We start from the raw sequence: 230,686 nt of genomic DNA on the forward strand, positions 1-230,686 counted from the left end.
GCCGGTGCGCTGTCCGGACTCAGCGTTGCACCGGTCCCCGCTTCGGCAAGGCTGAAACTGATCGAGGAACCGAGGCCCTAACCCCGCTCGGGATACCAGAGGTCGGGACCGAACATTTCGTAGTGGATCTGTCGGGCGGCCACACCCTGATCGATCAGCTGCCCGCGAGCCATCTGCATGAAGGGAAGCGGCCCACACAGGACCACCTCGGCCTCGCGGGGGATGTCCATAAAGGTCAGGTCCATGTCGCCGGTGAAGTTCGAGCTGTCTCCGCCCTCCTGGAACCACAGCTCCAGGGTGGCATTGGGCAGGGAGTGCACATCCTCGGTGATGCGTTCGCGCAGCGCCCAGTGTGCGGGGGAGCGGTCGGCGTGGAACACCTGTACCTGACGGTCGCTGCCGGCTTCGGCGAGCGCCCGCACAATCGCGGCGGTGGGGGTCGCGCCGATTCCGGCGGTGATCAGCGCGAGCGGCGCATCGCTCGGGGTCAGGACCACATTGCCGTAGGGGTTGGAGAGTTCCACCATGTCGCCCACCGCGAGGGTGTCGTTCAGCACGGGGGAGACCAGGCCGGCGTCGTTGCGGCGCACGGCAATCTGGCGTGCGGTGCCGCCGCCGCTGATCAGCGTGTACTGCCGGGCCTGCTTGCGACCCGAGGGGGTGGCCACCCGCACGCTGACATACTGTCCGGGGGTGGCGAGGGAGACCGGGGTATCGGTCACCGGTTCGAAGGTCAGAAACACCGTGTCGCCGTGTTCCTCACGTCCGGTGACCCACCAGAAAGCCCAGCGGGCAAAGCTCGCCTGGGCGTCGTAGAGGTCGCATTCGACCCGCAGGAGGACGTTGCTCAGCAGCCAGTACACGTCGTTCCAGGCGCGGCGCAGTTCGGGGGTGAACTCCGCACCCAGCACAATTTCCAACGCCTCAAACAGGTGGTCGTGCACGATGTCATACTGGCTGGCGCTGACGCCGAGCGCGGTGTGGCGGTGGGCGATGCGGGTGAGCATCGCATCCACCTCCTCGTTTTCATCCTCGGCCATCCGAGCCGCCATCGAGATGAATCCCAGCGCAAATGCCGAGTGCTGGATGCCGCTTTTGTGGTTGGCCTCATTGAAGAGACCGTCCAGGAATTCGGGGTGTGCGGTGAACATTCGCTCGTAAAAGATGGGGGTGATCTGCTCGATTTTTGAGCGAACCAGCGGGAGGCTGGCCACGACGGCTGAGCGGGAGGTTGCGGAGAGCATGCGAAGATCCAGACGGGAGCGGGCGCGGCACGGGCGCGTGCCACTGGCTAGGCTCTCAGATGATCGGGCGGGGTGCGCAGGTCGCTGCGGGTTTTAGAACATCCGCTGTCGGACGCGTGTGGCGTGCACAATGCCCGCCGGCGCAGGGGCACCGGCGGGCGTGTGGGCCAGGGTATTAGCCGGCGACGTAGATGAAGCCCAGCACCGCGCTGGCCAGGCTCAGCAGGGTCAGCACAACCACGGGGATGACCGGCTCGGAGTGACGTGCGTGGATCACGATCGCTCCGATCATGATGATGGCCAGGCCTACGGCGGCGATCGGGGTGAGGATCGGGGCGATACCGGTAACCACGGGCAGGATCAGGCCGAGACCACCGAGGACCTCGACGATGCCGATGAAGCGGGTGAATGCGGTCGGGAAGCGGTCCACGAAGGTCATGCCGCGCTCACTCAGCCGCGGGATCGGGGTCACCGTCTTCATTCCGCCGGAGCCGATGAAGGCCAGGGCCAGCAGGGCGTTGAGGATGATCAGGGCAATAAACACGGGTGTCTCCTTGGGGAAGTGGGGCCCTGAAAGCGGGCAGAACATCACCGTAGCGGCAATTAGTTGAACTCGCAAGTATTGAAGCTTCACGGAATTTCGATAGGGTGGAGACATGGATACCCCGCGCTGGCTCAATGACGAAGAAATCGCCCTGTGGAAGCGACTCCAGGCGATCAGCGAGATCCTGCCGGCCACCGTGGATGCTCAGCTGCGTGCGGATGTGGAACTCACCCGGTATGAGTACTACGTCCTGGCGATGCTCTCCGAAGCCCCCGAACGCAAACTTCCGATGAGTACCCTGGCGCTGGTCACCAATGGCTCACTCTCACGGCTGTCGCACGCGGCCCGGCGGCTTGAGCAGGAGGGGTGGATTGTGCGCGAGCGTGTTCCCACCGACCGTCGCGCGATGATCGCGACCCTGACCGATGCGGGCTTTGCAAAGATTGTGGACGCCGCGCCCGGACACGTCGAGCGGGTGCGCCAGGTGCTCTTTGATCACCTCAGCACCGATCAGGTCGCCGCGCTCAACGCGGCACTGGCACCCGTTCTTACGGCCCTCCTGCCCGAACTCGGCGACCCGGCCGAGTGCCCCGGCGGCGCCTAGGACAACCACCGCATCACCCTCCGCAGGCCGACCCTCGCCGGGGCGTTGACCGCGGGGCATGGCAGGATGGATCTCAGGCTCACCAACCGCCGAGGAGATCCATGTCAACGACGATACGCACCCTGCTGGATGACAACCCCGTGATTGCCAGCATCAAGGATGATGAGGGCCTGGAGGCCGTTTTAGCCTCCGACCGGAAGATCGTGTTTGTCCTCTACGGGTCCATCCTGACCATCGGACAGATCGTGGAGCGCCTCAAGCGCGCCGACCGGATCGTCCTGGTTAATGTGGATCTGATCGAGGGGTTTGCCTCCCGCGAGATCGTGGTGGAGTTTCTGGCCAAACACACCCGGATAGACGGCGTCCTCTCCAACCGGGCGAACCTGGTCAAGGCCGCCAAGCGCCTGAACCTGATCGCCGTGCACCGCCTGTTCCTGATGGACTCGCTGGCCTTTGACAACGTGCCCCGGCAGCTCGAGCTCTCCGGTGCCGACTGCGCCGAGATCCTGCCCGGCTGCATTCCCACGGTGTTGGGATGGATCGCCGACATCGTGGAAACCCCGCTGATTGCCGGGGGACTGGTGTGCAATAAGGCCGACGTGGTCGCGGCACTGGGCGCGGGCGCGCTCGCCGTGGCCTCCTCCAATCGCGACGTCTGGGCGATGTGATCGCGCGGTGTCACCGCGCCATGCGACAGGCAGGCGTCGAAATCGCGGCACGCGTTGCAAAGCCGACGAGCGTTCGTTAGAGTAATCACAACGCGAGCCCAACGGGGCCGCCGAATAACTTCATAACCGCCGGATCACTCCGGCTTGGTTGCCAGAGATCAGAGACAGCAACCCTTCTTTCTTGAAGGGGAGCTGTCTTTTTTTATGCCCAAAACCCACGAGGGAGTGGTAGATGTCCAAAGTTCAGAAGTGGTCAAGCTTCGTGATTCTGTCGATGACCGGCGGGATCATTTTCCAGGTGGCCTACATTCGATATGTGTTCCTCAAGGACACCGCGGATGCCCTCAACATGAGCCTGCAGGACTACGGCAACATCGCCTCGGTCTTCGGCGTTACCGCGATGGTCATGTACTTCTTCGGGGGCTGGTTCGCCGACCGCTTCTCACCCAAGGCGCTGATCTCGGTCGCCCTGATCGGCACCGGTGCCGCCGACCTCTACCTGAGCACCGTCCCCGGATTCACCGGGGTGCTGATCGCCCACATCGTGATGGCGGTCATGGGCATGGCGCTCTACTGGTCGGCGCTGGTCAAGGCCATCGGCATGCTCGGTAGCGACAGGGAACAGGGGCGCCTGTTCGGGTTCTTGGAGGGGATCCGCGGGGTCACCTCCACGGTGATCGGCCTGGCCGGCGCCTGGCTGGTGACGCAGATGATCGTCGCCTCCGAGGGGGTGCTGACCCTGATTCGGGTGTACGGCATCCTGTGCCTGGTCTTTGCCGCGCTGGTGTTCTTTGTGGTCAAGGAGCGCAAGGATGTGCTCGCCAAGCAGGAGTCCAGTGCGGTGAGCCTGGGATCGCTGCTGGCCGCCGCCAAGAACCCCTACACCTGGCTGATCGGTGGCACGGTCGCCGCGATGTTCTGCTTCTACACCACGCTGACCTACTTCACCCCGCTGCTCCAGCACGAGTTCGGGCTGCCCGTGGTGCTGATCGGGGTGCTCGGGGTGGTGCGCAGCTACGTGTTCCAGTTTGTGGCCGGCCCCGTGGGCGGTGTGGTCGTCGACAAGGTCACCCGCTCGACCCCGCGCTTTTTGGAGTGGATGTTCTACGGTTCGGCCCTGATCGCCGTGGTGTTCCTGGTCCTGCCGCGCACCGAATCGCTGATGATCCCCGCCCTGATCCTGATGTTCATCCTGTGCTTCTTCGTCTTCGCCAGTCGCGGGGTCTACTGGGCCAGCGTGGGGGAACTGCAGATCCCCGAGAACCAGCGCGGCGGCGTGATCGGCCTGGCCTCGGGCCTCGCCTACCTGCCCGACGCCTTCCTGCCCACCCTCGGGGCCTGGTGGATCGGCGATCCCGACCAGAACATCCCCCAGCAGGGCGGCGGATATGCGGCGCTCTTCATCTTCCTGATCGCGGTGGCCGCCCTCGGCGTGGTGCTCACCCGCCTCACCCGTGCCCGCCGGGCCCGCGAACTTTCCCTGACCCTCGCCGCCTAGTTTTCACCCAACACCAAGGAGATAACCATGAACATCACCGACTTCTCACTCAACATGTTCTCCCTCGCCGGCAAAACCGCGATCATCACCGGCGGCAACACCGGCCTCGGGCAGGCCTTCGCGCTCGCCCTCGCCAAGGCCGGGGCCGACATCTTTGTCCCCAGCATCATGGACGACGGCGGCGAAACCCGCGCGCTGATCGAGGCCGAGGGCCGTCGCTATGAGTTCCTTGAGGCCGACATCACCAAGCCCGGGGTGCCCGCCCAGATCATCGTCGAGTGTGTGGCCAAGCTGGGCGCGGTGGACATCCTGGTGAACTCCGCCGGCATCTGCAAGCTCAACGATGTGGAGACCTTCGATCGCGCCGACTGGGATCCGATGGTCGCGCTGAACCTCACCGCCGCCTTCGAACTCGGTCACGAGGCCGCCAAGGTCATGATCAAGCAGGGCTCGGGCAAGATCATCAACATCGCCTCGCTGTTCTCCTTCCTCGGCGGCCAGTGGTCGCCCGCGTATGCGGCCACCAAGCACGGCATCGTCGGCTTCACCAAGGCCTACTGCGATGAGCTGGGCCAGCACAACATCCAGGTCAACGCCATCGCGCCGGGCTACTTCGCGACCGCGATCACCGTCAAGACCCGCGAAAACCCGGAGACCAACCAGCGGGTACTCGACCACATCCCGGCCAACCGCTGGGGAGACGTGGCCGACCTGATGGGTGCCACCGTCTTCCTCGCCAGCTCCGCCTCCAACTACGTCAACGGCCACACCCTGACCGTAGACGGCGGCTACCTGGTCCGCTAGAACTTTTCCTCCCGCCATCCGCCCCGTTACGAAAGTAGATCATCACCATGGCAACCCCCACCCTCAGCCGCGAGAACATCGCCAGCGAACTGCGCACCCTGATCGGTGCCGAGAACGTTGATACCACCGAGCAGGAGCTGCGCGAGGCCAGCGTCGACCGGTTCAAGAAGTACACGGCCGTGCACAACATTTTTGACGGCCCGATCCCGGCGGCCATCGCCTATGTGCGCAGCACCGAGCAGGTCGCCGCCGTGCTGGCCTTCGCCAATGAGCACCGCATCAACATCGTGCCCCGCACCGGTCGTACCGCGACCGAGGGCGGCCTGGAAACCGTGGTGGAAAACACCATCGTGCTGGACGGGTCGAAGATGGATCAGATCATCAAGATCGACGAGACCAACATGATGGTCACCGTGCAGTGTGGCGTGCCGCTGCAGCACCTGGAGGACGTGGTGCGTGAGCTCGGCCTGACCACCGGCCACTCGCCGCAGTCCAAGCCGCTGGCCCAGTACGGCGGCCTGGTCGCCACCCGATCGATCGGCCAGTTCTCGACCCTCTATGGGGCCATCGAGGACATGGTGGTGGGCCTGGAGGCCGTCTTCCCCGACGGCACCGTGACCCGGATCAAAAACGTTCCGCGCCGCGCCGCGGGCCCGGACATCCGCCATCTCATCATCGGGAACGAGGGTGCGCTGTGCTTCATCAGCGAGGTCACCGTCAAGCTCTTCCGCTACACCCCCGAGAACAACCGCTTCTTTGGCTACCTGGTGGACGATATCGGTACCGGTGTGGACGTGCTGCGTGAGCTGGTTGTTGAGGGATATAAGCCCTCGGTGTGCCGCGCCTACTCGCCCGAGGACGCCAACCAGCACTTCGCCCACTTCTCCAAGAACAAGGCCGTCGTGGTGCTGGTCGCCGAGGGCCCCAAGCCGCTGGCCGATGCGACCGCGCAGGCAATCGAGGAGACCATCGAGCGCTTCGCCCACGAGAAGGTTGACCCCGCCCACATCGAGGCGTGGTTCAACAACCTCAACTGGGGTCAGGACAAGATCGACGCGGAGAAGGAGGTCATGCTCGCCGAGGCGCACCTGGGCTACACCACCGAGGTTTCGGTGGACTGGTCCAACGTCCGCGACCTCTACGACGGCGTGATGAACCGGGTCCGCACCGAGTTCCCGCACGCGGCCGACCTGACCATGCTCGGCGCGCACTCCTCGCACAGCTACCAGACCGGAACGAACCTCTACTTCGTGTACGACTATCAGATCACCTGCGAGCCGCGTGAGGAGATCAACCAGTACCACATCCCGCTCAATGCGATCATCGTGGAGGAGGCGCTGCGGGTGGGCGGTTCGATGGTGCACCACCACGGAATCGGTAAGTACCGCACCCCGTGGACCGCGCAGGAGCACGGCAGCGCGCTCTACATCCTGGAGAAGTTCAAGTCGACCTTTGATCCCAACGGGATCATGAACGCCGGCACGATCTTCCCGCTCGACAACTAGTGGCACCCCGTGGGCGGCGGGAGACCGCCGCCCACACCCCTCCATCCCCTTTTCCTCGTGTTCGGAGCAGCACATGACGTCCTATTTCCTCGGTATCGACAACGGCTCACAGAGCGCCAAGGTCACCATCTTTGATCGCACGGGTGCCGTGCACGCCACCGGGCATCGGGCCCTGCGTCCCAATGCCACTCCGGCACCGGGACGGGTGGAGCATCCGGATGATGATCTGTGGGAGGCCATCTCTTTTGCCTGCCGCGAGGCGATGGAAAACTTCACCGGGGACCCGGCGGAGATTCGCGGGGTGGGACTGTGCACGATCCGCTTCTGCCGGGCGATGCTCCGCGCCGACGGTACCCTCGCCCAGCCGGTGCTGAGCTGGATGGACGAGCGGGTCTCGCGCGCCTATGAGGACACCGATCCCGACGTCGCGTATGTCACCACCTCCTCGGGGTACATCAGCCACCGGATGACCGGGGTCTTTGCCGACACCGCGGCCAACTATCAGGGCATGTGGCCCATCGATACCGACACCTGGGAGTGGAGCACCGATGAGGCGGTGATCGATGCATGTGGGATCCCGCGCGGCAAGCTCTTCACCCTGGTGATGCCCGGCGATACCCTGGGCCTGGTGAGCGCCGAAGCCTCCGCGGCCACCGGCATCCCGGCCGGACTCCCGGTCATCGCAACGGCCAACGACAAGGCCGTCGAGGCCCTGGGCTGTGGACTGCGCTCGCCCCGCGAGGTGCTGGTCTCGCTCGGCACGTACATCGCCTCGATGACGCTCGGCCACCAAAACATCACCGACGCCGAGGGGTTCTGGACGAACTTTGCCTCCGAACCCCACGAGTACCTCTACGAGAGCGATGGGATCCGCCGCGGCATGTGGACGGTCAGCTGGTATCGCGATCTCCTGGGGGAGGAAACGGCCGAGTTCGCCCGGGCCTCGGGGCGCAGCGTCGAGGAGTTCCTGGGCGACGGCGCGGCCACCGTGCCGCCCGGTGCCGACGGACTGGTCGCGATCCTCGACTGGCTCGCCCCCACCGACAAGACCTACCGCCGCGGTGCCTTCCTCGGCTTTGACGGCCGGCAGGGGCGCTTCCACCTGTATCGCGCAATTCTCGAGGCCATCGCGCTGGAGATGGGACAAAACGCGGGCCGGATGGCCGATCGGGTGGGGACCGAGTTTGAGCGGGTGCTGGTCTCGGGCGGCGGGTCCAGTTCGGACCTGATGATGCAGATCTTCGCCGATGTGTTTGGGATTCCGGCCACCCGCACCCGGGTTAATAATGGCGCGGGCTTGGGCGCGGCAATCTGCGTGGCCGTGGCGTTGGGGGAGTACCCCGACTTTGATACCGCGGTGGCCGCGATGGTCCAGCCCGGAGATACCTTCGAGCCGGATCCCGAGCGGGTGGGGTTTTATGCGCGCCTGGGGGCCTACCATGCGCGACTGCGCGAGTTCACCGACCCGATGTTTGAGGTCGGCGCGTCGATCATGGGGACCACCGACTAGGGATTCCCACGGATACCACATCACATGTCGTATCCAAATTGTTATCGGTTCGTCAAAAAACGTTCGCGTCGGGGTGAGGTTGAGGGTGAAACCCGGCATAGACTACGTCTCAGGTGGCGAAAACTCGGCAAAATTCGCCATCGCGTCGGATGACGAGGGGAGAGCCGGTGCTGAAGCAGATGACGGTTGGACTGGAGTCGATCCCGCTCACCCTGCCCGGACTCATCCCCGTGGGTGCCCCCGAGAACTCCCAAACCGACGAGCGTCGAGACCTCGCCCAGACGGGCCTGCGTGTACATCCAATCGCGCTGGGCACCTCGGTGTTTGGCTGGACTGCGCAGACCGCGGATTGTGAACTGATTCTGGACCGCTACGCCGAGCTGGGCGGAAACTTCCTGGACACCGCGGATAGCTACTCCGCCGGACGCAGCGAACACATCATCGGCTCCTGGGTGTCGCGCCGCGGGGTGCGCGATCAGACGGTGATCGCCACCAAGATCGGACGCCACCCGGACAACCCGGGCCTGGGCTCGGTCAGCATCGTGCGCGCGGTCGAGGCGAGCCTGGAGCGCCTGCAAACCGACTACATCGATGTCCTGTACTTCCACGACGACGACCCCACGGTTCCCCTTGAGGATGCCCTCGGAACGGCCGAATGGCTGATCGAGAGCGGCAAGGTGCGCCACCTCGCGGTGTCCGCCTACCGTCCCGAGCGCCTGGTTCAGGCACGCATCCTGGCGGCCTCGGGCTACCCGCGGATCGCCGCGGTGGGCACCCACTATTCGCTGCTGCACCGCAGCAGCTATGAGGGGACCCTGGAACTGGTCTCGCGGGGGCAAAACCTCGCGGTGATTCCCTACCTGACCCTGGAAAACGGCTTCCTCAGTGGCAAGTATCGCTCGCGGGCGCAGCTGGACACCACCGCACGCGGAACCCGGGTGAGCAGCCTGGTCAACCGCCAGGGCCTGCGCGCGCTGCAGGTGCTGGACCGGGTCGCCGAGGAGCAGGGGGTGACCCCAACCACGATCGCGCTGGCCTGGGTACTGTCGCGTCCGGGGATCACCGCCCCCGTGGTGAGCGCAAATGACCCCGAGCAGGTGGACGCGCTGATGGCGGCACCGGCCATTTCGCTGACCCGCACCCAGAGCGCCGAACTGGAAAAAGTGTGGCACTCCTAGTTGTGATGGTCCGCTGCGTCGGGGTTCTAATTTGGCCCCGCGCCGGACAAACCCATCGGAATGTGAGCGTCCTGGCTTAGGGTGGAGCCGATGATTCCCCCGAGAGAGTTCCCCCTCACCGAGCCCAGTATCGACTTTGAAACCGCGGCCGGCTCGCGGATTCGACGCACCGTTTTGCCCACCGGCCTGCGAATTCTCAGCGAGGAGATGCCCGCGGCCCAGAGCGCCACGATCGGCTTCTGGGTGGGAGTTGGTTCCCGCGATGAGCTGGCCACCGAGTCCGCGGTGGGTGCCTCGGGATTTGGATCCACCCACTTCCTGGAACACCTGCTGTTCAAGGGCACCCCGAGCCGCAGCGCGCTGGATATCGCCATCGCGTTTGACGCGGTAGGCGGCGAACACAACGCACTGACCGCCAAGGAATACACCTGCTACTACGCCAAGGTTCGGGACCAGGACCTGGGCATGGCCACCTCGGTTCTCGCCGACATGATCGCCTCCTCACTGATCGATCCCGAGGAGTTTGAGCGCGAACGCCAGGTCATCATCGAGGAACTGGCGATGCGTGAGGACGATCCCGGAACCGCCGTCTGGGAGCTCCTGTTTGAGGCGGTGCTCGGCGAGCACCCGCTGGCCCGCCCGATCGGCGGTACCCCCGAGACCATCGAGGCGTGCACCCGCGAGGCCGTGATGGAGCACTATGCTCGCAACTACCGTGCCGCCGACGTGGTCATCTCGGTCGCCGGGGCCGTGCGTCACGACGAGCTGGTCGCCGATGTTGTGGCCGCGCTGACCGAGGCCGGCTGGGACCCCACCATTCAGGCCGATCCGGTCCCGCGTCGTCCGCTGGTTCCGGTCAACACCCTGCCCGCGCGCTCGCTCGTGGTGGAGAATCGCCCGATTGAGCAGGTCCACCTGCTGCTGGGCTGCACCGGCATCGCAATGCGGGACGATCGCTGGCCGGTCATGAGCATCCTCAACTCGATCCTCGGCGGCGGGATGTCCTCACGCCTGTTCCAGGAGATCCGCGAAAAGCGCGGGCTGGCCTACTCGGTCTACTCGTTCTCCAGCGCGTTCTCGGACACCGGGGTGTTTGGGCTGGGGGCCGCGTGCACCCCGGCACGCGCCCGCGAGGTCACCGACCTGATGTATGCGGAACTGATCACGATGGCCACCGACGGGGTCACCGAGGAGGAGATGAGCCGTGCGCTGGGCCAGCTCTCCGGCGCCTCCGCCCTGGCCCTCGAGGACTCCGATTCGCGCATGTCCCGATTGGGTCGAGCGGACCTGATTCTCGGCGAGTTCCAGGAATTAGACACCATCCTGGAAATGCTTGCCGCCGTCACCGCCGAGGACGTGCGAGCACTCGCGCGTGAGCTTGCGGACCGGCCGTTTACGGTTGCCGCGGTGGGGGCAATCGACGAGAGTGTATTTGACGGCTTCGGTGAGTCCTTAGAAGGGAAACGATCATGAGCCAGTATCTGTACCTCGTGCGTCATGGTGAACAGCAGGATGCCGAACACGGCATGCCCGATGGCCCGCTCTCCCCGCGTGGGCGACGCCAGGCTCGGCTGATCGCCGAACGCCTGAGCGGCCTTCCGCTCACCGCCGCCTACCATTCGCCGCTGCAGCGTGCGGCCGAAACGGCCGAGCTGATCGCCGAACGGTTGCCCTCGATCGCGCTGGAGTCCTCGGCCCTGCTCTTTGACTGCGTGCCGACCGGCAAAACCCCGGACACCCCGAGCGCATTCGATTCGTTTTTTGGCGGTATCACGGATGCCGAAACCGAGGCTGGCGCCGCCCAGATGAATGATGCGGTAGCCGAGTTCCTCGCCCCCAAGAGCGGGGATCGGCACGACCTGATCATCAGCCACAACTTTGTGATCGCCTGGTTTGTGCGGGAGGTTCTGGGTGCCCCCGACTGGCGCTGGATGACCCTGGACCAGGCCAACTGTGGGCTCACGGTGATTCACCGCAAGCCCGGGCGTCCCTGGACCCTGCTCACGCACAACGATTTGGCGCACCTGCCGGTGGAGCTGCGTACCGGACTGCCGGATCCGCTGCCGGTCTAGACCCCGGATACACCCCGCCATACGGCACCCCGTCCCGGCGGGGTGTCCTATTTTCTGGGGCGGGTTAGGCGGTGAGCTGCTTCCCGTACCAGTGGTTGGCGTTGGGGTTGCTGTTATAGGGCTCGATCTCCACGTAGCCCGAGCTGCGGTACAGGCCCCCGGCGGCGGCCAGCGTCGCATTGGTATCCAACACCAGCTCGCGCGCGCCGAGTGCGCGCGCCTCCGCCTCGAGGGTTTCCAGCAGGCGTCGACCCCATCCGGCACCGCGGGCCGCGGGGCGCAGGAAGACGTGCTTGATTTCAAACCGAGTGGGGCTGAGCGCGCGGACGCCGCCGCAGCCGACCGGGGTGTCTCCGTCCAGGAGCACCACAAAGGCACCGTCGGGGTCGACAAACCGGGCGGGATCGGGGTGGGTCACGATGTAGTCCCCGCCTTCGAAGCCAACCGCGCGCTCGGCGAAGTACTCGTCCAGGAGGTCGCGGGAGCGCGGATCCGTGGTGCTCAGACGAACAAATGTGTGCATGTTCCCATGCTACGCCGACGTTTTTGGACACGTGCACGGTGCCGGGCGAACGTGCGTCATCCGGTGGCCTCGGGGTTGCTAGATTAGGGGTATGACTACACGGGTTGCGATCGTTGGTGCCAGCGGAAAAATGGGACGGCTGTTTAGCCGACTGTTGGAGGCGAGCCCCGACTATGAGGTGCACGCGTCCCTGACCTCGCGCAGCGACCTCGACGAAATGGATGGTGCCGACCTGGTGGTGGATGTCAGCACCCCGGCGATCAGCGCCGAGGTGGTTGCCCACGCGCTGGCTTCGGGTGCCAACGTGCTGGTGGGAACCTCGGGCTGGTCCCGGGAGAAGCTGGACGCGCTGGAGCGCACCATCCCGACCGGACGCGGCGTGCTGATCATCCCCAACTTCTCGGTGGGATCGGCGCTGGGCACCGCGCTCTCGATCCTCGCCTCCAAGTTTTATGAGTCGATCGAGATCATCGAGTCCCACGCATCCACCAAGATTGATTCCCCGAGTGGGACGGCCGTGCGCACGGCCGAACTGATCGACCGCGCCCGGGCCGAGCTCGGCCCGGTGGAGGCCCCGCACGTGGATCAGCGTGCCCGCGGCGAGCTGATCGCCGGAATTCCGGTGCACAGCCTGCGCCAGCGCGGCATTGTTGCCCAGCAGCGGGTGATCCTGGGTGGCCCGGGGGAGACCCTGACCATCGCCCATGACACCATCGACCAGAGCGCCTATGAGCACGGCATCACGCTGGCGCTCGCTCGCGCACAGCATGTGACTGGCCTCGTGGTGGGGCTGGAAAACGTGATCGACCTGGGCCTGGGCGGCCAGGCCTGATGCGCGCCCACACCGATCGAGCGGGGGCACGCTAGTGCGCGCCCGGCTGCCCGCCATCCTGGTCTCGGCCTTCCTGGTGATCTGCCTGATCCTGGTGGGGCAGAAGGCCCTGGTGGCAATCGGCACCGGTGAACCCATCGCCATCGTGATCGGCATCGCCCTGGTGGTGCTGCTGCTCGCCGGTGTCTGGGCGCTGTGGCGGGAGCTGCGCTTCGGGTCGGCATCCAGCCGTCTGGGCCGGCTGCTGGAGGAGCGCGGCCTGGTCCCCGAGGACGAGGTCCCGGTGCGCCCCAGCGGACGCCCCGAGCGTGCCGCCGTGGATGAGCTTTTCCCCGCCTACCGCGCGGCCGTCGAGGCCGAACCCGAGAGCTGGACCGCCTGGTTCCGGCTGGGCATCGTCTATGACGGGGCCGGGGATCGCATTCGCGCGCGTCAGGCGATCCGCGAGGCGATCCGGCTGGAGCGCGCCACCCGCTAGCCGCGAGGAATGTCATCCCCGCCGTCAACCGATCGGTTGACCCCGGGGTCGCTCGATCGTGTCTCCCCGAGGTGGCGCGCGGCCGCCAGCATGGAGGTATGACGGTTGCACTCCATATACACGACCTCCGGAAACAGTATTCCGGAACCACCGCGGTAGCCGGCCTGAGCTTCGACGTGGAGGCCGGGAGCCTGTGCGCGCTGCTCGGTGCCAACGGTGCCGGGAAGTCCACCACCATCGCCTGCATCTCAACCCTGCTGGGTTTTGACTCGGGGGTGATCGAAGTCCTGGGCGACCGGGTGGGGGCGGGCCCCGCGGCTACCGCGCGTATTCGCGGCCGGATCGGGGTGGTGTTTCAAACCTCGGTGCTGGATCCGCTGCTCAGCGTGCGCGAAAATCTCACCGTGCGTGCCCGGCTCTACGGGCTCGACGCGGCACGGACGAGTGCCCGCATTTTCGAGCTGGCCGACATGACCGACCTTACCGGATTTCTGGATCGCCGCTACGGCACCCTCTCCGGTGGGCAGAAGCGGCGCGCGGATATCGCCCGGGCGCTGATCCACTCGCCGGAGATCCTGATCCTCGATGAGCCCACCGCGGGCCTCGACCCCGCCAGCCGGGAACGCATCTGGGAGGCGATTCACACCCTGCGCCGTGCCACCGGCATGACCGTGCTGCTGACCACCCACTATCTGGCCGAAACCGAGCTCGCCGACGACGTAATCATCATCGCCGGGGGTGCCCTGGTTGAGCGCGGATCCGCCGCCGATCTGCGGGCCCGACTCGGAGCCAGCCGGCTGAGCATCACGCCGCGCCCCGATGCCTCCGCACTGATCGCCGCCTGCGCGGCGCTGCCCGGCACCCGCGAGGGCGACCGCTTCGATCTGCGCCTGCCCGGAAGCGCCGTGGCCCTGGACCTGCTGGCCGCCCATCACGCAGACATTCTCGACTTCGAATTTCGGCACGGCACGATGGACGATGTGTTCCTCAGCGTGACCGGTGATACCTCCAAGGACCCCGCATGATCACCATCTGGACCCTGACCCGGCGCAACCTTCGCCTGTTCTTCCGCGACCGCATGCGGGTGTTTTTCTCGCTCCTGTCGGCACTGATCCTGGTTGCCCTCTACGTGTTTTTCCTGGGCAATCAGATCACCTCCTCGGTCACCGCGCAGCTCCCCGGAGCCCCCGTGGAGGATGTGGACCGGTTCATTCGGGCGTGGGTGTTTGCCGGGGTTATCATGATCACCTCGCTCACCGCGAGCCTCGGCGCAATGGCCGTGTTTGTGGGTGATCGGGTGGCCCATCGCTTCGATGATTTCCTGGTCGCCCCGCCGCGGCGTGGATATCTGACCCTCGGCTACCTGCTGGCGGCCTTCCTGGTGGCCGCGCTGATCTCCCTGCTGTTGCTGGCCGCCGCGCAGATTACGCTGGCGATCACCGGTGGCGGGATGACCCTGGGCGAACTGGCCTCGGCCGCGGGCATCACCCTCCTGTGCTGCCTGGTCTTTGCCGCGCTGTCGGCCCTGGCGGCCTCGTTTATCGCCTCGGCCGGGGCGTTTGCGGCGCTGTCTACCATCGTGGGAACCGGGGTCGGGTTCCTCGCCGGAGCCTATGTGCCGCTGGGCACCCTGCCCGCGGGCGTCGCCAAGGTCCTCACCCTGCTGCCGTTTGCCCAGGCCGCGAGCCTGGTGCGCGGACCCCTCACCGCGGGGCCGCTGGACGCGTTGGATGCCGCCCAGCCGGGTGCGGGCGAGAGCCTGGCCACCTACTTCGGCGTGCACGCGATGGTGGGGGACACCGAGCTGGGTGTGCCGCTGCTGATCGCGATTCTCTCGGGGCTGGGAATCGTCTTCCTCCTGCTGGCCATCGGCCGGTTCGGGCGGCGTCTGCGCACCGTATGAGCCGCTGTGTCAGAATGAGGGACATGACTCTCAGACGTGGGTGGGACCTTGCGGTTACCGCCTGCATGGTGCTGCTGATTCTGCTGGCCTTCGTCTCGGTGACCCACGAGGGCGCTTCTCGGCTGGATGTGGGAACCCGTGCGGTTCTGATTGCCGTGGGCCTGGGGGCCCTGGCCGCCTACTACCTGCTGTGGGCCCGCCCCCGCAATGAGTCCAACGCGGTGGGATGGGGTGCCGCCTGGGTGATCCCGATCGGGGCGCTACTGACCTTCGCCAGCCCTTCGATGTTCACCGCCCAGGTGATCCTCTATCCGATGATCTGGGAGGGTAATGCCCGTCCCCGCCGGCCGCTGATCCTCTCGGGGATCGCCGCGATCGCGATGACCACCACCTCGATCCTCGGCACCGAGGGGCCGGACTGGCCGGGGAATGCCCTGGTCATCGGCGCCGTGTCCTATGCGTTCAACCTGGCGATGGGTCTGTGGATCTCGGGCATCTCCCGGGTGAGCGCCGAGAATGCTCGCCTCTACGACCAGCTGCGGCTGCGGCAGGAGGAGATCGCCGCGCTCAACCGCGATGCCGGGGCCATGCACGAGCGGGGGCGTCTCTCCCGGGACCTGCACGATACGGTGGCCCAGACCCTGACCGGCGTGGTGATGCTCTCGCGTAGCGCGCTGCGTCAGGCGGAGGTGGGATCCCCCAAGCTGGTGGACACCGTCCGGCTGATCGAGTCCAGCGCAGCCGAGGCACTGGCCGAAACACGGGCGATGGTCGCGACTGCCTCCTCGCTCGAAGAATCGACCTTCGCCGAAACCCTGGAGCGATTCTGCACCCGGTTTGCCCGCGAAACCGGGATCGTCGTGGACCTGGAATTCTCGCTGAATCCGGGGGCTCTGCTCTCCCGCGCCGAGGAGGTCATTCTGCTGCGCTGCGTCCAGGAGGGCCTGGCCAACGTGCGCAAGCACTCGGGGGCCAATACCGCGCGGGTGAGCGTGGCCTCGGATCGGGCGGGCGTGCGGCTCGGCATCGCGGATAACGGCCGCGGTCCGACCTTTGCCGCCCCCGAATCGGCGGCATCGGGGGAGGGAAACCCCGCCGCTCGGCCGACCGGCGGGCAGTTTGGGCTCGCCGGTCTGGCCGAACGCCTGGGCGGGGTGGGCGGCACGGTTGCCCTGACCGCAAAGCCCGAGGGCGGGGCCCTGTTGAGCGTTGAGCTTCCGCTGAGTACCGAACCGAGCACCAAGGAGCAATCATGACTGCCGAGCTACGGGTTTTTGTGGTGGATGATCACCCGATCGTGCGCGCCGGAATCTCGGCGACCCTGGAGGACGCCGCGGGGATCACCGTGGTGGGCACCGCCTCAAGCGGGCCCGAGGCGGTCGCGCGGGTGCGCGCAATCCCCACCGACGTGGTGCTGATGGACCTGCGTATGCCCGGCGGCGACGGGGTCGCGGCGACCGCAGAAATCCTCGCCCACTGCCCGGACACCCGCGTGCTGATCCTCACCACGTATGAGAGTGATGATGCGATTCTCGACGCGATCGAGGCGGGGGCCGCCGGCTACCTGCTCAAGGCCGCCCCCGAGGAGGAGATCATCGCCGGTGTGCGTGCGGTCGCCGCGGGGAAAACGGTGCTGGCCCCGGAGATCGCCGCGGCCCTGGTGTCGCGGATGCGTCAGCCGGCCCAACCCACCGGGCCCACCCTCACCCCGCGCGAGCGTGAGGTGCTGGCCCTGGTTGCCCAGGGGCGTACCAACGGGCAGATTGCGCTGGGGCTGCACGTCTCCGAGGCCACGGTCAAGACCCACCTGGTGCGCATCTTCGACAAGCTCGGCGTGGGCGATCGCACCCGCGCGGTGACCCTGGCGCTGGAACGCGGCCTCCTCCGCGACTAGCGCTCCGGGCATCCTGCCGACTGCCAGTCTCGCTGCCTATGCTGCCGAGACAACACAAAACCCCGGTCGTGTGATCGGCTCTTCGGGAAGAAGAACTACAGGGACGGCTCCGGGGTGTTGAGGTAGACGCTACAGGAGATGATTCACATGGTCAACCGGGAAAGCTGGTCGTTTTACGTTTCACATTTTTCGGCGATCCGGCTCTCTCACTATCTTGATGAGTGCGGGGGAGATCGCGCTCAAGCCGGGCGACTGTATGAGTGGAACGTGGCGGTGTCTGCGGCTATTTGGGAATCCTTCGCCTACCTCGAAGTTGCGTTTCGAAACGCCCTCAATAATCGCCTTCAGGACATCCATGACGAGAAGGGGCGTACCGGGCACTGGTTTTTTGATGAGGCGTGTGAGCTTGGGCGAGATCCAACCGACGCGCATCGACATCGGTATCCGTTTCGAGACGTCTGGGTTGCGCAGCGGCACGTTGTTGGCAATGGGAAAGCGCTCACGGTCGACCAAATTCTCTCGGAATTACCGTTTGGGTTCTGGCATCAGATGGTCTCCAAACGGCAACTTTTTCTCTGGCCTGATCTCGCCCGAGCGTTTCCCGGGACATCGAATCGGGCGCAGGAAACCGTCAGCGAGCCGGTGGGGCGCCTGAGAGTACTCAGGAACCGCATCGGGCACCATCATCGCATCTGGTCTTCCGATATCGTGGCGCGCTATGCCGATATTCAGACTGTCGCCGGATATCTCGATGCGGATCTCCGCGAGTGGATCCATATACGCTCGCGAGTCATCGGACTCCTCGCATAACGGCCATGAACAGCCTGCGCGGAATGGTACGAATCACTGACCGATCCTGAGCGTTTGGGGAAAGGTTCCGAGATTTGCACGGTTGTTTTCCTATATTGGATACATGCACTCGCCTATCCCGGACTACCTGCACGAAGTACTCGAGAACACGCGCGATGAGGGGGAGGTTGCAACCTATATTCCCGAGCTCGCGCGGGCAAATCCCGACCTGCTGGCCAGCGCGCTGTGTATGTCCGATGGCAAGATCTATGCCGCCGGTGACACCCACGTGCGTTTCACCATCCAGTCGATTTCCAAGCCGTTCGTCTACGCCCTCGCGCTCCAGGAGCGCGGATTTGAGACCGTGCTGGACAAGATCGGCGTGGAGCCCAGCGGGGAGAGCTTCAACTCCGCCTCGCTGGATCCCAGAACCCAGCGTCCCGAAAACCCGATGGTGAACATCGGGGCCATTGCCACCCACGCACTGGTGCGTCCCGAGGCCACTCGGGACGAGCGTTTTGAGGCGGTTCGTGCCGGTCTGTCGGCCTTTGCCGGCCGCGAGCTGGAGGTGGATGAGGCCGTCTATGCCTCGGAGATGGAGACCGCATTTCGGAACATGTCCCTCGCCTACCTGGTGCGCTCGGTAGACGGTTTCACCCAGGACCCCACGGACATTGTTGAGGGGTACACCCGCCAGTGCTCGATCCTGGTGGACGTCCGCGATCTGGCGGTGATGGCGATGACCCTGGCCAACGCGGGGATCAACCCGATTACCCAGGAGCAGGTGGTGGATGAGCACGTGGCACAGCAGGTGCTCTCGGTGATGACCACCTGTGGGATGTATGACGCGGCCGGCGACTGGATGACCCAGGTGGGCATCCCCGCCAAATCCGGGGTGGCCGGCGGCATCATCGGGGCGCTGCCCGGGCAGGTGGGCGCGGCGGTGTTCTCGCCGCGGCTGGACCCGGTGGGGAACTCGGTGCGTGGGGTTCAGGCCTTTGAACGCCTCTCCGGCGACATGGGGATGCACCTGCTGAAATCCCCACCGCTCTCGCGCGATGTGATCCGGCATGCCAACCGCCGCGTATCCGGCCAGGGGGAGTTCCACGTGATCGAGTTGCAGGGACCGCTTCGTTTCTCCAGCGCCGAGCGGGTCATGCGCGAGCTGGAGCAGATCCCCAACGATCGCCAGACCATCGCGCTGGATCTGGCCCGCGTCTCCTCGGTGGATGATGTGAGCAGGCGGATGCTGATGGAGGGTCTGCGTCGATTGATCATCGAGGGGCACGCCGTTTACCTGGTGGATCCGCGCTCCTCGATCCCCAACCGCGATCTCGGCGACGGCACCTTCCCCGCCAACGCGGCATCCCTGGAGACGCTGGGCCTCGCGATTACCGAGGGCAGCTAGTCCGCGGAGAGGGCGACCCTCAGGGCTGAGGCGGCATCGGGATAGCTGAACTCAAACCCCTCACCCTGCAGGACGGCGGGCCGAATGTGCTGGTCAACCAGCAGCAGGTCCTCGGCGGCATTCTGGAGTAGCAGGCGCAGCGCGAACGCGGGCGCGGGCAGCCAGTAGGGGCGGCCGAGGTTTTCGGCGAGCGCCCGTCCGATCTCACCCGAGGTGGCCGGCACCGGACCGGTGATGTTGACCGGGCCGGACAGGGTCGAGGTCAGCAGGAACTCCAGCGCGCGCACCTCGTCCTCCAGGGACACCCAGGGCCACACGTTTTTGCCCGAGCCGAGCGGGCCGCCGAGGCCCAGCTTGGCGAGGGTCAGCATCGGCCCGATGGCACCGGCCGGATCCAGCACGATGCCGGTGCGGGCAAGCACCACGGTGCAGTGATCCGAGGCCTCCAGCGCGGCGGCCTCCCAGCGCTGGGTCAGCTCGGCGAGGAATCCGGTACCACCACTGCTGGATTCGTCCAGGTCGATGCCGGGGCGGGATCCGTAGAATCCCGAGGCTGATGCGTTGATCAGGATCCGCGGGGGAGTGGTGCTGGTGCGAATGGCGCGCACGATGGTCTGGGTCCCGTTGAGGCGGGAGGAGAGCAGGGTGCGCTTATAGCTCGGGGTCCAGGGGAGCTTGCCGATGCTGGCCCCGCCGAGGTTGATCACGGCTTCGATGCCATCCAGGGCGTCGGCGGGCAGGAAATGAGCGTCGGGATCCCAGCGCACCTCGTTCTCGGCGGCGGGCTCGCGCCGCACGAGCACCCGGAGGGAGTGCCCGGCGGCGCGCAGCTTTGCCTGCAGGGCGGAACCGATCAGACCGGAGGCACCGGCCAACAGAATGTTCATGTTCTCACCCCGCTTTCTGGCTAGGCCAGGCTTGCTTCGAGGGTGATCTCGATGCCGGCCAGGGCGGCCGATACCGGGCAGCCGGCCTTGGCTTCGGCGGCGATGCGGTCGAAGTCCTCGGCCGAGATGCCCGGCACGGTCGCGTTGACCAGCAGGTGGCTGCCGGTGATGCCGGTGCCCGGAACGAAGGTGACGGCGGCGGTCACATGCAGACGCTCGGGGGCGAAACCGGCCTCGGTGAGCATGTTCGAGAAGGCCATCGAGTAGCAGGCCGAGTGGGCGGCGCCGATGAGTTCTTCGGGGGTGGTGACCTTGTCCGAACCCTCGGAACGGGCTTTCCAGTTCACCGGAAGGTTCGCCGCGGAGGACGAATCCAGGTTCACGGTGCCCGAACCCTCAAACAGGGACCCGGTCCAGACGGTGGTTGCTTCGCTGGTAATTGCCATGGTGTCCTCCACAGGTAGCTGATGGTGGCCGTCGAGCCGAATGCCCGGCAGGCCTCGTGTATGCCGAGCCTAACGCGTTCACGGCGGGCACGCACCTTCCTTTCTGGCGTTTTTCAGGGACCGCTTCGGGCAACCGGTCGCGTCCCCGCACGCCGCGCCCGAGACAAAAAATCTGGGGGCCGGGTGGATGCCGGTCAAACTTCCCGAAGGAGGGGACAATCCGAGGGTGAAGTCCCGTCTGCTTCGATCCCAAAGTGGATCGCACGCGATAGGCTGGAGCCGTGTCAGAGATCGAATTCCGCAGCGAAATGACGGTGGAACTGGTTCGTTCAAACGCCAGTGACGCCGATGTCCTGTTTGCCGCCCGGGTGTCCACCCAGGGTGAGCAGACCCTCGAATCCGCCCAGAGCGGTGACGAGGCCACGAGCCGCGACCGCGGTCTCATCAACTACCTCATGCGAGACCGTCACGGTTCCCCGTTTGAGCACAACTCGATGACCTTCTACGTGCAGGCACCGATCTTCGTGTTCCGCGAGTTCATGCGTCACCGCATGGCCTCCTATAACGAAGAGTCGGGTCGCTACCGTCAGCTGAACCCCACCTTCTACGTGCCCAACGAGAAGCGCAACCTGGTCCAGGAGGGGAAGCCCGGTGCCTACAACTTCCTGCCCGGTACCCCCGAGCAGACCGCGCTGGTGCAGGCCGAGGCCGAGGCCCAGTCGATCGCCGCCTACGAGTCCTACCAGCGCATGCTGGAGGCCGGAGTGGCCCGCGAGGTTGCCCGAATCGTGCTGCCGCTGAACCTGTACTCCTCGATGTATGTGACCGTCAACGCACGCTCGCTGATGAACTTCCTCAGCCTGCGCACCAAGCGTGAGGGCACCCACTTCCCCTCGTTCCCGCAGCGCGAGATCGAGATGTGTGCCGAGCAGATGGAGAACTTCTTCGCCGAGCTCATGCCGCTCACCTATGAGGCGTTCAACAAGAATGGCCGCGTCGCCCCGTAATCGGTGACGATGTGTGCGACCCCCGGGCCCCGGCCCGGGGGTCGCTTGTGTCTGTGGGCACCGCCGGTGGCGCGAACGTGGGCATCACGGGTATCGTCCTTGGCGCACACGCGCGGGTCGGCGGCCGACGCGTCCCGGCGACGCCGTGCGGAAACACGCTAGGGTATCGGCATGAGTACGCCCGAGTCTTCGCCGCGTGATTATGGTGCGTTTGAGTGGCGCCCCACTCGGGGTGACCGGGCCGAATTCTCCCGCGCACTGGCGGCCGGTACCGAGGGGCCGCATCCGCTGGCCGTCTCTCGCGGAATGAAACGGCGATTGGGCATCCTGCTGGCGATTCCGGTGGCCGTCGTTTTTGTGCTCACGGTGGCGCGACCGGTGGCCGCGTTGCTGCGCGGCGAGCAGGACCCGGCGTTGACACTGATCCAGGCGGGGTTTTTTCTCACCATCGTGCTGGGGCTCACCCTGGTTCTCCTGCTGCTGAACCGAAACACCCGCCGCGCCCTGACCGTTGCTCTACAACTACGTCGTTTCGCCCGGGACAACGATCTGGGCACCGCGCCGGCGAGCCTCAACCCGCGCCTGCCGGGCATGCCGTTTACCGAGGGCACCGGTGTGGTGGCCTCGGACCGGCTGCTGGCCGGCCGCGGACAACGCTTTTTTGAACTCGCCAATCTGAGGTTCACCACCGGGACCGGACGCAGCGCGCGGATTCACCACTGGGCCTTCCTCGCCGTGCGGCTGAGCGCACACCTGCCCCACATCGTGCTGGATGCCCGGGCGAATAATCGGCTGGGTACCACGCTGCCACTGTCCCTGGCCCGCGATCAGATCCTCTCACTGGAGGGCGATTTTGATCGTCACTTCACGCTGTACTGCCCGCGCGACTACGAGCGGGATGCGCTACAGATTCTCACCCCGGATCTGATGGCGCTGCTGATTGATCATGCGGCCCCGTTTGATGTGGAAATCATCGACGACTACCTGTTTGTCTACGCGACCCGGCCGCTGGATGCACACATCCTGGAGCGCATGCTCGACGTGTGTGACGCGGTTGCCGTGCCCGCGGCCGCGCAGGGCGCAAACTATCGTGATGAGCGCAGCACGGCACCCGCCGAGGGCCTGGTGGATCTGCCCGGTCGGAGGCTGCGCGTGGCACGGACCTGGAGCCTGATCGCGATGCTGATCGTGGCCGCCGTGCTGGTCACCCTGATGCTGCTGACCTAGCACCCCGCGGCCGCCACACCGGCTGGATAACGTCATCGATAGCAACGCTGCGTCATACGGCGTCATGCCATCATGACCCCCGGGCGAGGGGCTGCTACCGTGTCGCTATGACCCCGCAGAACCTGATGCCAGCACGAGCGCTGCCGCGCCTCTGTCGCCCGGCATTGATGCCGTAGCGGGATCGCCCCGCTCCATCGCCCGGAGCCTGCTCCGGGCACCCGTCTCTGCGGTTTCCCCACCGCTGTCGCAGCACCGCCCCTCCCCGGGCCCTGCGCTGCACCACCCAGCCGCTCGCGTGATCACACCGCGAAACCGCTGATTTGTGCACCCTGCCGCGCCCCCTTCGCGACGCCCTGGAACACCCGTCATCCCCAGAAAGCACTCCGATGTCTCGACGTACCACCCTTCTTGCCCTGCCCGCGCTGATCGCGGTGTCGGCGCTGGCCCTGACCGGCTGCTCGGCTCCGAGCGATGCCGCTCCGGTCGACGGCGGCTCGATCACCTACGCAACCGGCAAGGACATCACCTGCCTGGACCCACACGTGGGAGGCGACATGCCTCAGGCCTCGATTGCCGCCCAGTACCTCGACTCCCTGGTGGCTCAGGACGATAAGGGCGCGATTCACCCGTGGCTCGCCAAGAGCTGGGAGACCAGCGCCGATGGTCTGACCTGGACCTTCCACCTGCGTGATGATGTGAAGTTCACCGACGGCACCCCGTTTGATGCGGCCGCGGTCAAGGCGAACCTCGACCACATGGTCAACCCGGCCACCCAGTCCGGCACCGCCGGAGGCTACCTGCGTCAGTATGTCAAGACCGATGTGGAAAACCCGACCACCGCCGTGGTGACCCTGAATAAGCCCTATCAGGCGTTCCTCGAGGTCCTGGCCCAGCCATTCCTCGGGATCGAATCGCCCACCGCCCTGGCGCGTCCGCAGGCAGAGAACTGCGCCTCGCCGGTGGGTTCCGGGCCGTTCAAAATCGTCGGCTACACCCCGCAGCAGGAGGTCAAGCTGGTGCGCAACGACGGGTACAACAGCCCGCCGCCGTTTGCCAAGAATAAGGGTCCGGCAAAGATTGCGAACATCACCTGGAAGATCATTCCCGAAAACGCCACCCGCTACGGGGCACTGCGCACCGGCGAGGCCGACATCATCGACTTCCTGCCGCCGGAGAACTTCGCCGAGGCCAAGGCCGATGGCTCACTCGCTCTGAGCCTGACCGATCGTCCCGGTAACCCGACCTCACTCCAGCTCAACACCACCCGCGCCCCGTTCAACGATGAGGCCGTGCGCCGTGCATTCCTCACCGCCTCCAACACCGAGGCCAGCGTCAAGAGCGCGTTCCTGGGGACCGCCTCCTATGCCGGCGGTCCGCTGAGCTCGGTCACCCGGTTCTATGACAAGGACTATGAGAAGACCTACGCGTTCGACCTGAAAAAGGCCAACGATCTGCTGGATCAGGCCGGCTGGACCGAGCGCGACTCGGCCGGATACCGCACCAAGAACGGCACCCGCCTGACCGCAATCCTTCCGCTGACCCCGACCAGCTGGCCCGCCGCCACGGTGGAACTGCTGACCCAGATCCAGGCCAACGAGAAGAAGGCGGGCATCGAGGTCAAGATCGAAAACGTGGATGATGCCACCTCGAATAAGCGCAACAACACCTTCGACTATGACCTGCGGGTGAACTACTGGAACACCAACACCGCCGATGTGCTGCGGATCGTGTTCTCCAGCGCGGCCCGCGAATCGGCAGGATTTGTGCCCAACGGCGCCGGCTATGCCAACCCGGACCTCGACAGCATCCTGGATCAGGCCCTGGCCACCTCGGATGACACCACCCGCGCCGAGCTGTACAACAAGGCGCAGAAGATCATCGACGATGCGGCCATCAGCCTCTCGCTCTACAACCAGAGCACCCAGCTGGCCAGCCGCAAGGATCGGGTCACACACGTGGATGTTGAGCCCTCGCTCAAGCTGCCCTACCTCTACGACGCCCAGGCGGTGGCGAAGTAGTGTCCGGCACCGTTTCGCCGGTCCCGGACGCCGCGGACACCGTGGACTCCGGAGCGGGCCCTCGAACGGCGCAGACCCCGGTCGCGGAATCGATTCGACCCGCCTCGGGCCGCGCCGCACGTCCGAACCTGGTCTGGCGAATCGGTGCCCAGCTGGTCGGGGCCATCGCCGTCCTGTTTGCCGTGGTCACCCTCACCTACTTCGCCCTGAAGCTGGTGCCGGGTGACCCGGTGCTGGCGATCCTCGGCGGGGGAGGGGCCGCCCCGAGCGATGCCACCGTCGCCGCGGTACGCGCCCAGTACGGCCTGGACCTGCCGCTGTATCAGCAGTACCTCAACTATCTGGCCGGCGTCTTCCGGGGCGACCTCGGCACCTCCTATATCTTCAAGCGCCCGGTGCTCGACTATCTGGGACCCCAGGTGTGGCCCACCCTCCAGCTGACCCTCGCCTCGGTTGCGCTGGCCTGGCTGATCTCGCTCGCGCTGACCCTGCTCACGGTGCGCCGCGGGCGGGTGGCCGACGCGATCGGTAACGCGGTGGAGGTGCTGTTTGCGGCGATCCCGCCTTTCTGGATCGGCATCATCCTGCTGGTGGTCTTCTCCTTCACCCTGGGCTGGTTCCCGGTCGCCGGGAATGCCGACCTGCGGGCGCTGGTGCTCCCGGCCCTCGCCCTGGCGATTCCACTCGCCGGGTTCCTCGCCCAGGTCACCCGGTCCTCGTTTGCCGAGGCGCTGGATCAGCCCTTCGTGCTCTCGGCCCGCGCCCGCGGAGCCAGCACCACCGGGGTGCGAATCCGGCACGCGCTGCGCCACGCCCTGCTGCCAGGCCTGGAGCTCTCGGGCTGGGCGGTGGGATCACTGATCAGCGGCGCGGTGGTCGCCGAGGTCATCTTCTCCCGGCAGGGACTCGGACGCTCCCTGGTGGATGCGATCGTCGCCCGCGATACCCCGGTGGTTCTGGCCGTGGTGTTTTTCATCGCGCTGGTCTACGTGGTGGTCAACATCCTGGTGGAACTCCTGGTGCGCGTGGTGGATCCGCGCCTGATTCGAAAGCGAGCCGCAGCATGAGTGTCCTGAGTGTTCCCGCCGCCGTGCGTCCGCGGGGCCGATTCCTCGGCGAGCTGACCCGCACCCCGATCACCGTGATCGTCTCGGCGGTGATCCTCGCGTTCATCCTGCTCGCGGCGATCTGGCCGAGCCTGCTGCAGAGCCATGATCCCTTCGGCGTGGATCCGCAGGCGGGTCTGCTGCCGCCGAGTCCGCAGCACCTGTTCGGAACCGATCAGTCCGGCCGCGACATCTTCTCCCGCATCATCGAGGGCACCCGCCAGTCGCTCGTGGTGGGTGTCGGGGCAACCCTGGTGGGCCTGATCATCGGTGGCCTACTGGGCATTACCGCGGCCCTGTCCGGGCCGCGCACCGACGCGGTGATCAGCCGGGTCATCGAGGTTCTCTACGCCTTCCCGAGTCTGCTGCTCGCGCTGCTGTTTATCGCGATTGCCGGGACCGGCGTGACCACGCTGGTGTTTGCGGTGGGGATCGGCACCGCGCCGGGCTACGCGCGGATCCTGCGGGTCCAGACGATCAAGGTGGCCGGATCCGGCTATCTGGAAGCCAGCCTGGCGCTGGGCTGGGGACCTCGGCATCGGCTGTGGCACACCATTGTGCCCAACGTGGTGCGCCCGCTGCTGATTCTGGCGACCCTCGGCGTGGGTCAGGCGATCGTCTGGGCTTCGGCGCTGAGCTTCCTCGGTCTGGGGGCCGCGCCGCCCGCCGCCGAGTGGGGCACGATGCTGGCCGACGGTCGCAACTTCATTCAGCTGGCCTGGTGGATCGCCGTGTTCCCGGGCCTCGCGATCACCGTGACCGCCCTGGTCACCACCGTACTGGGACGCTACATTCAGCGCCGGACCGACGGAGTAACCCGATGACTCAGATCCTGACCCCGACCGACCCCGCGAACACCTCCGCGGCCGAGACCCCCGCGGCTTCCCCCTTACTGCGGGTCGAGAACCTCAACATCTCCTTCGCGGTGGGCCGCGGACGCGTGGACGTGGTCCACGATGTTTCGCTGAGCCTGGATCGCGGACGCAGCCTCGCGCTGGTGGGCGAATCCGGCTCGGGGAAAACGGTGACCGCGCGCAGCCTGCTGGGCCTCAGCGGTGATGGTGCCCGGGTGCTCGCCGACCGACGCGAGATCCTCGGCCGCGACGTGCGCAAGCTGAATGATAAGCAGTGGCGCGGGATCCGTGGCAAGCACGTGGGGTTCGTGCTGCAGGATGCGCTGGTGTCCCTGGATCCGCTTCGCACGGTCGGGGCCGAAATCGAGGAGCTACTCAAGCTGCACCGTTTCGGCGACAAGGCCGAGCGGCACGCCCGGGTGATCGAGGCGCTGACCCGCGCCGGGGTTCCCGAGCCCGAACTGCGCGCCCGGCAGCGTTCGGGGGAGCTCTCCGGCGGCCTGCGTCAGCGCGCGCTGATCGCCCAGGCCACCGCGCTGAATCCCGAACTGATCATCGCCGATGAGCCCACCACCGCGCTGGATGCGACCGTGCAGGCGCAGATTCTCGACCTGCTCGCCTCGCTCAAGGCCGACGGTGCCGGGGTCCTGCTGATCTCCCACGACCTCGCCGTGGTCTCGGCCGTGGCCGATGACGTGGCGGTCATGAAGGAGGGCCGGATCGTCGAATCCGGACCCGTGGAGCAGGTGTTCGGAGATCCGCAGCACGCGTACACCAAGGCGCTGCTCGCCGCGGTCCCGCGCGCCCATGCCAAGGGCACCCGGCTCTCCGCCGCCGCCCCGGTGAGCGCGATCGCGCGGACCGAACGGGCCGCGACACTCGACCCGAGTGCCCCGGCCATCGAGGCCGTGGGCCTGCGCAAGGACTACACCGGGCCCGACGGAATAACCCGCACCGTGGTGAATAACGTGTCCTTCACCCTGGAAACCGGCACCACGCTGGGCATCGTCGGGGAGTCGGGATCGGGCAAGTCCACCACCGCGCGGATCGCGCTGGGCCTGACCGAACCCACGGCCGGCACCGTCTCCATCGGCGGCCATGCCTGGACCGGTCTGAGTGAGCGCGAACGGGCTCCGTTCCGCCGCGAGATCCAGGTGGTGCATCAGGATCCGCTGAGCTCCTTTGACCCGCGCTTCACCGTGCAGAAGATCCTGCGCGATGCGTTGCGGGCCGCCGGAACCGACCGGGCCGGTCATCCGGCGCGCATCGCCGAGCTGGCCGAACAGGTGGGCCTGGCCTCGGCCGTGCTCGACCGGCACCCGCTGACGCTCTCCGGTGGGCAGCGGCAGCGCGTGGCGATTGCTCGCGCTCTCGCCCTGGAACCGCGTATCCTGGTGCTCGATGAGCCGGTCTCGGCGCTCGATGTCTCGATCCAGGCGCAGGTCCTCGACCTGCTCGCCGATCTGCAGACGGCCTTCGGGCTGAGCTACCTGTTCATCAGTCACGATCTGGGTGTGATCCACCACGTGAGTGATCGGGTTCTGGTTCTGAGTGACGGCGAAGTGGTCGAAACCGGCAGCGCCCACGAGGTCTTCACCAACCCCCGTCAGACCTACACGCAGACCCTGCTCGCCTCCGTTCCGAGCCTGCCCCCGCACACCCGCTAGATCCCCGATCCCCGCAAGGAAGCTTTTCTATGTCCAAGCAGCTGCACTTTAACGCCTTCGAAATGAACACCGTGAGCCACATCAATCACGGTCTCTGGGTACACCCCGACAACCGCCGTCACGAGTACACCGACATCGAGTACTGGGTTGAGACCGCCCAGCTGCTTGAGCGCGGCCTGTTTGATGCGATGTTCATCGCCGACGTGGTGGGCACCTATAACGTGTATCGCGGGAGCCGGGATGCGGCGGTTGAGCGCGGCATCCAGATCCCCAATAACGATCCCTATCTGATCGTCCCGGCCATGGCCGCGGCCACCAAGGATCTGGGCTTCGCGGTGACCTTCGCCACCACCTATGAGTCGCCCTTCGCCAACGCCCGCCGCCTCTCGACCCTCGACCACCTGACCAAGGGCCGCCTGGCCTGGAACGTGGTGACCGGGTATCTGCCCGATGCGGCCAAGAACTTCGGGCTGAGCGAGCAGGTCACCCACGATGTGCGCTACGAGGTGGCCGAGGAATTCCTCGACGTGTCCTACAAGCTGTGGGAGGGCTCCTGGGACCGGGATGCGGTCATCCGCGATCGCGAGCGGGCGATCTACACCAACCCGCGCGGGGTGCACGAGATCGGCCACGTGGGCAAGTACTTCACCGTGGATGGTCCGCACCTGTCCGAGCCGAGCCCGCAGGGCACCCCGGTGATCTACCAGGCGGGATCCTCCGGTGCCGGCAAGCTGTTTGCCGCCAACAACGCCGAGGGTGTGTTTGTGTCCTCGCGCACGCTCGCCGAGGTGGCCAAGAACGTGGCCGACCTGCGCGAGCTGACCGAGCAGGTGGGCCGCGGCCGCGACGCGATCAAGGCACTCGCCTCGATCAACATCGTGCTGGGCGAGACCGAGGCCGAGGCCAAGCGCAAAACCGAGGAGGTGCTGGCCCTGCGCGACGTGCACGGGTACCTGGTGCACCTCGGCGGCGGCACCGGGATCGACTTCTCGGCCGTGGCCAACAACGAAAAGCTCGAATATAAGGGACGCGGACACATCGAGTCCGCCGAGGCCGAGCACACCCGTGACGCCAAGGCCAACGGTGCCACCTCGATCATCGACAAGCTCAACGATCCCCGCGGCGACGAATTCTTCGTCTCGGGAACCGTGGAGCAGGTCGCCGACCGGATCGAGGAGATTGCCGAGGTCACCGGCGTGGACGGGTTCAACCTGGTGCAGTACCTCTCCCCGGGAACCTTCACCGACGTGGTTGAGCTGCTGGTGCCCGAGCTGCAAAAGCGCGGCCGCTACCGCACCGAGTACACCGAGCACACCCTGCGCGAGCGCCTGTTCCCGGGCCAGGGCAGCCAGCTGCCGGACACCCACCCCGCCGCCGCCTACCGCGGTGCCTTCGGGGACAAGTAGTGGGGATCGAGCACGCGGCCGCGCGCCTGGCGGCCGCGGAACATCGGCGCGATCTGCACGCACGCTTCGCGCCGGTGTTCGCCCGGATTGCCGCCGAGTCGGCGACCCGGGAGGCCGAGCGCACCCTGCCGTTCGACCAGGTCGGATGGCTGCGGGATGCGGGGTTCCTGGCGGTTCAGGTACCGGTGGAGTTTGGCGGGCTGGGGGCCACCACGGTGGAGTTCTTCGAGCTGCTGATCGCGCTCGCCGAGGCCGATTCCAACCTGCCCCAGCTGCTGCGTGCTCACTTCACCACGGTGGAATCCTGGCTGGTGCGCGAACCAGGCGAGCGCCGCGCGTTCTGGCTGCGACAGATCGCCGGCGGCGCGGTGTTTGGTAACGCGACCCACGAGCGCTCCGCCGCCACGGTGGGTACCTATCAGACGGCCCTGAGCCGAGAGAACGGCCGGGCTCGCCTGGACGGCACCAAGCACTACAGCACCGGCTCGATCTATGCCGACTGGATCCTGGTGACCGCGACCGACGCCGAAACCGGCGAGCAGGTTTCGGTCACGGTTGCCGCCGACGCCGTGGGCGTGGATCGCCGCGACGACTGGAACGGGTTTGGCCAGCGTCTCACCGGGAGCGGCACCACGGTATTCACGGACGTGACGATCGATCCCGAACACATCGATGCGGCCCACGCGTCCACCCCCAGCCACATCACCGGGTTCCTGGAACTCGTGCTGCTGGCGAGCATCGCCGGGGTGGGCCGGGCGGCACTGCGAGACGCCCGGGACTTCGTCGCCTCCCGTACCCGCGTCTACAGCCAGGGGGTGGGCACCAGTGCCCGCGAGGATCCGCTGGTGCAGCAGGTGATCGGGCAGATCTCCGGCCTGGTATTCGCCGCCGAATCGGCGGTGCTCGCGGCCGCCGCGGTCGTGGGGGAGGCGTCGGATCTGGCCCAGGTCGGTGCCGCCCGCGGTGAGGCGACCGTCCAGGAGCTCACGCCCGAGTCGATCCGGGAGTCCACCCGGGCCATCCGAGCCGCCGAGGCCGCCGCGGTCCGCGCGCAGCTTCAGGTTCCCGACCTGGTGCTGCGTGCGACCACCGCACTGTTTGAGGTGGGCGGTGCCTCGGCCACGGCGCGCGAGCGTGGCCTGGACCGGCACTGGCGCAACGCCCGCGTACTCTCCTCCCACAATCCGGTGATCTATCAGGCCCGAGCCCTGGGGGATGACCTGCTCAACGGGGACGGCCTGCTTTTCACCTGGGCAACCGGCGAGGGTGCCACCCCCGCCACCTCCTAACGATCGGTATCGATTCGGTGTGGGGAGCGCGCCTACAACATCCGATACTTCGCCAAGGCATCGGATAACGTCGCGATCTTTGGAATCGCCGCCGGGCTGGGGGCCCTGATGCTGATGCCGCTGTTGGGGATCATGTTGGGGACGATGAACGGCGAGGATGTGGGCGGCCGCTGGGCGGGGTTCTTCATCCAGCTGGTGATCTCGGTGGGCATTGTCTGGGGCCTGTGGGCCCTGTTTCGTGCGCTGCGTAATCGCGGGGACAACAACCCCATTCGCATGTTCACCTTTGCCCGGGATAACGGCTTTGGCTACACCCCGGCGACCAACAACATCAACTATCCGGGCATGATCTTCAACACCGGTTACGACCGCGTGGCCTTCGACCGGGTGCACGCGTTGCCGGGCCAGCGCTACTTCGATATCGGCAACTTCCGGTTCAAGTTTGGAAACCAGTACGTCAATCCGGTGCTGAGTCGTTCGGGGAGTCCCGCCGGTCGCCGTGAGTTGTGGAGTACCTGGGGGTACATGGTGTTCCAGCTGGATCGACGGCTTCCGCATATCGTGCTCGATGCTCATGCCAACAACAAGCTGGGCTTCTCCAATCTGCCCTACACACCGGATGCGAGTCAGCGGCTCTCCCTCGAGGGCGATTTTGATCGCTACTTCACGCTGTATGGACCGGTGGGGTATGAGCGGGACGTCTTGCAGATCCTCACACCGGATGTGATGGCCCTGCTGATTGACCATGCGGCACCGTTTGATGTTGAAATTATTGACGACCTGATGTTTATCTATTCGGCGACCCCGTTCGTGGACGGAGACCGGAGCCCGTTTGTGCGGATGTGGCGGGTGATGGACACGGTCGGTGCGCAAACCGCGCGCCAGGCCTCCCGGTATCAGGATCCGCGCGTGCCCGGTCCGCAGCCCGGACCCGTGCCGGGCTACCCGCCGCCCGTTGCCGGATACGGCCAGACCATCCAGGGGTATGGTCAGTCGGGCTCCGGAACCAACCAGGTTGGCCCCGGTGGTCAGCGGCTGCGCGGACGAACCAGCATCATCGCCATCGTGCTCGGAGTGATCGTGATCGTCCCGGGAATCATCCGGTTGGTTACCCTGCTCGCCGGGTAGTTTTTGGTCACAACCGAACGCACGGGAATGTCCCGGCTAGCATCCAGGCGCCGGGGTTACCCTAGTGTTCATGCCCGAGATCTCCGCCCCCGGTTTCGCCTCTCGCGCGACCCCCGGGGACACCGGATCGGGCCCCCTCGATTCCGCGCCGGATCCGCGTGAACTTGCCCGATTCGACCGTGAAGTAGCCCTGCGTGCGGCGGCAATTGCCGCACTCGCCGCGGTGGTCCTCGCGGGCGCGTTGATTGGACTCGACCTCTTCCTGGTGGAGCCCAACGCCCCCTTCCCCGATAACGCCGCCAACACCATCGTGTTGATCCCCGCGACCGTGCTGGGGGCCATCATCAGCGTGTGGGGCGCGCGCAGCGTGGAGCGCCGCCGCGGCGGTTTTACCCCGCTGGTGCCGCTGACCACGCTCGCGCTCGGTCTGGCCGTCTCAACCCCGTATCTGGTGCTTCCGGTGGTCACCACCGTGGGGGCGGGACATCCGAGCCGGCGGGCGATCGTCTCGCTGGTCATCGCCGTGGTGATCTGGACCCTCGTCGGTCTGGCCTATCGCCGCGCGACCCGGCTTCCCGATACCGCCACGCGGCGCATTGCCGGACGTTCGATCCTGGTGCTGGTTGCCCTGCTGGTGGCGGCCCTGCTGTGTACCACGCTCGCCGCACCGATGTCGTTTTATGCGTTCCTTCTGCTGACGCCCGGGTACGCGATCGCGCCCTTCCTGTTTGTGGGGCTGTTTGCCTGGGCGGGGATTCTCGCCGGGCGTGATCGTCGTGGCGCGGTCCCCGGTCTCGCGGTGCGCACCTTCGCCTCGGGCACCCTGATCTTCCTGGCGCTGCTCTGTGGGGCGGCCGCCTGGGTTGGATTCCAACGGGTGGCCACGCGCGAGCTGGTGGGTCTGGATCTGATCGACACGACGCCCGCGACGGTGCCGCTGATCGATCTGAGCCCGGTGCGTATGCTGGCGCTGATCGTGCTGGTGGCCGCCCTGCTGGCGCTGCTGGCCCGTCGGACCGCCGGAACCGCGGCATTCCTGGTGATGTCGGCTCTGCTGGCGCTGATCATCGTTCCGCTGAGCTTCCACACCGAACCCTCCGCGCGCCAGAGTGCACCGGCCATGTTCTCGGCGGGAAGCGCGCCGGGGGTCTACGACGAACAATCCACACCCGCCCCGTCCGCGGACCCGGAAAACATCTCGGGCTCGCGCTCCAGCGTGCTCGATGAGGCTCAGTCCAAGCCCGGAACCGAGCGGCACTATGACGAGGCGCAGGTCGCCGATGGCACCCTGGTTCCCGGAATCGATCCCGATGACCTGCATACCCGGTTTGCCGATCTGGTGCAGTCCAGCGCCCGGGCCGTGGATCCGGCGGCGGATCCGAAACCCGATATCCAGACGGTGTCCTGTGCCGAGGGCAAGGGCGTCAGCTACGTCTGGAACTCCGACACCCTGAGCGCCGGTGCCGATAATCTGCGGGCCAATGCGCTGGCCCTGGTCAAGGTGGGCCAGGTGTGGAATGCCGCCGGGCACAACCTGCACGTCTTCAAGGTGGATCACCTCTACGGTGTGCGCTCGAGCGTGGGAATCGGCCAGAACCTGCGCGCCCAGCAGCTCTACGACCACGTGCTGTTGGGGATGAGTAGCATCTGCGTGTCCGCCCGCTAGCTGAGTAATTCGTGCGGACGTATGTCGCCAATGGTGCATACAGCGCCCAGTTGCCGGTACTCTGGAGGGGTGTCTAACGTTGAAAACCCCTTCGGTCAGGTCCTCGTCGCGCTCGTCACCCCGTTCACCGCAGACGGTGAGGTCGACTGGCCCGGTGTCGAAAAGCACATCGACGATGTGATCACCGCGGGTGCCGACGGCATCGTGGTGACCGGAACCACCGGGGAGACCTCGACCCTGACCGACGCCGAGAAGCTGCGCCTGGTTGAGGTGGCACGTTCGGTGTCGAACGGCCGCGCGAAGATCATCACCGGTGGTGGCTCCAACGAGACCGCCCACGCGATCGAGCTTTATAAGGCCAGCGAAAAGGCCGGCGCCGACGGTGTCATGATCGTGACCCCGTACTACAACAAGCCCACCCAGGCCGGTGTGCTCACCCACTTCCGGATGATCGCCGACGCCACCGACCTCCCGGTTATCCTGTACGACATTCCCGGCCGTACCGGCATCCAGATCACCTACGACACCATTCTGCGGGCGGCCAAGCACCCCAACATCCTCGCCGTGAAGGACGCCAAGGGTGACTTCTCCGAGGTGAGCCGTGTGCTCAACCAGACCGACCTGCTCTACTTTTCCGGAGACGACGCCAACGCGCTGCCGCACCTCTCGATCGGGGCCTCGGGCCTGATCGGCGTGACCGCCAACATCGCCGCCACCCCCTACCGTCAGATCGTCGATGCCGTCAACGCCGGCGACCTGGCCACCGCAACCGCCGCACACAAGAGCCTGGAACCGCTCGTGCGCGCCGTGATGACCCACGTGCCCGGCACGGTTGCGGCCAAGTACATCCTGCAGGGACTCGGACGCATCGACAGCGCCCGCGTCCGCCTGCCCCTGGTTGGCCCCGAAGACTTCGAGGCAGCCAAGATCGAAGACGACCTCGCTCTGGTGGGCACCATTCCCGGTGTTGACCTGAGCAACTTCCGCCCCGACCGTAATGCTGCGGCCGGTGGCGCACTCCCGAAGGTGCACGGCACGACGCGCTAGTTCGCCAAGCTGCACTGCATCGCAATACACAACATGGCCGCGGAATAACACCGCTGCCTGATAAGGAGGGCGTATGCCCGTAACCGCCTACACCCCGCCGAAGCTCAAGAAGGGGACCCTGCGGGTCACCCCGATCGGCGGACTTGGTGAGGTCGGTCGCAACATGACCACCTTCGAAATCGATGGCAAGCTTCTGATCGTCGACTGTGGCGTGCTCTTCCCCGAGGAGCACCAGCCCGGTGTCGACGTCATCCTGCCCGATTTTGGCCCGATCAAGGACCGTCTTCAGGACGTGGTGGGCGTTGTGCTCACCCACGGCCACGAGGACCACATCGGTGCCGTCCCCTACCTGCTGCGTCTGCGTCAGGACATCCCGCTGATCGGCTCCGGCCTGACCCTCGCCCTGGTTGAGGCGAAGCTCAAGGAACACCGGATCAAGCCCTACACCCTGACCGTCAAGGAGGGCGAGACCGAGAAGCTGGGTCCGTTCGGCCTGGAGTTCGTCGCGGTCAACCACTCGATCCCCGACGCCCTTGCGGTCTTCATCCGCACCGTCGCCGGTAACGTCCTGGTGACCGGTGACTTCAAGATGGATCAGCTGCCGCTGGATGGCCGGATCACCGACCTGCGTGCCTTCGCCCGTCTGGGTGAGGAGGGTGTGGACCTGTTCCTGCCCGACTCCACCAACGCCGAGGTCCCCGGCTTCACTTCGCCCGAGCGCGAGATCGGCCCGGTTCTCTCCTCGGTGATGGCCAAGACCCCCGGCAAGGTGGTTGTGGCCAGCTTCTCGAGCCATGTGCACCGTGTGCAGCAGGTTCTGGATGCCGCACACCAGAACGGCCGTCGCGTCGCGCTGCTGGGTCGCTCGATGGTGCGCAACATGACCATCGCCGCCGAGCTGGGTTACCTCAAGGTGCCGGATGGCGTGCTGATCGACTTCAAGAAGACCGCCGGCGTGCCGGACAACAAGATCGTCTTCATGTCCACCGGTTCGCAGGGTGAGCCGATGGCCGTGCTCAGCCGCATGGTCAACCGTGACCACCAGGTTGAGCCGCGCGAGGGCGACACCGTGATCCTGGCCTCGAGCCTGATCCCGGGTAACGAGAACGCCGTCTACCGCATCATCGATGGGCTGACCAAGCTCGGCGCCAACGTCGTCCACAAGGGCAACGCCCGCGTGCACGTCTCGGGTCACGCCTCGGCCGGGGAGCTGCTGTACTGCTACAACATCCTCAAGCCCAAGAACGTGCTGCCCGTTCACGGTGAGCACCGTCACCTGTTTGCCAACGGCAAGCTGGCCAACCAGACCGGTGTGCCCGAGAAGAACACCATCCTCGGTAAGGATGGCACGGTGGTGGACCTGCGCGACGGAGTCGCCCGGGTGGTCGGCCAGCTCGACCTCAAGTTTGTCTACGTGGACGGCAAGACCGTCGGCGAGATCACCGAGGACGACCTGCATGACCGTCGCGTGCTCGGCGAGGAGGGCTTCATCTCCATCGTGGTGGCCGTGGACCTGAAGAACGGAAAGATCCTTTCCGGACCGCAGATCTCCGCTCGCGGATTCGCCGAGGACGCCCGCGTCTTCGACAAGGTGCGTCCCAAGCTGGTTCAGGCACTCAACGATGCCCTCTCCAACGGTACCCGCGACACGCACGCCCTAAGCCAGATCGTGCGCCGCACGACCGGGCGCTGGGTCGCAACCTCGCTGCGTCGTCGTCCGATGATCGTTCCGCTGGTGGTTGACGCCGGTTCGGCGAAGTAACACCGGCTTTCTCGCCACGGGCGGGCACTCTCCACGGAGGGTGCCCGCCCGTGCCGCGTTTTGGGGGTGTCGCGGTAACCGCGCGGCGTCGTTCGCTGGCTGGCGGGTGCTGCTATTTTCGAAAATGAATACCAGGTATGCCATGGGGGAAAGACCGGCCGCGTAGATTAAGCCTGGCCGTCGCTTCGCCACTGGGGTGGGGCATTACCTTGAGGAGTTGCCGTGGGCGTCTGGCGCCGTTGGATTTTTCCGAGCCTGAGAATTGTCATTTTTGCGGTCATCGCCATCGCGCTGGTGAAGGTCGCCTTCTTCCCAGATAAGGCGGCCGGGAACGAGGCCGTCGCTCCCTCGGGCAACATCGACGACCAGGTGGTCAGCGTGGTCACGGGCAACATCGCCAACCAGATCGAACTGGCAGCCACGGTAGTTGCCGATCCCGCGATTCCCGCTCGTGGGACGCTGGCCGGCGAGGTTGCCGAGCTGCACGTGAAGGAGGGAGCACGGGTGAGTGCCGGGGCGGTTATCGCGACCGTCCGCAAGGAGATCGAGCAGGAACCGGTGACCCGCACCGATGCCGAGGGTAATGTCACCACAACCACACCGCCGACCAAGTACCGCACGGCGCAGGTCACCGCACCCGCCGCGGGAACCGTGAGTTCGCTGCCGATGGTGGTTGGCCAGTCGGTGTCCATCGGAGACACGGTCGCACAGATCGCCCCCGATACCTTCTCGGTCACCGCGACGATCGAGCCCGCACAGCGGTTCCGACTGACCGAGGAGCCCACCGAGGCCCGCGTCTCGGTAACCGGTGGACCGGATGAGTTCACCTGCACCGCCCTGCGCATCATCACCCCGCTGGAGGGACAGTCGAGCACCCCGGACAACCCGGGTTCGGGGGCGACCCCCGGCGGTCCCACCGTGCGCTGCGCGGTGCCCGGTGACGTACGCGTCTTCGCCGGTCTCGGCGGCAAGCTGATGCTGCCCGGTGGATCCGCCGAGAACGCACTTCTGCTGCCGGTCACAGCGGTCAAGGGCAGCTCCCAGGGAGGCTCCGTCTGGATCGTAACCGCCGATGGCACCCAGGAAAAGCGTGACGTCAAGCTGGGTCTCAACGATGGCCGTCAGGTTCAGATCACCGAGGGACTCGCCGAGGGTGACAGCGTACTGGAGTTCATTCCGGTGGAGGACCCCACAAACCCGGGTGGCGGCAACGGTGGTGGCGAGGAGTGCATTGAACAGCCCGATGGTAGCGTTGTCTGCTCCTCCGTGCAGGAGGGATAGTGAGTCTTCTGCACCTGGAGCGGGTCACCCGTGCGGTGCGCCTGCCCGATGATACGGTCCTGCCGATCCTGCACGATGTGAGCCTCACGGTTAACCCGGGGGAGCGGGTCTCGATTGTCGGACGTTCCGGATCGGGAAAGTCCACCCTGCTGAACATCCTCGGTCTGCTGGACAATCCGACAACCGGAATCCTGCACTTTGACGGGGCCGATGTGTCCCGTTTGTCACAGCGTCGCCGGGATCGGCTGCGCGGGAACAACGTGGGTTTCGTGTTTCAGCAGTTCAACCTGCTGGAGGGACGCACGGCGCTGGAAAACGTGTTGATGCCGCTGATGTACTCACACGGAACCGAGTTTTGGCGTCGCACCCGAATCGCCTCCGAGATGCTGGAGCGGGTGGGACTTGGGCATCGACTCGCCTCGCTGCCCGGCAGCCTGTCCGGTGGTGAGCAGCAGCGCGTCGCCATCGCCCGCGCGCTGGTTCGTCGCCCGCGGCTGATCCTCGCGGATGAGCCCACCGGCGCCCTGGATTTGGAAACCGGAAACAGTGTCATGGCCCTGATGGATGAGATTGTCCGCGAGGACGGTGCATCACTGGTGACCATCACCCACGACGCGGCCATCGCCGAGCGCAGTGATCGCCACTTCCGCCTGGACTATGGCATTCTCACCCCCGATCAGCCGGTCCCCGCGGCGGCCTCGGCCGCACCGGCGACCCTCGCCGCCCCCGTGATCGTGGCAACGCCGGAGGAAAACGCATGAACGGCTTTTTTGCGGGCATCGTCGGAGCCTTCTCCGACGCCGCCCAGGAGGTCCGTGTCCACCGTGGGCGCGTCCTGCTCTCCCTGGTGGGGGTTGCGGCGGCGGTTACCGCACTGACGGTGTCGATGGCCTTTGCCGACATCGCCCAGCGCACGGTGGTTGAACAGATGGAAACCTATATGGGGCGTCCCACCACCCTGGATCTCAACGCCATGCCCAAGGGGGAGCTGCGCCTCGATCAGGTAGAACAGATCGAAGACGCGTGGTTTGCGGTGATGGATCGATCGGATGTGAGCTATGCCACCCGTGAGGCCAACGCCACCGCACGCATGAGATTCAGCGATGGTGCGCAGGAGGTGAGCCTGCAAATCGTTGATCAGCCGTACGCAACGATGCGGCACACACGCATGCTTGAGGGCAGCTGGTTCGCCCCCGGGGATTCCCAACGGCTGGCACCGGCGATCGTGGTGAGCCGCTCGTTCCATCAGGCGCTCGGAAGCCCGGATCTGCGAACCCACCCGACCATCGTGAGCCCGGGGCTGGGTAATGCGCGCCTGGTAATCATCGGCGTGTATGACGGTCCGCTCTTCGAGGGCATGATGCCCGAGGCCATGATGCTGACATCCTCCTATCGCCAGGTGGCGTCGGAGACGGATGTGGTGAGTACGGCGAGCGGCATTCGGTATCAGATGTGGGTGCCGCAGGACATCGGTGAGGAGCTGGGCAAGCGCATCGAGCAGTCGATGAGTTCCGCCCTGGGCACCGATTTCAGCGTGAATGTGTATAACAACAACCAGGGTGGGATGGACCCCAGCCAGGATCCCACGGTGATTTTCCGCCTGCTCTCGCTGGGAATCGGTGCGATTATTCTGATCCTTGGTGCCCTGGGCCTGGTGAATATCGCGATCGTCTCGGTGCGCCAGCGCGTGCGCGAGATTGGCGTGCGCCGCTCCTTCGGGGCGAGCACCGGTCGGGTGTTCTTCTCGGTCATGATGGAGAGCGTGGTCGCCACGGTGGTGGCCGGATTTGTCGGGGTGATGATCGCGATCCTGATCATGCGCATCCCCGCCGTCTACGGGATCTTTACAGGTGGTGCGGTGGGCACCGGGGCACCGGCCTTCCCGGTGGGGGCCGCGGTAACCGGCATGGTCGCGGCGACCATCGTCGGGGCCCTGGCCGGCCTCATCCCGGCGATCATCGCGACCCGGGTGAAGGTGATCGACGCCCTGCGCTACTAGCGCCGCTGGAGCGATATTCTCCCCGTCGAAATCCGCGGGTCACCCGGCAAGAAACGCCGCGTGATTCCGCGGATTTCCGCGTCAATCCCGGAAAAAATCGGTGGGGCGCAGTACCGTAGAGAACATGGCTACCCGTTCCACACCCACCGGACCGCGCAAGAAGTCGACCCCCACGTCGGCCACCGCGCGCAGCGGTGGTGCGCGCAAAGCCGCCGGTGCCTCGGCGAAATCGGGCACGGGCGCCGCGGCTAAACCCGCGACCGCGACCACCAAGGTCACGTCCTCGCGCGCGTCCAAGACCGCGCAGACGCCCACCGTGGCCTTCCCCGCCGAGTCCTCCCGCAACCCGATTGCGGTGGCCTGGATGGCGCTTGCGCACGTGGTGGGCGGTGCCTTCCGCGCTTTCGGTAGCGAAAAGCTGGAGCCCGAAGAGCGCCGCGACGGCGTGCCGTTCCTGTTTTTCCTGCTCGCGGTGATCGGTGCCGCGGTGGTCTGGTTCGGGGTGAACAACCCGGTGGCCCAGAACCTCAACGCCTGGAGCTTTGGCGGCCTGGTGGGCCAGGTGGCCTTTGCGATGCCGGTGATCCTGATCCTGCTGGCGCTGTGGCTGTTCCGCAATCCCAGCTCGGTGCACGATAACGGGCGTATCGGCATCGGCCTGTCCATCGCGCTGATCTCCGTCACCGGGCTCTGCCACACCTTCTCCTCGCTGCCCGATCCCAGCCAGGGCCTGCCCGCCCTGGCGGCGGCCGGTGGCCTGATCGGCTGGATGATCGGCGGCCCGCTGACCTTCCTGCTGACCCCGATCGGCTCGGGCATCGTGCTCTCGCTGGTCCTGGCACTCAGCCTGCTGATCATCACCAAGACCCCGCCGAACCGCATCGGTTCGCGCCTCAAGGAACTCTACGGCTGGCTATTTGGTGCCGATGTGCACACCGAACCGCGGGCAAAGGCCGACGCCTCCTCGGCTTCGGCCGCCGCCGAATCGGACATCGAGGACGATCCGATCGCCGATCCCAACATGCTGCCCTGGTGGCGTCGTAACTCCTCCAAGCGTGAGGAGGCACCCGAAACCAGCGCCCCCGCCGATTCCGATGCACTCACCGAGCTGCTGGGTGGCACCACCCGCGGTGGCTTTGACAGCGCGCTGGAGCCCGAGGTTGTGGCACCGGTCCCCGACAACACCGCGGGTCAGACCGAGGCCATCGCCCACCTGGCCGCCGCCGAGGCGGCCCTCGACGGCTACGCCGCCGCCGGTGCTTCGAGCGGGCTGCGCGAGGACGATGCGACCGACCAGACCGAAATCCTGCCAGACCTCACCTCGGTGGCGCTGCGCGACGGCTCGGACACCGGGGAACTCGCCCGCGGCGGCATCCCCGATGTCCAGAGCGGCCCCTATCAGCTGCCCTCGGCTCAGGCGCTCTCGGCGGGAACCCCGCCCAAGGCACGGTCGGCCGCCAACGATGCGATCGTCGCGGCGATCACCGAGGTGTTCGCCCAGTTCAAGGTGGATGCCAAGGTCACCGGCTTTAGCCGTGGCCCGACGGTGACCCAGTACGAGATCGAGGTGGGTCCCGGCGTCAAGGTCGAGCGGATCACCGCGCTGCAGAACAACATCGCCTATGCGGTGGCCTCCAACGAGGTGCGCATCCTCGCCCCGATTCCCGGCAAGTCGGCGATTGGTGTGGAGATCCCCAACACCGACCGTGAGATCGTCTCCCTCGGCGACGTACTGCGCTCCCCGGTGAACGTCAAGGCCACCCACCCGATGACCATCGGCGTGGGCAAGGACGTCGGCGGCGGGTTTGTGGTGGCGAACCTCGCCAAGATGCCCCACCTGCTGGTGGCCGGGTCCACCGGTTCGGGTAAGTCCTCATTTGTGAACTCGATGATCACCAGCCTCCTGATGCGCGCGACGCCGCAGGAGGTCCGGATGGTCCTGATCGACCCCAAGCGCGTGGAGCTTGCGCCCTATGCGGGCATCCCGCACCTGATTACCCCGATCATCACCAACGCCAAGAAGGCCGCCGAGGCGCTGCAGTGGGTCGTCAAGGAAATGGACATGCGCTACGACGATCTGGCAAGCTTCGGCTTCCGCCACATCGACGACTTCAACCGAGCGGTCCTCGGCGGCGAGATCGTGCTGCCCGCCGGTTCCGAGCGTGTGCTCAAGCCCTACCCGTACCTCCTGGTCGTGGTGGACGAGCTCGCCGACCTGATGATGGTGGCCCCGCGCGACGTGGAAGACTCGATCGTGCGAATCACCCAGCTGGCGCGTGCCTCCGGTATTCACCTGGTGCTGGCGACCCAGCGTCCGTCGGTGGACGTGGTGACCGGTCTGATTAAGGCCAACGTGCCCTCGCGTCTCGCCTTTGCGGTGACCTCGGTGACCGACTCCCGCGTGATCCTGGACCAGCCCGGTGCCGATAAGCTCATCGGCCAGGGTGACGCCCTGTTCATGCCGATGGGCGCCTCCAAGGCGCTGCGGGTCCAGGGTGCCTGGGTCAACGAGGACGAGATCGAAAAGGTTGTGCACCACGTCACCGCCCAGGCGCGTCCCGACTACCGCAAGGACGTCGAGGCCGTGATCGAGAAGAAGGAGGTCGACGCGGATATCGGCGATGACCTCGAGCTGCTGTGTGAGGCCGTTACCCTCGTGGTCGGCACCCAGTTTGGCTCGACCTCGATGCTGCAGCGCAAGCTCCGCGTGGGCTTCGCCAAGGCCGGTCGCCTGATGGACCTGATGGAGTCCCGTGACATCGTGGGACCCTCGGAGGGATCCAAGGCCCGCGATGTCCTGGTGACCGCCGAGCAGCTGCCCGGGACCCTGGCGCTGTTGCGCGGGGAGACTCCGCCGCCCGCCGCCCCTGCCGCTCCGGCTGCTTCCGCCACTCCGGCCGCCGCGGCCCCGGCCGGCCTGCCGCTGCCGGGCCCGGTGGATGACGACGCCCCCACCCATACCGCCGCGGCACCCGCCGTGGATGATCGCTACGCCGATGACCCGGTCGAGAAGCAGTTCGAGGGGTATCCGGTGGTCAACGCCGATGACGAAGACGGCGAAGACGCCTGGGGACTGACGGGACGAGACTGAACATGACCACACCCACACCGGCCACCGTGCCCTCCAACTGGAACCTGCCCAACGCGATCACCGTGTTCCGCATCCTGCTGGCCCCGCTCTTTATCTGGTGGGTGCTGGCCGATGGCGGCGCGGATGGACCGCTGCGCTGGTGGGCCGCGGGACTGTTTATCTTTGCCATCGCGACCGACGGAATCGACGGGGCCATCGCCCGGCGCACCGGTCAGGTGACCGATCTGGGCAAGCTCCTGGATCCGATCGCCGATAAGGTGCTCACCGGTGGCGCACTGGTAGCCCTCTCGATCATCGGTGAGCTGCCGGTGTGGGTCACCGTGATCGTGCTGGTGCGCGAGATCGGAATCACCGTGCACCGGATGATCGTGGTCAGTGACCACGTGGTTGCGGCCGCCTGGATGGGCAAGCTCAAGACCGTGGCCCAGGCGGTCGCGATCTCGCTGGCCCTGCTGCCCTTCCCGATGCTGCTGGGCGATTGGGTCAACGTGGTGAATATCATCACGATGACCATCGCCGTGGTGCTCACCATTGCCAGCGGCATCGACTACGTCATCACCGAGATTCGCGGACGCGCCCGCCGATGACCGGGCACCCCGCGTCCCCGGTCGAGCCGACCGATGCCCGGGCGGCGGAGTATGGGGACGCTCGGTCGCGGGAGGCCGAGCTGGCCGCCGTCGTGGCCTGTGGCTACAGCATCGCCGTGGCCGAGTCGCTGACCGGTGGTCTGGTACTCGCCTCGATCGTTTCCGTTCCCGGAGCCTCGGCGGTGTTGCGCGGGGGAGTGGTCGCCTATGACACCGAGCTCAAGCACCGTGTGCTCGGGGTGGATGCGGCACTGCTGGCCGAATTTGGACCGGTGGATCCCCGGGTGGCCGAGCAGATGGCACGCGGGGCCCGGCGGATCGGAACCACCGCGGCGGGTGAGGCACAGATCGGTGTCTCGACCACGGGGGTGGCCGGCCCCACGCCGGATCCGCAGACCGGTACCCCGGTGGGGACCGTCTTCATCGGGATCAGCAGCGTCCGTGGTGACCGCTCGATCGCGGTGCATGCCCACGGCGACCGGGCGCAGATTCGCGAGTGGAGCGTGCGGGCGGCGATCCGCGCGGTGCTCGACGAAGCCCGGATTCTCGGGGAACACGCCAATTCCTGAAGATTCGCCGATAACCTGGAATAGACCCCCGGGGGGCTGGGTTATATTCGGTGTCAACAAAAGTGCGGCAAGATCTCACCGATTCCGGGGTTTCCCAGGGAACGGTGTAGTAATCTAAATCATCCCTCGGGTTAATCGATCCGGGGTCGCACGGCAGAAAGGGAGGCCCCAATGGTACTCGTACGTCAGGAAATCGGCGACGTTCTTCGTGACTTCCGCCTGCAGAAGGGACGCACTCTGCGTCAGGTTGCGGGCAAGGCCAGCGTGGCTCTCGGCTACCTCAGCGAGGTTGAACGTGGTCAGAAGGAGGCTTCCAGCGAGATTCTCGCCTCGGTAGCCGACGCGCTCGACACCCCCATCTCAGTCATCATGCGCGAGGTTGGTGATCGCCTGGCGATCATCGAGGGTCTCGCCCCGATCCCGGACACCATTCCGGAGAGCTTCACGGCCGACATCGAAGCCGAACTCGCGATTCGCTAGTCCCGCCGGCACAACACCCCGCACGAATTCGTGCGGGGTGTTTGCGTTGTGGGGCATCGTCTCCTTGGTGTGGGCCGAGGGTGTGCTGAATGAGTGCCGAGGCGTGTGGGGGCAGGGTCGGGGGAGTTGGGTAGGCTGAACGGGTGAAAAATAGCGAACTGCGCCATGCGATTGCCGCCGAGTTTGGTGCCGGATACGGCGGTGTGCTGATGCGCGACCTGGCGCTGCGAGACCTCGATGGGCGTACCGGAGATGAGGCCCTGTCGGCCGGGGTTCCCGCACGCGATGTGTGGCTGGCGCTGTGCCGCGAGAACGAGGTGCCGCGCGATCGCTGGGACGGCGTGCGTCTGCCCGCCCCGCGCGACTAGGTAAACGATCCGAAAACTCCTTCGACACGCCGCGAGCAATATCTCGAACATTCGTTCGGATCGGCGTATGCTCCTACACAGGACGAAATCTTCGGATTGTTATCCACAAAAGGACCACAACTCGACCCGGTGTCGGAGGGTGATCCTAGAGTCGAAGCAACCGGAGCAGATCGCTCCAGCCTTGTTCACCGAGGGCGTGCCGGTGGCGCTGAAATCAGCACCACGCGGGCACACGGCATCCAGATGTCGCCTCGGGACAGTATGTAGGCGCATCACCCACGAACGTAGCGCGCAGCCGCTACCGAGACGAAAGAGAGACGGCCATGGCTTCACCCACGGATCGCGAAAAAGCACTCGAAACCGCCCTTGCCCAGATTGACCGCCAGTTCGGCAAGGGCTCGGTTATGCGCCTCGGCAGCGATGAGCGCGCCCCCGTAGAAATCATCCCCACCGGCTCGATCGCCCTGGACGTTGCGCTCGGCGTGGGAGGCCTGCCCCGCGGCCGCATCATCGAGATCTACGGCCCGGAATCCTCGGGTAAGACCACGCTGACCCTGCACGCCATCGCCAACGCTCAGCGCCAGGGCGGTATCGCCGCCTTCATCGACGCCGAGCACGCCCTCGACCCCGAGTACGCCAAGAAGCTGGGTGTCGACATCGACGCGCTGCTGGTTTCTCAGCCCGACACCGGTGAGCAGGCGCTGGAGATCGCCGACATGCTGATCCGCTCGGGCTCGATCGACCTGGTTGTCATCGACTCCGTGGCGGCTCTGGTGCCCCGCGCCGAGATCGAGGGTGAGATGGGAGACTCTCACGTGGGTCTGCAGGCTCGACTGATGTCGCAGGCACTGCGCAAGATCACCGGTGGCCTCAACCAGACCAAGACCACCGCGATCTTCATCAACCAGCTGCGTGAGAAGATCGGTGTGTTCTTCGGTAGCCCGGAGACCACCTCCGGTGGTAAGGCGCTGAAGTTCTACGCCTCGGTTCGCCTCGACATCCGCCGTATCGAGACCCTCAAGGACGGCTCGGACGCCGTGGGTAACCGTACCCGCGTCAAGGTGGTCAAGAACAAGATGGCTCCGCCCTTCAAGCAGGCCGAGTTCGACATTCTCTACGGTGTGGGTATTTCCCGCGAGGGCAGCCTGATCGACTTCGGCGTCGAGCACGGTCTGGTCAAGAAGTCCGGTTCCTGGTACACCTACGACGGAGACCAGCTGGGTCAGGGTAAGGAAAACGCCCGTAACTTCCTGATCAACAACCCCGATATCGCCGCCGACATCGAGAACAAGCTGCTGGCAAAGCTCGGCATCGGCGCGGCCGGTGCTCAGGCCAAGGCCGATGCTGCCGCCGCCGAGGCTGCGGCCGAGGCCAAGGCGACCGCCGCCAAGAACGCGCCCGCCGCCCCGGCGAGCGAGGCCCCGGCGGTAGCGCTCAAGCGCGGCGCGTAGTTTCATGGTCCGCTTCATCGATGAGGGACCTTCCTCGGAAGGTTCCGAAACCGAGAACGGTGGGCCCTCACGTTTCGGCGGGGCCGCCGGCGTATCCTCCCTCGAGTCTTGGCCCTCCTCGCGTTCGCGCGGGGAGGCTTCGGCCGAGGAGCGGGACGCCGCGGCCCCGTCGGCGTTTGCCCCCACCTTTGCTCCTGCCTGGGGTGTGATCCCGGCATCGGCCGAACCGGCCCGGGACTCCGCCGCGGCAGGGGATCCGAGTGAGCCCCAGGACCGCTCGGAGTCCCCGGCTGAGACGCCTGCCTCCGGGACCTCGGCGGTTGAGGCATCTGCAGCCGCTGCCCCTGCGTTTGAGGAGACGGCGGTCGAGGAGCCGCTGGCTCCGGTGATCTCGCTGGGCGGTCGACGGCGGTCGGCATCCACGCGATCGGGCGGCGGCGAATCGGGCGGCGCGGAGTCGGAATCTGTCTCCGCCAGGAGTGCGTCGGCCCCTGCCGTGGCCGACAACTCGGCGGCCGCCCCGGAAGCGTCCGGGATCCGCCCGGTGCGGGGAATCGTCTCCGATCTCACAACCCGGGCCCGAAAAACCGTCGAGGCTGACTCGGGTACCCCTGGTGATGGTGCATCTGAGCCTGCGTCCACATCGGCCGTCCCGCCGGCGCATACGGCGGCCTTCGAGGAGTATCCCGACACCGAGATTCCCAGCTTCTCCGCCCGGTTCGGGCTGGACGAGGAGGAGGAAGACTTTGAGGATGACGGCGAGTCCAAGGAGGTCGAGGAGGAGATCGTTCCGCCCACCTTCGATGAGGCGGTAGAACTCCTTGTGCGTCGGCTTGCCCGATCCGCGCTGAGCCGTGCCGAGGTGATCTCCGAGGTCGAGCGGCTGGGCCTGGAAAACGACGGTGCCGAAGCCGTGGCCGAACGTCTGGACGAGCTGGGCTATCTGGATGATGCGGTGCTGGCCGAACAGCTCAAGCACTCCCTCTACGATCGCAAGGGCAAGTCCCGTCAGGTGGTGGCCCGGGAAATGGCGCAGCGAAAGATCCCAAACGAGGTCATTCAGGATGCCCTGGCCGAGGTTGCCGATGACGACGAACTTTCCGCCGCCACCGCGCTGGCCAAGAAGCGGGTCGGGCAGATGAGCTCGATCGATGATGCCGCCGCCGAACGTCGCCTCACCGGCTTCCTCGCCCGTCGGGGATACCCCGGATCAATCGTGCGCGAAGCCGTGCGAGCGGCACTGGCAACCCGTGGGTCCCGCGGACGCGTGACCTTCCGCTAGCGACGCATGTGGGGAAGGGCGGGTATTCTCCCGCCTTCCTCCACAGGCCAGAGTTATCCACCAGGTGGGTCGTGCGGCCACACGGGCGGTCCGGGTTTCGTAGAATGGACACATGAGCACTTCCGTGAGTTCCTCGCCCGTCAGCACCCCCACCATCATCGCGCCCTCCGAGGCGGCGGTAGGTACCGGTGGTCGTCGGCGTACCTATGAGGTGCGTACCTACGGATGCCAGATGAACGTGCACGATTCCGAGCGACTGAGCGGGTCGTTGGAGGCCGCCGGCTACGTTCTCGCCGCCGGTGAGGAACCCGATGTGGTGGTCATCAACACCTGCGCGGTTCGGGAAAATGCCGACAATAAGCTCTACGGCAACCTGGGCCACCTGGCGTCGGTCAAGAAGCGTCACGAGGGCATGCAGATTGCCGTGGGTGGTTGCCTCGCGCAGAAGGACAAAAACGTCATCCTGGAAAAGGCACCCTGGGTTGATGTGGTGTTCGGAACCCACAACATGGGGGCACTGCCCAACCTGCTGGAGCGTGCACGCCATAACGATGAGGCTCAGCTGGAAATTCTCGAGTCGCTGGAGACTTTCCCCTCGACGCTGCCGACCAAGCGCGACTCGAGCTATAGCGGCTGGGTCTCGATCTCGGTGGGATGCAACAACACCTGCACGTTCTGCATCGTGCCCGCGCTGCGTGGCAAGGAGAAGGATCGTCGCCCGGGCGAGATTCTTGCCGAAATCCAGGCGTTGGTCGACGATGGTGCCATCGAGGTCACCCTGCTCGGGCAGAACGTCAACAGCTACGGCGTTGAGTTTGGCGACCGCTTCGCCTTCAGCAAGCTGCTGCGCGCGGCGGGTCAGATCGAGGGGCTTGAGCGCATTCGCTTCACCAGCCCGCACCCGGCGGCCTTCACCCAGGACGTCATCGATGCGATGGCCGAAACCCCCAGCGTGATGCCGCAGCTGCACATGCCGCTGCAGTCGGGTTCGGACACGGTCCTCAAGGCCATGCGTCGGTCCTACCGCAGCAAGAAGTTCCTGGGGATTCTCGACCAGGTGCGCGAGAAGATTCCCCACGCGGCGATCTCCACCGACATCATCGTGGGCTTCCCCGGTGAGACCGAGGAGGATTTCCAGGAGACCCTGCGGGTGGTCGAGGCCTCACGTTTTGCCACCGCGTTCACCTTCCAGTACTCGGTGCGTCCGGGAACCCCCGCCGGGGAAATGGAGAACCAGATCCCCAAGGCCATCGTGCAGGACCGCTACGAGCGTCTGGCCGCGCTTCAGGACCGTATCTCGCTCGAGGAAAACCAGGCGGTAGTGGGCCGCGAGGTTCGTATCCTGGTTGCCACCGGTGAGGGCAAGAAGGATGCCGCAACCCGGCGGATGTCCGGCCGCGCCGAAGACTCCCGTCTGGTTCACTTCTCGGTACCCGAGGGCTCCGAAATTCCGCGTCCGGGCGATGTGGTCACCGCGGTGGTCACCGAGGCCGCACCGTTCCACCTGATCGCCGACGCCCCCGAGGGCACCCTGCTGAACATTCGTCGCACCCGTGCGGGTGATGCCTGGGACCGCGATCAGGCCGAGTCCTGCGGAGTCCCCAGCGATCCCGGGGCCGTATCCTCCGCGTCCGCCGGTGGGCCGGTAAACCTCGGCTTCCCGAGTCTGCGCGTGGGACCGCCGGTCGCGGCCTCGACCAGCAGCACCGTGCCGATCTACAACACCAACGACGACCTGCGATAGGCGTGAGTATCTCCGAAAGTTCACGGAATCCGTCGGCCTCGGAATCAGGGGCAAGCACGAGCACGAGCACGAGCCCGAACCCGAGTACGAATCCAGTTTCGAGCCCGAATCCGAGTCTGAATCCGAATCCGGCTTCGGATCTGAGCGAGGTTACGAATACCAGCGCGCGCGAGCGGGAGCCGGGGCAGACCTGGTCCGGACCGCTGCTCCGGGACCTGGGGAAACCGCGACTGATAGCCGTGGTGGGTGCCACCGGTACCGGGAAGAGTGACCTATCTCTCGAGCTGGCGCGGAGGCTCGCCGGCTACGGGCAGCGCGCCGAGATCATCAACGTGGACGCGATGCAGTTTTATCGCGGCATGGATATTGGCACGGCCAAGCTCAGCGTCGCCGAGCGCTCGGAGTTTCCGCACCACCTGTTCGACATTCTGGACCCGCACCAGGATGCGGCCGTCGCCCACTATCAGCCCGAGGCTCGCGGCATCATCCGTGACGTCCTTGACCGGGGTGCCTGGCCGATCCTGGTGGGTGGTTCTGGCCTGTACGTGTCCAGCGTGCTGTTCGATTTTGAGTTCCCCGGCCAGGACCCCGAGATTCGGGCCCGGCTGGAGGCCGAGCTGAGCGCCCAGGGGCCCGGCATGCTCTTTCGCCGGCTGCGGGAGCTCAGTCCCGAGGCGGCCGAGAAGATCGGTCCGCACAACGGACGCCGCATCGTGCGGGCGCTGGAGGTTGCCGAAATCACCGGGGAACCCATCGCCGGCACCCTGCCGGACGAGCCCGTATGGTGGACACCCACCCTGCTTATCTCGCTCACCGCGCCGCGCGAGGACCTCGTCGCCCGTCTGGATGCGCGGGTGACCCGCATGTGGGAGGCCGGGCTGGTTGCCGAGGCCACCGGTCTATTCGAGGCGGGGATCGATGCCGGGGTCACCGCGAGACGGGCGATCGGGTACGGCCAGGCCGCCGCGCAGATCCGTGGGGAGATGACCGAAGCCGAGGCAATCGAGGACACTCGTCGTCTCACCCGTCGCTACGCGCGTCGTCAGGTGAGCTGGTTCAAGCGCTATCAGGGGGCCCATGTGTTCGACACGGTCGCCGAGACGCTGCCCGAGATCGCCGAACACATTCTGCCCTCCGCCTCGTCCTGACCCCTCACCCCTGACGCGGGGACCGACAGCCGCCCCTGCCCAGCACGCGTGGAAACGGCACACGCCGCACCGGTTTCCCGGTGCGGCGTGTGCCGTTGTCGGCGGTGACTACGAGCGGGTCGCGCCCACCGCCTCGCGCTTCTTCGCCCCGCGCCGGCGCAGTGCCTGGAACAGGGTGAAACCGATCGCGATGGCCATCAGCGAGTACAGGGTAATCGTGATCGGGGAACCCACCAGGATGCCCAGGTCACCCTCGGAGACCGCGAGCGAGCGACGCAGCTCGGTTTCGGCCAGCGGACCGAGGATCGCGGCGATCAGCACCGGGGCCAGCGGGATCGAGAAGCGGCGCATCAGGAATCCGAGCAGTCCGATGCCCAGCACCAGCCACAGGTCCATCTCGGCCGAGGCAATCGCATACACACCGAGCATCGCAAACAGGGTGATCCCCGCGTAGAGGTAGTGCTTGGGTACCAGCAGCAGCTTGGCCCAGACGGCGGCGAAGGGCAGGTTGATGATCAGCAGGATGATCAGCCCGACAAACAGGCTCGCCAGCAGCGGCCAGACCAGGTCGGCACTGCGCTCAAACAGCAGCGGTCCGGGCTGCATGCCGTACTGCTGGAAGGCCGCGATCATCATCGCCGCGGTGGCCGAGGTGGGCAGTCCCAGCGCGAGCAGCGCCCCCATCGCGGTTCCGGCGGTCGCGTTGCCCGCGGCCTCGGGGGCCGCCACACCCTGGATCGCGCCACGCCCACCAAAGTCGGGATCCTTGCGGCGCTGAGCGAGCTTCTTCTCGGTGCCGTAGGCGAGGAAGGTCGGGACCTCCGAGCCGCCCACCGGGATCACACCGAACGGCACACCGAAGCTGGTTCCACGCAGGAACGCGGGGAAGGCCTTGCGGAACTCAGACCAGTTCAGAAACGGCGATCCGCCGGCCGAAACCCGGGTGACCGCGCCGTCGCGGTGAATCCGAGACGCCACATGCAGCACCTCGCCGAGTGCCAGCAGGCCCACGGTGATCACGATGATCGAGATGCCGTCAAAGAGCTGCGGGAGACCCAGGGTGAATCGGGCCGCCCCGCTGGGACCGTCGATTCCGACCATGGCCAGGGCCAGGCCGATCGCGAGGGCGAGCAATCCGCGCAGCACCGATTCGGCCACAACCGAGGAGATCGCCACGAAGGCGAAGGCGGCGAGTGCGAAGTATTCGGCCGGGCCGAACAGGGTTGCCAGCTTCACCAGGTAGGGCGCGAAGAACACCACCAGCGTGGTTGCGATCATCCCGCCCAGGAACGCGCCCATCGCCGAGGTTCCCAGGGCCTTGGCGGCGCGGCCGTCCTTGGCCATCCGGTGGCCCTCAAACGTGGTGGCGATGGCCGAGGAGTTGCCGGGGGTGTTGAGCAGGATGCCGGCGGTGGAGTCCCCAAACAGTCCACCAAAATAGATGCTGGCAAACATGATGAAGGCGCCGGTGGGATCCAGGCTGAAGGTCACCGGGAGCAGCAGGGCCACCGCCATCGCCGAGCCCAGGCCCGGGAGCACACCCACGGCGGTACCGAGGACCGCGCCGATGAGGAGCCAGAGCAGGTTGATCGGGGTCAGCGCGACGCTGAATCCCTCAAGCAGGTGGGTTAGCTGATCCATGTCCGGACCTCCAAATTCATCGCGTCAACAAGCGGGGGACGGGTGCCTAGCCAAGCCATGAAAACACCCCCGAGAGGATGCCCGAGGGCAGGGTGAGGCCCAGGCCCGCGGAGAACGCGAGTTGAATGGCCGAGGACATCAGGATCGCGATGGCGATGTCAAACACCGGTCGCTTGCTGCCCAGGGCCCGGGCGATGACCCAGAACAGCACGGCTCCGGCGAGAATCCACCCCAGCGGGACCAGCAGCAGCACAAACCCGACCAGACCGGCCAGCACAAATCCGAAGGTTTTCCAGTCGGTTCCGGTGCGCGGCACGTCGTCCCCGGTTGCCGAGGCGACCACTCGGATTTCCGAGGTGGTGTCGATGTCACCGAGTTCGCCCAGCAGGTCGGGGTCCATGCCCAGGTCATCGCTTCCCCCGGCACCCACCTCGGCCTCGGGGTTGCGGATGATCTGAACGGCCAGCAACACCCCGAGGATGCCCAGCCCGGCGCTGACGATGGTGGGGAAGAACTGCGGGCCCGGCACGCCGGATCCCGGTGGAACCTCCATGGTTGCGGTCCCGATGCCGAGGAATACCCCGAGGCCCAGCACCAGGGCGGCGACCACGAGCTCGCCGCGCCCGTGCCACCAGGAGGCATCGGCCGGACGGGTCGGGGTGACGGATGTGGTGGTCATAGTCCCAGCTCCCTAATCAGATCGGACACCCGAATGGTTTCCTCCTCCAGGAAGGCGTCAAACTCGGCCCCCACCTGGAAGGAATCGGTCCAGTTGTTGCGACGCAGGGTGTCCTGCCACTCGTCGGTGGCGTGCAGTTCGGTGATGATCGCGACCATCTCGTCCCGGGCCTCATCGGAGATGCCGGGCGGGGCAACGTAGCCGCGCCAGTTGGACATTTCCACGTCGATCCCCGACTCGATGAACGTCGGCACGGGCACCCCGTCCAGACGCTCGGGGGAGGAGATGGCCAGGGCACGCAGGGTGCCGGCCTCGATCTGGTCGCGGAACTCGTTATAGCCCGAGATCCCCGCGGCCGCGGTGTTGGAGAGCATCGAGGCGAGCACCTCGCCGCCGCCCGAGTAGGCGACGTAGTTGACGTCCCCCGGGTTGATCCCCACGGTGCGCCCGAGCAGGCCGCTGAGCAGGTGATCGATGCTGCCGAGGGATCCGCCGGCGATCGAGTGCGCGCCGGGAGCCTGCTTCCAGGCCTCGGCGAACTCCTCCATCGTGGTGTAGGGGGAGGCCGCGGGGACCACGAGCACGCTGTAGTCATCGGCGAGGCGCGCGATCGGGGTGGTGTCGGCCAGTGATTCGGGCGTCTTGGAGAGCGCACTGGCACCGATCATCACCGCCCCGGTGACCATCAGGATGTCATCGCGTCCATCCATCTGAACCAGCTTGCTCAGCCCGATCGTCCCGCCCGCCCCGGGCACGTTGATGACCTGGGCGTTGTTGACGATGCCGGCCATGCGCAGGCCCTGCTGGCCCTCGCGGCCGAAGCCGTCCCAGCCTCCACCGGGGGAGGCCGGCGCCATGATCGTGAGTTTGCTGCGTGCCGAGGCGGTGGACCCCGAGGCGCTGGCATCCATCGCCGCCGCCGTGAACACACCGATCGTGAGGACTCCCACCACGATCGAAAGAATCGTTTTCTTCATGTTTGTTCCTTCCGCTTCCGCCACAACGCTGTGACGCAAGTTTGGTGATCCCACGCTAGGCGCCCGGGGCGGCGCGGTCTATTTGTGTGTTTTGTGGTCTTAAATGACCGTGCCGGGTAGCCGAGGGACGGCGCGGGCGCTGGTAGCCTGGCGGTGGCCCGCGGGCCATGAGGAGGACGATGGTGTCTGGGCAGAAGACGATGGGGCGCTCCGAGCGCTACCCCAGCGCGCCGCGCCGACTCACGCTGCTCCTGGTACAGGTGGGGATCGTGTTTGTCTGCCTGGGAATCACGGTGATCGTGGCGCTGATGGTGCAGGAGCGCCAGATTCGTGCGGCCACCGAGGAGCGGGTGATCCGGGTGGCGGAGTCGCTGTCGAACCTGCCCGTGGTGCGTGCGGGGATCACGGCACCCTGGCCCACCGGGGAGCTCCAGCCGGTTGCCGATCTGGTGGCCGAGGCCGCGGGGATGGACTACGTGGTGATTACCGATACCGCGGGGATCCGACTCACCCATCCCAATGCCGCCCTGGTGGGGGAACGGGTTTCAACCGATCACCGTCGGGTCCTCGCGGGGGAGCACTTTGTCGGGGTCGAGGCGGGCACCCTGGGCCCAACCCTGCGTGCCAAGATGCCCGTTTTTGACACCTCGGGGACGGTGATCGGCACGGCCTCGGTGGGCATCCTGGAAAGCGCAATCGCCGAGGACATGCGTGACGGTGTCGCCGGCCTGCTGCCCTGGGCGCTGGGGTCCCTCGCGGTGGGGATCGGGGCGGCCGCCCTGGTCACGATGCTGCTGGGACGTCGCCTGGACCGGCTTGCCCGCGACGCCCGCGACCTCGTGGTGCAGCGCCGGGTGGGTGCGGCCCTGGGGGAGCAGTCCCATGAGTTCACCAACCGACTCCATGTGCTCTACGGTCTGTTGGAGGATCGGGAAAATGACGAGGCGCTGGATTACATTCGTACCCTCGTGCCCGTGGATGCCGAGGCCCGGCTCGGCCTGACGGAGCGGGCGGGCGAGGCTGACTCCGCCGGGCAGACCGGCCCGCGTACGGCCCCCACACCGGTGTCCCGAAGCGGCCTGCGCACCCTGATCGAGCGGCACCGCACAATCCTCACCGATCGGGGTGGCGTCCTGGAATGTGACGCCGATGAGGCGGGGGTCGGCAGCCTGGACACCGAGGAGTTTGAGGTGATCGCGAATCTGCTCTCGAATGCCGTGGACGCGGCCGGGCCGCGAGGCCGGGTGGACCTTCGGTTGGCACGCGGGGCCGAGGGACTCTCGATTCGGGTGAGTGATAGCGGCACCGGGATCGATCGCGCGGATCATGAACGCATCTTTGAGCAGGGCTTTAGCACCAAGACGCGGGGGGACCGAGACCTTCCTCGTGGATTCGGGCTGGCGCTGGTAGCCCGGGTGCTGGATCACCGTGGCGGCTGGATCACCGTGGGAGAGCCGGTGGATGGATCCTCGGGCACCCGGATGGATGCCCTGGTGCCACCCCTGCACCCCATGAACGCCACAACCGGGCGGGCGCAAGACCCCGTCGCGATCGATCCCGATTCGAGGGAGGAACCCCGATGATCCGCACGCTGATCGTGGATGATGACCCGGCCGTGTGCCGCATGCATATTCGCGCTCTGGAGCGTCTTCCGGGCTTTGTCGTCGCCGACACCGCGGCCACCGGGGCCGCCGCGCTGGATCGGCTCCTGGATGGCGATATCGACCTGGTGCTGCTGGACATTCACCTCCCCGATTTCAGCGGGGTCGAGGTGTTGCACCGTCTGCGCCAGCTCAGCGACGATGCGGTGGATGTGATCGTGGTGAGCTCGGCCAACGATGGCATCACGGTGTCTCAGGCGGCCTCGGCGCGGATCGCCGACTACCTGGTTAAGCCCTTCTCACGCGCCCTGTTTGAGCAGAAGCTTGGTGCATATCGTGACGGTTCTGCGGCGACCCGCCCGCGGGTCGACCCGGCACCGCTGGGTCAGGAGGACGTGAACGCGCTGATCGAGGCCGGGCGGGGTGGTGATCGCCGTCTGCCCAAGGGCCTCTCGGAATCCACCGCACGGCTGGTGGAAAACGCCGTGTCCACCGAGCACGCCTCCTCGTCGATCGAGGTTGCCGCGGCCTGCGGACTCTCCCGGATTACCGCCCGGCGCTACCTCGATCACCTGGTGCGCACGGGGGTGCTGCGCAGCGAGCACCGCTACGGGCAGCGTGGACGCCCGGAGATCCTCTACCGCCGTCGCTGACCGGGTTTTCCGATGCGGGCCGCGACGCCTAAACTGGGGCAATGGCGAACACACTCGATTTCCACAAGGGCCACGGCACCGGCAACGACTTTGTCCTGATCACCGATCCCGACGCCCGGCACGAGCTGACCCCGGCTACCATCGCCGCCCTGTGTGATCGTCGCTTCGGGATCGGTGCCGACGGCCTGATCCGCGCCGCCCGCTCCGCCTCCCTCGAATACGGGGCCGAGAGCCTGGCCGAGGACTCCGGTGCCGAGTGGTTCATGGACTATTACAACGCCGATGGTTCGGTGGCCGAGATGTGTGGCAACGGGATCCGCGTGTTTGTGCGCTACCTGATCGAAACGGGTCTGGTTACCCTTGAGCGCGGCGAAACCATCGCGATCGGGACCCGCGCGGGTGTCCGCGACGTCCAGGTGACCGCCGGCGGATTTGCCGTGGACCTGGGACGCTGGCGTCTGGAGGAGGACGGCCCGCTGGTGCACACCCGCGGGGTCGAGGTCGCTCGTCCGGGTGTGGGCATCAACGTGGGAAATCCGCACGTGGTGGTTGCGCTCGCCGATGACTCCGAGCTCGACCAGGCCGACCTCACCGTCGCCCCGACCCTGGACCCGGCCCCCGAGGCCGGAGCCAATGTGGAACTCGTGGTCCCCGCCGCCCAGCTCATTCGCGACGGCGTGGGTCAGATCCGTATGCGCGTGCACGAGCGCGGCTCGGGAGAGACCCTCTCCTGCGGCACCGGGATCGCCGCGGCCGCCCTGGCCACCCGCTTCTGGGCCGGCCCCACCGCCCCCAACCAGTGGCGGGTTACCGTGCCCGGCGGTGTGTGCGCCGTGCGCATGTTCCCCACCGAGGACGGCGAGCACGTGTCCCTCTCGGGCCCCGCGGAACTGGTCTACACCGGCACCGTGGACCTGGACGCGCTGCACCGGGTCTAGGCGCCATACCCAAAAGGCCCCGGTGGACGTGAATTCCACCGGGGCCTTTCTCGTGTGTGATCGCTACACGAAGTCGGGCAGATCCTCATCATCGGCGGCGGAGTGATCCACCAGGATCACCCGGAAACCCTTGGCGGTGGTGTGACGGCTCACGGTGAACTCACTGCCCAGGGTCTCGGCGATCCAGCGCTGCAGCGAGTCACCACCCAGGTTCTTCTGCACCACGAGCCAGGCCTCGCCCTGCTCGACCAGGCGGGGTAACCAGTGCTCCAGCATGCCGTGCAGGACGTCCTTGCCCACGCGGATCGGTGGGTTGGACCAGATGGCCTCGAACCGGATGTCCGCGGGGACCTCATCGGGGTGCACGGCACGGATGTTGGTGATTCCCAGGTCGGCGGCGTTCTTACGCACCAGGTCGAGTGCACGATCGTTCACATCCACGGCCCAGACGGTGGCCTCGGGGCTCAGCAGTGCGAGCTCGAGCGAGATCGGGCCCCAGCCGGCACCGAGGTCGAGCAGGTTACCGTGGGTCGGCGGCTCGGGCACCTCCTCCAGCAGAATGCGGGTGCCCTCGTCGAGGTGGGCGGGGGAGAAGACCTTGTTCGCGGTGGTCAGCGTGCGCTCGACGCCGGCAATGCGCGCGGTGATGGTTCGATAGACCGCATCACCCGCGGGTGTTGCATCAAAATAGTGTTCACTCGACATATTTAGACCGTATCCGATGGATACGAACTAGGGTTAACTCGATGACAAAAGACACCCCGAACACCATCACCCCCGCAGACGACCGCGATGCCGCGGTGCAGAGCGCCACGGGCACCGCCCAGGCCGCCGAGCGGGGTACCCACAATTCGACACAGACCGGCGATTCCGCCACCCATTCCCCCGCCGCGTCCGGGTACGACGCGTCCCATTCCAGTGGTGCCTCTTCCACGGGCACCTCCTCCACCGATTCCACCGGTGCTGACCATCACGGTGCTGACGATCACGGTGCGGACTCCGAGGACGCCGTCGAGCGTGTCCTGCGTGGTGCCGCCTCCCGCGCCGGCGCGGTCAACGTGTTTGCCACCGGCCGAGCCGCCGCCCTGCAGGACCACGACACCGAGGGCTCGGCGGGCGATGGCGATCAGGCCGACCGTGCCGACCGCGCGGCCCTGCGCCGCGTCGCCGGGCTCTCCACCGAGCTCGAGGACGTCACCGAGGTTGAGTATCGTCAGCTTCGCCTGGAAAACGTCGTCCTGATCGGTGTGTATCCGCAGGGCAAACAGGAAGATGCCGAAAACTCGCTGCGGGAGCTGGCAGCGCTCGCCGAAACCGCGGGTGCCGCGGTCCTCGACGGTCTGCTGCAGCGCCGCGCCAACCCCGACGCCAGCACCTATCTCGGGAGCGGTAAGGCCGCCGAGCTTGCGGGGATCGTCAAGGCACTCGGGGCCGACACGGTGATCGCCGACACCGAACTCTCACCCAGCCAGCGCCGCGCGCTCGAGGACGTGGTGAAGGTCAAGGTGATCGACCGGACGGCCGTGATCTTGGACATCTTCAGTCAGCACGCCAAGAGCCGTGAGGGTAAGGCCCAGGTGGAGCTCGCCCAGCTTGAGTACCTGCTGCCGCGTCTGCGTGGGTGGGGTGACTCGATGTCCCGTCAGGCCGGTGGCCAGGTGGGTGGTGCCGGTATGGGATCTCGTGGTCCCGGTGAGACCAAGCTCGAACTGGACCGCCGACACATCCACATTCGGATGTCGAAGCTGCGCCGTCAGATCAAGGGCTTCCTGCCCGCCCGTGAGGCCAAGCGGGCCAACCGTCAGCGCTTCGAGGTGCCCTCGGTCGCGATTGCCGGGTATACCAACGCCGGCAAGTCCAGCCTGCTGAACCGGATCACCCGGGCCGGCGTGCTGGTCGAGAACGCACTGTTTGCGACCCTGGACGCCACCGTCCGCAAGAGCAAAACCGAGGATGGTCGGGTCTACACCCTCACCGATACCGTCGGTTTTGTCCGTAACCTTCCGCATCAGCTGGTCGAGGCATTCCGTTCGACCCTGGAGGAGGTGGGCGACTCCGACGTGATCGTGCACGTGGTGGACGGATCCCACCCCGATCCCTCGGCCCAGCTCAAGACCGTGCGCGACGTGATCACCGATGTCGGCGCCCGGGACATCCCGGAAATCGTGGTGTTCAATAAGTCCGACCTGGTATCGGAGGAGGACCGCCTGGTCCTGCTGGGACTCGAACCACACGCGATCTTCGCTTCGGCGCGCACCGGTGAGGGCATCGAGGAGATCCTGGCGAAGATCGCCGAGCTGCTGCCCAGCCCGTCGGTTGAGCTGAACCTGCTGGTGCCCTACGACCGCGGCGACGTAATCTCGCTGCTGCACCGCCGTGGCCGCGTGGTCACCCTCGACTATGAGGAGGAGGGCACTCGCGTCCACGCGTTTGCCTCACCCGAGGTGGCCGCGGGACTCGACGAGTTCGCGCGGTAATACTAATCGCCGAGTGACCGATGACCTGCGCCGAGCGTCACGCGACCAGCGCAGGCACGATCCAAAGCCGAAGGGGCGAGTCCTGATGGACTCGCCCCTTCGGCGTTGCTGAACGACGCAAACTCGGTGTTGTCGACTAGAACAGCCGGGCCGCGCTGGCCGCCTCGTCCTCCTCGAGTTCAAGAAGGAAGGCCTTGCGGGCGGTGCCGCCGGCGTACCCGGTGAGCGATCCGTCGGCTCCGACCACGCGATGGCACGGCACGATGATACTCAGCGGATTGAGCCCCACCGCGCCACCCACGGCCTGCGCGCCGCCGGGCTGGCCGAGCTCGGCGGCGATATCGCCATAGCGGATGGTGCGGCCGCGCGGAATCCGCCGAATCTCGGCCCAGACGCGCCGGGCAAAATCCTCACCCTCGGGGGCGAGGGGGAGATCGAAGGTTTCGCGATCACCGGCAAAGTATTCGGCCAGTTGATCCCGGGTGCGCGTGAATACCGCACTGTCCGCGATGTCCACCCGGTCGCCGAGATCGGCATCGGAGGGACGGCGAGCGTGCTGGGCGAAGTACACGGCGATCAGTGATTCGCCGCGGGCGACCAGGGTCAGCTCATCCACCGGCGAGGGAATCACCGCGTGAATCAGGCGGGACACGTTCGAATCCTCGGTGGTGTGCACGCTCTACCTCGTTTCGGGCTGCGGGATACGGGCCGCTCGACTCGGGATGTCGGAAAGAGGCCCGGGAAATCGAATCGAGAGATCCTGCGGCGGGGAACTAGACCGCGCGCAGGACCGCGACAATCTTGCCGAGCACCTCGGCATGGTCACCCAGGATCGGCTCGAAGTTCGAGTTGCGGGGGAGGAGCCAGGTGTGACCGTCGCGCTGACGGAATACCTTCACGGTCGCCTCATTGTCCAGCATTGCGGCCACGATGTCCCCGTTTTCCGCGTCGTGCTGCTGACGCACCACAACCCAGTCGCCGTCGCAGATGGCCGCGTCGATCATCGAGTCGCCGGATACCTTGAGCATAAACAGGTCGCCCTTACCCACGAGCTGGCGCGGCAGCGGGAAGACCTCCTCCACCTGCTGCTCGGCGGTGATCGGGGAACCCGCGGCGATCCGACCCACCAGCGGCACCATGGCGGCGTCGCCCACCGGGGGAGTGACCGATTCGAAACTCGCCGAAGACACGGTGGTTCCGGGCAGATCGATCAGGATTTCCAGGGCGCGGGGACGGTTGGGGTCGCGGCGCAGGTATCCACTGAGTTCCAGCTGGTTGAGCTGGTGGGTCACGCTGGACAGCGAGGCGAGGCCCACGGCGTCGCCGATCTCGCGCATGCTCGGCGGGTATCCACGGTCGGCCACCGAACGGGAGATGTATTCGAGAATCGAACGCTGCTTCTCGCTCAGGCTCTTACGTCGCCGAGTGCCGGTTTTGGGCGCGTCGGTGGCGTCTGCGTTCGGCTTCTTGGTGACCATGGTTTCCCGTCCTGACGGCCCTTTTGAGCCAGTGTCGGTGGTTATTGGTTGAGTAATCCCAACACTCGAAACTGTATCCAGCGTCGGCAGGGAAAACAAACATTTCTTCGAGTGTGTCGGGAAAAAATCTCAAAAAGATTCGAATACCGGCTTGTGAATTCGATTATTCGAAGTTATATTCGAAACAGATGTTCTAACGCCCTTCGAAAACACCGACTCGGTACAGCAAACCCCGGTGTTGGATTTCCCCGTCTTCAGCACGCTTTCACGACGACCGGCCACGGCTTCCACTCCCCACCATCACTTCACGGGGGTTGCGCCGCACGGGCACCCGCATTCGGGCAGCCCACCGGTACAGAGAGGTCAATCATGAGTACCGCAATCCTGAACCCCCGCCGTCCCGCCACCGCCCGTCCCTCGTTTGGATTCGAGCCCACCGCAACACTGGCAACCACCGCATCGTCGGCAACCACAGCATTGTCGGCAACCACCGGTGTTGCAGCCGTAGCAGCTCCCGGTGCCCGCCGCTCCGGTACTCGCCCCTCCGGTACCCACCCCTCCGGCAAGCTGCGTCTGACCCGTCGAGGCCGAATCGTCATTACGACCCTGGTGGCGCTGCCCCTGGTGATTGCGCTTCTGGTGGTGGGCCTGAGTGCCGGGGGAGCCGTTGCATCCTCCACTCCGAGTGACGCCTCCTTCCACTACGTCACGGTGGAAAGCGGAGACACCCTGTGGCAGCTCGCGGTATCGCTCGACCCGACCGCCGATCCGCGCGATGTCATCGCCGAGATTCGCGACCTCAACCAGCTGCAGGGTTCCGGGCTGGAAGCCGGTCAGCGTCTGGCTATCCCGCTGCGTTTCGACGCTCCCACGCGCTAGGTTCGCACACCCGTGCAGACTGGGCAAATGTGCGCCCTGTCGCTCGGAGTGACTGGGTAAACTTTCCCCGTGACCACTCTTGACGATCTGCCCCTCCGCGATAATCTGCGCGGCCAAGTCCCCTACGGCGCACCGCAGTTGAACGTGCCCGTTGCGCTCAACGTCAACGAGAACACCCATCGCATCCCCGAGGCGGTGGCGCACGACATCGTCGCCCGTATCGCCGAGACCGTGATCGGACTCAACCGGTATCCGGATCGCGAGTTCAGTGGTCTGCGCGAACGTCTGGCGCGCTATCTCGGCCACGGGCTGACCGCAGAGAACATCTGGGCCGCCAACGGATCAAACGAGGTGCTGCAGCACGTCCTCTCCGCCTTCGCCGGTCCCGGACGTACGCTGCTCGGGTTTGCGCCCACGTATTCGATGTACTCGCTCCTGGCCGCCGGTGGCGACACCACCTGGATTCCCGGTCTGCGCGACGACGAGTACGAGCTCTCCGCCGAAACCGCGGTGGCTCAGGTGCGTGAACACCAGCCCAATGTGGTGTTCCTGTGCTCCCCGAACAACCCGACCGGAACACCGATCGACCTAGACACCATCGCGGCGATTTACGATGCCACCGACGGCGTGGTTGTTGTGGATGAGGCCTACGCCGAATTCGCGCCCGACGGCACCGAGAGCGCACTGAGCCTGCTGCCGGGCCGTCCTCGCCTGCTGATCTCCCGCACCATGAGTAAGGCCTTTGCCTTTGCCGGTGCTCGGGTGGGATACCTGGCCGCCGACCCGGCGGCGATCGATGCCCTGCGTCTGGTGCGTCTGCCCTATCACCTTTCCGCCCTCACTCAGGCGGCCGCCGAGGCGGCTCTCGATCACACCGACGAGATGCTGGCGATGGTTGATGATATCCGCGGTCAGCGGGACCGAATCGTGGCCCGTCTCACCGAACTCGGCTATACCCCGCACCGCACCCACTCCAACTTTGTGTTGTTCGGCGGCGTCGAGGATCCCCAGGCGCTGTTCACCGCCCTGCTGGAACGCGGCATCCTGATCCGAGACGTTGGCATCCCCGGACACCTGCGGGTGAGCGCCGGAACCGAGTCCGAAACCACCGCCTTCCTCGAGGCCCTGAGCGCGCTAAGCTCAAAGGCATGACCAGCGCACCTCGGACCGCGAAGATTACGCGGGCAACCAGTGAATCCTCGATTGAGCTCGAAATCAACCTCGACGGCACCGGCCGCAGCGAGATTGAAACCTCCGTGCCCTTCTACGACCACATGCTCACCGCATTCGCCAAGCACTCGCTGACCGATCTGCGAGTCAAGGCCACCGGCGACACCCACATCGATGTTCACCACACGGTGGAGGACATCGGCATTGCCCTGGGTCTGGCGATCCGCGAAGCCCTCGGAGACAAGGCTGGAATCGCCCGCTACGGTGATGCCCTGTGCCCGCTGGATGAGGCCCTGGCTCAGGCCGTGGTCGATATCTCCGGTCGTCCGTTCCTGGTGCACACCGGCGAGCCCGCCGGGTTTGAGTTCCACCTCATCGGTGGACACTTCACCGGATCGATGATCCGTCACGTCTTCGAGGCGATCACCTTCAACGCCGGTCTCACCGTCCACATCGACGTGCGCTCGGGACGCGACCCGCACCACATCGCCGAGGCCGAGTTCAAGGCGTTTGCCCGCGCATTCCGCCAGGCCAAGGCCTTCGACCCGCTGGTTGAGGGCATCCCGTCCACGAAGGGCAAGCTGTGAGCGACTCCATCCCGGCAAGCGATGCGACCCCGGCCGAGCGTCGTCCCCGCGTAGTTGTCTTCGACTACGGATCGGGCAACGTCCACTCCGCGGTGAAGGCCCTGGAAAAGGCCGGCGCCGATGTCACCCTGAGTGGAGACTTCACCGAGGCCATGGCCGCCGACGGGCTGTTTGTTCCCGGTGTGGGGGCGTTTGACGCGGTCATGGCCGCACTGGAGTCCTCCGGTGGTGCCCGCATCATCGATAAGCGCATCACCGGTGGCAAGCCGGTACTGGGCGTGTGCGTGGGACTGCAGGTCATGTTCGAGCGGGGCACCGAGCGCGGTGTGGAAACCGAGGGCCTGGGTCAGTGGCCCGGGCCGATCACCGAGCTGCCCGCCGAGGTTGTGCCCCACATGGGCTGGAACACGGTTCGGGTTCCCGAGAACTCCCGCCTGTTCCGCGGTCTCGAAGACGAGCGCTTCTACTTTGTTCACTCCTATGCGGCGCAGGAATGGCTGCTGGATGTGATTCCTCCCTTCACGGAACCGGCCCTCACCTGGGCCGACCACGGTGTTCCCTTCCTGGCCGCGATCGAAAACGGACCGCTCACGGCCACCCAGTTCCACCCCGAAAAGTCGGGGGAGGCGGGGATCACCCTGCTGCGGAACTGGCTGGACACCCTGCCCCTCCCGGAGTAGCCACACCCCGGCACCTGGTCATCCGCGGGCATCTCGCCCGGCGCACCGGCCACCTCCACCCTCGCGGGTTGAACATCGCCGACACCGGACGTGTTCATCTCGCACCCTCGCGGGCCGAACACCGCCGACACCGGACGTGTTCATCTCGCACCCTCGCGGGCCGAACACCGCCGACACCGGCATCGTTCACCCACCACCCAGCGAATCCCGTCGATCCCGACGCGGATTCGCCTCTAGGACACAAGGACAACATGAGCGAGTTCAACAACACCCCGGCACTCGAACTGCTGCCGGCCGTGGACGTGGCCGACGGTAAGGCCGTCCGCCTGACCCAGGGCGAAGCCGGATCCGAAACCAACTACGGCGACCCCGTCGACGCGGCCCTGGACTGGGCCAAGCAGGGGGCCGAGTGGATCCACCTGGTCGACCTGGACGCGGCCTTTGGTCGGGGCAACAACCAGGCGGTCATCCGTCGCGTGATCAAGGCCGTACACGGCGTCAAGATCGAACTCTCCGGTGGTATCCGCGACGACGAGAGCCTGGAAGCGGCCCTGGAAAGCGGCGTCACCCGGATCAACCTGGGCACCGCCGCCCTGGAAAACCCCGAGTGGGCCGCCAACGTTATCGGCCGCTACGGCGACGCGATCGCCGTAGGCCTCGACGTGCGTGGCACGACCCTCGCCGCCCGTGGGTGGACCCGCGATGGCGGCGATCTGTGGACCGTGCTGGAGCGCCTCGAAGAGGCCGGCTGCATCCGCTACGTGCTGACCGACGTGACCAAGGACGGCACCCTGCAGGGGCCGAACATTCAGCTGCTCAAGGACGTCATGGAGCGCACCAACCGTCCGGTTGTGGCCTCCGGTGGCATCTCCAGCCTCGATGACATCGCCGCCCTGCGCGAGCTGGTGCCGCTGGGTCTCGAGGGCGCAATCGTGGGCAAGGCGCTGTACAACGGCAACTTCACCCTGCCCGAGGCCCTGGACGTAGCCTCCAACTAGGCACTCCGCACAGGCCCGGTACCTCACACAGGGGTTCCGGGCCTGTTGTGTGCGCGCGGAAAGCGACGGGCCGATAGGCTGGATACGGTCATCTGCGCGGCCCATCATCCGCGAATTGGCCCGCCCCACACCCGGCGGCTCATCCCGCCGCACCCCACCATCCACCCGGCGACTCGTTCCCGCCGCTGCGCACCACCCATCCGGCGGCTCATCCCGCCGCACCCCACCATCCACCCGATGGTTTCGTTCCCGCGAGGAGACAGCATGACCGAGCACACCCCGGCCGACCCACACGCACACGGTGCCGGCTGCGATCACGGTACCCCCGATGATCCCACCGGGATTCGTGCCCGGATCGCGGCCCTCGCCGGTAACACCGCGGATAGCGCGGACCAGTCCTGGGAGGGACGCACCTTCCAGGCTCACGACAACGCCTACGCCGAGGACGATGGCAGCGCGCCCGCCGAGCTCGCCGAGGCCCAGCGCCGGTTCGTCGCGGGGGAGGGCAGCGCCGAGGCCATCGTGGATGCGTTCCGCACCGCGCGCCTGCTGATCCCGCTGGTCGCCCACGCCGGGGACGTGGGGCTCAACGCCCACGGCCAGGAGGTTGACAAGACCCAGGAGCTCTCGATCATCACCGTCGCCGGCCCCGACGGACGCAACGTCCTGCCGGTCTTCTCCTCGGTGGACGCCATGCGGGCCTGGAACCCCAAGGCTCGACCCGTTCCCGCCGACGGCATTCGAGTGGCCCTGGCCGCCGCCGAAGAAAACACCGACCTGGTGGTGCTGGATGCCACCACCCCGCTGGAATTTGTGATCCGCCGTCCGGCACTCTGGGCGGTGGCCCGCGAGGAATCCTGGATTCCCAGCTTCCAGGATCCCGAGGTGTTTGCCGCATTCGTGTCGTCCATCGGGACCGAACTCTCGGTGCTGGATGTGGCACTGTCCACCGCCGACCCGCTCTCGCGCCTGCACGGACCGGAGCTCGTGGTGACCCTCACCCTGGTGCAGGGACTCGACCGCGAGATGCTTGACGCCGTGCTGCAGCGTCTCGCTCAGCGCTGGGCCCAGGACGACGTGATCGCCACACGGGCGGATTCCCTCACCGTCCGCCTCCGCTCCTCCGAGTAGCGTGCCGATGCACTAACGTCTGCGTCCGCCTCCGCTCCTCCGAGTAGCGTGCCGAAACAGCAGGCCGTAACAGAACACCCCGCCGTGCACGTACACGGCGGGGTGTTCTGTTGGACGGTCCTAGTGGTGGCGGTAGGGTGCGCCGCTGGCGTCCACCGGGAGGCGCTCACCCGCGAGTACTCGCAGCGGCAGGCGGTTATCCGGCGCGGGTAGCGGGCACACGTAGTGGTCGCTGAAGCCGCAGGGCGGGACAAACGCGCGGTTGAAGTCGATCACCGTGTTGCCCTCGGCATCGGCGGCGGGGACCGTGAGGAAGCGGAATCGGTAGGTTTCGTCCTCGGCGTCGCGGTCGTTCCCGGTCTGGTCGGCAAACACCACCGAGTAGGCGTGCCCCGCGGCGGTAGCCACGAGCGCTGCCCAGTGCCCGTTGATGTTGACGTGCAGGCGGCCCGAGAGCGGTTTGTCCTGGACAAATCCGTCCACCAGTTCGATCGCCAGGGTCTCATCCGCGGCGGCCTCGAATCGGGCCGGGAACACCCAGGCAGGATCGGGGATAAACGCGGCGATGTCCGTGATCGCCCGGCGGGTTTCACTGCGCGGGGTGAGTACCCGCAGGGCCAGATCCTCCCCGCGGCCAAATGCCCGCAGGATGATGTCGCCATACTCGACGTCGGTGCCGGGCTCGACCCGCAGGGTGGTGGCCGGGACCTCGACGTTGGTGGGGAGCAGGCCCACGATCGCCTCGCCCTCACGCTGCCAGGTGCCCGGCAGCCCGGGAACCTCCTGAGCCTGCTCGGTCAGCCAGTGGGTGCCCACCAGCGAGGCGATGCCGTAGGGCGCGAGGGTGGCGTCGAGGCGGGCCTCGTGCCAGGCCTCCCACTCGGCGATGAAAGCGTCGCTAGCGAGGACCGAGTCGGCGGGTGTGGTGCTGGTCTCAGACATGGGTGGAAATCCGTTCCTGTTCGGTGTGGGTGGCGGCATCGGTGGTGCCGGAGAGTACCGTGCCCGAACGCTCGTGTGCGAAGCGCTCCTGCTCGGCGCGAATCTGCTCGGGGGTGAGCGGACGGATCGCCTCGGCAAGTGCAGCCTCGCGCTGCGCCGCCCAGCCCGCCTGAATCAGCGGGTAGGCCTCCTCCAGCAGGATCCGCGCCTTTTCCACGGTCTCCTCGAGGGTGTGCAGCGCCGGGTGAATGCCGAGGATCAGCTCGTCGGTCAGTGCGATGGTGGGGTCGGCCAGCAGGTCGGCGGCGAGTTCCTCGGGTGTGCCCCAGATGAAGTTGTCGGAGAGTAGCTGATCGGGGATCGAGGCGGTGAGATCCACCCGGCCGATCTTCGCGGCGAACTCGTTCCAGCGGCCCGCTCGCTCGCCGGCCTCGGTGAGGGCGGCGGCATTGGAGACACCCGGATAGGCGGTGCGGGAGGTCACCACATACGGGGTGCGGGTGTCACCCCAGGTTTCGTGGAATACCCGACGGTACTCGCGCACCGAGTACGCCTGACGCTGCTGGAATCCGGCGCGCGCCTCGGCCGTCCGCTCGCTGCCGTTGCCGAAGCGCTCCAGGATGAAGCCATCCCCGCGCACAGCCGCGGCCCGGATCGTGTTGATGTTCGAGCTGCCGTGGACCACGCGTCCGGTCAGGCCGGCGTTTGCCGGCCAGATGTGTGCGCTTCCCTCGGGCACCTGGGATCCCTCGAGCGCCCAGTGCAGCGAGTCGATCTTGTGCTCGAAGTTGGCATCACGGTCCTTCTCCCAGGCGTTGAACACGTGGAAAGAGTCCGAGGGGACCCCCTTGCCGACGCCGAGGATCAGGCGTCCGCCGGAGAGGTGGTCGATGACCGCGACGTCCTCGGCGACCCGGATCGGGTCGTCCAGCACGATCGGCAGCACCGCGGTGCCCAGCCCGATCTTCGAGGTTGCCACCGCTGCGGCTCCGAGGAACGCGTACGGGCTCGGGAGCGCCGCCCAGCCCGAGTGGAAGTGCCGGGTCGCGATCCAGGCGCTGTCATAGCCGAGCTTTTCCAGCTCCTGGAACAGCAGGATGTTCTCGCGGTAGATGGTCGTGGTGTCGGTGTTCTGATCCAGGTGGGTGATGAAACCCACCCGCAGGCGCTCGCCGATCACCGTGGAGCCCAGCGGCGCGGTGGTCCCGAGCCCCGCGATCTCATTGGGTTCGGGACGACGGCTGACGGGGAAATCTGCGGTGCTCATGCGGTTACCTCCACTGGGTGTTGGAAAATGCGGATGGACTCGGTGCTCATACGCCCACCTCCACGGCGCTCTGATACGGTGCCAGGTTCTCACCGCTGGGGCGGAAGGGAATGGGGCGTTCGACGTAGGGGACCGCGGTGGTCGGGGTGGACCCGCGCAGACCCGGCAGCTGGGTTGCAAACAGTTCGATGGATTCGAGGATGTGTGCGGGCTTGACGTGGGGTCCCTGGAACTGGATCGCGGTCTGCTCGGTGCCGTCGAACTGGTCGGTCCAGCGCCAGATCGAGTCCGCCACTTCCTCGGGGGTCCCGACGGCGAAGGAGAGCTTCTCGGCGATATCGTCGAAGTCCGCACTGTCCGGGCCGCCGCGCCAGTCCACCTTCAGGTAGATGGCCGCGTACTCGCGCAGGAACTCGACGGCGCGCTCGCGGGCGAGCTCCCGGGTGGGTGCCACCAGGCCCGAGCGTAGGTGAATGACCTCGCCCCCGGGGACTTTTTCGCGGTATTCGGCGTTGAGCGCCAGGCGCGCCTCGAGCGGCATCGGGCGCGGGATCATCAGCCGGTAGCCGTGTGCGGAGGCCAGTTCGATGGCGTTGCGTCCGGCGGCGGTCCAGATGACGTCGCGGGCGGGGCGTCCGGCGGGCGGGGAGATTTCCACGTTGTCAAAATCGTAGAACTCGCCGTGGAAGGTGACCCGGCCGTTGTCGATGGCCTGACGCAGGATTTCGTGCACCTCGCGGGAGCGGGCCGATCCCTCACCGGGAATCAGGCCGTACACGCCCAGCAGATGGTCGGTGCCGGCACCGCTGCCGACGCCGAGATCGAGGCGTCCACCCGAGAGAGCATCCAGCAACAGGGCGGATTCGGCGAGCCGAATCGGGTGATAGAACGGCGCGCACACCACCGAGGTACCCAGGCGGATGCTGGTGGTTTTGGCGCTCAGCCGAGCGAGAAACAGCAGCGGGTCCGGAACCTCGCCGCGGGCGTTCTGGTGGTGTTCGGTGACCCAGACGCCGTTGTAGCCGAGCTGGTCGCCGAGGACCACCTGTTCCTCGATATCGCGGTAGAGGGCGGCGGGGTTTTGACCGTTGGTGACATCACCGTAGTAGAAGAGGTCGATGCGGGGCATGATGTGTCCTTTCAGCCGGCGGGCATCCGAGGGGATGCCCGCCGATCGGGGGGAAGGGTTACTTGGCGAGCCAGACGTCGTAGAACGCGTCGGTGTAGCCCACCGCGTCAAACTTCCAGCCGTGCACCTTGGAAGTGGTGCCGACGATCTTCTTGGGCACGTACAGCGGAATCGCGAAGCCCTCATCGAGGATGCGCTGCTGGACCTTCTGGGCCTCGGCGATGCGCACCTTGGGATCGGAGTTGGTGCTCACGATCTTGCCGGACTCGTCGATCTGCGGGTCGGAGAGCAGACCGTAGTTGATGCCCGAACCGCCACCCTCCTTGGGGATGGAGTTGGTCTGGAACGGCTGGATGGTGACCCCCACATCGGCGTAGCCACGGGAGGAATCGGCGAGGTTGTGCTCGTTCTTGGCCAGCTGCGCGGTAAATGCGGCGGTGTCATACGGGGTGCGGATGACCTCAAAACCCGCCTTCTTCAGCGAGGAGGCGATGGCTTCGCCGAGCTGCTGGCGCTGGTCGGTCTGCACGTAGAGCGAGTCCACGGCCCAGTTGATGGTGAGGCGCTTGCCGTCCTTGGTACGGTAGCCGTCGCTGTCGGTTTCGGTGTATCCGGCCTGATCCAGCAGCTTCGCGGCGGCCTTGGGATCAAAGTTCCAGCTCTTCTCGAGCGACTTATCGTAGGAGCCCAGCGGCGGAGTGTCGGGCAGCGTGGTGGTCCAGGCCTTGGTGTACTTGCCCGCGTAGACGCTCTTGAGGAGGCCGTCCACGTCGATTGCGTCACGGAAGGCGAGGCGCACGTTCTTGTCATCGAACGGGGCGATGTTGGGGTTCAGCGCCAGATAGTAGGGGGTTCCGGTGTTGTCCTTTTCCAGGATCTGGCCGCCCGCGGCGGTGACCTCGGGGATGTTTAGCGGCGGAACCTGATCGATCGCATCGGCCTGCTTGGAACCGAGCGCCCCGATGCGCGCCTGGGGTTCGGGCACAAACTGGATCGTGACCTCATCGAGGTAGGCGGGACCGGTGTGGCCCCAGGTGCTGGGTGCCCACGCGTAGTCTGGGTTCTTTTCCAGGACGATCTTGGAACCCTTAACGTAGTCCTTGACCTTGAACGGTCCCGATCCCACCGACAGCTTGGGGTTTGCCGACAGCTCGGCAGGGGTGTGTTCGGTGAGCACCTTGCCCGAGTAGATCGGCCAGTGCGGGGTCGAGAGGGCGTGGATAAACGCGGCGTTCGGGCGCGACAGGGTCACCTTCAGGGTGCTGTCATCCAGGACCTCATTGGACACGATTCCGGTGGAGGCGGTGCCCAGACCGGTCTCGTTGAGGGGACGGTCGAGGTTTTGCTTGAGCACCCCGGCGTTGAACGGGCTCCCGTCCTGGAACTTCACGTCGGTGCGCAGGGTGAAGGTGTAGATCAGGCCGTCCTCGCTGACCTCCCATTTGGTGGCCAGGCCCGGCTTATAGGTGCCGTCCTCGGCCTGCACGGTCACCGTGTCAAAGATCGAGGAGTTGATCGAGTTGAGGTTGAGGCTCGGGACGCGCTGACCGTCCCAGGTGGGCGGTTCGGTGTTGGCCAGATAGCGCAGGGTGCCGCCGCTGACCGGGCTCGCCGAGGTACCGGCGTTGCCGGATGACCCGGGGTTCGGGGAGGCGGACGCCGAGCAGGCGGTCAGGGCGAAGGCGGTGAGCAGGGCGGTGGCGCCAAGCAGTGCCGCGTTGCGGGTGCGATTTCGCATGGGTGGTGCCTTTCAGGGGTGATGGTGAGGAGTGGTGTGGGGGCGACGACGGTGATCAGATCGCGGGTGTGCGGGTGCTGATGGTTGGGCCATGGAGGTGTCGGTGATCAGATCGCGGGTGTGGGTGTGCCGATGGTGGGAATGGCGGCGATCAGATCGCGGGTATAGGGATGCTGCGGATGGTCGAAGACCTCGCCGGTTTCGCCGAACTCGACGATCCGACCGTGCTGCATGACTGCCACATCGTGTGCGATGTGGCGGACCACCCCCAGGTCATGGGAGATAAAGAGGAGGGAGACGTGCAGCTGATCCTGAAGGTCACGCAGCAGGTCGAGTACCTGGGCCTGGATCGAGACGTCGAGTGCGGAGACGGGTTCGTCACACACGATGATCTCGGGGTTGGTCGCCAGCGCCTGGGCGATCGCGATGCGCTGGCGCTGCCCACCGGAGAGTTCCAGCGGATGCCGGCCCAGGTGCACGGCGGAGAGCCCCACCTGTTCCAGCAGCGCGGTCGCGGCGTCGTCGCGCTCGCCGCGGGGAACCCCCACGGTGGACAGGGCCTCGCCGAGCAGCGTGCGCACGTTGGAGCGCGGGTCGAAGGAGCCCAGCGGATCCTGGGAAATCGTCTGGATGCGGCGACGTCGCGCCCGACGATCCTTTTCCCTGAGGCGTGACCACGCCTCGCCATCCAGCAGGACCTCGCCGGTATCGGCGGGGGTCAGGCCCAGCGCGATCGCCGCCGCGGTGGACTTTCCCGACCCGGATTCGCCCACGATCCCCAGCGTTTTGCCGCGTTCCAGCGTGAAGGACACGTCGTGGAGCACGGTGGTGCGGCGGCCGCGGGTGGCGGGGTAGCTCTTGACCAGGTTGCGCGCCTCGAGGATCGGAGCGGGCCGAGTCTCGCCCACTCGCTGAACACCTTCCCGCTCCGCGACCCGGGGCCGGGTAAACACCGCGGGTGGCAGCGGGGAGAGGCGCTCGCCGCGGGTGTGCGCCGAGGGCACCGCATCGAGGAGCTGCCGGGTGTAGTCGGCCTGCGGATTGTGCAGGATCTGAGCGGGGGTGCCGCGTTCGATCACCGCCCCGGCGCGCAGCACGATGATCTCATCGGCCAGCTCGGACACCACGGCCAGGTCGTGGCTGACCAGCAGCAGTGCGGTGCCCTCGCGCTTGAGTTCGGCGAGGAGTTCCAGCACCTGCGCCTGGACGGTGACATCCAGCGCGGTGGTGGGCTCATCGGCGATCAGCACCCGCGGCCCGGCGGCCACGGCACTGGCGATCAGCGCGCGCTGACGCAGTCCACCGGAGAGCTGGTGGGGATACTGCCCCGCGCGCTCCTCGGGATCGCGGATACCGACGCGGCGCAGCAGGCCGTGCACGATCTCGGCGGCGGGCTTTTTGGCCAGGCCGGTGTGCAGCCGCAGCGATTCGGCAACCTCGGCCCCGATGGTGTTGAGCGGGTCGAGGGACACCAGCGCATCCTGCAACACCAGGCCCACCTCGCGTCCACGCACCCCGCGCCACTGGGCAGGGGTGAGCGTGCGCAGGTCGTGGGTGCCCAGGCGCAGCTCGGTGGCCTCGATCCGGGATCCCGGACCCACCAGCCCGAGCAGCGCTCGTGCGGACACGCTCTTGCCGGAACCGGATTCGCCCACCAGGGCGACACAGCGTCCGGGGGTCAGATCAAAGGACAACCCGGACACCGCGGTGTGCGGGCCAAAATCAATGGTCAGATCGCGCACCGAGACCAGGGCCTCGGAATTCTCGACGGTCACAGGGAGCTCCTCTTGCTGATGAAACGCTGCTGCAGCCAGCGGCCGGTTACGGTCACGCTGATCACGGTGAGGGTGATGAAGACCCCCGGCCAGATCGCGATCCACGGGGCGATGCTCAGGTACTGCCTGGCCTCGGAGAGCATCAGTCCCCACTCGGGAGTGGGCGGGACGGCACCGAGTCCGAGGAAGCTCAGGGCGGCACCAAAGATGATGCAGACCCCCACGCCGATCACCGCGTGCACAAGCACCGGACCCAGGCTGTTGGGCACCACGTGGCGCAGGATCAGTCGGCCGGGGGAGAGCCCCAGCGCGATGCCCGAGCGGATGAACCCCGAGCCGCGGATCTGCAGCACCTGGGTGCGTACGAGCCTGGCGGCGCCGGGGATCCGGCCGAGGCCCACGGCCCAGAGCAGACTCCACTGGCCGGGGCCGAGAATCGTGATGGTCAGCAGCGCCACCAGTACCTCGGGGAAGGCGAGGAGGACATCGAGGGCGCGGGTGATGACCCGGTCCCAGATGCCGCGGGAGTAGCCTGCCAGCACACCGAGAATCACGCCGCCGATCAGACCGATCAGTGAGGCCCCCACACCCAGCGAGAGGGAGTAGATGGTGCCGTGGATGATGCGGGAGAACAGGTCGCGGCCGAGCTGATCGGTGCCGAGGATATGCGCGGCACTGGATCCGGCAAACGCGTCGGCGGGGTCCCCGGCGATCGGATCCTGACTGGTGAAGATGCCCGGCCACAGCGCGGCCACAATCAGCAGCAGCACCACGAGGGCCGACAGCGCAACGCCCGGATTCAGGGCGTGGGCCGAGCGGACCCGTTCGGTGCGGGGCACCCGCGGGGTGCGGGTACGGCCGCCAAGGTTTAGGTTCAGGCTCATGAGTGGCCCCCTCTCAGGCGCGGGTCGAGAAGCGGATACAGCAGGTCCACGATCGTGTTGATCACGATGAAGATCAGCGCGGCGAAGACCACAAAGCCGAGCACCACCGGGTAGTCCCGGTCCTGGATCGCCACCACGGCGACCCGGCCGAGTCCGGGCCGGGCAAACAGCGTCTCGATGATCGCGGTGCCGCTCAGCAGCGATCCGAAGATCACGCTGGTGAGTGTCAGCGCGGGCAGGCTCGCGTGACGCAGGACGTGGCGCGAACGCAGCCGGTTTTCGCCGAGCCCGCGGGCGCGGATCGTGGTCACAAACGGCTCGTGCAGCACGTGTTCCATGCGCTCGCGCAGCACCTGGGTGATCACACCGATCAGCGGCAGGGCGAGGGTGATGACCGGCAGGACCAGCGAGCCGGGGCCGTCGGTCCCGAATGCCGGGACCCACTGGAGCGAGAAGGAAAACACGGTCATCAGGATGATGCCGAGCCAGAACGAGGGCACCGAGACGGCCACCAGCTCAAACCCCTGGGCAAATGCGCGGGCCCCACGGCGGCGGCCCGAGGTAGCCAGCGCCAGCAGCACGGAGACGATAATCGCCACCAGGATCGCCCAGCCGGTGAGCTCGGCAGTGGGCCCGATCTCGCTGAGGATAACCTCGGTGACCGGGGAGGCGCGCTGATAGCTGATCCCGAAGTCCCCACGCAGGACCCCGGCCAGGTAGGTGAAGTACTGCACGATCAGCGGCTGATCGAGCCCGTAGTGGGCGGCGATCTGCGCGCGAATCTCCGGGGTGGCCTCCTGCATGCCCGAGAGCATCTTGTCCAGCGGGTTTCCGGGGATCAGCTGGAGCGCCACAAACGAGAGGGTGGCCGCGGCCCAGAGCACCAGGACGATGTCGAGGACGCGGTGACCCACATAGGAGGCGATCCCGCGGATCCGGCCCAGCCGGCCGACCTCCTCGGCCTGTGACGCCTCGGCGAGCAGCGAGGCGACCGTGGGGACGGCGTCCTCGCGGGGCTCCGCCTCGGGAGTGGATGCCCCGGCAGGGCGCTCGGATGATGCGCCGTGCCCGGAAACGGCCGAAGCCGAAGCCGGGCCGACCGCCTCCGTGGGCGGCACCGTCTGATCGAGCGTGCTCACGCTAGTCCTCCCAGCGCACGCGTCCGCCGCGTGCGACAAACTCATCGGCCACGGCCGTGCGTAGGTCGGCATCCACCAGGTAGTCGGCGGCGGCCGAGCCCAGCGCGGTGGCGGCATCCACGAGCGCGTTGAGCGCATCGGGCAGGATCGAGATGTCGGCAAATCCGGCGTTGTGCGGCACGATGGTGCCGTCCCCGCCGAGGCCCAGGGCCGGGTGGATCGCCGGAACGTACTGGCTGACATTGCCCATATCGGTGGAGGGTCCGCCCTGGCGTACCACCTTCGGCTTGAGCGGCACGGTGCGGCCGCGGTCCGTGAGGTGGCGCGCCCAGTGCTTGGTCAGCGCGATGTTGTTGGCCAGCGGTAGGTAGGCGGGCTCGGCATCGAGGTCGATCTCGGCGCGCGTTCCCGTGGCCAGGGCCGCAGCCTCGAGGATGTCCACCACCCGCTGGGTCAGGATTTTCAGGGTGTCGATCTCGCTCGAGCGCACCAGAATGTGAGCCTCGGTCAGCTCGGGCACCACGTTGGCCGCACTCCCGCCGTTGGTGATCACGCCGTGAATGCGATCGATCGGCAGGATGTGCTGGCGCAGCTGGGCGATCCCCTGGTAGGCGGTGACCACCGCATCGAGCGCGTTGAGCCCGAGGTAGGGGGTACCGGCGGCGTGCGCGGCGCGGCCGTGATACGCGACCCGGATCCGGCGCACCCCGGTGGTTCCCGAACCATAGATGGGGGAGACCTCGTGGCCAACGCTCGGGTGGACCATGCCCGCGGCATCCACATCGTCAAAGCCGCCGGCGCGGATGATGAGCTCCTTGCCGCCGCCACCCTCTTCCGCCGGGGTGCCGATCAGCGAGACACGGCCGCCGGTTTCGGCCACCACGTCGCGCAGCGCCAGGAAGGCTCCGATCGCGATGCCGGCGATCACGTTGTGCCCGCAGGCGTGCCCCACACCGGGCAGCGCATCGTATTCGGCGATGACCGCGAAGTGCGGTCCGTCGCCCACCTCGGAACCGGCGTGTGCCACAAACGCGGTGGGCAGTCCAAACACACCCACCTCGGTCTCCACACCCTCCTCGGCCAGCAGCTCGGCGATCTTCTGCACGCTGCGGTGCTCCTCAAACCCCAGCTCGGGGTGGTGGTAGAGATCCACGGCAAATTCGTGCAGGCGCGGTCGCAACCCCTCGATTCGGGCGGCGATGCGCGCGTGAATATCCGCGGGAGCTCCGGCGAAGGCCGATTCGGCCTCCCCAATCGGGGCGGGGGTGAGCGAGCGCTGGCCGTAGGCGAGGTAGGTGTCGAGCGGATCGGTGGTCATCGGTGGAGTCCTTTGCGCGGGGTGTTCGGAAGGCGGAAATGGGTGGAAGTGTGAGCGGATCGGGGCCGTCACCCCGGGCGGTAACCCGGGGACGAATCATGCTCGCGAGGCGGAGTGCGGGCTGTGCCGAGGGTGAAAAACGAAGCCGTCGAGTGCCTGGGCGACCGCCGCGGAGATGCCCGTGACCTCCTCGGCGCTCAGCGTGATCGCGGTGGCCTCCAGGTTGTCGCGGAGGTGTGCCGGGTTCCGGCTGCCCACCACGGCGAGGCCGTCGGGCACGGTGTGGAAGATCCAGGCGAGCGCGATGGACTGCACGCTGGTACGGTGCGCGCGGGCGGCGGGTTCGAGGGCTGCGAACACCCGGGCGTGGGTCTCGGCGGGCAGTCCGCGGCCGATCAGCGGCCAGTAGGCGATGAACGGGATCGCCCGCTCGCCCAGACGCTCGATCACCGGGGCGTTCTCCCGCGCGGCCACGTTATAGAGGCTCTGCACGGCGGCGATGGGTTCAATCGCAAGCGCGGCATCCAGCTGTTCCAGCGTGGGTTCGCTCAGCCCGATGTGGCCGATCTTGCCCTGATCACGCAGCTCGGCGAGTGCACCCAGCTGGTCGGCGAGGGGCACGTCCGGGTCGATTCGGTGCAGAAACAGCAGGTCGATGCGCTCGCGCCCCAGCCGGTGCAGCGACGCGTGCACGGCGTGACGCAGGTAGTCGGGCTGGCCGAGGATACCCCAGCGATCCTGTGCGGGACGCAGCATCCCGACCTTGGTCGAGACCAGGATGTCATCCCGATTGCCAATCACATCGCCGATGATGCCCTCGCTTACGCCGGGGCCCAGCGCATCCGCGGTGTCCACGTAGCGGATTCCCGCATCGAGGGCCGCGCGCAGCAGCGCCCGCGGAACCTCGGGATCGGCGGGGACACCCCACCCATCACCCGCGGTCAGCCGCGCGGCACCGAGGCCCACCCGGGGCACCCGGTGTCCGGCCAGCAGGGTCTCCGCGGCGGTGGGCGTGGTCGTGCCGGATGCCTCTGACCCGGCCGCAGTGGTCGTGGCGGTGGCGGGCGCGGCGGTCTCGGTGGGGCTGGGGGCGATGGTCACGGCGAATCCCTCGAATCAAAAACACGGCTGATGGTTCGAGAAAACTAGCAACGCGTTCGGGGGTGGGCCAACGATCACGGGGACACGGGGTAACCCAGTGTCATGTGGCGAAACAGTAGGTGCACGCATCGCGCGGCTAGGCCATAATTGCGCGCAAAAAAGCACCGACACTCCGAAGAGTGCCGGTGCTTGTAGGAGGCCAGGAAGTTAGTTCACCGGACCGGTGAACTTCTCACCCGGACCCTTACCGATCGGATCCTGAATGGCCGATGCCTCGCGGAACGCGAGCTGCAGCGAACGCAGACCATCGCGCAGGCTGCGGGCGTGCATGTCGCTCACATCCGGAGCGGCGGCCGTGATCAGGCCCGCCAGGGCGTTGATCAGCTTGCGTGCCTCATCCAGGTCGGTCTGGGTTTCCGGGTCGTCGGCAAGGCCCACCTTGACCGCCGCCGCGCTGAGCAGGTGTACGCACGCGGTCGTGATTACCTCGACCGCGGGAACCTCCGCAATATCCCGCGTGGCCTCGGCAACCGCTTCGTTTTCTTCCGGGCTGGGGGACTGGTTTTCCGTCACTGTGTTCCTCTGCTAGACTGATACGCGGCTACGGAACATCTGTTCCGTTACGAAAGAGGATATTCTCCCACCCGCGTTTGACCGTAGTACTAGGTTACCGGGTAGTTACACTCCGCCAAGACCCTCCTCGGAGGGTTTGGTAGTCAGGGTGTTGGCCGGGTAGTGACCTTTGGTCACACGTATCCGGTGTGTAATTTCTCTCTCGCCTCGGTATGAATCATTTCGGACTGAGTGGCCTCGAGTATCAATCAGAGGAGTTACGCATTAGCGATCCCCGTACCAATGACCGAATCCGGGTCCCTGAAGTTCGCCTTGTTGGCCCCGCAGGCGAGCAGGTTGGTGTTGTCAAAATTGAGGTAGCGCTGCGCCTGGCGCAGGAGGCAGATCTTGACCTGGTCGAGGTTGCCCCCAATTCGAAGCCGCCGGTTGCGAAGATCATGGACTACGGCAAGTTCAAGTACGAGGCTGCGCAGAAGGCGAAGGAAGCACGCCGTAACCAGGCGAACACCGTCCTCAAAGAGGTGCGCTTCCGTCTGAAGATTGATGACCACGACTACGAGACCAAGCGCAAGCGCGCCGAGGGCTTCCTGAAGTCCGGGGACAAGGTGAAGGCAATGATCCTTTTCCGCGGCCGCGAGCAGTCTCGTCCCGACCAGGGTGTGCGTCTGCTGCATCGTTTTGCAGAAGATGTCGCCGAGTTCGGCGTGATCGAGTCCAACCCCACCATCGATGGCCGCAACATGGTCATGGTGATTGGGCCTCTCAAGAATAAGTCCGAGGCGAAAGCCGAGGCCAATGCAAATCGGGCCGCCAATAAGAGAGCGGCAAAGCAGGAGGAAAGTAATGCCTAAGCAGAAGACCCACTCGGGCGCTAAGAAGCGCTTCAAGCTCACGGGCTCCGGCAAGATCAAGAAGCAGCAGTCGGGTATGCGACACAACCTTGAGGTGAAGTCCAGCCACCGCAAGCGTCGTCTGAACCAGGACCAGCTCGTGTCCAAGGCCGACACCAAGAACATCAAGAAGCTTCTCGGTAAGTAAGCTCGACGGACATAGAGAGATAGAAGTAGAGAAATGGCAAGAGTAAAGCGGGCCGTCAACGCCCACAAGAAGCGTCGCGTAATCCTCGAGCGTGCCTCGGGTTACCGTGGTCAGCGTTCGCGTCTGTACCGTAAGGCCAAGGAGCAGGTTACCCACTCCTTCGTTTACAACTACAACGACCGTAAGAAGCGTAAGAACGACTTCCGTCGCCTGTGGATCCAGCGTATCAACGCTGCATCCCGTGCAAACGGCCTCACCTACAACCGTCTGATCCAGGGTCTGGGTCTGGCCGGTATCGAGGTTGACCGTCGTATCCTCGCCGAGCTGGCAGTCAACGAGCCGGCAACCTTCGCCGCTCTGGTTGAGTCCGCCAAGAAGGCCCTCCCGGCCGACACCTCGGCTCCCAAGGCTGCGTAAGCTTTAGCTTCATTTACATTCGGCCCCATCGCTTCGGCGGTGGGGCCGTTTGTTGTTTCCGGCCGCGGATCCTCCGTCGGGCTTCGGCGGTGGGGTCGTTTGTTGTTTCCGGCCGCGGATCCTTTGTTGGGCTTCGGTGGTGGGGCCGTTTGTTGTTTGCGGGCCTGTTGTCCAGCGGTCGGGGTGGGTTTTCCGCTGCGCTGCCCACGCGGGTAGAATGGCCAGGTGCTAGATAATCCCCGTGCCCCCCGTATCCGTGCCGTCGCAAGGCTTGGCCGTCGTGCCGTCCGTGAAGAGACCGGCCTGTTCCTGCTCGAGGGCCCGCAGGCGGTTGTCGAAGCGCTGACCTACCGTCCCGAGGTCATGCTTGAGCTGTACGTCACCCCGACCGCGCTGGAGCGTTACACCGACCTGGCCGAGGCCGCGGTGGCCGCCGGAATGGACGTCGAGTTTGTCAGCGAAGAGGTCATCAACGCGATGGCCGACACCGTCACCCCGCAGGGTGTTATCGCCGTCGCCCGTCAGTTCCCGACCTCCGCCAAGGACATCTTCCGCGACGAGCCCAAGCTCATCGCGATCCTCGAGGAGGTCCGTGACCCGGGTAACCTCGGGACCATCATCCGTGCCGCCGACGCGGCCGGTGCCGACGGCGTGATCCTCACCGGACGCAGCGTCGACCTCTACAACCCCAAGGTGGTGCGCTCCACCACCGGATCGCTGTTCCACCTGCCCGTGGCCGTGGGCCTGGAACTGCCCGACGTGCTGCTGCTGGCCCGCGAGGCCGGTGTATCGGTGATCGCCGCGGACATCAAGGGTGACTCGCTGCTCGACGTCCGCAACAGCGGTGTCCTGGCCGAGCCCACCGCCTGGCTGTTCGGCAACGAGGCCCGCGGGCTGACCGATGAGAACCTTGCCCGCGCCGAGCGTGCGGTGAGCGTGCCGATTTTTGGTGCCGCCGAGTCGATGAACCTGGCCACCGCCGCCTCCGTCTGCCTCTACGAGAGCGCATTCGCACAGCGTTCCTAGCGACTTAACCGTCCGCCTCGGCGGAATACATGAGCCACCCCGCGTCCACGCGGGGTGGCTCATGTGCTGTGTGCCGAGGCCCGGCGAACACATGCTTGGTATGCGTCGGGCCAGCCATCACCGTGCGACATGCTCCGCCGCCGTGCGGGGACCCACGTAACGTGAGCGTATGGAGTCAACGTCGATACCGAGAGCCCCACGCACCTCACACGCAGTCTGTGAGGTGCCCATCGTGGCGCTGACCGCCGTCAGCGCGCACACCGCCGACCATCGAGGTTTTGGCGGGATAAGCCTGAGTGTCCACCGTGCCGAAAGCGTCGCGATCCTGGGTCTGGACGCGGCGGGAAAATCCCTCTTCTGCCGCATACTGAGCGGTGATGAACCCATCTCCTCGGGCAGTTTGCGGGTGGGGGGATGCGAGATACCCGCGCCGCCGGATTCTCGGGACCACCCGTGCCGCGACGTGGGCCTGGTTGAGTCCTCCGGAGATCTGCCGGCCCGACTCAGCGTTATGGACAATGTCACTCGGGCGCAGGTTCGAACCCGCGGAATGTCACCCATCCTCGCGACCGAGCGTGCGCGGGCACTCCTCGCCCGCGTGGAGATGCTGGCAGAGGCCCGCACCGTTGCCGGGAAGCTCTCGAACGATCAGCGTCGCCGGGTACAGATCGCTCGCGCGCTCGCGCTCACCCCTCGTCTGCTGGTGATGGAGGATCCCACTCGGGATCTGGGCCCATCGACCGGCCGCCTGATCGCCGATCTGGTTCGGGAGGCCACCCGGGAGGGGACCGCCGTGGTCCTGGCCACGGACGATCTCACCCTGGTCAGAGAGGCCGCCTCACGCATCATCGTGGTCTGTGCGGGACGGATCGTCGAGGATCAACCCGCCGCGGACTTCTTTCTGCGACCCGGCACGCCGCAGGCTCGTGACATTTTGGCCCGGCTCTCCCGGGCCGATGTCGTGCCCGACGCCGTACCCGATGTCGTGCCCGAAGCCGTGCCCGGTGTCGCCGAGGGGTGAATCTGGGTACCCAGAATCGGGGGACACGGCGCCTCGAAGTGGCCGAGGGCACTGTGACACGTAGGTGGCAACCGGGTCCGGATTTCCGGCGTTCTGCCGCTATTGTTTCCGAAGAAACTTTCCGGATCTATTCATGCGCTTTCTGGAATATATATCGGATTTCATCTCAAATATGGAAGAAGTCCGAACAAATTCAGCCTCTGATCAGCCCGTTGTATAACGGTCACAAATAGGTAACAAGCGTGTTGATTCGTGTCGTTTGAGTGGGCACACTGACTAGCGTGAGGGCATGGAACCAACGTTGATACCCCAAACCACAAGCGTTCCGATCGTCGGCCGCGGAGAACCCCTCGTGGTGCTCTCCGATGTCAACAAGCACTACGGCGATCTGCACGTTCTCAAAAACATCTCCACGTCGGTTGCACGCGGTGAGGTCGTGGTCGTGATCGGGCCCTCGGGCTCCGGTAAGTCCACATTCTGCCGGGCCATCAACCGGTTGGAGACGATCGACAGCGGCACAATCACGATCGACGGCAAGCAGTTGCCAGAGGAGGGTGCGGGCCTGGCTAAGCTCCGCGCGGACGTGGGCATGGTGTTCCAGTCCTTCAACCTCTTCGCACATAAAACCGTGCTGGAAAACGTGACCCTGGGCCCCATTCGGGTGAAAAAGATGTCCACCAAACAGGCGAACGAGCGGGCAATGACGCTGCTGGAACGCGTGGGTGTGGCCAACCAGGCCAAAAAGCTGCCCGCGCAGCTCTCCGGCGGTCAGCAGCAGCGCGTCGCGATCGCCCGATCGTTGGCAATGAGCCCGAAGCTGATCCTGATGGACGAGCCCACCTCGGCGCTCGACCCGGAAATGATCAACGAGGTCCTCGACGTCATGGTCGAACTCGCCAAGGAGGGCATGACGATGATCGTGGTGACCCACGAGATGGGCTTCGCCCGCAAGGCCGCCGACCGCGTGTTGTTCATGGCGGACGGCGAAATCGTCGAGGACGAAACCCCCGAAACCTTCTTCACCAACCCCTCATCCGAGCGTGCGCGCGACTTCCTCGCCAAGATTCTCGACCGGTAACACCACAGCAAAGGAGCCACTCATGAAGCGTTCGAAAGTATCTCTTGTAGCCCTCGCCGCGGCCTCGGCCCTCCTCTTTACGGCCTGCTCCAGCACCGACGGCGGCAACGCCGGCGGTAGCGGGGGCGGATCCGGCGACAACCCCACCGTGGTGGAGAACCCCACCTTCGAGGCCGGGACCACGATGGAAAAGCTGGCCAAGGCCGGCAAGATCACCGTCGGGGTGAAGTTTGATCAGCCGCTCTTCGGGGAGAAGGGACTGAACGGCGAGGAAGGTTTCGATGTCGAAATCGCCAAGATCATCGCCGGTCAGCTGGGCATCCCCGCCGACAAGATCGAGTGGAAGGAGGCCGTGTCGGCAAACCGTGAGCCGTTCATCGAAAATGGTGAGGTCGATATGGTGGTTGCCACCTACACGATCAACGATAAGCGCAAGGAAGTCATCGACTTCGCGGGGCCCTACTACATTGCCGGACAGTCGCTGCTGGTCAAGGCCGACAACAACGACATCAAGTCCGAGAAGGACATTGTGGGCAAGCCCGTGTGTTCGGTCACCGGCTCGACCCCGGCGGAGAACCTGGCCAAGCTCGGGGCGGACCCGGTCCTGACCGATACCTATAGCAACTGCCTGGAGCCGCTGCGCTCGGGCAAGGTTGTGGCGGTTTCCACCGACAACGTGATCCTCGCCGGACTCGCGGAAAAGAACGAGGGTGAGTTCAAGCTCGCCGGTGATCTCTTCACTCAGGAGCCCTACGGGATCGGTTTGAAGAAGGGGGACACCGCGTTCAAGGACTTCATCAACAAGTCCCTGGAGGAGTCCTACTCCGACGGTGCCTATAAGAAGGCCTGGGAAAAGACCGCGGGCAAGATTCTGCCCTTCGTTGATGGTCCCAAGATCACCGAGTAGTCATCCGACGCGTGTTCTGCGGGGCCGACGCTCCGCAGAACACGCGTTTCTCCCCCTCGAAAGGAGGCGGTGAATGAACGTTATTTTTGACAACCTCGATCGATATTTCTCGGGGTTTGTGCTCACCCTGCAGCTGTTTGTGGTCGCGGGTATCGCGGCACTGATTATCGGCACGATCATCGCGATCATGCGGATCTCGCCGGTGGGTGCGCTGCGCACCTTCGCGACCGTCTATACCGAACTGGTGCGTAACACCCCGCTGACCCTGATCCTGTTTTTCTTCGCGTTTGTGGCCCCGCAGCTGGGGCTCGGGCTGGACTATAAGTTCCTGGCGATGATCGGTCTAAGCCTCTACACCTCACCGTTTGTGGCCGAGGCGCTGCGCTCCGGCGTGAACGGTGTGCCGATCGGTCAGGCCGAGGCGGCCCGGAGCATCGGGCTGGGCTTTGGTCAGACGGTGACTCGGGTGGTGCTCCCACAGGCGGTGCGGATGACCATTCCGCCGCTGATCAACGTGATGATCGCGCTGGTCAAGAACACCTCGGTGGCCGGTGGATTCTTTGTGGCCGAGCTGGTCACCATCGGAAAGGAACTGGCCAACGCCAACGGAAACGCGGTGATCCCGGTCCTGCTGGGTGTGGCCACGTTCTACCTGTTGATTACGATTCCGCTGGGCATCCTGGCCGGATATCTGGAAAAGAAGTGGGCGGTGTCGCGATGAGTGGATCCTCTGTTCTGTTTGATGCGCCCGGTCCCAAGGCCAAGCGGCGTTCGCGTATCATCTCGATAATCGTGACCCTGGTGGTCCTGGGCGGATTTGGCGGGGCCGCGTATATCCTCGGTCAGCCCCGCCAGATCTCCGGTGGCATGAGCCTGCCCGGCGTGTGGGACGCATCCCGCTGGGATGTGGTGACCAATCCGGTCCTATGGGAACAGGTTGGCGGTGGTGTACTCAACACGCTGAAGGCCGCGCTCGTGGCAGCGGTCCTCGCCCTGATCCTCGGGGTGGTGTTTGCGCTGCTGCGCACGGCCCGCAGTCGCTGGGTTCGCATACCGACCACGATTGTCCTGGAGTTCCTGCGGGGCATGCCGGTGCTGTTGATGATGCTGTTTATCCTGCTGGCGTTCTCCAGTGGGGCCTACCTAGCCGTGGTTCTCGGGCTGGGACTCTATAACGGTGCGATCATCGGTGAGGCACTGCGAGCCGGTATCGCCTCGCTACCCAAGGGACAGCGTGAGGCCGGTCTGAGTATCGGGTTGACGCCCTTTGCCACCCGGATGCGGATCGAGTTCCCGCAGGCCTTCCGGCAGATGCTCCCGATTGTTGTGGCCCAACTGGTGGTGCTGCTTAAGGACACCTCGCTGGGATTCATCGTGGGCTACCCGGAGCTGATCCGTACCACGATGAACAACCTCGGAAGCGCCCTGGGCAATAAGTACCTGTTTACGCTGTTCATCATCACCCTGGTCATCTACCTGGTGATGAACCTGCTGCTCTCGGCGTTTGCCCGCTGGTTGGCGCGGCGTTCGGATCGCGCGCAGCGTGGCACGGCCGAACCCGAAAAGCCCGGCGGGGGAGACGCCCCGGGCACCGAGCCCGGTCCCGCGGCCGCCGTGCAGGCGGGGGCCACACGCGGATAGCGACGGCACTCGGCGGATCGCCCCGCCCGGATGGATCACATCCGGGCGGGGCGATCCGGCGTTCTGGCCCACGACAGATGGGTGAACCCGGGTAGAATGTGTTTTTGTGTCTGACCCTCAACTGATTACCGAAGAAAGCGTCGCCGCCGCGGTCGATGTGGCGCTCGCCGCCATCGCCGCCGCCACCGACTCCACCGCACTCAAGCAGGCGCGTTCGGCCCACATGGCCGAGGGCTCGCCGCTGGCGAACCTCAACGCCGCCCTGCGCTCCGTGCCCAACGACCAGAAGGCCGCCTTTGGCAAGCTCGTGGGCCAGGCCCGCGGGCGAGTGAACGGTGCCTATGCCGCAGCCGAGGAGCGCATCGTCGCCGCCGAGGATGCCGCCCGTCTGGCCGCCGAGACCGTGGATGTCACCGCGCTGCCCAGCCGCTACCGTGCCGGTGCTCGTCACCCGCTGGAGCTGCTGCGTGAGCGCGTGGAGGACATCTTCACCGGCATGGGCTGGGAGATTGCCGAGGGCCCCGAGGTTGAGAGCGAGTGGTTTAACTTTGACGCGCTGAACTTTGACGCCGACCACCCCGCGCGTGCGATGCAGGACACCTTCTTTGTGGAGCCCCCCGAGGCTCACCTGGTCATGCGTACCCACACCTCGCCGGTGCAGGTGCGCACCATGCTCGACCGTGAGGTGCCGATCTACGTGCTGGCCCCGGGCCGCGTGTACCGCACCGATGAGCTGGATGCCACGCACACCCCCGTGTTCACCCAGTTCGAGGGCCTCGCCGTGGACAAGGGTCTGACCATGGCCGACCTGCGGGGAACCCTGGACCACTTCGTGAAGTCGGTCTTCGGCGACGAGGCGAGGATCCGTCTGCGTCCGAGCTTCTTCCCGTTCACCGAGCCCAGCGCCGAGCTCGACTTCTGGCACCCCACCTTCAAGGGCGGCGCACGCTGGATCGAGTGGGGCGGCTGCGGCATGATCCACCCCAACGTGCTGCGTGCGGCCGGAATCGACCCGGAGATCTACTCCGGTTTCGCCTTCGGTATGGGTGTGGAGCGCGGCCTGATGCTGCGTGACGGTGTACAGGACATGCGTGAAATGGTGGAGGGCGACGTGCGCTTCTCCCAGCAATTCGGAATGGTGGTGTAGTCGTGCGGGTTCCCCTGAACTGGCTGGCTGAATACGTAGATCTCGAGCCCGGAGCGACCCCCGAGTCGGTCCAGGAGGCCCTGGTCAAGGTGGGTCTGGAAGAGGAGGACGTGCACACGTTCGACCTCACCGGACCGATCGTGGTCGGCGAGGTGCTGGAGTTCACCCCCGAGGAGCAGTCCAACGGTAAAACCATCAACTGGTGCCGCGTGCGCGTGGCCGCAGACGGCGAAATCGCCGCCGATGGTGGCGACGCGATCCACGGCATCGTCTGTGGTGCCCACAACTTCCGCGTGGGTGACAAGGTAGTTGTCACCCTGCCCGGTGCCGTGCTGCCCGGAAACTTCGTCATTGCTCCGCGCAAGACCTACGGTCACGTCTCCGAGGGCATGATGGCCTCGGCCCGTGAGCTGGGTCTCGGCGATGAGCACGATGGCATCATCGTGCTCTCGAAGTACGGCATCGATGCCCCCGTGGGCACCCCGGCCCTGCCGCTGCTGGGTCTGGATGACACCGCGGTGGAGATCAACGTGACCCCGGACCGCGGCTACGCGTTCTCGGTGCGCGGTGTGGCCCGCGAGTACTCGCACGCCACCGGTGCGGCCTTCCGCGACCCGGCCCTTGCGCCCGCCGCGCTGGAGGCCACCGGCTTCTCGGTCGAGATTCGCGACGACGCTCCCATCCGCGGTGTGGTGGGGGCCGACGCCTTCACGACCCGCGTGGTGCGCGGCGTGGACGCGACCCGTCCGACCCCGCCGTGGCTGGTGGCGCGCCTCTCCCTCGCGGGTGTGCGCTCGATCTCGCTGCTGGTGGATATCACCAACTATGTGATGTTCGAGCTGGGTCAGCCGATCCACGGATACGACCTGGACAAGGTTGCCGGCGGACTGGTGGTGCGTCGCGCCGAAAAGGGCGAGACCCTGGTGACCCTCGACGGGACCGAGCGCAAGCTGCATGCCGAAGACCTCGTCATCGCCGATGACTCCGGGGCCATCGGCCTGGCCGGTGTGATGGGTGGCGCGTCCACCGAGATCAGCGACACCACCACCGATGTGCTGATCGAGGCCGCGCATTTCTCGCCGGTTTCCATCGCGCGTACCGCGCGCCGTCACAAGCTGCCCTCCGAGGCATCCAAGCGCTTCGAGCGCGGTGTTGACCCGCGTCTGGGCCGTGCCGCCGCCGCGCGCGTGGCCGAGCTGCTGGTGGAGCTGGCCGGTGGAACGATCGACTCGCTCGGTCAGACCATCGCCGCCGATGAGACCCCCGAGGCCATCCTGCTGCCCGCGGGCTACGTGAGCGGCCTGATCGGCACCGAGTACACCGTGGCCGAGGAAACCTCGGCCCTCGAGGAGATCGGCGCCGAGGTGACCGTCGTGGAGGGCGGCCTGAGCGTTGTGCGCCCCACCTGGCGCTCGGACATCACCGACCCCTGCGACCTCGCCGAGGAAATCGCGCGGATCATCGGGTATGACCGCATCCCCTCGCGTCTGCCCGTCGCCCCGCCCGGACGCGGCCTGACCCGCACCCAGCGTGCGCGTCGCCGCGTGGCCCAGACGCTGGCCGCCGCCGGATCCACCGAGGTACAGTCGTACCCGTTCGTGTCCGCCGAGACCAACAACCTGTTTGGTACGGCCGATGCTGCGACCGGCGACGTGCCCGCGATCAAGCTGGCCAACGCCCTGGATGCGCGCGAGCCGTTCCTGCGCACCTCGGTGCTGCCGGGCCTGATCGGTGTGGCCAAGCGCAACCTGGCACGCGGACTCGTGGATCTCTCGATCTACGAGACCGGTCTGGTGTTCCGTCCCGAGGCCGGAGCCTCGCTGGGCTATGCGGGCGAGCTGCCGAACGGCACCGTGCGTCCGAGTGAGGCCGAACTGGCCGCGCTCAAGGCCGGTATCCCGCCGCAGCCGCACCACGTGGGTGTGCTCATCGTGGGTAACGTGACCCCGAAGCAGCCGGGTCAGGAGGCCGTGCCGAGTGGCCTGGCCGACGCCCTGGACGCGGTGCGTCAGGTAGCCCTGGCCGCCGGTGTGGAGATTCGTGTCGAGCAGGGATCGCACCAGATCCTGCACCCGGGACGCACCGCCGCACTGTACGTCGGCGAAACCCTCGTGGGTTACGCCGGTGAGCTCCTGCCGAGCTTCGCCGCCGAGTCCGACCTGCCGCGCACCGTGGCGGTTGCCGAGATCAACCTCGACGCCGTCCTTGCCGGCGGCACCGACATCGTCGAGGCCCAGTCGATCTTTACCTTCATGGCCGCCACCCAGGACCTCTCGCTGACCGTTCCGGTCGAGGTTCCGGCGGCCGAGGTGCAGGCGGCGGTTCTCGAGGGCGCGGGGGAGCTCCTGGAGCACATCCGCCTCGTTGATGACTACCGTGGGCAGGGCTTGGCCGAGGGCCACAAGTCGCTGAGCTTCGCGCTGCGCTTCCGCGCTGCCGACCGCACGCTCACCGCGGCCGAGGCCTCCGAGGCCAAGCTGGCCGGTGCCGCCCTCGCGGGCGAGCGCTTCGGCGCGGCGATCCGCGACTAGCGCGTTCGGGCGAGCGTTTCGGCGCCCTCGTCCACGCCGAGGTCCGCAGGGGCGTCCATCCATCGGGTGGGCGCCCCTGCGGCGTTCTCAGGCAGTCTCAAATCCGGCGTAGGCGGTGGTCGTCGCACGGTTCCAAATGCGACGGTGCGGTCCGGTGGGAAGCCGAGCGCTGTTAGCGTGAATGGGTTCTCTTCACGGGCAATCCACGGGAGGTCGTCATGGCCGGGCTGTTTTCATATTTCAGGAAGAGCGTCGCCGCGCCCTCGGAGCAGAGGCGCTCACGCGAGGAACTCTTCGAAGCCGCAAGATCGCGGATCTTCCCGCTGCTGCATCCGATCACCTATGCCGAGCCGATTCCCGTGCGCGGCGGGGAACTGCTGTATCGCGCGCACCGCCGGTTCACCGGTGACCTGGGCGTCTTCTATCAGGTGGATGAGGGGGAGCGGTGGGACGTGGTCCTCACCGAGTATCTGCCCGAGGCGATCACCCTGGAGGACCTGCACGCCCTCGCCACCGAGAACCTGCGCCGGGTATTTACCGCACAGCGGATCTCCTCCGAGCGTTTCGGCGGCTATGAACTGCGGGCGGATCGGGAACTCGCCTCCTCGGCCCTATTGATGACCTCGCTATGGGAGAGTATCGCCGACGAGCTTGACGATGACCTCCTCATCGCGGTCCCATGCCGTGACACCGTGCTCTTTATCGAGGCGGGTGCCCCGGACGCCGAGCGCGCGCTGCGCGAGGTGACACACCGGCTCTATGATGAGCAGGACCGGATGCGTAACAGCCGTCAACTCATGCGTTTCACCCGCGGCGAGGGCCGGGTGGAGGCGGTTGCGCGCTAGCGTGGGAGAACCGGGGTCACACGGCATCGAGCAGAGTGCCCCCGGTGTTCGAGCCGGAGCCGCGCGGCGGACAGGATGGACTATTTCTCCGCCAACCTCGACGACTATGCTGACCGTCCCGTTCCCTCGATCATCCCGCGCATTCGCTAGGGTCGAATAACCGACAGGGGAGGACGGGTATGCCCACGCAGAACTATCTGATCGATGGATCCGATCGGATGATTTTTCGAGCCGAAGACACGGTTCCCATGTTTTGGGTGGGGTTGCTTGACCCGCAGACCGTGCGCGATGTTCGAGTCGAATGGGAAGCCTATGATCGCCGTGATGCCGAGTTGGCGGCCCGCGGGATGTCGGCTGATGACCGGTTTGACCGGTTAGAAATTGAGTGGGAAGCCCGCCTGGACTTTGCGATCAGCCGGCAGCAATTTGAGCGTAGCGCACCTCGGCTACTGGATTTTGTGCGCCAGAACCTCCCCCGGCATCGGGCCCTGGCCCAGGACTTTGTGGACTACCTGGACACCAAGTACACGGGTGGTAACGAGGTGCTGCGCGTTTTTCTGGGGGAGGCGTCGGCGTTCTTTCCCGATACCGCAACTTTTTTTGACACCCTCGAGGCCTGGAGCGAATGTATTGCCCGGGAGGGGGCCGCGGACTTTGTGGATGATGTCATCGTGCAGGCAAATCACCACCTTCCCGATTCGGCGACCGGGTTCAACCAGGAGGAAGACCCCTCGGACTTTGCCGGGTTCTCCGAGACCTTTCGACGTGCATACGGGGGTGCGCGAGCGCCCCGCCCGATGCTGAGCTTTCCCACGGGTCTTATCGGTTTGCCGGCGCAGAAGACCGGGTGGCGGCGATGGGTGTGGCCGGTGGTGGCGATCGCGGTGTTGATCGGGGTCGTGACCGCGGTGATCGGGGTGAATAACGCCATCCGTCAGGATCGACGTGAGGTGTCCATGGCCCAGCTCGACCGCGATCTGATCCCCAATATCTCGGCCACCGTGGGAGAGACGCGGGTGGATCTCTTCACGTACATGGTGGACAACGAGATCAGCAGCGTCGCCTCGCCCACGGAGCTCCGCGTGGTGCGGGAAACCTCGATGAATCAGAAACGCACCCTGGAGGTGGTGATCCGGGGTGTCGATACGCCCGAAGTTGCCGAGCGCTTTTCCTGGGTGGATCTGGGCCTCGAGATGACCGCGGAAGAACCGGAGAACATGCACGAATTCACACGTGAGATCAGGTTCACCTTGGGCGATCGCGGCCTGGCCTACCGGTTTGAGCAAGACGGGGTGATCGGGGACATCCTGTTTTTCTCCGAGAAGCCGATGACCGCTACCGACCGATTCGAATTCAACGGCATCATCCGCTCGTTGAAGGTCGGGACGTCCTGACGTCCTGAATAAACGGTGCCCGGCACCACCTGTGGTGGTACCGGGCACCGTTTTCCATCCGCGTGAGCTGTGAGCTGCTAGCTGTTGGGCTTGTCCCAACCCAGCTGCTGGGCGGTCCAGACCAGGCCGTAGGGCATCATCGTGCGCGCCGCGGTCCAGTTGTGTTCGAGGCCCGGGTAGGTGCGCAGCGTGGTGGTGAGACCGTGCTCGCGCAGGTCGCGGTTGATGACCTCGGCCGCGCGCAGGGACTCCCCGTCATCCTGACCGATAAAGAAGGTCTGGTGGGTGCCGCGAGGCAGCTCACGCAGCAGGTGCGTGGGGGTGTTGATCCGCATGGCCTCGGGGTTACCCACGATGCCCTTGGAATACGGCTTGGCGTAGGGCAGCAGCGAGATGGCGGACCCAAATTCGTCCGGGTGGCGCAGCGCGAACACCAGCGAGGTGAACCCACCCGAGGACATCCCGGCAATGATGCGCTTATCGGCCTCGGGCTCTGTCCGCAGGGTCTTGTCCGCCCAGCCCACCACATCCTTGACCATGTAGTCCTCGATCTGCGGGCCGCCGGGGAAGTTTAGCGGCTCGGTGGTGCGGCGTTCGGGACCGGCGTTGAGATCGGGGGCAACCACGATGGCGTGCGGGAACTGCCCGGTCTTCATGAGCTCTTCGAGGGTCACATCGATCCGGCCGCCGGCAAACCAGTCGGCGGCGCTGCCGGGGGATCCGTGCATCGCGTAGATGACGGGGTAGCGGCGATCGTTGCCGGGCTTGTCATAGTCCGGCGGGAGGTACACCCAGGCACCGGAGCTGGGAACGTCCTTGGCGGTGGAGGGGATCGTCGCCAGGAACGAGTAGCCGGTTGTGGAGGTGGTGACCCGACGCTCGGAGGTGGGCAGCGTGGTGGTTCCGGATCCCTGGACGGGCTTCTTATTGGACACCACAACCGGGCGCTGCGGGGTATCGCTCAGCCAGCGCTGCACCGAGGACACCGAGGGCAGGTAGCCGACCCAGGTGTTGACACCCAGCGCCAGCGTGCCGACCAGGACGATCGTGATCGGGGTCCACCAGAGGAACCCACGACGTACCCGGCGGGTGCGACGCTCGGGGTCGCGGCGGGCGCGCCAGATCCACAGTCCGATCAGGACCACCGCGATCGCCAGCCCGATAATGCTCGGCCAGTAGGTAGCCAGCAGGTCGGTGCCGGCGGCACCGTTCTCGAGCGACGGGGGAATGTCGATGGGTTTGTCGGGATTCATGTGGGGCCTCCTGGTGCGCGATCTCGTTCCGGGGAACGGAACCGCCGCTGCCGGCGACAACCGGCAAAGTGCTGTGTATACGTCAGCCTTGATTTTAGGTCCCAGCGGGGGAGGGGGAATCGTCTTAGAGGCTGATATTTCCCGTCGATGGCGGATTCTTGCGGGCCGCTGTTTGAATTCGAGGGTGTTTATCAGGAATTCATCGGCTGTTCCTCGGCGAGCCGTGACGAATCGAGCCGGTCACGGTGGGGAAAACCCCGCCGTCATGTGGGGAAATCGGGGATGCATACCATCGGTCAACGTGACAAGCTGGAGGGGTGTCCGGTCCAGTGAACTCTCATCCCGATCCCTCCGACAGCGGCGACGCCTGGGTCTATGCGCCCGATGGCCGTCAATTCTGGGGAACCTACGGCGCCTCCGGCCTGCTGGCCTTCGACCGCGTCCGCGGAGTCCTCCTCCAGCACCGCGTCGAATGGAGCCACTTTGGCGGCACCTGGGCGCTGCCCGGGGGCGCGCGTCATCGCGGGGAAAGCGCCGTGGACGGGGCGTTCCGCGAGGCGGCCGAGGAAGCCGGGGTGCCCGACGGCGCCGTCCGTCCGCGCTTTAGTGCGGTGCTGGATCTGGGCTTCTGGTCCTATACCACCGTGGTTGGGGACGTGATCATTCCGTTCGAACCGGAGATCACCGACCCCGAGAGCCTCGAGCTGCGCTGGGTTCCACTGGACGAGGTGGACACCCTGCCGCTGCATCCCGGATTTGAACAGTCCTGGCCCGCGCTGCGCGCGGAGCTGGAACGTTCGGAGACGATCGTGGTGGACGCCGCCAACGTGATCGGTGCCCGCCCGGATGGCTGGTGGAATGATCGCGCCGGTGCCGCCGACCGCCTGCTGCTGGCGCTGGAACGCCTGGCCGAGGACGGGATTCCCGCCGACGCACTGGGCCTCGGTCACTCCCACTGGTGGCCGCGCTTCCGCGTGGTCCTGGAGGGTGCCGCCCGGGAGGCCGAAACCCGCGACGCCCAGGTCCCCGAGCTCACCGTGGTGCGCGCGCCCGGCGAGGGGGATGAAACGATTGTGCATGTGGTGAAGGAGCTCGCCCAGCGCACTCCGCCGCACACGGTCTGGACGATCACCAGCGATCGCGGCCTGCGAGAGCGGGTCGAGGCCAAGGGATCCCGCATCCTCGGATCCCGCTGGCTCTGGGACCGGATCGACGCACTCACGGACTAGCCTCAGCCGGTTTTCGGCCGGCCTATGAGAGGATCATCGCGGACAGTCTCGACCCCTGGGAGAGGATAATCTCGCATGTTTGGTAGCTATGTTGCGCTGGGTGATTCCTTTACCGAGGGCATGGGGGATGAGCTGCCGAACGGGCTGATTCGCGGCTGGGCAGACCTGGTTGCCCTGGGTCTTGGACAGGCTTCGGGTGCCCCGATTCGCTATGCGAACCTGGCGATCCGCGGCAAGAAGGTGAACGGCATCCTCACCGAACAGGTGGAGCCCACCGTGCGCATGCGCCCCGAGCTGGTGAGCCTGAACGGCGGCGGCAATGACATCATGCGGGTGCGGGTATCAATCGCGCGCACGGCGAAGCTGATGATCGACGCGGCCGAACGACTGCGTGATGCCGGATCCCACGTGCTGCTGGTGTGTCAGCCGAACCCCGGCCAGCATCTGCCGCTGGGGGCGCTGCTCTCGTCGCGGGGTCATGCGGTGGCGGCGGAGATTCGCTCGCGGGTGCCCGAGGGGGTGACCCTGATTGATAACTGGTCCGATCCGGCCCTCAGCGAGGGGCGCTACTGGGCCGACGATAACCTGCATCTGAACACCCTGGGTCACACCCGGGTCGCGGCCACGGTGCTCCAGGCGCTGAACGTCCCGGTCCCGGTGGAGTGGGCGGTGGATGAGGTGGCTCGCTGGCCCGATCGGGGTGCGCGCAGGCGCGACCGGGCCTACTATCTGGAATACGTGCTGCCCTGGGTGGTGCGCCGGGTGACCGGGCGGAGCGCCGGGGATGGCAAGAGCGCCAAGCTGCCGCTGCTGGAGACGGTGCAGATTCCCGGGCCCGAACGGCCCACTCGGCTGGCGCTGTCGTAGGGGTGCGGGACACAGGCACCGGGTGACCACCGGTAGGAGTTTGCCCGTTGGTGCGGCGTTCCGCGGGCGGCTGTGAGAGGATTTTTGAGACGGCTCGGAGGGCGTCGTGGAGGAGCGTTGATGTATTCCAGCTATGTCGCGGTGGGCGATAGTTTCAGCGAGGGCATGGGCGATACGCTGCCCGACGGCAGCGTGCGCGGTTGGACCGATCTGGTCGCCCTGGCGCTCGGTCGAAACGCCGGTTCTCCCATTCGCTATGCGAACCTGGCGATCCGCGGGAAGAAGCTGGAACCGATCATCGCCGAGCAGGTGGAACCGGCGCTCGCGCTGGGGGCCGAGCTGGTGACCTTCAACGGCGCGGGCAACGACATCATGCGTCCGCGCGTCTCGATCGACGCGGTGGCCGCCCGCCTCGTTGAGGCTGCCGAACGGTTGGGATCCGGTGGTGCCCGGGTCGTCGTGGTGAGCGGGGGAAACCCGAGTGGACATATCCCGATGGGCCGCCTGGTATCGGGCCGCGGAGACGAGCTGGCCGCCGCGGTGCTGCACCGGCTGCCCGCGGGCATGACCTACGTGGATAACTGGTCGGATGCGGTGCTCGCCCAGGGACGATTCTGGTCGGCAGATAACCTGCACCTGAACACGATCGGTCACATCCGCGTGGCCGCCAACGTGTTGACCACGCTGGGCGTCCCGGTGCCGGCCGAGTGGGCCGTGTCCGAGACAGCGGCGCTGCCGGATACCGGGGCGCGGGGGCGTGACCGGGCCTACTATCGCGAGCACGTGCTGCCGTGGATTGGACGCCGACTCACCGGTCGCAGCTCGGGGGATGGGCGTCCACCCAAGTTTGCGACCCTGGCGCCGGTGATCATTCCGGATCCCATCGTCCAGGCGTCGTAGTTTTCCATGTCTCGCACTGTGACGCGGGACATGGCAGCCGATCGACTCTCCCCGGTACGATCGGCGAGGAATCCCCAGATGAAACGAGGAACGAATGCTGGTTGAACCGGATATCGAGTGGGTACGCGGGTACCAGGGGGTTGCCACCGCGCCCGAGGATCTGGAGTCCTTCTGGACCCGGACGCTTGATCAGGCGGCGGCGCATCCGCTGAACGCCCGGTTTGTCCGCGTGGCCGAGCGGCTACGCCTGGTCGACGTCTATGACGTGACCTTCGCCGGTTTTGACGGTCAGGAGGTGCGGGCCTGGCTGCGAGTTCCCGCGGGAACCGACCTGGATGCCGCCGGAGACCTGGCGGCCGTGGTGACCTATGTCGGGTACGGCGGAGGTCGCGGTGAACCCGAGGACGACCTGCTCTGGGCCAGCTCGGGCTTCGCCCACCTGCACATGGACACCCGCGGACAGGGCTCGGCCTGGAGCCGCGGCGACACCGGCGACATCGCGACCCAGGGTCCGACCGTCCCGGGACACATGACCCGCGGCATCGACGACCCGGATAACTACTACTATCGCCGCCTGATCACCGACGCGGTGCGCGCGGTGGATGTGGCGCGAGGCGTGGCGGCAATCGACTCCTCACGGATCGCGGTGCAGGGTCACAGCCAGGGTGGTGGGCTCGCGCTTGCCGTGTCGGGGCTGCGGTCGGATGTGGCCGCGGTGATCGCCCAGGAGCCGTTCCTGTCCGACTTCCCGCGCTCGGTACGCGCGGCCACACAGAAGCCGTATCGGGAGATCGGCGAGTACCTGGCCATCCACCGCGGCGACGCGGCCGAGGTGTTCGGGGTGCTGTCCTACTTTGACGTCTCGAACCTGGTGGGCCGCGCAAGCGCCCCGGCGCTGGTAACGGTTTCGCTGATGGACCCGATCTGCCTGCCCTCGACCGTCTACGCGGCCTACAACCGCTATGCGGGCCAGAAGCGGATCATCGAGTGGGAGTTCAACTCGCATGAGGGCGGCCAGACGCTGACCTCGCGCGCGGCAATCGGCTTCCTGGACGAGGTGTTCGCGGGGGAGTAGCCGTTTGGTGATCTGACGGCGCGCGAACTCGTTTGCCGGGCTACCGGTGGTCGAGGTGAGTTCGCCTCTGCCCGCGACGTATTCGCCGCGGTATCGGTTATAAACGCAGTGTGCGGCCGGGTCCAGTGGGCCCGGCCGCACACTTTTGCAATCCGTGCACACGCCGATTCGCGGCCTCCCCGATCGGACTAGCATGGGGCAACGGTACCGCCTGCAGTGCGGATGCCGCCGGCCCGCGCGTGGCCGGCCGGGTTGTAACGGCGACGGGGAGTAACCGGTGGGTGCAGAGAGCATGGAGCGAATCGTGGTGCGGGATGGCGCGGAGCAGCGGTCCGCGGCGACCGGCGAGGCTACGACTGCCGGTGCTGTGGTCACCGAGTCGAACGGCGCCGAAGCCCGTGTGGGTGAGGTTCGAACCTCGGATGGTGCCGGGGCTGTGACTGCAAGTGAGGCGGGTTCCGTGGCCGAGCCCGGCCCCGGGCGTGATCCCGAGCGAATCGAGGCGAGCCTGGATGAGCTGGTCGAGCGCGCCCGTGCGCTGATCGTCCCGGGGGAGCGCCGCCTGCTGGGAATGGCCGGTGCGCCGGGGGCTGGAAAGTCGACCCTGGCCGCGCGCATCGTCGCCGAGCTGGGGGAGGAGGCGACGCTGGTCCCGATGGACGGCTATCACCTCTCCCGCGCCGTGCTCGCCAACCTCGGCCGCACCGATCGCAAGGGTGCCCCGGACACGTTTGATGCCGCGGGCTTCGTGGCCCTGCTGGGCCGCCTGCAGGAGGCACGGGAGACGGTGTACGTTCCGAGCTATGACCGCGACCTGCACGAGCCGGTGGCGGCGGCGCTCGCCGTATCTCCGGTCACGCCCCTGCTGATCGTGGAGGGTAACTACCTGCTGCTGGACGATCCCGAGTGGGCACCGGCACGCGAGTTCCTTGACGCCGCCTGGTACGTGGAGATCCCCACTGGCCTCCGCACCGAACGCCTGGTCGCCCGCCACGAAGCCCACGGCAAATCCCCCGAGCATGCCCGCGAATGGGTCTTCCGCAGCGACGAGGCCAACGCCCGCCTGATCGAGGCCTCCGCGGTCAACGCGGACCTGATCGTCACGCCGGTGCAGGACTAAACGGCTCCCCGCACGCCGCTCCGCCCCGGCGACACGCGCACCCCGTCACCCGTTTTCTCTTTCACCCCCGTTTCGCGCTACTATAAATGAGTTGCCGGAAACGACAACGGGCTGTGGCGCAGCTTGGTAGCGCACTTGACTGGGGGTCAAGGGGTCGCAGGTTCAAATCCTGTCAGCCCGACCATTGTGCTCTTATTAGAAACAAGAGCATGAGAAATCGAGAAATCTACGGGGATAACCCCGCCAGAAATGGCGGGGTTTTCTTTTTCTTCGACCCTTTGGTCCTTCTGCATTTGGCTCACGATCTGCTTGAGTGTCGAGCTGAAGAGTTCGTCGAATGGCGGCGCAAGTATCGCTCGAACCTGATGCTCGTCGTTCTCGTCCATGTACACCTCGATCCGCTCGAAGAGTAGCTGGTTGAACATGCGCCGGTGATGGTCTGGGGCTTGCCGGTATGCGTCGGCGCATTGCTGGGCGAGATCGATTGCCATGTCGACGTAGCGGGCGGCATCGCCGAGGTCTGCGGTGAGTGCGTCGAGTTCTTTCTTCACCCGCACGAGTTCCACATCGAGGCGTTTCTGTTCAGTGGCGAGCATGTCGAGCGGGATGGCATCGTTGTAGTGCGCCTCAAGAAGTTTCCGCTGCCGCCGCTCAATCTCGAGCTTCTGCGAGTTCAGCGCCTCCGCTTGAACCGCGGTGTCGTTCTTCAGAAGGCGCAGCTGCTCAGCGACGACTTCTCGCAGATTATCTGCGTACTTTGCCCGCAATGCGAGACGGTCGTACATCTCCTGGATGAGGTCTTCGGCCTTGTAGAAGTTGATCGATCTGAGCATGCAGTCGTTGCGTTTTGAATGACGCCCCAGGCAGGAGTAGTACGGGTACTCTTCCTCGGTGCGGGGCTTGGCGACCTGCACGATCATTCGCATTCCGCACTCCCCACAGTAGAGCGTTGACTTCAAATAGTGACCGTGGGTGATGGTGCGCTCGCCGTTGATTTTGCTCTTCAAGATTCCTCGCACCTTCTGGAAGGTCTCTTGATCGATCAGCGGCTCGTGGTTCCCGGGGTATTGCGCACCTTTATAGCTGACGATGCCGAGGTAGTACGGGTTCGTGAGGATCTGGTGCACCTGGCGCGTCTCGACCGGCTTCTCCGGGAGCTTCGTGGTTTTGGCCATCGTCAGGCCCCGCTTGATGAGTTCATCCGTGAGCGAGCGCACGCTCCAGTCACCGGTGGCGTAGGTTTTGAATGCCCAGGTCACGAGCGGCGCACGCTTCAGGTCGACCTCTACGGTGCGCACCTCGCGGCCGTCATCGATATGGCGCACGTTCAGGTAGCCGATCGGTGCGCGTCCGACGCTGCCACCCGACCGCACTTTCTCGGTCATCCCCTTCTTCACCTCGTTCGAGAGGTTCTTCGAATAGAACTCGGCAATCGAGGACATGATGCCGTGGAGCAGGATGCCGCCCGGGGTCTGATCGATGTTCTCGCTGGTGGAAACGAGGCGGATGCCGAGTTCATCGAAGCGAGCATTCAAGGTAACGTCGTCGGCGCGGTTTCGGGCGAGACGGTCTACCTTATGCACAATCACGTAGTCGATCGTTGCCTGTTCTTCTTCGAGGTATCGCAGCATCGCCTGGAGAGCAGGCCGGTTCGTGGAGGTACCAGAGACTCCGCGCTCAACAAATTCCTTGACGACCATCGCGCCCATCGAGGTGGCCTTCTTTTTATTCGCGTCACGTTGCGCCGGGATCGAGAACCCTTCTTCTCGCCCGCCGCGTTCAGCTTGTTCTCGAGTGGAGACGCGGAGGTAAGAGACTGCTCGTTTGGGTGCGAAGCTCTCGGTGAACGCGGCAACCGGGTCAGCCGCCGCGGGCGGCGCAGCGGCGGCTGGGCCTGGGTTGAATGTGGTCATACTCATGTCTCCATTGACGCTTCTTTCGGCAGGAGAGTCCAGTCCATTCTTCGGTGGAATCACGGGGTTTTCCACAGTCACCTCAATGCCATCAGGGGTGGGTTGGTTATTTGTAGAAGGCATAGACTCTACGCTTCCCGGTGTCGTCCTCGACAATGTCGAACCCTGCCTCCATCGTCTCGGCGAGGGCCTCATAGTCGGGGCTGATGTTGTCAAAGATCAAGTGCCGTTCTGCCGCGTACTCGTGCACTTCTTCGATGCGATCTTCCACTCCGGAGAGTTCATAGATCGCGTCTTCGAGTGACGGATAGGTGCCGATGAAGTGGCTGTGGAAGTCCACCATGACGTCGCCGGTGACCGCGCTCACATCCGGCAGCGACAGGTAGGCGCGCAGGGCAGCGTCTTGATCAATCTGGAGTTCTGCGAGCGTGGTCGTGAGATCTTCGATCGTTTCTCTGCCATAGATACCTGGCACATGCACCAGGTACTTCTGCTCATCGAGCTCGACCTCAGTTGGCACGAGGAGGTGCTCGAGCTTCGCATGGTCTTGCCGCATGTAGGTCGTAGTCTGCACATCTGGATACTTCTCACGGACCAGGTAGGAGCCGTAGGTGTCGACGAGCTCTTTCACCCACCCGGTCTCGGTGCCTTGGGCGAGGGCTAGGTATTCGTCGCGGAGCTGCTCGTATTCGCCCTCACCGGTGCGACCGTAGCCCGCCAGTGCGCTCATACGCCCAAAGGCGCGTCCAAGTACGTGAGCGATAGTGCGGGCGGTTTCACGCCCAATCTGGGTGTCGTTTTCGGCGGCATAGCTGAGGCCCGCGGCGATGCGGTCGCCCCACCTATTCACGGCGACGTCGAGCCTGCGCCAATCAGGGGTGACGCGCTCAGGGGCCGGGTACGCCGCGTGCTCCTCCATGGAGGATGTGGGTTCTCTCCTGGGTGCTGCCTCTGGCACAAGCCCTGCGTGAAGTCGTTGGTGTTCTTGAAGCTCTTGGGACTGTGGAAATGGTTGTTTCTCGTTCATGTTGGTTCCTCCTTTCGATGAGGTGAAAATGATTGGGTGCGGGGCGAACCGCAGGAGTGCTGGTGGTTCGCCCCGCGGGTTGTGCTAGCTCTCTTGCTGGTCACGAATGACGCCGAGATCGAACACGTGCACACAGTGTTCGACGTGGGCGAATGCGTATTTCAGTTCGAGAACTTGCCGGAGACGTTCCTCGTCCCAGTCCAGAGGCTCATCAATGTTGTACTCCGCCCCGGGAGCTTCGAGCGCTTGCGTCCACCCAAATTGCGACATGAGTCGCTGGGTGGCTTCCTCACAGTTCCCCCTTTCACCGAGTGCCCCGCCTCGAATGTGGTGACCACGTTCTTGGCTGACGTTCTCGCGAGACCGGGGAGCAGCAAGAAGGCCATGAAGGCTTGCTTGTAGCGATCGGTGATGCGCGCGTACGCTTCCGCCCAGCCGGGGCCTTGCATATACAGCTGCAGAACTTCTACGGCTGCGACGCTGATACGGGCAGTGTTTTCCCGCTCGTGTTCCAACTGATCCTTCATGAGGGGTTCCCTCCTTTCAATGCGAGTAGTTTTGTGTCCGGCACCTCAAGGTGCTGCTTGCGCAGTGCTTCAGAGCACCCCGGTCTAGAAAGGGCTACGCGGCAGTGGGTGGGCCGTCACGGATTAGCGCAGACAACTCGTTGGGGGTGATCACTGTGAAGAGATGCCTCGGGAGCTTCGGCTCTGTGTCGAGCGCGCGGAGTAGCTTGCTCTTGCGCTCCTGATGGGGCACGATCCACACCACTGCCGGGTACACGCCGTGAAGTTCTTGCTCGGTGCCGCTGCGGCGGTAGTGCTCGTAGTGCAAGCACTTGCGGATCACACGGGCAGGGTTCTCGGTGGCGCGGTCTACCTCGATGAAGTACCGGTCGACGTAGTCGCTGCTGGTGACAGTAACGGCGAGGTCGGGCTTGAGGATGGTTTTCGTTCCGTGGTTGCTGAGGAAGTGTCTCCAGCAGTCTGGTTCGAGCTGTACCTCGAGTTCGCGCTGATACTGGCGGGCAGCTTCATGGAGCACGACCCTGGTTTCGGTGATCGCGAGATGGTGCTGCAGAAACGTGGTCGAGTGATGATGCGGACGTATCCGCCGGGCAGTCCCGTTCAGATGGCGGATCCCTTTGGTCGAGAGCGTCCAGATAGAGACCGCGGAGCCGCCCTGCCAGCCGCCGATACGACGCTCGAGCCGCACTACATACTGTTGCCGGTGGAGTTCGCTCAGGTGGCGGCTCGTCTGCCGAATCGCCGACCGGCGGTTCCCATATAGATGCTGGGTGAGTCTGACGAGTTGGTGGCTCGTCGCGAAACGGTGGTCCTGGAGTAACTGCAACAGCTGCATGTGGATCGGTTGCAAGTCAGCACTCATTGGGTGCCCCCTGCAGCCGCCGTGCTGGCATCACAATCAGTGATGGAAGTCACCGCCACATTCCGGCCTACTTCGGCAAAGTTCCGCGGTACTTCTCGAACAATAATCGGAGCGGAATGTCTACCGGAACGTCTTGAGGTCAGACAGCGCATCATCGCTTCACCCTCCCTACCGGCACACTCGAATCGCCAGCAGATTCGACGGGTTCGGGGTCCGCGTCGAGGAGTTGCAGCAGTTCCTGCTCGGTGGTTTCCGATGGAACACCATAGCGTTCGTGTGACGCCGCGTAGGTGTCCGCGGGGTCTCGTCGTGCAGGGCTTGGCGGGAGGGTCGCGATGGACATCCAGCCGGTGTTTTCGCTCTGCTGCATGACGTTCGCGTAGGCGTGATACTTCGGTAACTGCATCAGGTCCTGTGCGTCAACGTCGGGCATATGTTTTGCGGTTGCGGTGGCGTCGAGACCGTTCATCCCGAAGTAGATCTTGCTCCGTGTATTCGCTTCCACCGCCTGCACCATCGCTGGTGACAGTTGCGACCGATACTGGTGCGCGAGGGCGAACCCCGCCCCGAGGGAGCGCGCTTGTGCGAGGGCGTCAGCAAGGTCACCTGGGAGACCTGCGATGAAGTCGTGAACCTCATCGATGTAGATATTCACCACATGGCGGCGCTCCTGAGGGAGAGCTTGCCGTGAGAGGAGCTTCGCCCAAAGCTGCCCAAGGAGCAGTGATCCAAGAAGCTTCGCGGCATCGTGGCCTTGGAGGCCACGGTTGAGGTTCACGATCACGATGCGCCGCTTCGTGAACAGATCCCCGATATCGAACCTGGGGTGCGTTTGCCCAAACACTGCCCGCAAGCCTGGTCTGAGAATTAGCTGCCGTACCTTGTTGAGTACCGGTGCGATTTCGACGGCTTGCGCTTCGGGTTTCTTCGCGTCGTACTGCCGCCAAAATGGATCCGTACCCAGCGGATCCACCTGCCGCTTGAGTAGTCGTTTTCGGAAGGTGGGGTTCGTGAGGAGCGGGTGCAACCAGAGCAGATTCGCATCCGGGGTTCTCGCCAGGGTTAAGAACGCGGCCGAGAGGACGTCTGCCGTGCGGATGCCCCAGTGTTCTTTGAACAGCGCCTCAAATGTTGAAAGCAGGGTGTCGGCGGTGACCGACGGGTCACGTCCGGCGGCGTCGAGCGGGTTGAACCCCACCGGAGTGGTACTGGTTGGATCGATCACTACGACGTCTGATAGGCGTGATGTGGGGACTCTAGCAAGAACATCGGTCGCGAGGTCGCCTTTGGGGTCGATGAGGAATACGCCTCTGCCTGCGCGCATGTCGGCTTCGATGAGGCCGAGCATCACGGTCGACTTCCCACTCCCGGTCGGCCCCATCAGATGCGTATGGAACGCGGAGTCACTGATCGGGATCGACACCGCCTCGTCTCTACCCGGGGCGGTAAGGGTACCGATGCGGCGCTCACTCGTCGTGAGTTCGCGCTTCGGATTGAGGGTGCGCGGGTGGACGGTGCCGAACATCGGCAGCGGGGGGTCGCCGATAGGCCACCCGGTGAGTGCTGCGAGTTCACCCACGCGGAGCTGGAGCGGCCACCGCCACGGTACCCGCGCATTGTTCAGGTGCGCGGGTTGCTCGTTTTCGAGCGCAAGCCGCGTGTTCGCTGTCTCGAGGCCTTTTACGACGCCACCGATCGATGAGATCAGCTGCCGGAGTCGCGCCGGTGGGCTCCCTGTCGCGCCCATGCGGAGCGTGAGTGCAAACCCATGCTCCTCCGCAGCTCGGGTAAGAACGCGTCCATTTTTGGGTGTGGGTTTTCCAAAGAGTAGTTCTGCCCAGCCGGGTGCTTCGACCGTCGTCCAGTGTGCGGGTGCGATTCTGCGACCCAGGAGCAACTGGACGACGATGCGTTCGTCACCTGCGAGAGTGGTGAGGGAACCGTAGAGTCCCCGAATCACCGCTGCCGCTTTCTCGCTACTCACGACGAGTCCCCTCCCGCTCTGCGTCAGCTTCGCTGCGATCTCAACGGGTGGACGTTTCCATCGCGGCTTCACCACCCTGACTGGAAGCGATGTGGCGAGTACCTGTTTGAGCGCGTCGATCCGGTGCGGCTCGACACCGATTAACCAGCGCAGATGATTCTCGTCGGCATGGAGCTCGAGAGCGATGACGCCGAGCTCTCGTGCAGTAGCAAACCGCTCCAGCACCGCCACGATCTGTGCCTGTGTGAGGGTCGTGTCGAAGTGGAGCTCACGCCACTCAGTACTGGATCTGTGCTGGTTACGACGGCGATTGTTTTCTCGTTTGTTAGTCATGGTTTCCACCTCCATTTCCGGTTTGTTGCCCCTTGTTATGGGGGAGTTGTTTCGTTTCGTCAAGATGCATCGCAAGGAGCAGCAGGATCCGTGCGAACTCCTGTTCGTTGAAGTCCTGCTTCCACACCGGTCTGATCCGATGCCGAGATTCGTGTTTTCGCTTGTAGGCGCGTTTAGGTCGTTTGCTCATAGCCGTCTCCTTTCGTGGTGTGGGGTGTTCAGCGGTCGTTCCAGCGTCTCTTCTGCCGGTACACCCACCGAAGTCCGGTCACGATGGCTGCGGCGACGGCGAGGAGTGCGAAGAGCCACCAGATCTGTTTCGCCAGCTCGACTGTCAGGATGAGGAGCACGACGCCGAAGAACAGCGAGGCTGTGAGGCTCAGAAAGCTCGCCCCGAATGGCTTCTGCCCGCCACCGCCCGACATGCTTTACACCTCGCATGACGTAGACTCCGACACGGCTTCTTCGGTGGGGTCGCCGGGAACCGGGTAGCCCCACTTCTTGAGCGAAATCAAAGACGGCTCAGCAGCATCGATTTCGTTCCCCCAGATATCCCAATCGCCACGAGTCGGCGCTTCACGGCGAGCGAAAAGTTCAAGCAAGGGGCCTTCGCCGACGACGCGTTCGATCATCGAATGGATTTCTTCTGGCTTGTGCGAATGATCCTGCAGCGGGTAAATACCCCAATTAGGTTGCGATCGGAACGCGAACTTCGTGCCCGTACCTTTCATGCCGAGTAGCAGCAGTTCACCGGCATTTCTGAACGTGTTTCCGAGGGTGAAGCGCGGTTTCGCCCAGAAGTAGTAGTTCGAGTATCGGTACCCCCAGCGTGTGAGTACCTGGATGCCGAGCGGCAAGGTCGCGGCGGTGACCCACAGAAAACAGAAACTCTGCTCGGCAGCGATCTCCTGGATTGCATCGCCCATGCCGAGAATGAGGTCGTCTTCGAGCAGCGTGTAGTGCTCCGACGCGCCGAGCTTTCCCTTCTGATGTAGCGACCATGGCGGATCGGCGAGGATCGCCCGATACGTGCCGGGTTTCGGCGTTCGGTCAGTGTTCAGTCGCTCGAGCTGCGGCGGGTTGGTGATGGGTGCGGTGTGGGTCATGGTGATGTCTCCTTTGATCAGAAAATGAGGTGGTGAATACAGGGGCGTGGCGCTCCGGGCTGTAATGGCCCTTATTGAGCACCATCCCGGCGGCACTGTGAAGAGGACGCAAGCGCACTTGCTCACACGATTTACCAGGCCCGTAACAGGGGTCGCCGGTGAGTATCGGGGAGGCGTGAGCTGATGCTGTAGAAATCACAACAGCCCGCGAAAACAAGGACAAAAGTCAGGGGCTATGAGGAGTGCCAGCGCGGATCGTCGCCCGGGTTGCTCCGCCCCGAAAACGAGTGAGCGAGTGTGTGAGCACGGCGGCGAGCATCCCCGGCGGGTCCGACGGCGACACCTGCGTCACCTCCACATTCGGCAACGCGAGCAGCGGTGCTGGCGGCGGGTTTCCGAGGACGACCGCGTGCACGGAGCCTGGGAATCTCGCGATCTCTTCATACGGCTGCGTGGGTTGCTGGTCGAAGAGTTCGAAGTCCGAGAAGATCACCGCCACCCTGTCAATGCCGGGGTGCTGCTCGGCGAGACGGTTCATCGCCATCATCGACGGGGTAAGACTGCTCGACCCCATCGCTTCGGCCGGTGGTTCTACCGCGGAAAGTAACTTGCCGACCGAGGGGCCATCGTTGAGTGGGAGTGGCCCGACTGGCGTGATCTTTGGGTGATCGAACCGGAACACCGCAACCTGCTGCAAGTCAGTGAGCGACGCGGCGGCGATGTGCCGGAGCGCACGCTTTGCTTCCTCATATCTGGCCCCTACCGGGTCGTTACCTGCGGCAAGTGATCCAGAGTCATCGAGATTAAGCAGCATCAGCACAGGGGTCTGCGGGTCACTGCCAGCGTTCCCCAGTTCGACGTAACGGAAAGCTTTGGCGTGCGAGCCGAGAGTTGAGATGAGCGCTGGGGCAAGCAGGCCGCTTGGAAGGAGCACCATGGTTACTTCGCTCCCTTCCGTGGCGCGCGTCCGACCGGGTCGTCGGGGCGTGGCCCGTGACCGGCTTGTGCGGGGTTATTTCGAAGGATTCGGTACTTCAACGCCCGCACATGCTCCACCGCAGCCACGCCACGAGCGGCAATTTCCGTGCTGATGCTGTCGCGTTCAGCAGCAGACTCTGCAGACGACTGCCACGACGCATCTGCCGCAAGTTTCAGATGCTGATTCTGGCGCGTTTCGTAGTCAGCTTTGGCAAGATCGATGAGGTCGGCAACTTCGTCGGCTCCGGCGTATGAGACGAGGAATGAGCCACCAGCGACCGCGAAAGCGATCCCTGCGAACAGCACCCCGATGAGCGGATCGTCGACCGTGGCACGCAGCGCACCGATGCCGACAGCGATCATGAGCGCCGTCACCAATGCCAGCAGTAGCACCCGCTTCAAGATTGACCCACCCCGATCACCCGTTGCGAAAAGATGCGCGAACGGCTGCACCTCTACCGGGAGTTCATCGCTCGGGGTCTCACGGAGGGCGCGGCGGCGCATATCCGAGTACTCGGTACCAACGAGCCCTGCCACAACGGTTGCCGCAGCAGCGCTCCCGGCAAGGGCGAGGGCGATGAAAGTGGGTTCGCCGAGCCAAATCGCCGCGGTTGCGAACCCGGCAAGATCGCCCACAAAGATCACCGCCTTCGCCGCCTGATACCAGCGCTTACTGCCGACCGCACGACGACGATGCGCTGCTAATACAGAGGCTGTGTGGAGGTAGCGTGTGCGGGCCTGCTCGAGGAGTTCACGACTACCTGTGACGACGTGCTCTAGTTCGCCGGTGTGCAGGGCGAGGCCCGCCTGTTTTACCGCAGGAGCACGAGTCTCTGTTTCTCGGGTGGCTTCCCAGAGTGCCACCTGCTCGAGCCCGAATTGCTCGTACTCGACTTCTACCCACAGCCCGGCGGTGTCCTTCGGACGCGGGGTGACGGACGCGGTGCATGCTGGGGTGAGCCGGAGCCGGTCAGCGGTCTCGTCGATGTCACCAGCGATCTGGAACGGATCGAACACTCGCGAAACCGGGTGGGACGCAGGACTAGTGGCATTGGTAGTCATGGTTAGCCCTTCCACTGGGTCGCGACTGTGCAGGAGGCAGCGTTGGTGCGCTCACATACCCGCTCCCAAAACACCGAGATCTGCTCCACAGTCGCGGACGGCAACGGGGTGGTGGTGCGCCCGATTCCAGCGAACGTGAGATGCACCCCAGACAAGTCAGGAACCTTAACCTGCTCAGCCAAGCCGAGAGCAGCTTCCCTGCTTAGGGCGGCAGCAGGATCAACACCGACATTCGTCACTCCATCCGTCGCAAGAATGACCTCATGCACCGCGTCAGGGCGCTGAGCCTGCGCCTCACCGACCAGACGCAGCACCCCGATGACATCGGTCGCAGACGACGAGGTATCTGCAGCAGCTGCTGCGAACTTGTCTCGTACTGTCGCGGCGGCGTCCTTTGCGAGCTGCTGCTGTTTGCGCTTCTTTGCATTCTCCGTGGGAGCCTCCACCGAGAACGATTGATCGAGGAGAGTGACCGTCTGACCGGAAGACTCGCCGAACGTTGATATGGCGAGCGTTCCCTCGCAGACGGCAGTACGGGTTGCGATACGAGAAGCCAGGTCTGCGTACTCGTCGCTCATGCTTGAGGAGGTGGCGTCGAGGTAGAGGGTGCTCACGAGAGGTGAATCAGGGCATCCTGCGGTGGGCGTTGTCCCGTTCTCGACGCTACAGCCCGCCAGAGATGGACACGCAAGCATGAGACCCGCGATACCGAGGTAACCGAGACGAGAGTGAGATCGTTTTGGAGTATGCATGGCTGGGCCTTTCGCTGAAATGAGGAATCCAGGTCGCTCCTCCGAGAGATGGGAGGACCGCCTGTATCCAGGCTCGTTCAGCGAGTAGATTTAGTCATGACATGAAAGTGACACCCACACAGGCAGAGGCCACTCAGAGCCTTGAAGCCCGCGTCGGTGCTGAGTTGCGTGGGTTGCGGAAACTACGCGGCGGCATCACCGTCGAAGCGATTTCGCACATGAATGTCATCTGCCAGCTACTCGGCGCGGGCGACCCCTACGTTGCTTACACGAAACTGCAACACGAGGTGCTTGCATCCAACCTGGACATTTCGATCAAAGCGGCTGCCGCATCGCTCGGCTTTAGTAGTAGCGGGCAATCGCACCTCGACCGACTCAACGAGTTCGCCGCCGAGGCGGGGCTGGAACAGCGTCAAGTGCGGCGGCATAGCGACAGGGGCATCGCCGTTCTCGCCACGCTTATCTCGAGCAACTGGGCAGTCGAAACCGTGCCACAACTCACCGCGATCATTGAATACGTTGCGGGTGCTGGATGGCGGATCCACCTGCGCACGCAACGCCTTCATGTTGTCGAGATGAGTGAACCTGAAGTAACGGTCATGGTCGGTTCCACACATGACGAGTATGAGATGAAATGGATCCATGGAGACCGGCGTAGCTGGCGCTACGGTCATACGAGCACTCCGTTGAACGTGCGCGAGACGTCAGAGGACGTTTCAGTCGTGGTTGTGTGGCGGGGTGAACTCTGGCCAAAATTCAATGTGCAATGGCTCACCCCATGCCCCTACATGGTGTCGGAAACGTTAGGGAATAAAGTGATGCTGCGCTTATTGGAAAACCGCTTACCCTGAAAACTTTGTCACCTAAACATGCAGCAGACCCAAGCGATGCGTGTTCCCCTTGCGCTTCGCGTGAGCGAGGGACGCGGTGGGCTTCCGGTTGGTGACCTTCTCACTGGAGACATGCTTGTGAGCACTGGCCTTGATCACCATCCACCAGAAATAGAGATAGGTGAAGATCAGGAGCACCATCGCTCTGAACAGGAACCAACCGACTGGCGAGAGATCTGGAACCAGACGCACTACGCGACGGCTCCGAAATCACCCCCTCGAATAGCGAGGATGCTAAAAGACTTGAAGATGGTGTGGTGGAAAGCCAGACGCATTACTGCTCTGGGATATACCATGAATTACATGCTGAGACAATACCGAAAGCGCCTCTCGTCAGGCATTTATCTCTCGCTTTGCGATATTCCTCTTCCTTCAAACTGAGGATTATGAGAGAATAGAAGGTAGATCGCAGCGTCCCGGTTGAGCCGTCCGGCTCCCGCCTGCGACCACCCTCGCGCTGTCTTGCAAGCGCGTCGCCTGGGTGGTGTCCGAGGTCGCCGGTACCCTAGAGACAGCCATGAACAGAACGTAATCGCGCCGTTGGCGCAAAGGAGCACCAGCACCCGATGAAACGAATAGCGGCACGATCACCCCGCCGCGACGGCCGCCAGGCCGCCGCGGCTTCGTTGCGGTCGCGTTGCTCTGCTCGGAGGGTGTGCTGATGGCCTCTCCGCTCACGGACTACCAGGCGAAGTACTACGCGCACGAGCTGCAGCGTAGCTACGCGAACGATCACGTCGGCAAGCTCGCCGGGCTCCTGTTCGACGCCCAGGTGGAGCCGAAGCCGCACCAGATCGACGCTGCCCTGTTCGCTCTGCAGACACCGTTCCTGCCGGGCGTGATCCTCGCTGATGAGGTTGGCCTCGGTAAGACGATCGAGGCGGGCATCGTCATCTCGCAGTACTGGGCCGAACGCCGCCGCCGCATCCTGATCGTCGCCCCGTCGAGCCTGCGGCAGCAGTGGCAGCAGGAGCTGTACGAGAAGTTCCTGATACCCTCGTCCATCCTTGATCCGAAGTCGAAGGACTCGCTGCTTGATGCTGCGGGCGGTCGTTCGGCGCAGGTGCTGATCTGCTCCTATGAGTTCGCGCTGCGGCACGAGACCTCACTGCTCAAGGCGTGGGATCTGGTGGTTGCGGACGAGGCGCACCGGCTGCGCAACTACTGGACAGGCAAGACAAAGGCTGCCGAGGCCGTCGCGCATATCGTTGGCGGTGCGCACAAGACCGTCCTGCTGACCGCCACGCCACTGCAGAACAAGCTCGAGGAACTGTACGGGCTGGTCTCGATCTTCGACTCGGGCTACTTCTACTCGCTCGATGCGTTCCGGGAGCGGTACGTCAAGAACCGCGACCTCGGTGGCGACGACGACCTGGTCGAGCGTGTCGCCACCGTCTCGAAGCGCACACTGCGCCGCGATGCCGACAAGTACATCCACTTCACGAAGCGCCTGCCGCTGACGGTTGAGTTCACCCCGTCGCCGGACGAAGCGCGGCTCTACGACCTGGTGAATGACTACCTGCAGCGCGACGAGCTGTTCGCCTTCGCCGGTAGTCAGCGTCACCTCTCCGCCCTGATCACCCGCAAGCGTCTCGGCTCGTCGACCTACGCGGTCGCGAGCACGCTGGAGAACATCGCCAACCGTCTCGCCGATGAGGTTGCCGCCGGGCAGCGCCGCGATGGGCGTGGTGGCCTCGTTGCAGCAGACTTCGCTGTCGACGACGAGATCACCAGCGAGGAACTGGAGGAGGCCGACGAGATCGACGGCATGGACACTGGTGCCCGTGCGTCGTCGTTGCCGCTGGACGAGTCGTTGCTGGAGGCGATGCGTGTCGAGGTTGCGGAGCTGCGCGAGTACGCGGCTCTGGCTCGTTCGATTACCGAGAACCAGAAGGCCGTCAAGCTCGCAGAAGCGCTCGACCTCGGCTTCGAGCGGCTCCGTGAACTGGGCGCTCCCGAGAAGGCCATCATCTTCACGGACTCGACGAAGACGCAGGAGTATATCGCGCGCTCACTGCGGGAGGCCGGTCGCGGCGAGGGCCTCGTTCTTTTCAACGGCTCGAACAACGGGCCGGAGCAGACCGCGATCTACCGGGCGTGGCTGGAGAAGAACAGAGACGGCGACCTGATCACCGGCATCGCCGCCGTGGATCGGCGCAAGGCGCTTGTGGACTACTTCCGCACCGAGGGCACGATCATGATCGCGACCGAGGCCGCAGCGGAGGGCATCAACCTGCAGTTCTGCTCGATGCTCGTCAACTACGACCTTCCCTGGAACCCGCAGCGGGTCGAGCAGCGCATCGGACGCGTGCACCGCTTCGGGCAGAAGCACAACGTCGTCGTCGTGAACTTCTCGAACAAGGGCAACATCGCCGAGCAGCGCATCCTTGAGCTGCTGACGAACAAGTTCCAACTGTTCTCCAGCGTCTTCGGCGCAAGCGACGAGGTGCTCGGCGCGATCGAGGACGGCCTTGATTTCGAGAAGACGATCAGCGACATCCTCACCCGCTGCAGAACCGCTGACGAGCTGGACTCTGCGTTCAGGGAGCTGGAAGCGCAGTACGCGGGTGAGATCTCGCGCGAGATGGCCAGCGCCAAGGCGAAGGTCTTCGACAACCTCGACCCCCACGTCCAGGATCGCCTCAAGGCCTACGACACGCAGTCCGGCGAGGTTCTCAACAAGTTCGAGCGCCTCCTGCTCGCGGTAACCCGGCACGAACTGGACCAGCATGCCACCTTCGAGGGCGACGGGCGCACCTTCGTGCTGAACGAGTCGCCCGTGCGGGGTGCGCCGACCGGACACTACTTCTTTAAGTCCCGGCCACTGGAGAACGCCCACCAGTACCGCTACGCGAGCCCCCTCGCCCAGCACGTCGTCGAGACCTCGAAGATCCACGACACCCCGGCACGCGAACTGACGTTCTCGCTCGGACAGTCGGAGCGCGTGAGCAGCGCGATTCGTGCGCTGGAGGGCACCAGCGGCGAACTCACCGTCAGCATCGCGACCTTCCGGATGAGGGCACGCGACGAGGACGTCTCCGAGTCCTACATGCTCGCCGGCGCACTGACCGATGACGGCCGGTGGCTCGATGAGGAGTACGTCGAAGACATCCTCGACCTCGCCTGCATCGACGTCGGAACAGGGCCGGTGGCGATCGACGAGAGCCGCTTCACGCCGCATCTCGATACTCGCCGGGCCGAGTTGGAGAAGGAAGTCCAGGGTCGCAACTCCCGTTATTACGACCAGCAGGAGGAACTCCTCTACCGCAACCAGCAGGATCGCAAGGCTGAGCACGAGGGTGCCATCCGCGACTACCGCGCCAAGGAGAAGGAAGCTCGCAGGCTTGCCAGGCAGGCCGACGACCCGATGGAGCAGCTGCGCCTCAAGAAGGAAGCCCGCAAGTGGGAGCAGCGTGCCGAGGAAGCCGACGAGGACTTCCGAGACACGCGCAAGAAACTCCGGGCTGAGGCTGATAAGTACCTCGAGCTGATCGAACAGTCACTCCAGGGAACCCAGGAGACCGAGCACCTATTCACGATTCGCTGGCGGATCACTACATAGACCACGGGTCATTCACAAACCCGACGCAAATTGTTAAAATCATGAAAGAGAATCACCCGAATGACTGACGAGATCCACGAAACACCATCCACTACACCGAACTTCCAGACCGAGCTGGCAGTGCAGCTTGCCGATCTGATTCCTGAGACAATCGCCGACGGCAAGGTGGATGTCGAGAAGCTCAAGGAACTACTCAACGGCGACGTTGCCGACAGCAGTGAGCGGTTCGGACTGTTCTGGCCCGGCAAGAAGCGCGCCCTGCGAGCAGCTCAGGAACCGACCACGGCGACACTGAAGCCTGACTTTGAGAACTCGAAGGACTGGGACACGACGGAGAACGTCTTCATCGAAGGCGACAACCTCGAAGTGCTCAAGATCTTGCAGAAGCACTACCACGCGAAGATCAAGCTGATCTACATCGACCCTCCGTACAACACCGGCAAGGACTTCGTCTACCCGGACAACTACAAGGAGGGCCTTGACACCTACCTTGAGTGGACGCGCCAGGTCAACGAGGAGGGCAAGAAGGTTTCGACCAATGCCGAGACTGAGGGTCGCTACCATTCCAACTGGCTCAACATGATGTACCCGCGCCTCAAGCTAGCGCGGAATCTGCTCACTGATGACGGCGTCATCTTCATCTCGATTGATGACAACGAGCAAGATAATCTTCGAAAGCTGTGCAACGAGATCTTCGGTGAAGCCAACTTCATCGCGCAGATTGTGTGGCAGAAGAAGCAGTCGCCTCAGAACGATGCAACGTACATGTCGGCTATGCACGACTACGTGCTGGTCTATGCGCGCCGGAGCAAGGCGGACAAGTCCGACCCCGAGGGCTTCGCAATGAACAAACTAGCCCGCACGGCTGCGCAAGAGGAGAAGTTCAAGAACGTCGATGACGATCCAAGAGGGCCTTGGATCTCTATCGATCTGACGTCAAACAAGAACGCATCAGAACGGCCCAACCTGTACTACCCGGTGATCAACCCTGCTACGGGGCGTGAGATTCTGCCGAACCGTGAAACAGTTTGGCGCTACGAGCGCTCTTCTATGCAAAGACTGATCGATGAGAACCGCATCTGGTTCGGGCGAAACGACGAGGGATTCCCGCGACAGAAGCGTTTCCGTAGTGAGATCGATGACGGCGTTACGCCCTCCACCTGGTGGACGCGAGACTTTGCGGGTGACAACCAGCAAGCGAGGCGTGGGATCCGAAAGCTGTTCCCGGACTTTGATGCGTTCTCGACTCCGAAACCGGTCTCGTTGGTGAAGCGCATCCTCGACCTTGCAACCAGCGCCGATGCCGACGATATCGTTCTCGACTTCTTCTCTGGCTCCGCAACAACTGCGCATGCAGTGCTTGAGAAGAATGCGGAAGATAGTGGCCGGCGGCGTTTCGTTATGGTGCAGTTGCCGGAGCCGACCGGTGATAATTCCGAGCCGGGGCGTGCTGGATATCCAACCATCTCGTCTGTGAGTCGTGAGCGGATTCGGCGTGTAGCGAATTCGCTCACGGAACTTGTCGGCCCTCCGACGGATCTTGGCTTCCGCGCGTACACGCTAGCCGACTCGAACTTCTCGAAGTGGCGGCTGTCGAGCGATGTCGAAGAGGATGCGCTGCAGCAGCACCTGCTCAGCCTTCGTGACAGCGCCACTGACGACGCCTCGGCCGACGATCTGCTCACTGAGATTCTGATCAAGCAGGGCTACTCGCTGAGTGAGGCTGTCTCGCCCGCCGAGATTGGTGGCCTCGATGTCCGTCTCGTGCGGGATCGCGACGGTGACATCGCCGTATTGGCGTACCTGAATGAGCACGTCAAGCCGACGCTCGAGCAACTCCGTGCACTCGTTGACGAGTCTCCGACGCGGATCATCGTGCTCGAGGATGCGTTCCAGGGCGACGACGAACTCAAGACCAACCTGGCCCAGCTCGCGAAGAGCAAGGGCATTGAGCTCTGGACGGCCTGAGTATGAAGAACAGCACAGCGAGCGGATCAGGATTTCAGTTCGACGCCAGTCAGCCATATCAGTTGGATGCGATTGCCTCGGTGGTCGACCTGTTCGACGGACAGCCGAAGGACGCCGAGAAGCTGGTCACGACCTTGCGTGGTGCGGCGGTACTGCCCGACTCAGATCAGGCCGCCCTCGACATCGACCTCACCCAGGAGGTCGGCGCAGTCGGCAACAGCCTGGTGCTCGACCGTGACCTAATCCTCGCAAACCTGCAGCGAGTGCAGGATCGGAATGGGCTTGAGGTTGCACCGTCACTCGCAGGCGACGCGCTCGACTTCGATATCGAGATGGAGACTGGTACGGGTAAGACCTACGTCTACCTGCGCACCATCTTCGATCTGGCTGTCCGCTACAACTTTACGAAGTTCGTGATCCTCGTGCCGAGCGTCGCGATCCGTGAGGGCGTCAGCACGAGCATCCGGCTCATGCGCCAGCACTTCGAGAACCTCTACAAGCCGCAGGGCGTCACCTTCGACGCCTCGATATACAGCGGCAAGAGCGCTGAGGAGGTGCAGTCGTTCGCAACGTCCACGAACGTACAGATTCTGATCATGACGATCGACTCGATCCGTGGCAACGCGAACACCCGCATCATTCATCAGACCCGAGACAAGCTGAACGGGCTGCGACCGATTGACTATCTGAAGGCGACCCACCCCGTCGTGATCATGGACGAGCCGCAGAACATGGAATCGCAGCTCTCGCAGTCGGCGGTTGGCGAACTCGACCCGGTGTTCACGTTGCGCTATAGCGCGACGCACAAGAAGCAGCGCAACGTCGTCTATCGGCTCGACCCGGTCGACGCCCACGATCTTGGTCTGGTGAAGCAGATCGTCGTGGCTGAGGTGGCCCAGCAGGGTGCGGACGCGACGCCGTATATCAAGCTGGTTGAGGTGCGGCGTGAGCCGTCGTGGTCGGCGCGGCTGGAGCTGTCCTGCCGTAAGGCCGATGGCTCGCTTGAGCGTCGGGTCGTGAGCGTGAAGCAGCATCAGGAGCTGTCGGATGCACGCCTGACGAACAACCCGATCTACGAGGGCTGGCGCATCAACGAGATGAGCATCGAGCCCGCCTACGTCGACCTCACCACCCACGGGTTCCTGTACGAAGGCGAGAGCATCGGCGCCTCGGCCGGCGCGATCTACAAGGAGATGATCCGCGAGACCATCCGCGAGCACCTGCGCAAGGAATCGATGCTGCGCACCAAGGGCATTAAGGTGCTCAGCCTCTTCTTCGTCGACAAGGTCGCCAGCTACCTGGGTGACGGCACGAACAACGACGACGCGAACGGTGACTTCGTGCAGTGGTTCGATGAGGTCTTCGTCGAGGAGCGTGCGACGTCCGCGCGCTACCAGGAGCTGCTGCCGCAGGCGCCGAGTGAACTGCGCAGGGCGTATTTCTCCCAGATCAAGCGCGGCAAAACGACGACCTTCCAGGACTCGTCCGGCACCACCAAGGCTGATGACGGCGCCTACGAACTGATCATGCAGCAGAAAGAACGCCTGCTCGACGAGAACGAGCCCGTGCGGTTCATCTTCAGCCACTCTGCCCTGCGCGAGGGCTGGGACAACCCGAACGTCTTCCAGATCTGCACCCTGCGTGAGATGGGTGCCGAGACTGAGCGCCGCCAGACCCTCGGACGTGGCCTCCGCCTCCCCGTCGCAAAGACGGACGACGGCTACACCCGTGTTGCTGACCGTGGCGTCGCGACGCTGACGGTCGTCGCGAACGAGTCGTACACGAAGTTCGCGGATGCGCTCCAACGCGAGTACAAGGACGCCGGGGTTGAGATCGGCCGGGTGCGCCGAGCTGAGTTCTCGAAGATCCCGCTGCAGGACGAGAACGGTGCGCTCACCGACGACCAGTTCGGCTACCAGCGATCCGTGTTGGTGTGGGAGCACCTCAAGGACAAGGGCTTCATCGACAAGGACGGCGCGGTCACCTCGAAGTTTCAGCCGAGCCAGCTCGGCTTCGACCTTGGCCTGCCCGTCGACTTCGTCTGGGCTGAGCCGATCATCATCGAGCTGGTCGAGCGCGCGAACATCGGCAAGTACGTCAAGCCGGTCAGCAAGCGTCAGCCGCGTGTGCTTAACAAGCAGCTCTACGCAAACCCGGAGTTCGAGGAGTTCTGGGAGGCGATCACCCAGAAGACCACCTACCGCGTCCGGGTCGGTCGTGACCGGCTGATCGAGAACGCTGTGCGTGCTATTCGTGAAGCACCAACGATCGATCCTCTCCGTATTGAGGTAACGAGAGCTGGAGTGAAAGTAACTCGCGGCGGAGCGAAGGGTCTAGAGATCTCAGCTCCGCGACGCGAGCTTCTGGCGGGCAGCTACGACCTGCCCGACATCATCACGGAACTCCAAGAGGCGACCTCCCTCACCCGCAAGACCATCGTCGACATCCTGATCGGCAGCGAGCGGCTGGGCGAGTTCATCGGTAACCCGAATGACTTCATTGCGATGACTAAGCGCGCCCTGCAGAGTGAGCTGGCAAAGATCGTGGTCGACGGCATCCAGTACGAGCGGATCGCGGGATCGGTCTACGAGCTTCGCGAGCTGCAGCGGGACGGCGAGGAGGAGAAGGAGCGCTTCCTTGACCAGATGTACAAGGTGCAGCACACTCAGAAGACCGACTTCGACTACGTCGTCTTCGACTCCGATGTCGAGCGCCAGTTCGCTGAGCTGCTCGACTCTCGCGAGGACATCAAGCTGTTCATGAAGCTGCCCGCCAAGTTCAAGATCGACACCCCGGTCGGGCCGTACAACCCGGACTGGGCGATCATCAAGCAGGAGGACGGCGAGGACCGGATCTACATGATCCGCGAGACGAAGAGCACGCTCGACGACTCGAAGCTCCGACCAACCGAACTCGCCAAGATCAAGTCCGCCAAGCGCCACTTCGAAGCCATCGGCATCGATGACTACGCACGAGCAGTTCCGGGAGCATGGAGGATCTAGTGGACGAGGAGGATGCAGGCGGAGAGTTCGAGTCCAAGATGGACGGGATCTTCATCAAGGTCATAGATGTCGTCGAGGACGGTCGCGTCTTCTTTGGTCGACTTCCCAACGGCGGCAATAGTCGGTTTTCTTTCCCGCAACCGGTGGGTCTGAACCGCGGGGACGTGATTTTTGTGAATGAAGACCAGCAGTGGTTTTCGGCACCGAGCGCGGCGTGGCCTGACGACAGCAGCGTCGGCATCATACGGAAGATCCTCGATGATAGAAGCAAGATCGTTGTTGAAACGAGCGGTGGTGGTATGCGCATCCTAAGTGGCCCGCAGACTGTCAAGGTCGAACCGGGAAACACGATTCAGTACACGGAAATCGACGGGATCGTGGACGTCGTCTCGAAAACTCCTATTCGTTATCGAGAGACGGGTGTGGACGAGGATCTTGCAGCGTATATTGTCAAACCAGGAGAGAAGCCCCTCACCTTCGACGCCCTCGGCGGATATGACGAAGTTAAGGAACGAGCGAAAGAGCTAATCGAGACGCAGCTCGGCCGAGCTGGTGAGCTAAAGGCAATTGGGGCAAAGCCTGTTAAGGGAGTTTTGTTTACGGGCGCACCCGGGACAGGGAAGACGCACCTGGCGCGAATCATCGCGGATGTATCAGGAGCAGTCTTCTATCAAGTAAGTGGCCCATCTGTTGTGAGCAAATGGGTTGGGGACAGCGAGGAAACGCTACGGCGTCTCTTCGAGGACGCCGCCAAGAAGGAGCGCGCCATCATCTTCTTCGACGAGATTGATAGTATCGCTGCGCGCCGGGGCTCGGATTCCAATGGCGAGTCCAAGCGAGTGGTTGCCCAGCTGTTGACATTGCTTGACGGCTTCAAGCCGGACAGCAACGTGATCGTTATCGCCGCAACCAACCGAGTCGAGGATATCGATGAGGCACTTCTGCGCCCGGGGCGCTTTGACTGGGAGATTGCTTTCGACCTCCCCACCGAGCGCGACCGTCTCGAGATCCTCAAGATGAAGGCCGGTGAGCTCCAGGTCGACGATTGGCTTCCGATCGAGGATCTCGCTCGTGCGACGGACGGCTGGTCAGGAGCGATGCTGACGGCAATCTGGACCGAAGCAGCACTTCTCGCGGCTGGTGACCGGCGTTCAAGGATTGCGGACGAGGATCTTGCGATCGCCTTTGAGCGGGTGCGCTCACGTCCTGTGCGGGCGAGAACGGAGAGTGCGAATGTCGCTTAAGAACTGGCTGCGGCATCCGAAGAAGTCATTCGAAGACTGGCGAGTACGTCGGAGGAGAAGAGATGACGCAGAGCAAATAAAGAAGAAGCTTCCGCTTCGAGAGTTCGTGTACCTGGATGCAGTGAGCCTTCATAGTCTTCTTGTGTCGCAAACAGATACGATCCCAGAAGCCATCACTCAGACAATATCTCGAGCTGATGAAGCGGAACTTATCGGCAACGCGAACGCTTCGGTGGGAAATGATCTTGTCGGCAAGGCGGAAGCCCAAACGAGTGCGCGCTACCAGACCAGCAACAGTGATAGCACACAGAGCTCCCGTAAGGCCGTAATTCAAACACTCTTCAAGCAGTTGAGAGAGCAGCCGCTTGAGTTCAAGCTATCGCCGCCTGAGCAAGTTAATGCCCTCAAGCAAGCGATGGACATTAAGGGCGCCTCGGAGAATGTAGCCACCGTGGGTTCGTCTTTCGTGCGTGGAGATCTGGTAGAGGTTGAAGTGGAACTCGCGGTCGATCCTGTGTTCAAACTCGGTGCGATGATGAACGAGTGGTCAGCGATGGCGGACGAGTACCCTGCCATGTTCTCCACCCACGGTACGCTCGGCTTTCTGCGGGACTCAGAGCCGATTATGAAGGTCCTTGATCGATTCCTCACGGGCCTCATTCCGATCAGAGCGACGGCAGTTAACTACGTCGTCGTCACCATAGATGACATTGAGTACGTCGTGCACAAGGAAGCAGTGGAAGCGCTCGAACTTGAACCTCAACCGCTGTTCGTTACGGGGGTCACAGAGCATCTGGGGTTCTGGAAGGACATCAGGCGAGTCCTGTTCTCTGATGCGCGCTTCACAATAATGTCCCGCGTCGCTAGAGATGGCCTGCACGACAAGTGGACTCCGGTCAAGCTTGCAGATCTCTTTAGTGAGGTCGCTCCAGACTTCGTCGACCAGATCAACGCAATACGAAGCCCGACTGCGGATAGCGGCGCTCCGGTGAATACCCAGGCTCAGAACCTCGCGCTCGTGAAAGCCTTGACGCATTACAGGCTCGCGATTGCGCCGAACGAAGCCTCTTGGAGCGGTGAGAACCAGCAGGAGTTTGTTGCACTTGCTACGCAGCTGTCTGCAGGAGCGACAGATGCGATTGCTCAGCGAGAAGCATTCGACCTTGTCCGAGAGCAGGTCGTAAGTCAGCTGGGGCTGGAAGCGCCCTCACCTGATGACGACCTCAAAGCTCGACAGCACGCTCGATCTGTGGCAAGCCTTGATCTGATACCAGGGGGTCAGACACCCCTAGCCTCCACAAGTGCTCCTTCGCTCGCCGCGACTGATGAAACCAGGAAACCTGGACGGATACTCGATACTGAGGTGATTGCAATCTACTGGTGAGCACGGCGTCCGCGGGCAAATACTGCGATGTTCTCGGGTGGTCTACCGGCGGCGACCGTGCGAATCGCGGGTCTTCACTCCGCGTTGTAGAAGCATCGTCCGGATAGTGACGGCGTCAAACCCGAGCTGCGCGCCAACGTCGGCGAGTGAGAGCCCTGAATCGTAGAGACGGGCGGTCATGTCGACTTGGCCCGGGCTCATGCCTTTCGGCCGCTTCGCTGTGCCCGTCCTGTCGAGCACCTGGCCGACCGTGACGCGATGAATGCCGTGCTTCGCTGCGGTCGCTTTCAGCGTCTGCCCTGCCTGGTACTCGGTCACAATGGCCCGCTCCGTCTCGGTAGGCAGGTGCTTCCCTTTGCGCGCCGATCTCGGAGGCTGTAGCACGCGTCCCGGCGCAGCACCTCTGATCTGCCCTCGTACCACGAACTTAATGATCCCGAGAGCGTGACCCGGAAGTATGAGGCACTCTCGAAAGGACACTTAGCTCTGAATGCGCCGGAACGGTGGACCGACGCGTTCTATACCACCCAGTTTGGGTGGCAACCGTTTAGTCGCCGTTTGCTTTACCAGTTGCGTTTAGGGCTCCGCCGCTGCCACTCCTGCCATTCGTCGTAGCTCAGATCGGGGCGCTCTCCCTGGGGCAGCCAGATACGCCGGAGGGGGTCGGATTCCTGGAGGTGCAGCTCTGACCAGCTGAGGTAGTCAGCGAGGGCTTCGGCATACTCGTGCTCGGAGCCTCGACGGTCGGCGGCTTCACGAAGGTCGGCGACAGCCTCAGCGAGCTCGCGATGGCGGATGAAGTCGGTGCGGAGTTGCTCGAGCGTCTCCGCCCAGCTGCTGTATCGAGCCGCTCGCTTCCGCAGTTCTTCGGCGAGGCGTTGCTCCTCGGCCCGCTGGATCTCCCATTGGCGGCGGCGTTCTGCGGCATCACGCGCATCGACGGACATCTGCTCAATCCTCACGATCGCGCGCAAGAGCTTATCTTCAATACGAGTCGCTACGGTGTCGTCAAGAGTCAGCGCGTCATGCGAGCTCGACCTGATTTCGAGGCGCATGCGTTCGGTCGGTACATAGTCGTGCTTGGGATAGCTCCGCCACTTGTAGCGTGCCTCGTCCGCGAGCTCCTTCTCAGTCGGTACATGATCGACGCGCTTCTGCTGCATCCGCAGGCGGATCGCCGCCGCGGAATCGCCTGCGTCGATCGAGAAGAGATCCGGCCCAGGCGAGACCCGTTTCTTGCGTCCGTTCCATGGATCGGTCTCGAAGGTTGACGGGTTCGCGATTACCTTCCACCCACGTCGGATCGACTCCTGCGCAAGCGCATGCAGGATGAGGAGTGCTCGTTGTCGTTGCTCGATTGGCACGTCGAGGCGTGCTTTGTGGTCGACGAGCTCCTTCACGGCTTTATGAGGGCGTCGGACCTGATCCGGCATCGGGATCTTCTCGTCCTTGATTACGCGTTCTGACTTCGCCGATACGTCTGGTTCAACAGCGGGTTTCTGCGGCGGAGCAGACGATGATGCGTCGGCCGGTTTCGGAGAGGAGGGAGGCAACGGAGGCGTGGGATCTGGCAGCTTGGGGGCCGGAGAATCAGGGTAGTGCCCGTGCTCGAGATAGAACTTCCCTGCCTCAGTGATCTCAACACTCCAATGTCCACGTCGCTTGTCCAGCTTGACGAGCCCACGGGTGTGAAGTGCAGGGGCGCTGGTCTTGAAAGTACCACTGGGTGGGTTATCAAGGTCAGCACCTTCGGCGACCCATTGGAGGACGCGTCGCTGAGCGTCGTTGATTCTGATGTCCATGCATCTAGTTTGTCCCGGGCAACTGACAATTGAGCGACGTAAGATCCCGCGGGGAGTCTCCGCACAGATCGAGAGTCTCATCGGGGCCCCGTTGCTAGAGTTTTTCGTCCGAGGACAGGTACTTCCGGATCGTCTTATGGTTCCGCCCTACCCGTCTCGCGATCGTCTTGAAACCAAACCCTTCTGCACGTAGTTCTTTCCAACGGAAGATCTCATCCTCAGTCGGCACAGCCACTCGCGACCGCACCCCAACTGCCAAGAGATGCTTCATGATCGTGCCGCGATTGTGCCCATACTTATCCGCCAGCTCAAATGCGGACATTCCAGCTTCGTAATCGGCAGTCATGAGGCGCAGCTTCTCATCAGTAATGCGAGCGAATGATCGTAGGGATTGTTGAGTTCTTGCGGGTTTTGGGGAGTTTCTCGCCTCAGCAAGTAGCCTCCACCCCTGTTGCAATTCTTCTGCATAGGAGGAGAACACCCCGACCAAAATGATTATGGTTATCATTTTCATTAAGAGTTTATAGAGGTCAAAGACGCTTTTAGGGCGTCTTTTTCATTGCATCGGTACATGCCAGGTGAATGTCGGCATTAGAAAGAAATCAGCCCACCCCTGTTGGCGTTTTCTTCAGGGAGGGTCATCGGTACAGGGTTTCTATGGGCACGCCACCCCTAATGGTATGTACCGATGGTGTTGCGTGAGTTGCAACAGTTGACGTGTCGGGGCTTACTGTCATAATCATAGGCAGTATGCAGAATAGAATCTCACTCCAGCATGTAATGCTCAGCTCTGGCGAAAAGCTCAGTGTGGCACACGGCGTCACGGCTATCGTCGGGCCGAACAACACCGGTAAGAGCTCCCTCCTCCGAGAAATACGGGATCTGATCTCCACCGAGAAATATCACTATGCCTCCCTCGCCCCCAAAGTCATCAGTGGACTCGAGCTTGCCTTTGAAGGAACAGCCGAAGACCTGTTCACTGAGTTTTCAGACACTTACAGCCTTCGTGAGCCAGGAACCTACAACTACGGACAGGTCAACAACCAGCACCTGCTAATAACTGGGGGCGTACATGTTGAATTGGCCGACATCGTTAACCACTGGGGTTCGCAGCAAGGCCTAGGAGGGCGCTTCGCCCAGTTGTACTTCAGATATTTGAATGCCGAGGAGCGTCTCGGACTGACCAATAGTGCGGGTTCCTTTGACACTTATAGAGAAATAGCAAGCTCCCCACTGCAGATTCTCTTTTCCAAACGGGAGATGGAAGCTCGCCTCAACTCGCTTTCCTTGGAGGCATTTAAGACTGGTGTTGTCGTCAATCGCTACGCCGGAAGCATGATCAATCTTCACGCGGGCGAGGTCTTGGAGTCAGAGGGTACGAGCCCTCAATCTGAACAATACCTAGCGGAGATTAACTCACTCCCGTTATTGCACGACCAAGGAGATGGGATGAGAGCTTTTGTCGGGATGGTGATGTCAATCATCACAAACCAGACACCACTTGTGCTCATCGATGAGCCTGAGGCTTTTCTTCACCCACCTCAAGCGCGAATGCTTGGTCGCTTCCTCGCGGACTTTGCCAACCAAGGGAACGGATCACAAGTCCTGATCGCCACTCATAGCGAAGATATAATCGCCGGGCTGACGTCAAAGTCCAGCAGCGATACAGATGTCTCTATCGCGAGGCTAACCCGCAATGGAAACACCAATCATGTTGCGCAACTATCAGCTGAAGTAGTCCATGAGCTCTACGAGGACCCGCTTATGAAGCATTACGACATGCTCAACGGGTTATTCGCTACGGGAGTTGTGTTGTGCGAGGCGGATTCAGACTGTACTTATTATCGAGCAACCGTCGAGTCGATGCCCGCTGACAGCCACGGCTTCGTTCAAGAAGCTCACTTCACGCATGCGAGCGGCAAGGCTCGGATAGCGCAAGCCATAGGTACATTTCGCAAGACGGCAGTGCCCGTAGCTGCCATTTTTGACATTGATATTTTGCAAAATGATCATGAGTTTAACAGGCTTATAGACACAATTGACGCGGATCCAGCTAGGGTCTCGCCCCTTCGAAATGTGATTCTTGACTGGGTAGCGAACAGGGTTACGAAGATCAAACGAACTACCATAAAAGCTGAGATTGACGCGATTCTTTCTAGTAAAACAACTAGTGAGATTAGCGCTGGCGACGTAAGGAAGATCCAAGAATTGGTGGGACAAAAGTCGGGATGGCGCGACCTCAAAACTGCAGGGAAGTCGATATTGTCCGGCGGTGTAGTAACTGCTTTTGGTGACCTTCTGGCGTACCTTGAAGGGTTCGGCGTGTTCATTCTCGAGTCAGGTGAGCTTGAACGCCTGCACCCAGAACTTCCTCAAACAAACAAGGCGGCCTGGTTGCGAGAAGTCATTCAGGACGGGCACTATAAAGATTCACCCGCGGCGTCGATGCTCGGCCGGATTTCTTCATTTCTCGAGGAAGCGCAAACGCAGGTGTCTGCCGCTATCGAAACATCCGCAAAAGTCGCCTAGCCTCCGGAATGGATGCCCTGTTTCGGGGCCGCTAGGCTTTGGAAGCAGACGGTTTATTGTCGCTTCGGGCATCAATCACGACAATCGACTCGTCATTCGATAGCCCAAGCTCGTTCAACGTGTGTACGACCTTAGTGTGATGCTCTGCGGTGTAGCAAATGATGGCTTTAACGGATCTCTTCACGCCGTTTGCTTTTTCATAGATTGCAACTTGGTTTTCGAGGTTTCGTTTCAGGGCGGAGTTGCTTGCAAGTTTAAACTCAATGAGTGATTTGTCTAGAGATCCCTTGCTCACTTTGAAGTCAACAGGGCCGCGCCCGTTGTTCACTTCCCTGTTCACATCAAACTCAGTCCGATACCAAATAAGCCCAAAGAAAATCTGGACTTCGCTCTCCCTGGAAAACGGCTGCCCGTTGCGGTTAATTAACCGGTATCCGTCATTATTCTCTATGTAGTCCTTAAACGCGTTTACACGCACCAAGGCCTCGTCATAACTGCCGAGCGGCATTTCATAGAGACTACTGCGTTGCTCGATGTCTGGAATTGCCTGCTTTACCTGGTCAACCAAAGCGGCATATACGTCTTGTCGCTTCTCGCTACTTATAGCCTCAGCATCTTCGCCAGAGTCTTCCTGGATGCGAATGTAGTGGTCGACCAGCTCTGGAAATTCCCAGATCGTGTCTTGAGCAGCATTTGCATAATCCTTAGCGGTTGGCTTTTGACCTAAGCGGGACCGAAAATACATGTTGATTTGACCGCGCATCTGCTCGTCACTGATAGCCTCCGGAAGCCGTGTGAAGTTCTTCACCATGTCACTATGGTTGATCCACGTCTCCTCGCTAGTGAGGAGGTCAAAAGGAGTTAGGAGTACGAAGTCGTCGCCGAGCTTCGGCAAGTAGTAACGCCTGGTCTTCCACACTTCCGTTACGTAGTCAAATTCGGCGCGTGTCACTGGAAAGTCGCCACAGTCTTCAGGCTTTAGATACTTCTTCGCGAAAGCCTGCGTGTATTCGAGCAGATAGCCCTTTATGAGGTTCGTAGTGAAGTCACTAATGTTGTCGCGGCCGACGCCTTGGCTAATAAGAGCTAGCTTCTCAAGGTGAGGGCTTCGTGTGATGGACTCGTCACCGAAGTTACTGAGAATTGATCCGAGGGCTTTATGCAGGGAGCGTGCAAATTTAGGACCCAAACCGCTTCCGCCATTACCCAAGACAGTAAACCCGAGCCAGTTCTGCTTGACTTCTTTGAATGCGTAAAGATTTTTGATAATAGCTGGGTCAAGGTCTGGATGCGCCTTGTCTCGGAGGAATACCAGGTAATTAACGATGCTCTCGTGCAATGCCTGATACTCGGGCTTTTCGCTATGAAATAGCAGGAATGGATCAATGAACACAGGCAAGTCAGAGACGACGCTCACATTGAACGCGCCGTACTCTTCAAGTACCTCAGGAGATACGCCGAACTGGTCTGAAAAATATAGTTCTATGTCAATATTTTACGACGATTGGAATGGATAGCAAAGCACAAACATTACTACCGCGCCAAAAATCCAGTTGATTGCCTCGGAACTCTTCTCCTATTGACAACCACAAGTGGCCACCTCATAGTCATATCTAGAATATGCCGCGGCTCACGAACAACGATTTCCTGATGCGCCACCGTTTCCTGAAGCGGCTTTGGGAAGATGAGCACCTGAAAAGTCTCTATGGGCTGTTAGCCCCAAACGAGCAGTGGGATGTGCATCAGTACTATCAAACGATCAACACCGGCAGTGATACTGAGATTATCGAGACTCGCACGACCGTCAACACTGGAGACGAGTCGCTTCCGCAGTGTGCGGGTCGTGCGTATGCGAAACTGTTCTATGCATTCCAACAGATCTCAGCAGCGATGGATATCTCCGTCAGTAATCCAGAGGAAGCTCTTCCGCGTATCGAAGAGGCTGGGATTGAATATCGCAGGCGGCTCACGCAACGAGCACGCAAGACCGGCCCGGGTTCAAAGAAGAACTCACGGCACTACATTCAGCCGATCATGAAGCCTAATTTTGATGTAGATCAGTACGTCAAGATAGTGCTCGGAGTTGCCGAGCACCTCATGAACGAAGAAAGAAAGAAGGAGGGTAAACCGCCACTCAATCTTCCGATCTACCGAAAACCCTAACCAAGTAGGTACTTCCGGATCGTCTTATGGTTCCGCCCTACCCGCCTCGCAATGGTCTTAAAGCCGAGCCCTTCCGCCCGCAGCTCTTTCCAGCGGAATATCTCCTCCTCAGTGGGCACGGCCACTCGTGACCGCACACCGGCTGCGGCAAAGTGCTTCATGATGGTGCCGCGGTTGTGCCCGTACTTATCCGCCAGCTCATATGCTGACACTCCAGCTTCGTAATCGGCAATCATAAGGCGCAGCCTCTCGTCGGTGATGCGAGTGAAGGATCGTGGAGATTGTTGAGTTCTTGCGGTTTTTGGAGAGTTTTTCGCCTCGGCGAGTAGCCTCCACCCCTGTTCTAATTCTTCTGCATAGGAGGAGAACACCCCGACCAAAATGATTATGGTTATCATTTTCAGTAAGAATTTATAGAGGTCAAAGACGCTTTCAGGGCGTCTTTTTCATTGCATCGGTACATGCCAAGTGAATGTCGGCATTACAAATAAATCAGCAGACCCCTGTTGGCGTTTTCGCCAAGAAGGGGCATCGGTACATGGTTTCGGGGAAAGCATCACCCCTGTTGGCACGTACCGGTGGTGTTGTAACTCCAACAACTAGATTGAACTAAAAGCCGTACAGATGCTTGCGAGCACTAAACGCATCTCGACCGCCTTCGAGCAAGTCTTCGGCATGCTGGCGAACCGAGGCTGTATCTAACGAGCCAATGCCGTCAGAAACCAGCCTTCCATTACTGCCATCGCCTTCAAGCGTAACCACAAGTTCTGCGTCGCCAAGCACCGGCACGTTGGCATTATGTGTACTTACAACTATTTGTCGTTTACCTTTGAGGGTGCGCAAATGGCGAACGACGCCATTATAAACAAAACGATTGTCCAGATCGTCTTCCGGCTGATCAATGATTAACGGGCTCGTAGAGGCGCCCAGAAGTAGCATAAGAAGAGCAGTTGCGCGTTGGCCCTTAGAAAGCTCGTCCATACTTTTCAAATTGAGGCCGGCACCTTTAGGGGCGATGTTTAGTTGGATGTCGACTGCGCGCCCGACCGAGACTTCTTCAAGTTCTCGGAAAAGAGGCTCTCCGTGACTAAGTAAATGCGTTAGTTGAGAATCAGAGATCCCGTAATCCTTGAGCCCCGTTTCTCCTTTACGAGCTGCACTCACGAATTCTGTAGTCGAGAAGTCTTCCCTGTCGATTGCTGCCATAATCTTTGTCCGAGGCGTCGAGAAGTAACTATCGATAATGGCCTTGACCTGAGAGCGATCAGGATTAGCAATCGGCTTCACCACGACAGCGCTTGCCGTCTTTGCGTTTGCCGCCTTGATTGCCGCAGTTAGCTCTTTCGTAACTTCGGAGTCAGTACCCGCCAAGTCTGCAAGAAGTTGGCTTCGTTCAAGCCGGAGACGCCCTTCACGCTCCCGAAGCGAAGCACGCTGCTCAGACCTCTTCGTCAATGCAGCGAGTTGAGTTTGCGTGGTCAAGTACTTATCTGGACTGTGCCCCTCCGCCACAAGGCCTCGGAACACCTCCGCGTTCTCTTCCTTCAGCGGTTCAACCTTGGCACTCCATGACTCCTTAGCTGCGCTGACAGCGAGTTGAGCTGCCTCCACGGAACTAACTATGGCAGACACCGAAGAACTAAGAGCCGTGCTCAACTCCTCGAGAGCTTTGCCGACAGGATCAATATCTTTTGCCCTTGAGCTCTTCGTGTTTACCGGAAGTTCCGATTGCAACTGGGTGATCAAAGCCTCCACTTCCAAGGCATCTATGGCCTTTTGTGTATTTTGAATCCGGTCTGCAGCTTCCGTAAACGAGCGAGCTTCTGACTCGAGATCGGTCTGCTGCTGCAGCTTACTTCCGATGTCAGTCTCCTTGAACCTTTTAGACTGCTCTTCTAGACGCGGTATGTCAGCAAGCGCATCCTCGAGCTCTTCTTTTTCTTTCTCGAGGAGAGTAAACAGTCGTCGGTTTTCCTTCAGTCTCTCGAGAATCTCTGGCCTCGGCGCATCCGCCTTTAACTCACCCGCAACACGGCTCACCATCTCTGCCATGAGGTTTTTGTCCTGCGCAAGCTCAGCCAGCTCGTGTTGTCCAAATATCTCCAAAGACCCAACGACGTCCCGGGGTCTCAGATTCGTAGTAGACCCACTTGCGTCTTTCACGATCGCAGCATCAGGAACCGTCCGCTCTATGGTGTAACTCGCTGGTTGTGGGGATATCACGTCTACAGTGAGAGAAATCGTGGTTGCCGTCCCAATCACTCCCTTCACGACAGCTTCATGATCATCGCGCGCGTTTGAGCCAATCGGATCAAGCTCAAGTACGTAACGCAGGCTCTCGATAGCAGTAGATTTGCCCGTTCCCCTTCCTCCGATGAGTGCAGTCAAATCTTCGGCGATTGGTATGGTCTGCCCATCAAGAAAGCCGCCTTTCCACGACAACTCTCTGAGTAGTACTCTCGATGAGCTCTTGGGGTCTTGGAGACTTACTCTCGTTTCTGCGGTTCTTAAAGCATGGGTTAGGCCAGCGAGGCTTGGCTCACACATCTTGAACCAGGAGCTCCCACCGGTAGAGGCTAGTCCACTCGGACCCATGACATCGTCAGCATAAATTGGCACAATTGCATGCTTACGTTTATAGGGTGATCGGTTGTCAATGATCGCTACCTGGTCTCCCATTTCCGGAGCACCAGGGACGATACCCATGGCATACACTTTGGAGTTCTTGATCATCGGCACGAGTGGAGCGCCCTTGATGCGACTAAGCAACCCTGAGTTTGCGATGTTCACGTGCGCCGGAATTACCAACGCCCCAAGATTTGTCATAATGTTGACGATCTCGCTATACGGCTTCTCCGCCACTGCATGAGGATCCCCAGGTATTACACCGCAAGCCCCTATCGCCAGGGTAATGTCCTCGAGCTTCTTTCCCTTTTCGAAGATCACCAATAGATGAATCCCCTCTGAGGTATTAGCTTCAAAGCCGGGCAGCACTGTAATGCCACGTGTGGTTGCGTCCGAAATCAATCCCTCTGCAGACGTTGCACACCAATGATCAGTGATCGCAAGGATCTCAATCCCTTGTGCTTCACACTCATCGAGTAGAGCTTCGTTATACCGAGCTTCGTCCGGATATGAAGACTTTGGCGATGGATTTCCCGCATATTCGTATGGATTGACCTGAAGCGCGGCTCGAAACCATCGAGCTGCGCTTCCGTGCAGGGGGGTTGTTGAAAGGGGTTGCGTCACGTCAGCGTTCTCCGATTGGGTTATTTCCCCTAATTGTGACAGCTTGGGGATCTTTTTCAAGTATCCAAAGCTAGATGTGAGTTCCAGGTCCTACTTGACGATCAGCACCGGCAGTGATGCCGACATTATCGAGACGCGCACCACAGTCAATACAGGGGACGAGTCGCTCCCGCAGTGCGCGGGTCGTGCGTATGCGAAGCTTTTCTCTGCATTCCGGCAGATTGCAGCAGCGATGGATATCTCTGTCAGTAATCCAGAGGAGGCTCTTCCGCGTATCGAAGAAGCCGGGGTCGAGTATCGTAGGCGGCTCACGCAACGAGCACGCAAGACCGGTCCGGGATCGAAGAAGAATTCACGGCACTACATTCAGCCGATTATGAAACCTGATTTTGATGTAGAGCAGTACGTCAAGATAGTACTCGGAATTGCCGAGCACCTCGTGAACGAAGAAAGGAAGAAGGGGGGTAAGCCTCCACTCAATCTTCCGATCTACCGAAAACCCTAACCAAGCAGGTGCTTCCGGATCGTCTTATGGTTCCGCCCTACCCGCCTCGCAATGGTCTTGAACCCAAGACCTTCCGCTCGTAGTTCTTTCCAGCGGAATATCTCCTCCTCAGTGGGCACGGCCACTCGTGACCGCACACCGGCTGCGGCAAAGTGCTTCATGATGGTGCCGCGGTTGTGCCCGTACTTATCCGCCAGCTCATATGCTGACACTCCAGCTTCGTAATCGGTAATCATAAGGCGCAGCCTCTCGTCGGTGATACGAGCAAAGGATCGTGGAGATTGTTGAGCTCTTGCGGTTTTTGGAGAGTTTTTCGCCTCGGCGAGTAGCCTCCACCCCTGTTGCAATTCTTCTGCATAGGAGGAGAACACCCCGACAGTTGTGCTTGTATTAGAAACATGAGCATGAGAAATCGGAATATTTGAGAGCTCTCCGCCAGAAATGGCGGGGAGCTTTTTACTTTCTCGAGATCTTCGCGCAGGCTGCGCTGCATGGGGGAGCCGTAGAGGTCGTTGAACGGCGGCGCGAGCACAGCGTGAAGCTGGTGCTCATCATCTCGGTCCTTGGAGACTTCGAGACGCTCGAAGAACACTTGGTTGAACGACCTGCGAATCTAATTGGGTGCCCGGCGGTAGGCATCGGCGCTTCGAATAGCGAGTTCGATCGCCTTATCGATGAGCTCGGCGGTTTGTTCGATGTCGGTGTTCAACGCGGTGAGCGACCGAGTGATCGAGTTCAGTTCGCTGTCGAGTTGCTGCTGTTCGTCGCGGAGGATCGTGAATGGGATGGCGTCGTTGTAGCGCGCTTTGAGGAGTTTGCGTTGCTTGCGTTCGATCTCGAGCTTCTTCGCGGCGAGGGCTTCGCGTTGCTCGTTGACGTCTTAGATTATGAGCTTCAGTTCGCCACGCAGGAGCTTTCGCAGCTCTTCGGCGTAGAGCGGTTTCAGTGCGAGCCGGTCGTAGAATGACGCCTTGAAAGTTGGAATAAACTTGGAAAACGGATTGGGAGGCAGCCAAAAGACTCGATGAAGACGACGTTGTCACCCTCTACCAGCAGCTGCTGTTTCTTACGAAGCGCGACGGATTCACACAACGTCGTCTCGCCCAAGCTGCCATCGTCGACGAGCTGCTTCGAGGCTCCTTGGAAGACAGCTTTGAGTGGCTTCGCCACCGGTTTACTTCGGCGATCTACACGCTGCCGCACGAGCAAGCCGAACTCCTGCTGGATATCTTCGCGCTCAGTGTCGACACACGACGCCTGCCCGCTCTAACCGACCGACGGCCACTCCGCGGACGCAAGATCGGTCGTGGGGTGGATACTGTGCGAACACAGACTGCTGCCGCGCTCAGAGCGTTGCACTCACGCCTCGTCGCTGGTCGTTACGCGCAAGCACCCTTCGTCTTGGACGTTCCGGAACGCATAGGGGCGTCATCTACGAAGAGACCAGTACTCTGATCGTCGTCGAAGACCGACGCTGGCGTGCAACCTGCGAGCTCTGTCAGTTCGCGAATACGGCTGGCGAACTGGACTACGTCACCAACGATCGTTCTTACCCTGACGTGGTTGCCCCCAGTAGCAAAGGTCGCTTCACCTTGAATAGCTGCGCCGTTGACGGCGCAGGCCGGAACGATCTTTTCTGGTACAGGAGCGCCGTCCGCAGTGCTCGCGAATCCATGCCGGACCGTGAACGCTTCGATCTGCAGTTCCGTATCCCCCGCCCGAAGACAGTGTCGAGCCGGAAACAATGACGCTCGCAAGCCGCGCGCTGCATCAACGCTCACCCCTGTTCAAACTTCGCGTGAAATTCATCGGCGAACTGCCGGAGAGCTTGTAGCGCTTCATCGGCGCAAGCCCCTTCGCGCGGCCACATGCTGCAGACGAGTACAACCGTGTTGATCCCGATGCGAGCGGCACGGGGCACTTACTCTTCGCGCCGTCCACGGCGGACTGTTCAACGGCTTTACATGGGCATGGAGCGAAGTGACGAAATCGTTACACTTCTCGAAAGCACCTGATTATGACATAATTACCGCAGATAGCAGACCCAGGTTGAGAGCTGTACCACTCCCGTCTGTGGTCGCATTGTCGATTTACCCTCGCGCCGTACCTGGGGATGTCGGTCGGCACCGATACGGTAAGAGCAGTACCCGAATTAGTTTAAGGAGCGCCGATCGGCGCCAAGGAGATACCGAAATATGGTGCGAGCAATGAAGCCAAAATCGCAAAAGTCATTGGAGCAGACACTTTGGGATGCGGCTGATAAGTTGCGAGGCAACCAGGAGCCAAGCGAGTACAAGCACGTTGTGCTCGGGCTCGTGTTCCTGAAGTACATCTCGGACCGCTTTGAGGAGCGCCGCGACTCGCTTGAAGCTGAGCTCCTTGCTGATGGCATCAAGTCAGAGCGCATCGAGTCCTTCCTTGAGGACCGGGACGAATACACCAGCAAGAGCGTCTTCTGGGTGCCTGAAAACGCTCGATGGGGATACGTGCAATCGCGGGCGAAGCTGATGACGGTCGGGCAAGACATCGACACGGCGATGGGCCTCATTGAGAAGGAGAACCCGTCTGTTCGAGGCGTACTCCCGCGTAATTACGGGCGTGATGGCCTGGACAGGCGACGCCTTGGCGAGCTTGTCGACCTGATTGGCAGCATCGGGTTCACGAGCGCTGATGACCACGGTGCTGACGACGTGCTTGGGCGTGTCTACGAGTACTTCCTTGGGCAGTTCGCCGGCAAGGAGACCGGCAAGGATGCCGGTGCCTTCTACACGCCACGAAGCGTCGTGAAGACGCTCGTTGAGATGCTTGAGCCGTACAAGGGCCGCGTCTATGACCCGGCCGCAGGCTCAGGCGGCATGTTCGTGCAGTCAGCTGAGTTTGTGAAAGCGCACGGTGGTATGCGCACTGACATCTCGGTCTACGGGCAGGAATACACGGACACGACGTGGAAGCTCGCGAAGATGAACCTTGCGCTGAGGGGCATCGAAGCTGATCTCGGCCCAAAGTCAGCCGACACCTTCACAGAAGATCTCCACCCAGACCTTCGAGCGGACTTCATCATCGCGAACCCGCCATTCAACGTGTCGGACTGGTGGGATGGGAAGCTCGCGGATGACCCGCGCTGGAAATATGGGACACCGCCGCAGGGCAACGCCAATTTCGGTTGGGTGCAGCATTTTGTCCACCATCTGAGCCCTTCGGGCACGGCGGGATTTGTTCTCGCAAATGGCGCACTGTCGTCGCGTGCCGCTGCTGAGGCTGAGATCCGTGAACGTCTTGTTCGCGAGGACTTGGTAGACTGCATCGTATCGTTGCCGGACCGGCTATTCTTCAACACTGCGATACCGGTCTCGCTCTGGTTCATTTCGAAGGGGCGACGCGGCAACGGACACCGTGCACGTTCGGGTGAGGTGCTCTTCATAGACGCACGACGTCTCGGCGAAATGGAAACGCGGCGGCTGCGGACGATTAGCGATGCCGACATTGCGAAGATTGCTGGCACTTATCACTCGTGGCGCTCTCACAAACCAGCGAAGGCTTACGTCGATGTTGACGGCTTCGCCCGCGTCGCAACTACCGAAGAGATCGCTGCTCAGGGATACGTCCTCGCCCCTAGCCGATATGTTGGCTTTGGCGATGAGGTCGTTGATCCCAATTCTGCAGAGGCCATCGCGAAGCGAACAACGCTTGCCTCTGAGGCTCGACAGATGCTTGATGCCTTCGATGCTGCTCGGACAGAAGCCGAATCCGCGTTTTCCGAACTTTCTGAAGCCTTCGAGATCGCTGATTGGCAGGAGGTGTGCGTCGGCGACGTGGCGAAGGTTATCGGCGGCGGCACGCCACCATCTCGCGAGGAGAGTAACTTCGGTGGCGACGTTCCATGGGTTACGCCGAAAGACATGACGAATCACCGCGGTCGTTTTATCAGCGGTGGGGCGAGATCTCTCACTAGCGACGGGCTCGCGAATTCGAGCGCAAAGCTTCTTCCAAAAGACGCGGTATTGGTGTCGAGCCGCGCACCGATCGGGCTTGTTGCGATTGCGTCTGGTCCGCTCTCTACCAATCAGGGTGTTCGATCTTTGATCTTCGACAAGAGTCAGGATCCGGTTTTCTGGTACTACCTCTTGCGGCAATCAACTTCGGAGCTCGATGCCCATGCCAACGGCAGTACGTTTCGAGAGATCAGCGGTGGCAGCCTTGCGAAGCTTAAGTTCACAGTGCCTTCGCTTGAATGGCAGCGCCGAATTGCTCAGACGTTAAGCCGAGTTGACAATCTCATCGAGCACAACCTCGGTCTCAACTCAGTGCTCGGCCAGTTGTCTGAAATGGGCTCCCACTATGCGGTCGGGCGGAGCGAATGAGAGCCGCCACCCTTTGTCTCGATGGAGGATGTCTTCGCATCGATGGTCACTCAGGCGAGCATCATCTTCGTCCGTTGGAGGCGTGGGGTTTCTTCGGTGAGGCGGACATGAACAAGATCGCAAAGGCGGGTTACGCAACCCCGCGGGGCGGCGCAAAGGGTGCGTACCAGAATCACGTCTACCGGAACAATCGAGTCATAGTCCCGTTCGAACATCTTGACCAGGTTGACCTCGGGCAGTTCGCTGACGGTTACATCGTGCGTCTCTTCCCTGACCAGTATTTCGAGTCTGCGGGAGTAGTCTCGCAGAGATTCGCGGAGCCGGGTGCGCAGGTGGTCGGTGAGGACGCGTTCGTGCTGTATCGCAGTCACCAATCGCTCGAAGCTTTCCCACCGCCCGCTGATTGGGAAGTTCGCTGGCTTTCCAGGGATGGCAAGCCGGTAAATCGACGTGGAGCCGGAGCTACGGACATTGGTGATTACGTCCTCCGTCTCTCAAGGGGAAGCGCGGCTCAACTGAAGCGCGTTGAAGGGCCGCCGCAAGGAATTTTCGCGCCCGAGTACGCACCTGCGCAGACCAACTTTGAATGTCAGGCGATGCTCGCTTGGCTGGTCGTACACGCCCGGTCAAGCCCCTACACCACTTCGCAGGCTATGCATTTGAAGTCGATTCTCGAGTATAGCGATCTGATCGGTGACCGTTTGGAGCGCGCGGGAGTAACGCGGAACGGTCTTTCGATATGTCCTCTGTGCCTCCGGGTGATCGACTACGACGAACTCCACAAGGCCGTAGAGTTCAGTCAAGTCGACGGGCTACTCAATGCGGCACTTCAAGTCGACGGAACCACTCGCTCAACGAAGGCAAACCTGTTCCATCTCGACCCCTTGGTCTATGAGCGGCTCAACCACAAGCCGACCTCAGTGGCATGGGGACATGCGACCTGCAACACGCTCCTAGGTCAGCGACACTGTTTCTCCCTCTCGGAGCTCCAAGAAGCGGGTCAGAAGGTTGGCTTCTTAGATGAGGACGACGAGCTCGTGACGTTTGGCTGGATGTCCAGCGACTTCAAGATGATCCGCTCGCCGCATGGCGCGGTATGGGTACAGCTGAGCGATGACATGTCCCGAGCCGAGCAAGACGCCGCCTTTGACGGAGCGGAAGACCGGTCGCTTGCCGCTCCAGCGGAAGAAGAGAGCCGCTCATGATAGACGCTTTCAACGAGAACACCGTCGAGTTGGCCGCTCTCGCGTACTTCGCCGAACTCGGTTATCACGCACTGCACGGCCCGAGCCTCGCGCCCGGCGAAGCTGATACTGAGCGGGAGTCGTATGAGGAAGTCTTTCTGTGGGGCCGACTTCGCTACGTGATTCGACTCCTGAACCCCGGTCTCGACAGCGATGCGGTCGCTGAGACCATCAAGCGCGTGCGCCGCGCCGAGTCACAGAGTGCTATCGACGAGAACTATCGGCTGCACAAGCTCGTCACTGAAGGCGTGCCCATCGAGCAGCGTGGCTCCGACGGCATCCTACGGACGCGCACGATCAACCTTATCGACTTCGAGCACCCCGAGAGCAACGACTGGGTAGCAGTTAACCAGTTCACGATTATCGAGAACGGCAAGAACCGCCGCCCGGACGTACTTGTGTTCGTCAACGGAATCCCGCTGGCGCTGTTGGAGCTCAAAAACCCAACTGCCGAGCATGCGACGCTCAAGTCCGCCTGGAATCAGGTGCAGACGTACAGAAAGGACATCCCGTCTGTGTTTCTAGCGAACGCAGTGACGGTTATCTCCGATGGCACGTCTGCTGCGATGAGCAGCTACAGCGGTGCGTTCGAGCACTACGCCCCATGGAAGACGATGGACGGCAGGTCGGTAATCACCGATCGGCCGGCCCTCGAGGTGCTCATCAAAGGTGTATTCGATAAAGCCCGCTTCCTCGATCTGCTCCGCAACTTCGTCGTGTTCAGCCGCGAGGCGGTGACGGACAAGGCGACGATGCAGAGGACGTCTGCTCTTATCAAGCGGGTCGCGAAGTACCACCAGTACTGGGCAGTCAACGCCGCGGTCGAGTCAACCATCCAGGCGTCGAGCCCGTCCGGCGACCGTCGGGGGGGTGTCGTCTGGCACACACAAGGCTCCGGCAAGAGCTTCGAGATGGTGTTCTACGCCGCCAAGGTGATGCGCGATGCGCGGATGTCTAACCCGACGCTCGTGTTTATCACCGACCGCAACGACCTGGACAACCAGCTCTACGAAGAAGTCTTCGCGCCGGCGCACATTCTGCCTGAATCGCCTGTCCAGGCTGAGACCCGCAAGGATCTGCGCACGAGGCTGACGCGGGCGTCAGGTGGCATTGTCTTCACGACGATCCAAAAGTTCGCACCAGGCGAGGACGGCGACGCGAACGCCGTACTGACTGACCGGCGCAACGTCATCGTGATCGCGGACGAGGCGCATCGCTCGCAGTACGGCTTCAGTGAGTACCTCGACCGTAGCGGACGGCTCAAGGCCGGGCTTGCGAAGCATATGCGAGATGCCTTACCAGGAGCTACCTATCTCGGCTTCACCGGAACGCCGATCGACTCGGCAGACAAATCGACGCGCTCAGTGTTCGGCGATTACGTCGACGTGTATGATCTGACGCGTGCTGTCGAAGACGGTGCAACCGTCCGGATCTTCTACGAATCCCGACTCGCCAAGGTCGATCTTTCAGCCGAGGACTACGCCGCACTCGATGAACTTGTCGAGGAGGTCGCGGAGCAGGTCGAGGAAGTTGCCGCCACCGCAGCGAAGTCGCGATGGTCACGACTCGAAGCGATTGTCGGTGCTGACGCTCGCCTTGACATGGTCGCTGCAGACATCGTCGAGCACTGGGAGAAGCGGCGCGAGTCCATCCTAGGTAAGGGCATGATCGTCACGATGAGCCGCCGCATTGCGGTGAAGCTCTACGAGAAGATCGTGGCGCTGCGGCCGGAGTGGCACTCCGACGATCCCGCCAGGGGCAAGATTAAGGTCGTTATGACGGGATCGGCGGTGGACCCCGCAGAGTTCCGGACGCACATTCATTCGAAGGATGTGCGCAAAGACCTCAAGGCTCGGGCGAAAGACTCCGACGATTCGCTTGAGTTGGTCATCGTGCGTGACATGTGGCTGACAGGCTTCGATGCACCGTCGATGCACACGATGTATGTGGATAAGACCATGCAAGGCGCCGGGCTCATGCAGGCCATCGCCCGCGTGAACCGGACGTTTCGGGACAAGCCAGGTGGCCTGATCGTCGATTACATCGGCATCTTCGACAACCTGCAGAGCGCGCTGAGCGAGTACTCGCCATCTGACCGCGATCAGGCGGGTGTTCCGATCGAGGACATGGTCAATATCATGCTTGAGAAGCACGACGTCGTGCGCGGGCTGCTTCACGGCGTGACCTACGACGCGTCACCATCGCTGTCGCCATCGCAGCGCCTGGCTGAGTACGCCAAGGTGCTCGACTTCGTGATGGCCGATCCCGATCGAACGAGCCGCCTTAACGACCAGGTGTTGGCGCTCGCGAAGGCATTTGCGCTGGCCGGCGCGCGTGACGAAGCCGCCGCCATCCGGGACGATGTCCGGTTGTTCACTGACGTACGCGCAGCGGTCCTCAAAATCCAGAGCCCCGATTCGGGCCGTGGTGGAAGCGGAAGTGTCGAGATTGACACCGCCCTCGGACAGCTCCTGAACGAAGCCGTATCGGCCAACCGGGTGATTGATGTCTACCAGCTGGCAGGCGTCGAGACCCCGGAGCTTTCCCTCCTGTCCGAGGAGTTCCTCGACTCGCTCGCGGAGAAAGAGAAGCCCAACCTTCAGATGGGGCTGCTTCGACGGTTGCTCAACGACCAGGTCCACACGGTGCAGCGGACGAACGTCGTGCAGGCACGTAAGTTCTCCGAGCAGCTCGAAGAGGCGATTAATCGATACACGAACCGATCGCTGACTACGGCAGAAATCATTGCGGAGCTCGTAAAGCTTGCGAAGACCATGCGTGATGAGGATACGCGGCACAAGTCACTCGGGCTACGAGAGGACGAGGCTGCCTTTTATGACGCTGTCCGGCTCAACTATGCTGCAGTGCTTGAGCTTGGTGACGACACACTCAAGAAGATCGCGCAAGAACTAGTGACTGCAGTGCGGGCATCGGCCACGATCGACTGGAATTTGAAGGACTCGGTCCGCGCTGCGATGCGCACGAAAGTGCGTCGTCTCCTTGCAAAATACGACTACCCACCGGACGCAGAGGCCAAAGCGGTAGAGCTGGTGCTTGAGCAGGCCGAGGTATTGGCGCGCGAGGCGGCTGCGTAGGCCATGAATCTCTGGCGGAGGAGCGGCTGGGCTTTGGGGGTTGCATGGATGGAGTACGAGCTGTCACCATCGACGACGCCAGCATTCTGGTGCTTGAAGAAGTCACTCAGGAGATCAAGGATACGCTCAACGCGACGCTTGTCGAGTACTGCTACGGGCGTGTGAATGCCGGTGAAGACTCCGACTACTACTCCCTCGATACGACGATCGACGAATTCTTCAAGCTCTACGACACCAAGTGCGACGAGACTCGTCTCGATATCGCAGGGGAGCTTATAGTTCACCTTCTTGTACCGCATGGGCAGGAGCGTCTTATATCGGCGGGCCTCTACCTCAACTAAGAATAAGGCGCGATCAAGAAGGGTTTCGACCTTACAATCCACGACGGCGTTGATGATGGTCTTTGATATGGCGGAATCAAGGCTGGATGTGTCAACGCCGCCCAAACCGCCGACAGTAAGGTGCACGACCTGATCGGAGTGGCAGAGCGAAGACTGCACGACATGTTCACATCGGATGTTCGAAAGAACCGGTGGGACGTAGCGCAGCTCGACGCAGATGCGATGCTTTGGAGTAAGCATGCAGAGACTGTCAAGACGCTCTTGCGAGCGGACTTCAAGGCTGTGAATGGCGGCGGTGCCGTAAATGCGCGGGCGCTTCTTTGCGGTGTGGTGATGCACCAGTTTGAACTGAGTGAGATTGATGCTGCAACAGGAAAAGCACTCATCGATCGAGTGAAAGGTCGCGGCCGATTTGCTGATCTTCGTATCTTGCTCATCCAGCAGGCGGATCTCGAAGACATAGTCGCCGTGCTGCGTGCTTCAGTAGGAGCATCAGTCTAATGGCGATTGATATCACTTACCGAAAATTGTGTAACCAGGCGATCCTGGAGGGTTCTGGTTTTCTCGAGCTGTACAAGCGTATATCTTTGGGTATGACGCTCTCGGGTGATGAGTACCAGGAACTACTTTCGTATGCCGTGAACTTTTTTCGTAAGGGTGACTCGACCGTCAAGCGACTTGGCTATCGAATCGCACTTCAGTACTCAATAGACACCGCAAATACGGGCCCCACCTCACCCCGGTCGACACGAGCATCATCCCCGAGAGCGAGTTTCATCGCGAGTACGTGGTGCCGCATCCATCCGGTCAGGGATGGATCTTAGCGATCGTGGGCACCGGCCTGGCGAGCCTCGTGCGCTCACGTCCCGAGGGAGATGGCCTCCGGAATGGTGAGCTGCGAGCGTTTGTGCCGACGAGCGATACCTGAATCGACGAGTACGTCCATGAACTGATACGTGTCGTGAGTGCCGGTGGCAAGCGGGTATACGCTGTGGACCCCCACACGAAGAGTGATGCTCATCGTGCGGAAAGGAACGTCGTCGCGTGGCCAGATGCGGCCAGGCGTTTCGGGGCGAGGGATACTCCGTTGCTGACTAACGGCCCGCTGGCCTGGTTCTCGACCGAGCGCTGATGACCCGCACAGCAGCTCCACTAGAGGGTGTGGGGTGGATCGCGGTACCCAGGTGTCGGTGGAAAACTGCCTGCTCACCTCCCATCGATCGACACGAGCGTGAGTTCATCTTGGGGCGACCACGGACGAAGCACTCGTTTCGTTTGTGTATCCAAATCTGCAAACGTGGGCGCAACACCACCCCTGTTTGACTCGCAGTTATGCGAATCCGTGACTCAGCTCGTACCGCGTTTTCCAGCGCTCGTGGCACCGAAACGGCGATGAGTACGCCACGCCTTCTCTGGCCCGACGTCGCCAAGGGCCTCCTCATCATCCTCGTGGTGTTTTGGCACACGGTGGTGAAAACCTACCTTCAGGTTGACTGGCGGCTGCCGGTGCCGATTCCCGGCGCGTGGGGGATGATTGCCGACATCACGTATCCGGTGCGGATGCCGCTGTTCTTTCTCATCTCGGGATGCTTCGCCGCGAGCGCGCTCGCGCGGCCGTGGGGCGCGGTGCTTCGGAACCGCGTGGTGCGATTCCTGTACCTCTACCTGCTGTGGACGCTGATCCACACCGCCGCGATGTGGGCGTTTCCCGACTTTCCCACGCTCGTTCCACGATCCGTCGCCGCGTTCATTGAGGCGATCACGATCAGCCCGACCAACACCTGGTATCTCTATGCGCTCGCGCTGTACTTTGTGGTGGCCAAGGGGCTTCGCGGCGTGCCCCGGTGGATTCCCCTGGGGCTGGCGGCCGGGCTGTCGATCGCGGTCGGGGCGGGGGTCATCGATATCGTGAGCAACCGCGGGTCACTGATCGCGAACCTGTTGTTTTTCCTCATCGGGGCGTACGCGTCGCGACACATGCTTAAGTTTGCCGCGCGGCCGCGTCCGATACTCGCCGGTGCGCTGGCTTTGCTCTACCTGGGTGCGTTTGCCCTGGTGCGCGCGACCGCAGCAGAACACGTGCCCGGGGTATTGCCGGTGCTTGCGCTGATCGGAGTGGGCATGGGACTCGCAATCGCACCGCTTCTGGCGCGGATTCCGAAGCTCGGCACCGGGCTCGCCGCGGTCGGTGCCCGCACCCTCCCGATCTACATGATTCACATTCCCGTCCTCGTACTGATCGACGCGCTCCTCGTCGGGCCGCTCTCCGACGCCGGGGGAGCCGTGCAGCTTGCGGCGGCGATCACGTTGCCCGCCATTGTCATCGCCGTCGTCATCGCCGCGAGCCTCTGGATCGCGCGCCTCATCGCGCGCGACGGGCTGCGCTGGCTCCTCGACCTCCCTAGCGCTCGCCATACTCGCCGCACCCTGCCCTGGCGTATTCCGCTCGCCGTCCTCTCACTCGTGGCCATCGGCATCGCGGCCTCCGCAGCCACGGCACTCCCCGTCACAAACGTTTCCCGCTCACCCCTCGCCGGCACACCCGGCGTCAACGATCCCCACCGGCCCGCGCACCGCACCGGCGAGGTGAGCATCGGTGCCGTCGGCGACATTCTGCTCTACGACGCGTCGCGCGGGATTCCGGCCGATCAGGCGGCCGGGTACTTCGATCACGTGCGCCCCTGGTTCACAGAGGACATCGTGACCGGTAACCTCGAACAGGCCCTCACGTCCGATAACGGCACCAACAAGTGCGCGCGGCTCAACGACTGCTTTGCCTTTCGCAGCGACCCCGCGGCCGCCTCGAGCCTGCGCGGATTCACCGACCTGAACCTCGCCAATAACCACAGCCGTGACTTCGGTCAGGGCGGCTATGACGCCACGCGGGCGGCGCTCGAGGGCGCGGGCATTCGCCCGGTGGGGGATCGAGACGAGATCAGCTGTACGCGGGTCGGTGAACTCACGGTCGCGATGATCGGGTTTGCACCCTACTCCACGTTCAACCGGGTGACGGACCTTCGGCACGTGCGCAAAATTGTCCGCACGGCGGCCGAGCGCGCCGACATCGTGATCGTCCAGGCGCACATGGGGGCCGAGGGTGCGGGCGCAGACGCGGTCAGGCCCGGCACCGAAACGATGTTTGGGGAGAACCGCGGAGACCCGATCGCCTTCGCCCATGCGGCGATCGACGCCGGAGCCGATCTCGTGCTCGGGCACGGCCCCCATATTCTGCGCGGCATGGAGTGGTATCGCGGCAAGCTCATCGCCTACAGCCTCGGAAACTTCGGCGGCGGGGGAGTCTTCGGAAAGGATCCCGCCACGCGATTTGGAGCCTACCTCTCGGTCACACTGAGCGCAGACGGCACGGTGAGTGCCGCGCGGGTGCGGTCGATCCGACTCACCCAGGCAGACGGCATTCCCCTGCCCGACCCCACCCACCGGGCCGCACACCTCATGAACCAGCGCGGCGTCCGCGACCTTCGGGAATCCGCCGCGATCATCAGCCCCGACGGCACGGTCGCCCCGGCCCGGGTTGAACCATGACGCTCGATATGACAGGGTGGGACACTCACCAACGGGGGACCCACATGAGCCATGAGCCACAACAGTCAGCAACCGCATCGGCAGAAAATCCGCTGCTCGACTCGAGAGATGGCCGAACGGCTCCACAGATCCGCGCCGCCAAGAAAGGTGCCCTCATTCAGGCACTCGTCGGTGCCGTACTCGGTGCGATCACCCTGCCGGTAATATTCTTCGTCCTACTCTGGGGCATCCTCGACGAACACGTCTGGATGCTGATCCTCGCGCCGACCATCCCCATCCTCGTGTTCTGGGGGCTCGACGCCCTCATGAACTAAACACGCCGGAGCTTCCTTCGCGGGCTCATCGCCGGAGCCTGCGTCCTCGTCGGCACTCCGCTCACCCTGCTGCCCGGCATCAGCGTGATCGGATTGCTCTACATCGGTGCGGTCGGCGGTTTCGTGGGTGTGCTGCTCTCACGAATCCGCGAGCTGATCCGCCGCCCAGCCACAACCCGCTAGGTCGCGGCCCCGCTCACCCCCGCGGAACTTCGCGGAACCTCACGGAACCTCACGGAACGTCCCCGAGCCTCGCCGGCACCCGCGAATCGCTCCTACACCCGCGGAATTACCACCACCGCAGCAATCACGGCATTCGTAATGATCGCCGCGAGCGTGCGGGTCACGGCCGATCCCGTGGCCGACGCACCCCAATCGCCGCGCTCCAATTCCTTGCCGCGCGTAAACACGGTGCCGCTCCACGGAATCTCGCGATAAAACTGGGGGAGTGTGCCGCTCGCCGAGAGCAGAGCGATGGCGGCACCGATACGCGGCGTCGGCGTCTCGCCCTCGATGAGGGCCGCCCGCACCTGCGCGATCAGCGTGGCCCGGCGTTCACTGCCGAGGCTGAGCTTTGTCGAGGGGAAGATGCCGAGCGTTTTTGTTTGTTCGCGGTTCAGATCGCCGCGCTCGATGAGGCGATCGAGCACCGGCCCCGCGAAACGTCGGCCCGATCGCCGCCAGGACGGTCTGCACACCCCGCGGCTTCGCCGTCACATACTCCAGCGCGGGCGCAAGAATCTCATCCGTAGACGACGCATCACCCACGGCCCGCAGCTTCGCACCGAGCGGGCCCTCCGTCACCATCTCGACCCGCTCGGTGAGGGCCAGATCGCCCAACACACCGCCACCCAGCACATAAAACAGGATGTTCTCCTCGGCGATCGTGCCGGATTCGGGCTGGAAGAGAAGCAGCAGCACGTCCTCCACGAGCAGGGGCTCACGCTCACTAGGGGCGTCAGAAGCGGAAACACCCTGTGTGTGATCAAGACGGTCTGTCATCGGAATCTCCTTCGGTAATCTGCATCGGCGATGGAACTGTGGATGGTGCCGCGGGCGTATTTTTCGGTGCCGTCGCGAGGGCGCTCGCGCGCACCAGCACATCCAGCTGCGCCTCGTTGTACACCTCGACAATGGTGTGCAAAAAGGTGTCTCTGGTCACGGCCTCACCCATCGGCATGCGCCCGGTGGGATCAGAAAGCCAGTCATAGGTGCCCAGAAGTTCGCTCAGCTGCGGCGAGAATGCCTCGGCGAGGCGCTGGCGGGTGGCCTCATCTGCTTCGGTGGGGAGGGCATCAAACTCGGCGTTGGCCGCCTCGGGCTCCGCCTCCACCATCGTCTTCAAATCGTCCATCGCCGCCTCGTCATAGAGCTGCGAATACACCAGCATGAGCGAGCGCGCCGGCGTTGACAACCGGTCGGCGAGGTGCTCAAAACCCGAGGGAACATCGGTGGCGGTACTGCCCTCCAAAATCGCGCGGATCTCCGCTCGTGCTCGCTGCAGGCGTTCGATACTCGCCGCGAGATCCGCGTCGATCGACAACAGCGCTGCCCGCGGCGATTCCCCAGATGACCCCACCGACTCCATCTGCGCCAGCGGCACACCCAGCTCCCGAAGCCGACGAATCTGCAGCAGCCGCACAAGATGCCTGGCATCGTACTGCTTATAACCGTTCGACAGGCGTCGCGGCTGCTCCAGCAAACCCGACCGGTGTTAGTGACGGACCGTGTTCACCGTCGTGCCGGCGAGCTCCGCAATCTCGCGTGTGCTCCAGGCCATCACCACTCCATCCGTGCGACGCGGGCAGGGAACTCCGGACGACGCCACTACCCCCATCTAAAACCATGTTCCAGGAACAGGGTCAAGGACTATCGGGAAACTCGGCCGAAATGTCGCATCGACTTGACCCTGTGGCGGGAACACGGCATTGACTGCCATCACAGCTACGCGACGGCAACCCGGCCGGTGCGCACCCGCCTCAGCCTCGGCCCCGATCTGTGACTGGTCGGGGTATCGGCGGAGAAGGAACATCATGAACAACCCCTACGAATGGCTACAGAGCTTCATCGACCAGGTACCCGCCCTCCTCCAACCAGTGATCGTGGCCGCCGCCGGCCTGATTCCCTACATTGAGGGGCCGGGGGCCGCCGCCCTCGGTGTCCTCGCCGGCATCAACCCCGTGGTTGCTGGAATCGCCGCGGCCCTCGGTAACGTCCTGTGCGTGATCGGCGTCGTCGCTCTCGGTGCCCGTATCCGAGCGCGCATCGTGGCCCGGCGCACGGCAAAAACAACGAGTGGACGCGAGGCCATCCAAGGCACGTCCGAGACAAGCGCTGGACATCCCGAAGCGCACCGGACCTCCCCAAACACCTCGGCCGGGGTCACCCTCGTCGAGACCGCGGCGAAGGGCAGTGATACCCGCACCGAGCCGCGGTCAAAGGGACGCGCACGTCTGTGTCGCTGGATGGTGTCGTTCGGGGTGCCGGGCGCGAGCATCTTCGCTCCGGCGGCCCTGCCCACCATGCTGACCGCAGCGTTCTTCGTCGCCTCGGGCGTTCCCAGTTCCTGGGTCATCCTCTGGCAGACCATCGCGATCATCCTCTGGACCACCGTGTTCACGGTGATCTCGGCCGGAGCGCTCGCGCTCCTCGGATGGTGAGGTGAAGATCGCGCGGGCCCCGGCGGGTCGCGGCCCCGACCTTTCCCGGTGACGGCCGATCAAGGTTCGGTCGGGCACCGTCGCCTTGAGCGGGCGTTAGCCCAGCGGCTCAATCTTTACAGGCTCGCCCCGATCGTAGGTGCGGCACATCTTGACTGAGCCGTAGCCTGTCGGAGCCTCGGGCGCGCACTAACCGACTGAAGGGCCCTCGAAATGGGTGCCCAGCGCGAGCATCAGCGACGAACACGAAGCCGGTACCTGACGCCCGACAACGATTGGATTTTCACTCGCTGAGATGGTGACCGGAGGCGCGGAAGCCCCTGGAGGCGCAGGCTTTCCCCGGTTTCCTCGGCCGAACGGCTAACCCGAGCAAGCGCTGCAATCCTTGCGATGGTGGCGCTTGCAACGAGTCACTGGCGGGTCTTGACGGTGAGAAAACACGCGTCAGGGACAGACGCGAACGCGCCCAAAATATCGATTCAGACATCGACGAGGCAATCGCGCGGGCGAGAAAACCCGGCAAGAATTTACAAAGTGTTCGTTTTCAGAATGACCCTAGCACCGCGGCTCACCGCATCACTACTATCGGGAGTACTCAGTGGCCGCGGCAATGATGACGAGACCACCGAATGTGTCGGGGGACTCTTTGCGGTGCCTGGGGGACGGCGGGAGGGGCCTGCCTGAGTTGTACATCCAAAGGAGAACGAATGCGTTATACCAGCGGCAACTACGAAGCGTTTGCCCGGCCACGCAAGCCCAAGGGGGTCGATTCCAAGCGCGCCTGGTTTGTGGGTTCGGGATTGGCGGCGCTTGCCGGGGCGGCATTTCTGATTCGTGACGGTCGGATGGAGGGTTCGAAGATCACGATCTTCGAACAGCAGGAACTCCCGGGTGGTGCCCTAGACGGTTTGGACGTTCCCGAGAAGGGCTTTGTCATCCGCGGGGGACGCGAGATGGAGAGCAACTTTGAGTGCCTGTGGGATCTGTTCCGATCGATCCCGTCGCTGGAGGTTGAGGACGCCAGTGTGCTGGATGAGTTCTTCTGGCTCAACCGCGACGACCCCAACTCCTCACTGCGACGCACCACCAAAAACCAGGGTGAGGATGGCGGCACCAACTTCAAGTTTGACCTGAGCAAAAAGGCACAGCAGGAGATCACCAACATCTTCACCTCGCTGCCCGAGGACCTTGAGGACAAGCGGATCGACGAGGTCTTCACCAGCGAGTTCCTGAACAGCAACTTCTGGCTGTACTGGCGCACCATGTTCGCCTTCGAGGAGTGGCACTCGGCGCTGGAAATGAAGCTGTATCTGCACCGCTTCATCCACCAGATCAAGGGCCTCCCGGATCTCTCGGCGCTGAAGTTCACCAAGTTCAACCAGTACGAATCACTCGTGCTGCCGCTGGTCACCTGGCTCACCGAGCAGGGGGTGACATTCCGCTACGGAACCGTCGTCACCGACGTCGACTTCTTCATCGACAAGCAGGGCCAGCGCAAGGAAGCGACCCGCATCCACATCGTGGAGCACGGTGAGGACAAGCAGGTGGACCTGACCACCGATGACCTGCTGTTCATGACCATCGGATCGCTCACCGAAAACTCCAGCGACGGTGACCACCACACCCCGGCACGCCTCAACACCGGTCCCGCACCCGCCTGGGACCTTTGGCGCAGGATCGCGGCCAAGGATGAGGCGTTTGGTAAGCCCGACGTGTTTGGCAATGACATCCCCAAAACCAAGTGGGAGTCGGCGACGGTCACCACCCTGGATGCCCGCATCCCCGAGTACATTCAGAAGATCTCCGAGCGTGACCCCTTCAGCGGCAAGGTCGTGACCGGCGGCATCGTCACGGTGACCGACTCGAGCTGGTTGATGTCCTGGACGGTCAACCGTCAGCCGCACTTCAAAAAGCAGCCCGCGGACCAGATCGTGGTGTGGGTGTACGGCCTGTTCCCCGAGGCGGTGGGGGACTACGTCAAGAAGCCGATGCAGGACTGCACCGGCGAGGAAATCACCCGGGAATGGCTGTTCCACATGGGGGTTCCGGTGGATCAGATCGACGAGCTGGCGGCCACCGGTGCGAAGACCGTCCCGGTGATGATGCCGTATGTGACCGCGTTCTTCATGCCGCGTAAGCACAGCGATCGTCCGGCCGTGGTGCCCGAGGGTGCAACGAACTTTGCCTTCATCGGTCAGTTCTCACAGTCGCAGGAACGTGACTGCATCTTCACCACCGAGTACTCGGTGCGCACCCCGATGGAGGCCGTGTACACCCTGCTGGATATCGAGCGTGGTGTGCCCGAGGTGTTCAACTCCACCTACGACGTGCGCGCGCTGTTCTATGCGGTGAACCGGCTGCGGGATGGGGAGCAGTTCGAGATCCCCGGCGGTCCGCTCGCCCGCAAGTTCGCCCGTCACCACATCGAAAACAACGTGGTGGGGCAGCTGCTCGAGCACTACGGGCTGGTGGACAAGAAGTAGGTTCTCGCGCCGCGCGGCCGGTATCCGGGAATCCCCGGGTGCCGGCCGTTAGCTCAGCGGGGCGATCGTGATGGGTGCGCCCAGATCGTAGAAGTGCTGGGTGTGAGTGCCCGAGGTCCCCAGGAAATCAACGGTGGCCTGGGTGCCCACCGGCACCCAGTCATCCCCAAACCACAGGATGAACTCGCTGACGGGCATCCCGTTCCAGCTAAACGCGCCGTCGCTGACGATCTTGTAGGACTCGATCGTGTCCCCACCCGGGGTGGTCACCTGGTCCCGGGCGGAGTCGACCGTCCAGGCGGGCTGGGCGGCGATCAGCTCGGCGGTCTGCTGGAGATCGGAGTAGAAGCGGTAGAGCTCGCCGGTGACGGCGACCAACTGCTCGGCCGGATCCTCGGAGTTGGGATCGCCCTTGACCGGCCCGGCGCCCGAATCCACCCACATCTCACCATCGACATACCGCATCGAAATCGGACCGGACGGGCCCTCCAGGTGGGCGGAGAAGCTGTAGCTGGGATCGTAGGTGAACTCCACCTCCCCAAACGTGTCCGCGGTCAGATGCATCCGGCCCGAACCATAGCTGGATAGTGCGGCCGAAACGCACTGCCCGAGGGCCCCGCCCTCAAGCTGAGCGCCGAGGTTCAGGTTCAGTCCGGCGCAGGATGTCGGCACGGTTCGGGCACTCGTGGTGGGTGATGCGCTCGCCTCCGCGACCTTCGGAGGAGCCGAGGCGGCGGGCTCGGCCGCCTTCTCGGCGGAGCATCCGGCCAGGAGCAGGGCCGCACACGCGGCGGTGGACGCGGCTACAAGGATTCGCTGGCGGGTCTTCACGGATATCTCCTCGGTGCGATACGTGCGATATGTGCGTTACGTGGGCTTTGCGCGACGTGCGCGATTTTTGCGCCCCAGGGGAGCGCATTCGCGCCCACACTATCGAGCACGCGGCGCAATATGCAAACACCTGTAATCCTGATGGCCGGTTTGACGGCCGTTAGGATCCGCCCATCGCCCGCTTTGTCTTTGCCGTCGCGACCGCGGTCCACGGATCCTCGGGCCAGGGATGCTTGGGATAGCGGCCGCGCATTTCCTTGCGGACGTCCTGGTAGGGGCCGTTCCAGAAGGAGGCGAGATCCCCGGTGATCGCCAGCGGTTTCTGGGCGGGGGAGAGCAGATGGAAGAGGATCGGGACGCGGCCGCCCACCAGGCGCGGGGTCTCGGCCAGGCCGAAGAGCTCCTGCAGCTTCACCGCGACTACCGGGAGCGGGGCGGTGTATGCGCCAATGCCCGCACTGGTGCCGGAGCCGGCCTCTGCCCTCGCGGCCCCAGATCCTGCACCGATGTACCCGACGTTAGCTGCTCCGCCACCGGCGTTCCCGGCTCCACCCTCCTCGACATCCGGGTAGCGGATTCGCACCCGGTTGCCCGAGGGCACCTCCAGATGCTCGGGCACAAGCGTGTCGAGCTGTGCGGCCTCTGGCCAGGGGAGGAGGCGGCGCAGCGCCTGGGTCAGGTCGATGCCGTGCAGGGAGGACTGGGCGGTGAGGCGTTCGAGATCGTGGCCGAGCCAGGCGTTGATGGTCGCAAGGAGTGCGGCGTCATCCATCGCCGGCCAGGGATCCCCGAGCTCGCGGTGCAGGAGTCCCAGTCGGGCACGCAGGGATGCCGCGCCCTCGCTCCAGCGCAGCCCGTGGAGTCCCGTCTCGCGCAGATGCGCGGCAAACGCGGGTGCGGTGTCGTCGGCGGTGGGGGCGACCGGGGTGGAGGACAACCGGATTGCGCCGAGGGTGCGCCGCTCCTCCACCCGAACCCGTCCGTCGGCAACCCGCGCCGCGCGTTCGGATGCACGCAGGGGAGCGCCGAGACGGAGTGCGTCGGCCTCGCCGAGGGCGGCGGCCAGGCGGATCACCGCACCGGTCCCATCCGCCACCCGTCCCTCGGCGCGCTGAACCTCGCGCACCGCGATCCACTCGCTGGACACCAGCTCGCTGCCCTCGGGCAGGGCCGCCCGGGTGCCGCTGGCCAGGAGGTAGCTGCGAGAGTGTTCGCCGGTGCGACGGGCGATCCACTCGGGCCGGGCGATCGCCGAGATGATGCCGGGGAGGTCGGCGGGGTGCGTGGCAGCGTTGGCGGGCGGGCTTGCGGGATGCGCGGCGACGTCGCCCGACACGTCCGCCGGATGTGTGGCCGTGTGAGCCGGCACATGTGCGGGTTGCGCGCGTGCACCGGAATCCGAGCGTCCGTCTTCGGCGATCCGCGCCAGCCGCCGTGCCTCCGCCCTCCAGCGCTGGGCACCCGGCGCACGGCCCGAGCGCAGGTCACGCAGCAGGCGGGACAGGTCCGCTCCGGGATCGCGGAAGTCACCCGAGAGCGCCGCCACCACCTCGGCCACGGCGTTCGGATCGCCGATTTCGGCGGTCCCCGACAGCAGCGCCCGCGCCTCGCGCACCCCCACCGGAAGCCGCGACACGCGGCGACCCAGGGCGGTAAGTCCGCCCTCCTCGGATACCAGCCCCAGCGCAAACAGTTCGCGCTGAGCCTGTTCCATCGAGGCGGCCGGGGGTGGTGTCAGCAGGCGTAGTCCGGTGCCTCCGGGGGTTCCCCAGGCGGCCAGCAGCAGGGCGGCATCCAGCAGATCGGCGGATTGGATCTCGGGAGCCGATGCGGGAGGCATCCGGGCAAACTCGGTCTCCGAGTAGGCGCGCACGGCCCGCCCCGGCCCCTGACGGGCGGCGCGACCGGCACGCTGTTCGACGCTCGCGCGCGACGCACTGACCGTCACCAGGCCCGACATATCCCGCCCACGGTCCCGGCGAACCTCACGGGTCAGGCCCGAGTCGATCACCAGGCGCACGCCGGGAACCGTCAGTGAACTCTCCGCCAGCGAGGTACTCACCACGATCCGCGCCGCCCCACCCGCGGACGCCCCGGACACCGCCAGGTCCTGCTCCGCGGGGGAGAGCCGGCCGTGGAGGGGGAGCACGTCGATGCCGGTCGGATTCAGATCACGAATGCCGCGCACCACCTCATCCACCTCGCGCGCTCCGGGAACAAACACCAGCGCATCGTGTCCGGCCTCGCGCTGCTCGGTCACGGCCACCGTGGCCAGGTGCCGCAGGAATTCGCGGGTCACCCCGCGCTCATCCAGGCGCGGATGGCTGCCGGGGCGATTTGTGATTGCTAGCGGATGCAGCGGCGAGGGCACATTGACCACCGGAGCATCCAGCAGAGCGGCGATTCCGGCGGCATCCAGGGTCGCGGACATCGCGATGACCGTGAGATCCTCGCGGAGTTCGCGGACCTCGGTGAGGAAGCCGAGCAGCAGGTCGCCATCAACCGAGCGCTCGTGTACCTCGTCGAGGATGACCGCGTCCACGCCCTCGAGTTCGGGATCCGACAGCAGCCGGCGCAGCAGCACCCCCGGGGTCAGCACCTCGATTCGGGTGTCGGGACCGACTCGGCGCTCGCCGCGGACGGTGAAGCCGACCGGGCCGCCCACTGCGGAGCCGTCGAGGGCCGCGAGTCGCCGGGCGGCCGCGCGCACGGCGACCCGGCGCGGCTGGCTGAGCAGGATGCGTCCGGAAGAAGCGCCGGGAACCGGGCCTCGCTCCGCGAGCAGATTCGCCACCAGCGGCGGCACAAAGGTGGTTTTTCCGGTGCCGGGCGGGGCGGTGATCACCGCGGTGCCGGTGGAAATCGCGCCCGCAAGCTCATCCCGCGCCATCGAAACCGGCAGGCCGGTGCCGATGCTGGCCAGATCAAAAAGGTGTGCGCTCACCTCCCCATCTTAGGGAGCGCAACATTTGAGGCCAATCCCGGCGGAAGACAGTCCTCGACTCCGTCAACAACTCCGTGGTTCCGAGCCCGACGATCGGTCGATACTCCCGGAGCACGCCATGGCGCATACGCAGCCGCGTATTTCACCAGACCAGGGGCCGTCAGGAACAGCCGAAAACCGGCGGATGCGGCTTATGTTCTCACCATCCTGCACCGAACGTCGGGGCAATAAGGAGAAGCTGAATAACGCGCAGGAGCCGAACGCCGGTGGCGTCGCGGCGATGTGCAACGTCAAGACTGTTATGGTTCCTGAATGTGCACCCGAGATGACTCCGTTCCCTCACGTACCGAAACCGCGCTCAAAACACTCGCGAAAGAACAATTTGAAATCGAGTTAGGTCCGGTGAAACTCACCCGCGCGCTTGCTCTTTATGCAGCAAAACGAAAGTTCGCCTGTGTATCTGTGTTTTCACTGTTCACTGGATTCCTCGGAATCGGAATAGCATTGATGACTATTGTCATTGGTGAGATATCGTTCTCGGCGGTAGAGCGGGTGGGATCACCAGGTGGTCAAATGATTCAGTTAAACCTTATGGTCCAGAATGCTCTTATCACCATGCTGACGATCATGGTGATCGTCCTCGGCCTGTCAATTTATGCGCTTCGTGTGAGTTTTCAGGCCGCCAAGATCGAAGCAATACTCGCCGTGTGAACCAACATCAGGTTCATGCCCCGAGTCTCATTCCGATGCCTGGTGAATTGCATTCAAACTGCATGTAATTCTCACTCCTCGGTAGGGGGCAGACCCCTCTGCGGGGTGATGCCGTTGAGATCACCCCCCTCCTACGCTTCACGGGTCGCCGCAAAATCGGCGGCGATGAAGAGGAGTCGGGAATGTTTGACTGGTTGAACGATGCGATCATGGCCACGGCGGGTTCACCCTGGATTTACCTCATCGTCCTATTCGGAGTGTTTGCCGACGCGTTCTTCCCACCGATTCCCTCGGAAACCATCGTGGTCGCCGCCGCGGCCCTGGGGTTTGCCACCGGCACACCCAACCCGTGGATCATCATGGTGCTGGCCGCGGTAGGGGCGATTGCCGGGGACAATGTCACCTACTGGATGGGGAGCAAAATCGGGCTCACCCGGTTCCGGTGGATGCGTGCCGAACGCTCGGTCAAGGCTTTCGACTGGGCACGCCACGGCCTGGAAAAGCGTGCGGGGGTTCTGGTGTTTACCGGGCGCTATATCCCGGTGGGCCGCGTCGCGGTCAACCTGGTCGCCGGAGCAACCGGGCTGCCGCGTCGCCGCTTCGTTCCACTGTCGATCCTCTCCGGTGTCTCCTGGGCCCTGTATTCGGTGGGTATCGGCGTGTGGGCCGGCGCCTGGTTCCATGACACCCCGCTGCTGGGTGTGGCCTTCGCCGTCGGATTCGCCCTTGTTGTGGGTCTGGTGATCGACCGCATCGGTGCTGCCCGAGCCAGCGCCTCCCGAATCCCACGGGTCCGTGCCACAATGAGAGAAGATCATGCGCGCATCCAGTCCCAGTGAACTCGCCGGCCGTCCCGCCACGGCTCGTATCTGGGTGATTCTTGGTGGTATCGCCGTGGTGCTTGCCGCGGTGTCCATCCCGGTGAATGCGGTTCTGTACGGGGTTCCGGTGATCGACGCGATCCTGCTCGGGCTGATTCAGGCGGGTCTAATCCCCTTGGCTGTGCGCAGCCCGAAGATTGCCGCCGCACTCTCGTTGATCCCCTTTGTCCTGCTGGCACTACTGGGGAACGGCTCGGTGGGAGCGCCGTGGCCGGTCGCGGTGACCTCGATCCTGGCCCAGATCGCGCTGATCATCACCCTGGCCTTCGCCTCCACCTGGCGCACGGCTGCGCTGACCTGGCTGGGTTCGGTCCTCGCGGTGATCGCCCTGATCGCGGCGACCCCGCAGCGTTACGACCGATTCACCGAGTCCCTGGCCTCCGCCATTCCCTTTGCCGCGATCTCCCTCGCGCTACTCACGATTGCTCTGCTGCTTGCCCAGCGTGCGCGCATCCGCGCCCAGTTGGAGCGTGAACGTCGGGTCACCGCATCCGAGCAGGTACGGCGTGAGCTGATGGAAGAGCGCAACAGGATTGCCCGTGAACTCCACGATGTAGTGGCACACGGCCTCTCGATGATCCAGGTGCAGGCATCCTCGGCCAAGTATCGACTGCCCGATCTCGCCCCCGAGGCGGCGGCGGAGTTTGACAGTATTGGGGCGACCTCGCGCGGGGCGCTCGCCGAGATGCGTCAGCTGTTGGGGGTACTGAGGAACGAGGATTCCGCCGCGGGACTGGGTCCTCAGCCGGGGCTGATGGACATCCCCGAACTGGTGAAGTCGATTCAAAAAACCGGCGTCGCGGTGGATCTGCGCTGGTCGGTGGATGATTCCGATGGCCTGCCCGCCTCGATCTCACTGACCGCCTACCGCCTGGTGCAGGAGGCCTTGAGCAACGCCGTTCGGCATGCGGCCGGGGCTTCGGCAACCGTGGTGGTGACCCGTGCATCGGGCGCGATTGACCTGATGATTGAAAATGAGGCACCGCGGGACTCCGATCCGGCCTCACCCGCCGCCACACCCCGCCCCGGCGGACACGGCCTGGTGGGCATGCGCGAGCGGGTACAGCTGGCCGGCGGACGCATCGACCTCGGTCCCACCGATTCCGGCGGCTTCCGCGTTGCCGCCCATCTTCCCATCCCCAACAGCACGGAGCGCGCATGAGCGACACCACCATTCTTATCGCCGACGACCAGGCCATGGTGCGGGCCGGTTTTGCCGCGATCCTCGATGCGCAGGATGGCCTGCGTGTGATCGGCCAGGCCTCCGACGGGGCCGAGGCGGTCAAGCTTGGACGCGCGCTGCGCCCCGACGTGGTGCTGATGGACGTGCGGATGCCCATCATGAACGGCATCGAGGCTACCAAGGAGCTGACCACCCCGTCCCACGGGGATCCCTATACGCCGCTGGTCATGGTGCTCACCACGTTTGATATTGACGAGTATGTACACGATGCGCTGCGGGCCGGTGCCAGCGGATTCCTCCTCAAGGATGCGACGCCGGAGGACCTGGTGCAGGCGGTGCGCATCGTCGCCTCGGGGGATGCCCTGATTGCCCCGCGGGTGATGAAACGCCTGATCGAGTCGTTCACCGCGGGCCCTGGTCCCGCCCCCGCTCGGCGCGCCGTTGAACTCAACGGTCTGACCGATCGCGAACGCGAGGTGCTGGTCCTGGTGGGAACGGGCCTGTCGAACACCGAGATCGCCTCGGCCCTGTTTATCTCCGAGCAGACGGTCAAGACCCACGTGAGCAAGATTTTCTCCAAGCTGCACCTGCGCGACCGGGTGCAGGCGGTGGTGCTCGCCTACGACACCGGTCTGGTGGAACCCGCGCGCTAGATGGCCCCGGCCATGCCGATGTGCCCTCGCACCCCTACCGGGGAGTGAGGGCACAATCGTTCCCGGGCGTGATGCCCGCCTCGAAACCGTCTTTCTATGCTCCTTCTGTGCCGCGGAGAGACCGCGGCGGGGAAGGGTAATAATGAGCACGCTCACCGACTTCGGGCGGAAACTACCGGGGGCACCAGGCCGGGGTATTGAGCCGCGCCGCCCGTCGGAGAGCGCGGCGGGCGGGATCCAGGCCCGGATCCACACCCGGACTGCGGCCCAGGCCTCGATCCGCACGCGGGACCGCAGCGTCGACCTGGTGCGCACGGTCCTGCTGATCGTGGTGGTGGGGCTGCACTCGATCATGGCCGGCGTGGGCATCGGACCGACGGGGATCGTGCTTGAAAACGCGCTGGATCATCAGGCCGGCTTCGCCCCGGCCTCCTGGGTGCTCCAGGTCATGCCGCTGTTTTTCATCCTCGGTGGCTTTTCCAGTTTCACCCAGTGGACCCGGATGCGAGAGCGTGGTCACTCACCCGCCGACTATGTGATCACCCGACTCCATCGGCTACTTCTGCCGGCACTCGCGGTGATCGGTACCGTTACCGCGGCCCTGCTGGTCATGACCATTCTCGGCGTTCCCGCCGACCTGATCGCAACCGCAGGATTCCGGATCAGTCAGCCGCTGTGGTTCCTCGGAGTGTATGTTCTGTGTTCGGCGCTGGTGCCGGTTCTGGTGGGTGCCCACGAGCGATTCCCGATCCTCAGTCTGGTGGTGCTCGGTTCCGCCGCGCTGGGGGTGGATATCCTGCGAGCAGGCATGGGAATTGTGGGCATTGGATTCATCAACCTGATGTTTGTGTGGCTTGCGGTGCAGCAGCTGGGATTCTGGTTGGCCGATGGGCGTGGTGAGTCCTGGAGCACTCGAACCCGCATCATCGTGGGTGCTTCGGCTCTGGCCGCGCTGTTTTTGCTGAGTGTGCCGGGGCCGTATTCCCCGGACATGTATGAGAACCTCAATCCGCCCACGATCTGCCTGATCCTGCTGGGCATCGCCCAGCTGATGCTCTTCACCCTGCTGCGAAACTGGCTGCGAGAGGTGGCCGACCGTCCGCGGATCAGTTCACTGGTCAACCGGTTGGGGGCTCGATCCATGACGATCTATCTCTGGCACATGCCGGTCATTATTCTGCTGGCCGCGGGACTGCTGATCCTGAATCTGACCGTCGCCGTGCCACTGCCCGACCCCCTGAGTGCCGGTTGGTGGCTGACCCGACCGGTTTGGCTGGTAGCCGTGGGACTCGCTGTGATCCCGATGGTCGCAAAACTCGGCCGGATCGAGGCGGCCAAGCGGCCGGCGATCCGTGAGGAGCGCACCCGCGCGCTCACCCTCCGAGTAGCGGCGGCAGTTCTGCTGGGGGCCGGATCCGTCCTGGTGATCCTGGTTACCGGATTCGCGGTGACCGGTGCGCTCCTCGCGGTGGGCATGCTGGTCGCGGCGCTTCAGTTAGTGGGCATGCTCGACGTCGCCCGGCTCGTGACGCGCCTCGCTCGCCTCGTGAATGTGCCCGCTCGGCTCGGGGCTCGCCTCTAGGCACAGGGTCGAGCCATCGGCCGCGACGGCTCCCTCCTTGTCGGCACCGGGGGTGAGCCTGACAAGACTGTGGGAGGTACCCGCGGTTCCGAGCGGGTACCGAGGCCTAGTCCGGTGCCGCGATCCCGGCGTCGCGCAGGCGCCGGATGTACTCAAGGTCAGCCCGTGCTCGGGGACCGTGCGAATCGGCGACCAGCACCACGTCCTCCGCCTCGTAGTGTGCCAACTCAGAGATGGACACCCAGAGCGCGGACCCACCTCGATCGATGCTCTCCCAGGCACCGTCCGCCGTCGCCTCGGCGCTGACGACCGCATGCAGGGCCGGGTTGCGTCGGATGAACCGGGAGGGGAATCCGCGCAGTGAGAAGCTGCCGGTGGCCTCGGTGATGTCCAGCATCCACTCGGGATCGGCGAATCTGGCGCGCCGAAATCCCTCATAGGCGGCATCGAGTTCCGGGTCACCCGCGCTCAGTTTGGTGTTTACAACGAGCCCCCGGATGCGCCCGCGCAGGACGACTCGGGTGAACTCGACCCCAAACACAAAGCCATCATCGCTCCCGCAGGTCAGGCCATCGATCACCACGTCCTCCAATACCGCACCGTTGATCGAGGACCTGCGCAATTCCACATCGCTGAGTGTCGCCCGCAGCAGGCGTGGCCGCCGGGAGGCATCGGTGCTCCGGTCGCTCCGGCAGTTTTCGAGGGTGAAGTGTGAGGCGGTGAGATCGCTCAGCACGGTGCCCTCCTCGATCCGTTGGTCTCGGATTATCAGGCGCGGCGGGTTCTTACGGGCGGCCGTGGCGAGCAGCCCACGGGCCGAGACCTCCGCCGCATGGGCGAGCTCGATCAGGGTGTGGACGCCGGGATCGGGCGCGATGCTCAGCTCACCGGGGGCGGGCAGGGTCGAGGCATCACCCGGCACGGGGATCTGGCTCCATGAGGGTTCGGCCGGTTCGATGTGCCAGGGGGAATCGGCGGGCAGTCCCGGTATCGCCAGCAGGTTGTGCGCCCGGCCTAGATCGGCGGGTGCGATGATCACCCCGTCCAGGGTTCGGAAGGCGGCGGCCACGCCGAAGGGGATGTCCATCGCCAAGAGTTCGCGCTGATCGCCGGCGGCCAGGATAACCAGCCGCTCGGGGCCAACATGAAAACTCTCTCCGGTAGCTCCGATGAAGAGTTCGGCATCGGAGTGCAACACGCGCCGAACCCCGCGGCGTGCGGCGGCCTCGGGGATCGATGGCTCGGGTGTGGACGCGCGTCGACGGCGGCGCAGCGCGGTGAGAGTGTCGAGGGACACCAGCGTTTCCATGACGCCCGTGCTGCCCACGGCAATCGTGCTCTCGTCGAGGCGTTCGAGCCTGAAGTTGTACTTGCCGATTTTCGCGGTGAGTTTACGAGTGACCTTGACGGCCAGCAGATCGATTTCATACAGGCCGAAATTGGTAATCACGAGCGCGCGTTCGGGGGAGAGGGCAAAACCCGCTGCGATTGGCGCACGCAAACCGGTGAGGATGCGCCACTCGCCGCTGCGCAGATCCAGTAACCCGGCCCGCGTGCTATCCCGACCCTCAACCCAGGAGGTCAGCAGGTGCGTATCGCCGAGCGGGATCGTGGCCGAGTGAACCCCCTGCTGCGCGTCACTGGGCACGGGAACGGGAAATTTCAGCGGGGCCGGGACGGCTTCTGGGGTCGTCATGCCCCGAGCCTAGCCCGTGACCACCGTCTCTGCCAGGGTGGGGGCGCGAATCGACAGGCCGCAGAATGGCCCATCATTCTCCACGGAGTTGCCGAGCCCCTTGACCTCAACCGCACTTGAGGTTTTACGGTGGGTGTTATCGGCCCGATCGGGTCGTCCCATCGAATTGAGGACAGTATGAACCCCGCCGCCACCCAACAAAAACAACCGACGCTTGCCGCGTTGCCTCCGCCGGACTGATCCGCTTCTCCCCCCCCCCGATCACCCCACCCGGAAGGATTCCCCATGCCCCTGTACACTCTCCCCGACCTCTCTTATGATTACGGCGCACTCGCCCCGCACATCTCGGGACGGATCATGGAACTGCACCACTCAAAGCACCATCAGGCCTATGTGACCGGCGCGAACACCGCGCTGGAACAGCTGGCCGAGGCCCGCGACAGCGGCAACCTCACCAACATCAACAAGCTGGAAAAAGACCTCGCCTTCAACCTCGGCGGCCACCTCAACCACAGCATCTTCTGGGAAAACCTCTCGCCGGACGGTGGCGGGGATCCCGAGGGTGGGCTGCGATCCTCGCTTGAGGAGCACTTTGGGTCGCTGGAGAAGTTCCGCGCGCACTTCACCGCGACCGCGCTGGGTGTCCAGGGTTCGGGATGGGCGGTGCTCGCCTGGGACCACCTGGGCGCGCGGCCGGTCATCTTCCAGCTCTTTGACCAGCAGGGTAACGCGCCCCTGGGGGTGACCCCGCTGCTGCAACTCGATGTCTGGGAGCACGCGTACTACCTCGACTATGTCAATGTGCGCGCCGACTATGTGAAGGCGTTCTGGAACATCGTCAACTGGGCCGATGTTGCGGCCCGCTTCGCCGCCGCGCAAAAATAGCGCGCTCGCACCGACGCCGCGACCCGCAATTCTGCGGGCCGCGGCGCCGTTTTGTACGGATGGGCTATTCGGCGACGATGCTCAGTGCCTCGATGAGCCCCGCCGCATCCGGGGAAAACACCTCGGCTACCAGCCGCTTGTCCTTGCCCTCCATTAGGTCAAAGAAGCGCTGGATGATGGGGGAGTGTGGTGATGAATTCATGGGTGTGTGCCCCTGTCTTAGATGGTTTTGATGGTGCCGCCATCAACGGTGATCTCCTGCGCCACGACCGAGGCCGCCGCATCCGACACCACAAACCCGATGACCTCGGCGATCTCCTCGGGCGGGGCGAAGCGGCCATCGGGCACGCCGCCCAGTGAGTCGAGGATGAGTTTCATCCCCGCCTCCTCGTCCACGCCGTGTGCCTCGGCGAGGCGGGCTGCCAGCGCAAAGGCTCCGGGGCTCTGGATCCCGCCGGGGGAGACGGCATTCACGCGAATGTGCTGCGCCGCCAGCTCATTGGCGAGACCCTTACTGTAGGCGCGCAGCGCCGCCTTGGCTGCCGCATATCCGAGAGTCCCGTCATAGAGCGGCATCTTGCCCTGGATCGAGGTGACGTGCACGATCGATCCCGCACCGCGCTCCTGCAGGAGCGGAATCAGTGCCCGGTCGAGGCGCACGGCGGCCAGCAGGTTCAGCGCCAGCTCCTCGTCCCAGTGGGCATCGGTCATCGAGGCATGGCCGCCGCCGGGGGTGGTGGAGCCGCCGGTGACGTGCACCAGAATATCTAGGCCACCGGACTCTCGGACGGCCTCGGCGATTCGAGCGGGGGAGTCGGGTGCGGTCACATCAAACTGGAGAAACGATTCGGCCGCGGTATGGTCGGGACGTGAGCGTCCGACGGTGATCACGCGGGCACCGGCATCGGCGAGGCGCTGCACGGTCGCGGCACCGAGGCCCTTGGTGCCGCCCACCACGAGTGCGTGGCGGCCGGCGAGGGAGAGCAGAGGGGGATACGAAGATGTCATATCCCCAGGCTCGGCATTCCCCTAGGGGGAAGGTCAAGCCCGGTTAGCGCCCGGTGCGGAAAATGGGCCAGCCGATTTCGGTCACCAGCTCCGGAGACTCATCGGTGGCCGCCCGTAGATAGCGTTCGCGCAGGGGCCCGGGCACTCCCAGCTCGTGCTCGGCCACATAGACCCCCAGTGCTGCATAGGTTTCGGCAATGGTCTCATCGGGCCCCTGGTGCACGGCAACGGCAAGCTCGACCGCGGGCAGCACCTCCAGACGAAGGCGTCCAGGATACTCATTCTCGGCGGCTCCCTCGCGCAGCGGAAGGAAGAGGACGGCCTCGCCGCGTCCGTCGAGGAAGAGCTCGGCGGCCCATTCGCCCCCGAGCGGCCCCGCGATGTCTGCCGGATCGATCGCCAGCAGCTCGTCTCGGGCGGCGGTGTACCAGTCGCCGAGATCGTCGCGGTTGATCCGCTCACGAATCACCAGGGCCGGCAGCGCGGCAATGCTGTGGTGCTCAATATGGGGCGGGGTTGAGCCCGGATCCACCAGCCCACGCAGCGAGGCCACCGCATGTTGGGTGACTCGAAGACGCTCCTCGAGCCGGTTCAGGTGCTCGGTGATGAGGGCGTTGCGGCCGGCCACATCCGCGGTTGCCAGAATCTCCCGGATGCTATCCAGCGGCAGATCCAGCGCGCGAAACTCACGGATTACCCGGGCGTCGGATACCTGCCCGGAGGCGTAGAGCCTGTAGCCGTTGTGCGGATCGATCTCGGCCGGTTCCAGGATGCCCACCCGGTGATAGAACCGCAGCGACTTGGCGCTCAGCCGGGTGGCCTGCGAGAAATCGCCGATTGTCATGAGGGAAGCCATAGGGTCATTCTCTCCCATCCGCGGGCGCGCTCCCAACGGACGAGGAGCGTTTGGAAACATTCCGGTAATCCGCGCCGATTACCCTCGTTTGGGGGTCGAGTGTGCGGGCCCAATCTCTGGTTTACCGTTGATCAATTTCTCCGGGATTGATTGAATCGGCAGTGAACCACGATGCGAAACGATGTCGGGTGCGTGGGTGCCCGTCGGGTCCGGTTCGTCTCGCCCAGACAGGAGTTCAACATGACCGCGGAAAAACTCAGGATCGCGCTGGCGCAGCGCCGGCCGTACCCGATTGATGGCGCCCTGGAGGGGTTTGCCCGCGAGGTGGCCGAGACGCTCGCCGCCCACCCCGGTACCGAGCTACTGGTCTACCCGGAGATGCACCTGTGCGGGACCGAACACCTCCCCGAGGAGGCGCGTCCCGCGGCCCTGCGCGCCGCCGCGGTCACGCTGGACGAAGAGTATGTCACCCGACTGGGAGCGATCGCCGCCGAGCACGGCATCTGGTTCTGCCCCGGCAGTATCGGCGAGATTGGTGCGGATGGGGAGTTCTATAACACCCAGCTGATCTTCGATCCCAGCGGCACCCTGCGCGCCAGCTATCGCAAAATGTTCCCCTGGCGTCCGTTCGAGCCGCACCGTCCGGGCGATAAATTCATCGTCGAGGGATTGACCCATGCGGGGACCGAGCACGGAACCGTGGGTCTGTCGATCTGCTACGACGCCTGGTTCCCCGAGCACGCCCGCCAGCTGGGCTGGCTGGGGGCCGAGCTGGTCCTCAACATCGTTAAGACCACCTCGCCCGATCGCGAGCAGGAGCTTGTGCTTGCCCGTGCCAATGCGATCGTCAACCAGTACGTGGTGGCGAGCCTGAACGCCGCCGAACCGGTGGGTCGCGGCCGCAGCATCGTGGTGGGCCCCGAAGGATTTGTGATCGCCGAGGGAGGCCTCGGTGAAGAGACCCTGACGTTCACGTTTGATCCGGCCGCGGTGGCCGCGGTTCGCGAGCACGGCACGATGGGCAGCAACCGGATGTGGGCACAGTTCCACGAGGGTGATCCCACCATCGAACTTCCCATGTATCGGGGTCGTATCGACCCGCTGCACTGGTCCCCCCAAACCCCCAACGCAAGCGCCCAGTAGACCGTTTACGGCCCCTGAACGATGCGGCACACCACTCGATTGAGGATCTCACTGTGTCAAATTCTTCCCCCGCTCCCACGCTTGCACGCACGCTGAAGCTGCCCTCGCTGGTCCTGTTTGGGCTGGCCTATCTGACCCCGCTGATCGTGCTGGGCATCTTCGGTGTGATCGCCTCGCAGACCGGCGGTGCCAGCGCCAGCGCCTATCTGATCGCGCTGATCGCGATGCTGTTCACCGCGAGTAGTTACGGCCGGATGGCCAAGGCGTATCCGGTGGCCGGATCGGCCTACACGTACGTGCGACGCACGATCGGCGGTCGAATCGGCTTCCTGGTGGGCTGGTCGGTCATCCTCGACTATATGTTCCTGCCGATGGTCATCTGGCTGATCGGCGGCTCCTACCTCCAGGCGCAGTTCCCCGGGGTGCCGATGCCGGTGTGGATCCTCGGATTCATCGTGATCACCAGCGTTCTCAACGTGATCGGGCTCAAGGTGGCCGACCGCGCCAACCTGATCCTGATGTCCTTCCAGATCCTAGTCATCGTGATCTTTGTGGCCCTCTCGATCGCCTCGGTGGTGAACACCAATGGTCCCTCGGGCCTGTTCAGCGCCGAGCCCTTTACCGGGATCAACGCCGGATTCGCGGGGATCGCCGGTGGTGCGGCGGTGGCCGCCTATTCCTTCCTCGGATTCGATGCGGTGACCACGCTGACCGAGGAAACCATCGAACCGCGCCGCACGGTTCCCAAGGCGATCATGCTGGTCGCCCTGATCGGCGGCGGCATCTTTGTGATCGTGGCCTACGTGGCCCAGCTGGTGCACCCGGGCGGAACCTTCACCGATTCGGACACCGCGGCCTTCCAGATTGCCACAAAGATCGGTGGCAACCTCTTCGGCGCGGTGTTCCTGGCCGCGCTGGTGGTGGCCCAGTTCACCTCGGGACTGGCCGCCCAGGCTTCGGGGAGCCGTCTGCTCTATGCGATGGGGCGTGACGGCGTACTGCCCAAGCGCATCTTCGGCGCGCTGAGCCCGCGCTTTCGCACCCCGATGCTGAGCATCCTGGTGATCGCGATCGTGGGTCTGATCGCGATGTTCATGGACGTGTCCACCTCGACCTCGTTTATCAACTTCGGGGCGTTTGTGGCGTTCATCATGGTGAACCTGTCGGTGATCGTGTACTGGTTCAAGCAGCGCCGCGAGGGAATCACCCACAATCCGCTGGTGTACGTGGTGCTGCCGATTATTGGCATGATCGTGATCGCCTACCTGCTGACCCAGCTGGACGTGCACGCGATCACCCTGGGCGCGATCTGGTTTGTGCTGGGAGTGATCGTGCTGGGGATCACCACGCGCGGCTTCCGTCGCCAGCCGCCGGAGCTCAGCGTCGACAACGTCTAGCCCACAAGCAACGGCGCCGCGTTACTCGGGAGGGAACGCGGCGCCGTTTTATGCGGGGTGACTACCACTGCGGGTGCACGGTGGCACGGAAGTAGCGGTCGTAGATCTCGTGGACGCGGGCATCCAGCTCGGGGGAGGTGCGGGGGAGATCGGCAGCCCCGGCGTTGGCCAGGGCCTGGCGGACGTTGCGGGCACCGGGGATGGCGGCGGTCACGCCCGGCTGGTCGATCAGCCAGCGCAGCGCCGCCTGCGGAACCGAAACCCCCTCGGGCAGGGCCGCGGCAAACTCCTGGGCGGCGGCCAGCCCGTCGGCAAAGTCCACGCCACTGAAGGTTTCGCCGCGGTCGAAGGCTTCGCCGTTGCGGTTGTAGGTGCGGTGGTCGTTTTCGGGGAACACCGTGTCCGCGGTGTACTTGCCCGAAAGCAGCCCGCTGGCCAGCGGTACCCGGGCAATGATCCCCACATCGTGGGCAAGAGCCGCGGGCAGAACCTCATCCAGGGGCTTGAGCCGGAACGGGTTGAGGATGATCTGAACCGAGGACAGCCCCGGACGTTCGATCGCGGTGAGGGCCTGCGCGCTCTCCTCGACGCTCACCCCGTAGGCGGCAATGGCCTGCTTCTCGACCAGCTCATCCAGCGCATCAAACACGCGCTGATCGGTGTAGACGGCGGAGGGCGGGCAGTGCAGCTGCACGAGATCCAGGGTGTCCACGCCGAGGTTGGTGCGCGAGCGGTCCACCCAGGCGGTGAAGTTCTCGCGCGAGTAGTTCTCGGGGAGCTGCTCCAGGCGGCGGCCGATCTTGGTGGCCACAAACACGTTCTGCTCGGGGTTGCGCTCGCGGAAGGTGCGGATGAAGCGCTCGCTGCGTCCGTCGCCGTACACATCGGCGGTGTCAAAGAAGGTGACGCCGGCGGCTACCGACTCCTCCAACACGGCCAGCGCATCGGCCTCGCTGACCTCGCCCCAGTCGGCACCCAGCTGCCAGGTTCCTAGCCCGATCGCCGAGACGGATCGTCCGGTTTTTCCTAGACTGCGCTGTTCCATGGGTGTGCTCCTTCTGCCGAACTCGGTGGCATCGCCGGAATCCCGGGGTGCAGGTCCAATGCTAGCGATTTTGTGTGCATCGAGCCTGTACTCACCGTGCTTTCGGTGCCTACTCTGCTTGGGAGCGGGCAGCCGATGAGGGGAACCGGCTTGCACTGTTAAACATCATTGATGTGAAACAAACCGTAATCAGCTAAATTTATCTGTAAGCGTTATGTTCCAACTGGAGGCGAGAACATGAGCATCATTAGAGCGAGTCAGACAGAAGCGGAGAATCTGAGCCGGAGCACTCTTTACCGTCGCTATCACGGTGGGGATCTTGAACGTGTTGGCCGCGGCCTGTACATTTCGGCGGATGCCAGGGTTGCCGATTGGGATCAGGCCGAGGCTGCCTTGCTGCGGCCCGAATCGACGATCAGTCTGATCTCGGCCCTGAACCATTTCGGGCTCACCGATCAGATCCCGGATGCACTCGATGTGGCGATTCCGCGGGGAACCCGTTCACCGGTTACGAGCGGCGCGATTCGTTGGCGTCAATTTGATCGAGAAACATTTTTCCTCGAACGATCGGAGATCACCATTGCGGGCACTGGCGAAAGCATTGGGATGTACAGTGCCGCGCGCACGATCGCAGACTGTTTTCGGATGCGAGCCTCCATCGGATACGAGGTTCCTCGGGACGCACTGAAAGAATGGCTGCGCCGCGGTGGCAAGCCTGCCGACCTGATGCGCATCGCGTCCATGCTTCCGCGGTCGAAAGCTCCGGTTCTTCAGGCTCTGGATATCCTGTCATGAGTTCGGAGCTGGTGTACCGAAGAGTCCAGGCTCTTGCCCGCTCGACGGGCGCGAAAAATAGTATGCGTGCCCCCACCCAGGAATACCTAATTCGGCATGCTCTTGAGTCGTTTGTCGACCGCCTGAACCGATCCCGGCATTCTGCGGAATTTGTGTTGAAGGGCGGAATCCTTCTGGGCGCCTATGGTGTGAGACGACCAACCCAGGACGTTGATTCCAATGCGATCGGGTCTGCCGTATCTCCTGAAAATCTGAGTGAGGTGGTTCGAGAGATTGCCGGGCTTGACATTGACGACGGAGTGGAATTTAACCTCGAAAGCCTCACCATTCGAGAAATCCGGGAGGACGCAGAATATCCGGGATTGCGGGTACGAGTCGGCGTCAGGATTGCGAGTTGGCGTGGAATCGTTTCCTGGGATGTGTCGACCGGGGACCCGATCGTTCCTCCGCCAAGAATGATCACGCTTGAGCGAATCTTCGGAGAACCAATTGTGATGTTGGGGTTTGCGGCCGAATCGACGGTGGCCGAAAATGGCATCACCATTCTTGAGCGAGGCCTGGCAAATACCCGCTGGCGCGACTATGTTGACATCGTCGCTCTTGGCCGTCGAGGCCTAGACGGCGATGCGCTGCTTCTGGCCGTGCGTGCGGTTGCGAAGTATCGACGGGTAAAGCTGGAACCGGTGTCGGAGACTCTTCGCGGATATGGCGCACTGCAGCAGGCTCGCTGGTCTGCATGGCGACGCAAGGAGGGCTTGGAATCGGATTGCGAACTCGACCTGGACGAGCAGGTCGCACGCGTGGCGCTCATCCTCGACCCGATCTTCGCACGAGGAGGTGAGGAGTAGATGATCGCGGGTTTGGAGGGCCGGTTGCTACGACTCCACGGTGATCTTTTCCACGTTGCCAGCGGCGTCAAAATGTACGGCGGTTCAGTAGCCGGCACGTGAGGCGTCCAGGGCTCCCAGCCGATAGACTCGCCCGGCTAGGTTCCGCATACGGGAAGGGCCCGCCAATGGACGCTGTTATGTCATGGACCACGGGTGTGGGAATTGTGGTGTTTGGAATCTTCTTTTGGCGTCTGCTGCGCACGGTGTACGTGGACGGACGACTGGATCAGGCAGCTATCAGCAGGGTCCGCTCCGCGAGCATTCTCCCGGCATTCAGCACGGTCGGGCTGCTGGTTCTCTGCGTTCTTTCGATGGAATGGTTTCCGAGCGCGATTTCGGCACTCGTGATCGCCATTATCGTGATCGCGCTGGGCGGAGGAATCTGGTCGATGGAGCGCGGAATCTTTGCCGTGCGCGCCTCCCGCAGCCCACGCTGAGACGAGCGCTAGTCGCGTTCCTCGGCCTGGAGGTGCGCCAGTTCGGCGGCGCTCACCGGGTACTGATGACCCTCATCATCGACCCACATATGGGTGCGTCCAGCCTCGGTTGAGAAAGGCCGTTCAAACAGAATGAGGAGCGCCCCGGTCTCCGGGTGCACTTTATGAGGAGTCACCATAGGGAGACACTAGACCCCCACAGCAGACACGGCAAGACCCAGATTTGCCGTCGAGACGAAAACGGTAACGATAGGGACAGCGGTTTCAGTGTTGGCGCTGAATTATGCTCCACTGTCGGGATTGAGAACCTTCAATCGTGGGTAGATGCTGAAGCGTTTGTCGGCCGTGATGAGCGGCAGTGATAACGAGAGGGAATGAGCGGCGATAAGGGCATCCTTTGCGCGCAGCCGCGTTGTATCTAACCCGGCAAACTTTCCGAATTCAATCGCGGCGTCCGTATCAAAGTTCACCCAGAACCGTGAAAGCTGATCAAGCAACGTGAGCATCGCCAGACGGATCGATGCTTCCTCGGCGCGGCCATTGTCTTGCAGCATGAGGCGACAACCGTGTTCAAGTTCGGACCGCACAATGGTGCTTGCCCGATAGTGGTCGATTCTGCCGAGGATGCGCGACGGCGCCGTAATGAATACGTTGGTGTCAAGGAGTGCGTCCGTCACTGTGAGCCCGCACCGTGTGGACCGCGAGACTCCTCTAATTCCTGCAGCTGCCGCGCAACGTGCTCTGCGGTGATTCGACGACTCAAAGACTGAAGCCGAGCGGCAATTTGAGGTTGAGGCTCAGTGCTAAGCGATGACATGAGTTCCGTCGCCGAAGCCGTTTCGGTTGGCTCAGTGAAAGCTGCACTTTGCTCTTCTGTGGACACTAGCTGATCCCCTCTCACTTGCTCGTCTCATGCGAATGTTTGCTCACGCTACCAGGGGTTTAGGCCTTTTACTGGGGATTCAAATGGCATATACATTGTTTTTCGTGCACGGGGACGCCGGTAACATGGGGCCTCATGAACGCGTATCGGCAGGACGAGTGGGAGGCGTTTCGGGAGCACGCCTCCACGGTGGTTTCGCCGTACCTGATGGGCACCGGGGTGGTCACCCCGGAGGACGGCCATTCGCGGCCGGTGTCTCCGCCGCACACCCATCCCGATGCGATGCTCGCCTGGTGCTATCGGGGGACAGTCTGGGTGTACCTGCAGGATGCGATGTGGCGTCTTGCGCCGGGGCAGGGCGTCTGGATTCCCGCGGGAACCCCGCACACCTCCCGCCACGATCGCGATTCGACCGGCTGCTACACCTACATTCCCGACCATGCCCTGGTGGCCCCGGTTGAGGAAACCTCCCGCGTGCTCGTGCCCCGGGCGGTCCAGGAGATGCTGCTGCATCTGGGGATTAACGACATGCCCGATGACCTGCGGATCCGCATCCAGGCCGTCCTGATCGAGATGGTGCAGCAGCCCGCCGCCGAGGTCGCCGAGGGCTGGGGTGAGGTGCCGCTTCCGGTGGATGAGCGGGTCCAGGGCCTCGCGCAGGCGGTGCTGTCCGATCCCGGCGATCCGCGGACGGCCGCGCAGCTGTGTGCGCTGCACGGCCTGCATGAGCGGATGGTGGCTCGGGTCTTTGCACACGACGTGGGGATGACCTTCGGGCAGTGGCGCACCGGAGTCCGGATGACCCTGGCTGCGCGCCTAATCGTGGATGGTACGCCCGTCGGAGTCGCCGCCCACCGCTGCGGATACGCGAGTACCAGCGCGTTTTCGGCGGCATTCAGGGACCGGTTCGGGATGACCCCGCGGCAGCACATCGCCCGGGTGGAGGCCGATTCGGCCCACCATCTCTACTGGCGGTAGGCCCCGTCGCTCCCGGTGATGCTGATGAGCCATGACGGCGGCATGCCTGCGCCTCACCCTGTGATGGTCGGCCTGGTTCCCGGTGAGCCCTCGCGACCTTCGTCGGTGCCAGAGGTTGTTCGGGGAGTGGGCCCGCGCGATTCCGCGGGTTTCCGACCGGGTGTCGGAGCTTCGGCGTGTTGCCCGATTTTCGCTGAATTGTCGAAATAAAGACATAAATCGTCGGTTTGCCGACACTGTGCGATGGGGATCCGTCCTAGCATCGACGTATTAGGTTAGCGTTACCTAATCAAGCGGCGTCGACGCTGCCACACTTCCCCCCAACACTCTCAAGGAGAACCATGCCGCACGCCCTCGCGCGCCCCAAGGCCCGCCGCGTAACCACGCTGGCCGCCGTCGCGCTGGCCGCCGTCCTCGCCCTGGCCGGATGTGCCAGCGCCGATGCCAAGCCGGGCGCATCCGACGCCCCCGCCGCCACCTCCGGTGTGGTCATCAAACACGCCCACGGCGAAACCAAGATCCCCCAGAAGCCCAAGCGCGTTGTGGCGCTGAGCTGGATGACTCCCGATATTGTTGCCGCGCTCGGCGTCAACCCCGTGGGTGTGGAAAAGGTGTGGGGCGCCGGCGACAGCGGGTTTACCCCGTGGTTCGAGGACTACACCAAGAAGGAATTTGGCAAGACCCCCGAGATCATCCCCGCCGGTGATGAGGGCCCCAACTATGAGGCGATCAAGGCACTCAAGCCCGATCTGATCCTGGGCCTGTACTCGGGTATCAGCGACATCGAATACAAGCGCCTGTCCGAGATCGCCCCGACCGTGCCCTATATCGATGGTCCGTGGAACCCGGGAACCTGGGAGAGCATGACCCGCGTGGTGGGTAAGGCCATGTGGGAGGACCAGAAGGCCGAGGAGCTGATCAAGGAAACCGAGACTCAGGTAACAACCCTGGCCGGGGAACACCCCGAGTTCAAGGGCAAGTCCTTCGTCTGGGGCTTGACCCTCAACGAGGGCGGCACCGACCTCGGCGTCTACCTCAAGTACGACGGCCGCGTGCGCATCACCGAGGCGCTGGGCTTCACCTCGACCTCGGCAATGGACACGTTCCTGAAGACCGCCGAGGGCGACAACTGGTACACCGGCGTCAGCCTGGAAAAGCTCTACGACGTGCCCGCCGACCTCTTCGTGGCCTGGGGCAGCAGCCACAACGACGGTGTCTACACGGTCGAGAACAAGATTGTTTCCCGCTGGGAGCCCATCGCCGAGAAGCACTACGTGATCTACAACGAGGACGCCGAGGCCGCCGCGATCAGCGCGCCCACCGTGCTCTCGCTGAAGTACATCCTCCCCAAGTACGTCGACGATCTCGCCGCCGCGCTTGAGGGCAAGCCCACCAACACGGGCAAGTGACCTCCGAAGTAACCACCGCCCGCCCGCTCCCGGAACCTCCGGGGGCGGGCGACCGCGCGCCCGGCACGGACGCTCCCCGGCGTACCGGGCTCAAGGTCATCGGGCTGTTTGTGGCCGCGGGACTCCTGGCGTGTGCGGTGATCGCCTCGCTGATGGTGGGAAACCGGGCGATCGATCCCGCAACCGTGCTGTCCGCGTTGACTGCCTACGATGAGGACAATCCGCTGCACCTCATGATCCAGCAGTTGCGTGTGCCTCGTACGATTCTGGCGATCTTCATCGGGGCCGCCCTGGCGGTGTGTGGTGCGCTAATCCAGGCGTTTACCCGCAATCCGCTGGCCGATCCCGGCATCCTCGGGGTGAACGCCGGGGCATCCTTCGCGGTGACCTTCGCCGTGGGCGTGCTGGGGTTTACCACTCCCGGAACCTACGTGCCCTTTGCCCTGGGCGGTGCGATGCTGCTCACCCTGATGGTGTACGCGCTGGGATCGTTTGGTCCCTCGGGGGCCACCCCGATGAAACTGACCCTCGCCGGGGTTGCCCTCGGCGCAGCCTTCACCGGATTCACCACCGCGATCGTGCTGCAAAACCGCAGCGCGCTGGATGTGACCCGCTTCTGGGGCGTCGGCTCGGTGGGCGGGCGCACGATGGACCAGCTCACCTGGGCGATCCCGCTGATCGTCGCCGGCCTGGTGCTGGGCATGATCTGTGCCCGCTCGCTCAACGCGCTGGCCCTCGGCGATGACCTGGCCCAGTCCCTCGGTGCTCGCGTCGCCACCACCCGGGCGCTGGTCATCATCGCGGTGACCCTGCTGGCCGGGACGGCCGTGGCCGCCGCCGGACCGATCGCCTTTGTGGGCATCATGATCCCGCATATGGTCCGCTGGTTTACCGGCCCGGATCAGCGCTGGGTGCTGTCCTATTCGATGCTGGTGGGCCCCATCTTCCTGATTCTTGCCGACATCCTGGGCCGCGTGGTGCTGCCCAACGGCGAGCTGCGGGTAGGCATCGTGACCGGCCTGCTGGGAGCGCCGGTGCTGATCGCACTGGTACGTCGTAAGCGGGTGAGCACACTGTGAGCGTCGACAATCTGTCCCGCGCCTCCGGACGTGAGCTGCCGCCGGTGGACTTTGGCCGGCGTCACTTCCGCATTGACACCAGACGCATCGCCACTCGGATCCCGGCGCGCTCGGTGGTCATCTCGCTGATCCTGCTGGCCGTCATCATCCTGGGTGGTCTCTACTCGATGACCATCGGTGCCTATGAGGTTTCCTTCGGCGAGGTCATGAACGCGCTGGTCAACCCCGCCGCCGATCCCGATGTTCGACAGGTTGTGTTCGAATGGCGGCTGCCGCGGGTCCTGTTTGCGGTGCTGTGCGGGGCGGCCCTGGCACTCTCCGGCGGCATCTTCCAGTCGCTGACTCGCAATCCGCTGGGGTCCCCGGACATCATCGGTTTTGGCATCGGTGCCCAGTTCGGCGTGACCCTGCTGATGCTCGTGTTCAACCTCAATACCTACGCGTTTAAGGCCGTGGGGGCGCTTGCCGGCGGTCTGTTCACGGCGCTGCTGGTCTACGTGCTGGCAAACAAGAACACGATGTCCTCGTTCCGACTCATCATCGTGGGCATCGGAGTTTCGGCGGGCCTGGGGTCGTTGACCTCCTGGATCCTGATCACCGTGAGCGTGGAAAAGGCCATGATGGCCGCGACCTGGGGTGCCGGATCGATTGCCTCGCTCGGCTTCGATCAGCTGGTTCCTGCGGCCATCGTGTTTGTGCTGGTGACCGTGATCGCGCTGCCGCTGAACCGCACCCTCCCGGTCCTGGAAATGGGGGATGATGCGGCCACCGCACTCGGTATCAACCCCGCTCGCACCCGGCTTTCGGCCATGATCATCGGGGTCGCGCTGGTGGCCCTGGTCACCGCGGCCGCCGGCCCCATCTCCTTCATCGCGCTGGCGGCTCCGCAGACCGCCCAGCGACTGATCCGCTCCAACACCCCGATGGGGACAATCCCGGTCATGCTGACCGGCGCCGCCCTGGTTGTGGTTTCGGATGCCGTGGCCCAGCTGCTGGAGGTTCCGGTGGGCGTGGTCACGGTCTCGGTGGGTGGACTCTATCTGGCCTGGCTGCTGGCCCGGCAATACTCGCGACGCGTGTGAAAGGAACACACATGACCACCTCCCTTCTCGCTCGGGACATCACGCTCGGTTATGGCAGTGACCCGATCATTTCGGATCTCTCCCTCCAGGTGCCCGACAACTCGTTCACGATCATCATCGGCCCCAATGCGTGCGGAAAGTCGACGCTGCTGCGCGGGTTCGCGCGGCTATTGAAGCCCACCACCGGTGCGGTGCTGTTGGATGGTTCCGAGCTGCGCTCGCTCAAGCCCAAGGAGGCGGCGCGCAAGCTGGGGCTGCTGCCGCAGTCCTCGATCGCACCGGACGGGATCACCGTGGCCGATCTGGTGGGCCGCGGGCGCTTCCCGCATCAGAACGCGATGCGCACCTGGAGCCGCGAAGACGAGCGGGCGGTGGCCGAGGCACTGGACGCCACCGGAACCACCGAACTCTCTCGCCGCCTGGTGGATGAGCTCTCCGGTGGACAGCGGCAGCGTGTGTGGGTCGCGATGGCGCTCGCCCAGCAAACCGGACACCTGCTGCTGGATGAGCCCACCACGTTCCTCGATATCGCGCATCAGATCGACCTGATGGAGCTCTTCGCCGAACTCCACCAGGGCGGGACCACCCTGGTCGCGGTGCTGCACGATCTCAACCACGCTGCGCGCTACGCAACCCACCTGGTGGCGATGCGCGACGGGGCGATTGTGGCGCAGGGGGATCCGCGCGAGATCATCACCGCCGAGCTCGTCGAGGCCGTGTATGACCTGCCGTGCAGCGTGATCACCGATCCGATCTCGGGCACCCCGCTGGTACTGCCGCTGGGTGGGCGCCGATCCTGGCAGCGCGCGCGGGCCGCGGAGGCGGGTGCGCAGTAACCTCGTTGCCCGCCGTCCGTGTGCTCCGGAGCCTCCGATTGCGGACCCGAGGAGCACACGGACGGCGGCCGGCTGTACGATTTGGGGAGTATGGATCTTGAGATTTCCCGTTCGCTCACCATTCCGGCCGCCGAGTTGGAGTGGAGCTTTTCGCGCTCCTCGGGCCCCGGCGGCCAGCACGTGAACACGTCGGATTCGCAGGCGCAGCTGCGCTGGAACGTGGCCGAATCGCGGGTACTGACCGAGCAGCAGCGCGAGCGACTGCTGGAGCGTTTGCCGGGAATCCTGGTGGACGGGGTCATCCAGATCACCGCCTCCGAGCAGCGTTCCCAGCTGCGCAATCGCGAGCGTGCGCTGGTCAAGCTTGGTGAGCGGGTGCGTACGGCTCTGCGTCCCGATGGTCCGCGCCGCCGCGCGACCAAGCCCACCCGCGGATCCCAGCAGCGTCGCCTGCAGGCGAAGGGGCAGCGCGCACAAACCAAACAGAACCGCCGCCGGCCCGCCGCCGACTAATTTCGAGAAGCCTTGACTTGCGGCCGGCAGGTGCGAGGGCTGTGCTTTCACAACAGATAACGTTCGAAAGCTAGAAGTGGGTTTCTCGCTGGGGTATCTTAAGAAAACCGGCGCTCAGCTTGTCCTTCCAGAATCTGGTGGAACAGCATGGAGTGCCGGTTTTCTGTGCTCGGAGCTAATTATGTGCTCGGAGCTAGAGGGCTGGATAGTGCAGTGTCGGTGGGTAGATCGCAAACCCGCTTCGCTCGATCGATCCGGACGTCCAGTGGATCGCCATTGCATGTTTGATTTCGGGCCAGAGAAACGACCGTTGCTCCGGCGCGATGCCGTCCAGCATGCAGCGCGTGGTTGTGAAGGTTAAATTTTGGTTTCTCTCGCAGGTTCCGGGCGAGCGCGTCCCGTGCCGCGCTCATCCCTCCCGATCGGAAATAGTGTTCGTGCTGAGTTTGCTGATCCGCGATGATCACGGCGCTTTCATTGCCAAATAGCTTCTCGATAGAGAGCGCAATGCGCTCATGGAGGAGCGCGTACGCGATGCCAAGTGGACTATCCGATCTCGCTTGCTTGAGCAGTGCAACCTTATCGACCACGATTGAGAAAATAATGGGTCGAAACTTTGAAAAAACGCGGCCCAGATCGTTTGAGAGTTTCAGCGTTTTTGATGTCGAATCTAGCCTCTGATAACCAGCCGGAGAATTTAGAGTGTGCCCACTGGCGACTGATCGGGCCGAGCGCATCAGGTACCTTCCCTTGATCTCGGTGTCCGACCAGGGAAGATGGATCCAGTCCGTCCCGAATGAGTGACTCTTGACGTTGATCAGCGCCCGGGCGAGCGGCCGACTAATTTGTGAGTTCTATCGCCTCGCGAGTCGTTTGTGCATATACTGGCGAGTTGCCCATCGATGGACGGTGGGTCCTTCCGCCGAGTATGGCGACCATGTGAAGGGATAACGGCATGGAAAAGATTTCGAAGACGCTGATGAGTTGGGCATCGATTTTGGAGCCCAAAACACGAGAGCAGGCGCTCACCGCGTCGAGTCTGCCGTTTATCTATCCACACATTGCGTTGATGCCCGATGCGCACCTCGGCATGGGGGCAACCGTGGGTAGCGTGCTGCCCACCCTGAACGCGATCATTCCCGCGGCGGTAGGCGTGGATATCGGCTGCGGCATGATCGCCGTGCGCACCCAGCACACCGCCGAATCCATCGCGCATCTGGATCGGGCGCTGCTGCGGGAGGCCATCGAGGCGGCCATTCCGCTGTCGGCCGGTCAGTACAACACCGAGGAAACCGAGACGGCGAGGGTGCGTAACGACGCCCTGGAGGAATCGGCCAGAGGTGCCGATTTTGATCCCGCCACCTACGCCCCCAACTGGCGGTTGCAGCTGGGATCGCTGGGTTCCGGCAACCACTTCATCGAGGTTTCGCTGGACGAGGAGGATCGCGTCTGGCTGTTCCTGCACTCGGGTTCGCGCGGGGTGGGGAACAAGATCGCGCGGCACCACATTCGGGTCGCCCAGGAGCTGGCTACCCTCTGGTGGATTTCGCTTCCCGATCCCGCCCTCGCCTACCTGCCCCAGGGCACCACGCAGTTCACCCGCTACATCAAGGAGCTGCACTGGGCTCAGGACTTCGCCCTGGCCAACCGTGAGGAAATGATGGACCGGGTCATCGCCCGGTTCGCCGAGTGGACGGGGGAGACCGTCACCGAGCACGAGCGGATCAACTGCCACCACAACTACACCGCCCGCGAGAAGCACTTCGGCAAGGAGGTGTGGGTGTCCCGCAAGGGGGCGATCAATGCCGCGGCCGGTGTGCTCGGGCTTGTGCCGGGATCGATGGGCACCCGCTCCTACGTGGTGGAGGGACTCGGGAACCCCGTCGCGCTCAAGTCCTCGCCGCACGGCGCGGGGCGCGAGTACTCGCGCAGCGCCGCCCGGAAGACCTTCACCCGGGAGCAGCTGCGGGAGGCAATGGCGGGGATCGAATACCGCGATACCGACGCCTTCATCGATGAGATTCCCGCCGCGTACAAGGATATTGATGTGGTGATGGAGGACTCGAAGGACCTGGTGAAGATCCTGCACACCCTGCGACAGATCATCAACGTCAAGGGGGATTAGACGATTTCCATGCTTCGGGGCGCTGAGAATGAGCGCCTCGAAGCATGGGACTCTCCTGTGCATACCGGGCAGCGTATACCCGAGCCCCTAGACTGGGGTCAGCAATCGGCAACCGCCCTTCGCTTCATTGCAGCCACGGTAATCTTCGGAGCGCTGCTAGCCAGAAGAACGGTGCCGATGATGGAATCGACGTACGCCGAACCCGCAACCTCCACCCTCGGACCGGTGCGCCGCACCACGGCCCGGACCAGCGATTTTCCGCCGATCGCCCACGCTTATAAGCAGGTTTCGGCCGAGGTTCGTGCCGCCGGCCTGCTCAAGCGTGCGCCGCGTTTTTACGCGCTCGTGGGTGCGGGATTAGCCGTGGCCTTCGCCGGGGCGATTGCCGGATCGATTCTGCTGGGGCACAGCTGGTTCCAGCTGCTCATCGCCGCCGCCTTCGGCATCCTGTTTACCCAGGTCGCCTTCCTGGCACATGAGGCCGCACACCGTCAGATTCTCGCCTCGGGTCCGGCGAATGACCGCCTGGCTCGGGTGCTCACCTCGGTGGTGGGCATGAGCTATTCCTGGTGGGATTCCAAGCACAGCCGTCACCACGCCAACCCGAATAAGGTGGGCAAGGACCCGGACATCGAGCTGGACACCATCTCGTTTATTGAGGAGGACGCGGTAACCGCAACGGGTCTGCGCCGCTTCATCACCCAGCGTCAGGGCTGGCTGTTCTTCCCGCTGCTCACGCTGGAGGGCCTGAACCTGCACTTCCTGGGCTTCAAGCACCTGGCCAGCCCGGGTAAGGTCCGCGGCCGCTGGATCGAGATCGGCATGATCTCCGCCCGCTTTGCCCTGGTCCTGACCCCGCTGTTCCTCTTCCTGCCGCTCGGCATGGCCTTCGCCTTCTTCGGCGTGATGATGGCCGTGTTCGGTGTGTATATGGGAGCCTCCTTCGCCCCCAACCACAAGGGCATGCCGATCATCGATCCGTCGGCCCGTCTCGACTTCTTCTCCAAGCAGGTCCGCACCTCGCGCAACATTCACGGTGGACCGTGGGTCGCGTGGTTCATGGGCGGCCTGAACTATCAGATCGAGCACCACCTGTTCCCGAGCATGGCGCGCCCGCACCTGGCGGCCACCCGCAAGATTGTGCGCGAGCACTGCAAGAGCCTGGATGTGCCCTACACCGAAACCTCGGTGCTGCGCTCCTATGCGATCGTGATCGCCTACCTCAACCGGGTGGGCCTCGCCGCCCGCGACCCGTTCGACTGCCCGGCCGCCGCGCAGATGCGCCGCGGAGGTGGACAGCTCGGGGTGTAACACCCGTTACCGCATGTGACGGGCGTGGGTTGTGCCCGCGAGATCATGAGCCTACGCTCACACCATGATCACTCTCACGTCCTCCGCCTCGCACGTTCGCCGTGCTCCGGCGCGGATCGGGCGGTAACGATGTCTCCGCTGACGGGGCTGGCCTTCCTGGCCGGCCTCGTTGTGCTTTCCCTGGTGATCGGGCTGGTGCTGCGTGCCCGGAACGGTCGGGTCACCCATCCCGCCGCGGATGATCGCCTGGACCCGGGCCTGTTTGGTGTGGATGCCCTCGGATCCACGGCCACGGTGGTCCAGTTCAGTACCGAGGTGTGCGCGCGCTGCCCGGGTACCAAACGGCTTCTGACCGCCCTCGCCGATGAGCGCGAGGGTGTCGATTTTGTGCACGTGGATGTGACCCACGATCCCGCCCTCGCCAGTCGGTTCAACCTGCTGCAGACCCCGACCGTGTTGGTCCTTGACGGTGCCGGTCGCACCTCGGCCCGGTTGTCGGGAGTGATCGCACGGGAGAGCGTGATCGCCGAGCTTGATGTGGTGGGGGAGGGAACCCGTGCGCGGGGGTGAGCCGTTGCTGTCGGCCCGATTTGATGCGCTGGCCGATGTGCGGATCCGAACCGAACCATCCACTCGGAATGCCCGAGAGGTTGTGTCCGCCGGTGGTGCCTTGTCGGCGCTCGCCGCGGCAGCCGAAACAATTCCTGCACCTGCACCTGCACCCGCTCCCCAACCCGATCCTGGAGAAGCCCATGTCCGCAGCTGAAAGCCCCGTTCGCCCCGGTCCGCCGCCCGGAACCGTCGACCCGCGTGCACCGCGTGTGGGTGCGGCCATCACGTCGGTGCTGCTGATTATCGGGGTGTTCCTCGCGCTGATCGGGACCTCGGCCGGCGGCAACTTCGGCGGGCTCTCGCTCGGGCAGCGGGTCGCCAATCCCGGATTCCTCGTCCAGTTGCTAGTCGCGGTGCTGTTTGCCTGGTCGCTGATCGCCCCGGCCAGCCAGCCGCTGACCGTGATCTTCCGCCGCCTGGTACGTCCGCGCCTGTCGCCACCCACCGAGTGGGAGGATGCCCGGCCGCCGCGATTCGCCCAGGCCGTGGGCCTCACCGTCGTGGGCATCGGACTGGTGCTGCACCTGATCGGGGTGCCCTGGGCGCTGGTGATCGCCGGGTCCGCCGCGTTCATCGCCGCCTTCCTCAACGCGACAATCGGCTTCTGCCTGGGCTGCGAGATCTACCTGCTGCTGGTGCGGGCGGGGCTGATCGGACGCGGGGAGCGCGCGGCGGCCTAGCCCGACGAACTTTTGGGGATTGCTGGTCGTCCCGACTAGAGTGAACATTGTTCAGGAGAACGCCGTTCAGGTCGGGAGGTTGTGGTGAGTCAAGCCCGTGGTGAGTGCCCGGGGGCCCCGCCGCTGTCCGAGGGGAGCGAGGTTTCGTGAGTCCGCGGATCGTCCCATTTCGTGGGGATACGGATGCGGTGCTGCGCCGCCTCGAGGAGGTCCTTGAGGCCGGTGACATCCCCCTGATCGGAGATACCCGTTGGCCCGCCGCACAGTGGGACGCCGTGCGCGCTCTGGCCGAGGAATCGACACCGGCGGCGGGCGCGACATGGGCGGCCGCCACCTCCGGAACCAGCGGTACCCCGCGCATTCTGCTGCGATCGGAGGAGTCCTGGGCGGCGTCATACCCCACGGTTTCCGAGTTGCTCGGAGATGCTGCAACGATCGTTCTGCCCGCGCCCCCGGCATCCTCGCTCACACTGTTTTCGCTCGCCCATGCACGCTCGGGGCTGGGGCCGCGACCGGTTTTTGACGCCGAGTCGATCCGGGAAGCCGAGGCCTTCCACGGAACCCCGCAGGGCCTGCGGCAGGCGCTGGATGCCGATGCAATCCCATCGGTCCGCACGGCGCTCATCGGCGGCTCGCACCTGGATCCGCGACTGCGGGCCCGCGCCGAGGAGCGCGGCATTCGGGTGTTCACGTACTACGGTGCCGCCGAACTCTCGTTTGTGGCGCTCGACCGAGGCGACGGGTTGCGTGCCTTTCCCGGGGTCGAGCTGGAGGTGCGCGCGGGTGTCCTCTGGGTGCGCTCGACCTTCACTGCGCTGGGGTATCTGGGCGCAGACGGCCCGCTGCGGCGCGACGGGGACTGGGTCACCGTTGGAGACCTGGCCGAACGTGACCACGACGTGCTGCGCCTTCGTGGACGCGCGGACGGTGCCATCCAGACGGCCTCGGCCACGGTGATTCCCGAGGAGGTGGAGGCCGGGCTTCGGCGCATCCCGGGGGTTCGTGACGCGGTGGTTTTTGGCTATCCGGCCGGCAGCATCGGATCGCTGGTCGCGGCGATGATCGAGACCGAGAGTGCACCCGGTGAGCCGGGGGAGGCGCTCACGCTCGACCTCCTGCGTGAAGCGGCATCCGATCGGCTTGCCCCCACCCAGCGCCCTCGGCTCTGGTTTGCCGGGAGCCTGCCCCGAACCGCGGCGGGCAAACCCGCCCGCGCCGAGATTGTGCGGCGAGTTCTCGCCGGAGAGGTGGATCGTGTCCCACACTGAACCCGTCATCATCGCCGCCCGGCGCACCCCGATCGGGACCCGCGGACGTGCCCTCTCTCACCTTCGGGTGGAGGAGTTGGCGGCACCGGTGATTGTCGCGGCGCTGGAAGACGCGCGCGCCGCGGTGTCCGCCGCCTCGTTATCAGCGACCTCGGTGTCCGCCGCCTCGTTGTCCCAGACCTCGTTGTCCCCGGCTTTGACGTTGCCGGCCGGGGCGTCTATCCGGTCCGCATCCGATCGCGAGGTGGCCGGGGGTGCCGAGGCACCGCACCGTGTGCGGCCCGAAAAGCTGCACATCGCCGACGTGATCCTCGGGAACTGTATGGGTCCCGGCGGCAATCCGGCGCGGGTCGCCGCACTGGCCGCGGGCCTCGGCGTCCACACCCCCGGCGAGACCGTGGACCGTCAGTGTGGCAGCGGATTGGCGGCGATCCTCGACGCGGTGACCGCCATTCGCGCGGGCGATCCGCGTCCCCGCATTGCCGGAGGTGTTGAAAGCGCCTCGACCGCCCCCGTACGCTCGATGGACGGGATCGCCTATGACCGTGCCCCGTTTGCACCCGCGGGATTCCCCGACCCCGATATGGTCCGCGCGGCCGAAAATCTGGCCGCCGCGGACGGGATTTCCCGTGCCCGGCAGGATGCCCACGCCGCCCGGAGCCACGCCCGTGCCCTGGCCGCCCGGGATGCGGGTCGCTTCCGAGACGAGCTGGTGGGTTTGGGTGGACTCGAAGCCGATGACGCCATCGGTGGCGCGGCGGCTATCCTGGGCCGCCTCCCCGCCCTGTTCCCCGGGGGCAGCCTGACCGCCGGCACCTCCACCCGCATCGGCGACGGTGCCGCCGCGACCGTGGTGGTGCCGAGGGCGCTGGCCGGGGGAGCGCCGGGTCTGATTTTGCGGGGGCACGCGGTGGTGGGCTGTGATCCGGCGCTCCCAGGCATCGGCGCGGCTCCGGCGATCCTCGCGGCCCTGGAGCGCGCCGAAGTTTCGCTCGCGAGCATCGCCGGCATCGAGATTGTCGAGGCGTTTGCCGCCCAATCCCTCGCCGTGCTTGATCGGATCGGTGTGGATGAGGACGACCCCCGGGTCTGCGCCGACGGTGGCGCGCTCGCCCTGGGACATCCCTGGGGTGCCAGCGGTGCCGTCAGCATCGTGCGGCTGTTCAGCCGTCTGGTGCGCGGGGGAGCGCCGGCCGGCACGCTGGGGATCGCCGCCGCATCGATCGGCGGCGGAATGGGCGTGGCCGCGGTTGTGGAGGTGGTTCGATGAGCGTGCATGTGTACGGTCCCACCGTGGATGAGCACACCCGCTGCATCCACTACGCTACCGAACTGGATGTGATCGCTATCCGCTTTATCTGCTGCGATCGCTACTATCCCTGTCACCTGTGCCACCAGGAAACCGCCGATCACCCCGCCACGCCCTGGCCCGCGGATGCCCGCGACCAGCCCGCGGTCCTGTGCGGGATGTGCGGGGCCGAACTCAGCGTCACCGAATACATGGCCGCGGATGCCTGCCCGCGCTGTGCGGCACCGTTCAACCCCGGGTGTGCGCTGCACTATCCACTGTATTTCGCCTCGTAGGGTGGGGGCGGAGCGTACCCGGGTCGATCGGCACGCCGACGCAAATGCCACCGTGTGCCAAAAATGATACTGTGTGGTCATGGTACCGGCGTCTTCCAGCTCCCGAGAGGTTGGCCTGCGTGATCGCAAGAAGGCCGAAACTCGGCGCGCCCTCTCCGAGGCTGCCCAGCTGTCCTTTGCCGCGGGTGGCCCCACCCTGGAGCGCATGTGCGCCGATGTGGGGGTGTCAAAACGCACCTTTTTCCGCTACTTCTCGGGGCGTGAAGACGCGGCGATGATGCCGCTGCAGGACCAGTGGAACGCGTTTAGGGTGATTCTGGATGAGCGTCTACACGACGTGAGATCCGGGGTCTCGGTGTTCGCGGTGGTTCAGGAGGCTTTTGCCGAGGCGACGCGAGTGTGCGCCGAGCGAGATCCCGACTGGATCATCACTATGCGACGGGCCCTGGTCCTGGAGACCGAACACGCATCGATCGTCGCGCACAATCTCGGTTTTAGCGCGACCCTCACCCCCGCGATAGCCGCGGCAATCGCCGCCCACGCGGGGGCACCCACGCTTCGAGCACGCCTGCTCTTCGAGGTGTTCGTGGTGGCAGTGCGGGCGGCTCAACACTCGTGGTTGAATGCTCCGCGCGGTTCCGAGAACGTGGAGGTGCTCCTCGATCAGCTGGACCGCGCCGTGGCGACGCTGGCACCGAGTCTTGGCCTGCGGGTGCGCGTCGCGCGCTAGAAGCGCGCCGAGATTCCGCCGTCGGCGTGCAGGAGTTGGCCCGAGATCCAGCGTCCCGCCGGGGACACCAGAAACGTGACATAGGCACCGATATCGGCCGGGGTTCCCAGTCGACCCTGCGGGGTGAGTCGGGTCAGTTCGGCGCGGGTGTCATCATCCATCCAACCGGTATCGATCGGGCCCGGATTGAGGACGTTGGCCGAGATGCCGCGCGGACCCAGTTCTCGGGCAGCCGAGATGACCACGCGATCCAGGATTCCCTTTGACGCGCCGTAGGGGAGATTGCCGGTCACGTGATCGCTGGTCAGCGCGATGATTGCCCCACCCGTTTCCGGTGCCTGCCGGGCGAAGGCGGTGAGGAGGAGGAAGCTGGCGCGGGCATTGACCGCGACATGGAGGTCAAAACTCTCCGCACTGGTGTCGAAGAGTCCGGATTCCACATCGTGTGCGTGGCTGAGGATCAGCGCCTCGATCGGGCCGTGATCTCGCACCACCGCATCGATCAGGGCCTCGGGCCCGCCCGGCACGGTGAGGTCGGCGGGATAGTCGGTACCGTGCAGGTCGCTGGTGGCAACCGTCCAGCCGGCGGTGCGGAGCGCGGCGGCGATACCAGCGGCGATGCTGTTGTCGCGGGCGGCCCCGGTGATCAGAGCGAGGGACATGCCGCGAGTCTAGCGGCCCGCGGTGAGCTCGGCCAGCAGCGCCTCGACCCGGGCGCGGATCTCGTCGCGGATGTCGCGGACGGTCTCGATGCCCTGCCCGGCGGGATCGGTGAGTTCCCAATCCTCATAGCGCTTGCCGGGGAAAATGGGGCAGGTGTCGCCGCAGCCCATCGTGATCACCACGTCCGCCTGCCGGACGGCATCGGTGGTGAGGATCTTGGGGGAGTAGGCGGCGATATCGATGCCCACCTCGGCCATCGCCTCGACCGCAATCGGGTTCAGAGCATCCCGGGGTTCGGACCCGGCCGAACGCACATCCACGCGGCCCCGGGCCAGATGCTCCAGGAAACCGGCGGCCATCTGGGAACGGCCGGCGTTGTGTACACAAACAAACAGGACGGTGGCGATGGGGGACATGAGACTCCTCGGGTGGATATTGATGGGGATCAATGTATAGGATGACTATACATTGATGTCCATCAATATGAAATGGAGACCTCGTGTCGCACACCCCATCCCTCACCCTGGCGCTCACCGATATCTCCGGACGCGCCGAAACCTGTGAGCCCGGGGGCGCGGCGGCCACGCTCGATCGTGCCGAGGCCGAAAAGTTCGCCGCCCGACTCCGGGTGATCGCCGATCCCACCCGCCTGCGACTCATCTCTCTGGTGTCCGCGCAGACGAACCGTGAGGCGTGCGTCTGCGATCTGACCGAGCCGCTGGGCCTCACCCAGGGCACCGTCTCCCACCATCTGAAGATCCTGGTGGAGGCTGGCATCTTCACCCGCGAACAGCGCGGAACCTGGGCCTACTTTGGTCTGGTGCCCGGGGCGCTGGCCGCGTTGGGCACCGAGGTCCAGGCGCTTTAGGGTCCGTTCGGCCCCTCGCCGCCAGCCCTCGTAATCGGGCCGGACACGGCTCACTCGACTCAAAACTATTGCGCCGCGCCGAGCATGGGGCCCCAGCAGGGCGCATAATCAATTCATCCCCGCAGGCCAAGGAGCCCCCACGTGACCGTTGTTGCCATCGCCATCTTTGTGATCACCCTGGTGCTGGTGATCTGGCAACCCCGCGGACTCGGCATCGGCTGGAGCGCGCTGGGTGGTGCCGCACTGGCGCTGCTCACCACCGTGGTGAGCCTGAGTGATATCCCCACGGTCTGGGACATCGTGGGCAACGCGACGTTCGCGTTTGTGGGGATCGTGCTGATCTCGCTCATCCTGGACGAGTCCGGGCTCTTCGAGTGGGCGGCCCTGCACGTGACCCGCTGGGGACGCGGCAACGGACGCGCGCTGTTTGTCCTGGTGATCCTGCTCGGGGCGGTGATCTCGGCGCTGTTTGCCAACGACGGGGCAGCGCTGATCCTCACCCCGATCGTGATCCAGATCCTGCTCGCCCTGAAATTCTCGGCCCGCGCGTCGCTGGGCTTTGTGCTCGCCTGCGGGTTTATCGCCGACGCCGGCAGCCTGCCCCTGGTCATCTCCAACCTGGTCAACATCGTCAGCGCCGACTACTTTGGGGTGGACTTTGCCCGCTATGCACTGGTCATGGTTCCGGTGGGAATCGTGACCGTGGCGGCGAGCCTCGGCGTCCTCTACCTGGCGTTTAGACGCTCGATTCCCCGACGCTACGATCCGGCCTCCGCGCCCGACCCACGCTCGGCGATTCGCGATCCGCTGACCTTCACCGCCGGTTTTGTGGTGCTCGGGGTGCTGCTGGTGGGCTACTTTGTGGCCGACCCGCTGCACATCCCGCTCTCCATTGTGACCGCCGTGGGCGCGCTTGCGCTGATCCTGGTGGCCGCCAGGCAGCCCGCATTCCTCTTCAGCCGGGCGAAGTCCCTCGAGGCGGGCGAGGGGGCGGGCACGGCCCCCGATGGGAGCGTGCGGCTGCGGCGCATCTCGGTCACCAAGGTGGTGCGCGAGGCACCCTGGCAGATCGTGATCTTCTCGGTGGGGATGTACCTGGTGGTGTACGGGCTGCGTAATCAGGGCCTGACCGATCACCTGGCCGGAGTGTTTGCCGAGCTCGGTAACCACGGCGTGTGGATCACTGCCCTGGGTGTCGGGGTGATCGTCGCGATCCTCGCCTCGATCATGAACAACCTGCCCACCGTCCTGATCGCGGCCCTGGCCATCGGTGCCGCCGGGGCGACCGGGCTGACCCACGAGGCCATGATCTACGCCAACGTGATCGGCTCGGACCTCGGCCCCAAGATCACCCCGATCGGCAGCCTGGCCACCCTGCTGTGGCTGCACGTGCTGGATCGCCGCGGCATCCACATCGGCTGGGGACGCTACTTCAAGACCGGCATCGTCCTGACCCTGCCGGTGCTGGTGATCTCGCTGGCGAGCCTGGCCGGCTGGCTGCTGATCATCGGATAGCGCGCCCGCGCGCGGCTACTTCTCACGTCGGGGCAGTCCCGGCGGGTTGAGTGCCGAGGTGGGCAGGATCTCCTCGGCCACGCCCCAGGGTTCCAGGGCTCGGGCGAGCGTCCCAGTGTCGATCAGGGTTTGCAACACGGTGTGTACCGGCTGTGCCAGCCCATTGCCGCGCGCCGTGGCCGCGCCCACATCGGAGATATCCGGCCAGCCCGCCTCCACCGTGCCCACCACCCGGACCTCCTGATCGGCTGTGGCACGGAAGATCGCGCTGGGGTTCGGGCCCAGGATGCCATCCACCCGGCCGGATTTCAGTGCCAGGAGCGAGGCGGCCTCGTCATCAAAATACTGCAGGGTGAGGGGCTTGAGCCCGGCCGCCCGGTTGGCCTGGTCCCAGTTCAGTAGGATCTGCTCCTGATTGGTGCCCGACCCCACCACCAGGGTGAGCCCGGCCACATCCTTAGCCTCGGCGATGCGGGTGATCCGCGAGTCCGCGGCAACCGTGAAGGCGTGCAGCCCGCGACGATAGGTTGCAAAGTCAAACAGGTCCTTGCGCTCCTCGGTGACCCCCACATTGGAAATCACCAGGTCGTACTTGCCCGACTCGACCCCGAGGGGCCAGTCGGCCCAGCTCACCACCACCAGGTTGAGCGTGAGGCCCAGGCCGTCGGCGATGAGCTGCGCGGTATCCGGTTCGCTCCCCACGGTGGCCCCGTTTTCGGAGACATAGCCCAGCGGTGGGGTAAACGGACTGATGGCGACCGTGAGTTTTCCGGCGGTGGCCGGGGTGAAACCGCTGGCCGAGAGCTCGGCAACCGCCTCGGGAATGGCCGGGGTGCGCACGCGCTCGCGCTGCTGGTCGGGGTCGCTGTACACCCGTTCCTCGGTCGCGTCCGTCTGTTGGGGGCGCAGCGGACCGGCCACCAGTCCCCAGGTGATCCCGGCCGCCAGCAGCGCCACCACCGCTGCACCGATCACAATTCCACGCGTGTTTGCCATGAGTGTTTCCCTCCCCGATTCCCGGGGTGCGGGTGCGCGCCCGGGTGCGGATCACGGTACGCGCGTCGCCGGGTCCGGGGAGGCCGCGAGGTGATCGTGCGTCACATCCAGACATCGGGGGTCATCTGCGTCCAATCTGGCACGGTGCCCCGGAGGTAGATTTTGCGAGTGTGCGCCGGGCGACTCTAGGCCAGTACGGCGCTCACGCCGTCGGCAAGAACCGTGTGTTCCTGCTCCAGGGTCGGACGATTCTCCCCGGCGATCCGCCCGATTGCTAGCCCATCGGTGATCGCGATGAGGAATCGGGTATGACGGTCAACATCCGTCTCCGGGAGCGCCCCTTCTCCCGCCAGGATCATCAGCCAGCCGCGTATGCGGCTGCGTGCATGATCGGCGTAAAAGCCCCACACCTCGTCGGCACCCGCGGCGGCACCCGGGCCGAGGAATGCCGCAACAACCGTGCGCAGGGAGTCCGCGTTGATCTCCGGAGGGACAAACTGCATGAGGCACTCGGTCAATCGGGTGTGGGCATCAACCGAAGAATCCTGGATACGGAGGTCGATAATGGTGTCGTCAAAGAAGGTAGCCAGCACCGCATGGTGGAGGTCCTTCTGCGCGGGGAAGTAGTGACGCAGCGTGCTGGCACCCACGCCCGCTCGGGCGGCCACCGCACGCACGCTGATTCCTTGCGGATCCTGCTCGAGGAGCTGGGCGCGGGCCGCACTCACGATATCGCTGCGACGATCTGCGCTCACGTGGGCCTCCGGGGTTCTGGAAGGGGGCGGGGACGATGATGGGCATAGCCCCCGTGCTTATCCCTAGTTTATGAGCTGGGTTACCCCGAAGCTGGCAATGGTGCCGGTGAGTGCGCCCCAGAGGACAATCGAGATGACCTGCCACAGGATGACCCTGCGCCGGCTCGCACCCAGGCCAATCATGACCGGACCCGAAATCTGGGTGGGGTGGACCAGGAATGAGACGCCGGGGACGCCGAAACGGTCAAACATTCTTGCAACTTTTGCGCGGCGCGGCGACGGCGCATCCGGGTTGTCATGCTTGCCGAATCGTGTACGAAGGGCTCCGGCTCCGAAGATCAGTGCCAATACCGCGATGAGGTTGCCGGCGATCGCGGCCCCGGCGGCCACCACCGGATTCAGTCCGGCAAAGACGCCGATGACGGTGCCGAGGTAGGACTCGACAAACGGGATCATTCCGATCAGCACAACCCCGAGCATCTGCAACCACTCGGGAAGGCCGCTGACAAAGTTTTGCAGGTTTTCGATCATGGGGTCCTCCGAGTCGGATGAAATGGGAATTAGCACACCGTGCTAGTACAGCGTACCAGTACGGTGTGCTAATTCTCCACACCCAGCCGCTAGCGCTGGCTGGCCACAAACGCCACCATCTCGCGCACCCGCTCCAGGTTCAGGCCCATCTTCCAGGACACCAGCTTGATGATCGGCACCTGCTCCACCATCCGCAGCAGTTCGGGGGCACCGCCGGCGGCAAACGCCTCCATTCGGTCCCGAACGCTCTGCAGCAGCGGGCCACCCACCGGGTGCGCAAACCACTCACCCACGGTGGAGTGCTCGCTGAGCTCGGGCACCCAGCCGTCTCCGGGTACCGCAATGGTCTCGCTCAGGTGGATGCGCCGGGAGGAGGAGCCGACCTGCACGGTGTAGGCCCCGGCATCCACGCGCCAGCGGTGCTGGCCGGCATCCCAGGTGGCGAAGTCGCGGGCGTTCAGGTGCAGGGTTACCCGCTCGCTTTCCCCGGGGGCCAGGTGCACCTTGGCGAATCCGCGCAGCTCCTGGGCAGGGCGGGTCGGAGTGTTCTCGGTGGTGCCCACATAGAGCTGAATCACCTCGGATCCGGCGCGCTCGCCGACGTTGGTGACGGTGGCCGACACCAACCAGGTGTGGGGATCGGTGCCCGGCACCACGGCGAGATCGTCATAGTCGAAGCGGGTGTAGCCCAGGCCGAAGCCGAACTCATAGGCGACCGGCACATCCAGCGTGTTGTAGTGGCGGTAGCCCACGTAGACGCCCTCGCCGTACCCTACGTGTCCGTCGCGTCCGGGGAAGTGCAGGAACGACGGGGTGTCCGAGAGGCGTAGCGGGATGGTCTCGGTCAGGCGTCCACCGGGGGAGGCTAGGCCAAACAGGACCTCGGCGGTGGCCAGGCCGCCGCCCTGACCCAGCAGCCAGGTTTCCAGGATCGCCTCCACCGAGGATGCCCACTCCGCCACCTCGACCGTGGCCCCGTTGGAGAGCACCACGACGATCGGGATGTTCAGGGTGGTCAGGCGTTCAAGCAGCGCGAGCTGTCCGGCGGGCAGCGCCAGGGTGTCGCGGTCAAAGCCCTCGGATTCGAAGCCGTCGGGCAGGCCCAGGAACAGCAGGATCCGGTTGGCACCGGTCGCCGCGGCCACGGCCTCCTCGGTCATGGCCGCGGCGGTTTCCGGGTTATCGGTGAGCGAGAATCCGGGTGCAAAGGCGACGTTTTTGGCGCCGATCAGCGCGGTAATCTCCTCGAGGGCACCGGATAGGCGGGTGGGAACCACGCGGCTGGATCCGCCACCCTGATAGCGCGGGGTGCGGGCGAACTCGCCGATCACCGCGATCCGCGCGTCGGCGGCGGGATCCAGCGGCAGGAGGTCACCCTCGTTGCGCAGCAGGACCATCGCCTCGGCCGCGGCATCGGCGGCCAGGCGGTGGTGGGCATCCACATCCACCGGATCGGTCGCGAGTGCCGGGTCGGTGGTGCGCGCGGCCAGCAGACGCAGGCGCTCCGCCACGGTGTCCAGCACGGCCCCATCAAGGGTGCCGTTGTTGACCGCGTCCACAATTTCGGCATCCGTGTCCGACGGCGGCATCTCCAGATCGAGGCCCGCGGCAACCGAGGCGACCCGGTCATTCACCGCGCCCCAGTCGGACATGAGCACGCCGTCAAAGCCCCACTCGCCGCGCAGCAGGTCCGTGAGCAGCGCCGGGTCCTCGCTGGCGAAGGTGCCGTTGATGCGGTTATAGGCCGACATCAGCGCCCAGGGCTGCGCCTCGGTCACCACGTGCTCAAACGCCGGGAGGTAGATTTCGCGCAGGGTGCGCTCATCCACGTCGGCGCTCACCCGCATGCGGTCGGTCTCCTGGTTGTTGACCGCGAAGTGCTTGGGGGTTGCGGCCACGCCCCGGGACTGGATGCCGCGCACCAGGGCGGCGGCGATCCGTCCGGTGATGTGCGGGTCCTCGGACACGTACTCAAAGTTGCGCCCGCCCAGCGGGGAACGCTTAATGTTCATGCCCGGACCCAGCAGCACGTGCACCCCCTGCTCGCGTGCCTCGCGGCCCAGCGCCTCGCCGATGCGGTGGGCGAGGTCCACGTTCCAGGAGGACCCGAGGCCTACGGCGGGCGGGAAGCAGGTGGCCGGGACGCTGTCGCCGATGCCGAGGTTGTCGCCGCCCTCCTGCTGGCGACGTAGGCCGTGCGGCCCGTCGGTCAGGATCAGTCGTGGGATATCTCCGGCGGCGGTGGAGTACCAGGTGGCGCTGCCCGAGGTGAGCGAGGCCTTTTCTTCGAGGGTCAGCTCGGCGGGGGAGTCGGGGGAAGGGGATGTCATCGAATCGGTGTCCTTTCGGGGTGGCCCGCGGTAACGCCGGGGCGATACTCGGGAAAACTGGGAGCCGGTCGCGGGGTGATCCCCAGGGTGCGCAGAAAGACCACGAGTGAATCGTAGGTCGTGACGCGGTCCGGCGCGAGCATCCACTGCAGCTGCAGGCCGTCGGCGAGGGCGACAAACTGGCGTGCGGCATCCAGTGGGGAGATATCCACCGGGGGCGGCGACTCGGCAAAGAGCTCGGCGAAGGCGCGTCCGGCCACCGTGCACAGCAGCTCGTAGCGATCGGCGAAGAAAACGTGCGCCGGATGCTCGGGGTCGGTGGCCTCGCTGGACACCTTCACAAACAGCGAGACGATGCCCGGGCGATAGACGTTGTCATGGATCACATGCAGCGCCCATTCGAGTACCTCGAGTCCGTGGGCGCCCGCGCGCAGCTCGGCGATATCCGAGCTGTCTCGGCGACGCAGCACCTCGAGTAGCAGCTCGTCCTTGCTGCCGAAATGGTGCAGTAGACCCACGTGGCTGATGTGGGCGTTGGCCGCGATCTCGCGGATCGAGACGCCCTTGAAGCCCGATTCGGCAAACAGCTCAAACGCCGAGTCGATGATGCGGGTGCGGGTCTGTCCGCCCTTGCGAGTCGGTGGCGTGGGGGTCACTGGGTCCTCATCTCCTCGCTGAAATCCGGTGTGTGGCGGCGCGAATGCCCCGCTGAAAATAAAAAGTACCACATGGTAGAAAAATGTGTATAGGATGACGTACACCCCAACTGGGGACCCCCCAAACCGATCCCGATTTCGATCAGTGATCTAAGCAACGAGGTTTAGAACTATGAAACTTGGAAAGTGGAGTGGCTTTGCCGCACTCACCCTCGCCACGGGTGTTTTGCTGTCCGGATGTGCGGGCGCAGCCCAATCTCCGGCGGCATCCGACACCCTCAACATCGCCACGCTGACGGTTCCGCAGAGCCTGGACCCGATCAACGCCACCGGCAGCAACGTGCCGTTCTTCCAGGCCGTCTATGACACCCTGATCCGTCGCCAGGCCAACGGCGATTTCACCCCGATGCTCGCCACCAAGTGGGAGTACAACGCCGACAACACCCAGCTCACGCTCACCCTGCGCGACGACGTGAAGTTCCACGACGGCACACCCTTCAACGCCGAAGCGGTCAAGGCCAACATCGACCGATTCCGAGCCAGCACCGGAGCTGACTCCAAGGGTCTCAAAAACGTTTCCGAGGTCACCGTCGTAGACCCCACCCACGTCACCATCGCGCTGAGCGCGCCGGATCCCAGCCTGCTGTTCCGCCTGAGCGACTCGGCCGGACTGATGGCCAACCCTGCCGCCTTTGCCAACCCCGATTCGCTGAAGACCACCCCCGATGGCACCGGTCCCTACGACCTGGACAAGAGCAAGACCGTCATCGGCACCAAGTGGGTCTACGACCGCGACGCCAAGTACTGGGGCGACAAGCTGCCCTATCAGACGCTGACCCTGAGTGTCTTCGACAACGAAAACGCGATCGTCAACGGTCTGAAGACCGGCCAGATCGACACCGCCCTGCTGCAAAGCGCCGACCAGCGCGCCGCGGCCAAGCAGGACGCACAGTTGAAGATCCAGGACTCCAACGTCGACGTGCAGAGCATCATCCTGTTTGACCGTGCCGGCGCGATGGTCCCCGCCCTCGGTGACGCCCGCGTGCGCCAGGCGCTGAACTATGCCATCGACCGCGACATCATGCTCAAGCAGATCCGTCAGGGCCTCGGCGTCACCACCAGCCAGATGTTTGGCACCGACACCCTGGGCTATGACAAGTCGCTGGACAACTACTACACCCACGACCCCAAGAAGGCCAAGGAGCTCCTGGCCGAGGCCGGCTACGCCAACGGGTTCGACCTGACCCTGCCGCGGATGGCGGCCATCGTGGACGATGCGCTCGCCGCCTCGCTCAAGGCTGACTTCGCCGCGGTGGGGGTCAAACTCACCTGGCAGGACGTGGATCAGGCCACCGCGCTCAAGCAGATCTTCACCGATAAGGGCTTCCCCGGCCTCGTGCTGAGCCTCGGCCAGCCGGCAAATGACTGGCTGATGATCTCCAGCCAGCTGCAGCCGGGCTCGTTCAACATCTTCGGGTACACCGATCCCGAGGCCACCGCGCTGATCACCAAGATCCAGCACGAGTCCGTGGCCGATTCGAAGGCCGATGCCCAGGCGCTCAACAAGCACATCGTCGAGCAGGGCTGGTTCATCCCCTTCTACCGCCAGACCTACGCCCTGGTCACCGATGGCAGTGTCAACGTGACCCAGCAGTCGGGTATGGCCGTGCCGTCGATCTACAACTACACCCCGGCCAAGTAACAGGTAAGGCTCGTCCCCACGACCATGATTTCCTTTCTCATTCGACGACTCCTGGCGAGCATCGTCCTGCTGTTTGTCATCTCGGCAATAGCATTCCTTCTGCTCTCGGCCCCGCACACCGATGTGGGACGCGTCCTGCTCGGTCAGGCGGCGGAGCAGAGCCTCGTTGACGCAAAAAACGCGGAGCTCGGCCTCAACCAGCCGGTACTGGTGCAGTACCTCACCTGGTTGGGCAACGCGCTCCGGGGTGACCTGGGCACGTCCTGGTTCACCAGCGAGAATGTGCTCAGCGCGATCGGCAACCGGATCCCGGTCACCCTCTCCCTGATGGTGGGTGTGACCCTGATCACCGCGGTTGTCTCGTTTGCGCTGGGGATCTGGGCCGGTGTGCGCCGCGGCGCCGCCGACCGGTTTGTCCAGATCATCGGGGTCGTGGGGTACGCGCTGCCCGGCTTCCTGGTCACCCTGATCATGGTGCTGGTGTTTGCGGTTCAGCTGCGCTGGTTCCCGGCGATCGGCTACGTGGACTTCTTCACCTCCCCGGCGGGCTGGCTCTCGACCGTGACACTGCCGATTCTGGCCCTCTCGGTGGGCTCGATTGCCGGGGTCTCCCAGCAGGTGCGGGCCTCGGTCATCGAGGTCATGCGTAAGGACTACGTGCGCACGCTGCGCTCGCGGGGGCTGAGCCCGCGCCGGATCATCTTCCGGCACGTGCTGCGAAACGCCTCGGCCCCCGCCCTCACGGTGCTCGGCATGCAGTTCGTGGGCATGCTGGGCGGCGCGGTCATCGTCGAGCAGATCTTCGGTCTGCCGGGTATTGGCAGCATGACCGTCTCCTATACAACCCGGGGTGATATCCCCATCATCATGGGCCTGGTGATGTTCACGGTGATCGGCGTGGTGGTTATTAACCTCCTCGTGGACGTCGTGGTGAGCTGGCTCAACCCGAAAGCGAGACTCGCATGAGTGATCCCATTCCGGACTCGACCGCCGCGATTGCGTTGGCCCCCACGGCTCGCCCGGTCACCGCGTTCCGCCGCTTCCTGAGCAAGCCCCTGGCCGTGGCCGCGGCGATTGTGCTGGCCATCGTGGTGCTGGTGGCGATCTTCGCGCCGCTGCTGGCTCCGTTTGATCCCGGTGCCTCCTCGCTCAAGGATGCCTTCGGCCCCGCCGACGGAACCCACCTGCTGGGCTTCGACTCGGCCGGACGCGACGTCTTCAGCCGCCTGATCTGGGGTGCCCAGAACACCATGAGCGGTGCGGGGATTGCGCTGATCGTGGCGCTGGTCCTGGGCATCCCGACCGGTCTGATCGCCGGATACTACGGGCGCTGGTTCGATTCGGCCTCGAGCTGGATCGTGAACCTGGTGATGTCCCTCCCGGCGATGGTGGTGCTGCTGGCCTCGCGGGCGATCCTCGGGCCGACCGTCTGGGTCCTGATGATCGTGATGGGTGTCCTGGTGGCTCCGAGCTTCTTCCGCCTGGTGCGCGGCATCGTGGGCAACGTCCGCAACGAGCTGTATGTGGACGCCGCCCGGGTATCGGGTCTGCGGGACTGGCGCATCATCGGTCGCCACGTGTTCATCGTGGTGCGTGCGCCGATCATCATTCAGGTGGCCCTGGTCGCCGGCGTGGCCATCGGCCTGCAGGCGGGTCTGGAGTTCCTGGGCATCACCAGCGGCGACACTCCGACCTGGGGTGCGATGCTCAACGAGGCATTCCAGAACATTCAGCGCGCGCCGCTGCTGCTGCTCTGGCCCGGCCTGGCCCTGGGACTGACCAGCGCCTCGCTGGTACTGCTGGCCAGTGGACTCTCCGACGTGCTGGGCGAGCGCGGTGCCCCCGCCGCCCGCCGTCGCACCCGCAAGAACGCAGCCCCCGCGGTCGTGGTTCCCAGCACCTCGGTGCCGGCCCCCGCAAGTCGCGGCGCGCTGCTCTCGATCCGCGACCTGGCCGTGAGCTACGAGCTGGCCGACGGGAGCGACCGTGAGGTGGTGCATGGCATCAACCTCGACATCGAGCCCGGGGAAATCCTCGGCCTGGTGGGGGAGTCCGGTTCGGGAAAGAGCCAGACGGCGTTCTCGATCCTGGGCATCCTGCCCGAGGGTGGATCGGTCTCCCGCGGCAGCGTGACCATTCAGGGCACCGAGGTCATCGGCCTGGCCGAGAAGAAGCACCGCGAGCTGCGCGGCACCGTGGTGGCCTATGTGCCGCAGGAGCCGATGAGTAACCTCGATCCGTCCTTCACGATCGGCGATCAGCTCGCCGAACCGCTGCGCGTGCGCCTGGGACTCTCCAAGCAGGCGGCCAAGGCGCGCGTGCTGGAGCTGCTGCAGATGGTGGAGATCGCCGATCCCGCCCGCACCTTCGCCGCCTACCCGCACGAGATCTCCGGTGGCATGGCGCAGCGGGTGCTGATCGCCGGGGCCATGTCCTGCGACCCCGACCTGCTGGTGGCCGATGAGCCCACCACCGCGCTGGATGTGACCGTGCAGGCCGAGGTGCTCAGCCTGCTGCGTCGCCTGCGCGCGGACCGCGGCATCGGCGTGCTGATCGTGACCCACAACCTCGGCGTGGTTGCCGACCTCTGCGATCGCGTGGCGGTCATGCAGCAGGGTCGGATCGTCGAGCAGGGCACCACCGAGCAGATCCTGGTCACCCCCGAACACCCCTATACCCGCCAGCTGCTGGGGGCCGCACTCGACGGTGTCGATGCGCGTCCCGAATGGCAGCCCCGATCCACGGAGGTCTCCGCATGACCCGGGAAAACTCGCTCCTTGAGGTCAACAACGTGCGCGTCGCGTTTGGCAGCAAGGGGTTCCGGAAGTCCCCCAACGAGGTGCTGCACGGCGTCTCCCTCGACGTCCGTGAGGGCGAGACGATGGGGCTGGTGGGGGAGTCGGGCTCCGGCAAAACCACCATCGGTCGGGCGATCCTCGGACTGGCCCCGGTCTCCGGGGGCGAGATCCTGTTCCAGGGGAAGCGGATCGACAACCTCTCGGCCCGACACCGCCGCTCGCTCAGCCGCGACATCCAGGTGGTGTTCCAGGATCCCTACACCTCGCTGAACCCGGCGATCTCGATCGGTGACACCCTCTCCGAGCCGCTGCTTGCCCAGGGCTACACCTCGCGCGATGCCAAGCGCCGGGTGGGCCAGCTCCTGGATCGGGTGTCCCTGCCCGCGGATGCGCTTGAGCGCCTGCCTCGGGAGTTCTCCGGCGGGCAGCGCCAGCGGGTCGCGATCGCCCGGGCGCTGGCGATCAGCCCCAAGCTGATCGTGTGTGATGAGGCCGTGTCGGCGCTCGACCTCACGACTCAGCGCACGGTGTTGGAACTGCTGCTGGAGATCCAGGAGCAGACCGGGGTGTCCTACCTCTTTATCTCGCACGACCTGGCGGTGGTGCGCTATATGAGCCACCGCATCTCGGTGATCTACCGCGGCGACATCGTCGAGACCGGCACCGCGCGGGAGGTCACCGACAACCCGCAGAACCCGTACACCCGCAAGCTCCTGCTCTCGGCCCCGATCGCGCAGCCCGCCGAGCAGGCCGCGCGCCGGGCCGCCTATGAGCGCGAGTTTGCGTCCACTCCGCGATAATCCAGACGGTAAGGAAGCTCTCCCCTGATGACACACACAACCCCCTCACCCATGGTTCCGCTGCCCGCCTCGGTGCACCTGGGCGACCCGATTGCGCTGGGTGTGACCCTGCGGATCGAGGTTGCGCCCGGGCTCGACGCGGTCCTGGACACGTTTGCCACGCTGGCCCGGCGCACCCGCGGGGTGGAGGTCGAGCCCGTTGCCGTGGGGATCGACGCCCGAATCCGGGTCGAGCTGGGCCTCGACCCGGAGACGACCGGGATCGCCCCGGCCGCGGGTTTTGACCCGCGGCCGGTCCCCGCCGACGAACGCTTCACCATCGACACCCACGAGGGCCTGGTCCTGCTGCGTTCGGCCTCGCCCGAGGGAGCGTTCCGCGGCCTGGTCACCATTCTGCAGGCGCTGGACACCTCGGGTCCCGGGCTCGTGCTGCCCGCGCTCACGATCGTGGACGGCCCCGCCTTTGCCTGGCGGGGGCTCTCTTTCGACACCGTGCGGCACCTCTACCCGACCGCCGAGATCGAGGCGGTGATCGACCTGCTGGCCTATCACCGCATCAGCGTTCTGCACCTGCATCTGAGCGACACCCAGGGCTGGCGACTGGAATCCACGGCCTATCCGCGGGTCGCCTCGGTCTCGACCGCGGGGGAGCGTGAGCACTGGACTCGGGAGGAATTCCGGGCGCTGATCACCTTCGCCGCCGCGCGGTTTATCACGATCATCCCCGAGCTGGACCTGCCCGGGCACACGGCCGCGGCGATCGCCGCCTATCCCGAGCTGGATACACCCGGCACCTTCGATCACCCGCAGGTGAAGTTCCTCTCGCCCGAGAACCCGGAGGCCGTGACGTTTGCAACCACGGTCCTGAGCGAGCTGGCCGAGATCAGCCCCGGCCCCTACCTCCACATCGGCGGGGACGAGGCATTCGGCATGCCGGATGAGCAGTACGCGGACTTTGTCCGCCTGCTGCACGCCCACGTTCGGAGCCTCGGCAAACGCGTCATCGGCTGGCAGGAGGCGGCGCGGGCCGAGGTCTTTGAGCCGAGCGACGTGCTGCAATTCTGGATCGCCGAGAAGGACGCCTTCGACGCCGATGCCATGCGCGCCAGCGTCCCCGAGGAGTACCTGCCGCTGGTCGAGCTGGCCGCGAAAACCTTCGCCCACGCTCCCGGGGATATCGGCCTGGCGACCGGCCGGCAGACCCCGATCCTGGTGTCCTCCTCCTCGCCGCTGTATCTGGACCGTCGACATGCCGAGGGACGCGTGGATGCCGATGGCACCCCGCTCGCCGAGGCACCGGGCGAGCCCGGGTTCCCGCACTATGCGGCCGAACCGACCTCGGGTCTGAACGACTGGGATCCCGCCGCCCACGCCCGCACTGCGCTGAACGATGCCCGGGTGGTGGGGGTCGAGGCGGCGATCTGGGCCGAGACGATCGAGTCGATTGACGACCTGGCCTTCCTGCTGCTGCCGCGCCTTCCTCTGGTCGCCGAGCGGATGTGGCGGGCCGAGTCCCGCGAGTGGGCCGACACCGCCGCGCGCCTGCGCGCACAGACCCCGGTGTGGGACGCTCTCGGATTCGGTGGCTACTATCGCTCGGCCGAGGTCTTCGGCACCGCCGAGGTCTCGGCATGAGCACCCCGGCCGCCGCGCGCCTGGCCGCGACCCCCGAGCAGATCGCGCTGGCGATCGATATTGGCGGCACCACCATCAAGGGCGCCGCGCTCACGCGATCCGGTGAGGTGTGTGCCGAGTTCACGGTCCCCACTCGGGAGCAGCAGCGCGGCCCGCTGGACGGCGTCCGCCTGGTCCTCACCGAGCTGCAACGACGCCTGGGAGAACACGGGCGCGAGGCACACCGGGTGGGCCTCGCCTCGCCGGGGCTGATCGACACCCCCACCGGCACCGTCGGCTATTCGGCGAACCTCGGCTGGCGCGACCTCGCCCTCACCGACATCATTGCCGCGGAGTTCGACCTGCCCGCGGTCCTCCTGCACGATGCCCGCGCGGGTGCGGTGGCCGAGCGTTCGGCGCTGGCGGCGGCCGGGGAATCCGATGCCTCGCTGGCCTTCGTGCCGATCGGTACCGGAATCGCCGCCGCGCTCGTGGACGGCGGCCGGTTTGTGGCCGGCGGGGCCGGCGGCGCGGGGGAGTTTGGGCACATCGTGGTGGTGCCCGGCGGCGAGGCCTGCCCGTGTGGGCTCGCCGGATGCGTGGAAATCTACGCGTCGGCCGCCAACATCGTCCGCCGCTATCGAGAGCGCGGCGGCGTGGCCTCCGGGGCCGATCAGGTGGCCGCGCGGATCCCCACCGATCCCCGGGCCGCCGAGGTGTGGAGCGACGCGGTGGATGCGCTGGCACGTGGACTCGCCGCGCTGACCGCGATCCTCGATCCCGCCCGCATCGTCATCGGCGGCGGGCTGGGCCTGGCCGGGGATACCCTGCTGATCCCGCTGCGCGCGCGCACCCGCACCCTGCTGCCGTGGCGGCCGGTCCCGCCGATTGGAGCGTCGGCCACCGGGGCACGAGCCGGTCTGGTTGGGGCGGGCGTGGCCGCCTGGGGCGAGGAGGGTCCCGATGCGGGGTTTGTCGCCGCGGCGATCCGGCACCTGGAGGCCGCCTCGCGAGCGCACGGAGAGCACGACCAGCGAGCCAGCTAGCGCGTTGTGGTCTCCACCGGCAGCCCGATCGCGCCCAGATAGGTGAGGATCGAGCGCTCCAGATTCACCGTCTCGGGGGCATACTCCCACTGAATCTGCAGGCCGTCGGAGAGGGCCACCATGTGCTGGGCCGCCTGATCGGCGGGAACCAGGGGCGAGGTCATGCCCAGGCGTGCATAGGTGCGGGAAATCGAGTCGCTGATCAGGTCCTGGGCGGTCTGATAGCGCGCCACGAAGTGTTCATGGGCAGGATGGCCGGGATCGGTGGCCTCGCTGGAAATCTTCACATACAGCGGGATCATATGCGGCTGGGTGGTAATGCGGTGCAGGTGATCCAGGTACCAGCGCAGATCAATCAGCGGATCCTCGGAGCTCTTCTGCGCCTCGTGCAGCACCGTGAGCTGCTCGCGCAGGCTGTGCTCATCGGTGATGTCTCGGGACACCATGATCCGCATCAGGATCTCGTCCTTATTGGCAAAGTGGTGCAGCAGTCCCACATGGGTGATCTCGGCGCGGGCGGCAATCTCCCGTAGGGACACCGCGTTGAACCCCGACTCGGCAAACAGCTCGAGGGCCGCATCGAGAATGCGCTGCTGGGTACGAGCCCCCTTGGAGCCCTTTTTGGGGATTCGGGCACGCGATTGTGCCATCGTCAGAACGGCCGGGGCGGTGCCGGGATCGGGGCGTTCCGAGTTGCTCATGACCCCCAAGCTTACGGGCTTTCGGTCGCCGCGAGTGTCTATTCCACGCGTGTGTTTGAGGGGAACGGGGGACGAGCATCGGGGGACCCCCACACGCACAACCGGCCGAGTTCTCGCGCGGAGAACTCGGCCGGTTGTCGTGACGGGTGACGCGGTGCCTACTCCGCTGCCCGGCGGCGTCGCGCACCCAGCAGGAGGGTGGTTCCCACGGCCGCCAGCAGGCCCATCGACAGGGCCAGCGCGCCGAAATCGCCACCGGTGGTGGGCAGACCGGCGGTGCCGCGGGCGATGGCGGGGGTGCCGCTCGGGGTGGAGCCAACCGGGGGAGCGCCGGCATCGGTCGGGGTGACGGTGCTTCCCGGTGTTTCGGCGGGAGCGGTCGGGGTGGGCGACTCATTGCTCGCCCGCGGTGCCACGGTGACCTTCAGCGTGGTATCCAGCGGGTAGAGGCCAACGGGTTCGGGGAAGGGCAGCTCTTCTCCGTCGGGCGCTCCGGGGAATGCTCCGTCGGGGAGTGCGAGGTAGATGGTGACCGGGACCGTGTACACACCCGGAGTGGTCGCGGTTCCGCTCAGGCGGAAGGAGATCGGCGCCTCCTCGGCCTCATCGGCCGCGAGCTCGGTGTCCAGGGCCAGCATCGGAACGGGGAGGACTTCCTCTCCCTCCTCCGGCCAGGTCACCTCGGGCTCGGTCTCCTCCTCGGCGGAGGGCTTGTCCCCCAGAATTGTGGTGAGTGTCAGGCCGGCGGGCAGCCCCGTGGCGCGGGTGGTGGCGTCGAATCCGGGGATCATGAAGTACCCCATGTCGAGCAGTTCCTGGCCGATCGTGGTGGTGAGTTCGGTGTCCACGGGAGTGCCCTCAATCACCGACGCGTCCCGGAAATCCACCGGGGCACCGGGAGCCACGTGGGTCTCGCCAAAGTGCGCATCGATGTTTGCCAGCAGCGGGCGGGTGAATGCCAGCGCGGCATCCAGTGCGCTGGGGATTCTGACCGGATAGTCAACCACCAGGGCGGTCACCTCAAACAGACTCGCTCCCGTGGTGGTGGCCGAGAAGGCGCCGGAATCGGAATCCGTCGTCAGGGTCGGAGCCGAGCCGTCGGACTTTACCGAGACCCCGGAGATTGCGGCCGGTGGTTCGGAGGGATCCACGTTGTGGGCGAGCAGGGTGTGGGAGGTGGACTCGACCACCGAGGTGTGTCGGGCGGCGAATGCACCGTCAACGGTCGCGGTGAGGGTATCGGCCTTCTCGCCCGCGATCGAATAGGTCCAGCGCGCGTAGTTGCCCTCGATGGTCAGGGTCAGGGCCACCGTGTAGGCCTCGGTAAAGGCATCGCCCGTGTTCCCCGTGAGCGTGATGACGCTCTTCCCGCCGGAGCGGGGGTTCACCGAGCGTGTGTCCGCGGAAAAGTTCCAGGAGCTTCCGCCCTGGCTGAGCGTCAGGGCACCAATCTCGCTAAAGGCGGGGAAGCTCCAGCCCACCAGGCCGGGATCGGCGCGGAACCCGAACCCACTGCGGAGGGTGCCGGTCGTGGTGTTGGCCGGGCCCCAGATGGTTGAGGATGTGTTGATGGTGTGCAGGGCCTGTACCTCGGCCTGGGCCGGTTGAAGGGCCGAGGCACCCAGCAGGGATCCGCCCACCAGGGCGAGGCTGATCCCGGCCGCGCCGAGGCGACGGGAGGCAGAATTATGACGCAGGATTGAGGCTCTCACGGGGTCCAATCGGATGTGCGCATGGTTTTCGCCTGGCCGAGTGCCCGCGGCGATGCGGCTTTAGCTAGGAATCGTAACGGAATAGTGGGCCGTGGGTGGCGGTTCAGCGCATTCCTGTTGCTTTTGTGCCGAGGACTGGGGGTATCCAGGCGTGTGTACCGCCAGGCTCGGCATGCCGACGTCGTGGTTGTCTTGTCCTCGTCCCTGTCGGCCTCCCGGAGTAGGCTGAAGGAAGCGTCGGGCGCGGGGCCCGCGCCTGGCGAGGGGACACTCATGACCGCAGCGGAATCCTTCACACACACCCCCGGAGACGCCGATGGTCGGGGCGGGCTGCGTGCCCGCTACCCGCGCGTGCGGATCGTGATCGGCGCGGAGGAGACCCGATGAGTGGGCGCGAGTCGCTGAACATCGAGGTGCGCGGCGGCCGCGTGCACAACCTCAAAAACGTGGACGTGGACGTGCCGCTGGGCGAAATGGTCGCGATCGCCGGGGTTTCGGGTTCGGGGAAGTCCTCGCTGGCGATGGGCATCCTCTACGCCGAGGGATCGCGCCGCTACGTGGAGGCCCTATCCACCTATACCCGCCGGCGCATGTCACATGCGACCCGGGCGGCGGTGGATTCGGTCCGCCACATCCCCGCGGCCCTGGCGCTGCGCCAGCGTCCCGGCGTGCCCGGGGTGCGCTCCACCTTCGGGACCTCGACCGAGCTACTGAACGTGCTCCGGGTGATGTTCTCGCGTCTCGCCTCGCACTCCTGCCCCAACGGCCACCGCCACGTCCCCACAATCGACGTGGCCGCCGACCTGCCGCTCACCTGCGCGACCTGCTCGGCCGTGTTCCGCGCCCCCGGGGCCGAATCCCTCGCGTTCAACTCCGACGGTGCCTGCCCCACCTGTTCGGGCACCGGCATCGTCCGCGACGTGGATGATGCCTCCCTGGTTCCCGACCCCTCCAAAACCATCGCCGAGGGTGCGGTGACCCCGTGGGGGATGGCCGGCCTGTCGGTCATGCCGCAGGTGGTGGCCGAGTTTGGGGTGCGGATCGACGTGCCCTACTCCGAGCTGAGTGAGCGGGAACGCCAGATCGTGCTGGATGGTCCCGACGAGAAGCGGCACATCACCGTCGCCTCAAAAAACGGCAAGGTGTTCTCGATGGACTTCACCTTCCGCAGCGCCCGGCGGGCTGTCCGCGAGGCCCTGAATAATGCGACCAGCGAGAAGGGGCTGGCCCGGGTGAACCGCTACATCACCGCGGGAACCTGCCGCGACTGCCACGGTACCCGGCTCAGCGTGGCCGCCCGGGATCCACGAATCGAGGGGATGAACCTCGCCGAGGCAACCGCGCTCTCCCTGGACCAGATCACCGAGTGGGCACCCGCCGTGGAGGAGGCCCTGCCACCCGAGATGCGGGCGATGGCGCGGCTGCTCGCCGATCAGCTGACCGATATGGGCCGTCGTCTGCGTGAACTGGGTCTCGGCTACCTGACCCTGGACCGTGCCGGATCCACCCTCTCCACCGGGGAGCGCCAGCGCGTGCAGCTGGCCCGCGCGGTCCGCAACCAGACCACCGGTGTGCTCTACGTGCTGGACGAACCCTCGATCGGGCTGCATCCAGCCAACCTCGACGGGCTGATCGGTGTGATCCGGGACCTGCTGGCCGAGGGGAACTCGGTGGTCCTGGTGGACCACGACGTGCAGGTCCTGCGCGAGGCCGACCGGATTATCGAGATCGGCCCGGGCTCGGGGGTGGATGGTGGCACCGTGGTCGCCAACGACACCCTCGCCGAAATCGTAAACAACCCCGACTCGGTGATCGGCGGTTTCATCGCCGGAACCGAACCGGTGGTGGTGCGCCCGCGCCTGGGAACCGAGGACGTGTTTGCGCACGGAGGCATCGAGATCGAAACCGCTCCGCTGCACACCGTACACGCGCTCCGGGCGCGGTTCCCCCGGGGTCGGCTGACCGCGGTCACCGGGATGTCGGGTTCGGGCAAAACCACCCTGGTCCTGGAAAGCCTGGTTCCCGCGCTCGCCGCCGAGGGAAGGATTCCGGCACACGTGACCCGCATCGAGGCCGACGGCATCAGCCGTGCCGACGTGGTGGATGCGACCCCGATCGGCACCAATATCCGCTCCACCGTGGCCACCTACAGCGGGGTTCTCGACGTGCTGCGGCGCGAGTTTGGCGGACTGCCCGCGGCATCCTCGCGCGGGCTCGGGGCCGCCGACTTCTCCTATAACACCGGCTCGCTGCGCTGCCCGCGCTGCGAGGGGACCGGACAGATCGTGCTGGACGTGCAGTTCCTTCCCGACGTGGATATCGACTGCCCCGACTGCGCGGGTACCCGCTTCGCGCCGCTGGCCCAGGAGATTCGCCGCACCGGTCCCGACGGCACCGAGTATTCCCTGCCGGATCTGCTGGCCCTCACCGTCACCCAGGCCGTGGACGCGCTCGCCGACCTGCCCCGGGTGCGCAAGAAGCTCGCCACCCTGGTTGACCTGGGCCTCGGCTACCTGACCCTGGGGGAGGATACCCCGGCCCTTTCCGGAGGCGAGGCGCAGCGCCTCAAGCTCGCGTCCGAGCTGGGCCGCGATCAGCACAGCGCGGTGTTTGTGCTGGATGAGCCGAGCGTGGGCCTGCATCCGCGCGATATTCGGGTGCTGCTGCGGGTGCTGGACGGGCTGCTGGAGCGCGGGGCCACGGTCATCGTGATCGAGCACGACCTCGACATGATCGCCAACGCCGACTATGTGATCGACCTGGGTCCCGGTGGCGGAAGCGATGGGGGACGCATCGTCGCTATCGGAACTCCGGAGGAGGTGGCGGCCCGACCCGAGAGTGTCACCGGCGCGCACCTGCGGGATTACCTCGCGCATTCCGTCTAAACTTTTTTCTCGATTGTCGGAATACCCTCTGGGGGTATATCGTTGGCTCAGATGTGATACCCAGGAGGGGTATCCCTCGAGAGGAGAAAATCATGGCAACCACCGAGTACCGCGTCACCGGAATGACCTGCGGACACTGTGAGTCTTCGGTTCGCGAAGAGGTCGAGCAGATCGCCGGCGTCGAGGACATCCGCGTGAGTGCACAGACCGGCGAACTGGTCATCACCTCCGCCGCCGAACTCGACGATGCCGCCGTGCTGGCAGCCGTCACCGAGGCGGGCTACTCCGCCGTCCGGGCCTAGGCCCCACCCCGCCTCACGCCGTTGCATCCCGGTCCCTCCCGCGGGAGGGACCGGAAAAAGGAAGAGAAGATGAGTACCTCAACACCCGTGGCCGGTGGCCCCCACGTCGAACTGGAAATCGGCGGGATGACCTGCGCATCCTGTGCGATGCGGATCGAGAAAAAACTCAATAAACTCGACGGCATCGAGGCCACGGTGAACTACGCCACCGAGAAGGCCCGGGTCGCGATCCCCGAGGGATACGATCCCGCCCTGCTGATCGCCGAGGTCGAGAAGGCTGGCTATGCGGCCACCCTGCCCGCGCCGGTGAAGCCCAAAGATCTCGCGGACCCGGATGCCGAGGACGCCGATCCCGAACTGATTGCGCTGCGTCAGCGCCTGATCGGGGCGATCGTGTTGAGCGTCCCGGTCATCCTGATGGCGATGATCCCCGCCCTCCAGTTCACCTACTGGCAGTGGGCCTCGCTCGCGCTCGCCGCCCCGGTGATCATCTGGGGTGCGTGGCCCTTCCACCGTGCCGCCTGGGTGAACCTCAAGCACGGCGCGGCCACGATGGACACCCTGATTTCGATGGGCACCGGTGCCGCCCTGCTGTGGTCGATCTATGCGCTGTTCTGGGGCACCGCGGGCATGCCCGGGATGACCCACCCGTTCGAATTCACCATCGGCCCCTCCGATGGGGCCTCCAATATTTACCTCGAGGTGGGTGCCGGGGTCACGATGTTCATCCTGGCCGGGCGCTACTTCGAGAAGCGCTCCAAGCGTCAGGCTGGTGCCGCACTGCGCGCGCTGATGGAACTCGGTGCCAAGGAGGTGTCGGTGCTGCGCGGCGGCGTCGAAACCAAGATCGACGTGGCCGAGCTGCGCGTCGGGGATGAATTCATCGTGCGTCCGGGGGAGAAGATCGCCACCGACGGCGTGGTGACCTCGGGTACCTCGGCGGTGGATGCGTCGATGCTCACCGGCGAATCCGTGCCGGTGGAGGTTGAACCCGGTGACGCCGTGACCGGCGCGACCGTCAACGCCGGTGGACGCCTGGTTGTGCGCGCCACCCGGATCGGCTCGGACACCCAGCTTGCGCAGATGGCCAAGCTGGTGGAGGAGGCGCAGACCGGCAAGGCCGAGGTGCAGCGCCTGGCGGATAAAATCTCCGGGGTGTTTGTGCCGATCGTGATCGTGATTGCCCTGGTCACCCTGGCCGGCTGGCTGATCGCCGGATTCCCCGCGGCCGCCGCGTTCACCGCCGCGGTGGCCGTGCTGGTGATTGCCTGCCCGTGTGCGCTGGGCCTGGCGACCCCGACCGCGCTGCTGGTGGGAACCGGACGCGGCGCGCAGATGGGCATCCTGATCAAGGGACCGGAGATTCTGGAATCCACCCGCCGGGTCGACACCGTGGTGCTGGATAAGACCGGCACCGTGACCACGGGGAAGATGACCCTGGCTCAGGCGATCACCGAGCCCGGAACCGAGCGCGGCGAGCTGCTGCGCCTGGCCGGTGCGTTGGAGGATGCCTCCGAGCATCCGATCGCGCAGGCCATCGCCGCCGGTGCGACGGCCGAGAACATCGAGCTGCCCGCGGCCCGGGGATTCACCAATATCGAGGGCAAGGGCGTGCAGGGTGTGGTGGACGGTCACGCGGTTCTGGTGGGACGCGAGTCCCTGCTGGCCGAGTGGTCCATCACGCTGAGTGCTCGGGTTTCCGCCGCCAAGGCCGAGGCCGAGGAGGCCGGAAAGACCGTGGTGGCGGTGGCCTGGGATGGGGAGGCCCGCGGCATCCTGGTGGTCGCCGATGCGGTCAAGCCCACCAGCCGCGAGGCGATCACCGCACTCAAGGCGCTCGGGCTGACCCCGATTCTGCTGACCGGAGACAACACCGCGGTGGCCCGGCGGATCGCCGCCGAGGTGGGCATCGAGACGGTGATCGCCGAGGTTCTGCCCGCAGATAAGGTGGCCGAGGTAATCCGGTTGCAGGAGTCCGGCCGGGTGGTCGCGATGGTGGGGGACGGCGTGAACGATGCGCCGGCGCTCGCCCAGGCCGACCTGGGTTTGGCGATGGGCACGGGCACCGATGTGGCCATCGAGGCGTCGGATATCACGCTGGTGCGCGGGGATCTGCGTGGCGTGGTGGATGCGATCCGGCTCTCCCGCAAAACCCTGGGCACCATCAAAACCAACCTGTTCTGGGCCTTCGCCTATAACGTGGCGGCGATTCCGGTCGCGGCGCTGGGCATGCTCAACCCGATGCTGGCCGGAGCCGCGATGGCCCTGTCGAGCGTGTTTGTGGTGGGTAACAGCCTCAGACTGCGCGGATTCCGCAGCATCGTCAAAAACTAGTCTCCCGTGTGGGCCCGGAGTATCGGGCCCACGTCGCCGCTGAGGTGCGGTGCCCGATATCCTGGATGCAGCAGTCCCGGCCCCGGCCGATCGATCAAAGGAGCCATCATGGCGACCATCGCAGCACACGGCACCGACACCGGCGCCGACACTATCGGTACCGAATCCGAGGGTCACTCGGGCGATTTCTGTGCCACCGAGGGGCACCACCACGGCTACATCAGCGATAAGACCGGCTACCAGAAGCGGATGCGCCGGATCGAGGGTCAGGCGCGTGGGATCTCCAAGATGATCGACGACGAGAAGTACTGCATCGACATTCTCACCCAGATCAGCGCCCTCACCAGCGCGCTGGAATCGGTGGCGATCGGCCTGGTGGACGACCACCTCAAGCACTGCGTGATGGACGCCGCCCGTCTCGGCAACGCCGAGGAGGCCGCCGCCAAGCTCAAGGAAGCCACCGACGCGATCGCGCGCCTGGTCCGCTCCTAGACCGCCCACCCACCCGCACACCGAGGGCCGCACGGATTCCCGTGCGGCCCTCGGTTTTAAGGTCGCGCTGCAGGCTCGGCCAGAGAATATTGGTGTCGAGCAGCGCGGTGAACATGTGTGGGCCCGAGTTTAGGGTAGCTCGATATCTTGCCGACGGCGTTCCGATACAACCCGACGCGCCTTCTTCAACTCGGCGAGGACTTCGTTGAGGGGAGCATCGTCATCGACGTCAGTTGAGAGTCTGGCCAGGGTTGCATACTGCTCCTCGCGGCGGCGCTTGCGATACTCCAGCACGTTAGTCAGTGTGACTCGGCGGTGTGTGCCGACGCGCTCGAACGGGATCCTTCCCTCGTCGAGCAGCTTGATGACCGTGGGACGGCTCACTCCCAGAAGATCAGCCGTCTGCTGTGTGGTGAGGGTTTTACCTCGGGGAGAAACGGTGACCGAGAGTCCGCGTCGCATCGCATCGACCACCTGCACAAGCACGTGATAGATCTCTGCGGGGAGTTCAACCTGATCATCAGTGGCATTGCCGGACAACACATACCTGGGGGCGGTGCGACCGGACTGGATTTCCGAATGCGTGACGAAGAAATCGTGCACTCGTGCGATACCGGGTTCGTCGGAAACATCGTAGGTTTCCGAGACGAGGGGTGTGTTGGTGGACATGTCCTACCTCCTTACAAGTGCAAGAAACGTAACACACTTCGAATATTTTGTTTAGGTTTTCTCCTGACTCCCGGGTTGCGCTCAGCTCTGTGGGCCAAAGCTGGCCACGAAGTCGATGGCACCGCCCAGGGCGGTGGCGAGGGGGTCGATACTGTGTTGCGCCTGTGCCAGGAGCATGCCGCCCTGGAACGCGGCGAGCAGGATCGTGGCGAGGGTGGCCGGCTGTGCGTCGGGGCGAAGGTCGCCGCGCTCGCGCATCGTGGTCAGGCCGGATTCGAAGACGGCGTGCCAGCGGTCAAACCCGTCGGTGACGTCCGTGGTGAGGTTTAGATCGGACTTGAGGACGTCGCCGGCGAGGGATCCGAACCGGCAGCCGCCCTCCCAGGAGTTCGGGCGCTCGGTGTAAAAGGCCGCCCAGGATCGCAGGGCGGCGATACTGTCGAGGTCGCCGCGGGCGGTGGTGTGGATGAGGTCGATGACCTGATCTCCGCGCCGAGCGAGAACCGCACGTACCAGGCTCTCCTTGTCGGGGAAGTAGAGCGAGAGTTGGGAGCCGCTGACCTTCGCCGACGCGCGAATCTCGGGGTTGGTGGCTCCCTGGACCCCGTGCGCGAGCATCAGGTCGGCCGCGGCGTCCACGATCCGGTCGCGGGTTGCGCGGCCCTTGGCGGTGGCGGGCAGGAGCTCTTCGGCTGGGGTCATGCGGTCAGCTTATCAGGGAATGGGCTTGACAGCCCATTATTAAGCGCCAAGAATGGGCTAGCGAGCCCATTCTGGTTTCGCGTCGAAAGGACCCCCATGAACACCTCCGCCCCCACGCCCACCACGTCCGCCGCGCTAGACGACCTCACGGCGCGGATCCGCGGCGCTCGGCTCATCGCCAACCCTTGGGCGGGGGATCCCGCGCGCGGCATTCCCGGCGAGCGGCTTGCCCGTCTCCTTCGCACCTGGTCCGAGGACTTCGATTGGCCCGCCCACGAGCGTCGCATCCACGCCTACCCCTGGGAAACAGTGGGGGACGGGGAGCGCGTGCTGCGGGTGATTCATCGGCACTCGGCCACGCCGGATGCCCCGACCGTGGTGCTCCTGCACGGCTGGCCGGACTCGGTGCTGAGATTCGAGCGGGTGCTGCCTTTGCTTGGGGACGTCAATGTGGTCATTCCGGCCCTGCCCGGATTCCCGTTCGCCCCGCCGCTGGAAGGCGCTCCGGTTTCGACCGCCGATATTGCCGGGATGGTGGCCGAGGCAATGCGAGCGCTCGGCTATTCGCGCTTTGTGATCTCGGCCGGGGACGTGGGTGGCACGGTGGCCGAGCTGCTGGCGGCGGCCCATCCCGAGCGCGTCTCGGCGCTGCACCTGACGAACCTGGCGGCGGCCAGGGTTGGGATGATTGACCCGACCACCGCGACTCCCGAGGAGCTGGCGTTTGCCGCCGCCGCGGGTGGTTGGCGGCAGGCGCACGGCGGGTTTGTGGCCGAGCAGGCGACCCGTCCCGGCACGGTGACCACGATGCTGGGCGATTCTCCGGCGGCTCTGCTGGCCTGGATGGGAGAGAAGCTGATCGACTGGGCCGGACCCACCGACACCCTCGGCGACGATGACCTGCTGACCTGGATCAGTGCCGCCTGGTTCACCGAGACCGCGGGCACCGCGCTCTCGACCTATACCGTTCCCGTGGCGCTGCCCGTGCGGATCGAGACTCCGACGATCTACTCGGCCTTCGCCGAGGACTTCATGCCCGCCCCGCGCGCGTTTGTGGAGCGATTTGTGAACCTGGCGGCGTTTATCGAGCACCCCACGGGTGGACACTTCGCCGCCTGGGAGGCACCCGCGGCATACGTGGAGGATCTGCGTCGGGCGCTCACCCTGGGGTAGCCGGGCAGTGCGGGTCGGCGGCGGGTCCAATGGTGCAGTGCCGTGGCCGAACCTTGCCGCTGGACCTCGTGGCCGTGTTTTCTCGCCCGGTCGCGCCGACTCGACTAACCGATTCGGCTCGCCCGCACCACCACGTCCCGCCGGTGGGTCGGCGCATCGGCGTGTACCGAGGCGAGTTCGACCTCCTCGGCGGCGACGATGCGCCACTCATTCGCGGGAAGCAGCGCGATAATCCCCTCGATAGTCGCGGTGGCCTCGACCGGATGGGCGTTGGCGTCCGGGTGATTACCGTGGTGTCCGGTGGCATGGCCGGCGATGAAGAGGGTGCCACCCGGGGCAACCCACTCGGCGATTCGGCGGTAGAAATCCAGCTGCGGCATCGCCGGGTGGGCAAAGTGGGTGCTCACCAGGTCGAACCCGGCTTCCGGGACCCAGGTGCCCAGGTCGGCCTCGATCCAGGTGGTCCGGTCCGCGACTCCCGCCGCGCGTGCCCGGTCGGCGGCCACCGCCAGGGCACCGGCCGAGATATCGGCCCCGGTGACCCGCCATCCGTGCTCGGCCAGCCAGAGCGCCTCGGCACCGGTGCCGCAGCCCGCTTCCAGGGCGGTGCCCGGCGCGAGATCGCTCAGAAAGGTCTCGGGGTGCGGGTGGGGCGGGGTTCGGTGGCTGCCGCGCAGGATCGACTCATCCCAGTGCTGCTCCCAGTAGGCGCGGTCGAAGGTGTGGTGTGAGGATGTGGTCATGGGAGGCCTTTCGATGGGGATACCCCAGTCTGCGCCGCGCCCGCGGAAATCTACAATCTCTTTTGCCAAATGGAAAACGGCCCCTTCTCGCGGGAAGGGGCCGTCGGCCGAAAATCAGAGGGACCAGGTGGCGGTTCCCTCACCCAGCGCGATCCGGGCGAAGCGCTCGCCCATGATCTGGTGGGACTCGGCGCCCGGGTGCAGGGCGTCGGGCAGCGGGTGGGTTTCGGTGTCCGCCTCGCCGTAGAGCTCCTGGCCATCCAGATAGAACAGGTTCGGATCGGTGGCGCGGCGCTCGGTGATGATGCGCTCAAGCTCGGCGCGAATCACGCGCAGGGTCAGCTTGCCGGCCTTGACCTCATCGGGGTTGCCGGTGGCGATAAAGCGCAGCTGACCCTTGACCAGTGCCTCCAGATCAAACATGCCGGGGCCCGGGGTGTCCTCGTGGATGCCGCAGTAGATCGGGGAGATCACCAGCAGCGGGGTGTCCGGGTGCCCCTCCCGGATTGTGTCGAGGAAGCCGTGCACGGCCGGGCCGAATGCGCGCACCCGCATCAGATCGAGATTGGTGAGGTTGATCCCGAGCTTGAGGCTGATCAGGTCGGCGGGGGTATCCCGAATTTTGCGGGCGGTGAAGGGATCCAGCAGGGCGCTGCCGCCAAAGCCCAGGTTCACCAGCTCCAGATCCGCGCCGCGGGCGGCCACCACGGGCCAGATGCCGGTGGGTCGCACCGCGTTGGAGCCGTGGCTGATCGAGGATCCGTGGTGCACCCACACCGGGCGTGCATCCGCGGCGATCGGGGTGACCGGGGCGTCGGTGCGCAGTGCGGCAATCGCGATCTGCTCGTTGTGCGGCAGCCAGATCTCCACGAGTTTCGACACGCCAGACAGCCCCTCGAAGCGCAGCGTGGCGACCGGACCCACCTCGATGGTGGGCACGCCGGTGGCCATATCGATCGTGGTGGTCTGCCCGCCCGAGGTGACCATCTGGGTGATCCGCTCGCCGTCGATCGTGAGCTCCACGATCCCGTCCGGGCGTGCGGGCACGCCACCGTAGGTGGTGCGCGAGCGGAACAGGTCCAGCTCGATCACGGTCGCGGCGCTGAAAAATGCCAGCCGCACACCCGAGGGTTGCGCCTCAACCATGCTCAGCTGCGGATCGGTGTTCTGCGCGCGAGCCCAGGCGGGCAGGCGGTGCGGCAGCAGTCCATGTTCGGTGGATTCGAGCTCGGCGGCCCCGCGGATGAGGGTGTCGTTCAGTGGCACGGGGGTGGGGGTGGTGGTCATGACGCGATCCTTTCCGAATCGGGGGAGGTGGGCCAGTGGGTGAGGAGGGCATCGAGGGCGTCGATGATCGCGATCCAGCTGTCGGAGGCGGGCGGCGCGCTGTGCGCGAAACCGCCGGCGGCTTCGAGGGTGATGAATCCGCGTACGGTGCTGCCGATCAGGCGCACCGCGTGTGGATGGGTCTCGGGGGAGAGGGCGTAGCCCGCCAGCACGGCCTCGGTGAGGTGGACGTGGCGCCGGCCGTCGCTTGCGGCGGCGGCGTCCGGGCTCAGCGGAACAAGTGTCGCGGCGAAGCGGCCGGGGTGGGCGTGTGCATAGTCGCGGTAGGTGTGGGCGAGTCCGGCAAGCGCGTCGCGTCCGGCCTTGCCCGCGGTGGCGATGGCCAGGCGGTCGGCCATTTCGGTGAGCGCGAGCAGCGCGATTCCCTCGCCCAGGGCCGCGGTGTTTGCCACGTGGGAATAGAGGCTCGCGGTCTTGACGTCGAAGCGTCGCGCCACCTCGGCCAGGGTGACCCGATCGATGCCCACCTCGTCGGCGAGCTCCGCACCCACGCCGATCAGGCGCTCGGGGGTAATGCCGGCGCGTGCCATGATGCCTCCTTAAATGACAAACCTACACGTATTAGGAAAAATCCTAACACGCGTAGGTTTGGAGTCAAGAACTACTTTTTGGAGTTCTGACGCGGGATCCACACCTGCTTGATAATCAGCAGGATCGAGGCGGTCACCGGAATCGCCACCAGTGCGCCCAGCAGGCCCAGCAGCGTGCCACCGATCAGGGCGCCGATGACCACGAGGGATCCGGGGATCGAAATGGCCCGGCTCATCACCCGCGGAGTCAGCACGTAGGCCTCGACCTGCACGTAGGCGATGTAGATCAGCGCAAACAGCAGCGCCGAGAGCGGGCTGGTGAACAGCGCGAGCACGCTCGCCACTGCCCAGAACAGGACCGAACCGACCAGCGGGATCAGCGTGATGCAGAACGCCACCACGCTCATCAGCAGCGGGAACGGCAGGCCGAGGATCGCGTAGAGCACACCCGAGAAGACCGCGTTGAAGAAGGCCAGCACCACCATGCCACCCAGGTAGCCACCGATCGAATCGGTGATCTGGTCGGTCAGGTCCGAGATGCGGGCGCGGTTGCGGGCCGGAGCCAGCTCGTACATGGCCGACTTGATCTGCGGCAGCGAGGCCACGAAGTACAGGGTCAGCACCAGGACGATCAGCACACCGGACAGGCCGGAGAAGATCGTGGCACCCACCTGGAACGCGCCGCCACCGATGGCCGCGATGTTGCCCGGGTCGGACAGGAACTTCTGAATGTCACCGATCAGCGATTCGAAGCCCTCACCAAACATCCCCTCCAGGCGGTGGAAGAGGTCGCTGTGCATGAAGTCCTTGATCATCGAGGGGACCGACTGCACAAACTGGGTGACCTGATCCACCACGGTCGGGATCACCAGCCACATCATGCCCACGATGATCGCCAGCAGACCAACGATGGTGATCACGATCGACCAGGTGCGGCTGAGCCCGCGCCCGGAGAGCCAGCGCACCACCGGGTCGATGCCGAGCGCGATAAACAGCGCAAAGACGATGTAGATGATCACCGTGGAGATGTTGGTGATCGCGGCACCCAGGCTGAAGGCGGCCAGGCCGCCCAGGGTGAGGAGGAAGCCGGCAACAAACGGGTTGTCGAGTCGGGTCCAGAAGCGACGTGAGGGCGGCACGTTGACCGGGGCCGAGGCGGCGTCGGGATCGCGCGGGGTTTCTGCTGACACCTCGACGTCCGCGGTGGCGGTCTCGGCGGTGCTGTCCGGGGTGGATTTCTCGGGCATGGTTTCCTCTGAGTTTTCGGGTGTGTGAGTTAGGGCTTGAGCCAGGCCAGCGCCGCGGCGCTCAGGGCGGCGATACCCAGCGGCAGGGTTGGGGTGATCGCCGGGGCAAACAGCGGGGAGTGGTTGGAGGGCAGCGCGGATACCCGGGCGACCAGGTCCTGCTGGCTGGTCACGTTGGCAAAGGGCGCGGGATCGGCCCCGCCGAGCAGCCAGTACATGCACGGCACTCCGGCGGCCTCGGCGAGCATGCCCACGTCCTCGCTGCCGGTCACCAGGCCCGGGTCGATGACCTGCACGCCGGGAATGGCGGCGGTCAAGGCCGCGTGTACGCGCGCGGTCGCGGCCTCGTCGTTGACCACCGCGGGGTAGGAGTGGGCGTGCACAATGGTGGGTTCGCGATCGGCGCCGGAGGTTAGGGCCTCGCCGCGGACGATACGCTCGATGGCCGCGATCACCCGGGCGCGCACCGCGGGGTCCACGCTGCGCAGGCTGATCTTGAGCTCGGCGCTGTCGGGGATGATGTTGGGGGCCGAGCCCGCATGCACCGAGCCGATGGTCAGCACGGCGGTTTCGGTTCCGGCAACCTCGCGGGACACGATGGTCTGCAGGCGCAGGATGACCGAGGCTGCCAGCACGATCGGGTCCACGGTGGTCTCGGGCCGGGAGCCGTGCCCGCCGCGTCCGAACAGGGTGATCACAAAGGAGTCGGAGGCGGCAAAGGCCGCACCGGATCGCAGCCCAAACGCACCGGCGGGGAACGGGGCCACGTGCTGACCGAGCACCACATCGGGGGTTCCGAAGCGCTCAAACAGGCCGTCCTCGATCATGGTGCGGGCACCCGATCCCTGCTCCTCGGCGGGCTGGAAGACCAGCATCAGGCGTCCGGTCCAGGTGGGATCCGCTGCCAGAGCCGAGGCGGCACCGAGCAGGGCGGTGGTGTGCATGTCGTGGCCGCATGCGTGCATCAGCGGGACCTCGACACCCTCGGCGTTGATGGTCGAGTCGGTGCTCGCATAGGGGAGTCCGGTTTCCTCACGCACGGGCAATGCGTCCATGTCCGCGCGCAGCAGCACGGTGGCACCGGGACCGCGATCAAGGATGCCCACCACGCCGGTGATGCCCACGCCCTCGGTGACCTCGTACCCGGCGGAGCGCAGGTGCTCGGCGACGATTCCCGCGGTGCGCACCTCCTGGAACCCCAGCTCCGGATGGGTGTGCAGATCGCGGTAAACGGCCTCAAAATCGGTGCTGGTGTGCGGCGACATTCGAACTCCTGGCTCGGTGAATACTAATTGATATCCACCGTAGTGCCGGGCTCGGGGAAAACCGAGGAGTACCGCGCCGTGGCCGAGGTTTCAGACCGGCGGTCACCTTCGTGCAATGTCTAGGGCTTCAACCAGGCCTCGGCCGCGCTCACCAGGGCGCGAATCCCCAGCGGCAGCGTGGCCTCGATCTTCGGGGCGAACTTCGAGGAGTGGTTGGAGGGCTGCTGCGCCACCCGGGACATGATCTCGGCCGAGCTCGACAGCCCGGCGAACAGCTGCGGATCCGCCCCGCCCAGCACCCAGTACATGCACGGGGCGCCGGCGGCCGTGGCGAGGATTCCGATGTCCTCACTGCCGGTCACCACGCCGGGATCCACCAGCACCAGATCGGGCAGATCGGCGGTGAAGGCCGCGCGCACCCGCTCGGTGGACGCAGGGTCGTTACTCACCAGCGGGAACGCGTGCAGGGTTTCGATCTCGGGTTCGCGCTCGGCCCCGGCGGTCTGGGCCTCGCCGCGCACAATGCGGGTGATCGCCGAGAGGATGGTGGCCCGGACCTCGTGGTCGAAGGTACGGATGTTGATCAGCAGTTCGGCGGTCTCGGGGATGATGTTGGGGGCCGAGCCCGCGTGCACCGCGCCCACGGTGAGGACCGCGGTCTCGGTGCCGGCAATCTCCCGGGACACGATGGTCTGCAGGCGCAGGATGACCGCGGCCGCCAGCACAATCGGGTCCACGGTGGTTTCGGGGCGAGAGCCGTGCCCACCGCGCCCAAACAGGGTCACCCGCAGTGCATCCGAGGCGGCGAAGGCCGGTCCCGAACGCAGCCCCACCGTGCCCGCGGGCAGCGGTGCCACGTGCTGGCCGAGCACCACATCGGGGGTTCCGAATCGCTCAAACAGGTGATCGTCCACCATGGCCTGGGCCCCCGCGCCCTGTTCCTCGGCCGGCTGGAACACCAGGAGCAGGCGCCCGGTCCAGCTGGGATCGGCGGCGAGCTCGGCGGCGGCACCGAGCAGGGCAGTGATGTGGACGTCGTGCCCGCACGCGTGCATGACCGGCACCTCGATGCCCGCGTCGTTTGTGGCGGTTGCCACCGAGGCATAGTCCAGGCCGGTGTCCTCGCGTACCGGGAGCGAATCCATGTCCGCGCGCAGAAGCACGGTGGTGCCGACGCCCCGATCCAGCACCCCGACCACACCGGTCTGGCCCACACTCTCGGTCACCTGATAGCCGAGGCCGCGTAGTCTCGCGGCAACGATGCCGGCGGTACGGGTCTCGGCGAAACTCAGTTCGGGATGCGCGTGCAAATCACGATAGATATCAAAAAGTTCGGAAATATCCTGTTTTGTCATGACCGTCGCTCCCCAAAGCTCGATAGTGTTCTCTTATTACCGTAGCGCTGGCTCCGTGGGGACGGGGAGGGGGAAGCTCATGACGCACGTTGTTTTCAAGAATTTTGCGCTGACGCGTCGCGCCATTTTAGGCGCGCTGATTCTGGTGGGATCGGCCGCGGTGCTGCTGGCCGCCCTCTACGGGTTCATCGGACCACACACCGCGCAGGCCGGATATTTGGCGATCATGTTCCTGCTTTCTCCGTCTCGAGCATTGCTACCCAAATGGCGGGCGATGGCGGCGCTGTGGGCCGTGATCGTGGCAATGCTGGGCTTTACGCTGGGTTCCCTGGGTACCTTCCCGGTACTGGTGGCCCTGGTGGGGGTGTGCCTGGTGCAGGGAATGTTCCGGATCGGTGACATCTCCTCGATGACCCGCTCACCGGTCAACCTGATCGTTTTCGCCTCGCTATCCAACACCGACGTCCAGTTCTGGCAGGTGCTGTTGGGTTCGAGTCTGGGGGCCGCCTTCATGCTCGCGTTTGCGACACTGATGCCGACCAAACACGACTCGCTGCCCACCCCCTCGCCGGTCAGGGAGCGGCTGGGCTACGGGGTAATGCTTGCGGTGGGGTCGCTGGGCATCGTGGCTATCGGCGAGGCCGTGGATTTCCCCTACGTCAGCTGGACGCTGCTGTCCTACTGCATGATTCTCGCGGTCGGCGTTGATAACCGCACCAGTCGCGCCCGAGACCGCGTGGTGGGTACCGCGATCGGTGCCGTTTTTGCCACGCTGGTGTCGCTGCTGCCGGGACCGATACCGATCCTCGTGGCGCTGGTGTGCACGCTGCTGTGTGTGGCCTATATTCTCTCGGGCAACTATCCGATGTTTGTGACCCTGCTCACCCCGGTGGTGCTGCTCACCACCTCCTCCGACCAGCCCGCCCATCTGGTGGGCCTCGGCCGGATCGAATCCGTGGCCATCGCCGCCGTGTTGGCCATCGTGGTCAACGTGATAGCCCATACAATCCTGCATGACCGCCATGCGCGGATTGTGCCGCGCCCCCAAGCCTCATCCATCAACCCCTAAGGAAAACCATGACTCAGGAACCCTCCCTTTCCCGCACCCTCACCAACGGTGTGCGCACGGCCCTCGGCATCGCCGGAATCATCGCAATCATCTTCGGTATCTTGATCCTGGTGGCACCGCTGAAGACCGCCTCGGTCATCACCGCGTTCATCGCGATCTATGCGGTTGTGGCCGGCGTGATCTATGCGGCCCTGGGAATCTTTGCCAAGAGCGCCTCGACCTGGGGACGGATCGGCAACGTGCTGCTCGGTGTGCTGTTTGTTGTGGCCGGTATCGTGGCCTTCACCGATCTGGGCAACGTCACCACCGTGCTGGCGATCTTCACCGCGATCTTCATCGGTGTGAGCTGGATCTTCGAGGGTGTGCTGGCCTTCGCGAGCCTGCGCGGTGCCTCCAATAAGGTGTGGGGCGTGGTCTTCGCCGTGCTGAGCATCATCGCCGGTATCCTCGTGATCACCGCGCCGTTCGCCTTCGCCGCCCTGCTGTGGCTGATCCTGGGTGTTGCCCTGGTGGTGCTGGGTATCCTGCAGATCGTGCGTGCGTTCAGCTACCGGGGACCCGCAAACGGTGCCACCCTCCGCGTGGACGAAGCTCGCATCTAGTTTTTGTGCCAACGCCCCCATCCGGTTGTTTCGGATGGGGGCGTTTTCTGTAGGGCTAGTCGGCGGGGAGGGCGCGCAGCAGCGGCGTGGTCGAATCGGCCCGGCGCACATCCACCGAGCGGATGCCCTCAAGCGGCGTGGTGGTGGTGACCTCGACCCGTGCCGGGCTGCCCGGCGCCGCGACCCAGGTGGAGACCGCGCGTTCCCGTCCGGCGTTGTCGGTGAGCACCAGCGAGTAGTCCACCGGTTCGGCCCCGGGATAGGGGGCGGCGGGGGAGGAGTAGGAGCAGTCCATCGTGACCCGGGTTCCGCCGGGGATGTCACGCAGGGTGACCACCGCGTCGATCGGTGCCAGTTCGGGACCGACCTGGGCGAGGGTGAGGCGCTCGGTCTTGGGTTCCAGCATATGCAGGGTGAGGGGAATCGCGGCCCCGACAACCAGCACGGCGGCGGCCGCGGCGATGGCCCAGCCGCGGGCGCGACGGCTCAGGCGGCGGCGCCGAGGGTGGGGGAGGTGCGCGGCGGTGTTGTCCGGCGTGAGTCTCGGGGTTTCGGGCACGGGCCGCTCGTCTCCGGGAAATTCTTGTTCGCTGGGCGGGGTGATTCGCGAGAGCAGCCCGGGTAGCGAGGCCAGCTCGGACATGTGCAGGCGACACCGCTCACACTCGGCCAGATGCTCCTCGTAGGCGCGACGATCAGCGGGGCCCAGCGCTCCCAGCACGTAGGCGGCATCCCACTCGTCAAAGCGGGTGTGGATATCGGTCACCGGGTGACCCCCTTTTCCTGAAGGGCGAGCTTGAGTGCGCGCAACCCGTAGTGCAGCCGTGACTTCACCGTGCCCTCGGGAATACCCAGATCCGCCGAAAGCTCCACCGTGCTGCGCCCGCCAAAGTAGGCACCGGTGACCACTGCCCGGTGCTCACCGCTCAGGGCTGCCAGGGCTTCGGCCACCAGGATTGAATCAAATAGCGCGTCGGTGTGATCATCGGAGCGTCCCTCGGGCATCTCATCGACCCCAATTTCGTGGCGGCGACGGGCGCTGCGCGCCTCGTCCACAACCAGGTTGCGCGCCACCGTGTAGAGCCAGGAGCGTGCGCTTTCGGGATCATCGGACATGATTCGCGGATTGCGCCAGGCGCGCAGCAGGGTCTCCTGGACGATGTCATCGGCCCCGGCAAAATCGCCGGTGAGGCGCACCACAAAACGCCAGATCACCGCGCCATGCTGCTCATGCAGCTCACGCAGAACCCGCGCCTCATGCTCGGTGGACATCACGCCCTCGTTTCCTTGCTCACTCCCGGTACACGATATTCCAGCCCCGATGGTTCAAAGCTGAGTTTTTTCTGTAGAAAACCCGATTGGCTGAACCGGGCCGCCGCCTACCTCGTGTGACCGTTGTCTCGAACCACCACGGAAGGTAACACCATGGATATGCTTCGCACCCCCGGCACCGTACGCACCAGCGCGTTGATCGGCATCGGAGTCGCCGCAATTGCCGCACTCTCCGGCTGCGCAACCGGCGATCTGACAAAGAGCGGATCGGATGCGGGTTCCTCCACAAACCCCAGCGCGCCCGCGGCCCAGTCTCAGGCCGACCCGGGTGCATCGCCCGCGGCCACCGCGCTCAAGGACGGCACCTATTCCGCCGATGGTACCTACACCTCTCCGGGTGGCCAGGAATCGATTGGTGTCACGGTCACGCTCAAGGGTGGTGTGGTGAGCGATGTCAAGGTGGTCCCCAAGGGGGAGAACCCGACCGCGAAGCAGTTTGAAACCCAGTTTGCCTCGGGCATCGCCGGTCAGGTGGTGGGCAAAAACATCTCCGACCTCAACGTGGGCACCGTTTCGGGCTCCTCGCTGACCGGCGCGGGCTTCAACGACGCCATCAACAACATCATCTCCCAGGCGAAGTAGTGGGTTCAGCGCCCGCCTCCTGGCGGTTCGAGGCGATCGGAACCGGCTGGCAGATCAGCACGGGAAACGAGGTTTCCCCGGCTGATCGAACGGCCGTGTCCGCGCTGATCGACGCCTATGACGCGGTGTATTCGCGGTTTCGCGTGGACTCGTCGGTGCGTGATTTCGCACGCACCGGCGGCAGCGTGGACCTGGGGCCGCACTGGCCGGAACTCTGGGACACGTATGTGAACCTGGAGGACCTTACCGCCGGTGCGGTCACCCCGCTGGTGGGGCGGGCGCTGGAAACCCTGGGGTATGACCCCGCCTACTCGCTGATTCCTTCGGGGGTCCCGAGCCCGGTTCCGGCGCTCGGCGACACCCTGCACAGCACGGGAACGATCCTCAGCGCAACCGAACCGGTGCTCCTAGACGTGGGCGCCGTGGGTAAGGGGCAGCTGGTGGACCTGGTTACCGGGCTGCTGATGGCTCGCGGCTACCCGGCCCTCACCGTTGACGCCGGGGGCGACATTCGCCACGCCGGGCAGGCCGGGCTGCGGGTTGCGCTGGAACACCCTTTCGATCGCACCCGGGCGATCGGTGTGATCGAGCTGGATGCGTCCGGGCCGCGATGCGCGATTGCCGGATCGGCGACCAACCGTCGCGCGTGGGGCGAGGGGCTGCACCACGTGTTGGATGGACGCACCGGAAAACCGGTGGACTCGATCGTGGCCACCTGGGCGATCGGGGAGTCGGCGCTGATCGCCGATGCCGCCGCTACCGCCCTGTTTTTTGCCGGACCCGAAGCCGTGGCCACGCGGCTGGAGATCGACTGGGTTCGGATGTTTAGCAATGGACGCGTGGAGTATTCCCGCACGCTTCCCGGAGAGGTTTTTACCGCATGATTACCCGATTGGACCGCCTTCTTGGTCGCGTGACGATGTATCGCCTGGTACTGCTGGTGTTGCTGGCACTCTGGGTAATCGCGGCGGTACTCTCACTGAGCGGTGTGCTCTCCTTCCCGATCCTGGGGCTCGTGCTGAGCCTCGTGGTCGCGGTGGTGGTTGGCTGGGTGTCCAATCGAATCTTTGCGCTGATCTGGCGGGTCTCCCCACACGGGGAATCCTCGCTGGTGACCGCGCTGATCCTGGTATTCCTCTTTTTCCCGCTGCCCACGATGCGGAGCCAGGGGATGCTCGCGCTCGCCGTGGTTGCGGCGAATCTGAGCAAGTATCTGCTGGCCTGGCGGGGACGCCACCTCTTCAATCCGGTGGCTGCCGGGGCGATGGTGGTCGCCGCCACCGGCATCGGCGGTGCCGTCTGGTGGATCGCGACTCCGGCACTGTTTGTCCCGCTGGTCCTCGGCGCGGCCCTGGTGCTGCACCGGGCGCGAGCCTGGGACATCGCGCTGCCGGTGATCGTAATCGGGGTGGTGGGCACGCTGCTCAAGCTGGTGTCCACCGGGGCTGATCCGATCGGCGCGGGGTGGACAGCCCTGGCCTCCTATCCCTACCTCTTCCTCGGGGCCTTCATGATGAGTGAGCCGCTGACGGCCCCGCCGCGACGTCGCTGGCGGATGCTGGTCAGCGCCATTGTCGGCCTGATTTCGTTGATCCCGCTGAACCTGGGTGCGCTGGCGATGTCGCCGGAACTCGCCCTGCTGGTGGGAAACGCGGTCGCGTTCGGGTTTGGTCCGCGCTCGCGTGTGCGGCTGACGCTGGAGGCCCGCGAGGAACATGCGGGTGGAATCGCCGACCTGTCCTTCGTCCCCGAGCGTCCGCTGCGACTGCGTCCCGGCCAGTATCTGGAACTCTCCATCCCACACCGGGGTGCCGATGGGCGCGGCCTGCGCCGGGTGTTTAGCGTGGCCTCGGCACCGGGGGCCTCCTCGGTGCGCATCATTACGCGGGTCGAGGAGCGGGCCAGCTCCTTTAAGCAGGCACTGCTCTCCCTGGAACCCGGGACCCACGTGGCCGTGAGTGCCGTGGGTGGTGACTTTACCGTGCGCGGCGGAGCGGATGAACTGTGGCTGGCCAACGGTGTGGGCCTGACCCCGTTCCTCGCCGCGGCCGATGCGCGCACGGCTCGTCCGGCGTCGGGACCCACCCTGATCTGGGCCCTGCGCGCGGGTGAGGATCCGGTCTGGGCGGAGCCCGTGCTGCGACGCGGAGGCGTGCGGGTGTTGATTGTCGGGCCGGAGTCTCTGGCTCGGCAGGGCGCGCTGCCCGAGGGGTGGTTGTACGCGGGCACGCGGGTGGATGAGCATGCGCTGGAGATCGCGCGGCCCGCCGGGCGTCCAACCCACGCCTATGTGGCCGGTTCCCCGGCATTTGTCGCGTCGGCATCGCGCGCGGCTCGCTCACACGGCGTGCACCGCGTCCGCACCGATCGGTTCATCGGCTACTAGCGGGGCCCTGTATTCGGGCGGGATCGCGATGGCGCGGCCGTGGTGACGCCGGGGGCAGCGTGGTTTCGCCGCGCTTGCGAGTCCCGATTCCGCCTAGCGGGTGGGCCGTGTGCTGACCCGTGCTCGGGCCGCGTGTCGGGAGACACGCGCCCGATTTCCGCAGCCCGCGGCGGTGCACCAGCGGCGCTTGGCATTCGTTGCGATGAACATCTGTGAGCAGTCCTCGGCGGGGCAGTGTCGCAGACGCCCGGCGGCCGCCGCCTCGCTCAGGTCGAGGGCCGACTGGATCAGCGTCGCGCGGGTGGCTTCCGCGGCCGTGCGTGCGGTTGTGGTGTATTCGACGTGCAGGTGCCCGTCACGCACGCTCAGGTAGCTCTGCACCGGGGCGGCGTGCAGGATCGTGTTGGCGGCGGTAAGGACCGAGGACTCGGGGGCGGTTCCGGCATCGAGTGCGCGCACCAGGGCATCAATCAGCGTGCGGAGGTTTCGGGTGTCCTCGGCATCCAGGGCGGTGATCGAGGGGTCGCGTTCGGATTGGAAGCGCCAAAACTCGGCGAGGGCACCGGGCGCGGCAAGCTGATCCACCGCGGGGGTGTGCGCGGTTTTGAGGGTGTTGATCAGATCGATCGCCAGCGGTTCGCCGAGCAGCGTGAAGGTCATGGCCCCAGTCTAGAACTAATGGATTAACTAGGCAAGAATGCATTAGTATCCCACTATGACTGCACACCGTATCCCCATGATCACCTTCGCCATCGGCTTTGGCCTTGCCGGGCTTGCCCAGACCTGGAGCGCCGCCGACGCGGTATGGGGGCTGAGCCCGATGATCGGCGACATCCTCTGGGGGATTGCCGCGCTTGCCTGGGTCTGGCTCCTCATCGCGCACACCATTCGCGGGCTCTCCGCCGCCGAGCCGCTGATCGGTCAGCTGCGCAACCCGGCCCAGGGTCCGGTTGCCGCCCTCGCGCCCGCACTGGGCATGTTCCTGGGTGCGCGACTGTATCCGATGGTTCCCTGGGCGGGGACGACGCTGGTGCTGGTCTCAATCGCGATCGGTGCGGTGTTTGCCGGTTGGATCCTGGGACGCTGGGCGCGCGGCAACATTGAGATCGACCTGGTGCACGGGGGCTATCTCCTGCCCACGGTAGCGGCCGGGTATATCGCCGCGGGATCGGCCGCCAAGATCGGCTGGATCGGGCTTGGCTGGGGTGCCTTCGGGGTGGCCACGCTGTTCTGGGTCCTGGTCTTCACGCTGATTCTGGCTCGCCTTGCCCTGCGACCGGCACTGCCCGCGCCCCTGGTTCCCTCGCTGGCAATCCTGATGGCACCGCCCGCGGTGGGTGGCGGAGCGTGGATCGCGCTGACCGGCACCCATGTGGGGATCGGGATCGAGGTTTTGCTGGGCCTGACCGCAATCCTGGTGCTCCTGCAGCTGGGACTGATGCCCCTGTATCGACGCACCCCGTTCACGCTCGGTGCCTGGTCCTATACCTTCCCGCTGGGTGCGGTCGCGGCGTTTGTGATTAGTGCCACGGCGAGCCCCATCTGGGCAGGCATCGGCGTGCTGGTGGTGACCGCGGTGATCCTCACGGTGGCCACCCTTTCGGTCCGGGCCGTGCTGATCGCGCGCGCGAGCCTTCCGGTGGCGGCCGCCGCCTAGGTGGCATCGCGTGAGCCAATCACGGTGAGTATTTGCCGAGTTTCCGGCGCGCGCGGTGCGGGTCACCGTACCGTGGTGCGGAGACGAAGGGACTCCGATGACCAGACGACCGGTGGTGCGAGGCGCGATGGTGTTTGATCCCGCCCGGCGCACGGAGATCGAGGGGATTCTGCGTCGACTGCGGCGGCCCACTCTGTTACTGGTGCCGGATGTGGACGCGCAGGGGCGTTCGGATCCGGTGGGCGCGATGGCGCAGGCGTGGAGCGCCCTGACCGAGGATGAGGCCCGCAGCGTGTTTGTGATTCGGGATATCGCTCGGCCGCTGCCGGGTGGTGTCGCCCGCGCGGTATCCGCGCTGCGCCGGGTGCCTCCCGGATCGGGCATTGCCCTGCACACCGCGGCGGATTCGCCGCATAACGCCTATCGTGTCCGGCTGGCCGCGCTCACCGGGCACGGCCTGGTTGAACTCCAGTCGCAGGAGCGAGCGCCGACCCTGTTTCTGCTGTTTGACGGCGTGGATGCGGCTCGGATCGCGCGGATCCTCGGCGGTCGAGGCGGCGGTTATGTCGAGGCCGAGCGCATCATGGCCGATACCCTGCACGCACTGGGGATCCGGGTATTTGCCGTGGTGCCGCACCCGATGGATCGGCGTGAACCCACCGGGCAGGAGAGGGCAAGGCGGGCAGAGGGGCCAGTGGGGCCGGAAGAGCCAGAGTTGTCAGAGGAGCCGGGGCTGTCAGAGGAACCAAGACTGTCAGAGGAGCCAGCGGAACCAGCGCGGTCAGCGGTGCCCGCAGGTTCGGAGGGAGCCGGGGCAGGGTTTGCGCGTGCCACCCTGGCCGCGGTGGCGGCGGATCGACCCGACTGGGCCGTACTCTCCGCGGGCACAATCGAGGGCATCGGTCGCGGCTGGATTCCGGTATATCGCGATGGGCGCACACAGCTGGAGCGCTTTGTGGGTACCCCCGAGGGAAACCGCGTTCGCCAGAATGCACACTGGAGTCGCGCGGCCGAGCTGCTGGGTGATGCGGAGCTGCCGGGGCTGACCGCGCATCGACCGGGGGTCAGTGCCGACCATGAGGCGTTTGTGGCCGGGGTTCTGCTGGGCTGGGGTGTGGAGCGGGTGCCGCGGGCGGGGCTCGCGCTGCGTGAGGATCGTCTCCGGGCGCTCACCCGAGCCTGGGCTCAGGCCGCGGCCCGCGCGGAGTCGGCGGCCCGCATCGAGGAGCTCGCGGCCAGGATCCGCGCGGGGATCGCCGCCATGACCGACGCATACTGAGACCACCCCGGTCCTGGTTGGTGGAGCTAGGCGCCGTCCCAGGTCAGGGTTCCGGCGAGGAGTTTGCGGAGGGCCCGGGCCGATTCATGGCCCATCGCCGACTCGAATGATTCCTGTACGGCGATCCAGGCGGGCATCGCCCCCTCCAGGGTGGTGCGTCCGGCCTCGGTGATGCGCACGTCTCGCGCACGCCGGTCGGAGGCCTCGGTGACCTCGATCAGTCCCGCGCGTACCAGGGGCTTGACGTTGGCGCTCAGCGTGCTGCGATCCATGCCCAGGGTGGCGGCGAGGGTGCTAATGCGTGACTCTCCCTCCAGCGCGAGGGCGCGCAGCACGCTGAACTGGGTGGTGCGGATCCCGGTTCCGGCGAGGGCGCGATCATAGACCGCGTTGAGGTGTCGATCCACACGGCGTACCAGATAGCTATTGCACGTCCCGCCGCTGGAAATCTCCGGTGTCACATTTGTACCCGAGTTTGCGTCCATGCGGGGAGCCTAACAGAATTAGGGGGATATCAATCTAATTGTGAACGAAACGGAAGAGAACCCCCATGAGCGACATCGGCACCACCGAACGCGTCCGCCTTTCGATCTACCGGCACTTCGCCCGGACCGGACTCACCAGCACGCCGGACTCGGTGGCCGAACGTTTGAACATCAGTCCCGAGGAGGCCGATGCGGCCTTCAACGCACTGATCGTGGACCGCCACATCGCCGTGTCAGCGGAGGGTGAGATCGTGCTGGCGCACCCATTCGCCACCCGAAACTTCGGGTTCTCGGTGATGGGGGAGCGGGTGCTGTGGTGGGGTGGCTGTGCCTGGGACTCGTTTGCAATTCCGCACCTGGTGCCCGAGGAGCCCGCGGTCCTGGTGTCCACCACCTGTCCGAACTGCGCTGCCGCCCATGCCTGGACGGTCACCCGCGATGCGGCCCCCGAGGGGGACCAGGTTGTCCACTTTTTAATGCCGATGGGACGGGTCTGGGACGATGTGATCCATGCCTGCGCTAACCAGCGCATCTTCTGTTCCGTCTCCTGCGTCGAGGACTGGGCGCGCAGGAGTGGTCACGAGGTTGGGGCGATTTTTGACCTGCGAACCCTGTGGAACCTGTCGTCTCAGTGGTACGCCGGTCGCCTCGATGCCGGGTATGTCCGCCGGGAGCCCCTGGTTGCCGCCGAGTACTTCGCGAGCGTTGGACTGACCGGCCCGTTCTGGGGTACTCCCGCACTCACAGCGAACCCCTAGTCCATTCACTCGACTCTCGTTCCCCTCGGCCGTAGCGTTGCCGCACAGGGGGAAACGATGAAATCGCAGAAAAGTACCACAACCACGGCCTGGCCCGCGCATGAGACGGTGGTGCGCCCGTGGCGGCAGCGCCAGCGCGGGGGCACACGGGCAGACCGGGTGTTCTCCGAGGTGATCGCGCACGTGCCGCCGCTCATTGCCGAGCGCACGGTGATTCCGGCACCCGAAACCGTGCTCGCCGGCGAGCGAGCGTTGGTGGCCGCGGCACGCTCGGATGCGCGCAGCCGTGGTCGGTCCGCGGCCCTGGGGCGTTTCATGGTGCGCTGTGAATCGGTGGCATCATCCAAGATCGAACGGATTGCCCCGAGTACCGAGTCGCTGGCTCGAGCAATGGCGGGGCAAAACGCAAGCACCGAGGCGCTCAGTGTGGTGGCAGCTATGGAGGCGATTCACACGCTGCTGTTGCGTGCCGGACGCTCGGGACGGATCGCGCTCGCCGACATCATCGACGCCCATGCGGCCCTGATGCGAAGGGATGCCGACCTAGGGGATCGGGCCTGGGCGGGCAGATTTCGTGCCGAGCAGAACTGGTTGGGTGGGAGTGACTTCAGCCCGCGCGATGCGGTCTATGTTCCCCCGCCGCCCGATCGTGTCCCCGAGCTCATGGATGACCTCATCCGTTTTGTTAACCGGGATGATGTGCCCGTGCTTGCCCAGGTGGCAATCGCGCACGCACAGTTTGAGTCGATCCACCCCTTCACCGACGGAAACGGCCGCATCGGACGCGCCCTGATCGGGGCTCTCCTGCAGCGCCGCGGGGTGACGCTTCACGCAACCCTGCCCGTGGCCAGCGGTTTGGGAGCACTGCGCTCCGGGTATTTTGACGCGCTGACCGCGTATCGGCGGGGCGAGACGGATCCGCTGACGCACATCATCGTGGCGGCGATCACCGTCGCCGCGGATGAAGCCGGAGAGACCTTTAGCCGGCTCGCCGCGCTCCCTGCGCGCTGGCGCGGGGTGATTGATGCGCGACCAGATACCCCCGGTGGGCGGATCTGCGACTACGTGTGCGATCAGACGACCCTGACGTTGCCCGATCTTGAGGCTCTTACCGGCGTGGGTGCGGACACGCGTGACGCGGTGGTTGAGGCCCTGGAGCGGGCGGGAATCCTGCGCGAGGTGGGTGGGCGCCGCGGTGAGCGCATCTGGGTTGTTGCCGACGTCATCGATGAACTCAACGATTTGGAGGCTCGGATCTACGCCGCGCTGTCCGCCAGCGGGACGGCGTACCCGCGCTAGGAGGCGATGACGTGTTCGTGGACGCGCAGGCGCAGGGTCGCCAGGTCGATCCGCGGAGTGTCCACGTGCAGCTCGCGGGCGGTGTCAAGGAACGTGCCCAGCATCGCCTCCACCTCCGAGTGCACCCCGGCGCGCATACTGCGATACACCGAGGTTGTCATTGGGGAGGCGGGGTCGGTGGCCGTGGCGATCAGGCTCGCAAGAGCATCATCGGATACCGGGTGTCCGGCGGCCGCGCTGACGGCGGCGGCTTCGTCGACCACCGCGCGGGCAAATGCCGCCCCATCTCGCGTGCCGGAAACCGCGCCAATCGGCGCGCCCATGAGCACGGTGATCGAGGTGAGAGAGACGATAAACACCCACTTATCCCACATGTCCTGCACGATATCTTCGCGGGTCCGCACGGTGATCCCCGGGACGTCCAGGAGCTCATGGATGGGGGTGACGATGTTCTCATCCGCCGTCAGTGAGCCAAAATCAATCGCCGCGCCCGGGGTAACCTGCACGATGGTTCCCGCCTCATCCAGTGACGTCGACACCTTGGCCACCCCGCCAAACACGTGTGCGTCGGGGAAGCGCTTCCGCAGAATATCGAGGTGTCGGGTGCCGTTGAGGAAGGGGATGATCGCGGTATCCGGCCCCACTGCCGGGGCGAGATCCTCGAGGGCGGCGTCCAGGGCGTCGGCGCGCACGCCGAGCAGGATGAGGTCGTAGGGAGTGGAGGGGTCAAGGGAGTCTTGCGTGAGAACGGTGGGGTGGGAAACCAGGTCTCCGTCCAAGGCCGAGACGCGCAGCCCGTGCTGGCGTACCCGTTCCGCGCGTTCCGCGCGCAGCAAGAAGTCGACGCTCCGTCCGGCCTGGAGCAGCCGTGTGCCAAAGTAGCCGCCGGTGGCACCGGCACCCACGATCAGGATGCGTGCGGGGGAGTTGGTCATGGTGTTCTCCAATCGCTCGGGTGCGGTGCGTGATACGCACGGGATGGCACATCCGTCTTGCCTAGCGAAAGCCTAGGGCTCGATTCTGTGAGTGCCCCGTCGAGACTCGCGGGTTAGCGCGCCCGGGCGGCGGCATCCACGGTGTCGACAAGCGTCTCGACCAGGGCGTCGAGGTGCGGGCGGTTCACCGCGAAGCGCTTGATGCCCTGCAGGCTCAGGGTAATCATCTCGGTCAGGCGCGTGGGGGAGTTTCGATCGGGGAGGAGCCCCTCGAGATAGCGCTCAAACCGCGCATTGCTCGTGGTGACGGCGGTGAATTTTGGATTAAACAGGTCGGCCGCCTCGGGGTTTTCCTGGATCAGATCGTAGCCCGAACCGACCCAGCTCAGGCATGCGTGCAGGAGGCGGTCCCGCGGGGTGGTGATCGTCGCGAGTTCGGAGTCGAGGCGGGCAAACAGTTCGTCGGCCAGGGTTTCGATGACCGCGCTAAAGAGTGCGTCCTTATCGGCAAACTCCGCGTAGAGGGTGGGGCGGGAGATTCCGTTGTGTCGGGCCACATCGGCGAGGGTTGTCCGGGTGTATCCGTAGCGAGAAAACAGCGCGGTTGCGTCGCGCAGGATCTGCGTGCGGCGCGGTTCTTTCGGGTCCATGTCTCCAGGGTATCCAGTCGGCGGGGAATTTTTTACCCATTCGACGCTTTACATATTTACGTTAAGTGTAAAGTTGACAACACATCAACGAAAGGGTGGTCAGCATGACCAGCAACAAAACGTGGTTCATTACCGGTGCCGGACGCGGGTTCGGCCGGATCTGGGCCCAGGCGGCGCTCGAGCGTGGCGATCGTGTCGCCCTGACCCTGCGCAATCCCGCCCAGGCGGCCGATCTGGTGGAGCGCTTCCCCGATACCGCCCTGGCCCTGCAATTGGATGTCACCGACCGTGCGGCCGTATTCGCCGCGGTCAAGGCCGCGCACGATCACTTCGGTCGCCTCGACGTCATCGTTAACAATGCGGGTTTCGGTCAGATGGGCGCCATCGAAGAGGTGGATGAGGCCAGCACCCGAGCTAACTTTGAGACCAACGTCTTTGGAACCCTCTCGGTCATTCAGGCGGCGCTCCCGCTGCTGCGCGCTCAGGGATCCGGTCACATCATCAACCTCTCCAGCGTCGCCGGCATTGTCGCGGTGCCCACCGCCGGAATCTACGAGGGTGCCAAGTTTGCGGTTGAGGGCATCTCCGAGGCGCTGGCCGCCGAGGTTGCCCAGTTTGGAATCCGCGTGAGCATCGTGGAGCCCAGCGGCTACGCCACCGAGTTCCTGAGCGCCAACTCGATCGGGTCGGCCCCGACCATGAGTGAGTATGACGCGCTGCGCGAGGAACTCGCGGCGTCCCTCGGCGAGGGTGATCTGGGCGATCCGGCGGCCAGTGCCGACGCGATTCTGGCGCTGGTGGAT

Annotated in this window: 213 protein-coding genes, 1 tRNA gene and 1 pseudogene (2 of these 215 only partly in view); 139 read left to right on the forward strand and 76 right to left on the reverse strand. The window is 64.7% G+C overall.

All coding sequences use genetic code 11. The features are described from left to right. Nucleotides 1–81, forward strand: partial view of an RES family NAD+ phosphorylase gene (locus tag M2390_RS16165; RefSeq protein WP_396822403.1) — the 3' portion only. 465 nt of this gene lie to the left of the window's left edge; only the last 81 of its 546 coding nucleotides appear in the window; its start codon lies off the left edge, out of view; it ends in the stop codon at nt 79–81. Here M2390_RS16165 and M2390_RS00995 read toward each other — a convergent pair. Both M2390_RS00995 and M2390_RS01000 read right to left on the reverse strand, forming a co-directional pair. Beyond that, nucleotides 78–1,244, reverse strand: a complete 1,167-nt coding sequence (locus M2390_RS00995) for a globin domain-containing protein (RefSeq protein ID WP_259176408.1) — start codon at nt 1,242–1,244, stop codon at nt 78–80. The genes M2390_RS16165 and M2390_RS00995 overlap by 4 nt on opposite strands. A 175-nt stretch (nt 1,245–1,419) precedes the next feature. Continuing rightward, complete coding sequence (locus tag M2390_RS01000; protein WP_121688273.1) at nt 1,420–1,788, reverse strand: DoxX family protein; 369 nt, start codon at nt 1,786–1,788, stop codon at nt 1,420–1,422. 112 nt (nt 1,789–1,900) lie between these two features. Between M2390_RS01000 and M2390_RS01005 the strand changes: the two genes are divergently transcribed. The 9 genes from M2390_RS01005 to M2390_RS01045 all read left to right on the forward strand — a co-directional run bounded on the left by M2390_RS01005 (nt 1,901) and on the right by M2390_RS01045 (nt 11,627). Next, entirely contained in the window at nt 1,901–2,392 is a 492-nt protein-coding gene (locus M2390_RS01005; protein ID WP_259176414.1) for a MarR family winged helix-turn-helix transcriptional regulator, read from the forward strand. Between the two features lie 101 nt (nt 2,393–2,493). Beyond that, on the forward strand, nt 2,494–3,060 hold the full coding sequence (locus tag M2390_RS01010; protein ID WP_259176416.1) for a glycerol-3-phosphate responsive antiterminator: 567 nt from the start codon (nt 2,494–2,496) through the stop codon (nt 3,058–3,060). Between the two features lie 232 nt (nt 3,061–3,292). After that, nucleotides 3,293–4,558 (forward strand): MFS transporter, encoded by a 1,266-nt coding sequence (locus tag M2390_RS01015; protein ID WP_259176417.1) that lies wholly within the window; start codon nt 3,293–3,295, stop codon nt 4,556–4,558. Nucleotides 4,559–4,585: 27 nt separating this feature from the next. Further along, nucleotides 4,586–5,362, forward strand: a complete 777-nt coding sequence (locus M2390_RS01020) for an SDR family oxidoreductase (RefSeq protein ID WP_259176419.1) — start codon at nt 4,586–4,588, stop codon at nt 5,360–5,362. A gap of 47 nt (nt 5,363–5,409) precedes the next feature. Next, the gene (locus M2390_RS01025; RefSeq protein ID WP_259176421.1) at nt 5,410–6,867 is read left to right on the forward strand and encodes an FAD-binding oxidoreductase; all 1,458 of its coding nucleotides are present in this window, start codon (nt 5,410–5,412) and stop codon (nt 6,865–6,867) included. A 73-nt stretch (nt 6,868–6,940) separates the two neighbouring features. After that, nucleotides 6,941–8,377 carry an FGGY-family carbohydrate kinase gene (locus M2390_RS01030; protein WP_259176423.1) on the forward strand — a complete coding sequence of 479 codons (1,437 nt, stop codon included), beginning with the start codon at nt 6,941–6,943 and terminating at the stop codon, nt 8,375–8,377. Between the two features lie 167 nt (nt 8,378–8,544). After that, nucleotides 8,545–9,555 (forward strand): aldo/keto reductase, encoded by a 1,011-nt coding sequence (locus M2390_RS01035; protein ID WP_259176426.1) that lies wholly within the window; start codon nt 8,545–8,547, stop codon nt 9,553–9,555. A gap of 90 nt (nt 9,556–9,645) precedes the next feature. Beyond that, nucleotides 9,646–11,028, forward strand: coding sequence for a pitrilysin family protein (locus M2390_RS01040; RefSeq protein ID WP_259176428.1), 1,383 nt, complete (start codon nt 9,646–9,648; stop codon nt 11,026–11,028). After that, on the forward strand, nt 11,025–11,627 hold the full coding sequence (locus M2390_RS01045; protein WP_259176430.1) for a histidine phosphatase family protein: 603 nt from the start codon (nt 11,025–11,027) through the stop codon (nt 11,625–11,627). Before M2390_RS01040 ends, M2390_RS01045 begins: the two co-directional genes overlap by 4 nt. A gap of 64 nt (nt 11,628–11,691) precedes the next feature. On the opposite strand, the gene M2390_RS01050 is transcribed toward M2390_RS01045, so the two are convergent. Next, nucleotides 11,692–12,150, reverse strand: coding sequence for a GNAT family N-acetyltransferase (locus M2390_RS01050; RefSeq protein ID WP_259176432.1), 459 nt, complete (start codon nt 12,148–12,150; stop codon nt 11,692–11,694). Between the two features lie 91 nt (nt 12,151–12,241). On the opposite strand from M2390_RS01050, the gene dapB reads away from it, so the two are divergent. The 8 genes from dapB (at nt 12,242) to M2390_RS01090 (ending at nt 19,454) form a co-directional block, all read left to right on the forward strand. Continuing rightward, nucleotides 12,242–12,982: a 4-hydroxy-tetrahydrodipicolinate reductase gene (gene dapB / locus M2390_RS01055; protein WP_310503954.1), complete on the forward strand. Its 741-nt coding sequence runs from the start codon at nt 12,242–12,244 to the stop codon at nt 12,980–12,982. A 34-nt stretch (nt 12,983–13,016) separates the two neighbouring features. Then, a complete protein-coding gene (locus M2390_RS01060) occupies nt 13,017–13,460 on the forward strand; it encodes a tetratricopeptide repeat protein (protein ID WP_121688267.1) in 444 nt (147 codons plus the stop codon). A 98-nt stretch (nt 13,461–13,558) separates the two neighbouring features. Continuing rightward, nucleotides 13,559–14,485 carry an ABC transporter ATP-binding protein gene (locus tag M2390_RS01065; protein ID WP_259176435.1) on the forward strand — a complete coding sequence of 309 codons (927 nt, stop codon included), beginning with the start codon at nt 13,559–13,561 and terminating at the stop codon, nt 14,483–14,485. Further along, entirely contained in the window at nt 14,482–15,363 is an 882-nt protein-coding gene (locus M2390_RS01070) for an ABC transporter permease (protein ID WP_259176436.1), read from the forward strand. The genes M2390_RS01065 and M2390_RS01070 overlap by 4 nt, the downstream gene beginning before the upstream one ends. Nucleotides 15,364–15,386: 23 nt before the next feature. Beyond that, nucleotides 15,387–16,619, forward strand: coding sequence for a sensor histidine kinase (locus M2390_RS01075; protein WP_259176437.1), 1,233 nt, complete (start codon nt 15,387–15,389; stop codon nt 16,617–16,619). Then, the gene (locus M2390_RS01080) at nt 16,616–17,257 is read left to right on the forward strand and encodes a response regulator transcription factor (RefSeq protein WP_259176438.1); all 642 of its coding nucleotides are present in this window, start codon (nt 16,616–16,618) and stop codon (nt 17,255–17,257) included. Before M2390_RS01075 ends, M2390_RS01080 begins: the two co-directional genes overlap by 4 nt. Nucleotides 17,258–17,395: 138 nt before the next feature. After that, nucleotides 17,396–18,067: a hypothetical protein gene (locus M2390_RS01085; protein WP_259176439.1), complete on the forward strand. Its 672-nt coding sequence runs from the start codon at nt 17,396–17,398 to the stop codon at nt 18,065–18,067. Between the two features lie 103 nt (nt 18,068–18,170). After that, nucleotides 18,171–19,454, forward strand: a complete 1,284-nt coding sequence (locus M2390_RS01090) for a glutaminase (protein ID WP_259176440.1) — start codon at nt 18,171–18,173, stop codon at nt 19,452–19,454. Here the strand turns inward: M2390_RS01090 and M2390_RS01095 are convergent. Both M2390_RS01095 and M2390_RS01100 read right to left on the reverse strand, forming a co-directional pair. Further along, nucleotides 19,451–20,341 carry a TIGR01777 family oxidoreductase gene (locus M2390_RS01095; RefSeq protein ID WP_259176441.1) on the reverse strand — a complete coding sequence of 297 codons (891 nt, stop codon included), beginning with the start codon at nt 20,339–20,341 and terminating at the stop codon, nt 19,451–19,453. The genes M2390_RS01090 and M2390_RS01095 overlap by 4 nt on opposite strands. A 20-nt stretch (nt 20,342–20,361) precedes the next feature. Further along, nucleotides 20,362–20,787, reverse strand: a complete 426-nt coding sequence (locus M2390_RS01100) for an OsmC family protein (protein WP_187976435.1) — start codon at nt 20,785–20,787, stop codon at nt 20,362–20,364. Nucleotides 20,788–21,095: 308 nt separating this feature from the next. Between M2390_RS01100 and thyX the strand changes: the two genes are divergently transcribed. The 24 genes from thyX (at nt 21,096) to miaA (ending at nt 50,964) form a co-directional block, all read left to right on the forward strand. After that, complete coding sequence (thyX, locus tag M2390_RS01105; RefSeq protein ID WP_220700572.1) at nt 21,096–21,794, forward strand: FAD-dependent thymidylate synthase; 699 nt, start codon at nt 21,096–21,098, stop codon at nt 21,792–21,794. 171 nt (nt 21,795–21,965) lie between these two features. After that, nucleotides 21,966–23,021 carry a DUF3137 domain-containing protein gene (locus M2390_RS01110; RefSeq protein ID WP_259176444.1) on the forward strand — a complete coding sequence of 352 codons (1,056 nt, stop codon included), beginning with the start codon at nt 21,966–21,968 and terminating at the stop codon, nt 23,019–23,021. A 386-nt stretch (nt 23,022–23,407) separates the two neighbouring features. Next, a complete protein-coding gene (locus M2390_RS01115) occupies nt 23,408–25,039 on the forward strand; it encodes an ABC transporter substrate-binding protein (RefSeq protein WP_259176445.1) in 1,632 nt (543 codons plus the stop codon). Continuing rightward, a complete protein-coding gene (locus M2390_RS01120) occupies nt 25,039–26,106 on the forward strand; it encodes an ABC transporter permease (protein ID WP_259176446.1) in 1,068 nt (355 codons plus the stop codon). The genes M2390_RS01115 and M2390_RS01120 overlap by 1 nt, the downstream gene beginning before the upstream one ends. Continuing rightward, nucleotides 26,103–26,969: an ABC transporter permease gene (locus M2390_RS01125; RefSeq protein ID WP_259176447.1), complete on the forward strand. Its 867-nt coding sequence runs from the start codon at nt 26,103–26,105 to the stop codon at nt 26,967–26,969. Before M2390_RS01120 ends, M2390_RS01125 begins: the two co-directional genes overlap by 4 nt. Further along, entirely contained in the window at nt 26,966–28,666 is a 1,701-nt protein-coding gene (locus tag M2390_RS01130; protein ID WP_259176448.1) for an ABC transporter ATP-binding protein, read from the forward strand. The genes M2390_RS01125 and M2390_RS01130 overlap by 4 nt, the downstream gene beginning before the upstream one ends. Before the next feature lie 29 nt (nt 28,667–28,695). Then, nucleotides 28,696–30,072 carry an LLM class flavin-dependent oxidoreductase gene (locus M2390_RS01135; protein ID WP_259176449.1) on the forward strand — a complete coding sequence of 459 codons (1,377 nt, stop codon included), beginning with the start codon at nt 28,696–28,698 and terminating at the stop codon, nt 30,070–30,072. After that, nucleotides 30,072–31,361 (forward strand): acyl-CoA dehydrogenase family protein, encoded by a 1,290-nt coding sequence (locus M2390_RS01140; RefSeq protein WP_259176450.1) that lies wholly within the window; start codon nt 30,072–30,074, stop codon nt 31,359–31,361. Before M2390_RS01135 ends, M2390_RS01140 begins: the two co-directional genes overlap by 1 nt. Before the next feature lie 108 nt (nt 31,362–31,469). Further along, nucleotides 31,470–32,489 (forward strand): hypothetical protein, encoded by a 1,020-nt coding sequence (locus M2390_RS01145; protein ID WP_259176451.1) that lies wholly within the window; start codon nt 31,470–31,472, stop codon nt 32,487–32,489. A gap of 70 nt (nt 32,490–32,559) precedes the next feature. Further along, nucleotides 32,560–34,155, forward strand: a complete 1,596-nt coding sequence (locus M2390_RS01150) for a hypothetical protein (RefSeq protein ID WP_259176453.1) — start codon at nt 32,560–32,562, stop codon at nt 34,153–34,155. Nucleotides 34,156–34,185: 30 nt separating this feature from the next. Continuing rightward, complete coding sequence (gene dapA / locus M2390_RS01155; protein WP_396822325.1) at nt 34,186–35,202, forward strand: 4-hydroxy-tetrahydrodipicolinate synthase; 1,017 nt, start codon at nt 34,186–34,188, stop codon at nt 35,200–35,202. 73 nt (nt 35,203–35,275) lie between these two features. After that, nucleotides 35,276–36,964: a ribonuclease J gene (locus tag M2390_RS01160; RefSeq protein WP_259176455.1), complete on the forward strand. Its 1,689-nt coding sequence runs from the start codon at nt 35,276–35,278 to the stop codon at nt 36,962–36,964. 222 nt (nt 36,965–37,186) lie between these two features. Further along, the gene (locus M2390_RS01165; RefSeq protein ID WP_259176456.1) at nt 37,187–38,245 is read left to right on the forward strand and encodes an efflux RND transporter periplasmic adaptor subunit; all 1,059 of its coding nucleotides are present in this window, start codon (nt 37,187–37,189) and stop codon (nt 38,243–38,245) included. After that, nucleotides 38,245–39,006, forward strand: coding sequence for an ABC transporter ATP-binding protein (locus M2390_RS01170; protein WP_259176457.1), 762 nt, complete (start codon nt 38,245–38,247; stop codon nt 39,004–39,006). The genes M2390_RS01165 and M2390_RS01170 overlap by 1 nt, the downstream gene beginning before the upstream one ends. Next, nucleotides 39,003–40,244, forward strand: coding sequence for an ABC transporter permease (locus tag M2390_RS01175; protein ID WP_259176458.1), 1,242 nt, complete (start codon nt 39,003–39,005; stop codon nt 40,242–40,244). The genes M2390_RS01170 and M2390_RS01175 overlap by 4 nt, the downstream gene beginning before the upstream one ends. A gap of 124 nt (nt 40,245–40,368) precedes the next feature. Then, nucleotides 40,369–43,335 carry a DNA translocase FtsK 4TM domain-containing protein gene (locus tag M2390_RS01180; protein WP_396822328.1) on the forward strand — a complete coding sequence of 989 codons (2,967 nt, stop codon included), beginning with the start codon at nt 40,369–40,371 and terminating at the stop codon, nt 43,333–43,335. 2 nt (nt 43,336–43,337) lie between these two features. After that, a complete protein-coding gene (gene pgsA, locus M2390_RS01185) occupies nt 43,338–43,922 on the forward strand; it encodes a CDP-diacylglycerol--glycerol-3-phosphate 3-phosphatidyltransferase (RefSeq protein WP_259176459.1) in 585 nt (194 codons plus the stop codon). Beyond that, nucleotides 43,919–44,491, forward strand: coding sequence for a CinA family protein (locus tag M2390_RS01190; RefSeq protein WP_259176460.1), 573 nt, complete (start codon nt 43,919–43,921; stop codon nt 44,489–44,491). The genes pgsA and M2390_RS01190 overlap by 4 nt, the downstream gene beginning before the upstream one ends. Before the next feature lie 171 nt (nt 44,492–44,662). Next, the gene (locus M2390_RS01195; protein ID WP_030143050.1) at nt 44,663–44,971 is read left to right on the forward strand and encodes a helix-turn-helix domain-containing protein; all 309 of its coding nucleotides are present in this window, start codon (nt 44,663–44,665) and stop codon (nt 44,969–44,971) included. A gap of 143 nt (nt 44,972–45,114) precedes the next feature. Beyond that, nucleotides 45,115–45,339, forward strand: a complete 225-nt coding sequence (locus M2390_RS01200; RefSeq protein WP_259176462.1) for a DUF3046 domain-containing protein — start codon at nt 45,115–45,117, stop codon at nt 45,337–45,339. Nucleotides 45,340–45,662: 323 nt separating this feature from the next. Then, the gene (gene recA / locus M2390_RS01205) at nt 45,663–46,790 is read left to right on the forward strand and encodes a recombinase RecA (protein WP_043321270.1); all 1,128 of its coding nucleotides are present in this window, start codon (nt 45,663–45,665) and stop codon (nt 46,788–46,790) included. 4 nt (nt 46,791–46,794) lie between these two features. Then, nucleotides 46,795–48,072 (forward strand): RecX family transcriptional regulator, encoded by a 1,278-nt coding sequence (locus tag M2390_RS01210; protein WP_259176463.1) that lies wholly within the window; start codon nt 46,795–46,797, stop codon nt 48,070–48,072. A gap of 112 nt (nt 48,073–48,184) precedes the next feature. Then, nucleotides 48,185–49,816, forward strand: a complete 1,632-nt coding sequence (gene miaB / locus M2390_RS01215; protein ID WP_259176464.1) for a tRNA (N6-isopentenyl adenosine(37)-C2)-methylthiotransferase MiaB — start codon at nt 48,185–48,187, stop codon at nt 49,814–49,816. Between the two features lie 230 nt (nt 49,817–50,046). Then, nucleotides 50,047–50,964, forward strand: coding sequence for a tRNA (adenosine(37)-N6)-dimethylallyltransferase MiaA (gene miaA / locus M2390_RS01220; RefSeq protein WP_259176796.1), 918 nt, complete (start codon nt 50,047–50,049; stop codon nt 50,962–50,964). Nucleotides 50,965–51,072: 108 nt separating this feature from the next. Here the strand turns inward: miaA and M2390_RS01225 are convergent, their stop codons facing one another. Genes M2390_RS01225 through M2390_RS01235 form a run of 3 tightly spaced genes read right to left on the reverse strand, consistent with a single transcriptional unit; the run spans nt 51,073 to nt 54,261 of the window. Further along, nucleotides 51,073–52,605, reverse strand: a complete 1,533-nt coding sequence (locus M2390_RS01225; protein WP_030143055.1) for a tripartite tricarboxylate transporter permease — start codon at nt 52,603–52,605, stop codon at nt 51,073–51,075. A gap of 46 nt (nt 52,606–52,651) precedes the next feature. After that, complete coding sequence (locus M2390_RS01230; protein ID WP_259176466.1) at nt 52,652–53,284, reverse strand: tripartite tricarboxylate transporter TctB family protein; 633 nt, start codon at nt 53,282–53,284, stop codon at nt 52,652–52,654. Next, complete coding sequence (locus M2390_RS01235; protein WP_121688240.1) at nt 53,281–54,261, reverse strand: tripartite tricarboxylate transporter substrate binding protein; 981 nt, start codon at nt 54,259–54,261, stop codon at nt 53,281–53,283. Before M2390_RS01235 ends, M2390_RS01230 begins: the two co-directional genes overlap by 4 nt. A gap of 179 nt (nt 54,262–54,440) precedes the next feature. Here M2390_RS01235 and M2390_RS01240 point away from each other — a divergent pair, with 179 nt between their 5' ends. From M2390_RS01240 to dapF, 3 genes are read left to right on the forward strand one after another with little or no spacing between them, the layout of a single operon-like run. Further along, nucleotides 54,441–55,844: an ATP-binding protein gene (locus M2390_RS01240; RefSeq protein WP_259176467.1), complete on the forward strand. Its 1,404-nt coding sequence runs from the start codon at nt 54,441–54,443 to the stop codon at nt 55,842–55,844. Beyond that, nucleotides 55,841–56,515, forward strand: a complete 675-nt coding sequence (locus M2390_RS01245) for a response regulator (protein WP_259176469.1) — start codon at nt 55,841–55,843, stop codon at nt 56,513–56,515. Before M2390_RS01240 ends, M2390_RS01245 begins: the two co-directional genes overlap by 4 nt. 41 nt (nt 56,516–56,556) lie before the next feature. Next, nucleotides 56,557–57,453: a diaminopimelate epimerase gene (gene dapF / locus M2390_RS01250; RefSeq protein WP_259176471.1), complete on the forward strand. Its 897-nt coding sequence runs from the start codon at nt 56,557–56,559 to the stop codon at nt 57,451–57,453. A 63-nt stretch (nt 57,454–57,516) separates the two neighbouring features. On the opposite strand, the gene M2390_RS01255 is transcribed toward dapF, so the two are convergent. Continuing rightward, nucleotides 57,517–58,158, reverse strand: a complete 642-nt coding sequence (locus M2390_RS01255) for a class I SAM-dependent methyltransferase (protein ID WP_259176472.1) — start codon at nt 58,156–58,158, stop codon at nt 57,517–57,519. Between the two features lie 41 nt (nt 58,159–58,199). Between M2390_RS01255 and hflX the strand changes: the two genes are divergently transcribed. Beyond that, nucleotides 58,200–59,930: a GTPase HflX gene (gene hflX / locus M2390_RS01260; protein ID WP_245991957.1), complete on the forward strand. Its 1,731-nt coding sequence runs from the start codon at nt 58,200–58,202 to the stop codon at nt 59,928–59,930. Between the two features lie 136 nt (nt 59,931–60,066). On the opposite strand, the gene M2390_RS01265 is transcribed toward hflX, so the two are convergent. Together M2390_RS01265 and lexA are read right to left on the reverse strand one after the other, a co-directional pair. After that, the gene (locus M2390_RS01265) at nt 60,067–60,582 is read right to left on the reverse strand and encodes a methylated-DNA--[protein]-cysteine S-methyltransferase (RefSeq protein WP_259176476.1); all 516 of its coding nucleotides are present in this window, start codon (nt 60,580–60,582) and stop codon (nt 60,067–60,069) included. Between the two features lie 121 nt (nt 60,583–60,703). Further along, on the reverse strand, nt 60,704–61,408 hold the full coding sequence (gene lexA / locus M2390_RS01270; RefSeq protein WP_121688235.1) for a transcriptional repressor LexA: 705 nt from the start codon (nt 61,406–61,408) through the stop codon (nt 60,704–60,706). Between the two features lie 369 nt (nt 61,409–61,777). Here lexA and M2390_RS01275 point away from each other — a divergent pair, with 369 nt between their 5' ends. From M2390_RS01275 to M2390_RS01300, 6 genes are all read left to right on the forward strand, one after another. Further along, on the forward strand, nt 61,778–62,287 hold the full coding sequence (locus M2390_RS01275) for a LysM peptidoglycan-binding domain-containing protein (RefSeq protein WP_259176477.1): 510 nt from the start codon (nt 61,778–61,780) through the stop codon (nt 62,285–62,287). Between the two features lie 69 nt (nt 62,288–62,356). Then, nucleotides 62,357–63,439: a histidinol-phosphate transaminase gene (locus M2390_RS01280; RefSeq protein ID WP_259176478.1), complete on the forward strand. Its 1,083-nt coding sequence runs from the start codon at nt 62,357–62,359 to the stop codon at nt 63,437–63,439. After that, a complete protein-coding gene (hisB, locus tag M2390_RS01285) occupies nt 63,436–64,044 on the forward strand; it encodes an imidazoleglycerol-phosphate dehydratase HisB (RefSeq protein ID WP_030143067.1) in 609 nt (202 codons plus the stop codon). The genes M2390_RS01280 and hisB overlap by 4 nt, the downstream gene beginning before the upstream one ends. Beyond that, nucleotides 64,041–64,724, forward strand: a complete 684-nt coding sequence (gene hisH / locus M2390_RS01290) for an imidazole glycerol phosphate synthase subunit HisH (protein WP_259176479.1) — start codon at nt 64,041–64,043, stop codon at nt 64,722–64,724. The genes hisB and hisH overlap by 4 nt, the downstream gene beginning before the upstream one ends. Before the next feature lie 251 nt (nt 64,725–64,975). Beyond that, complete coding sequence (gene priA, locus M2390_RS01295; protein ID WP_259176481.1) at nt 64,976–65,722, forward strand: bifunctional 1-(5-phosphoribosyl)-5-((5-phosphoribosylamino)methylideneamino)imidazole-4-carboxamide isomerase/phosphoribosylanthranilate isomerase PriA; 747 nt, start codon at nt 64,976–64,978, stop codon at nt 65,720–65,722. A gap of 264 nt (nt 65,723–65,986) precedes the next feature. Beyond that, nucleotides 65,987–66,853, forward strand: coding sequence for an SseB family protein (locus tag M2390_RS01300; protein ID WP_121688231.1), 867 nt, complete (start codon nt 65,987–65,989; stop codon nt 66,851–66,853). A 120-nt stretch (nt 66,854–66,973) separates the two neighbouring features. Here M2390_RS01300 and M2390_RS01305 read toward each other — a convergent pair whose 3' ends face one another. From M2390_RS01305 to M2390_RS01350, 10 genes are all read right to left on the reverse strand, one after another. Next, nucleotides 66,974–67,795, reverse strand: coding sequence for a DUF1684 domain-containing protein (locus tag M2390_RS01305; RefSeq protein WP_259176483.1), 822 nt, complete (start codon nt 67,793–67,795; stop codon nt 66,974–66,976). Further along, entirely contained in the window at nt 67,788–69,062 is a 1,275-nt protein-coding gene (locus tag M2390_RS01310; protein WP_259176484.1) for an LLM class flavin-dependent oxidoreductase, read from the reverse strand. Before M2390_RS01310 ends, M2390_RS01305 begins: the two co-directional genes overlap by 8 nt. A 46-nt stretch (nt 69,063–69,108) precedes the next feature. Beyond that, nucleotides 69,109–70,191 carry an LLM class flavin-dependent oxidoreductase gene (locus tag M2390_RS01315; protein WP_259176485.1) on the reverse strand — a complete coding sequence of 361 codons (1,083 nt, stop codon included), beginning with the start codon at nt 70,189–70,191 and terminating at the stop codon, nt 69,109–69,111. 58 nt (nt 70,192–70,249) lie between these two features. Continuing rightward, complete coding sequence (locus M2390_RS01320; RefSeq protein ID WP_259176486.1) at nt 70,250–71,929, reverse strand: ABC transporter substrate-binding protein; 1,680 nt, start codon at nt 71,927–71,929, stop codon at nt 70,250–70,252. Nucleotides 71,930–72,036: 107 nt separating this feature from the next. After that, on the reverse strand, nt 72,037–73,704 hold the full coding sequence (locus M2390_RS01325; RefSeq protein WP_259176487.1) for an ABC transporter ATP-binding protein: 1,668 nt from the start codon (nt 73,702–73,704) through the stop codon (nt 72,037–72,039). Next, on the reverse strand, nt 73,701–74,588 hold the full coding sequence (locus M2390_RS01330; protein WP_259176488.1) for an ABC transporter permease: 888 nt from the start codon (nt 74,586–74,588) through the stop codon (nt 73,701–73,703). The genes M2390_RS01325 and M2390_RS01330 overlap by 4 nt, the downstream gene beginning before the upstream one ends. After that, nucleotides 74,585–75,727 carry an ABC transporter permease gene (locus M2390_RS01335; RefSeq protein WP_259176489.1) on the reverse strand — a complete coding sequence of 381 codons (1,143 nt, stop codon included), beginning with the start codon at nt 75,725–75,727 and terminating at the stop codon, nt 74,585–74,587. The genes M2390_RS01330 and M2390_RS01335 overlap by 4 nt, the downstream gene beginning before the upstream one ends. A 1-nt stretch (nt 75,728) precedes the next feature. Beyond that, nucleotides 75,729–77,045 (reverse strand): amidohydrolase, encoded by a 1,317-nt coding sequence (locus M2390_RS01340; protein ID WP_259176491.1) that lies wholly within the window; start codon nt 77,043–77,045, stop codon nt 75,729–75,731. A gap of 96 nt (nt 77,046–77,141) precedes the next feature. Beyond that, complete coding sequence (locus M2390_RS01345) at nt 77,142–78,146, reverse strand: aldo/keto reductase (RefSeq protein WP_259176493.1); 1,005 nt, start codon at nt 78,144–78,146, stop codon at nt 77,142–77,144. A gap of 207 nt (nt 78,147–78,353) precedes the next feature. Continuing rightward, nucleotides 78,354–78,719 carry a DUF1844 domain-containing protein gene (locus M2390_RS01350; protein ID WP_121688218.1) on the reverse strand — a complete coding sequence of 122 codons (366 nt, stop codon included), beginning with the start codon at nt 78,717–78,719 and terminating at the stop codon, nt 78,354–78,356. 212 nt (nt 78,720–78,931) lie between these two features. Between M2390_RS01350 and infC the strand changes: the two genes are divergently transcribed. The 13 genes from infC (at nt 78,932) to M2390_RS01415 (ending at nt 91,764) form a co-directional block, all read left to right on the forward strand. Next, nucleotides 78,932–79,570: a translation initiation factor IF-3 gene (infC, locus tag M2390_RS01355; protein WP_081863788.1), complete on the forward strand. Its 639-nt coding sequence runs from the start codon at nt 78,932–78,934 to the stop codon at nt 79,568–79,570. Beyond that, the gene (gene rpmI, locus M2390_RS01360) at nt 79,563–79,757 is read left to right on the forward strand and encodes a 50S ribosomal protein L35 (protein WP_030143082.1); all 195 of its coding nucleotides are present in this window, start codon (nt 79,563–79,565) and stop codon (nt 79,755–79,757) included. Before infC ends, rpmI begins: the two co-directional genes overlap by 8 nt. 33 nt (nt 79,758–79,790) lie before the next feature. Further along, on the forward strand, nt 79,791–80,174 hold the full coding sequence (rplT, locus tag M2390_RS01365) for a 50S ribosomal protein L20 (RefSeq protein ID WP_030143083.1): 384 nt from the start codon (nt 79,791–79,793) through the stop codon (nt 80,172–80,174). 225 nt (nt 80,175–80,399) lie between these two features. Beyond that, entirely contained in the window at nt 80,400–81,200 is an 801-nt protein-coding gene (locus tag M2390_RS01370) for an RNA methyltransferase (protein ID WP_121688217.1), read from the forward strand. A 232-nt stretch (nt 81,201–81,432) separates the two neighbouring features. Beyond that, the gene (locus M2390_RS01375) at nt 81,433–82,221 is read left to right on the forward strand and encodes an ATP-binding cassette domain-containing protein (protein ID WP_259176499.1); all 789 of its coding nucleotides are present in this window, start codon (nt 81,433–81,435) and stop codon (nt 82,219–82,221) included. A gap of 289 nt (nt 82,222–82,510) precedes the next feature. After that, nucleotides 82,511–83,299, forward strand: a complete 789-nt coding sequence (locus M2390_RS01380) for an amino acid ABC transporter ATP-binding protein (RefSeq protein ID WP_259176500.1) — start codon at nt 82,511–82,513, stop codon at nt 83,297–83,299. 22 nt (nt 83,300–83,321) lie between these two features. After that, nucleotides 83,322–84,206, forward strand: coding sequence for a glutamate ABC transporter substrate-binding protein (locus M2390_RS01385; RefSeq protein WP_259176501.1), 885 nt, complete (start codon nt 83,322–83,324; stop codon nt 84,204–84,206). 73 nt (nt 84,207–84,279) lie between these two features. Then, the gene (locus M2390_RS01390; RefSeq protein ID WP_121688214.1) at nt 84,280–84,927 is read left to right on the forward strand and encodes an amino acid ABC transporter permease; all 648 of its coding nucleotides are present in this window, start codon (nt 84,280–84,282) and stop codon (nt 84,925–84,927) included. Continuing rightward, nucleotides 84,924–85,847: an amino acid ABC transporter permease gene (locus M2390_RS01395; RefSeq protein WP_259176502.1), complete on the forward strand. Its 924-nt coding sequence runs from the start codon at nt 84,924–84,926 to the stop codon at nt 85,845–85,847. The genes M2390_RS01390 and M2390_RS01395 overlap by 4 nt, the downstream gene beginning before the upstream one ends. 106 nt (nt 85,848–85,953) lie before the next feature. Beyond that, nucleotides 85,954–86,994 (forward strand): phenylalanine--tRNA ligase subunit alpha, encoded by a 1,041-nt coding sequence (gene pheS, locus M2390_RS01400; RefSeq protein ID WP_259176503.1) that lies wholly within the window; start codon nt 85,954–85,956, stop codon nt 86,992–86,994. 2 nt (nt 86,995–86,996) lie between these two features. Further along, on the forward strand, nt 86,997–89,525 hold the full coding sequence (gene pheT, locus M2390_RS01405; protein ID WP_259176505.1) for a phenylalanine--tRNA ligase subunit beta: 2,529 nt from the start codon (nt 86,997–86,999) through the stop codon (nt 89,523–89,525). Between the two features lie 218 nt (nt 89,526–89,743). Beyond that, nucleotides 89,744–90,370, forward strand: coding sequence for a DUF1444 family protein (locus M2390_RS01410; RefSeq protein WP_259176506.1), 627 nt, complete (start codon nt 89,744–89,746; stop codon nt 90,368–90,370). A gap of 179 nt (nt 90,371–90,549) precedes the next feature. Next, nucleotides 90,550–91,764: a hypothetical protein gene (locus M2390_RS01415; RefSeq protein ID WP_259176507.1), complete on the forward strand. Its 1,215-nt coding sequence runs from the start codon at nt 90,550–90,552 to the stop codon at nt 91,762–91,764. Nucleotides 91,765–91,841: 77 nt separating this feature from the next. On the opposite strand, the gene M2390_RS01420 is transcribed toward M2390_RS01415, so the two are convergent. Then, nucleotides 91,842–93,017 carry an esterase family protein gene (locus M2390_RS01420; protein WP_259176509.1) on the reverse strand — a complete coding sequence of 392 codons (1,176 nt, stop codon included), beginning with the start codon at nt 93,015–93,017 and terminating at the stop codon, nt 91,842–91,844. A gap of 329 nt (nt 93,018–93,346) precedes the next feature. On the opposite strand from M2390_RS01420, the gene M2390_RS01425 reads away from it, so the two are divergent. From M2390_RS01425 to M2390_RS01450, 6 genes are all read left to right on the forward strand, one after another. After that, nucleotides 93,347–94,246 (forward strand): NUDIX domain-containing protein, encoded by a 900-nt coding sequence (locus tag M2390_RS01425; RefSeq protein WP_259176510.1) that lies wholly within the window; start codon nt 93,347–93,349, stop codon nt 94,244–94,246. Nucleotides 94,247–94,321: 75 nt separating this feature from the next. Continuing rightward, on the forward strand, nt 94,322–95,113 hold the full coding sequence (locus M2390_RS01430) for an SGNH/GDSL hydrolase family protein (protein WP_259176511.1): 792 nt from the start codon (nt 94,322–94,324) through the stop codon (nt 95,111–95,113). A 120-nt stretch (nt 95,114–95,233) separates the two neighbouring features. Next, nucleotides 95,234–96,013 carry an SGNH/GDSL hydrolase family protein gene (locus M2390_RS01435; protein WP_259176512.1) on the forward strand — a complete coding sequence of 260 codons (780 nt, stop codon included), beginning with the start codon at nt 95,234–95,236 and terminating at the stop codon, nt 96,011–96,013. A 94-nt stretch (nt 96,014–96,107) separates the two neighbouring features. Next, nucleotides 96,108–97,088: an acetylxylan esterase gene (locus M2390_RS01440; RefSeq protein ID WP_259176513.1), complete on the forward strand. Its 981-nt coding sequence runs from the start codon at nt 96,108–96,110 to the stop codon at nt 97,086–97,088. A gap of 277 nt (nt 97,089–97,365) precedes the next feature. Next, on the forward strand, nt 97,366–98,208 hold the full coding sequence (locus tag M2390_RS01445; protein WP_310503955.1) for a nucleoside/nucleotide kinase family protein: 843 nt from the start codon (nt 97,366–97,368) through the stop codon (nt 98,206–98,208). A 107-nt stretch (nt 98,209–98,315) separates the two neighbouring features. Next, nucleotides 98,316–98,392 (forward strand) — tRNA-Pro (locus M2390_RS01450). Here the strand turns inward: M2390_RS01450 and M2390_RS01455 are convergent. The 11 genes from M2390_RS01455 to M2390_RS01505 form a co-directional block, all read right to left on the reverse strand. Continuing rightward, nucleotides 98,355–100,121 (reverse strand): recombinase family protein, encoded by a 1,767-nt coding sequence (locus M2390_RS01455; RefSeq protein ID WP_259176514.1) that lies wholly within the window; start codon nt 100,119–100,121, stop codon nt 98,355–98,357. The two genes, M2390_RS01450 and M2390_RS01455, sit on opposite strands and share 38 nt — an antisense overlap. Nucleotides 100,122–100,227: 106 nt before the next feature. Continuing rightward, nucleotides 100,228–101,148, reverse strand: coding sequence for a hypothetical protein (locus M2390_RS01460; protein WP_259176515.1), 921 nt, complete (start codon nt 101,146–101,148; stop codon nt 100,228–100,230). Between the two features lie 161 nt (nt 101,149–101,309). Continuing rightward, nucleotides 101,310–101,675, reverse strand: coding sequence for a hypothetical protein (locus M2390_RS01465; RefSeq protein WP_259176517.1), 366 nt, complete (start codon nt 101,673–101,675; stop codon nt 101,310–101,312). 94 nt (nt 101,676–101,769) lie between these two features. Then, nucleotides 101,770–102,537: a replication-relaxation family protein gene (locus M2390_RS01470; protein ID WP_259176519.1), complete on the reverse strand. Its 768-nt coding sequence runs from the start codon at nt 102,535–102,537 to the stop codon at nt 101,770–101,772. A 151-nt stretch (nt 102,538–102,688) separates the two neighbouring features. Continuing rightward, nucleotides 102,689–104,869 carry a type IV secretory system conjugative DNA transfer family protein gene (locus M2390_RS01475; protein WP_259176520.1) on the reverse strand — a complete coding sequence of 727 codons (2,181 nt, stop codon included), beginning with the start codon at nt 104,867–104,869 and terminating at the stop codon, nt 102,689–102,691. Beyond that, a complete protein-coding gene (locus M2390_RS01480; RefSeq protein ID WP_259176521.1) occupies nt 104,847–105,044 on the reverse strand; it encodes a hypothetical protein in 198 nt (65 codons plus the stop codon). Before M2390_RS01480 ends, M2390_RS01475 begins: the two co-directional genes overlap by 23 nt. 28 nt (nt 105,045–105,072) lie before the next feature. Continuing rightward, the gene (locus tag M2390_RS01485; protein WP_259176522.1) at nt 105,073–105,279 is read right to left on the reverse strand and encodes a hypothetical protein; all 207 of its coding nucleotides are present in this window, start codon (nt 105,277–105,279) and stop codon (nt 105,073–105,075) included. A 3-nt stretch (nt 105,280–105,282) separates the two neighbouring features. Continuing rightward, a complete protein-coding gene (locus M2390_RS01490) occupies nt 105,283–105,960 on the reverse strand; it encodes an S-adenosylmethionine-binding domain-containing protein (RefSeq protein ID WP_259176523.1) in 678 nt (225 codons plus the stop codon). A gap of 226 nt (nt 105,961–106,186) precedes the next feature. Beyond that, complete coding sequence (locus M2390_RS01495) at nt 106,187–106,897, reverse strand: hypothetical protein (RefSeq protein ID WP_259176524.1); 711 nt, start codon at nt 106,895–106,897, stop codon at nt 106,187–106,189. Between the two features lie 2 nt (nt 106,898–106,899). Next, the gene (locus M2390_RS01500; protein ID WP_259176526.1) at nt 106,900–108,000 is read right to left on the reverse strand and encodes a hypothetical protein; all 1,101 of its coding nucleotides are present in this window, start codon (nt 107,998–108,000) and stop codon (nt 106,900–106,902) included. Between the two features lie 2 nt (nt 108,001–108,002). After that, nucleotides 108,003–108,614 (reverse strand): hypothetical protein, encoded by a 612-nt coding sequence (locus M2390_RS01505; RefSeq protein ID WP_259176528.1) that lies wholly within the window; start codon nt 108,612–108,614, stop codon nt 108,003–108,005. A gap of 239 nt (nt 108,615–108,853) precedes the next feature. On the opposite strand from M2390_RS01505, the gene M2390_RS01510 reads away from it, so the two are divergent. After that, complete coding sequence (locus M2390_RS01510) at nt 108,854–109,603, forward strand: hypothetical protein (protein WP_259176529.1); 750 nt, start codon at nt 108,854–108,856, stop codon at nt 109,601–109,603. Nucleotides 109,604–109,615: 12 nt separating this feature from the next. Here the strand turns inward: M2390_RS01510 and M2390_RS01515 are convergent, their stop codons facing one another. Further along, nucleotides 109,616–109,834, reverse strand: a complete 219-nt coding sequence (locus tag M2390_RS01515; RefSeq protein ID WP_259176531.1) for a hypothetical protein — start codon at nt 109,832–109,834, stop codon at nt 109,616–109,618. Nucleotides 109,835–110,303: 469 nt separating this feature from the next. On the opposite strand from M2390_RS01515, the gene M2390_RS01520 reads away from it, so the two are divergent. The 5 genes from M2390_RS01520 to M2390_RS01540 are packed head-to-tail and all read left to right on the forward strand — an operon-like array spanning nt 110,304 to nt 120,802. Continuing rightward, complete coding sequence (locus tag M2390_RS01520) at nt 110,304–113,204, forward strand: SNF2-related protein (RefSeq protein WP_259176534.1); 2,901 nt, start codon at nt 110,304–110,306, stop codon at nt 113,202–113,204. Nucleotides 113,205–113,264: 60 nt separating this feature from the next. After that, nucleotides 113,265–115,172, forward strand: coding sequence for a site-specific DNA-methyltransferase (locus M2390_RS01525; protein WP_259176535.1), 1,908 nt, complete (start codon nt 113,265–113,267; stop codon nt 115,170–115,172). Between the two features lie 2 nt (nt 115,173–115,174). Beyond that, nucleotides 115,175–118,174: a DEAD/DEAH box helicase family protein gene (locus M2390_RS01530; protein ID WP_259176536.1), complete on the forward strand. Its 3,000-nt coding sequence runs from the start codon at nt 115,175–115,177 to the stop codon at nt 118,172–118,174. Then, nucleotides 118,174–119,418, forward strand: coding sequence for a 26S protease regulatory subunit (locus M2390_RS01535; protein WP_259176538.1), 1,245 nt, complete (start codon nt 118,174–118,176; stop codon nt 119,416–119,418). Before M2390_RS01530 ends, M2390_RS01535 begins: the two co-directional genes overlap by 1 nt. Next, nucleotides 119,408–120,802 (forward strand): hypothetical protein, encoded by a 1,395-nt coding sequence (locus M2390_RS01540; RefSeq protein WP_259176539.1) that lies wholly within the window; start codon nt 119,408–119,410, stop codon nt 120,800–120,802. The genes M2390_RS01535 and M2390_RS01540 overlap by 11 nt, the downstream gene beginning before the upstream one ends. 42 nt (nt 120,803–120,844) lie before the next feature. On the opposite strand, the gene M2390_RS01545 is transcribed toward M2390_RS01540, so the two are convergent. The 3 genes from M2390_RS01545 to M2390_RS01555 form a co-directional block, all read right to left on the reverse strand. Next, entirely contained in the window at nt 120,845–121,120 is a 276-nt protein-coding gene (locus M2390_RS01545; protein ID WP_259176540.1) for a hypothetical protein, read from the reverse strand. 245 nt (nt 121,121–121,365) lie between these two features. Beyond that, nucleotides 121,366–122,604 carry a hypothetical protein gene (locus M2390_RS01550; RefSeq protein ID WP_259176541.1) on the reverse strand — a complete coding sequence of 413 codons (1,239 nt, stop codon included), beginning with the start codon at nt 122,602–122,604 and terminating at the stop codon, nt 121,366–121,368. Between the two features lie 94 nt (nt 122,605–122,698). Continuing rightward, nucleotides 122,699–123,118 carry a hypothetical protein gene (locus M2390_RS01555; protein ID WP_259176542.1) on the reverse strand — a complete coding sequence of 140 codons (420 nt, stop codon included), beginning with the start codon at nt 123,116–123,118 and terminating at the stop codon, nt 122,699–122,701. Nucleotides 123,119–123,321: 203 nt separating this feature from the next. On the opposite strand from M2390_RS01555, the gene M2390_RS01560 reads away from it, so the two are divergent. After that, entirely contained in the window at nt 123,322–125,133 is a 1,812-nt protein-coding gene (locus M2390_RS01560) for an ATP-dependent endonuclease (protein ID WP_259176543.1), read from the forward strand. Nucleotides 125,134–125,164: 31 nt separating this feature from the next. Here M2390_RS01560 and M2390_RS01565 read toward each other — a convergent pair whose 3' ends face one another. Continuing rightward, entirely contained in the window at nt 125,165–126,550 is a 1,386-nt protein-coding gene (locus tag M2390_RS01565; RefSeq protein ID WP_259176544.1) for a hypothetical protein, read from the reverse strand. A 203-nt stretch (nt 126,551–126,753) separates the two neighbouring features. Between M2390_RS01565 and M2390_RS01570 the strand changes: the two genes are divergently transcribed. Then, nucleotides 126,754–127,296, forward strand: coding sequence for a hypothetical protein (locus tag M2390_RS01570; protein ID WP_259176545.1), 543 nt, complete (start codon nt 126,754–126,756; stop codon nt 127,294–127,296). Here the strand turns inward: M2390_RS01570 and M2390_RS01575 are convergent. Continuing rightward, on the reverse strand, nt 127,293–127,694 hold the full coding sequence (locus M2390_RS01575; RefSeq protein ID WP_259176546.1) for a helix-turn-helix domain-containing protein: 402 nt from the start codon (nt 127,692–127,694) through the stop codon (nt 127,293–127,295). The genes M2390_RS01570 and M2390_RS01575 overlap by 4 nt on opposite strands. Nucleotides 127,695–127,905: 211 nt before the next feature. Continuing rightward, on the reverse strand, nt 127,906–130,605 hold the full coding sequence (locus M2390_RS01580) for a TrlF family AAA-like ATPase (RefSeq protein ID WP_259176547.1): 2,700 nt from the start codon (nt 130,603–130,605) through the stop codon (nt 127,906–127,908). A gap of 34 nt (nt 130,606–130,639) precedes the next feature. On the opposite strand from M2390_RS01580, the gene M2390_RS01585 reads away from it, so the two are divergent. Beyond that, entirely contained in the window at nt 130,640–131,050 is a 411-nt protein-coding gene (locus M2390_RS01585; protein ID WP_259176548.1) for a hypothetical protein, read from the forward strand. Here the strand turns inward: M2390_RS01585 and M2390_RS01590 are convergent. After that, on the reverse strand, nt 131,047–131,421 hold the full coding sequence (locus M2390_RS01590) for a helix-turn-helix domain-containing protein (RefSeq protein WP_259176550.1): 375 nt from the start codon (nt 131,419–131,421) through the stop codon (nt 131,047–131,049). The two genes, M2390_RS01585 and M2390_RS01590, sit on opposite strands and share 4 nt — an antisense overlap. A gap of 50 nt (nt 131,422–131,471) precedes the next feature. Here M2390_RS01590 and M2390_RS01595 point away from each other — a divergent pair, with 50 nt between their 5' ends. The 9 genes and pseudogenes from M2390_RS01595 to M2390_RS16170 all read left to right on the forward strand — a co-directional run. Then, complete coding sequence (locus tag M2390_RS01595) at nt 131,472–132,017, forward strand: hypothetical protein (protein WP_259176552.1); 546 nt, start codon at nt 131,472–131,474, stop codon at nt 132,015–132,017. 1,228 nt (nt 132,018–133,245) lie between these two features. Continuing rightward, on the forward strand, nt 133,246–135,411 hold the full coding sequence (locus tag M2390_RS01600) for an N-6 DNA methylase (RefSeq protein WP_259176553.1): 2,166 nt from the start codon (nt 133,246–133,248) through the stop codon (nt 135,409–135,411). 107 nt (nt 135,412–135,518) lie between these two features. Further along, nucleotides 135,519–136,616, forward strand: coding sequence for a hypothetical protein (locus tag M2390_RS01605; RefSeq protein ID WP_259176555.1), 1,098 nt, complete (start codon nt 135,519–135,521; stop codon nt 136,614–136,616). Beyond that, nucleotides 136,616–139,750, forward strand: coding sequence for a type I restriction endonuclease subunit R (locus M2390_RS01610; RefSeq protein WP_259176799.1), 3,135 nt, complete (start codon nt 136,616–136,618; stop codon nt 139,748–139,750). The genes M2390_RS01605 and M2390_RS01610 overlap by 1 nt, the downstream gene beginning before the upstream one ends. A gap of 44 nt (nt 139,751–139,794) precedes the next feature. Continuing rightward, a complete protein-coding gene (locus tag M2390_RS01615) occupies nt 139,795–140,091 on the forward strand; it encodes a hypothetical protein (protein ID WP_259176557.1) in 297 nt (98 codons plus the stop codon). 162 nt (nt 140,092–140,253) lie between these two features. Then, nucleotides 140,254–140,592 carry a hypothetical protein gene (locus tag M2390_RS01620; RefSeq protein ID WP_259176558.1) on the forward strand — a complete coding sequence of 113 codons (339 nt, stop codon included), beginning with the start codon at nt 140,254–140,256 and terminating at the stop codon, nt 140,590–140,592. Nucleotides 140,593–141,483: 891 nt separating this feature from the next. After that, nucleotides 141,484–143,634, forward strand: coding sequence for a CapA family protein (locus M2390_RS01625; RefSeq protein ID WP_259176559.1), 2,151 nt, complete (start codon nt 141,484–141,486; stop codon nt 143,632–143,634). A 44-nt stretch (nt 143,635–143,678) separates the two neighbouring features. Beyond that, a complete protein-coding gene (locus tag M2390_RS01630) occupies nt 143,679–143,948 on the forward strand; it encodes a hypothetical protein (protein WP_259176560.1) in 270 nt (89 codons plus the stop codon). Between the two features lie 12 nt (nt 143,949–143,960). Further along, nucleotides 143,961–144,131: pseudogene (locus M2390_RS16170) on the forward strand (hypothetical protein); the annotation flags it as partial. 92 nt (nt 144,132–144,223) lie between these two features. On the opposite strand, the gene M2390_RS01635 reads toward M2390_RS16170, so the two are convergent. Genes M2390_RS01635 through M2390_RS01640 form a run of 3 tightly spaced genes read right to left on the reverse strand, consistent with a single transcriptional unit; the run spans nt 144,224 to nt 145,650 of the window. Beyond that, nucleotides 144,224–144,598 (reverse strand): GPP34 family phosphoprotein, encoded by a 375-nt coding sequence (locus M2390_RS01635; protein ID WP_259176562.1) that lies wholly within the window; start codon nt 144,596–144,598, stop codon nt 144,224–144,226. Continuing rightward, nucleotides 144,504–145,052, reverse strand: a complete 549-nt coding sequence (locus M2390_RS16175; RefSeq protein ID WP_396822353.1) for a GPP34 family phosphoprotein — start codon at nt 145,050–145,052, stop codon at nt 144,504–144,506. Before M2390_RS16175 ends, M2390_RS01635 begins: the two co-directional genes overlap by 95 nt. Then, nucleotides 144,934–145,650: a MerR family transcriptional regulator gene (locus tag M2390_RS01640; RefSeq protein WP_259176563.1), complete on the reverse strand. Its 717-nt coding sequence runs from the start codon at nt 145,648–145,650 to the stop codon at nt 144,934–144,936. Before M2390_RS01640 ends, M2390_RS16175 begins: the two co-directional genes overlap by 119 nt. 331 nt (nt 145,651–145,981) lie before the next feature. Here M2390_RS01640 and M2390_RS01645 point away from each other — a divergent pair, with 331 nt between their 5' ends. Continuing rightward, nucleotides 145,982–146,608, forward strand: coding sequence for a small multidrug efflux protein (locus M2390_RS01645; protein ID WP_259176564.1), 627 nt, complete (start codon nt 145,982–145,984; stop codon nt 146,606–146,608). Nucleotides 146,609–147,315: 707 nt separating this feature from the next. Then, a complete protein-coding gene (locus tag M2390_RS01650; RefSeq protein ID WP_259176565.1) occupies nt 147,316–149,091 on the forward strand; it encodes an oleate hydratase in 1,776 nt (591 codons plus the stop codon). Between the two features lie 48 nt (nt 149,092–149,139). On the opposite strand, the gene M2390_RS01655 is transcribed toward M2390_RS01650, so the two are convergent. Further along, on the reverse strand, nt 149,140–149,922 hold the full coding sequence (locus M2390_RS01655) for a hypothetical protein (protein WP_259176566.1): 783 nt from the start codon (nt 149,920–149,922) through the stop codon (nt 149,140–149,142). A 160-nt stretch (nt 149,923–150,082) separates the two neighbouring features. After that, nucleotides 150,083–152,812 carry an ATP-dependent RNA helicase gene (locus tag M2390_RS01660; protein WP_259176800.1) on the reverse strand — a complete coding sequence of 910 codons (2,730 nt, stop codon included), beginning with the start codon at nt 152,810–152,812 and terminating at the stop codon, nt 150,083–150,085. Between the two features lie 366 nt (nt 152,813–153,178). Here M2390_RS01660 and M2390_RS01665 point away from each other — a divergent pair, with 366 nt between their 5' ends. The 5 genes from M2390_RS01665 (at nt 153,179) to M2390_RS01685 (ending at nt 157,876) form a co-directional block, all read left to right on the forward strand. Then, the gene (locus M2390_RS01665; protein WP_259176567.1) at nt 153,179–153,577 is read left to right on the forward strand and encodes a hypothetical protein; all 399 of its coding nucleotides are present in this window, start codon (nt 153,179–153,181) and stop codon (nt 153,575–153,577) included. Between the two features lie 182 nt (nt 153,578–153,759). Further along, complete coding sequence (locus tag M2390_RS01670; protein WP_259176568.1) at nt 153,760–154,416, forward strand: DedA family protein; 657 nt, start codon at nt 153,760–153,762, stop codon at nt 154,414–154,416. Continuing rightward, a complete protein-coding gene (locus M2390_RS01675) occupies nt 154,394–155,620 on the forward strand; it encodes a sensor histidine kinase (RefSeq protein ID WP_259176570.1) in 1,227 nt (408 codons plus the stop codon). The genes M2390_RS01670 and M2390_RS01675 overlap by 23 nt, the downstream gene beginning before the upstream one ends. After that, complete coding sequence (locus M2390_RS01680; protein ID WP_259176571.1) at nt 155,617–156,294, forward strand: response regulator transcription factor; 678 nt, start codon at nt 155,617–155,619, stop codon at nt 156,292–156,294. The genes M2390_RS01675 and M2390_RS01680 overlap by 4 nt, the downstream gene beginning before the upstream one ends. Before the next feature lie 142 nt (nt 156,295–156,436). Then, nucleotides 156,437–157,876 (forward strand): acyltransferase, encoded by a 1,440-nt coding sequence (locus tag M2390_RS01685; protein ID WP_259176572.1) that lies wholly within the window; start codon nt 156,437–156,439, stop codon nt 157,874–157,876. Between the two features lie 106 nt (nt 157,877–157,982). Here M2390_RS01685 and M2390_RS01690 read toward each other — a convergent pair whose 3' ends face one another. After that, nucleotides 157,983–159,572 (reverse strand): hypothetical protein, encoded by a 1,590-nt coding sequence (locus M2390_RS01690; protein ID WP_259176573.1) that lies wholly within the window; start codon nt 159,570–159,572, stop codon nt 157,983–157,985. Between the two features lie 9 nt (nt 159,573–159,581). Continuing rightward, on the reverse strand, nt 159,582–159,734 hold the full coding sequence (locus M2390_RS01695; protein WP_259176574.1) for a hypothetical protein: 153 nt from the start codon (nt 159,732–159,734) through the stop codon (nt 159,582–159,584). 123 nt (nt 159,735–159,857) lie between these two features. Between M2390_RS01695 and M2390_RS01700 the strand changes: the two genes are divergently transcribed. Beyond that, entirely contained in the window at nt 159,858–160,457 is a 600-nt protein-coding gene (locus M2390_RS01700; RefSeq protein ID WP_259176575.1) for a superoxide dismutase, read from the forward strand. Between the two features lie 64 nt (nt 160,458–160,521). On the opposite strand, the gene M2390_RS01705 is transcribed toward M2390_RS01700, so the two are convergent. The 3 genes from M2390_RS01705 to M2390_RS01715 are packed head-to-tail and all read right to left on the reverse strand — an operon-like array spanning nt 160,522 to nt 162,321. After that, nucleotides 160,522–160,659 carry a hypothetical protein gene (locus M2390_RS01705; RefSeq protein ID WP_259176576.1) on the reverse strand — a complete coding sequence of 46 codons (138 nt, stop codon included), beginning with the start codon at nt 160,657–160,659 and terminating at the stop codon, nt 160,522–160,524. A gap of 17 nt (nt 160,660–160,676) precedes the next feature. Next, a complete protein-coding gene (locus tag M2390_RS01710) occupies nt 160,677–161,465 on the reverse strand; it encodes an SDR family oxidoreductase (RefSeq protein ID WP_259176577.1) in 789 nt (262 codons plus the stop codon). A 43-nt stretch (nt 161,466–161,508) separates the two neighbouring features. After that, nucleotides 161,509–162,321, reverse strand: a complete 813-nt coding sequence (locus M2390_RS01715) for a MerR family transcriptional regulator (RefSeq protein WP_259176578.1) — start codon at nt 162,319–162,321, stop codon at nt 161,509–161,511. 240 nt (nt 162,322–162,561) lie between these two features. Between M2390_RS01715 and M2390_RS01720 the strand changes: the two genes are divergently transcribed. Next, nucleotides 162,562–163,464, forward strand: coding sequence for a carbon-nitrogen hydrolase family protein (locus M2390_RS01720; RefSeq protein WP_259176579.1), 903 nt, complete (start codon nt 162,562–162,564; stop codon nt 163,462–163,464). A 53-nt stretch (nt 163,465–163,517) separates the two neighbouring features. Next, complete coding sequence (locus M2390_RS01725) at nt 163,518–164,861, forward strand: APC family permease (RefSeq protein WP_259176581.1); 1,344 nt, start codon at nt 163,518–163,520, stop codon at nt 164,859–164,861. 61 nt (nt 164,862–164,922) lie between these two features. Here M2390_RS01725 and M2390_RS01730 read toward each other — a convergent pair whose 3' ends face one another. Next, complete coding sequence (locus tag M2390_RS01730; RefSeq protein WP_259176582.1) at nt 164,923–165,906, reverse strand: aldo/keto reductase; 984 nt, start codon at nt 165,904–165,906, stop codon at nt 164,923–164,925. Nucleotides 165,907–166,143: 237 nt separating this feature from the next. Here M2390_RS01730 and M2390_RS01735 point away from each other — a divergent pair, with 237 nt between their 5' ends. The 3 genes from M2390_RS01735 (at nt 166,144) to M2390_RS01745 (ending at nt 168,028) form a co-directional block, all read left to right on the forward strand. Further along, nucleotides 166,144–166,701 carry a type IV toxin-antitoxin system AbiEi family antitoxin gene (locus M2390_RS01735; protein ID WP_259176584.1) on the forward strand — a complete coding sequence of 186 codons (558 nt, stop codon included), beginning with the start codon at nt 166,144–166,146 and terminating at the stop codon, nt 166,699–166,701. After that, a complete protein-coding gene (locus tag M2390_RS01740; protein ID WP_259176585.1) occupies nt 166,698–167,549 on the forward strand; it encodes a nucleotidyl transferase AbiEii/AbiGii toxin family protein in 852 nt (283 codons plus the stop codon). The genes M2390_RS01735 and M2390_RS01740 overlap by 4 nt, the downstream gene beginning before the upstream one ends. A 179-nt stretch (nt 167,550–167,728) precedes the next feature. Then, nucleotides 167,729–168,028, forward strand: a complete 300-nt coding sequence (locus M2390_RS01745; protein ID WP_259176586.1) for a hypothetical protein — start codon at nt 167,729–167,731, stop codon at nt 168,026–168,028. A 281-nt stretch (nt 168,029–168,309) separates the two neighbouring features. On the opposite strand, the gene M2390_RS01750 is transcribed toward M2390_RS01745, so the two are convergent. Continuing rightward, nucleotides 168,310–168,705 (reverse strand): type II toxin-antitoxin system VapC family toxin, encoded by a 396-nt coding sequence (locus M2390_RS01750; protein WP_259176587.1) that lies wholly within the window; start codon nt 168,703–168,705, stop codon nt 168,310–168,312. 341 nt (nt 168,706–169,046) lie between these two features. Between M2390_RS01750 and M2390_RS01755 the strand changes: the two genes are divergently transcribed. The 14 genes from M2390_RS01755 to M2390_RS01820 all read left to right on the forward strand — a co-directional run bounded on the left by M2390_RS01755 (nt 169,047) and on the right by M2390_RS01820 (nt 183,118). Further along, on the forward strand, nt 169,047–169,889 hold the full coding sequence (locus tag M2390_RS01755; protein WP_259176588.1) for an AraC family transcriptional regulator: 843 nt from the start codon (nt 169,047–169,049) through the stop codon (nt 169,887–169,889). Nucleotides 169,890–170,230: 341 nt separating this feature from the next. Continuing rightward, a complete protein-coding gene (locus M2390_RS01760; RefSeq protein ID WP_259176590.1) occupies nt 170,231–171,298 on the forward strand; it encodes an ABC transporter substrate-binding protein in 1,068 nt (355 codons plus the stop codon). Then, complete coding sequence (locus tag M2390_RS01765) at nt 171,295–172,377, forward strand: iron ABC transporter permease (protein WP_259176591.1); 1,083 nt, start codon at nt 171,295–171,297, stop codon at nt 172,375–172,377. Before M2390_RS01760 ends, M2390_RS01765 begins: the two co-directional genes overlap by 4 nt. Continuing rightward, nucleotides 172,374–173,459 carry an iron chelate uptake ABC transporter family permease subunit gene (locus M2390_RS01770; protein ID WP_259176592.1) on the forward strand — a complete coding sequence of 362 codons (1,086 nt, stop codon included), beginning with the start codon at nt 172,374–172,376 and terminating at the stop codon, nt 173,457–173,459. Before M2390_RS01765 ends, M2390_RS01770 begins: the two co-directional genes overlap by 4 nt. A gap of 11 nt (nt 173,460–173,470) precedes the next feature. Further along, nucleotides 173,471–174,295 carry an ABC transporter ATP-binding protein gene (locus M2390_RS01775; protein WP_259176594.1) on the forward strand — a complete coding sequence of 275 codons (825 nt, stop codon included), beginning with the start codon at nt 173,471–173,473 and terminating at the stop codon, nt 174,293–174,295. 90 nt (nt 174,296–174,385) lie between these two features. Next, nucleotides 174,386–174,808, forward strand: coding sequence for an alternative ribosome rescue aminoacyl-tRNA hydrolase ArfB (gene arfB / locus M2390_RS01780; protein ID WP_259176595.1), 423 nt, complete (start codon nt 174,386–174,388; stop codon nt 174,806–174,808). 955 nt (nt 174,809–175,763) lie between these two features. Next, nucleotides 175,764–176,933, forward strand: coding sequence for an RtcB family protein (locus M2390_RS01785; protein WP_259176596.1), 1,170 nt, complete (start codon nt 175,764–175,766; stop codon nt 176,931–176,933). Nucleotides 176,934–177,110: 177 nt separating this feature from the next. Continuing rightward, nucleotides 177,111–178,244, forward strand: a complete 1,134-nt coding sequence (locus M2390_RS01790) for an acyl-CoA desaturase (RefSeq protein WP_259176598.1) — start codon at nt 177,111–177,113, stop codon at nt 178,242–178,244. A 129-nt stretch (nt 178,245–178,373) separates the two neighbouring features. Continuing rightward, nucleotides 178,374–178,814, forward strand: coding sequence for a thioredoxin family protein (locus M2390_RS01795; RefSeq protein ID WP_259176600.1), 441 nt, complete (start codon nt 178,374–178,376; stop codon nt 178,812–178,814). A 182-nt stretch (nt 178,815–178,996) separates the two neighbouring features. Then, the gene (locus M2390_RS01800; RefSeq protein WP_259176601.1) at nt 178,997–179,536 is read left to right on the forward strand and encodes a DUF4395 domain-containing protein; all 540 of its coding nucleotides are present in this window, start codon (nt 178,997–178,999) and stop codon (nt 179,534–179,536) included. 146 nt (nt 179,537–179,682) lie between these two features. Beyond that, nucleotides 179,683–180,804 carry an AMP-binding enzyme gene (locus tag M2390_RS01805; RefSeq protein WP_259176602.1) on the forward strand — a complete coding sequence of 374 codons (1,122 nt, stop codon included), beginning with the start codon at nt 179,683–179,685 and terminating at the stop codon, nt 180,802–180,804. Further along, on the forward strand, nt 180,791–182,074 hold the full coding sequence (locus M2390_RS01810; RefSeq protein ID WP_259176603.1) for a thiolase family protein: 1,284 nt from the start codon (nt 180,791–180,793) through the stop codon (nt 182,072–182,074). Before M2390_RS01805 ends, M2390_RS01810 begins: the two co-directional genes overlap by 14 nt. Then, nucleotides 182,071–182,388 (forward strand): CHY zinc finger protein, encoded by a 318-nt coding sequence (locus M2390_RS01815; RefSeq protein ID WP_259176604.1) that lies wholly within the window; start codon nt 182,071–182,073, stop codon nt 182,386–182,388. Before M2390_RS01810 ends, M2390_RS01815 begins: the two co-directional genes overlap by 4 nt. Nucleotides 182,389–182,467: 79 nt before the next feature. Next, on the forward strand, nt 182,468–183,118 hold the full coding sequence (locus tag M2390_RS01820) for a TetR/AcrR family transcriptional regulator (protein WP_259176606.1): 651 nt from the start codon (nt 182,468–182,470) through the stop codon (nt 183,116–183,118). On the opposite strand, the gene M2390_RS01825 is transcribed toward M2390_RS01820, so the two are convergent. Continuing rightward, nucleotides 183,115–183,780, reverse strand: coding sequence for an SDR family NAD(P)-dependent oxidoreductase (locus M2390_RS01825; RefSeq protein WP_259176608.1), 666 nt, complete (start codon nt 183,778–183,780; stop codon nt 183,115–183,117). The two genes, M2390_RS01820 and M2390_RS01825, sit on opposite strands and share 4 nt — an antisense overlap. A gap of 9 nt (nt 183,781–183,789) precedes the next feature. Beyond that, nucleotides 183,790–184,197 carry an arsenate reductase ArsC gene (locus M2390_RS01830; RefSeq protein WP_259176609.1) on the reverse strand — a complete coding sequence of 136 codons (408 nt, stop codon included), beginning with the start codon at nt 184,195–184,197 and terminating at the stop codon, nt 183,790–183,792. 83 nt (nt 184,198–184,280) lie between these two features. Here M2390_RS01830 and M2390_RS01835 point away from each other — a divergent pair, with 83 nt between their 5' ends. Both M2390_RS01835 and M2390_RS01840 read left to right on the forward strand, forming a co-directional pair. Then, nucleotides 184,281–184,649 (forward strand): ArsR/SmtB family transcription factor, encoded by a 369-nt coding sequence (locus M2390_RS01835; RefSeq protein WP_396822365.1) that lies wholly within the window; start codon nt 184,281–184,283, stop codon nt 184,647–184,649. Between the two features lie 141 nt (nt 184,650–184,790). Next, nucleotides 184,791–186,164 (forward strand): arsenic transporter, encoded by a 1,374-nt coding sequence (locus tag M2390_RS01840; RefSeq protein WP_259176611.1) that lies wholly within the window; start codon nt 184,791–184,793, stop codon nt 186,162–186,164. Nucleotides 186,165–186,179: 15 nt separating this feature from the next. On the opposite strand, the gene M2390_RS01845 is transcribed toward M2390_RS01840, so the two are convergent. The 5 genes from M2390_RS01845 to M2390_RS01865 all read right to left on the reverse strand — a co-directional run bounded on the left by M2390_RS01845 (nt 186,180) and on the right by M2390_RS01865 (nt 191,432). Next, complete coding sequence (locus tag M2390_RS01845; RefSeq protein ID WP_259176612.1) at nt 186,180–187,160, reverse strand: ABC transporter substrate-binding protein; 981 nt, start codon at nt 187,158–187,160, stop codon at nt 186,180–186,182. A 185-nt stretch (nt 187,161–187,345) separates the two neighbouring features. Next, on the reverse strand, nt 187,346–187,915 hold the full coding sequence (locus tag M2390_RS01850; RefSeq protein WP_259176613.1) for a TetR/AcrR family transcriptional regulator: 570 nt from the start codon (nt 187,913–187,915) through the stop codon (nt 187,346–187,348). A gap of 63 nt (nt 187,916–187,978) precedes the next feature. After that, complete coding sequence (locus tag M2390_RS01855; RefSeq protein WP_259176614.1) at nt 187,979–188,446, reverse strand: hypothetical protein; 468 nt, start codon at nt 188,444–188,446, stop codon at nt 187,979–187,981. Between the two features lie 89 nt (nt 188,447–188,535). Further along, nucleotides 188,536–190,776, reverse strand: a complete 2,241-nt coding sequence (locus tag M2390_RS01860; RefSeq protein ID WP_259176615.1) for a glycoside hydrolase family 3 C-terminal domain-containing protein — start codon at nt 190,774–190,776, stop codon at nt 188,536–188,538. Continuing rightward, a complete protein-coding gene (locus M2390_RS01865) occupies nt 190,773–191,432 on the reverse strand; it encodes a TetR/AcrR family transcriptional regulator (protein WP_259176617.1) in 660 nt (219 codons plus the stop codon). The genes M2390_RS01860 and M2390_RS01865 overlap by 4 nt, the downstream gene beginning before the upstream one ends. Before the next feature lie 172 nt (nt 191,433–191,604). Here M2390_RS01865 and M2390_RS01870 point away from each other — a divergent pair, with 172 nt between their 5' ends. From M2390_RS01870 to M2390_RS01895, 6 genes are read left to right on the forward strand one after another with little or no spacing between them, the layout of a single operon-like run. Then, complete coding sequence (locus M2390_RS01870; protein ID WP_259176620.1) at nt 191,605–193,134, forward strand: ABC transporter substrate-binding protein; 1,530 nt, start codon at nt 191,605–191,607, stop codon at nt 193,132–193,134. A 24-nt stretch (nt 193,135–193,158) separates the two neighbouring features. Further along, nucleotides 193,159–194,100, forward strand: a complete 942-nt coding sequence (locus M2390_RS01875) for an ABC transporter permease (RefSeq protein WP_187976334.1) — start codon at nt 193,159–193,161, stop codon at nt 194,098–194,100. After that, nucleotides 194,097–195,893: a dipeptide/oligopeptide/nickel ABC transporter permease/ATP-binding protein gene (locus M2390_RS01880; RefSeq protein WP_259176622.1), complete on the forward strand. Its 1,797-nt coding sequence runs from the start codon at nt 194,097–194,099 to the stop codon at nt 195,891–195,893. Before M2390_RS01875 ends, M2390_RS01880 begins: the two co-directional genes overlap by 4 nt. Next, nucleotides 195,890–196,732, forward strand: a complete 843-nt coding sequence (locus tag M2390_RS01885; protein ID WP_259176623.1) for an ABC transporter ATP-binding protein — start codon at nt 195,890–195,892, stop codon at nt 196,730–196,732. Before M2390_RS01880 ends, M2390_RS01885 begins: the two co-directional genes overlap by 4 nt. Before the next feature lie 27 nt (nt 196,733–196,759). Then, nucleotides 196,760–198,367: a family 20 glycosylhydrolase gene (locus M2390_RS01890; protein ID WP_259176624.1), complete on the forward strand. Its 1,608-nt coding sequence runs from the start codon at nt 196,760–196,762 to the stop codon at nt 198,365–198,367. After that, the gene (locus tag M2390_RS01895; protein ID WP_259176625.1) at nt 198,364–199,392 is read left to right on the forward strand and encodes an ROK family protein; all 1,029 of its coding nucleotides are present in this window, start codon (nt 198,364–198,366) and stop codon (nt 199,390–199,392) included. The genes M2390_RS01890 and M2390_RS01895 overlap by 4 nt, the downstream gene beginning before the upstream one ends. Here M2390_RS01895 and M2390_RS01900 read toward each other — a convergent pair. Both M2390_RS01900 and M2390_RS01905 read right to left on the reverse strand, forming a co-directional pair. After that, nucleotides 199,389–200,093 carry a TetR/AcrR family transcriptional regulator gene (locus M2390_RS01900; protein WP_259176627.1) on the reverse strand — a complete coding sequence of 235 codons (705 nt, stop codon included), beginning with the start codon at nt 200,091–200,093 and terminating at the stop codon, nt 199,389–199,391. The genes M2390_RS01895 and M2390_RS01900 overlap by 4 nt on opposite strands. Before the next feature lie 158 nt (nt 200,094–200,251). Then, nucleotides 200,252–201,805 carry a hypothetical protein gene (locus M2390_RS01905; protein ID WP_259176628.1) on the reverse strand — a complete coding sequence of 518 codons (1,554 nt, stop codon included), beginning with the start codon at nt 201,803–201,805 and terminating at the stop codon, nt 200,252–200,254. A 383-nt stretch (nt 201,806–202,188) separates the two neighbouring features. On the opposite strand from M2390_RS01905, the gene M2390_RS01910 reads away from it, so the two are divergent. The 4 genes from M2390_RS01910 (at nt 202,189) to M2390_RS01925 (ending at nt 207,818) form a co-directional block, all read left to right on the forward strand. After that, the gene (locus M2390_RS01910) at nt 202,189–204,690 is read left to right on the forward strand and encodes an excinuclease ABC subunit UvrA (protein WP_259176629.1); all 2,502 of its coding nucleotides are present in this window, start codon (nt 202,189–202,191) and stop codon (nt 204,688–204,690) included. 92 nt (nt 204,691–204,782) lie between these two features. After that, the gene (locus tag M2390_RS01915) at nt 204,783–204,992 is read left to right on the forward strand and encodes a heavy-metal-associated domain-containing protein (protein ID WP_187976325.1); all 210 of its coding nucleotides are present in this window, start codon (nt 204,783–204,785) and stop codon (nt 204,990–204,992) included. Nucleotides 204,993–205,061: 69 nt separating this feature from the next. Further along, entirely contained in the window at nt 205,062–207,326 is a 2,265-nt protein-coding gene (locus M2390_RS01920) for a cation-translocating P-type ATPase (protein WP_259176630.1), read from the forward strand. 108 nt (nt 207,327–207,434) lie between these two features. Continuing rightward, on the forward strand, nt 207,435–207,818 hold the full coding sequence (locus tag M2390_RS01925) for a metal-sensitive transcriptional regulator (protein ID WP_310503956.1): 384 nt from the start codon (nt 207,435–207,437) through the stop codon (nt 207,816–207,818). A gap of 129 nt (nt 207,819–207,947) precedes the next feature. Here M2390_RS01925 and M2390_RS01930 read toward each other — a convergent pair whose 3' ends face one another. Continuing rightward, nucleotides 207,948–208,487 (reverse strand): helix-turn-helix domain-containing protein, encoded by a 540-nt coding sequence (locus tag M2390_RS01930; RefSeq protein WP_259176632.1) that lies wholly within the window; start codon nt 208,485–208,487, stop codon nt 207,948–207,950. An 81-nt stretch (nt 208,488–208,568) separates the two neighbouring features. Continuing rightward, nucleotides 208,569–209,189, reverse strand: coding sequence for a TetR/AcrR family transcriptional regulator (locus M2390_RS01935; protein WP_259176633.1), 621 nt, complete (start codon nt 209,187–209,189; stop codon nt 208,569–208,571). A 96-nt stretch (nt 209,190–209,285) separates the two neighbouring features. Between M2390_RS01935 and M2390_RS01940 the strand changes: the two genes are divergently transcribed. Then, entirely contained in the window at nt 209,286–210,362 is a 1,077-nt protein-coding gene (locus tag M2390_RS01940; RefSeq protein ID WP_259176635.1) for an epoxide hydrolase family protein, read from the forward strand. Between the two features lie 104 nt (nt 210,363–210,466). Here M2390_RS01940 and M2390_RS01945 read toward each other — a convergent pair whose 3' ends face one another. The 6 genes from M2390_RS01945 to M2390_RS01970 all read right to left on the reverse strand — a co-directional run bounded on the left by M2390_RS01945 (nt 210,467) and on the right by M2390_RS01970 (nt 216,849). Then, nucleotides 210,467–211,105, reverse strand: coding sequence for a bifunctional 2-polyprenyl-6-hydroxyphenol methylase/3-demethylubiquinol 3-O-methyltransferase UbiG (locus M2390_RS01945; RefSeq protein ID WP_259176636.1), 639 nt, complete (start codon nt 211,103–211,105; stop codon nt 210,467–210,469). 114 nt (nt 211,106–211,219) lie between these two features. Next, nucleotides 211,220–212,392, reverse strand: a complete 1,173-nt coding sequence (locus M2390_RS01950; protein ID WP_259176637.1) for an SGNH/GDSL hydrolase family protein — start codon at nt 212,390–212,392, stop codon at nt 211,220–211,222. Continuing rightward, entirely contained in the window at nt 212,389–212,982 is a 594-nt protein-coding gene (locus M2390_RS01955; protein WP_259176638.1) for a TetR/AcrR family transcriptional regulator, read from the reverse strand. The genes M2390_RS01950 and M2390_RS01955 overlap by 4 nt, the downstream gene beginning before the upstream one ends. Before the next feature lie 71 nt (nt 212,983–213,053). Next, complete coding sequence (locus M2390_RS01960) at nt 213,054–214,229, reverse strand: AI-2E family transporter (protein WP_259176639.1); 1,176 nt, start codon at nt 214,227–214,229, stop codon at nt 213,054–213,056. 29 nt (nt 214,230–214,258) lie between these two features. Continuing rightward, nucleotides 214,259–215,494, reverse strand: coding sequence for an amidohydrolase (locus tag M2390_RS01965; RefSeq protein ID WP_259176640.1), 1,236 nt, complete (start codon nt 215,492–215,494; stop codon nt 214,259–214,261). 119 nt (nt 215,495–215,613) lie between these two features. Beyond that, entirely contained in the window at nt 215,614–216,849 is a 1,236-nt protein-coding gene (locus M2390_RS01970) for an amidohydrolase (RefSeq protein WP_259176641.1), read from the reverse strand. Nucleotides 216,850–216,928: 79 nt separating this feature from the next. Between M2390_RS01970 and M2390_RS01975 the strand changes: the two genes are divergently transcribed. Together M2390_RS01975 and M2390_RS01980 are read left to right on the forward strand one after the other, a co-directional pair. After that, nucleotides 216,929–217,918, forward strand: coding sequence for an FUSC family protein (locus M2390_RS01975; protein WP_259176642.1), 990 nt, complete (start codon nt 216,929–216,931; stop codon nt 217,916–217,918). An 8-nt stretch (nt 217,919–217,926) separates the two neighbouring features. After that, nucleotides 217,927–218,520 carry an HdeD family acid-resistance protein gene (locus M2390_RS01980; protein WP_259176643.1) on the forward strand — a complete coding sequence of 198 codons (594 nt, stop codon included), beginning with the start codon at nt 217,927–217,929 and terminating at the stop codon, nt 218,518–218,520. A 55-nt stretch (nt 218,521–218,575) separates the two neighbouring features. Here M2390_RS01980 and M2390_RS01985 read toward each other — a convergent pair whose 3' ends face one another. Then, complete coding sequence (locus tag M2390_RS01985; RefSeq protein WP_259176645.1) at nt 218,576–219,286, reverse strand: anti-sigma factor; 711 nt, start codon at nt 219,284–219,286, stop codon at nt 218,576–218,578. Then, nucleotides 219,283–219,792 (reverse strand): sigma-70 family RNA polymerase sigma factor, encoded by a 510-nt coding sequence (locus M2390_RS01990; protein ID WP_259176806.1) that lies wholly within the window; start codon nt 219,790–219,792, stop codon nt 219,283–219,285. The genes M2390_RS01985 and M2390_RS01990 overlap by 4 nt, the downstream gene beginning before the upstream one ends. Nucleotides 219,793–219,945: 153 nt before the next feature. Between M2390_RS01990 and M2390_RS01995 the strand changes: the two genes are divergently transcribed. The 3 genes from M2390_RS01995 to M2390_RS02005 are packed head-to-tail and all read left to right on the forward strand — an operon-like array spanning nt 219,946 to nt 222,820. After that, the gene (locus tag M2390_RS01995; RefSeq protein ID WP_259176646.1) at nt 219,946–220,434 is read left to right on the forward strand and encodes an FMN-binding protein; all 489 of its coding nucleotides are present in this window, start codon (nt 219,946–219,948) and stop codon (nt 220,432–220,434) included. After that, nucleotides 220,434–221,318: an FAD:protein FMN transferase gene (locus M2390_RS02000; RefSeq protein WP_259176647.1), complete on the forward strand. Its 885-nt coding sequence runs from the start codon at nt 220,434–220,436 to the stop codon at nt 221,316–221,318. Before M2390_RS01995 ends, M2390_RS02000 begins: the two co-directional genes overlap by 1 nt. Continuing rightward, complete coding sequence (locus tag M2390_RS02005) at nt 221,315–222,820, forward strand: FAD-dependent oxidoreductase (RefSeq protein WP_259176648.1); 1,506 nt, start codon at nt 221,315–221,317, stop codon at nt 222,818–222,820. Before M2390_RS02000 ends, M2390_RS02005 begins: the two co-directional genes overlap by 4 nt. A gap of 93 nt (nt 222,821–222,913) precedes the next feature. On the opposite strand, the gene M2390_RS02010 is transcribed toward M2390_RS02005, so the two are convergent. Next, nucleotides 222,914–223,480, reverse strand: a complete 567-nt coding sequence (locus M2390_RS02010; RefSeq protein WP_259176649.1) for a CGNR zinc finger domain-containing protein — start codon at nt 223,478–223,480, stop codon at nt 222,914–222,916. 55 nt (nt 223,481–223,535) lie between these two features. Between M2390_RS02010 and M2390_RS02015 the strand changes: the two genes are divergently transcribed. Then, nucleotides 223,536–224,477 carry a transporter gene (locus M2390_RS02015; RefSeq protein WP_259176651.1) on the forward strand — a complete coding sequence of 314 codons (942 nt, stop codon included), beginning with the start codon at nt 223,536–223,538 and terminating at the stop codon, nt 224,475–224,477. A 97-nt stretch (nt 224,478–224,574) separates the two neighbouring features. Beyond that, complete coding sequence (locus tag M2390_RS02020) at nt 224,575–225,756, forward strand: hypothetical protein (RefSeq protein WP_259176653.1); 1,182 nt, start codon at nt 224,575–224,577, stop codon at nt 225,754–225,756. Nucleotides 225,757–225,782: 26 nt separating this feature from the next. On the opposite strand, the gene M2390_RS02025 is transcribed toward M2390_RS02020, so the two are convergent. Next, on the reverse strand, nt 225,783–226,241 hold the full coding sequence (locus M2390_RS02025) for a MarR family winged helix-turn-helix transcriptional regulator (RefSeq protein ID WP_259176655.1): 459 nt from the start codon (nt 226,239–226,241) through the stop codon (nt 225,783–225,785). Nucleotides 226,242–226,306: 65 nt separating this feature from the next. Here M2390_RS02025 and M2390_RS02030 point away from each other — a divergent pair, with 65 nt between their 5' ends. After that, entirely contained in the window at nt 226,307–226,999 is a 693-nt protein-coding gene (locus M2390_RS02030; RefSeq protein ID WP_259176657.1) for an alkylmercury lyase family protein, read from the forward strand. Nucleotides 227,000–227,056: 57 nt separating this feature from the next. Continuing rightward, nucleotides 227,057–228,298 (forward strand): Fic family protein, encoded by a 1,242-nt coding sequence (locus M2390_RS02035; protein WP_259176658.1) that lies wholly within the window; start codon nt 227,057–227,059, stop codon nt 228,296–228,298. On the opposite strand, the gene M2390_RS02040 is transcribed toward M2390_RS02035, so the two are convergent. Beyond that, on the reverse strand, nt 228,295–229,233 hold the full coding sequence (locus tag M2390_RS02040; RefSeq protein WP_259176659.1) for a ketopantoate reductase family protein: 939 nt from the start codon (nt 229,231–229,233) through the stop codon (nt 228,295–228,297). The two genes, M2390_RS02035 and M2390_RS02040, sit on opposite strands and share 4 nt — an antisense overlap. A 113-nt stretch (nt 229,234–229,346) precedes the next feature. Further along, the gene (locus M2390_RS02045) at nt 229,347–229,883 is read right to left on the reverse strand and encodes a TetR/AcrR family transcriptional regulator (protein ID WP_259176660.1); all 537 of its coding nucleotides are present in this window, start codon (nt 229,881–229,883) and stop codon (nt 229,347–229,349) included. 104 nt (nt 229,884–229,987) lie between these two features. On the opposite strand from M2390_RS02045, the gene M2390_RS02050 reads away from it, so the two are divergent. Further along, nucleotides 229,988–230,686: the 5' portion of an SDR family NAD(P)-dependent oxidoreductase gene (locus M2390_RS02050; protein WP_259176663.1), read on the forward strand. It continues 141 nt past the right edge of the window; the window shows 699 of its 840 coding nt (coding positions 1–699); it begins with the start codon at nt 229,988–229,990; the stop codon falls past the right edge of the window.

Source organism: Mycetocola sp. BIGb0189 (assembly GCF_024810155.1).
Taxonomy (GTDB): Bacteria; Actinomycetota; Actinomycetes; order Actinomycetales; family Microbacteriaceae; genus Mycetocola; species Mycetocola lacteus.

Bases quoted from the DNA above. Each gene is read 5' to 3' on its own strand.
- M2390_RS00995 (WP_259176408.1), bottom strand. From the start codon at position 1,244: ATGCTCTCCGCAACCTCCCGCTCAGCCGTCGTGGCCAGCCTCCCGCTG.
- M2390_RS01005 (WP_259176414.1), top strand. From the start codon at position 1,901: ATGGATACCCCGCGCTGGCTCAATGACGAAGAAATCGCCCTGTGGAAG.
- M2390_RS01010 (WP_259176416.1), top strand. From the start codon at position 2,494: ATGTCAACGACGATACGCACCCTGCTGGATGACAACCCCGTGATTGCC.
- M2390_RS01015 (WP_259176417.1), top strand. From the start codon at position 3,293: ATGTCCAAAGTTCAGAAGTGGTCAAGCTTCGTGATTCTGTCGATGACC.
- M2390_RS01020 (WP_259176419.1), top strand. From the start codon at position 4,586: ATGAACATCACCGACTTCTCACTCAACATGTTCTCCCTCGCCGGCAAA.
- M2390_RS01025 (WP_259176421.1), top strand. From the start codon at position 5,410: ATGGCAACCCCCACCCTCAGCCGCGAGAACATCGCCAGCGAACTGCGC.
- M2390_RS01030 (WP_259176423.1), top strand. From the start codon at position 6,941: ATGACGTCCTATTTCCTCGGTATCGACAACGGCTCACAGAGCGCCAAG.
- M2390_RS01040 (WP_259176428.1), top strand. From the start codon at position 9,646: ATGATTCCCCCGAGAGAGTTCCCCCTCACCGAGCCCAGTATCGACTTT.
- M2390_RS01045 (WP_259176430.1), top strand. From the start codon at position 11,025: ATGAGCCAGTATCTGTACCTCGTGCGTCATGGTGAACAGCAGGATGCC.
- M2390_RS01050 (WP_259176432.1), bottom strand. From the start codon at position 12,150: ATGCACACATTTGTTCGTCTGAGCACCACGGATCCGCGCTCCCGCGAC.
- dapB (WP_310503954.1), top strand. From the start codon at position 12,242: ATGACTACACGGGTTGCGATCGTTGGTGCCAGCGGAAAAATGGGACGG.
- M2390_RS01065 (WP_259176435.1), top strand. From the start codon at position 13,559: ATGACGGTTGCACTCCATATACACGACCTCCGGAAACAGTATTCCGGA.
- M2390_RS01070 (WP_259176436.1), top strand. From the start codon at position 14,482: ATGATCACCATCTGGACCCTGACCCGGCGCAACCTTCGCCTGTTCTTC.
- M2390_RS01075 (WP_259176437.1), top strand. From the start codon at position 15,387: ATGACTCTCAGACGTGGGTGGGACCTTGCGGTTACCGCCTGCATGGTG.
- M2390_RS01080 (WP_259176438.1), top strand. From the start codon at position 16,616: ATGACTGCCGAGCTACGGGTTTTTGTGGTGGATGATCACCCGATCGTG.
- M2390_RS01085 (WP_259176439.1), top strand. From the start codon at position 17,396: ATGATTCACATGGTCAACCGGGAAAGCTGGTCGTTTTACGTTTCACAT.
- M2390_RS01090 (WP_259176440.1), top strand. From the start codon at position 18,171: ATGCACTCGCCTATCCCGGACTACCTGCACGAAGTACTCGAGAACACG.
- M2390_RS01095 (WP_259176441.1), bottom strand. From the start codon at position 20,341: ATGAACATTCTGTTGGCCGGTGCCTCCGGTCTGATCGGTTCCGCCCTG.
- M2390_RS01100 (WP_187976435.1), bottom strand. From the start codon at position 20,787: ATGGCAATTACCAGCGAAGCAACCACCGTCTGGACCGGGTCCCTGTTT.
- thyX (WP_220700572.1), top strand. From the start codon at position 21,096: ATGACGGTGGAACTGGTTCGTTCAAACGCCAGTGACGCCGATGTCCTG.
- M2390_RS01110 (WP_259176444.1), top strand. From the start codon at position 21,966: ATGAGTACGCCCGAGTCTTCGCCGCGTGATTATGGTGCGTTTGAGTGG.
- M2390_RS01115 (WP_259176445.1), top strand. From the start codon at position 23,408: ATGTCTCGACGTACCACCCTTCTTGCCCTGCCCGCGCTGATCGCGGTG.
- M2390_RS01125 (WP_259176447.1), top strand. From the start codon at position 26,103: ATGAGTGTCCTGAGTGTTCCCGCCGCCGTGCGTCCGCGGGGCCGATTC.
- M2390_RS01130 (WP_259176448.1), top strand. From the start codon at position 26,966: ATGACTCAGATCCTGACCCCGACCGACCCCGCGAACACCTCCGCGGCC.
- M2390_RS01135 (WP_259176449.1), top strand. From the start codon at position 28,696: ATGTCCAAGCAGCTGCACTTTAACGCCTTCGAAATGAACACCGTGAGC.
- M2390_RS01145 (WP_259176451.1), top strand. From the start codon at position 31,470: ATGCTGATGCCGCTGTTGGGGATCATGTTGGGGACGATGAACGGCGAG.
- M2390_RS01150 (WP_259176453.1), top strand. From the start codon at position 32,560: ATGCCCGAGATCTCCGCCCCCGGTTTCGCCTCTCGCGCGACCCCCGGG.
- dapA (WP_396822325.1), top strand. From the start codon at position 34,186: ATGGTGCATACAGCGCCCAGTTGCCGGTACTCTGGAGGGGTGTCTAAC.
- M2390_RS01160 (WP_259176455.1), top strand. From the start codon at position 35,276: ATGCCCGTAACCGCCTACACCCCGCCGAAGCTCAAGAAGGGGACCCTG.
- M2390_RS01175 (WP_259176458.1), top strand. From the start codon at position 39,003: ATGAACGGCTTTTTTGCGGGCATCGTCGGAGCCTTCTCCGACGCCGCC.
- M2390_RS01180 (WP_396822328.1), top strand. From the start codon at position 40,369: ATGGCTACCCGTTCCACACCCACCGGACCGCGCAAGAAGTCGACCCCC.
- pgsA (WP_259176459.1), top strand. From the start codon at position 43,338: ATGACCACACCCACACCGGCCACCGTGCCCTCCAACTGGAACCTGCCC.
- M2390_RS01190 (WP_259176460.1), top strand. From the start codon at position 43,919: ATGACCGGGCACCCCGCGTCCCCGGTCGAGCCGACCGATGCCCGGGCG.
- M2390_RS01195 (WP_030143050.1), top strand. From the start codon at position 44,663: ATGGTACTCGTACGTCAGGAAATCGGCGACGTTCTTCGTGACTTCCGC.
- recA (WP_043321270.1), top strand. From the start codon at position 45,663: ATGGCTTCACCCACGGATCGCGAAAAAGCACTCGAAACCGCCCTTGCC.
- M2390_RS01210 (WP_259176463.1), top strand. From the start codon at position 46,795: ATGGTCCGCTTCATCGATGAGGGACCTTCCTCGGAAGGTTCCGAAACC.
- miaB (WP_259176464.1), top strand. From the start codon at position 48,185: ATGAGCACTTCCGTGAGTTCCTCGCCCGTCAGCACCCCCACCATCATC.
- M2390_RS01225 (WP_030143055.1), bottom strand. From the start codon at position 52,605: ATGGATCAGCTAACCCACCTGCTTGAGGGATTCAGCGTCGCGCTGACC.
- M2390_RS01230 (WP_259176466.1), bottom strand. From the start codon at position 53,284: ATGACCACCACATCCGTCACCCCGACCCGTCCGGCCGATGCCTCCTGG.
- M2390_RS01235 (WP_121688240.1), bottom strand. From the start codon at position 54,261: ATGAAGAAAACGATTCTTTCGATCGTGGTGGGAGTCCTCACGATCGGT.
- M2390_RS01240 (WP_259176467.1), top strand. From the start codon at position 54,441: ATGGTGTCTGGGCAGAAGACGATGGGGCGCTCCGAGCGCTACCCCAGC.
- M2390_RS01245 (WP_259176469.1), top strand. From the start codon at position 55,841: ATGATCCGCACGCTGATCGTGGATGATGACCCGGCCGTGTGCCGCATG.
- dapF (WP_259176471.1), top strand. From the start codon at position 56,557: ATGGCGAACACACTCGATTTCCACAAGGGCCACGGCACCGGCAACGAC.
- M2390_RS01255 (WP_259176472.1), bottom strand. From the start codon at position 58,158: ATGTCGAGTGAACACTATTTTGATGCAACACCCGCGGGTGATGCGGTC.
- hflX (WP_245991957.1), top strand. From the start codon at position 58,200: ATGACAAAAGACACCCCGAACACCATCACCCCCGCAGACGACCGCGAT.
- lexA (WP_121688235.1), bottom strand. From the start codon at position 61,408: ATGGTCACCAAGAAGCCGAACGCAGACGCCACCGACGCGCCCAAAACC.
- M2390_RS01275 (WP_259176477.1), top strand. From the start codon at position 61,778: ATGAGTACCGCAATCCTGAACCCCCGCCGTCCCGCCACCGCCCGTCCC.
- hisB (WP_030143067.1), top strand. From the start codon at position 63,436: ATGACCAGCGCACCTCGGACCGCGAAGATTACGCGGGCAACCAGTGAA.
- priA (WP_259176481.1), top strand. From the start codon at position 64,976: ATGAGCGAGTTCAACAACACCCCGGCACTCGAACTGCTGCCGGCCGTG.
- M2390_RS01300 (WP_121688231.1), top strand. From the start codon at position 65,987: ATGACCGAGCACACCCCGGCCGACCCACACGCACACGGTGCCGGCTGC.
- M2390_RS01305 (WP_259176483.1), bottom strand. From the start codon at position 67,795: ATGTCTGAGACCAGCACCACACCCGCCGACTCGGTCCTCGCTAGCGAC.
- M2390_RS01310 (WP_259176484.1), bottom strand. From the start codon at position 69,062: ATGAGCACCGCAGATTTCCCCGTCAGCCGTCGTCCCGAACCCAATGAG.
- M2390_RS01315 (WP_259176485.1), bottom strand. From the start codon at position 70,191: ATGCCCCGCATCGACCTCTTCTACTACGGTGATGTCACCAACGGTCAA.
- M2390_RS01320 (WP_259176486.1), bottom strand. From the start codon at position 71,929: ATGCGAAATCGCACCCGCAACGCGGCACTGCTTGGCGCCACCGCCCTG.
- M2390_RS01330 (WP_259176488.1), bottom strand. From the start codon at position 74,588: ATGAGCCTGAACCTAAACCTTGGCGGCCGTACCCGCACCCCGCGGGTG.
- M2390_RS01340 (WP_259176491.1), bottom strand. From the start codon at position 77,045: ATGACCACCGATCCGCTCGACACCTACCTCGCCTACGGCCAGCGCTCG.
- infC (WP_081863788.1), top strand. From the start codon at position 78,932: ATGAATCATTTCGGACTGAGTGGCCTCGAGTATCAATCAGAGGAGTTA.
- rpmI (WP_030143082.1), top strand. From the start codon at position 79,563: ATGCCTAAGCAGAAGACCCACTCGGGCGCTAAGAAGCGCTTCAAGCTC.
- rplT (WP_030143083.1), top strand. From the start codon at position 79,791: ATGGCAAGAGTAAAGCGGGCCGTCAACGCCCACAAGAAGCGTCGCGTA.
- M2390_RS01380 (WP_259176500.1), top strand. From the start codon at position 82,511: ATGGAACCAACGTTGATACCCCAAACCACAAGCGTTCCGATCGTCGGC.
- M2390_RS01385 (WP_259176501.1), top strand. From the start codon at position 83,322: ATGAAGCGTTCGAAAGTATCTCTTGTAGCCCTCGCCGCGGCCTCGGCC.
- M2390_RS01390 (WP_121688214.1), top strand. From the start codon at position 84,280: ATGAACGTTATTTTTGACAACCTCGATCGATATTTCTCGGGGTTTGTG.
- M2390_RS01395 (WP_259176502.1), top strand. From the start codon at position 84,924: ATGAGTGGATCCTCTGTTCTGTTTGATGCGCCCGGTCCCAAGGCCAAG.
- M2390_RS01410 (WP_259176506.1), top strand. From the start codon at position 89,744: ATGGCCGGGCTGTTTTCATATTTCAGGAAGAGCGTCGCCGCGCCCTCG.
- M2390_RS01415 (WP_259176507.1), top strand. From the start codon at position 90,550: ATGCCCACGCAGAACTATCTGATCGATGGATCCGATCGGATGATTTTT.
- M2390_RS01420 (WP_259176509.1), bottom strand. From the start codon at position 93,017: ATGAATCCCGACAAACCCATCGACATTCCCCCGTCGCTCGAGAACGGT.
- M2390_RS01430 (WP_259176511.1), top strand. From the start codon at position 94,322: ATGTTTGGTAGCTATGTTGCGCTGGGTGATTCCTTTACCGAGGGCATG.
- M2390_RS01435 (WP_259176512.1), top strand. From the start codon at position 95,234: ATGTATTCCAGCTATGTCGCGGTGGGCGATAGTTTCAGCGAGGGCATG.
- M2390_RS01440 (WP_259176513.1), top strand. From the start codon at position 96,108: ATGCTGGTTGAACCGGATATCGAGTGGGTACGCGGGTACCAGGGGGTT.
- M2390_RS01455 (WP_259176514.1), bottom strand. From the start codon at position 100,121: ATGACCACATTCAACCCAGGCCCAGCCGCCGCTGCGCCGCCCGCGGCG.
- M2390_RS01460 (WP_259176515.1), bottom strand. From the start codon at position 101,148: ATGAACGAGAAACAACCATTTCCACAGTCCCAAGAGCTTCAAGAACAC.
- M2390_RS01465 (WP_259176517.1), bottom strand. From the start codon at position 101,675: ATGAAGGATCAGTTGGAACACGAGCGGGAAAACACTGCCCGTATCAGC.
- M2390_RS01470 (WP_259176519.1), bottom strand. From the start codon at position 102,537: ATGAGTGCTGACTTGCAACCGATCCACATGCAGCTGTTGCAGTTACTC.
- M2390_RS01475 (WP_259176520.1), bottom strand. From the start codon at position 104,869: ATGGAGGTGGAAACCATGACTAACAAACGAGAAAACAATCGCCGTCGT.
- M2390_RS01480 (WP_259176521.1), bottom strand. From the start codon at position 105,044: ATGAGCAAACGACCTAAACGCGCCTACAAGCGAAAACACGAATCTCGG.
- M2390_RS01485 (WP_259176522.1), bottom strand. From the start codon at position 105,279: ATGTCGGGCGGTGGCGGGCAGAAGCCATTCGGGGCGAGCTTTCTGAGC.
- M2390_RS01490 (WP_259176523.1), bottom strand. From the start codon at position 105,960: ATGACCCACACCGCACCCATCACCAACCCGCCGCAGCTCGAGCGACTG.
- M2390_RS01495 (WP_259176524.1), bottom strand. From the start codon at position 106,897: ATGGTGCTCCTTCCAAGCGGCCTGCTTGCCCCAGCGCTCATCTCAACT.
- M2390_RS01500 (WP_259176526.1), bottom strand. From the start codon at position 108,000: ATGACTACCAATGCCACTAGTCCTGCGTCCCACCCGGTTTCGCGAGTG.
- M2390_RS01510 (WP_259176529.1), top strand. From the start codon at position 108,854: ATGAAAGTGACACCCACACAGGCAGAGGCCACTCAGAGCCTTGAAGCC.
- M2390_RS01520 (WP_259176534.1), top strand. From the start codon at position 110,304: ATGGCCTCTCCGCTCACGGACTACCAGGCGAAGTACTACGCGCACGAG.
- M2390_RS01525 (WP_259176535.1), top strand. From the start codon at position 113,265: ATGACTGACGAGATCCACGAAACACCATCCACTACACCGAACTTCCAG.
- M2390_RS01530 (WP_259176536.1), top strand. From the start codon at position 115,175: ATGAAGAACAGCACAGCGAGCGGATCAGGATTTCAGTTCGACGCCAGT.
- M2390_RS01540 (WP_259176539.1), top strand. From the start codon at position 119,408: ATGTCGCTTAAGAACTGGCTGCGGCATCCGAAGAAGTCATTCGAAGAC.
- M2390_RS01550 (WP_259176541.1), bottom strand. From the start codon at position 122,604: ATGGACATCAGAATCAACGACGCTCAGCGACGCGTCCTCCAATGGGTC.
- M2390_RS01555 (WP_259176542.1), bottom strand. From the start codon at position 123,118: ATGAAAATGATAACCATAATCATTTTGGTCGGGGTGTTCTCCTCCTAT.
- M2390_RS01570 (WP_259176545.1), top strand. From the start codon at position 126,754: ATGCCGCGGCTCACGAACAACGATTTCCTGATGCGCCACCGTTTCCTG.
- M2390_RS01575 (WP_259176546.1), bottom strand. From the start codon at position 127,694: ATGATAACCATAATCATTTTGGTCGGGGTGTTCTCCTCCTATGCAGAA.
- M2390_RS01600 (WP_259176553.1), top strand. From the start codon at position 133,246: ATGGTGCGAGCAATGAAGCCAAAATCGCAAAAGTCATTGGAGCAGACA.
- M2390_RS01605 (WP_259176555.1), top strand. From the start codon at position 135,519: ATGAACAAGATCGCAAAGGCGGGTTACGCAACCCCGCGGGGCGGCGCA.
- M2390_RS01615 (WP_259176557.1), top strand. From the start codon at position 139,795: ATGGATGGAGTACGAGCTGTCACCATCGACGACGCCAGCATTCTGGTG.
- M2390_RS01620 (WP_259176558.1), top strand. From the start codon at position 140,254: ATGTTCACATCGGATGTTCGAAAGAACCGGTGGGACGTAGCGCAGCTC.
- M2390_RS01625 (WP_259176559.1), top strand. From the start codon at position 141,484: ATGAGTACGCCACGCCTTCTCTGGCCCGACGTCGCCAAGGGCCTCCTC.
- M2390_RS01630 (WP_259176560.1), top strand. From the start codon at position 143,679: ATGAGCCATGAGCCACAACAGTCAGCAACCGCATCGGCAGAAAATCCG.
- M2390_RS16175 (WP_396822353.1), bottom strand. From the start codon at position 145,052: ATGTGCTGGTGCGCGCGAGCGCCCTCGCGACGGCACCGAAAAATACGC.
- M2390_RS01645 (WP_259176564.1), top strand. From the start codon at position 145,982: ATGAACAACCCCTACGAATGGCTACAGAGCTTCATCGACCAGGTACCC.
- M2390_RS01650 (WP_259176565.1), top strand. From the start codon at position 147,316: ATGCGTTATACCAGCGGCAACTACGAAGCGTTTGCCCGGCCACGCAAG.
- M2390_RS01660 (WP_259176800.1), bottom strand. From the start codon at position 152,812: ATGGCGCGGGATGAGCTTGCGGGCGCGATTTCCACCGGCACCGCGGTG.
- M2390_RS01665 (WP_259176567.1), top strand. From the start codon at position 153,179: ATGTGCACCCGAGATGACTCCGTTCCCTCACGTACCGAAACCGCGCTC.
- M2390_RS01670 (WP_259176568.1), top strand. From the start codon at position 153,760: ATGTTTGACTGGTTGAACGATGCGATCATGGCCACGGCGGGTTCACCC.
- M2390_RS01675 (WP_259176570.1), top strand. From the start codon at position 154,394: ATGCGCGCATCCAGTCCCAGTGAACTCGCCGGCCGTCCCGCCACGGCT.
- M2390_RS01680 (WP_259176571.1), top strand. From the start codon at position 155,617: ATGAGCGACACCACCATTCTTATCGCCGACGACCAGGCCATGGTGCGG.
- M2390_RS01685 (WP_259176572.1), top strand. From the start codon at position 156,437: ATGAGCACGCTCACCGACTTCGGGCGGAAACTACCGGGGGCACCAGGC.
- M2390_RS01690 (WP_259176573.1), bottom strand. From the start codon at position 159,572: ATGACGACCCCAGAAGCCGTCCCGGCCCCGCTGAAATTTCCCGTTCCC.
- M2390_RS01695 (WP_259176574.1), bottom strand. From the start codon at position 159,734: ATGGGACGACCCGATCGGGCCGATAACACCCACCGTAAAACCTCAAGT.
- M2390_RS01700 (WP_259176575.1), top strand. From the start codon at position 159,858: ATGCCCCTGTACACTCTCCCCGACCTCTCTTATGATTACGGCGCACTC.
- M2390_RS01705 (WP_259176576.1), bottom strand. From the start codon at position 160,659: ATGAATTCATCACCACACTCCCCCATCATCCAGCGCTTCTTTGACCTA.
- M2390_RS01710 (WP_259176577.1), bottom strand. From the start codon at position 161,465: ATGACATCTTCGTATCCCCCTCTGCTCTCCCTCGCCGGCCGCCACGCA.
- M2390_RS01715 (WP_259176578.1), bottom strand. From the start codon at position 162,321: ATGGCTTCCCTCATGACAATCGGCGATTTCTCGCAGGCCACCCGGCTG.
- M2390_RS01720 (WP_259176579.1), top strand. From the start codon at position 162,562: ATGACCGCGGAAAAACTCAGGATCGCGCTGGCGCAGCGCCGGCCGTAC.
- M2390_RS01730 (WP_259176582.1), bottom strand. From the start codon at position 165,906: ATGGAACAGCGCAGTCTAGGAAAAACCGGACGATCCGTCTCGGCGATC.
- M2390_RS01735 (WP_259176584.1), top strand. From the start codon at position 166,144: ATGAGCATCATTAGAGCGAGTCAGACAGAAGCGGAGAATCTGAGCCGG.
- M2390_RS01740 (WP_259176585.1), top strand. From the start codon at position 166,698: ATGAGTTCGGAGCTGGTGTACCGAAGAGTCCAGGCTCTTGCCCGCTCG.
- M2390_RS01745 (WP_259176586.1), top strand. From the start codon at position 167,729: ATGTCATGGACCACGGGTGTGGGAATTGTGGTGTTTGGAATCTTCTTT.
- M2390_RS01755 (WP_259176588.1), top strand. From the start codon at position 169,047: ATGAACGCGTATCGGCAGGACGAGTGGGAGGCGTTTCGGGAGCACGCC.
- M2390_RS01760 (WP_259176590.1), top strand. From the start codon at position 170,231: ATGCCGCACGCCCTCGCGCGCCCCAAGGCCCGCCGCGTAACCACGCTG.
- M2390_RS01775 (WP_259176594.1), top strand. From the start codon at position 173,471: ATGACCACCTCCCTTCTCGCTCGGGACATCACGCTCGGTTATGGCAGT.
- arfB (WP_259176595.1), top strand. From the start codon at position 174,386: ATGGATCTTGAGATTTCCCGTTCGCTCACCATTCCGGCCGCCGAGTTG.
- M2390_RS01785 (WP_259176596.1), top strand. From the start codon at position 175,764: ATGGAAAAGATTTCGAAGACGCTGATGAGTTGGGCATCGATTTTGGAG.
- M2390_RS01790 (WP_259176598.1), top strand. From the start codon at position 177,111: ATGATGGAATCGACGTACGCCGAACCCGCAACCTCCACCCTCGGACCG.
- M2390_RS01795 (WP_259176600.1), top strand. From the start codon at position 178,374: ATGTCTCCGCTGACGGGGCTGGCCTTCCTGGCCGGCCTCGTTGTGCTT.
- M2390_RS01800 (WP_259176601.1), top strand. From the start codon at position 178,997: ATGTCCGCAGCTGAAAGCCCCGTTCGCCCCGGTCCGCCGCCCGGAACC.
- M2390_RS01815 (WP_259176604.1), top strand. From the start codon at position 182,071: ATGAGCGTGCATGTGTACGGTCCCACCGTGGATGAGCACACCCGCTGC.
- M2390_RS01820 (WP_259176606.1), top strand. From the start codon at position 182,468: ATGGTACCGGCGTCTTCCAGCTCCCGAGAGGTTGGCCTGCGTGATCGC.
- M2390_RS01825 (WP_259176608.1), bottom strand. From the start codon at position 183,780: ATGTCCCTCGCTCTGATCACCGGGGCCGCCCGCGACAACAGCATCGCC.
- M2390_RS01830 (WP_259176609.1), bottom strand. From the start codon at position 184,197: ATGTCCCCCATCGCCACCGTCCTGTTTGTTTGTGTACACAACGCCGGC.
- M2390_RS01845 (WP_259176612.1), bottom strand. From the start codon at position 187,160: ATGGCAAACACGCGTGGAATTGTGATCGGTGCAGCGGTGGTGGCGCTG.
- M2390_RS01855 (WP_259176614.1), bottom strand. From the start codon at position 188,446: ATGATCGAAAACCTGCAAAACTTTGTCAGCGGCCTTCCCGAGTGGTTG.
- M2390_RS01860 (WP_259176615.1), bottom strand. From the start codon at position 190,776: ATGACATCCCCTTCCCCCGACTCCCCCGCCGAGCTGACCCTCGAAGAA.
- M2390_RS01870 (WP_259176620.1), top strand. From the start codon at position 191,605: ATGAAACTTGGAAAGTGGAGTGGCTTTGCCGCACTCACCCTCGCCACG.
- M2390_RS01875 (WP_187976334.1), top strand. From the start codon at position 193,159: ATGATTTCCTTTCTCATTCGACGACTCCTGGCGAGCATCGTCCTGCTG.
- M2390_RS01880 (WP_259176622.1), top strand. From the start codon at position 194,097: ATGAGTGATCCCATTCCGGACTCGACCGCCGCGATTGCGTTGGCCCCC.
- M2390_RS01885 (WP_259176623.1), top strand. From the start codon at position 195,890: ATGACCCGGGAAAACTCGCTCCTTGAGGTCAACAACGTGCGCGTCGCG.
- M2390_RS01890 (WP_259176624.1), top strand. From the start codon at position 196,760: ATGACACACACAACCCCCTCACCCATGGTTCCGCTGCCCGCCTCGGTG.
- M2390_RS01895 (WP_259176625.1), top strand. From the start codon at position 198,364: ATGAGCACCCCGGCCGCCGCGCGCCTGGCCGCGACCCCCGAGCAGATC.
- M2390_RS01900 (WP_259176627.1), bottom strand. From the start codon at position 200,093: ATGAGCAACTCGGAACGCCCCGATCCCGGCACCGCCCCGGCCGTTCTG.
- M2390_RS01910 (WP_259176629.1), top strand. From the start codon at position 202,189: ATGAGTGGGCGCGAGTCGCTGAACATCGAGGTGCGCGGCGGCCGCGTG.
- M2390_RS01915 (WP_187976325.1), top strand. From the start codon at position 204,783: ATGGCAACCACCGAGTACCGCGTCACCGGAATGACCTGCGGACACTGT.
- M2390_RS01920 (WP_259176630.1), top strand. From the start codon at position 205,062: ATGAGTACCTCAACACCCGTGGCCGGTGGCCCCCACGTCGAACTGGAA.
- M2390_RS01925 (WP_310503956.1), top strand. From the start codon at position 207,435: ATGGCGACCATCGCAGCACACGGCACCGACACCGGCGCCGACACTATC.
- M2390_RS01930 (WP_259176632.1), bottom strand. From the start codon at position 208,487: ATGTCCACCAACACACCCCTCGTCTCGGAAACCTACGATGTTTCCGAC.
- M2390_RS01935 (WP_259176633.1), bottom strand. From the start codon at position 209,189: ATGACCCCAGCCGAAGAGCTCCTGCCCGCCACCGCCAAGGGCCGCGCA.
- M2390_RS01940 (WP_259176635.1), top strand. From the start codon at position 209,286: ATGAACACCTCCGCCCCCACGCCCACCACGTCCGCCGCGCTAGACGAC.
- M2390_RS01945 (WP_259176636.1), bottom strand. From the start codon at position 211,105: ATGACCACATCCTCACACCACACCTTCGACCGCGCCTACTGGGAGCAG.
- M2390_RS01950 (WP_259176637.1), bottom strand. From the start codon at position 212,392: ATGACCACCACCCCCACCCCCGTGCCACTGAACGACACCCTCATCCGC.
- M2390_RS01955 (WP_259176638.1), bottom strand. From the start codon at position 212,982: ATGGCACGCGCCGGCATTACCCCCGAGCGCCTGATCGGCGTGGGTGCG.
- M2390_RS01960 (WP_259176639.1), bottom strand. From the start codon at position 214,229: ATGCCCGAGAAATCCACCCCGGACAGCACCGCCGAGACCGCCACCGCG.
- M2390_RS01965 (WP_259176640.1), bottom strand. From the start codon at position 215,494: ATGTCGCCGCACACCAGCACCGATTTTGAGGCCGTTTACCGCGATCTG.
- M2390_RS01970 (WP_259176641.1), bottom strand. From the start codon at position 216,849: ATGACAAAACAGGATATTTCCGAACTTTTTGATATCTATCGTGATTTG.
- M2390_RS01975 (WP_259176642.1), top strand. From the start codon at position 216,929: ATGACGCACGTTGTTTTCAAGAATTTTGCGCTGACGCGTCGCGCCATT.
- M2390_RS01980 (WP_259176643.1), top strand. From the start codon at position 217,927: ATGACTCAGGAACCCTCCCTTTCCCGCACCCTCACCAACGGTGTGCGC.
- M2390_RS01990 (WP_259176806.1), bottom strand. From the start codon at position 219,792: ATGTCCACCGAGCATGAGGCGCGGGTTCTGCGTGAGCTGCATGAGCAG.
- M2390_RS01995 (WP_259176646.1), top strand. From the start codon at position 219,946: ATGGATATGCTTCGCACCCCCGGCACCGTACGCACCAGCGCGTTGATC.
- M2390_RS02005 (WP_259176648.1), top strand. From the start codon at position 221,315: ATGATTACCCGATTGGACCGCCTTCTTGGTCGCGTGACGATGTATCGC.
- M2390_RS02010 (WP_259176649.1), bottom strand. From the start codon at position 223,480: ATGACCTTCACGCTGCTCGGCGAACCGCTGGCGATCGATCTGATCAAC.
- M2390_RS02015 (WP_259176651.1), top strand. From the start codon at position 223,536: ATGACTGCACACCGTATCCCCATGATCACCTTCGCCATCGGCTTTGGC.
- M2390_RS02020 (WP_259176653.1), top strand. From the start codon at position 224,575: ATGACCAGACGACCGGTGGTGCGAGGCGCGATGGTGTTTGATCCCGCC.
- M2390_RS02025 (WP_259176655.1), bottom strand. From the start codon at position 226,241: ATGGACGCAAACTCGGGTACAAATGTGACACCGGAGATTTCCAGCGGC.
- M2390_RS02030 (WP_259176657.1), top strand. From the start codon at position 226,307: ATGAGCGACATCGGCACCACCGAACGCGTCCGCCTTTCGATCTACCGG.
- M2390_RS02035 (WP_259176658.1), top strand. From the start codon at position 227,057: ATGAAATCGCAGAAAAGTACCACAACCACGGCCTGGCCCGCGCATGAG.
- M2390_RS02040 (WP_259176659.1), bottom strand. From the start codon at position 229,233: ATGACCAACTCCCCCGCACGCATCCTGATCGTGGGTGCCGGTGCCACC.
- M2390_RS02045 (WP_259176660.1), bottom strand. From the start codon at position 229,883: ATGGACCCGAAAGAACCGCGCCGCACGCAGATCCTGCGCGACGCAACC.